Source organism: Zhongshania marina, from assembly GCF_002915595.1.
Classification (GTDB): domain Bacteria; phylum Pseudomonadota; class Gammaproteobacteria; order Pseudomonadales; family Spongiibacteraceae; genus Spongiibacter; species Spongiibacter marinus_B.
In genome coordinates this window covers 1-230,686 of record NZ_PQGG01000007.1, presented here as the reverse complement: position 1 = coordinate 230,686, position 230,686 = coordinate 1, and the positions used below count along the sequence as shown (strand labels likewise).

Here is a 230,686-nt window from a genome sequence, read left to right as displayed (position 1 = left end):
GGCCTTTTTCCTGCAAAAACTCAAAAAGCGTCTCTAAGCAAAAGCCGAGCGCAATATGGTAGGGGTTGGCGTTAGTATCGATGTTGCCCTTTAGTTGGCGCTTATCGATGACGCAGCTGATTAGAATGAAATTGCTGCGCTCAATGATTTGGGTGAGTTCATCCATAAACGCAAATTTTTCTTCCCTACTGCGGAAGATGTTGAACTCTCCTTTTTCCTTTCTGATCTCGTTTTCGTGAAGCACCACTTGATCATGGCCGAAGTGATTGAACTTGAATTTTTCTAAGGCTGAAACGACTTTCTCGCTGTAGTGCCGTTTATGAAAAACACACAGAGCCAAGACGAATAGCGGGTAATTAGGATCGATCGTCTGCATTCCGTGATCGCCGCTTTCGTCAACAAACACAATGTACTTGCTGTAACGCGACTCCGTTGATGGGGCCGCGTCTCTGTGGTCGGCAATACTCGCTGCAGCAGGCTGCCTTTCGCTTGGGCTAAGTTCCAGATCAAAGAGGGGTAATTGCTGCTCGTCGTTATCAGGCATCGCTCTTCCTGCCTTTGGTTTTCTTGGCCGGTTTGGCCGCAGACCGCTCGGCCTTGATGTGTTGCAGTAGGGCGGCGGCGCTATTGTCGCCGCTGATGAGTTCGGGATTGTCTTGGCGCCATTGCTCGGTGAGCTCGCCTCTGAATGCTTTGGCGAGTATGGACTGGGTGAGCTGGTTAACGCGGGCTTGGGCGTTTTTGACTTGCTGCTCGACTTGGTCGGCGTAGGTGAGGAGTTGTTCTACGCGGCGGACTATTTCGGTTTGTTCGGCTTTTGGTGGTAAAGGGAATGGCAGCGCTTCAACGTCTGCCACTCTTAAATGCTTTACACCTGTACCAATAGCTTGTCTGGACATTCGTTGCTGAAATTGCAATGACTGGATATTAAGTAATACGTACTCCGCATTTATGAATGCGGGCATTGGGCGTAGAAGCATCATTCTTTGGCCCATACAAAGGGTTACTCCCTTTGGGACGATACCAGCTTCGCCCATTGGAGCTTCTCTAGTGAAAATTATATCGCCTTGTTTAGGGGGGCACCTTCGAGACCAGTAGTCATAAGTTTCTTGAGAAATGTACCTCGCGCCGTCGAGGGAAATTTTTCCATCTCGAATGTCAGTTGTTCTTATTAAAGGAATTCCATCGTTGATGTATGGAGCAGTTTTGTTGTGACAGTCAACCACTCTTTCCATAGCTTGCATGAAAGTTGTCCATTCCCAACTTGTGGGTAGGGTTTCGTTTGGAAACTTTGGTGCGTGAGATTGAATTTTCTTTAAAAGCCTAGCAGTCTCTTTATTCCCTTGTGTAATTTCTTGTTCTAAGACTTTCCTTCGCTCGTTCCCTAAATTTTCTATTAGCTCCTTGGTATTGGATAAAGAGTTGTTGCTCCGCCAATCCTCCGTCAATTTCCCACTTACTGCCGCAGCGAGTACGGATTGGCGGAAGCGTTTGAGAATGGCGGGGATGGCGTCGAGTCGGGCTTTTAGTGTGTCGACCTGCGCCAGTAGTTCGTCGAGTTTGTCGGCGATGACTTTTTGTTCGGCTAGGGGGGGAAGTGATAGGCTATAGCTTTCAAAATTCCCCATTTTTATGTAGTTTGTAGCAGATCCAAATTGCTTCTCGACGTTAATTCTTCGCCAATTTTTAAGTAAGTTGTAATACAAATACTTTGGGATAATATGGATGTGGTGCAGAATATAAGTTCTTTGGTATGCCTCTATTTTTCCTTTATAGAACCTGACATGTCCAACATTTGCGCCATTGCCCGGAAGAATAATTAATTCGCCATCAAAGCTAAATGTGTTCGATTTGAAAGGTTCAAGGGCGCAAGTGAAGAATGTATACTCACCATCTTCAGTCGCATGATTAGCGTCAACTTTCCCAGTTTTTACATCACAAACATCAAGCAAGTTAGCTTTAGGCCATATATTTTTAGTGTCTTCGACCATTACTTAGACTCACATAGAATTTCATGAACTAGCATTCTTTGCACCGCGGCCTCGTCCCCAGCGCCCAAGGCCTGCATCAAGCCATCCATTTCGCGCAGTGCTTCGGTGAGTTCTGACATGGCCTCTGCGGCCAGCACTTCTGGTTCTGGCAGATTGGCGGCATCGACGCTGTCTTTGTCTTTTAGCCAGCTTATGTCGAGTGAGTCGCCTTTGCTGTCGCGTATCCAGTCGCGGCTGAATACCCGCCAGCGGCTTTTGGCTAGGTCGTCGTTACTGCCAGCCTCTTCGGTAGTGTCGGCTTCTTTGGCGTTGAAACTATAATCTCCTTCCATTCGGTCGAAAATTGCTCCTGCATTTTCGACACTTCCGCCATCCTTGGCGGTCGCCTTCTTGTTCTTAGCAAAGTAGCAGTCTTCAAAGGGTTTTAGATGTTCTTCGGTAAAGGGCGTGCGTTTGCCAAAGCTGGGCATATTGGTGCGCAGGTCGTAAACCCATACATTGGCGGTGCAGTTTTCGTCTTGGAGTTTGTCTTTAGGGTGGCCTTTGGTAAAAAACAGTACATTGGTTTTAACGCCTTGGGCGTAAAAAATGCCAGTGGGTAGGCGCAGTATGGTGTGCAGATTGCACTTGTTCATTAGGTCGCGGCGCACCTCGTTGCCCACGCCGGCTTCAAATAAAACATTGTCTGGCAAGACCACGGCGGCGCGGCCACCGGGTTTAAGATTGCGGTAAATGTGTTGCAAGAAGGCCAGCTGCTTGTTGCTGGTTTTATAAGTGAGGTCGTCGCGGGTGATGCTGGCATCGCCGCCTTTGGATGTGCCAAAGGGCGGGTTGGCTAATATTATGTCGGCCTTGGCGAGATTGGCGCCGACCATGCCCAGCGCGTTGCCAAGGTGAACCACGCCTTCGTCGTCGCCTTCCATACCGTGCAGCAGGCAGTTCATTAAGGCCATGCGGCGGGTGCTGGGCACTAGTTCTACACCGAGAAAGGCGTTGTTGCGTTGAAATTTTTGATCTTTTGCTGGCAGGTCAAATAGGTCGTCGGTGTGCTGTTTAATATAGGCGTCGGCGGCAATCAAAAAACCGGCGGTGCCCGCCGCGGGGTCTTGCACGGTTTCACCGGCTTGGGGCTGAATGCAGCGCACCATGCTATTGATGAGCGCGCGAGGGGTGAAGTATTGCCCTGCGCCAGATTTGGTTTCGCTGGCGTTTTTTTCGAGCAGGCCTTCGTATAAATCCCCCAAGCCATCTTGCTGGGCGCTATACCAGTCGATTTGGTCGAGGGCTTTTACCAGCTGCTCTAGGTGACGAGGTTCGCGCAGCCGAGTTTGGGCGTCGGCATACACGGCAGAAATTAAGAGGTCGTTGTGGACTTGCTTGCCGTTTGCGTCTTTGCCGGAAGACAGCGCCAGCAGTATGCGTTTGTAGTCGTCGAGTAAATTTAAACCCGACTTGCTGCTGAGGTCGGTCCAGCGGCAACCCTCGGGCAGAATGTGGGTTTTGAGGAGGTCTGACTCGGTGTTCTCGTGCACCATTTTCATAAACAGCAGCATCACCAGCTCGGTGACGTAGTCGCTGTAGTTAATGCCGTCGTCGCGGAGTACGTCGCAGAGATTCCAGAGTTTTTGAACAATGTCGTTGTTGGTCATTTATTAGGCCTTAATTGAGAAACAGTGAAACCAGTGCATGGTTAATGTAGTAATTGCTGCGGCCAATTTTTTCTTTGCGAAGTAGGCCAAGTTCCACGAGTTGTTCTAGGTATTTGCTTGCCGTGAGTCTGGTGATTTGCAGGTCGTCCATCATAAATTCGATTTTGGTATAGGGGTGATTGAATAAGTTGTTTAGTAGTTCTTGGCGGTAAATTTTAGGCAGTTCTGTGCGTATTGTGTTTTTGAACTGTGCCATTAGTTGCTTGATTTCGTTCACCAGGCGAATGGTGGTTTGGGCGGTTTGTGACACGCCTTCTAGCATGTAGAGTAGCCACGGCTCCCAATTGTTGTCGTCGCGCACGGCTTGCAGTTCACGGTAATAGGCACTTTTGTCTTGAATCATGTAGCGGCTCAAGTACAACACCGGCAGGTCTAACAGCCCCTTGGCCACGAGGTAGAGAATATTGATGATGCGGCCAGTTCGGCCATTGCCGTCGTAAAAGGGGTGAATGCTCTCAAACTGGTGGTGAATGATGGCCATTTTAATTAGCGGGTCGGCATCGCAGAGCTGGTCATCGTTAATGTAGTCGAGCAGATTGCTCACTAGCCTTTCGACGTCGTTAGGGTCTTGTGGTGGTGTGTAGACGACCTCGCCAGTGAGGGCATTTTTGAGAACAGTGCCCGGTAGGCGTCTAAGTCCGGCGCGGTTCTTCTCGATAATTTCTTGAGTGTCTAATACGTCGGCCAGTCGGATAATGCCTTTGCCGCGAATACTGCTAAATCCTGCCCGTAGCGCGATAGCGTAGTCTTGGACTTCTTTAGCGGCGGGGTTGGTGGTGCCCTCATTAAAGAGTGTCGCTTTGAAGAGCTCGTCTTGGGTGGTGACAATGTTTTCTATTGCGGAGCTGTCCTTTGCCTCTTGAAGGGTGAGGGTATTAATAAGAATGGCTTCGTTGTGGATGCTTGCCGCAACACCTTTAAGTTCCGCGAGGTAGCGATGGGCTTCCGCACATTTTTTAAGCACGTTGCGGGTTTCCAGCTGCGGCATGTCAGGAAAGGGTAGCGGGGCAATTAGCGTTGTCATTGGCAGTCATTTTATATGTATAGAATTTTGGATAGTTTATACATATCGATCGTGACGTGTATAGAAAATGCAAAAATTTATGCATGTTTTCATGTCATGCTTAAAAAATTGCAAAAAATGTACACGTTCTGTCGACGTGCATAAAAAATCGCGTTTTCTATACATGTGCTGTTTTCCTGTGAATTAAGACGCTGCCCACAACGCGTCGTTAATGGCGTCGAGTACGGTATCGAGTTGGTTGCCAAGCGCTTTGTCGAGTTGCTTAGCGCCACCCGGAAAGGCGGGAATCTGGTTTATGGTGTCGCGGTTGATGATAATTTCGTGGGTGAGTTGTTTGCCAAGCCGAGTCAGCCAATTGCGCTGGGGTGGTGTCCAGCTGTGTTGGCTAAGTATTTTCTCCACTGTTTTTTGTACCCGCTGCTCAAAGGGAATCATGGCTTCGCCGATGGCGGCGCGGCGAATGTGGCCGATGATACTGGCGGCAATGTCTTGGTTGGTTTGCTGTCGCCATGCCGATTGCAGTGTGGCTTCGCTAAAACCGTTGCTGTCTAAGAGCAGGCGAATGTCTTTGAGCTGCTGGCGGGTCAGGTCGCGGGGCCGGTTAACCACGGCGCTGAGGGCGGCCGAGTCATTGAGCTGCTGGCGAATAAACTGATTGAAGCTGTCGAGGTAGTCTTGGGGTTTGTCGTACACCCCGTAGTTTTGCTCCCGCACTCGTAGCTCGTCTTCGTGCTCCGAAATTACTGGCATGCGCTCACTGCCCATAATCGCTTTTACTTGGGCGAGCTGGTCTATAAACCCGCTGTGCTGATTAAGAAAGCTGGCAGCTTGTTTGGGGCCGAGGCTGTGCAGGTGCTGGTGTAGCTTGGCGGGTTCAACGCCCCAGCTGTATTGCAGCTCATCTAGCTTTTGGCGCACCTGCGGATTGTTCTCTGCTTTCTTTTCGGCCTTGCGCAGCACTTGCATGACCTTTTGGCCGAGCTGGCTCAAAACGGTGTCAGCGTGGCTGCTGTCGTGGGCTTCGCCGGGGGCATTCAGACTTTGTTCTAGTTTGTCTGGGTCGGTCAGTTCGTCGCAGAGTTGTTCGAGGGTGATGTTGGGGTTGCGCACCAGCGGCTTCATGGTAGAAACCTCCTGTAGCGCAGCATAGATACCAACGGGGTCGTATATGCGAAACACGGTCTTGCCAATGTCGTCGCAGCGGCGAGTCGCGCGGCCGACCATTTGCTCGTAAAGAATGCGTGAGCGCACTCGGCGCATAAACACCAAGTGGGCGATCTTGGGCACGTCGATGCCGGTGGTGAGCAAATCGACGGTTATCGCGATATTGGGGTAGCGTTCGTTTTTGTAGCGGCGAATGAGTTGGTCGACTTTGTCGCTTTGGCCGGTGATTTTGGCGACGGCGGCTTGGGGGTAGTCGCCGTTGTAAATGTCTACAAAGGCCTCATCCAGCAGGCGTTTGACCATGTCGGCATGCAAGTCGGTGGCGCAGAAGATCAGGGTCTTTTCGTCGCCAAAGGGGTCGAGCTCTTGTACTAGCTGTTGGCAGATGACGTTGTTGAAGTTCTCGCTAATCACGCCACGATTAAATGCGTCGACCTCAAACCCTAAGTCGTCTTCTAATTCAGAAGCTTCTACTTCGCCGGTGGCGGTGTTGATTGCGCTAACGGTGTCGCCTTTTTCAAACTGAATGCCGTTCTGGCTGAGTAAGGTTTCATAACGGATTGGCGGCTCGTGGTCGATTAGCCAGTCGTCGGCGACGGCTTCGCGGTAGGAGTAGGTGTAGACCGGTTTGCCGAAAATATCGCTGGTGTGTTTGGCGGGGGTGGCGGTGAGCCCGACCTTGATCGCATCGAAGTAATCTAATACGCGGCGGTAGCTCGACAGGTATTGGCTGGTGTCACGCAGGGCGAGTTCACCTTCGGTCATCTCTTGGTCGAGGGTATAGCCGCGATGCGCTTCGTCAATGATGATGCAGTCGAACTGGTCAACCGGTGGTGGGGTGTCGGACATAAATATCCGCTTCACCATTGCTTGCACCGTGGCCACCTGAATGCGGGTCTCCGCCTCGGCAGCCATGTCACCCAGTTTTTTTATGTTGTAGATTTTGCTGAGGGGCTGGTTCTGCTCCAGCGGCGCTTCATTGAATGCGTCGATAGCCTGCTGGCCCAGTGCACTGCGATCGACTAAGAAAAGAATACGTTTGAAGCGCTCTGCTTTGAGAAAACGGTACATCAAACCAATGATAGTGTGGGTTTTACCGGTACCGGTTGCCATCGCGAGCAGGCATTCGCGCTGATCGCGTTCTAGGGCGGATTCAACGGCGACAATGGCTTTTTCTTGATAGTCGCGCAGGCGCAGATAGGCGAAGCCTTCCCCCTGTAATAATTGCTGGGCTTTTTCTTTATCTCTGGCGAGTAAATCCAAAAGGCCTGAGGGGCTGTGAAAGCTTTGCAGTGCGCGGCTAAGATTGCTGGTTTCTCGTACATCCCGAAACCATGTGCCAGACTGTTCTTTCAGTTGTTTGATGTATTCGCGGCCATTGCAGGAGTACACAAAGGGAATCTGATAATGGCCGTCGCTCTCGTCTGGCCACGCAATTGTGCGGCCCGCGAGTTGCCATGCTGGCGTTACCGTGGCGTCGGGCTTAAAGCCCTTGGCGTAGCGCTCGGCTTGGGGAATCATGCCCGCAACGTTTTTGTTTTCGCGTTTGGCTTCTACAACGGCGATGGGCGTCAGTCCAGCGAATAGCATGTAGTCAGCGGGGCCAGTCTGGGTTGGCCATTCGGCAATGGCTTTGTTCTTGCCTTTTTCGGGGCGGGCGCCAGATTTGTAGGTAAGTTCTTGGGTGTCTGCCTCCCAGCCAGCATCGATCAAGAGCTGGTCGATAAATACCCGAGTGAGCTCTTCATCGAGCACCAGTGTTTTGCTGGCAGATTGGGTTTTGTTGAGAACTGACTGGCGCTGTTTTTCTATTGGTGCGGCGTTGCTGACGAGCTGTTGTTTTAGTGCGGTGATCTGCGCTTCAAACTTTGCCTTCTGTGCGGCAAGCGCCTGTTCCGCTGCCTGGGCCTGCTGTTTAAACTGCTGGGCTTCTTCGTCCATTAGTTCGGCAAGCTGCTGGTATTCGGCTTTCTCCTGCTCTAGCAGGGCGTCACGTTGCTGTTCTACTTCTTGCTGACCAGCTTTGCTACTTAGTTCAGCATTGAGCTGGTCGATGTGTGTTTGCAGCTCTCGGAGCTTCAGGCTTGGGTCCTGCGGCGCTATAAAAGCGCCAGCTTTAAATGTGCTGCCTTGCTTGCCAAAGGACTTGTGATACCAAATAGCGAGCTGCCGAGCGACCTTTAAGCCCTGCATCGCTTCTCTGTGCTGGGTTTGGAATTGGTGAGTGGCCTTATTGCCCTCGATGCGTAGTACATGGAAGAGATTGCGTACATCGGGTTCTAGGCTAATGTCGCGATTCAAACGATAGAGTAGGTCAGCTTGGCTGGTGGTATCGTCAAAGTCGATGCCGGCCCGCAGCGATACATCTTGAGCGAGGGCTTCGCCAAACTGACGTAGTTTAATTAGCGTGGTATTGGGGTCGGCATAGAAGGCGTTTTCAGCAGTGGTGGCGAGCTGAATTAGGATGGGGTCGTGTTCGCTAAGAAAGGCGAAGTTGCTTTCCTGTCCTTGGTTGGTGTTTGTCGCCATTGTTCCCTCAATGCTTATGATTGTTATGTGTGTCCATATTCCTGTTTGGACTAAATATAAGGTCCACCGCTGTAGCTAATGTATAGCACTGGCGCTTCAGACGGCAAATGCTTATTTTCGTAAGTAGGTGGGCGTGTCGAATCGTTCATAGTTTGGTAGGTCTACCGACATTGTTTCATTGGGTTTTGTACTCGCTTGATTGAGCGTTTCACCGGTGATTGCAAGGTAAGTGCTTTCAAGTAAATTTTTGGCTGCTGCATTTGTCGTTAAGCCGAGAAATACACCGGCATGAATAAACCCTTCCAGTCGGTGTCGGTCTACAGCAGAGGTTTTGTAACCTTCTTTTGATGCACGGCATATGCGAGTGATTTGTCGTTGGAGCTCTTCTGTGAATTCCATTTTGGATTTCATGATTACCTCGAATGAGTTGGCTTGCCTGTAACGGTACATCAATACATTGCTTACTGAAATGCGGGTGCGGTGAAATGTTCGTATAGGCGATCACTATGGCTACTAAAGGTCTTTGGTGCCTGTAATTGGTATTGGTTTGGTATTGTAAAATAGTAGTGAAATTATAGGTAAAAAATGCGGTATTGGGGCTCCAATATACTAGTCGTGTAATGGATGTTTATTGGGCGGTATCAGAGGCCTTGCTCTCGGCTTCATACTCGGCAAGCCATTCTTCATGGGTTTGATTTGCCGGGTCTGAAGTCCTCTGCATTACAGGCTTAACATCACTTATATACTTGCCTCCTTGATTACTTGGTACTCGGTAAATGGGCCACGTACTTTCATTGTCATGAAAGCCTTTCGTGACGTGGCTTTGCGCGACATCCTTGTCGGGTAATGTTGTATGGTAGTTGTCAGGTGTTTGTAGGGGATTTGTCTGGATATTGCCTGATAATCCTAATGCCTGTCGGAGTTGGGTGGAGGTTATCTCCGCTGGGCAAATGGTGTCTTTATTTAGTCGTTTTGCTTTTTGGAACTCAGCGGTCATAACGACGTCGCGAAGCTTGCCCATGCAGTCGTGAAAGGATGAGAGTCGTAGCGGCCTTTCGATTCCGGTATTGTCCCAGTAGCGGAGAAACTTATGTCGATTGGTTACTCTGAACTGACCGGGTGGGAGCGGGGAGCCCTGCTTGCCCCCTTTTGTTGTGCGCTTGCGGTGTAGCTCTGCATTGAAGGTTACATACACGAATTCATCAGATCGTATCGCGTAGTAGCTCAACGTTACTCCGGCGGACTTAACTGAGGATTTTTCGCTAACTGAGTAGCGTCCTGTTGAGTAGCTATCGTATGAAAATAGATTGGAGTCGGTGCAAATCGCAATCTCGCGTAGAAGCTGTACCTGGTTTTTCTTCAGCCACAAAGTAGGTACTGGCTTCCCGCTTGCCGGTGAGATAATTAACCTGCCATTTGAGATCTCAATATGATCGGCTCGCGCAAGGAGCCTGCCTAGCAACGTCATGTCGACTTTAGGTTTTGGCTTTCGCGGCGGCAATGCGCCCGGCAATCCATTGGTCGATGCTACTTTGTGTCCAAGCAACTGTTCGACTAGTTAGTGGTATTGGTTTGGGGAATTTACCCTCGCTTATTAGGGCGTAAATTGTGCTGCGGGATAGGCCAGTACAGGCCTCTATTTGCTTGCGGCGTAAAAGTGTTTCTCGGATCTGCTCTGTCATGCTTGGTGCTCCGCGGTGTTGTAGGAGGTCCTATGACATCACGGATTTGAAGGTGAGGTTATGGATTTAGTATGTAGGAATTTAAACGGGATGACATGTCAGGGGGGATGCGAAAATCGATTAATATGTCATATCTCTTTTCGGTCTAGTATGGCTAATAAGCGATTGGCTTGGCGCAAATCTATTTCGTAGCCACAGAGCATTAGTAGATCCATCACTACATCTGGTGAGGGTCTTCCTTTCTTTGTTCCAGAAATTAGAAAATAGTTGCTAAGACTTCGCCCTAATTTTCGTAAAATTAATTGTCTTTTTTCATTTGCGGTGTGTGGAATTCGCCAGCGGGTTCGTTTGGAATTGGGATCTATAAGCTGAGTCAAGTACTCGTTAAATAACTTGGGTCCCTGTATCCCTTCAAGCTCCTGCTGCAATTGCCTAGCTAATCGCATCGCCTTTTGTGTGATCGGATACTCTTTTGCCGGATTTTTGAGTTGATCTACTAGTGCCAGTCCATCTATTGCTATATAGCAAAACCTAAATAGCACCTCTTCTAAAAGTTCATCATCGGTAAATTCTCCTGTATGGTAGAACCTTATTTTGTATTGCTTTCTAAGAAAGTTGGAGTGAGCTCGCGCAAAATATTGGTTTTCTGAAAGTTCATTAATAATTCCTTTATTTCTAGAAAGTATTGCATTGCGCGAGCTAGTTAATAATCTATGCATTGATTCAAGATTACCTTTTTTTATTAGCTCATGAAGTTTAGATGCGTCAAGTCGGTATTGTGCTAATTCTTCGTCAGTGACTGTTTTAAACGGCTGGTGATAACCTAGGGTCGCAATGTCTACTAATCCTGCGAGAATTCGCTCTATATAGTCTGTTGAGTGAGAGCATCGCCTTAGCGCAATATTTGCGTCTACATCATCCTGGAAGTTACGAAATATGTCTTTTCGGTCTAAATTGTCTGGCTGCTCAAGATTTTTTAGCATATCGAATGTACGCATTACTTGATGGGCGCTTGAAATTCTTAGAGTGTAGTCCATGATTACCGTTTTATTGTTTCTATTGCGAGACCCGATGCGGGCCTATATCCCTGTGGGTAATCGGTAGTAATTTTTATTTTACTATAGATCATTCGGTTCATTGCTCTACTTCGATTGTTCTAGCGTAGTAAGCATCCTTCAAAAAGCTCTCCTTGCTTGGGGGCTGCACTAGCCGAATCTTGCAGTGATTACATTGGTGTCGTCAGCTTGTATTTTTAAATTGTCTAGATAGTCCGCCCAAATTTGCATCATTTTTTTACGTTCTAGTAAGTGGGCTGTCCGGTTGTAGGCTCTGCCGTGCACGTCCTTAACTGCGTGGGCTAACTGCTGTTCTAGCCAGTCCGGCCGAATATTTAACTCTTCGTCCATTATCGTGCGTGCCATAGCACGGAAGCCATGGCCGCACATTTCGTCTTTACCTATCCCCATGCGTCGCATTGCTGATAGCACCGCGTTGTCACTCATAGGGCGGCTCAGTGTTCTTGCGCCGGGAAAGACATATTCGCTGTTGCAGGTAAGGGGTTGAATATCTCTTAGTATGGCAATTGCTTGATTCGAGAGTGGTACGATATGGTCAGACTTAGTTTTGGTGACGTAATAGCGCCATTCTGCTTTTTCAAAATCAATGTCGGCCCATTTGGCTTTTCGTAGCTCTCCTGGGCGAACAAAGGTTAGTGGTGCGAGGCGAAGTGCTGCCTTAACTACCGCGGTGCCCTGATAACCATCAAGGGCGTTGAGAAGTGGGCCTACAGCTTTTGGGTCAGTGATCGCCGCGCGGTGTTGTTTTATGGGGTTGGCTAGGGCGCCAGTAAGGTCTTGGGATGCATCACGCTCGCAGCGACCTGTTGCTACGCCGTAGCGAAATATTTGCCCGGCTATCTGCTTTGTTCGTTTTGCAGATTCTAAAGCGCCGCGGCTTTCAATCTTGCGGAGTACAGCTAGTAGTTCAGGTGGTGTGATTTCTTTAAGTGGGCGAGTACCTAGGTAGGGAAAGAGGTCCTTGGTCATCATTCGTTCAACTTTTGTCCAGTGGTTCTCCGACCAGGTAGGCTTCTGTTTTGAGAACCATTCAAGAGCAACAACTTTGAAACTGCTCTCTGAGGCTGATTCGCTGGCAAGTTTTTTGGCTTGCTTCAGTGCGGATGGGTCGATACCGTCGAGAAGCTGTTGCCGGGCTTGTTCGCGAATCTGGCGGGCTTTCTTGAGTGAGGTGGTGGGGTACACGCCGATAGAAAGCCGTTTTTCTTGTTTGCCTATGCGGTACTTCATGCGCCAGTATTTTTGTCCTTTTGGCGTGACTTCCAAGTACATGCCTTTTTCATCGCTAAGGCGGTAGGTTTTGTCTTTAGGCTTGGCTTGTTTTGCTGCGGTATCTGTTAGCGGCATTTGGGGGCACCTGTTTTGTTAAATCCGTTTATGCCCCCAATTGTGCCCCCATAGTATGCTGGAAGGCAATAGATGCCCCCAGCCCACCGTGGACGGTGCAGGCACAAAAAACCCCAGATTTACTGGGGTTCTGGGCCTTCCGTGGTCTCCCTTGGAAGATGTTTTGGTGGAGCCGGCGGGAATTGAACCCGCGTCCGTCAGTCCGCCACTCAGGGCTCTTCACATGCTTGGTCTCCGTCAATTGATTTAGCCGCAAACAGCCCGACGGTCAGGACGTTATTGGCGATTCTGATTAGGTGTTTCGCGGCTCGGTCTCAGACAAACCTTACTCGCTAGCTTGTTCTATATGACGGTCGCGTCCCATTTACAAGCATCTGGTAGCGACCGCTAACCGGGGTTTAAGCGGCTAGAGCGTAGTTGTCGTCGTTGGCAACTATTAGGTTTACAGCTTTGGATTTACGTGATTGGCTGTCATCACGGCATGCACCTCAGAGCGTTGTAACCGGCGTCGAATCCAAATCGGCCCCAGACCGGTAAGTGTAACGCTTTGCGCTGCTTGCGGCCAGTGGCTTTGCCTGCTTAGTTTTTACGTTCGATGCTGAGAGTGATGTTTAGTGACTTATTAAGTAGTTCTGCTTCATCTTCTAAGTCGGCGGCAATGAGCGGGTTCATATTGAGCCAGTCCTCCGGTATCGAGAGGATTAGCTGGTCTGCTTGGGGGCTGTTAAGACTAATGGCATCGGGCAGTTTTTTGGGTTGGCGACGGCGGTAGAAAATGCAGGCAAGACGCAGTATGCAGATTAGTGGCCAGTCGGCGGTAATGCCGTAGGTTTGTGTGCTTGGTTGCTTAGGTTTGCGACGATGATTGGCGACTAAAAAGCTAAGGCGCGCTTGCTCCTGTCGAGAGAATCCTGGCATGTCGGCATTACCAAGAATGTAGGCGCCGTGTTTGTGGTAGCCGCCGTGGGCGATGGCGAGGCCGAGTTCGTGTAGTTGCGCTGCCCAGCGCAACAGGGCTTCTGCCTCTTGTTCTGGTGTGCTTAGGTGTTGGGTGACGGCGGGTAAAAGGCGTGTACATAGTTCTGCTATGCGATCGCCTTGGGCGCCGTCGATGCCGTATTGAATAATAAATTGTTTGATCGTGTCTTCGCGTTTGTCGCGATGGTGCAGGCGACCGGCAAGGTCGTGAACAATACCTTCGCGAATGGCGTAGGCAGAAACGTGTAAGCCCTGCATGTCTAGCTCTTGGAAAAGTGCGTAGAGCACGGCAAAGCCGCCTACGAAAACTTCTTTGCGGTCATCGCTGAGGCCGGGGATATTTAGGTTACGGCTGTTGTCTGTAGCTATTACTTGGTCTTTGAGCTTTTCTAGGCCGTCGGCCGAGATATAACCGGCTTCGCTGAATTGCTGTTCTGCCAGTATTTTGCCGATGCTACGGATGGTACCTGAGGAGCCAACGGCTTCGTCCCATTGGGCGCGGAAGGGTTCAACGTAGGGGCCTATCATTTGTCTTGCGGCGTTAACTGCTTTTTTAAAGGCTTTTTCGCTGATGTCGCCATTTTTAAAATAGCGCATGCTAAAGCTCACGCAGCCCATTGGTAGGCTTTCTAATTGGCGCGGTGTGTTGGTGCCAATGACGAGTTCGGTTGATCCTCCGCCAATGTCGATGACCAAGCGGCGCTGCTTTTCTGGTGCAAAATCATTGGCGACGCCGAGGTAGACGAGGCGGGCCTCTTCTGTGCCAGAGATGATGTTAATGGGCAGGCCAAGCACGGTTTCGGCTTTCGCCATAAACTCGTTGGCATTTGTTGCTGCGCGAAGAGTGTTGGTGCCGACAACGCGAATTTGCCGGCGGGGCACGCCGCGCAGGCGATCTGCCATTTTGGCGAGGCTTTCTAGGGCGCGTTCTTGCGCGGTGTCGCTTAGGCGGCCGTCATCGTCTAAACCGGCGGCTAGTCTAACCATGTCTTTATGGCGATCTATGACGCGGAGTTTATCTTCATGGAAGCTAGCAATAAGTAGGTGGAAGCTATTGGAGCCCAGGTCGAGGGCCGCGTAAGAGTCACTATTTTGAGCCATTGTAATAAAAATTCCTTGGTGAGGGTTTAGTGTATCGGCTGGACAGAGCAAAATCGACTGCTTAAATGTGTCATATTAATGACATCATTCTTTATTAAGCTGGCGTGTAGTTTTTATTACACTTTTAAGAAATGGGATTGGTGATGAGCGGGCAGAGCGAAGGAACGGCGTGGATTGCTAAAGAATTGAGTTGGCTCTCTTTTAATGAGCGGGTACTGCAAGAGGCTGCAGACCCAGAGGTGCCGGTGATACAGCGGATTCGCTATCTTGGTATTTTCTCAAATAACCTCGACGAATTTTTCCGAGTACGGGTGGCGGATGTGCGGCGTCTTGCGGCGTTTTCACCGCCGTCTAAGCAGGAGGAGTATAAGGCGCTATTGGAGGAAATTCGCCAATCTGTTCTTAAGTTGCAGCATCGCTTTGATGCCATGTACCGAGAAAACTTAAAAGAGCTGCAGCGCCGCAAGATATACTTAATTAATGAGCGCCAGTTAGACGAGACGCAAACGGCATTTGTGCGGGGCTACTTCCATTCACATATTCAGCAGGAGTTGGTGCCGATTGTATTGGATGATGCGAACCCCATTCCCGAATTAAATGATGCCTCGATTTATTTGGCCATAAAGCTGAGTAGCGAACAGCAGACGCGTTTCGCGCTGCTAGAAATTCCCACTACGAGACTAGACCGTTTCATCCGTATTCCCGGCCGTAAGGGCAAGCGCGGCAAGGTTCTTATTGCTTTAGAGAACATGATTCGGGTGTGTTTGCCTGAGGTTTTTCGCGGTATTTTTCCGATGGATGAGGCCTCCGCTTACACCATAAAACTTACCCGCGATGCGGACTTGGAACTAGGTGAAGAGGTCACGCACACCTTTGTAGAAAAAATGACGCAGAGCTTAAAGCGCCGCAAAAAAGGTGATCCGGTTCGCTTTGTGTACGACAGTGCCATGCCCAATGACTTGCTGGATTATTTGGTCAGGCGTTTAGGTTTGGGTCGCTTGGACTCTATGATTCCCGGTGGCCGCTATCATAACTCAAAGGATTTTATGCGCTTCCCAAATTTGGGCCCTGCGTATTTAGATAATAAGCAGCTACCGGTAATCCCTGTGCCGGCTATTGATAAGGCGCAAAATATTTTAAGTTGCCTGCGCGAGCAGGATGTTTTATTGCATTACCCTTACCACAGTTTTAATTACCTCACTGATCTGCTTAAAACTGCCGCGATTGATCCTGCGGTTAAAAGCATTAAGGCCAGCCTTTATCGGGTGGCTTCTAACTCCCATGTGGTCGATGCCTTGCTAAATGCGGTGGCGAATCACAAAGAAGTGACGGTGGTGGTTGAGTTGCAAGCACGCTTTGACGAAGAGGCAAATATTGCCTTGTCGCAACGTCTTACCGATGGTGGTGTGAATGTGATTCTGGGAGTGCCTGGTTTAAAAGTGCACAGTAAATTGATTTCTATTGTGCGTCAGGAAGGCAGTGTTCAAAAATATTATTCGCATATTGGTACCGGAAATTTCAACGAAAAAACCGCGACGGTATACACCGACTTTAGCTTGCTCACCTATGATCAGGCGCTTGGTGACGAGGTTGCCAAGGTTTTTGATTTTATTGCCTACAACTATAAGCGACACGAATTTAAGCATCTTGGCGTGTCGCCTTTAAATAGTCGTGAGCGCTTGCTGGCCTTGGTCGAACATGAAATACGGCAGGGAAGTAAGGGGCGGGAGTGCGGTATAACGCTGAAGTGCAATAATTTGGTCGACCGTGAATTGATCGATAAATTATACGAGGCGAGTTCGGCGGGTGTGCCGGTAAGGTTGATTGTACGCGGTATGTGTTCTTTGGTGCCTGGGGTAAAAGGCCTAAGTGAAAATATTGAAGCCATAAGTATTGTGGATGGTTTTTTGGAGCATCCACGGATTTATGTTTTTCATAATAGCGGCGAACCGCGTTATTTTATTTCGTCGGCAGATTTGATGACGCGCAATATCGACTTCCGAGTGGAAGTAACCTGCCCGATATACAGCAAACCCTTGCAGGAAACCCTGCAGGCTATTATTGATTTGCAGTGGGCTGATAACGTAAAAGCGCGAATTATTGACGCCTCGCAAAGCAATACATTTAGACCAAGAAAGAAGAGTTCAGCGAAAGTTCGCTCGCAATTACTGACTCATAAATATTTGAGCACGGGTAAATTGCCGCGCATGGCGAAGTTGGACTACAGGTCTAGATTGAAGCTTAAAGCGGTAAAGTCGAAAGCCAAAAAATAATATTTACTGAGAAATAATCAGTAATTCGCCGCTTAGCTTTTTGGGGGTGCTGATCTCTCTGGTGATGAGTTCAGCGCCAAAGGCTTTTTGGCAGCGCTTGGCTAATTTATGGAAAGGCGGGCGCCCCGGATCGGCGATAATAATGGTGCCGACACCGGCTTCGCGGGCGGCTTCGATTGCAGAGAATAGTGGCTTTACTAAATTGTCCCAAAAGCAGATATCACCGCCTAGCATGTGGCTATGACCTTTTAGGTCAGCGGCTTTTAGGTGTTCGTAACGCGCTGTGCGGGTGGTGATTTTAACGTCGTTTAGTAGGGCGTGGGCGTCGAGATAGGGAAACACGTGTTCGTCGGCGTCTACCGCTGTAACTTTTGCTTTAAAGTGCTGGGCACAGGAAATTCCTAAAATTCCCCAGCCGCAGCCAATTTCAGTTATTTTCGATTTCTTCTTAGGCGGGTTTTCCAGCAAGTAATCCATGATCAAAAATGACGAGCCCCAAACTTGGTAGCCATGAATTTCCGGCCCTGGCAGGGCGTTTTGCATGCGGCGAATAAGTTTGTGATTTTTTTTGAGGATGAGTACGTCGTTAACAATGCTGATATCTTTTAATGCCGAGTGCGCGGTCATTGTCGGTGATTATCCTTTGTCGCAGTGTGCGAATTAACGAAATTGCTTGGGGCGAATAATGTCGGTAAGTTTCGCGCTATCGGCTCGGAGTTGATCCCAGTATTCAATGTTAATTTCTAATTCCATGAAGGTGCATGTGCCAACATGACCTAGCTTGCCATCGTATAAATAGTTGGCGAGTTCGGCTAGGGCGGGGTTGTGTCCGATTACCACGGCGCTGTCTTGGGATTGCGGAAGTTCTTTTAACCATGCGAGCAATTTTGCTGCTTCGAAGGTGTATACCGCGTTTTCATGGATAATCTCGGCATCGTCAAACACATCAGAGTCACCTTGAAAGCGCTTGAGTGTTTCTTGCGCGCGTTTTGCGGTGCTGCAATACACGTATTTGAAACGGCGCCCGCTGCGCTGAAGTTCTGCTGCGACCAGTTGGCAGTCCCGTTTACCCCGCTTGGTGATCGGGCGATCTGCGTCCGTTAGTTGATCATCATTCCAGTCGGATTTAGCGTGACGCAGTAAATAGAGAGTTTTCATGGTCGAGTGGCGTTTAGCTCGTCTTAGTTATGATCGCGCACAATGCGCATTTTTTGTCGTTCCCAATCACGGTTTTTCTCGGTTTCACGTTTGTCGTGATCTTGCTTGCCCTTGGCCAAACAAATTTCCGCTTTAATTAAGTGCTTTTTCCAGTACAGCGCCGTGCATACACAGGTGTAGCCTTTTTGCTGAACGGCCTCCTGTAGTTTGCTGAGTTCTTTGGCATGTAGCAAGAGTTTGCGGGTGCGGGTTGGGTCTGTCACGTAATGCGTCGACACGCTGAGTAGGGGCGTGATATTGCAGCCAAGCAGAAACGCCTCGCCATCTTTTAAGATGACATAGGTGTCCGTAATTTGAATTTTGCCTTGGCGAAGACTTTTGACCTCCCAGCCGCGAAGCACAATGCCGGCTTCAAATTTGTCGGTGAGGCTGTAGTCGTGACGCGCCTTTTTGTTTTGGGCGATCGTGCCGCTGGTGTTTTTTGATTTGTTTTTGCTCATGGGGGCGATTATAGAGGGAGTTGCTGGCAAAACCTATTGGGCTCAGGTAAAAAGACGTCTGCTTTGCTGAAATTGATGTTGCCGACGTATGGCTTTACAAAAAAGAAAAATACAGGGAATTTGGTCTAGCCGTTGGACTTTCCTTGCTGCCGCCACTGGATTGGTGGTGAGTCTGGGGAATTTCTGGAGGACACCACAGGAGCTCGGTCAAAATGGCGGTGGTGCCTATCTTATTGCCTATATAGCCTGTTTGTTTCTTATTATGTTGCCCATTGCGGTTGCCGAGGTGCGTATTGCTGTGCGCGCCCGCGGTAACCCCGTGCATGCCATTGACCAGTTAGCGCATTATTCCAAGGCCAGCAAATACTGGTCATTAGTCACCCAGTTCGCCTGTGTCGCGGCATTATTATTGGCTGCAATTTATTCGGTCGTGTCCGGCTGGCTATTAGCCTATGTGAGTAAAATGGCGCTCGGCACGCTAGAGGCGGCCAGTTTGGATGTTGTCGCCAAGGAGTTTCAAGGCTTATTAGCAAGCGCAGATCTTATGAGCTTGTGGCAGCAGATATTTTTGGTCATGGCCGTTGCCCTGTCAGCCTTGAATGTTGTGAAGGGCATGGCTGCGGTGCTGCGGATTGTGTTGCCGGTGCTATTGCTCGTCTTGCTGGGGCTGCTTTATTACGGCTATGCGTTGGGGGATTTTCCTTCGGCGCTAAGTTGGATGTTTGATATGCGGCTAGAAGACTTAACGTGGCGGGGTGGCTTTTCGGCTTTGCAGCACGCATTTTATACGCTAAGTATTGGCACTGGCGCCTTGATGGCCTACGGGGCGTATTTTCCCTCGGGGCGTTCGGTGAGTCGTCAGCTTATTGCTTTGGCGGTATTTGATACGGCGGTGTTGATTATTGCCGGTGTGGCAATTTTAGCGCTGGTGTTTGATCAGCATATTGTCTCTGGTTCGGGTCATGCGCTGCTATTTATCAGTCTGCCTTTTTCCTTTGGCAATCTTGTGTTTGGCGACATTGCTGGCACAGCCTTCTATTTATTGTTATTTATTTTGTCATTAACCACGGTGGTTGCCTTGATGGAACCGGTGGTAGCGTATTTGGTAGAGCGCTGGGCGGTACAGCGTTGGTTGGCGGCGTTGATGGTGGGTGGCCTGGTATTTGTACTGGGTGATTTGTCGATATCGTCAATGATGCCAGATACCGGCTTGCACTGGTTTTCCCGCAGTTTTATGGAGTGGCTAGATATTTTAGCGGCCAATGTTTTTCTGCCAATGTGCGTATTTGGCTTTGTGTTATTTGCCGCTTGGCGAGTGCCGAAATCGGTGTATGGTGTGCGAGATGGCTGGTTTGAAGGGGCATTTTTTTGGCTTTGGCAGGCCTTGTTGCGGTATATTGCGCCGCCAGCTGTGTTGGCTGTGTTAATCATTGGCTTGTATTTGCGTGTTAGCAGTTGAGTTTTGATATTGAGAAAAGGCCCTAACACGCTGGAATGATTCGGAACCCCGTATGAACGAGATTCGCCGTAGCGCCTTGCTGCCGTATTCTGCTGACGCTATTTATCAGTTAATAAACGACGTTGAAGCCTATCCGCAATATATGGAGGGCTGTGTTGGTGCCGAGATATTAGCGTGGACGGAAGATTCTATGGACGCGCGTTTAGATTTGTCCCGTGCGGGTATTCGTCTCAGCTTTGTTACGCGCAACACTTTAACGCCAAGCCGCAGTGTGCGCTTGAAATTAATAGACGGCCCGTTCGAGAATCTCACTGGTGAGTGGTCCTTACTAGCGCTGGGGGCCGATGCATGCAAGGTAAGCCTGCATTTGCAGTTTGCCCTGACAAATAGTGTTGTTGGCGTGGCAACGCGGCAGCTGTTTAACTCAGTTGCCAATAATTTAGTTGATGCCCTTGTTAAGAGAGCGAATGAGCAATATGGAAAATAATACTAATACTATTCATGTTGAGGTGGCCTACGCCCTGCCTGATAGGCAGCGTATTGTGGCCTTGGAAGTGCCCGAAGGTTGTACCGTGCGGGCTGCCGTTATGCAATCTGCATTAGATAAGCAGTTCCCAGATTTAGACTTAGCGACCGCAGACCTTGGTATTTTTGGCAAATCGGTCAGTGCGCCAGACGCGCAGGCGTTAAAGAATGGCGAGCGCGTTGAAATTTATCGGCCTCTCATTGCAGACCCAAAAGAGGTTCGCAAGCAGCGGGCCGCAAAAGTGAAGGCCCGCAAAGACGCCAAATAATTATTCGGTGTCGCTGCTTACCGGTTCCGCTGGCGCCGTTTCTGCACTTGGCTTAATGTCGGTGGTGAATTCGGCGAGTTTGCCGTCAACAAACTTCACCGTCAGTTGGTGACGCTCTTTTTTGTCATTATTGCGATCGTCTAGTGTATAAACATAGTCCCAGCGATCTGGATTGAAGGTGTCGCGCACCAGAGGTGTGCCCATGACGTATTCAACCTGACTGCGGGTCATGCCGATTTTTAGCTGATCTACCATTTCTTGGGTAATTATATTGCCCTGGTCAATGGGCAAACGGTAAACACCAGGAAATTCCAAAGAGCTGCAGGCGGCCAAAGAGACGAGTAGGCAGGCTGTGGCAAGTTGTCTATACATGCTAAGGGTTCCAATCGCTTATAGAGGCGTGGGATAATAGCGCAAACCCAATCGCAACGCTAAGGTCCAAGGCATATGTCTATAGAAAATCAAGAGCTTCGTAAAGCGGGTCTCAAAGTTACTCTGCCAAGAGTTAAGATTTTACAGTTGCTGGAACAAGCTGAGACCGAGAATCAACACTTCAGCGCAGAAGATGTGTATCGCGCTTTAATGGAGTCTGGCGAAGATGTGGGTTTAGCTACCGTTTACCGTGTCTTAACCCAGTTCGAAGCGGCAGGCTTAGTGACTCGGCATAATTTTGAAACCGGCCACTCAGTATTTGAATTAGAAAAAGGTGATCACCACGATCATATTGTGTGTATGGAAACCGGTGACGTTATTGAGTTTTTTGACGAGGTAATCGAATCCCGTCAGCGCCAATTAGTGGCTGAACGCGGCTATGAGTTAGTTGATCACAGCTTGGTATTGTATGTGAGGCCGAAGAAAGGCTAGGGATTAGTCTGATGTCGGGCGTCGGAGGTCTGACGGAAAACCCGTGTCGATGTTGATGTAGCATTGCAGCTGCATTTCAATTGCTCCGACTTCCGACTTCCGACTTCCGACTTCCGACTTCCGGCGAACCTAATGCCTTATCCCCAGCATTTCCCGCGCGTGCGCCAAGGTGTTCTCGGTAATCGCGATACCCCCTAGCATTCGTGCAATTTCTTCAATTTTTTGATTGTCTTCCAAGGGTTCTAGGCAGGTGGTGAGCTTGGTTTTGCTGCCGGTCTTTTTCACTCGTATGTGATGATCGCCTTGGCTGGCGACCTGCGGCTGGTGGGTGACGCACAGCACTTGGCTGCGTTTTCCTAGTGCTTTGAGGAGCTGCCCCACAATTTCTGCGGTGGCGCCACCGATGCCAACGTCAATTTCGTCGAAGACTACGGTTGGTATCGCGGCAACCTGCGCGGTAATTACCTGAATGGCTAGGCTGATGCGCGAGAGCTCGCCGCCGGAGGCAATTTTGTTCAGGGGCCCTTTGGGGCTTGTGGGGTTGGTGCTAATTAATATTTCGATTTCCTCTTGGCCGTGGCTGTGAGGTTCGTCGCTAGGCAATGGGTGCATCGCAAATTCGATTTCGCAATGCTTCATTGCCAGTGCTTGCAGCTGCTTTTCAATACCCGTTTTCATGAGCTTGGCGGCTTTAGCGCGCTTTTTGCTCAGCTCTTTGGCGTTGCTTTGGTAGGCTTTCAATGCCTCGTCCTGCATGCTGCGCAGTTGATCGATTTTCTCGTCGCTAGCATCCATAGCCTCAAGCTGGCTTTCTAGTGAGGCTTGCAGCGCCGGCAATTCATCGGCTTGTATACGGTGCTTGCGGGCAGTTTGGTAGATGGCGTCTAGTCTCGCCTCTACTTCAATGAGGCGTTCTGGGTCGAGCTCGGTGCTGTCGATAACATGTTGAAGTTCGCCGGCGGCCTCTTCAATTTGGATGCGAGCACTCTCTATAAGCTGTGCGGCATTTTCTTGGGCGCTGCTGCGGTGTTGGCTGCTTTGTAGCGATGAAAGTGCCTGATGCAAAATGCCCATGGCATTGACTTCGCCCTCGCGGCAAAGGTTGAGGCTGTGATGGTTAGCGGCCAGTATTTGCTCTGCATTCGCCAATTGTTTTTGTAGGTCCTCGAGTTCTTCAAGCTCGCCCGCTTTCAGGTTTAGGCGATGTAGTTCTTCAAGTTGATAGCGCAGTAGTTGTTCCTGCGCGTTTTGCTCGGCCAAGTTGGTCTCTAGTGTGGCCAAGGTTTTTTTGCAGTGCTGGTATTGATGGCAGTGCTCGCTGACTTGTTTGGCAAGTGCGGTGGTGCTGGCGTAGGCGTCTAGCAATTCCCGTTGATAGGGTTTTTGCAGTAGGGATTGGTGGGCATGCTGGCTGTGAATGTCGATGAGTAGGCTGCCTAGCCCCCGAACATCTTGCAGTGTTGCGGGTTGGCCATTGATGTAGGCGCGAGAGCGGCCATCTGCGGTAATGACGCGCCTTAACATGCACTCATTGCTGTCGTCTAAATCGCGCTCCTTCAGCCAGTCGTGGGCTGCGGGGATGGCGCTGATGTCGAATAGTGCGTGAATATCGGCGCGATCAGCACCGCTGCGCACAATATTGCTGTCGGCGCGGTCGCCGAGGGCAAGCCCAAGCGCATCTAGCATGATGGACTTACCGGCGCCGGTTTCGCCGGTAAGCACGGTCATGCCGGTTTTGAGTTCAATGTCTAGGTGTTCGGTAATGGCGTAATTGCTGATATTGAGATTGCTCAGCATAGTGTTCTCTCACGGTTGTGAAAATTTTGTCTGTATATTTATACAGTAAAATACTGCTGCTGGTGTTAGTCGTCAATTGCCTGACGTAAAAATATTTCTCATTGCCTTGAATTATTTGCGCTGAGCCCCATAAATGCGTCAACGCGGCGAATGTCCGCAAGACCAAATACGTGTACGGAGATTGGATACGTGGCAGAGGAACAAGACAAGGCAGCAATGCAGGAAGAGGAGCTTCAGGCTGAGGAACTGCAGCAAGACGGTGACGTTGAGCTGAGTGGCGACGTAGAGCCCAGTTTGGAAGAGCAGCTTGAGGCGGCCAAGCAGGCTGTGGCAGATGCGCAGGAGCAGGCATTGCGCGCTGCCGCGGAGGCGCAGAATAGTCGTCGGCGCGCAGAGAAAGACGCCGAGAATGCGCGTAAGTTCGCACTGGAAAAATTTGCGGGCGATATGCTGCCGGTTGTCGACAACCTCGATCGCGCATTGGCTTCTGCTGATATTACTGATGAGGCCCTAAAGCCGATATTAGAAGGTGTTGAGTTAACTCGTAAAACATTGGTTGACGCCTTGGCGCGCCACAATGTTGAGCAGCTAAACCCTGTTGGCGAACCATTCAATCCAGAGTATCACGAGGCGATGGCAATGGTGCCTAACCCTGATGCCGAGCCGAATTCGGTCATGGACGTTATGCAAAAGGGTTACACACTAAACGGTCGCTTGCTGCGTGCGGCAATGGTCGTGATTGCTAAGGCGCCATAGTAATTGTAGTAAAAATGGCCTATGCCCACTTGAAATGTGTGGATTAGGGCCAATATCTGTCAACAAGACAAAGAATTTCGCCGGAAGTGGCGACAGTTATTAAGTGGAGAATCATCATGGGTAAAATTATTGGTATTGACTTGGGTACCACTAACTCTTGCGTAGCTGTAATGGATGGCGACAAGGTTAAGGTAATTGAAAATTCAGAAGGTACGCGCACTACCCCTTCGATTGTTGCGTACACCGATGATAAAGAAATTTTGGTTGGTCAGAGCGCTAAGCGTCAGGCGGTGACTAACCCGCATAATACTCTTTATGCCGTTAAGCGTTTGATTGGTCGTCGCTTTGAAGACGATGTTGTGCAAAAAGATATCAAAATGGTGCCTTACGGCATTTGCAAAGCCGACAATGGCGACGCATGGGTTGAGGTTAAGGGTGAGAAATTAGCACCGCCACAAATCTCTGCTGAAGTGCTTAAGAAAATGAAGAAAACCGCTGAAGACTACTTGGGTGAAAAGGTCACCGAAGCGGTTATCACGGTACCTGCTTACTTTAATGACTCTCAGCGTCAAGCTACCAAAGATGCTGGCCGCATTGCTGGTCTAGAAGTAAAACGTATTATTAACGAGCCTACTGCGGCGGCATTGGCTTATGGAATGGACAAGGCCAAAGGCGATCGCACTGTTGCGGTATATGACCTTGGTGGCGGTACTTTCGATATCTCTATTATCGAAATCGCAGAGGTTGATGGCGAGCACCAGTTTGAAGTGCTGTCGACTAACGGCGACACCTTCTTAGGTGGTGAAGATTTCGATATGCGCCTGATTGATTATTTGGCGGAAGAGTTTAAGAAAGAAAACAGCATCGACTTAAAGGGCGATTCTCTAGCGGTTCAGCGTCTGAAAGAAGCGGCTGAAAAGGCTAAGATCGAGCTGTCTTCTAGTCAGCAAACTGAGATTAATCTGCCATACATTACGGCCGACGCTACTGGTCCTAAGCATTTGGTTGTAAAACTGAGCCGTGCGAAGTTGGAGTCTTTGGTTGCTGATTTGGTTGCTCGTTCACTTGAGCCAATGAAAGTAGCACTGAAAGATGCTGGTTTGTCAGCCTCAGAAGTTGATGAAATTATTTTGGTAGGTGGTCAGACTCGTATGCCTTTGGTGCAAACCAAGGTAACTGAGTTCTTTGGTAAAGAAGCGCGCCGCGATGTAAACCCTGATGAAGCGGTAGCAATGGGTGCAGCATTGCAAGGCGCGGTACTGTCTGGCGAAGTGAAAGACGTATTGCTGCTAGACGTTACCCCATTGAGCTTGGGTATCGAGACTATGGGTGGTGTTGCTACACCATTGATCGAGAAAAACACCACGATTCCTACTAAGAAATCTCAGGTGTTCTCAACAGCAGACGACAACCAAACTGCGGTAACGATTCACGTTGTACAGGGTGAGCGTAAGCAGGCGTCGGCGAACAAGTCGCTAGGTCGTTTTGACTTGGCCGATATTCCGCCAGCACCGCGCGGCTTGCCACAAATCGAAGTTACCTTCGATATTGATGCCAACGGTATTTTGCATGTATCTGCTAAAGACAAGGCAACGGGCAAAGAGCAGTCTATCCGCATTACCGCTTCTAGTGGTTTGAATGAGGAAGAGATCGAACAAATGGTGCGCGATGCTGAGGCAAATGCTGAAGCTGATAAGAAGTTTGAGGCTTTGGTAACTGCTCGCAACACTGCAGAAGGCTTGGCGAACGCGACACGTAAAACCGTTGAAGAAGCAGGCGATAAAGCTAGCGACGAAGAAAAGGCGGCAATCGAAGCTGCGTTGGCTGAAGTCGATGAGGCGGTTAAAGGTGACGACGTCGAGAAAATCGAAGAAGCCACTAAGAAGTTAACCGAAGCGTCAGGCAGCTTGGCACAAAAAATGTACGCTGAACAAGCGGCGCAAGCAGAAGCGGCTGGTGGTGCAGAGCAGCAACAAGCCGGCGGTGATGATGTGGTCGATGCTGAGTTTGAAGAAGTAAAAGACGACGACAAGAAGTAAGCTCGACGCGGGGCTTGCCTCGCTTGGGTGAAACGCTGGACGGGAGACGGAAGACGCAAAGGCCAAGGTCAGCGTGTTTTGCGATCTCCCGTTTGGCATGAGGGGTAGAACCATTTATAGGGGTAGTGGGTGGCGCTTAAATGAGGCCTCCTGTTCCCGTCTAGCGTGAAGCGAAGCTATGTCAAAACGAGATTATTACGAAATTCTGGGTGTGTCGCGAGACACTGACAGTAAGGAAATTAAAAAAGCCTACCGTCGTATCGCGATGAAAAATCATCCCGATCGCAATCCCGATGACCCGAAGGCTGAGGATATTTTTAAAGAGGCAACCGAAGCCTACGAAGTGCTGTCTGACGACGACAAGCGCGCGGCCTACGATCGCTTTGGTCATGAGGGTGTTAATGCCGGCGCCGGTGGTGGCGGTGGCGCAGGTGGGTTTAGCGACATCTTTGGTGATGTATTTGGCGATATTTTTGGTGGCGGTGGTGGCGGGCGCCAGCGCGGCCCTCAGCGTGGTTCAGATCTACGCTACACCCTAGAAATTGACTTAGAGCAGGCGGTTCACGGCTCAACAGCTAAAATTCGCATCCCAACCTTGGTGGCGTGTAAGCCATGCGATGGCAGCGGGGCGAAGAAGGGCAGCAAGCCCATCACCTGTAATACCTGTAACGGTGTTGGTCAGGTGCGTATGCAGCAGGGCTTTTTCGCTGTGCAGCAGGCTTGTCCAAATTGTCGCGGCAAGGGCACAATTATCTCTGACCCGTGTACAGAGTGCCGTGGCCAAGGTTTGGTTGAAGAAACCAAAACCCTATCGGTCAAGGTGCCTGCGGGTGTCGATACCGGCGACCGTATTCGTTTAACCGGTGAGGGTGAGGCGAGTCCTAATGGTGGTCCAACTGGCGATTTGTACGTGCAGATGTCGGTGCGCCCACATCCCATCTTTAAACGCGATGGTAAGAATTTGCACTGTGATGTACCCATTAGCTTTGCTGATGCAGCTTTGGGTGGCGAGCTTGATGTACCGACCTTGGAGGGTCGCGTAAAACTAAAAATTCCAGCAGAAACCCAAACTGGAAAATCGTTCCGCTTGCGTGGCAAGGGTATTACGCCGGTTCGCGGTGGTAGCACGGGTGACTTAATCTGCAGGGTAACCTTGGAAACGCCAGTGTCACTCACAAAGCGTCAAAAAGAGTTGTTGCAAGAATTTCAGGCCAGTATGGAAGGTGATGACAAACAGTCACCGCGAAAAAAAACATGGTTTGACGGTGTAAAAACTTTTTTTGATGATATGAAGCTTTAATTTTTAGCGCTTTTGATGACTGGGTTTGGCCGTTTGGCTGAATCCAGTCTCGACTTCCCCCGCTTTTTTCTCCATTCTTGGCTGCATGTCTTCGCAATGGCATGGCGGCTGTGCGTTATATCCTGTTTAGGTGTAACTCACTGCCCAGTGGTATTTTGAATTAGGGCGTCTTAATAATGGATAAAACCCTCAATAAATTCGTGGCCGACTACTTGTGGTCAGAAAAAGTCGTTCATTACAGTCCCTGGCGACAAAAGCTGATTGGCGCACTGCGTCTGCTCTATGTGGTGATCGATGATTTAACCAAGGGTGAGTTAACGCTGCGAGCAATGAGCTTGGTCTACACCACCTTATTGTCTTTGGTGCCAATGATGGCGGTGAGTTTCTCTGTGCTCAAAGCGTTTGGCATGCATAACAAGCAGCTAGAACCCATCATGCTGCAGTTTTTGGCGCCAATGGGGGCGCAGGGCGTTGAGATTACCGACAAGATTATTGGCTTTATCGACAATGTAAAAATTGGGGTGTTGGGTACTTTTGGCGTGGCGCTATTGTTTTACACGGCAATCTCTTTGATTCAAAAAATCGAGGCCACGTTTAATTATATTTGGCGCCTTGATCAACACCGCAGCATAGGCCGGCGATTTGCTGATTACGGCAGTGTGATGCTTATTGGCCCCTTGTTGGTCTTCTCTGCAATTGGTTTGTCGGCCAGTGTTTTGAGCGGAGGTTTTGTGCAGACTATTAGTACGCACCTGCCCTTTGTTCAACATTTAATTAGCTTTGCCACCGAGGCCGCGCCGTATTTAATGATTATTGCGGCGTTCACCTTCTTCTACATGTTTATTCCCAATACCCGAGTCACGGTTCGCGCAGGCTTGGTCGCGGGGGTGGTGTCGGGTGTGCTGTTTCAGAGTTTGGGCTGGGGTTTTGGTAGTGTGGTGGTGTCTGCCAGTGGCAGCGGTACTTACGCAATTTACTCTGGTTTTGCGATTTTGATTTTGTTCATGATGTGGATGTACATCAGCTGGTTGATTCTCTTGGTGGGCAGCAGTGTTGCATTTTATGTGCAGCACCCCGAATATATCGCGCCGATTCGTCGCAGTGGTGATTTAAGTATTCGTCAGCGCGAAACCTTGGCTTTACAGGTAATGGCAATTATTGCTCAGCGCTATTACCAGTCGCGCAAGCCGTTTTCGGCAAGTGATTTTGTCTACCGTTTGCGGGTGCAGATACAAGGTGTAACAAGGGTGCTGCGAGCTTTAAAGCAAGCGGGCTTGGTGACAGAAAACAATGAAGATCCGCCGCGTTATTTGCCAAATGCACCTTTAGAGCAAACGTCTTTAAAGACGGTTATTGATGCGGTACGTAGCGATGGTACAGTGCCGATGATTGCGCTGCGGGTGCCGCGCAAACCGGTGCAAGGTGTGGCAGAAGTGACGGCGGCAATTGACGCCGCATTAGATGCAGCTTTGGCGTCGACAACCGTACGGGATATGGCTATTGGCGGGGTGGATGCTGGCGGCGCAGAGGATGGGGTTGATTCTGGCAGCGACATCGTCGACGAGAAATAAAGACAGATTATTAAATAGTGGAAAGTGTTATGACAGTTCGGATAGCAGTAACGGGTGCCGCAGGGCGAATGGGTCGAATTTTGATTGAAGCGGTGTCGCAAAATGACGCCTGCGAGTTAACGGCGGCCATTGAGCGTCCTGAAAGCTCTCTGATCGGCGCGGACGCGGGTGAGCTGGCGGGCTTGGGTAAAAATGGCGTTGTCATTGTTGGTGATGTCAATTCGGTAATAAATGATTTTGATGTGCTGATCGACTTTACCGTGCCGGCGGCAACGCTGGCCAATGCCAAGGCCTGCGGCGCGGCGGGTAAGGGGATGGTGATTGGTACGACCGGCTTTAATGCCGAACAAAAGAAAGAGCTAGATGCGGCGATTGCGCCTATTGCAATTTGTCAGGCCTCGAACTTCAGTACCGGTGTTAATTTGTGCTTTAAGTTGCTGGATATGGCGGCGCGGGTGCTCGGTGACGATGTTGATATCGAGATTGTTGAGGCTCATCACCGTCATAAGATCGATGCACCCTCAGGTACGGCCTTGAGTATGGGGCAGGTGGTTGCCGATGCTCTAGGGCGAGATTTAGAAAAAGTGGCGGTTTATGGTCGAGAGGGCCAAACCGGTGCGCGGGATCGCGAAACCATTGGTTTTGCAACTGTGCGGGCGGGGGATATTGTTGGCGACCACACCGTGATGTTCTGTGCTGACGGTGAGCGAGTTGAGATTACCCACAAAGCCAGTTCGCGTATGTCCTTTGCGCGCGGCGCTGTGCGTGCGGCGGCATGGGTGAGCGCTCAGGCTGCAGGCCGCTACGATATGCAAGATGTGCTTGGGCTCAAGTAAAACAGTTACTTGCGGCTAGGAAAATCGCTTCTCAGCACGCGCCTATGTAACCTGTTTGGGCTTTAGCGGTATTTATTGCGGTGGACGCGCGGGGGGCATTTCGCGTAAAATCGCGCATCAGATTAGGGTGTCGAGCTAAATTAGCTCAGCAGCCCCGCAAAAAGCGAGGTGAGGTAATCTTCATCTCGCTTTTTTGCACGCGTATTTTCCTCTGTGGTCCCTTGGTTGTCGTTCCGGCGGTGTGTCGGCGGTGGCTCTCGGCCGCAAGTTTGATCTAGGAGGTAGTCTTGACGGTTCCAGCCATACTTGCCCTTGAAGACGGCAGCATTTTTCGGGGCATTGCCATTGGTGCCGAAGGGCATTCGGTTGGTGAGGTCGTATTTAATACGGCAATGACCGGTTACCAAGAAATATTGACCGATCCCTCATATGCTCGCCAAATCGTTACATTAACGTATCCCCATATTGGCAATACCGGTGTGAATAGCGAAGACGAAGAGGCGGAACAAATTTGGTCCGCTGGCTTGGTTATTCGCGATCTGCCAATGCTTGCATCTAGTTTCCGCAGCGAGCAAAGCTTGTCGGATTATTTAAAAGCGCGAAATATCATCGGTATAGCAGATATAGATACCCGCCGCCTAACGCGAATTTTGCGTGACAAAGGTGCTCAAGGTGGCTGTTTAATGGCTGGCGATATCGACGAAGCCAAGGCGCTGACGATGGCAAAGGAATTTGCTGGGCTCAAGGGCATGGATTTAGCCAAAGAAGTGACGACTGCCAAAAGCTACGAGTGGCGTGAGGGAAGCTGGGCGCTGGGTGCGGGCCACAAAACCTTCAGCGATGCCGAGCTGCCTTACCATGTTGTTGCCTATGACTTTGGTGTAAAGCGCAATATTCTGCGGATGTTGACGGATCGCGGCTGTCGCCTGACGGTGGTGCCTGCGCAAACCCCAGCTGCCGATGTATTGGCAATGAATCCCGACGGCGTATTCCTGTCCAATGGCCCTGGTGATCCAGAGCCCTGCGATTACGCTATCGCTGCGATTAAAGAAATTTTAACGACCGGCTTGCCAGTATTTGGTATTTGCTTGGGGCATCAGTTACTGGGCTTGGCCTCAGGTGCTAAAACTCAGAAAATGAAGTTTGGCCACCACGGCGCCAATCACCCCGTGCAAGATTTGACGACCAAGGTAGTGCATATCACCAGCCAAAACCACGGATTTGCGGTTGATGAAAGCTCCTTGCCCGACAACTTAGTGGTAAGCCACAAGTCCCTGTTTGACGGTTCCTTGCAAGGTATTCGGCGCACAGATACACCGGCGTTCGGATTTCAGGGGCACCCAGAAGCGAGCCCAGGCCCGCATGATATTGCGCCCTTGTTTAATCAGTTTGTAGATTTGATTAAAGCCTCAAAGCAGGCCTAGTAAGAAGTCCGGCCTTGCGGTTTTGTAAGCGGTTTTTGTTGGTCCGGCGTCGGAAGTCTGATGTCGGATGAGAAAACCCAATACTGCGCCCGACTTTAGCGTCCGACGTCCAGCTTCCGACGTCCGACTTTTTGTAACGAAGCACAGAGTCAGATGATTAGAACTTATGCCAAAAAGAACTGATATTCAAAGCATCCTTATCCTCGGTGCTGGCCCGATTGTTATCGGTCAGGCTTGTGAGTTTGATTATTCCGGTGCGCAGGCGTGTAAGGCCTTGCGGGAAGAAGGTTACCGAGTGATTTTGGTTAACTCCAACCCGGCGACCATCATGACCGACCCTGCTATGGCCGATGCCACTTATATTGAGCCGGTGGTGTGGGAGACGGTTGCTAAGATTATTGAAAAAGAGCGCCCAGACGCGATTCTGCCTACGATGGGTGGTCAGACTGCCTTGAACTGCGCTTTAGACTTGGATCGCGAGGGTGTGCTTGCCAAGTATGGCGTTGAAATGATTGGCGCGACGAAAGAAGCCATCGATATGGCGGAAGATCGCCAGCTATTCGACGAGGCAATGAAGCGTATCGGTTTAGAGACGCCAAATTCCGCCATTGCCCATAGCATGGAAGAGGCCTTGCAGGTTCTGGATACCATCGGTTTTCCCGCGATTATTCGCCCCAGCTTCACGATGGGTGGCTCGGGTGGTGGTATTGCCTATAACAAAGAAGAATTTGTTGAAATTTGTACCCGCGGTCTCGATCTGTCGCCGACCAATGAGCTCTTGATCGATGAGAGCTTGATCGGGTGGAAAGAGTTCGAAATGGAAGTTGTGCGTGATAAAAACGACAACTGCATTATTGTTTGTTCTATCGAAAACTTTGACCCAATGGGTGTGCATACAGGTGACTCCATCACGGTTGCGCCGGCACAAACCCTAACCGACAAAGAATACCAAATTATGCGTAATGCCTCTTGTGCGGTATTGCGTGAGATCGGTGTTGAAACCGGCGGTTCTAACGTGCAGTTTGGTATGGAGCCGCACACTGGGCGCTTGGTCGTTATTGAAATGAATCCGCGGGTGAGTCGCTCATCTGCGCTGGCCTCTAAGGCGACGGGCTTCCCAATTGCCAAGGTGGCTGCCAAATTGGCAGTTGGCTATACCCTCGATGAGCTGCAAAACGATATTACTGGCGGTGCGACACCGGCTTCGTTTGAGCCTGCTATCGACTATGTGGTTACCAAAATACCGCGCTTTACCTTTGAGAAATTTGGTGAAGCCCAGACTCGTTTGCACACTCAAATGAAGTCGGTCGGCGAAGTTATGGCTATCGGTCGTACCTTCCAAGAGTCGCTGCAGAAGGCCTTGCGTGGTCTTGAGGTTGGCTCGGCTGGTTTTGAGCATCAAATTGATGTGGATCGCGACGATGCGCGGGACGTATTAATCGCTGAATTAACCAACCCTGGCCCTGAGCGTATTTGGTTTGTTGCCGACGCTTTCCGTGCCGGCATGAGCGTTGAAGAAGTATTTGAGCACTCGTGGATTGATCCCTGGTTCCTTGTTCAGATCGAAGACATTGTTAAGACTGAAAACTCGCTGAAAACCTTGACCCTCACTGATATCAGTAGAGATTTAATGTGGCGCCTAAAGCGCAAGGGTTTCTCGGATCAGCGTTTAGCGGTATTGCTTGCGGTAAGTGAGAAGCAGCTGCGTACTCTGCGTCAAAGCTTGGATGTTCGCCCAGTTTATAAGCGGGTTGATACTTGTGCGGCGGAGTTTTCTACGTCTACGGCGTATATGTACTCCACCTATGAAGAAGAGTGCGAATCGCAACCATCTGACCGCGAGAAAATTCTTGTTATCGGTGGCGGCCCTAACCGGATTGGTCAGGGTATCGAATTCGATTACTGCTGTGTACACGCGGCTCTGGCAATGCGTGAAGACGGCTACGAGACCATTATGGTCAACTGTAATCCAGAGACAGTATCAACGGATTACGATATTTCAGACCGTTTGTATTTCGAGTCTGTGACCTTGGAAGACGTGTTGGAAATCGTCGCAAAAGAGCAGCCAAAGGGTGTTATTGTCCAGTTTGGTGGTCAAACGCCGCTGAAATTGGCCCGTGATCTTGAGGCGGCGGGTGTGCCGATTATCGGCACGTCACCAGATGCTATCGACCGCGCAGAAGATCGCGAGCGTTTCCAGCAAATGATTGAGCGTCTCGAATTAAAGCAACCCCCAAATACCACTGTGCGCTCAGAAGAGGCTGCGTTGCTAGCGGCGGCAAAAATCGGTTACCCACTAGTTGTGCGTCCATCTTATGTTTTGGGCGGACGGGCTATGGAAATTGTCTATAAAGAAGACGAATTGCAGCGCTATATGCGTGAAGCGGTGCGGGTATCGAATGAGTCACCGGTGTTGTTGGATCACTTCTTAAATGCCGCTGTTGAGGTTGATCTCGATGCGGTGTCAGATGGCAAGCAAGTTGTGATCGGCGCAATCATGCAGCATATCGAACAAGCGGGTGTTCACTCTGGTGATTCGGCCTGCTCCTTGCCGCCGTATTCACTGTCGGCCGACGTGCAGGATCGTATGCGCGAAATTGTTAAAGCAATGGCGCTAGAGTTGGGCGTTGTTGGTTTGATGAACGTGCAGCTTGCGGTGCAAGACGGTGAGATATACGTGATTGAGGTGAACCCTCGCGCATCGCGTACCGTACCTTTTGTGTCTAAATGCATTGGTGTGTCGCTGGCAAAAGTGGCGGCGCGTTGCATGGCGGGTACGAGCCTAGAGGCGCAAAACTTCACTACTGAAGTTATTCCTAAGTACTTTTCGGTGAAAGAGGCGGTTTTCCCGTTTGCCAAATTCCCTGGTGTTGACCCTATTCTCGGGCCAGAAATGAAGTCGACCGGTGAGGTTATGGGCTTGGGCGAAACCTTTGCTGAGGCCTTTGCCAAGGCCGCGGTGGGTGCTGGTGAAGTATTCCCGACTAGCGGTCATGCATTTATCAGCGTCCGCGATCCAGATAAAGAGGGCGCAATTGCGGTGGCTAGCCAATTGGTTGAGCATGGCTTTACCCTGTGCGCGACCCGTGGCACTCATAAAGTGTTAACGGCGGCGGGCCTGTCTTGTCAGCGCGTGAACAAAGTGCTGGAAGGGCGCCCTCATATTGTCGATATGGTGAAAAACGGCGATATCGATTTAATAATAAACACCACCGAAGGTAAGCAAGCTATTGCCGACTCATCGCTGATTCGTCGAAGTGCTTTGGTTAATAAGGTGAGTTACACCACTACACTTGCTGGGGCCGAAGCAATTTGTCAGGCTATTGCCTTTGGTGAAGAAAAAACAGTGCGTCGTTTACAGGACGTACATGAGGGTATTATGCAATGAATCAGGTGCCAATGACGGTTGCCGGCGAAAAAGCGCTGCGTGATGAATTAAAGAATTTAAAATCGGTAGAGCGCCCTCGCATTACTCAGGCGATAGCAGAGGCGCGTGCCCACGGCGATTTAAAAGAGAACGCGGAATACCATGCTGCACGCGAGCAGCAGGGGTTTTGCGAAGGGCGAATTCAAGAAATCGAAGGTAAGCTAGCCAGTGTGCGGGTGATTGATATCACAACGATTCCCTACACAGGAAAAGTGATTTTTGGTGTTACCGTAACGCTGATCAATTGCGAAACCGATGAAGAGGTGACCTACCGTATCGTTGGTGAAGATGAGGCTAGTGTGAAGGCAGGTAAAATTTCTGTGACTTCGCCAATTGCCCGCGCCTTGATCGGTAAAGAAGAGGGTGATGTCGCTTTGGTGGCTGCGCCTGGCGGGACTATTGAATACGAAATCGACAAGGTGCAACACCTCGCCGAGTAATTCCGTTTTAGCCTAGGCCCGAAGCAGATTAGATAGCTTTGGGTTAGGCTTTTTGGCTGGTCGGTAAATCAGTGCGATCTTGCCGATAGCTTGTACCAATTGCGCCTTGTGGGCTGCACAGAATTGATCAATTAAAGCTCGGCGCTCTGCTGGTTCAGCTATATTTACTTTAACTTTAATGAGTTCGTGATCGTCTAATGCGCGGTCAATCTCGGTCATCACGCCTTCGCTTAAGCCGCGATCTGCGATCATCACAACGGGGCTGAGTTTGTGACCGATGCTGCGGAGGTGTTTTTTATCGCTGGCGCTGAATTTGGACATAATATTACTAAACCGAAAAAGGCGTGGCCGAGTATTTTACTCGAAAGGCGCTTGCGCTGAAATATGAATTCTCGCTATTAAGGGAGCTGGCGTGGTTAAACGTACAGGATCAAGCGGCGCGTGGATGAAGGAACATTTTGACGATCACTACGTCAAAATGGCCCAGAAAGAGGGTTATCGTTCGCGGGCTTGCTATAAGTTGCTGGAAATACAGGAAAAAGACCGCCTGTTTAAGCCAGGTATGAGCGTGGTCGATTTAGGTTGCGCCCCTGGGGGCTGGTCGCAGGTTGCGGCTATGTTAGTGGGGCACAATGGCCAAGTACTGGCATCTGATATTTTAGAGATGGATACCCTTGCCGGTGTTGAGTTTATACAGGGTGATTTTACCGACGAAGAGGTCTTTAATGAGTTAATGGCTTTTTTGGGGAATCAAAAGGCAGACCTTGTAATTTCAGATATGGCCCCCAATATGAGTGGTATGAGAGATGTCGATCAACCACAGTCTATGTATTTGTGTGAGTTGGCGCTGGACATGGCAATCTCCGTGCTGAGGCCCGGCGGTGGATTTGTCACCAAGATATTTCAGGGGGAGGGCTTTGATGAGTATATGCGCCTTCTTCGTGAGCATTTTAGTAAGGTAGTAACCCGCAAGCCGGCTGCGTCAAGGCCGAGATCGCGGGAGGTTTACCTAGTAGCCACTGGTCTGCGCGGCTAATTATTGCGTAGAGGGTGCCCAATTAATGTAGTAGAGTGGGCAAGTATTGGGGGCGATTTCCCCGTTTTGTGTACTATGCGAACAGAGTAGCGTGAGGATCGGTTTTTGAACGATATGGCTAAGAATTTACTGTTGTGGCTGGTTATTGCTGCTGTCTTGTTGACGGTATTCAATAATTTCAGCGTCCAGTCACCTACTGAGCAGCTTAATTACTCGCAGTTCATAACCGAAGTGCAGAATGAGCGTGTTCGCAAAGTTGTTATTGATGGCTTGGTGATTAGCGGTGAGCGCAATGACAATAGCCGTTTTGAAAGCGTGCGGCCGCTGCTCGACGATCCAAAATTAATCGACGATTTGTTACAGCACAATGTTGTGGTTGAGGGTACCAAACCAGAGCGCCAGAGCTTGTGGACCCAGTTGCTGGTAGCCAGCTTCCCGATTCTGATTATTCTTGCCATTTTTATGTTTTTTATGCGCCAAATGCAGGGCGGCGCTGGTGGTGGCAAGGGCGGCCCGATGGCCTTTGGCAAAAGCAAGGCGCGGCTATTAAGTGAAGATCAAATTAAAACCACCTTCGCCGATGTGGCGGGTGTTGATGAGGCCAAAGAAGACGTTCAGGAACTAGTAGAGTTTCTGCGCGACCCAGGTAAGTTTCAGCGTTTGGGTGGTCGTATCCCCCGTGGCGTATTGATGGTGGGCCCGCCAGGTACTGGTAAAACGCTGTTGGCAAAAGCTATTGCCGGCGAAGCGAAAGTGCCATTTTTCTCTATCTCGGGTTCTGACTTTGTTGAAATGTTTGTCGGTGTCGGCGCTTCGCGGGTGCGTGACATGTTTGAGCAAGCAAAAAAGCAGGCGCCCTGTATTATCTTTATCGACGAGATTGATGCGGTAGGTCGTCATCGTGGCGCAGGTATGGGCGGCGGTCACGATGAGCGTGAGCAAACGCTAAACCAATTATTGGTAGAGATGGATGGATTTGAGGCAAATGACGGCGTTATTGTTATTGCTGCCACTAACCGCCCAGACGTACTTGACCCAGCGCTACTGCGTCCGGGCCGCTTTGACCGTCAGGTAGTGGTCGGCTTGCCGGATATTCGTGGTCGCGAGCAAATCCTAAAAGTTCATATGCGTAAATTGCCGCTGGGTGATGATGTTGAGGCATCGATTATTGCGCGCGGCACCCCCGGTTTCTCGGGTGCAGATTTGGCTAACTTGGCGAATGAGGCAGCGCTGTTCGCTGCGCGCAGTAATTCGCGTTTGGTTAGCATGGCGCAATTCAATCTTGCGAAAGATAAAATCATGATGGGCGCTGAGCGCAAATCGATGGTGATGTCAGACAAAGAGAAATTAAATACTGCCTATCATGAAGCGGGCCATGCCATTGTTGGTCGCACTGTGCCTGAGCATGATCCAGTTTATAAGGTGAGTATTATTCCGCGCGGCCGCGCCTTGGGTGTGACGATGTTCCTGCCAGAAGAGGATCGCTACAGTTTGAGCCGCAGGCATATTACCAGTCAGATTTGCTCGCTATTTGGCGGTCGAATCGCAGAAGAAATGACCTTGGGGCCAGATGGTGTAACCACTGGCGCCTCTAATGATATTCAGCGCGCGACTGATATTGCCCGCAAGATGGTCACCAAGTGGGGTCTATCTGACAAGATGGGGCCGCTAATGTATGACGATGCCGAGGAAGAAGTGTTTCTTGGTCGTTCAGCGGGTCAGCAAGGCAAAAGTTTTTCTGGCGAAACCGCTAGGCAGATCGATGAAGAAGTTCGGCGCATTATTGACGAGTGTTATGAAAGTGCGCGGAAAATTCTTGAAGAACATCGCGGCAAGCTAGATGTTATGGCGGATGCCTTGATGATGTATGAAACCATCGATGCGAAGCAGATAGACGATATTATGGCGGGCCGCACTCCGCGCAAACCTGCTGGCTGGGATGACGACGATCGTCGTGGTGGTCATAAGGCAGATGCTGCTGAGAGTGATGTTGACGCTGGGCCTAGCGATGATAAAAAGAATCGTCCAGAAGATCCTTTTGTTGGCTCGGTGAGTGATCACTGAGTTTGCAATGAACCCCTTTGTAAGCAAATCGCCACCGCAGCTTCGCTGCGGTGCTCGCTTGTTGGATTTAAGTGAGCCAAAGGTGATGGCGATTATTAATGTTACCCCTGATTCATTTTCCGACGGCGGTGTATTTCACGCCGGCTGCGTCCTGCTGGAAAAAGTACTGCGCCGAGTCGATGAGGTGTGCCAGCAGGGGGCTGCGCTGGTCGATATAGGTGGCGAATCAACAAGGCCGGGTTCTAAGCCAGTTACTCCTGAGGAGGAGTGCGAGCGGGTGCTGGCGGTGGTTGAGGCCATCGCCCAGCGTTTTGACACTATTATTTCCGTCGATACTAGCACACCGCAGGTAATGCGCGGCGCGGCCCAATTGGGTGCGGGATTGATTAATGATGTGCGTGCATTATCGCGGCATGGTGCGCTGGATGCCGCTGCAGAAACAGGATTGCCAGTGTGTTTAATGCATATGCAGGGCGAGCCTAGTTCAATGCAGGAAAGCCCAAGCTACCAAAATATTTATGATGAGGTTGCGGCGTTTTTAGAAAGCCGCGTAGCTGCGTGTGTTGCTGTCGGTATCCCGCAGGAGCAGGTATTGCTCGATCCTGGTTTTGGTTTTGGTAAAACCGTGGCGCATAATCTGGAATTATTTCGTCGCTTACCGAGTTTTATGGAAATGGGATTTCCGGTATTGGTTGGGGTTTCAAGAAAATCAATGTTGGGTGCGCTTACCGGCCGAGCGGTGGATGAGCGGCTAGCGGCGAGTGTTGCGATGGCGGCGATGGCGGTAGAGCGCGGGGCGCATATTCTTCGAGTCCATGATGTTAAAGAAACCGTCGATGCGGTAAAACTTGCAAGCGCAGTGAAGTCTGAGAATAGTAATAATGACTAGAAAATATTTCGGCACCGATGGTGTGCGCGGTCGCGTTGGCGAAGGTGCAATCACCCCAGAGTTTGTCTTGAAATTGGGTTGGGCTGTGGGGCAGGTGTTTGCCCGCGAAGGCCGAAGCAAGGTGTTAATCGGCAAAGATACCCGCATTTCAGGCTATATGTTTGAGTCTGCATTGGAGGCGGGGCTGGTTGCGGCTGGCGTTGATGTTTTGTTATTGGGGCCGATGCCAACGCCGGCAATTGCCTATTTAACAAGAACATTTCAGGCGCGCGCGGGGATCGTGATCAGCGCGAGCCACAATCCTTATTACGATAATGGGATTAAGTTTTTTTCCGCTGACGGCACAAAATTACCCGACGAGCTAGAGATCGCGATTGAAGAAGCTATTGATGTCAGTATGACGACGGTCGAGTCTGCAAAACTGGGTAAGGTGCGTCGTATTGATGACGCTGCAGGGCGCTACATTGAATACTGTAAGTCTACTGCTCAGACTGGCTTGTCGCTGGCGGGATTAAAAATTGTTTTGGACTGCGCTAACGGTGCGACCTATCACGTTGCTCCTGCGGTTTTTGCGGAGCTGGGGGCGGAGGTTGTGGTCATGGGCGCATCGCCCGATGGCCTTAATATTAATGCTAAGGTTGGCTCTACCCACCCTGCTGATATGCAGGAGCGGGTGGTTCAAGAGTGCGCGGATTTTGGTATAGCCTTTGACGGTGATGGCGATCGTGTTGTATTCGCGGACGCCTCCGGTGAATTGGTGGATGGCGATGAGTTGCTGTATATCATTGCGGCGGAACAGCTTCGTCGCGGCGAGCGCTGTGACGGTGTTGTCGGTACCTTGATGTCAAATCTTGGTTTTGAGCTTGCTATAAAGGCTCTTGGTATTTCCTTTGAGCGCGCTCAAGTTGGCGACCGCTATGTAAAAGAGCGAATGAATGCTCTGGGTTGGCAGCTTGGAGGGGAAAACTCCGGGCATATTATATGCGGTGATGTGAGTACCACGGGCGACGGTATTGTGGCTGCGTTAAAAGTGGTTCAGGCGGTGAAGGCAAGTGGCAAGAGTTTGTTTGAATTGCGTAAGCCGGTAAAAAAATTCCCGCAAATTATGCAGAATATTCGTATACAAAAACCGATGGACCTCAATGATTCGGAATTGCGCGCAGCGGTAGGGCAAGTTGAGCTGGAATTAGCGGGTCGAGGCAGGGTATTATTGCGCGCCTCAGGCACCGAGCCCTTGGTGCGCGTTATGGTTGAGGGTGAGAATAGTGCCCAGGTCGCTGACTTGTGCCAGCGCCTGACAGACAAGGTGCAAAAGCTTTCATCATAAGTGGTGGCTGTTCTTGTATGTATTTATAAGTTTATGTAAGATTGGCGCCCATTTTGCGCTAAGGGAAATGGCATGCGGAGTAATCTCGTAGCAGGAAACTGGAAAATGTGTGGCGATAGCGCCAGCATTGAAAAGTTGGTGGCGGAATTAAGAACGTCACTACCTGCGGAGCCGGGAGTTGATATCGCTGTTTTTCCTCCCTCGGTGTATTTAGCGCAGGTGCTAACAGGTTTGAGCGGTTCGCCGGTTGCTGTTGGTAATCAGAATGTGTGTGATCAAGCGGATGACGGTGCATTTACGGGTGAGGTGTCTGCCTCTATGTTGGCAGATGTCGGTTGCCGTTATGTCATTGTTGGTCACTCTGAACGCCGTGCCTTATACGGCGAAACCAGCGAGCAGGTTGCGCAAAAAGCCAAGCAGGCATTGTTGCGTGGGTTGATACCTCTGGTGTGTGTCGGTGAAACCGAAATGCAGCGTGATGAAGGTGCAACCCTAGAAGTAATTTCAGCCCAACTTAAGCCGATTTTTTCGGCTTTAAGTGTAGAGCAGCTGCAGTCAACCGTGGTTGCATACGAACCAGTTTGGGCGATTGGTACAGGTAAGACGGCAAGTCCTGCCCAAGCTCAAGAAGTGCACGCGTTTATACGTGCGCTGTTTGCAAAGCAAAGTGAGCAATTGGCGAAGGGGTTGCGAATTCTGTACGGCGGCAGTGTTAAGGCTGCTAATGCAGGTGAATTGTTCGCTCAGGCGGATATTGATGGCGGTTTAGTTGGTGGTGCGTCACTTGATGCACAGGAATTTTCCGCAATATGTCGGGCGGCGGAGTAATGGAACAGATTATTTTAATCGTACACGTGTTGGCTGGTCTTGCCATAATTGGCTTGATTTTAGTTCAGCAAGGTAAAGGCGCAGATATGGGGGCTTCGTTTGGCTCTGGTGCGTCACAAACTTTATTTGGTAGTAGCGGTAGCGGTAATGCATTAACGCGGGCCACGGCAGTTTTGGCTACCTTGTTTTTTATTACTAGTTTGTCTCTTGCCTATGTTGCTAAGCAGCGCAGCGGCATTGACGAAGATATTATCGATGTGCCGGTGTTGCAGGAAAGTCGCGATGTTGCGCCAGTAGGTGACGACAGCATGCCTTCGCAAGCGGGTGGTGTTGAGTCAGATATGCCGGCGCCAAGTGATATGCCGGCAGCAGCCGAGTAAAAATTTGCCGAAGTGGTGGAATTGGTAGACACGCCATCTTGAGGGGGTGGTGAGCATAGCTCGTGCGGGTTCAAGTCCCGCCTTCGGCACCAAAAAATGAAAAGGGGATCTGCTTTGCAGATCCCCTTTTTTATTGTCTTTCTGTTTTAGATCGATAAGTATATTCAAAAGGATGTTGGACATGACGATTGAAAGGGATGTGAGATATGAGCACTGGGAGTGCGCAGGGAGCTTTACGCGGTGGGCAGGCTAATCGGGAGTTTCGTCCTAGAATTTCTCCAGATATTTCAGCGGAGCTTTTGGATTTAGATCCTCTGTTGAATGCGAAGTGGCAGTTTACTGTCAGCGCGGCGTTTAAAAAGCTGAGCGGTGAGGAGCGCAAATACGCCTACTATCGTTATCTGGCACCAAAAGGGATAAGGATTGATACCGAAAATAAGCGCCTTACCTTTGCAGGCCGGCCGAGTCTGACAGAAATTAAAGGGAAGTTGGGTTCTTCAAAGCTGATCGCCATCGCGAATAAGTTAGAGGGAGTGTTGACGACTTTAAGTGATTTGCGTGATGCGATTCCCTATGTCGATTTACTTGAGGCGAGCCTCTCCCTGGTTAATGATTTCCATCCCGAAGAGGATCTGCAGCAGATTCGCCTAAAACGTGCCTTGCGGCAGGCCTTTTTGGATGAGCTAGTGATCTTGACGCGGTCTGCGCCGATGCTTGTGCCTACGACGCATAGAGGGCTTAGTTCTGGTGCGGTGCGCGATTTCGTGATTGAGGTCTACCTTAAGCAGCAAATGTTGGGCTATCGCTTTCGGGTGCGGCCGGCGGAAGAGTTGAAACTTCACGCGAATGCATTTATTCGGAATGAAATTGCAGGTGAGGCCTGTGTTCGGCAGTGTGAGTTTGTGTCCTGCGAGCGATATCTGTTTTTAATTGGGCCGGTAAAAAGTTTTTCCCTTAACCCTTATTCAGCGCGCCGATTTTTGCATGAGGATGTGTTGTTGAATGGTACTGCTGTTTTTTTTAACGGCATGGCGATTCCGTTTGTCTCCCTGGATAAGCCCGAAATTTTAAAGCACTTGTCGTGGTCTCTCAGTCGCGTTGTTACGGTGGAGCGTCAGGTAAGTGCTGGAGTTATGGCGATTATGGATGCGGCGCACAAGATGCGCGCTGAGCTGTTGCTTCCCTTGCTGGCGGAAGATATCGCTGCTGACGGCGCCGGCTATGGTATGGCGGTTGCTGGTAAGCTAAAGGTGTTTGAGGAGCTGCTGGTCAATAATGTCTTGGTCAAATTGCCACAGGCCCTGCGTGTTTTTGCGAGAACAAACGACGACCACGACTATTTGTTTTTTAATTTGCGCAGCTATTTTCTCCAGCTGGCGGCGGACATTCGCGATTTTAGTAGTCGATCCTCCTTGCTATTGAGTGATTCAGTAGAGGAGTTGGAGTTACGTATACTGAGTTATCTGCGTTTGCTAGAAAAGCGGCGAGATAAGGTTTTCTCCCTTGGTTTGCGAGAAGACCCGTCGGCATTAGATGATGCTAAATTGCCATTGCAAGAGTTTAGGGCCTTGGTGAAAGCATTTGTGCCGAAGGCTCGTCAGCTCGTGCAAAAACGGCAGCAAATACAGGAGGAGCTGTTGGCGCCTTCTGGTGGGCTGGGGCGCTTATTGGAGAATACGTTTAACCGAGCGGAAAAGCGCGGTCTCGCACTTGAGCGCTTGGAGCGTGATCTGGCTCTGCAAAAGAAGCAGTGTTTAGTTGGTTTGATTCGCATATGTAAGCGCTATCCGGAGCTAACGGTATATTTGGAGTTGGAGGAGCTGGTGGTGGCCGATGAGGCGCAGCGCAGGTATGCGCTGCCCGCAGGGCAGGATGGTTTGGCTCAGCTGCCAAGGTTGGTGAGCTTGTGGGAGGATCAGCTGGCTTTTGACTTTGAGATTATCGCGGAGCGCTTAGGTGTTGTTCTAAATATATAGGCGGGCGGCGCTCGAGGGCGAGGACTTACCTTGACCTGCGCGCGCTTGGCGAATATAATGCGCCTCCTGATATGGGGTGGCAGCAACGGTTTTAAGGGCTTCCTCTGAGCGTAGGGTGACTTCGCTTTATATTGATCAGAAGTTTTTAGAAGCCCCTTCCATAGGGGCTTTTTCGTATCGCTAAAGGGCGTGCGTCAAAGAATTTCGATGGTGGGCCTTGGGCCCATTTTTTATTGGTGGGTAGTGAACTTGTCCAACAAGACCGTCAAGTTAGAAGAATTATTGCGGCCGGGGGTGGAAGCTCTCGGCTATGAGCTATGGGGCTTGGATTACCAGTCTCATGGCCGTCACACCATGCTGCGTGTGTATATTGATAGCGAAAATGGCATTGGTGTTGATGACTGTGCAAAGGCAAGTCATCAGATTAGTGGTGTCATGGATGTTGAAGACCCTATTGCGGGCGAGTACAACCTTGAGGTGTCGTCGCCAGGAATGGACAGACCGTTGTTTACTCTGGCGCAGTTTGAGAAGTATATAGGTAGTGATGTAAGTGTTCGTTTACGCACCTCGTTTGACGGACGGCGTAAATTTCTTGGTCGCCTGATGGGGATTGAGGATGGTGATGTAGTGGTGATGGTTGAGGAGCATGAATATTTGCTTCCCTTCGATCAGATTGATAAAGCGAATGTCGTGCCTCGGTTTTAATCGGGGTTAATGATTTCAAATAGCCGGCTGCGGAAAGAGGCGGATAATGAGTAAAGAAATATTGCTGGTAGTTGAGGCCGTATCGAACGAAAAAGGTGTTTCTAAAAGCATTATTTTCGAAGCGATTGAACAGGCATTGGCAACAGCCGCCAAAAAGCGTTATGACGAAGACTCTGAGATTCGTGTGGTGATTGATCGCCATACTGGAGATTATCAGACCTTTCGCAGTTGGTTAGTTATGCCTGATGACGAGATGGCGCTGCTAGGTACTCAGCTCACCATTGAAGAGGCGCATGAATACAGCGCTGATTTAAAAGCGGGCGACACCTACGAAGAGATCGTTGAAAACGTTGGTTTTGGTCGTATTGCAGCGCAAACCGCTAAGCAAGTTATCGTGCAAAAAGTACGTGAAGCAGAGCGCGCACAAATTGTTGATGAATATCGCGAGCGTGTCGGTGAGCTGATTAATGGCACCGTTAAGAAAGTGACGCGTGACAGTATTATCGTCGATTTAGGTAATAACGCAGAAGCGCTATTGCCGCGCGAAGAATTGGTTGGTCGCGAAGTGTTTCGGATCAATGATCGGGTTCGCGCCATTTTGGCAGACGTTCGCCCGGAGGCTCGCGGCCCACAATTGTTTTTGAGTCGCGCTTGTCCAGAAATGCTCATAGAGCTGTTTAAAATTGAAGTGCCCGAAGTTTCTGAAGACGTTATTGAAATTCGTGCCGCTGCCCGCGATCCAGGTTCACGGGCAAAAATTGCTGTAAAAACCAATGACGGCCGTATTGATCCTGTTGGCGCTTGTGTTGGTATGCGTGGTTCGCGTGTGCAGGCGGTGTCGGGCGAGCTGGGTAATGAGCGTGTTGATATTATTTTGTGGGACGACAATCCAGCCCAGCTAGTTATTAATGCAATGGCGCCCGCTGAAGTTGAGTCTATTGTTGTCGATGAAGACACCCACACGATGGATGTTGGTGTGGCGGATGACAATCTTGCCCAAGCAATTGGTCGCGCAGGTCAAAACGTTCGTCTTGCCGGTCAGTTAACTGGCTGGACTATCAATGTGATGAGCATTGAAGAAATGGGCGCCAAGCACGAGCAGGAATCTGGACAAGTTATTAGCTATTTTGTTGATGCCCTAGATGTTGGTGAAGACATAGCTGAAGTGTTGGTGGAAGAAGGCTTCACAACCTTGGAAGAGGTTGCCTACGTACCGCTTGAAGAAATGATGTCTATCGAAGGCTTTGACGAAGAGCTCGCGCAAGAACTGCGCGCTCGCGCTAAAGATGCTTTATTGACTCAAGCGATAGCCAGTGAAGAAAAATTAGATAGCGCCGAACCGGCTGAAGACCTGTTAACAATGGAAGGTATGGAGAGGCATCTTGCTTTTATCCTTGCTAGCCGTGGCGTTGTAACGATGGAGGATCTGGCCGAGCAGGCTGTTGAAGATCTTCTCGACATTGAAGACATGACTGAAGAACGGGCTGGTGAGTTAATTATGACTGCCCGTGCTCCGTGGTTTGCAGACGAAGACGAATCTGCAAAATAAGCGAGTCGTACCGTTTAGGGAGAATGATGAATGGCTGAAGTTACCGTGAGCCAGCTTGCCGAAGTCGTTGGCGCGCCTGTAGAACGATTATTGCGACAAATGAAAGAAGCGGGGCTGTCTCACAGTGCTGCTGGGCAAGTTGTGTCTGATGAAGACAAGCAAACTTTGCTGACTTTCCTAAAGCGGAGCCACGGAGAATCAGCCGAGGCCCCGCAGAGAATTACCCTTAAGCGCAAGACGCTAAGCACACTGAAAACAGGGTCTGGTGCGGGGAAGAAGACAGTTAATATTGAGGTTCGTAAAAAGCGAACCTATATCAAACGTGATCCAGCGGAAATGGCCGCAGAAGCTGCGGCGGAAGAGCGTGCTCGCGCTGATGTAGAGCAAAGCGAAGAAGCGGTTAGCGCCGCTGAGGTCAAGCTTGATGCTGCCGTAGAAGCTGCTCCCGAGCCTGTTGCTGAAGTTGCAAAAGAAGAGCCGGCCGAGGTGGTTGTTGAAGAAAAAGCGCCAGAGCCTAAGCTTGAGAAAGAACCTGAGCCCGAGCCTGAACCTGCGCCAGTCGTTGAAGAAAAAGCGCCAGAGTTGGCTGAAAAAGAGCCTGTTGTTGAGGTGCCTACCGCCGCGCCAGCGAATAAAACAGATGAGTACAAAGAAATTGTTGAGGACGTTTTAGACGTCGACCCTGAAGTGCTTCGTCAGCGCGCTATTCTGCGCCGCAAGGAAGAAGAGAAGCGCGTTCAAGAGCGCCGCGCTGAAGCGCTAGCCGACAAGAAGCGTGATGAAGAGCGCCGTAATGCTAAGGCGAAGGTGAAAGCACCGGCCGCAGCAGCACCTGCCGCGAAAGATTCTGGCAATGATGGTGCAGAAAAGCCTGCCCCTCGTCATCACCGTCGCGCAGCGCCAAGTGATGCTGGAGCAGATGATGACCGTCCACGTCGTAAAGGTGGAAAGTCTCGCGGCAATAAGCGCGACGATATGGATGGTTCAGGTTCATTTGGTGGTCGCCGCAAGAAGAAGACCCTGAAGCTGCCTGATGATGCGCAGCGTCATGCATTCCAAGCGCCGACAGATAAGATTGTTTATGCCGTTAATATTGGTGAAACCACCACCGCGGCAGAGCTTGCGCAGCAGATGAAAGTTAAGGCGGCGGAAGTTATAAAAGAAATGATCAAGATGGGCATGATGGTTACCATTAATCAGCCTATAGACCAAGAAACAGCGCAGTTAGTCGTTGAAGAAATGGGCCACACAGTTAAGTTGGTTTCTGAAGACGCAGTTGAAGAGGCGCTTGAGGAAACCTTGGGTGCGCGTGGCGAAGGTACCATGATGACTCGCGCTCCAGTTGTTACCGTTATGGGTCATGTAGACCACGGTAAAACATCGTTGCTTGATTATATTCGTAAGACTAAGGTTGCCAGCGGTGAGGCGGGTGGTATTACCCAGCATATTGGTGCTTACCACGTTGAAACCGGTCACGGCATGATCACCTTCTTGGATACCCCAGGTCACGCTGCATTTACTGCCATGCGTGCGCGCGGTGCCAAAAGTACCGACATCGTTATTTTGGTTGTCGCGGCAGATGATGGCGTGATGCCGCAAACCGAAGAGGCAGTAGCTCACGCGAAAGCGGCGGGTGTGCCTCTGGTTGTTGCGGTAAACAAGATGGATAAAGAAGGCGCTGATCCTGATCGCGTTAAGAATGAGCTGTCTGCGAAAGACGTTATTTCTGAAGAGTGGGGCGGTGATACTCAGTTTGTGCATGTATCTGCGCACACTGGCGAAGGCATCGATAAGTTGCTAGACGCAGTTCTGCTACAAGCGGAATTGCTCGAATTGAAAGCTGCGGCAGATTTGCCAGCGCAAGGTTTGGTTATTGAATCTCGCCTAGACAAGGGCCGCGGTGCTGTCGCTTCGCTACTGATCCAAAGCGGTACTTTACGTCAGGGCGATATTGTATTGGCGGGCCAGTGTTCTGGTCGTGTACGTGCCATGCTTGACGAAAATGGCAAGCCAGTTAAAGAGGCTGGTCCCTCAATTCCTGTTGAAATATTGGGTCTTGATGGTACGCCAGATGCCGGTGATAGCTTTGTTGTGGTTGAAAACGACAAGCGCGCTCGTGAAGTTGCCGATTTCCGCCAAGTGCGTGACCGTGAACAGCGTATCAAGCGTCAGCAAGCGGCCAAGTTGGATCGCATGTTTGAAAGCATGGAATCTGCTGAGCGCCGTATTTTGAACGTGGTACTTAAGACGGATGTGCGCGGTTCTTTAGAAGCTCTGCAAGCGTCGTTGATGGATATTGGTAACGACGAAGTTAGCGTTAATATCGTATCTGCCGGTGTTGGTGGTATTACAGAAACCGATGTAAACCTAGCATTGACCTCTGGTGCGGTAATGTTTGGTTTTAATGTGCGGGCGGACGCAAGTTCGCGCAGATTGGCTGAAAACGAAGGTGTTGATCTTCGTTACTACAGCGTTATTTACGATGTTATCGACGATGTCACTGCGGCACTAACGGGTATGTTAAGTCCTGAAATGCGCGAAGACATTGTGGGTGTTGCCGAAGTGCGTGACGTATTCCGTTCGCCTAAGTTTGGTGACATTGCCGGTTGTATGGTTATTGAGGGTACGGTTTATCGTAGCAAGCGAATCCGTGTTCTGCGCCAAGATGTCGTGATCTATGAAGGCGAGCTGGAATCTCTGCGCCGCTTTAAAGATGATGCTAATGAGGTTAAGAATGGCCTTGAGTGCGGTATCGGCGTTAAGAACTACAAAGATGTACGCCCCGGTGACAAGATCGAAGTGTACGAAGTGAAGGAAATTGCACGCAGCCTGTAAGGGCTGACGTTGCGGAGTAGCGAGTCAATTGAAAGAGTTTAGCCGTACAGCGCGGATAGCGGATTTTTTAAAGCGAGAGCTGGGTAGTTTTATCCAGAAGGAGCTGCGGGATCCGCGTCTTGGCATGGTCAGTGTTATCGATGCGCAGGTCAGTCGTGACTTAAGCCATGCCAAGATTTACGTCACGGTTATGGGTAAAAATACGGCGGAAGAGGCCAAAGAATCGTTAGCTGTGTTAAATAAGGCTTCGGGTTTTTTGCGCAGCCAAGTCGCTAAAATTAACAATGCTCGTACTACTCCGCAGCTTCGTTTTTATTACGATACCAGTGTTAATCGCGGTCAACATATCAGTAAACTTATTCAAGATGCGGTTGAAGCTGATCGCAGCCGTCACGCGGATGACGACGGGGAATAATTGTTTTGGCAAGACGTCGTAAAGGCCGGTCAGTTGACGGCATTTTGGTCTTGGATAAGCCTCAAGGCCGCTCCTCTAATGGTGCGATGGTCACCACTCGGGCAATTTTTAATGCCAGTAAAGCTGGGCATACCGGCGCCCTAGATCCGTTGGCCACCGGTGTGCTACCAATTTGCTTTGGCGAGGCGACCAAATTCTCTCAGTTTTTGTTGGATGCTGATAAAGAATATCGCAGCCACTTTGTTTTTGGCCAGCAAACCGATACGGGTGATGCTGAAGGTTCGGTGTTGGCAGAGCTTGATGCGTCTAGCCTCACATCCGCTGAGCTTGAGTCCCATATTTCAAAACTGCGCGGTGACATATTGCAGGTGCCGCCCATGTATTCGGCACTTAAGCGCGACGGCAAACCTTTATATGAATTGGCCCGCAAAGGCATAACGGTTGAGCGCGCGGCGCGGCCGGTGAGCATTCACGAGTTTGAATTAGAGTCATTTACGCCGGGTGCTTTAGCGGTTGCTGTGGTGCGGGTGCGCTGCAGTAAGGGAACTTATATCCGTTCTCTTGCAGAGGATTTAGGGGCAGCAATAGGCTGTGGTGCGCATGTTGCTAGTCTGCGACGCTTGCAGGCGGGACCTTTTGTGGAAGCACAGTCGGTATCGACCGAGACGTTACAGGCCCTTCGTGATGCAGAAGATTTCGAAGCATTAGATAGCTTATTGTTACCAATAACCGACGCGCTTGCTCATATCCCCCAGCTTAGCTTGGGTGAGACCGCCGCTTACTACTTATTGCAGGGGCAGGCGGTGCAGGTATCCGGTGCGCCGACCTCTGGCACGGTGGTTTTGCTTGCCGAGGATAGAAAATTCCTCGGAATTGGTGAAATTTTAGACGATGGGCGTGTTACACCTCGTCGTTTGCTCTCAACTGTGGGATAATGCGCGGCTGAATTTGTGCCGGTATCTCGGTAAAAGGAAAAAGAAGGTCGTGGCAAAGTGCCATTCCTTCCGAACCCGACTGTAAATATGCACGGTCAGGCTCGATTTATAAACGCATATTCGTAATGAGGAAGAAAGAAGATGGCATTATCTGCTATTGAGAAAGCTGATGTTGTTAAGGACTACCAGACTGCTGAAGGTGACACTGGTTCTCCAGAAGTACAGGTTGCATTGTTAACTGTTAACATCAATAAACTACAAGGCCACTTTGAAGGCCACAAAAAGGATCACCACTCACGTCGTGGTTTGATTCGGATGGTAAACCAACGTCGTAAACTGTTGGATTACTTGAAACGCAAAGACCAAGAGCGTTACAGCAAATTGATCAAACGTCTAGGTCTGCGTCGCTAAAACAAGAATAAGTGAGGGGGCCTTAGTGGCCCCCTTATTACTTTATATAACCCTTATTTGGGAGGAATTACTCCGTGAATCCCGTTACTAAAACATTCCAGTGGGGCAGTCAGACTGTCACCTTGGAGACTGGCCGTATCGCGCGTCAGGCGACTGGTGCAGTATTGGTTACTATCGATAATACGCAAGTGCTGTGTACTGTAGTTGCGGCAAAAGCAGCTAAGCCTGGTCAAGACTTTTTCCCACTGTCGGTGCACTACCAAGAGCGTACATACGCTGTTGGTAAAATCCCAGGTGGATTCTTTAAGCGCGAAGCCCGCCCTTCAGAGAAAGAGACCTTAACCTCGCGCTTGATCGATCGCCCGATTCGTCCATTGTTTCCTAATGGCTTCCAGAACGAAGTACAGGTTATCTGTACTGTTATGTCTGCAGACAAAGAAAACGATCCAGATATTGCAGCGTTAATTGGTACGTCGGCGGCATTGGCTATTTCAGGTGTACCTTTTGCTGGTCCAGTCGGCGCTGCTCGCGTTGGCTTTACTGCTGAAGACGGCTATATCCTTAACCCAAGTTTTGCACAGCTAGAAAGCAGCCTTTTAGATATGGTTGTTGCTGGCACGCAGGACGCGGTATTGATGGTTGAGTCTGAAGCTCAGCAGTTAACAGAAGATCAAATGTTGGGCGCGGTATTGTACGCCCATCAAGAAATGCAAGCTGCTGTACAGGCAATCAAAGAGCTAGCAAGCGAAGTGGGCAAGCCAACATGGGATTGGCAGCCACAGGAAGAAAATACCGCATTGCTTGGTGCAGTTGCAGCTGGTTACAAAGCCGGTTTGGGTGATGCTTACCGCGTTACTGATAAAATGGAGCGCTATGCCAAAGTTGGTGAATTGCGTAACCAAGCTATCGAAGAATTGGCAACGGGCGAAGACGCTCAATACAGCGCTGACGATGTTCGCGGTGTATTCGCTAAGTTAGAAAAGCAAATTGTTCGTCAGCGTATTTTGAACGGCGAACCGCGTATCGATGGCCGCGATGGTCGCACTGTACGTCCTATTAATGTTGAAGTTGGCGTATTGGGTAAGGCTCATGGTTCAGCGCTATTTACCCGTGGTGAAACTCAGGCGATTGGTGTTGCTACTTTAGGTACAACTCGCGATGCGCAATTTATTGATGCTTTGGCGGGTGAGTTTAAAGATAACTTCATGCTGCACTATAACTTCCCTCCCTACTCAGTAGGTGAGTGTGGTCGTATGGGCAGTACTGGTCGTCGCGAAATCGGTCATGGCCGTTTGGCGCGTCGCAGTTTAGAGGCAGTGTTGCCAAGCGCTGAAGAATTTCCGTATACCATCCGTGTAGTATCAGAAATTACTGAATCAAACGGTTCAAGCTCAATGGCATCGGTATGTGTTGGCAGCTTGTCGCTGATGGATGCGGGTGTTCCACTAAAGGCGCCGGTTGCTGGTATTGCAATGGGTCTGGTTAAAGAAGGCGAGCGTTTTGCTGTTTTAACCGACATCCTTGGTGATGAAGATCACTTGGGTGATATGGACTTTAAAGTTGCTGGTACTGCTGATGGTGTTACCGCGCTGCAGATGGATATCAAGATCGAGGGTATCACCCAGAAGATCATGGAAGTCGCACTTGAGCAGGCACAGCAAGCTCGTCTGCATATCCTTGGCCAAATGAATCAGGTTCTCGCTACCTCGCGTAGCGGTGTTTCTGATAACGCGCCAAGCATGCATGTGATGAAAGTTGATTCCGATAAAATCCGCGACATCATCGGTAAAGGCGGCGCTACTATTCGCAGCATGTGCGAAGAAACTGGTGCGCAAATCGATATCGAAGACGACGGTACAGTTCGCGTTTACGGCTCTGATGCAGCCTCTCGCGACGATGCGGTAAATCGCATTTTGGCGATCACCGCCGAAGCGGAAGTGGGCGCGGTGTATACCGGTAAGGTTGCTCGTATCGTAGATTTCGGCGCCTTCGTCACAATCCTGCCAGGTAAAGACGGCCTTGTTCACATCTCTCAGATTTCTGATGAGCGTGTAGAGAACGTTAGCGACTACCTGACTGAAGGCCAAGATGTTCAGGTTAAAGTACTGGATGTTGACGCTCGTGGCCGTATCAAGCTGTCTATTAAAGAAGCGATAGCTGATAACGCTGAAGTTGTAGAAGCGCCAAGCGAGCAAGATGCCGAATAAGGTGTTTTGAGCGTAGATCTAATGAACCCCGCCTAGTGCGGGGTTTTTTTTGCACGGAATAGGCAACTAAATACGATCTGATTTGAAATATGTCGTAGACAGCATATTGAACTGTGCTAATCTTTGGATGCTGTTTAATATTATAAATTTACGAGGGAATGACAATGAAAAAACTGTTTATTGCGTCTGCTGTCCTGGCTTGTTCAAGTGCATCTTTTGCAGTTGCGCCGGGTGGACCAAACTGTGGCTGGGGTAATATGTTATTTGCAGGTCAATCAGGCCTACCTTCGCATCTTGTCGCGTCGATTACCAATGGCACATCTGGTAACAATACATTTGGTATGACGTCTGGCACTAATGGCTGTTCTGCTGATGGCACATTGACCTACGGCGGCAAGAAAATGGTAAACGTTGGCGCTATCATGGATGAGTTTTCTGAAGATGTGGCTCGTGGTGATGGCGAAGCGCTTACTGCTGTAGCGGTGTCTTTAGGTGTTAGCGCAGAAGATCGTCCAGCATTTAAAGAAAGCCTTCACAACAATTTCGATTTATTATTCCCTTCGGCAGATGTACAGGCTGACTCAGTTATGGCGTCTATCGTGGCCATTATGAAGCAAGACCAGCGCCTAGCTAAATACGTTTCGTAAATTGCTGTTGATTTACTAGCGTTCTTAACGGCCCTTCGGGGCCGTTTTGTTGCAGAGATAAAAAATGTTTGTACTACGTATGACTGTGCTAACTCTGTTGTTAAGCGCATCGTTGCCAAGCTATGCACAAAACTCTGTTGATATAGGGCAATTAGCTGCCACACCGATGTGGCGAGCACTGTTACATATTCCTAGAAGCACTTCCTTTTCAATTAATGAGCCAGCCAGCTATGTCGATGATCCGCGCTTCTTTATCGACAGAAATGAAATATTCAGTCGCGAGGGCGAGTTAAGTGCCACGCTGGAAGCTTTCCAGTTAAATCCCATAAGTACTGCTTGTCGCTTTCCTGCACGTTATCTTTGGTTGCAATCGCAAAATATTCTGCCAGCGGGATTACTATCTGAGTGCGCGGAGTATATGGAGTGGCGTGAAAAAATTGACGTTGAGCGGGTGGTCTTGGTTCTGGCTGCTAGCTACTTGAATAGCCCATCATCAATGTATGGTCATACTTTTTTGCGCTTAGACCCCGCAGGAGAAAGGGGCGAAAGCGCGTTCTTGTCCTACGCTTTAAATTTTGCAGCCAGTATTCCGCCAGGTGAAAATGGGATGCTATATGCATACCGTGGGATTCTTGGGGGTTATCCCGGCCTGTTTAGTATGCAGCCTTACTATGAAAAAATTCAGGAATACAGTCGTTTAGAGAATCGCGATATATGGGAATACCCTTTGAGTATGAATGCAGCACAAATCGACATGCTGTTAGCTCATACTTGGGAGTTGCGGGATATTAATTTTGATTATTATTTCTTTGATGAAAACTGCTCGTTCCGTTTATTAGAATTATTGGAAGTTGCATTTCCAGATTTAGATTTAACCTCACCATTTGCTCATGCGGCAATGCCAGTGGATACGGTACGTGAAGTAGTAGAAAGTGGAATAGCTGAGCAACCAAGGTATCGTGCGTCAAAACGTATAGAGCTCGAAGCGGTATTGGCAGAATTAGACGCCGCTCAAAAGGCGATGGTAATTCGTTTGGCGACGGCTGAAAGCCAGCTAAAACATCCCGATTATCTGGCATATAGTGCTGATCAGCGCCAGTTGTTAGCAACGGCGGCATACCGCTATTTACGGTATATCAGCAATCGTGAAGAACGTAGTCCCGCGCAGGCAAATAGGAGTCTGGCCTTATTGCGAGAGATGCAGTCCTATGGTCCCAGAGCTGTTCGCCAGATTGAAATGCCGGGGCGGCCAGATCAAGGTCACCCAACCTCAATGCTGAGTCTAAGCGGAGGTAGCAGCGAAGATCGACAATATGCGGATATGGAATGGCGCATTAGCTACCACGATGCGCTGGATTCTGTCGCAGGTTATCCCGAGGGCGCGACCTTGATGATGGGCCGGCTTAAGCTGCGTTGGCGAGATGGGGACACTTTGCAATTGCAAGGCTTTGATCCAATAGCGATTCGATCCTTGGCACCTAGAGATGCATTTTTTAAACCCATTAGTTGGCAGGTTAACGCGGGTTTAGAGCGCTTAGAGAATATTGAGGAAAGCATGGTCGCACGGGTGAGCGGTGGTGCTGGCGCTAGCGTTAATTTCTTAAAGGGAGTTGCTTATGGGCTTCCCGGTTTGCGCTTGGAACACAATGACGATGCTGAGGACCCGTGGCGAATTGCGGCGCAGATTAATGTTGGTCAGCTATGGCAAGGCAATGTGTGGGCGACAGAATTGCGAGCTAGTTATATCGATTTTGGTGGCGGTGATGATATTGGTCGAGGCGTGCGGCAAAGTGCCTATTTAGGTATTAATCGGGTCCTTTCCGCTAATCAAGCTATGCGTTTAAGCTTGGAGTATCGCAAGGAATTTGGTTTGGAATCGACGGCTGCGGAATTGGCATGGCGTCACTATTTTTAAAATCTAGGAAGATCCATCGATTGTTGATATTAAGACTGTTATTGCTATTGCCGCTACTGACACTGAGCGGCTGTGAAGGTCTGCTATTTTTTCCGCAGCAGCAGATGCTTCGCACGCCAGCAGATGTGGGATTGCGATACCAAGATGTTGTTATTCCTAGCAGCGATGGTGCACAGATACATGCTTGGTGGCTCCCCGCGATCGGTAAGGCAGAGGCGACGGTGTTGTTTGCACACGGTAATGCGGAAAATATTAGTACCCATTTGGCGAGCGTATATTGGTTACCCGCACAAAATGTGAATGTATTGCTAATTGATTACCGTGGCTACGGTCAGTCTAGTGGCGTACCCAGTATTGCTGGGGCTCAAGATGATATTGTTGCAGGCTTGCGTTGGTTAAGCGAACTTAAGCCTCTAGAAGGCGAGGCGCCGGTCATTGTGCTCGGGCAAAGTATTGGGGCTAGTCTTGCGGGTGTTGCGGTTGCGAGGGTAAAGAGTGAGTTTAGCTGTTTGGCTGGGGTAGTGCTTGATGCTGGGTTTACAGGCTACGCTGATATTGCCAAAAAAGTCGCTGCAGAGAGTTGGCTGACATGGTTATTTCAATACCCGGCGTATTGGGCGATGCCTGATGGCGACGATTTGGTGGATGAGATTGCTAACCTTGCACCTTTACCGCTGTTGCTAATACATGGCGAACGGGATGCGATTGTTCCCTATGCGCATGCAGGACGGTTGCTGGCCGCAGCAAGGGAGCCCAAACGTTTAGTCAGTTACGACGGTGGGCATATTGATACCTTTGCAATGGCCGAAAATCGTAAAGTGGTGTTGGCGTTTATTCGCGATGCGAGTGAGGCATGGCGCGCATCGCGAATGTAGAGCAGCTCTAAGGTGCTTAGTGCTGATGTCCGCCTTCGCCATGAGCGTGACGGTGGCGAATTTCTTCGTCGGTGGCGTCGCGAATATCTTTGATAAGAATTTTAAAGCTGAGGGTTTGTCCAGCAAGTGGGTGGTTTAGGTCTACATCGACTGAAAACTTGCCGACTTTTATGACGGTTGCATTGCGCATGCCCTTGTCGGTATTAAAGCGCACGGCTTGACCGACTTTCATTTTACCTTCGTGTTTTAAGTATTTGGCGGGGATGCGCTCGGTTTTATTTGGTTCAATGTGGCCGTAAGCGTCTTGAGGGGGCAGAGTTACTTCAAACTCGTCGCCAACGGTGTGGCCGGCCATCGCTTTTTCTAAGCCGCTGATAATATTTTCGGCGCCATGCATATAGAGGCTTGGCGTATCGTTAAAATTGTCTTCTAGCACGGCGCCGTCACTATTACTGAGTTGGTAGTGGAATGACACGACTTTATTGCGGCTGATTTCCATGATGCTCCCTCGTTGCGTTCTGATATCGCGCAGCTATCTCAAGGCGCGTATAGTAATCGCGAATTCCACGCAGTGGTAGGGCGTTGTAGTAAATCTGACAGGAGAGTTGCTATGGGCGATGTATTGCCCTTTAAGCGAAAACCGCCACAGGGTAAAACTGCAAGTACTTTGTGTCGTGAAGGCTTTCACAAGTGGCGTGTCGACAAGGCAAAAAAGTTTGATGTGAAGCTGGGGAAATTAATTACGGTCTACGTGTGTGAGCGTTGCGGTGATAAGAAAATCACCGCGCATTAGACATTTAGTGGTGTTCGCCAGTGTTGATTTCGTCACTGATAAGCGCGAGCCAGTTTTGCGCCTCGTCTAGGCCCTCAACAGCTTTGACGACACAGGCGATACCCAATAAATGTTCTTTTAGCAGTTTTCGCATTGGAAGATCGAGTTCTTGGGCTTGTTCTTGTAGAAACAAGAAGGCCTGTGCGCTAACGTCATCAATATGCATTTGCTGCGTATCTTGGCGATATTCTGATAGGCTTACTACTTTTTGCGCAGTCATGTCGGATCTCCTTTGATCAACGTGGAGCCAGTATAGGTCGGCGCGAGGCGTGTGAATCTTCGTAATTACCCGTAGAGAGCTAAGTGTTCCGTAGTGGCTTCTACGTAGCAGTGCAGGTGAGAGATCATTGAATAAGGATTGAATAACAGAATATGTCAGAATCTATTGTGATTGGCGCCGACGGCGTCGAGCAAATGCCACTCAAGAATTACACCGAAAAGGCGTATTTGGACTATTCCATGTACGTTATTCTCGATCGTGCGCTGCCGAATATCGCAGACGGCTTAAAGCCGGTGCAGCGCCGTATTGTTTACGCCATGAGCGAGCTGGGGCTTAAATCAAACGCCAAGCATAAGAAGTCTGCGCGCACAGTGGGGGATGTTATTGGTAAATTCCATCCCCACGGCGACAGCGCAGTTTACGAAGCAATGGTGTTAATGTCGCAGAACTTCTCCTACCGCTACCCACTGATTGACGGGCAGGGGAACTGGGGGTCGCCCGACGATCCAAAGTCCTTTGCGGCCATGCGTTACACCGAGTCTAAATTAACCAAATATGCTGAGGTCTTGTTAAGCGAATTGGGGCAAGGCACGGTCGATTGGGTGCCTAATTTTGACGGTCAAATGGAGGAGCCAGCGACGTTGCCGGCGCGGGTGCCGAATATTTTATTGAATGGCACCACCGGTATTGCGGTAGGTATGGCGACCGATATTCCACCACATAATTTACGTGAAGTTGTCAGCGCCTGTATTCATTTGCTCGACGCCCCCAATGCCAGTGTTGCGGAGTTGTGTGAGCACGTAAAGGGCCCAGATTTTCCCACCGATGCGGAGATTATTACCTCGCCAGAAGATCTGCGGAAAATGTATGAAAGCGGGCGTGGTTCATTGCGTATGCGTGCACTCTGGCAGGACGAGGGCGAGGATATCGTTATTACCGCCTTGCCGCATCAAACCTCTGGTTCAAAAGTCTTAGAGCAGATTGCGCAGCAAATGCAGGCTAAAAAGCTGCCGATGATTGTGGATTTGCGCGACGAGTCTGATCACGAAAACCCTACTCGCTTGGTGGTGATTCCCCGCTCGAATCGCGTTGATAAGCAGGCGGTGATGAATCACTTGTTTGCGACTACTGATTTAGAGCGCAGTTACCGCGTCAATATGAATGTGATCGGCTTGGACGGCCGCCCTCAGGTAAAAGGCCTAGATAAAATACTGGGTGAGTGGTTAGAGATTCGCACCGCGACAACCCGGCGCCGCTTAGAGTACCGCTTGGATAAAGTGCTCAAGCGTTTGCATATTTTAGATGCCTTGCTCATCGCATTTTTAAATATTGACGAAGTCATTGCCATTATCCGCGAAGAAGATCAGCCTAAGCCGGTATTAATGGCTCGGTTTGGGCTTACCGATACGCAAGCAGAAGCGGTGTTGGAATTAAAGTTACGTCATTTAGCCAAGCTTGAAGAAATGAAAATTCGCGGCGAGCAGGATGAGCTTGCCCAGGAGCGCGATAGCTTAGAGCTGACTTTAGGTTCGGCGCGTAGAATGAAGAGTCTCGTTCGCAAAGAATTGTTGGCTGCGGCTGAGGAGTTTGGCGACGAGCGTCGCTCACCTTTGGTCGCTCGTGCTGAAGCGCGGGCGTTTTCGGAGGAAGAAATTGTTTCCGCCGAGCCGGTAACCGTTATTTTGTCGGAGATGGGCTGGATTCGCTCGGGCAAAGGTCACGATATTGACCCGCTAAGTTTGAGTTATAAATCCGGTGATCGCTTTAAATTATCGGCCAAGGGTAAGAGTAATCAGCCCGTTGTTATTCTTGATAGTACCGGTAGGACCTATACGGTAGCCGCCCATGGTCTGCCGTCTGCCCGCGGTCAGGGCGAGCCGCTGACCGGGCGTATCAATCCACCATCAGGGGTGAATTTCACCGGTATGATGATGGGAAGTGACGAGGGGCATTATTTGCTGGCCTCTGACGCAGGTTATGGATTTATTGCGAAACTATCCGATTTGCAGAGTAAAAATAAGGCCGGTAAAGCCGCCTTAACACTGCCAAAAGGTGCGTTGGTATTACCACCTGTGGCGGTTGGTGATATGGAATCTAGTCATGTGGTGGCGGTAACCACCGAGGGGCGCATGTTGATATTCCCCGTTGGTGATTTGCCCTTAATGCCACGAGGCAAGGGAAACAAAATGATTGGCATCCCGTCTGCGCGGGCGGCAAGTAGAGAAGAATATGTGACTGCGGTGACGATATTCTCTGAGCGCGACACCTTAAAAGTGATTTCAGGTAAACGTCATTTGTCGTTAAAGTTTGCTGAGCTGGAACATTATTTGGGTGAGCGTGGTCGTCGTGGTCACAAATTGCCACGGGGTTTCCAAAAGGTTGATGCTTTGCAAACCGTGACTGCGGGCTAGTCGGTGTTGCGTTTGGCAACAAACCTGCCCTGAACGGCTAAGCAAAAAGGCGGACCATACATAATGGCACGCCTTTTTGATTTTTATGCTACTGGATTACTGTCAGATTGGGGCTTGTTTGATTCTTGTCGGAATGAGTCTAGCGTTAATTTTTTCAATTGCGTTTGCTGCCGTTCAAGCAGGTCCCCATAGGGGGCTTTCATGGGGCTGGTGTGATTGCCTCTAATATCCACCCAGGCGTCAATTCGCTCATTGCTGCGGCAGCTATCATCAAGCCAGGTACCCTTACCCTCGGCCGTTGCAGTGTGTAATTGGTCGACAGCAGCACATTCCTTGGCGGCACACTCCCAGTGATCGCCTTCGCCGTGAATGTGCGCAATACCGGCTCGGCTGCGCAGTACTTTATCGAGGCTTTGGAATAGCTCGGCGCAGCACAGGGCGCGGAATAAAGGGTGGTCTGTGCCGGCAACCTCAAAGAAGCGCAGACTGATTGCATTGTGGCGATGAACGACTATATCGGCGTGATAGAGTTTGGCGATGGCTTCTCCACGGGCGTAGCTGGTGCGCAGATGTTCGCGAAAACTTTCTGGTGCCATCTGCGCGTGTAAGGCGCTATAAGACTGCCAATGACAGTGAAGAATATAATAATCTTTGAAGCGATTTTTACCGAGTTTACTCAAGCGAATCTGCGGATCGTGTATTTCTTCTAATAGTTTTCCAAGGCTATCTGAGGCGGGGTAGTCGCTTTTGTCATTGCGCAGAGGCTGGGCGAGGCGGGCGCGAGCAAGTTCTAAAAATGCTTCTATGCGCTGCATGGGAACCGCAATAATGGCGTAGCTAAGACAGGCTAGCAGTCCGGTCAGAATAAGCAGGGTTTTACCTAGGTCGCGTATTTCGTCGCCAATTAATTCGCGACTTAACGATAGCTTTACTAGACCGAGTCTACCGTCAGCGGCTACGGGGGCCTCGTAATTTAAATTTTCTGCACGCCAGTGTCCGGTTTCTGCCACGGTTTCGTCGCGGGCATTGGCGATGCTGCCATAAACAATGAGCGGACTGTTGATGTAGTCCTGTAAAATGGCTTGAAGACTGACTTTGTCATTGCGAAGCAGCGCTTGTTGGCTTTGGGACGCCAATTGATTTGTCCATTGCTGGCCAATCAAATGGGTGGTTTCAAGAAGAATTTGTTTGCTGGCTGTCATGCTAGTGAGTAGCAGAGTCATTCCTGCTACAGCGCAAATTAGCGCAGTAATCAGGCCGCATTTCGCTGACAGGGGTAATTTAAGTAGCTGCTTGAGCATGTTGTACTTTCCATCTGGAAGGCGAGGCTTCTATTATTTTGAGAGTATATCAAGGTTGTGGTGCTTGGGTGGAGTTACGTCTACCGCTACAATACGCCGATTGCTGTAGGGGGTGGTGTGAACGAAATTATATTGATCAATATAGCGGGCGATGATCGGCCTGGCGTGACAAGTACAATCACCAGTATTTTGTCGGACCATCAGGTGAATATCTTGGATATTGGCCAAGCGGTGATACATGACAATTTGTCCTTGGGGCTGCTGGTAGAGGTGCCCGCCGGCGCTGAGGCGGCTAGTATTTTAAAAGATATTTTATTTCGTACCCATGAAATGGGTATGCAGGTTCGCTTTTTGCCTGTTAGCCCTGAGAGCTATAACCAGTGGGTGTCTGGTCAAGGCAAGCAGCGTCATATTGTGACCTTGCTGGCACGCAAGATTACCGCAAAGCATATTGCGGGCGTCACAGATATTGTTTCCCGTTATGCATTAAATATTGATCGTATCGACCGCTTGTCTGGGCGTGTGCCGCTAGAGGGTGTTGAGCAGCAGTCTAAGGCGTCAGTTGAATTGTCGGTACGCGGTAATTTGCCGGATGCCACGGATTTTCGCCGTGAGCTTTTGCATTTAGCCAGCGAGATGGATATTGATATCGCCTATCAAGAAGACAATATGTTCCGGCGCACTCGGCGCTTGGTTGCTTTTGATATGGACTCTACGCTCATTGAGGCAGAAGTAATTGACGAACTCGCCATCGCCGCAGGTGTTGGTGAGCAGGTTGCTGAAATTACCGAGCGGGCTATGCGCGGCGAAATCGATTTTACCGAAAGCTTTAAAGCGCGGGTTGCTTTGCTCAAAGGCTTAGATGAGTCTGTGCTCGAGGGTATTGCCGAGAGCTTGCGGATAACCGAAGGCGCGGAAAATTTAGTTTCCACCCTTAAGCAGCTTGGTTATAAAACCGCTATTTTATCAGGCGGCTTTACGTATTTTGGGCATTATCTACAACGTAAGCTTGGTATTGATTACGTGCACGCCAACGAGCTTGTTATTCGCGACGGGCGGGTGACCGGCGAGGTTGAGGGCATTGTAGTAGACGGTAAGCGCAAGGCTGAGTTGTTGCGCGAAATTGCCGAGCGCGAAGGTTTAGACATGGAGCAGGTTATCGCGGTGGGTGATGGTGCAAATGATTTGCCTATGCTGAGTATTGCCGGTTTGGGTATCGCTTTCAGAGCCAAACCAATAGTGCGAGAGAATGCCAAGCAGTCAATTTCTACCTTGGGGCTTGATGGCATCCTTTATTTGCTAGGGATCAGCGACCGTTTAACGGGAAAGTAGTTTTCTCAAACAGCTATTAACGCGTCATCCAAATGCGGCGAATTCATAGTTCATATTGGGCATGGGTTCGCTGACATAACTACCTTGAATAAAATCTGGGCCTAGTTGCCAAAGCATGGCCAGCGTTGCGGCGCTGCCAACATTGGGAATCATGATTTGGCTGTTCAGCGAGCGGGCTTGTTGCACTATATCGCGAATTTCTTGGTCGCTTGGTGTATCGGTGGCGCGGTAGCCCGGTTTTACTAAGCTCGGGCGAATGTGGTTTAAGAATTTATTGCCTTTCTGGGTCCGGCCAAAGTTTCGTACCGCCAAGGAGGCGCCTAATTTCTGTAATTGATTTGCAAAATTTAGGGCGGGCTTTAAGGCGTTGGCGATGCTTTCTTCACCAAATTGTAAAATAACCGATGATGGCGGTATTCCAGCGGCTTTGAATGCAACGCTTAACCACGCGCAAAACTCAGGGTCGTGGAAGACATTGCCGCTGAGATTGATAATAAGTTTAAGGTCTTGGCCGGCTAAGCGCTCTTTGGCCAGCTGCTTGGTTGCCTCGACGACTATCCAGTGATCAAGCTCGCAGTTTTCCGGTTCGCGCTCAATTGCCCGCAGCATTTCCCCCGCCGTAAGCTCACCTTCAACCCAGTCTTTAATACTTAATGTCGCCTCGTAATGGTCACCGCTGGCGGCGCCAAGATTGACTAGTGGCTGGAATAATAGGCTTAAACGGGCGTCTGCCAATGCTTCCGCAATGGTGTCGTTTGCAGAATCTTTGCGATTGAGTTGCTGGCGTTTGCGGCTGCATATTTCCGCATTGTTACCACCGGAGTGGTAGATGTTTTCAACGCCGTCAAAGGCGGTATCTAGTAACAGCGACGCTTTTGGTGGAGTGAGATGGTTGATTGCCAAAATGGCAATACTCACCGTGCATTGCAGAGATTGTTTGCGTACCTCAAATATTTCCGTCTCTATGGTTCTTGTTAATTCAAGCGCCATTTCAAGGGCTGTGTCACTGGAGACATGATGGGCAATAGCGGCAATCATATCGTCCGCGACACGGCCATAGTGCTGGGCTGGCATGCCTGCGCGCACATGATTGCTGAGGGCTTCTATGAGCTGCTCCACATCAAGGAGGCTGGTGCTGTGACGCAGTTTACTGAAGTGATCAACAGAGATTAGGATGAGCGATGAATTACTATTGCGCTCGTTTTCAATAAAATCCTGTAGCAAGTTTAGAAATTGATGTTTGCTGCTCATTCGCGTGGTGTTATCTACACCGTTCAGTGCCGCGTCGTCGTTGGCTTTGTGAATAGTGAGCTGTATGCAATCTTCGCCTTCGTAATGGGCGCTGTCACAATGGATATGTGTTTTAAGCTCGGTGCGGTTAGCAAGGAAAAAACTGATTTCTAATTGCTGGTGTTCACTGTGTTGTTGCTGTTTTTTAAGGACGTTTTTAAAGCGGTCTTTATCTTTGTTGGCGATCAAATCGACAATGGGGAAGCCGTCTAGATCGTCGTAGCCCATGTGCTCACAAAATGGCGTGTTTGCATAAATTACCATTCCATCAGTGATATAGGCGATGGGGTCTTGGTGATCAACCAGCAGTAATTGGTTTCGCTCCTCAGCTTCGGCTAGGGCAAGTTTAGCTGCTGCGAGTTGGCGGTGGAGTTGCGACGATGTCTGTGCCTTAAACGCGGCATTTACTAGCTGCGCAATATTGTATTTATTTATTACGTCTACAACAGCGGGATCCGGTGGGCGCAGCGTGTCTCCTTCCCCCAAATAAATAACGGGGATTTCTTTTTGGTATTTACGTAGGATGTGACAGCAGCGCTCTATATCGAGCTGGGATTGCTCTGCGTCAAAGACGAGTACGTCCCAATCATCGTTGTCTGTAATTGCGGTCGTTAATTTTTCGCCGGTATCAATATTGAGAGTGTGGGCTATACGCCCTCCTCGGCGGCAATGAGTCGCCAATTGTTCGGCGTCACTATCCGCGAGACAAAACAGAAGAATATTGATCGCAGTGTTGCTGCTCATAGTAGCTCGATAGTTGTGGCAGTTTTATCTTCTAAATGATGTGTTGATACGTTTGCTCAAAGAATATCCCAGAGCTGATTAAAGTCGTTTTTATTGACTTCGTCGGCATCTGCTACATCCATCTTAATGGTGTTGCGGGCAATATCTTCAAAGCGGAATAATTTGAAGGCATTGGATTGCTCTACGATTTTACCTAATTTTATACGCATGGAATGGCCGGGGCGCAAGAGTTCTACGGTGTGCCCTTCCGCTATTCCAACGACCCCAGATAGCAATAGCATGGGGCCTTTTGCAATATGCCCGCCGGGTAGCAGCATTGCTCGTTGATACTCGTTCACCGGCAGGCCGGATTGAATAAGGCGGGCGCTGTACGGCGTCGCTGTAGATGCCAGTGCCTCTATGCCAACTTGGTGGCTGCCATCACTGCGCAGCCAGCGAACAACACCAACGCGCCAGCTGTCGTAATCGTCGGTTTTCAGGCCGACTAGCTCGCCAGTGCGAATACGAAGTTGCGTGGTGCTAGGCCATTCGATTCGGCAGCCGGAGCTGCTGGTATCTAGAATGCGTGAACGCAAATATTCATATTTATTGTCAGCGCTAACTGGTGCTGGATTATCTTGCGGCAAGCTATAGCTGATGGTCTCGACATCGCCCGCGCGGTAATCGATTGACGATTTTTGGTCGGGATCGCGACCGCGAGTATCTGCCCCACCGCTTCGACTCCAAACATCGTCTTGATCTGCGCGTCGTTCTTGAAAGAGGGGGGAGCTGTTGTCGTGGTCTGGCTCTATTTGGAACTGACTAAAATCCAACTGATTGGCGACGTAGTAGTGCGTGGTATTCATGCCCACGGTAATAAGGACTGGGTCGTTACAGGGTATGCGTTCCGCAGCACGTGACGTGGCAGAACTCCAAGAGATTGTTAAGTGGTCGAGTACGGAGCTGCTTAATTTTGTGCCGTGGCTGACTCTGCGCGCGGTATTGCTGCCAGCGAGTCCGCCACTTTGTGTTAGCAGCGGTTTGGTGTCGATGCCGAGCCAACCTGGGGAGGGTGCACGCTGTATTAGTTCACGGTAAGCGGGCGGTGAATCTTCGGCCGGGTTAAATAAAAATACGCAGCTTTCCAGTCGGTCAGTGCGCAGTTCAATTGAGGCTGACCAGCCGTTTAATTCATTAAAAATGTCGTCGATATAACGCTGGGGCAGTTGGTGAGTTTTACTGCAGCTCAGCATTAACAGGCGGAGATAGGCTTGTTGCACTGTGCCATCGCCGTAGACACCATCAATGACTTTGGATTTGCGCAGTCTTTGCGCGTGGGCACACTGGTAAATCTTATGTGCGTTTAGCCAAAACTCTGGATGACTAGAGCGGTATAGCTGATAGGTTCGCAGTAAAATTCTGCTGTGCTCGGTCAGCGCTCTATGCAGGCAGCTTGCAAGCGCGTCTTTAGAGCGGAGCAAGCGGTTCTCGCCCTCAAGACCTTTAAATGCTTGGCAGTAGCCGGTTGCAAGCTGTGAGTTTAAGGTGTTTGCGAGCAGGACTATTTTTTGGGTTTTTTCCGGTAGTACCACCGGCTTATTGAGGTAGTGTTGCGAGAGTGCTTTTACAGTGCGATGAACCTGAGGCCGGATTTTTTCAAGGATTTCGTAGCGATCCTTTGGTTTGCATGCTGTGTGGCTAAGTTCCGATAATGCTTGATATAACAGGCGTGTGGCTTCGCCCAGATTAGCTAGGGGCAGATTATTTACCCACGTGCTGACTGCCATTGCGTTTAGTGCGAACTGGCTATGTGAGTTGCTGCTTATGTCAGGCGTTGCAATGGCAAGGCTTGAATTATTATTCATAGTGTCCCGAGCGTGAGCGTTTCATCTAATGTCGCATTCGCTTTGTGTTTTAAGTCTATGTTTTTACGCGTTAAATCAAAATAGTGCAAGCGGTCGTTTGCTACTTGCATTCGGTTCCTCGACAACCAGTCGCGGCACCAAATAGCCAGGTAGTTTAGCGAGTATACCGTGCATCAGTAAGCGCGCCTGTACTTCATTTACGTCAAAATGTGCGGCGCCGTTCACTTTGTCTAGCAAATGTAGGTAGTAGGGCATGACGTCCACCTCGAATAGCCGCCGACTTAATTCTACTAAGGTATCGACATTGTCATTGATTCCTTTAAGTAAAACGCTTTGGTTTAAAAGAGTAAACCCAGCCTCGCGCAAATTAGCCAGCGCGACTTCGCTGTGCTTATCAATTTCATTAGCGTGATTGCAGTGAATGACCATCACGAGGCGCAGTCGATTCTCTGTGAATATTTTAATGAGTTCAGGCGTTATTCTGGCGGGCAGAACTAGCGGTAGACGAGTATGAATGCGCAGGGTGTCGACATGCGGAATTGCGGCAATTTTTAGGATGAGTTTGTGCAGGTATTCGTCGGGGGCGGAGAGCGGATCGCCACCGCTGAGTATGACCTCGCTAATTTCGCCGCGATCTGCAATATAGTCCAGTGACTTCTGCCAGTCTCGTTGACTGGGATTATTGGCGTCATAGGGGAAGTTGCGGCGAAAACAGTAGCGGCAGTGAACAGCGCAGGCTGGGCTGGTAATGAGTAATACCCGTCCGTGGTATTTGTGGATTAGACCGGGTGTGGGGTTGGCGTTGGCTTCTTCCAGCGGGTCGTTAAGATAGCCGATGTGCTGTTGCGTCTCTTTTTCCGACGGCAACACTTGCAAAAGTAGGGGGTCATTCCAGTCGCCAATCGCCATTTTAGAAACAAATGCCTCGGGCACTCGCAGCGGGAATTGCTGCAGCGCTGCGGCGATGTTTGGGCGTTCGTTTGGGTCTAATTGCAGACGCTGAAATAGCCGCGCCGGCTCGCGGATCATGCCGCTCATTTGTTGCTGCCAGCTTTCGGTCTGCCAAAACGTGTCTTTTAGGGGTATCATTGCTGCCTTTTTAAACTACGGTTTTACACCGTCGCTGAGGAAAATCATGGCTAATTACTCTACCAATGAATTTCGCAACGGACTAAAGGTGATGCTCGACGGCGAGCCTTGTTCTATTTTAGATAATGAATTTGTTAAGCCGGGTAAGGGGCAAGCCTTTAACCGTGTTCGCCTGCGCAATCTTAACTCAGGTCGGGTTTGGGAGCGTACTTTCAAATCCGGCGAGTCGCTCGAAGGCGCAGATGTCATCGATCAAAGCATGGAGTACTTGTACAACGACGGCGAATTCTACCACTTTATGGATCCCGAATCGTTCGAGCAGTTTCAGGCAGATCTTAAAGCGGTAGGTGATGCATCTAACTGGTTAAAAGAGCAGGATATTTGCACGGTTACTTTGTACAACGGCGCACCGCTGTCAGTTACCCCGCCAAACTTTGTTGAGCTAGAGATTGTTGAAACAGATCCAGGTGTTAAGGGTGATACCGCGCAAGGCGGCACCAAACCGGCTTATTTGAGCACCGGCGCGGTTGTGAAAGTGCCGTTGTTTTTGAGTGTGGGTGAAGTCATTAAGGTTGATACCCGTACTGGTGAATATCAGAACCGAGTTAAAAACTAAATGGCTGATTGGCGGCCCACGGCTGATTTTTCGGCTTTAGGCCGCCGCGCACAATTACTTGCTGCGGTGCGCGCTTGGTTTGCTGAGCGCGGTGTTTTAGAAGTAGACACGCCGTTGCTGGCGACGTCGCCCGTTACCGATCCCAATATCGAAGCTATTACCACCGTCGCGCCTGACGGTGACGCATTGATGTATTTGCAGACCTCGCCAGAATTTGCCATGAAACGCTTGCTGGCAGCGGGTAGCGGCTCTATTTATCAAATATGTAAGGCCTTTCGGCGAGGTGAGCGGGGGCGTCGGCACAACCCCGAGTTCACAATGTTGGAGTGGTACCGCACAGGCCTGAGTTTGCAGGATTTGATGGATGAGGTGGGGGCGATAGTGGCACTGGCGGTAGGGCCAATAGAATCACATTATTATAGTTATCAGCAGGTGTTTGAGCAGCACTGTGGTTTGAATCCCCACCTCGCATCTTTGGCCGAGTTAAAAGCCTGCGCCCGTGCACATTTGGATTTGAATTTTGATACTGATGATCGCGATGTGTGGCTACAGCTGTTGATGTCGTCGGTGCTTGAGCCCTCGCTGGATCCCAACTCTCTTAGTTTTGTGTACGACTTTCCCGCCTCGCAGGCGGCTTTGGCGAATACCCGTAGCAACGCCGACGGCATTCAGCTGGCCTCTCGATTTGAAGCGTTTTACGCCGGTATGGAATTGGCGAATGGCTATGACGAGTTGCGGGATGCCAACGAATTGGTTAGGCGAATTCGCGACGATCACCGTCGCCGCGCCGATAACGGTCAGATATTGCCTCCCATTGATCGGCATTTATTAAAGGCAATGGCGGCGCTGCCGGAGTGTGTTGGTGTGGCGATGGGCTTCGACCGTTTAGCGATGTTGGCCTGTGATGTAGCGCGAATTGATGAAGTGATTGCGTTTCCATTGGAGCGGGCGTGAAGGCCCGCGCCAATAAATGTATCAACCTGTTTTAATACGTCCCAAAATTTCGCCTAGGCGTGTTGGCGTGGTGGCTTGAAAGCGCTCATGCCAATCGGCCTTGTCTTTGGCAAATAACACAATGGCTGTTGATCCGAGTTTGAAACGCCCCATTTCCTCACCTTTTTGCAGGTGGATTTCACGAGCGCCTTGACTGTAATCCGTTGTTTTTATGCCCTTTGGCGGAGGTGCAATTTGACCGTCCCACACTGTTTCAATACCGGCGACAATCATCGCACCAACTAAAATAAGCGCCATTGGGCCGGCCTCGGTGTCGAACAGGCACACCGCTCGTTCGTTGCGGGCGAACAGGCCTTGTACGTTTTCAGCGGTGGTAGTGTTCACCGAAAATAGTGCTCCGGGAATATAGCTCATGCTGCGCAATGTGCCGCTAAGCGGCATGTGTACGCGGTGGTAGTCGCGGGGTGAGAGGTACACCGTGGCAAAGCTGCCGTTCTCAAACAGCGCGGCGGCTTCGCGGTCGCCACCCAGCAATGCCAATAGGCTGTAGTCCTGACCCTTGGCTTGAAAAATGCGACCGCCGGTGATTTTGCCGATCTGACTAATCGCGCCGTCTGCTGGGCAGGCGATGGCGTCGGCGTCTTCGCATATTGGTCTGGCATCGCTTTTTAATGCTCTGGTAAAAAAGGCATTAAAGTTTGCGTAATGACGCGGATCAGGATCTTTCGCCTCATCCATATTGACTCTGTACTGCTTGATGAAGCGGCTGATTAGCAGGTCCTTTAGCCAGGGAATGTCTGTTTCCGCCAGCTTGCCAACCAATCGCGATAATAGATGCTGAGGCACCAAGTACTGCAAAATAATAAACGCAATTTTCACAGGGTATCCTTCGGTAAATAATGAGTATTTTGTTGCCAGCAGCGCTAGGGCTTTTGCGCGCTGCTTTTTGCATTGCTGCCGGTTTCGATGGGGGTAGTCTCGCTATTCCCCCATTCACCCCAAGAACCGTGGTAGCCCTTTATATGTGGGTAACCGAGGATTTTCATCAGCAAATAACTCAGGCCTGAACGGTGGTGGGTTTGGCAGTGGGTGATTACCGTTTTGTCGGCGGTGATGCCCAATTCGTTTAGGCGTGCCTGCAAGCCACTTAAATCTTTTAAGCGCATCTGCCGGTCGCGATCTATCAATTCCAGCCAGTCTAGGTTGATGGCGCCAGGAATATGGCCGCCGCGCTGGGCCAGTACTTTTTCGCCACGGTATTCTTCCGGTGAGCGCGCGTCCCAGATCGCCAGTTGGCTGTTGTCCAGCATGCTGATGAAGTCTTCAATTTCAGCTATTGGCAGACTATCAATCGTGATGTTTTGCTCGGTGGGGGCGGGGTGGTTGGCAACTTTTTCGGTTGGGTGGCCGCCTTGCAGCCAAGCGTGTAGGCCGCCGTCAAGATAGGAGTAATTGCGATGGCCAATGGCATCGAGGGTCCAAATTAATCGGCCAGCCCAGCCGCCGCCTTCGTCATCATAGGCTATTACGTGCTTGTCAGGACTGAGCCCTACCTTAGAAAAAAGAGCGTTTAGGGTGTCAACACTTGGCAGCTTGCCAACCGCTGGCTTGACGCCACATTGCAGTTCCGATGGCGCGATATGGACAGCACCCGGTATGTGGTGCTCGGCGTAATTGGCGGCGCTGCTGGTATCTAAAATTAATAATTTAGGGTCGTGCAGCGCTTCCGCTAATTGCGTGGTTTCAATTAATAATGGCCAGTCTTTCATGATCGACTTCTTGTGCTAAGTATGTGGATGAATTGTAGCAGTAGGAGCAGCTCTCAGGCGACGTTGCTATGGTGTTGCTCTGCAGCCTCTTCTTGTTGGGACAGTAAATTTCGGGCTTTTCTCACTCTATTTTAAATTCAGAGTGTTGAGACACCATATTATTGTAGTGAGTGGATATGACTAATATTTTATTCATTATTTAGGCTTTCAATTATTTGTCGATAGCTGCTCATGCGCTCGGGGCTGATTTTGTGTTCCGCCTCGGCGTCTAGCAGCGCGCAGCGCGGCTCATGTTCGTGTTTGCAGTCTCGAAATCTGCAGAGACCCAGAAATGGCCGAAACTCAATAAATCCGTCTAAAACTTTTTCCCTGTCCATATTCCACAATGCAAACTCACGGATACCTGGGGAGTCGATCAAACTACCGCCGTCGGGAAAATGGTAGAGGCGAGCCGTGGTCGTGGTGTGTTTACCCTTGGCGGTGCTTTCAGATAGGGCGCCTACGCGGGTGTCGGTGCCTGGCAGCAGGCTATTTACCAGCGATGATTTCCCCACGCCAGACTGACCAACAAATACACTGATGTGGCCGCTAAGTGTTTGTTTTAATTCGTTTAGGCCGTGCTCTGCTGCGGTAGACGCGCGGGTGACTTGATAGCCAATGTCTTGGTAGCGAGCCAGCATGGTGTCGAGATATTCGCGATTATCGTCGTTGATTAGGTCAGATTTGTTCAAAAGGAGAATTGGTCGAATGCTAATCGCTTCTGAAGCAACCAAGTAGCGATCGATGAGGTTGGCGTGGGCGCGAGGCTCGGGGGCAATTACGATCACAATGTGATCAATATTGGCGGCAACCGGTTTTAATTTGCCGTGATTATCTGGGCGAGACAATAATGATCTGCGGGTGTTGCAGGCAACGACTACGCCGGTGGGCTTGCCCTCCCGCCAGGTGACGCTGTCGCCGGTTACCAGCCCCTCGATGTGGGCGCGAACGTGGCAGCGCTGCCGAAACCCGCTCTCGGCTTCTACCTCAACCTGCTGGCCAAAATGGCTCACAATTAGCCCACTTTGCTCTGGACCTAGCTCGCCTTCATTTAGCGCTTGGTCTAGCTGGGAGTCGCGTTTACTTGCGCGCTCATTGCGTTCGGCTTGTACTTTTTCGATGCGCCAGCGTTGCTGGCGGCTGAGTTTACGTTTTGTCATGAAGGATCATTCGCTTAAGAGACGCCATCTTACCCTATGTACTGATACAATCGACACTTTGCGCAGTTGAAAGCGTGACCTCAGCGTATTGCTATTTACCTCATACGCTGTGCCATACCAGCATTGATTACTTTTACCCTATAGGTGAAGCGATGGATAAAGCACAGAACTTGATTTGGATCGATCTGGAAATGACAGGTTTAGATACCATCAACGATCACATTATTGAAATTGCGACTGTGGTAACCGACGCCAATCTAAATGTGCTTGCCGAAGGTCCGGTCTTGGCAATACATCAGCCCGATGAGGTCTTGGCGGCGATGGATGAGTGGAATACGCGCCAGCATGGGCAGTCAGGTTTGACGAAGCGGGTACAAGACACCTGCATTACCGCCGAGGAAGCAGAGCGATTAACCTTGGAGTTTTTAGACAAGCATGTAGAGAAGGGGGCGTCGCCCATGTGCGGCAATAGCATCTGCCAAGATCGCCGCTTTATGGCCCGCGAAATGCCTGCGTTGGAAGCGTATTTCCATTACCGCAATTTGGATGTCAGCAGTGTGAAGGAGTTGGCGCGCCGCTGGCGGCCAGACTTGAGTGCGGGTTTGAAGAAATCGGCAACGCATTTGGCCTTAGACGATATTTACGACTCAATTGCTGAGCTGAGTTATTACCGTGAGCATTTCCTTCGTCTTTCCTAGCCTTCCGTGATTTACCGCGCCGCTAGTCATGGCGGCGCGAGTTTCTTTATAGCTTTCATTGTATTGCCTTTGCACAAACGCCTGGCGTCTTCTATGGTTTAGTGGCTATCTGTATTTACCCCTATTGTGATCAAACGCAAAAACGGGTCTTGTAGCAATTCATGTTGTCGATGAAAACTTCGCATATTAGCGGCGTTAATTACCGTGATTGTGCGGCTAATATCAGTTCGGCGATGAGATAGATAACAATAAGTAGGTGGAATCTTATGAGAAAGCTAACTGCGCTGTGTGTGGCGTCTTTATTCTGTGCTCCCTTATCTGCGCAAAGCTATTTTAGTGAGCTTGTTATTTTTGGCGACAGCCTACTGGATAGCGGCAACTTTGGTCGGCGCTTTACCAATAAGCTAGGTGATGGCAGCAGTGATTACACTCTTGGCCCCTATGCCAATATTGCGCCGCAATATTTGGGAATGGCGCTGGGATTATCAACCGATCCAGCGGTTGCTGGCGGTACAAACTATGCCGTTGGCGGTTATGAAACGGCAGATATTTTAAACTCCATTAATGGCACTGGTTTGGCGCTGCCGGCGGGTGGTGCTGAGGCGCGCCCTGCATATTTAACGGATCATAGCGTTGATCGAAATGCGCTGTTTTTAATTGATGGCGGCGGCAATGACTTTCTCAATGGCACGGCGGTTGATCAGGCAACGATCGTTGCCTCCGCGCAAACTCTGATTGCCGGTGTGTCGGCCATCGATGCGGCGGGTGGCCGCTTTATTATGCTGAGTAATTTGCCAGATTTAGGGAAAACCCCTGCGGCACAGGCACAAAACTTAACGCTGCCCGGCTACGCGGCAACCGTGTCTGCTGGCGCGGCTGGTTACAACCAAGCATTGCAGACCTACGCCAATTTTAGCGGCGCTAATATTATTCCCGTGGATTTGGCGGGGGTTATTGAGTACGTGTCCGACAATGCCGAGGCTTATGGTTTTGCCAATGGCGCTAATGTTGCCCTTGGCCCCTTGGCGAGCTTTGATCAACGCTATATGTGTTTTGACGATAGCGGCGGCGACTGTGTGGAGCATCCAATTTACGGCATAGACGGCACTAATCCAGACCCAGATAAATTGCTGTTTAATGACGGCGTACACCCCACTGGGAAGGTGGGCGAAATTACCGGTGATTATTTAATTGATGTTGTAGTTGCCCCGCAGATTGTGGGTCAGCTTTCTGGCATTGGTATCGGCATTGCCCGCAGTCAGCGCGACGGCCTTGCGCAAACTCTGCGAGAAAATCGCTGGTTTGAAAATGCCAGTCGAGGCTTTATTAGCGCCAGCGGCGCGAATGAAGATACGCCAAGCGGCGGTGATCACGAGAGTAGTCATCTGACATTGGGTTATAGCCACGCGGTATCGCCGTCGATGAGTTTAGGTGCAGCTATTAGCATGGCTAAGCATGAAACCGATACCGACGGCGCTGAAATCTCCGCCACCAGTATTGGTTATAGCGGTTTGCTAAGTTACCGAGAAAATCGCTGGATCGCTGAAGGTAGCGTGGGTTTGAGTGTTGTTGATTACAGCGATGTTGATCGTCACTTTAATTTAGGTGAGCAGAGTTTGACGGCCACAGGGGGTACTGAGGGTTACGGTTGGCACTTTGATGGTCAGTTGGCTTATGAGTTGTCGGCATCAAAAACATTCAGCATTGCCCCTGCAGTAGGCGCGCGGTTTTTGAGTGCAAACGTTGATGGTTATACCGAGTCTGGTGGCGCTGTTTCAAATTATCAGTGGGGTGAGCAAAGTCTGCAGAGCCGTCAATTGCGTGCCGGTGTACTTGCAAATTTAGCGGTAAGCGACGGCGTGAATGTATATGCTGAGGTGTTTTCGGTTTCGGAGCTTGAGGATGCAGATGAGACCATTGAGGTGAGAAATACCAATTTGGCTTATTCCAGCTATCGCCTGCCTAGCTATCGCGCGGATGGCGATACCTTTGTTGATCTCAGTGTTGGCGCTTCAGCGGCGATAGGTAGCGCGCGTTTGGCGCTAAATATTAATTATAGCGACGAGGGCGAAGGGCGCGAGAGCGTGATGTTAAATTATTCTCTACCTTTTTAATTGCTCGTATAGTCGTGTAGACAAAGCCCCTTGATTGGGGCTTTTTTGTAGGCGCATTTTGAGGTCTTGGCTTATTGATCTTGTTGCCTAGCGAGGGCCCAGTCAATGTGTTCGCGAGCCATTTCGTCGGCGACGGGGTATTGTGATTTTAAGGCGTGAATGGCGGCACTGCTAGGTGGTGCGTTGCCAATGCCGACGGCTAAATTTCGCAGCCAACGCTGATAGCCAATGCGACGAATAGCCGAGCCGGCGGTATTGTCTAAAAACTCATCTTCCGTCCATAAAAATAAACTGATTAGCTCGCTGTTATCGAGCTGGTGGCGGGGAGAAAAGTCGGGCTCTGTGGTGGTTTGTGCAAACTTATTCCACGGGCACACCAGCTGGCAGTCGTCGCAACCAAAAACACGGTTGCCCATTAGGGAGCGCAGGTCTTCGGGGATGCTGTCTTTTAACTCAATGGTTAGATAAGAAATACAGCGCCGCGCATCAACTTGATACGGCGCAACAATCGCGCCGGTTGGGCAGTCATCTAGGCAGGCGCGGCAGCTACCGCAGTGCCCTGTTTCTTGAGGCGGGTCTGTTGGAAGTGGTATGTCGGTATAAATTTCCCCCAAGAAAAACCACGACCCCGCTTTGCTGTTGATCAGCATGCTGTTTTTGCCTATCCAGCCCAGCCCGGCCTGTTCTGCAAAGCCGCGCTCCAAAACCGGCGCGCTGTCGACAAAGGCGCGGTGGCTGCCGCCGGCCACGGCGCTGATTTTTTCGGCCAACTGACTAAGGCGCTTGCGAATTAATTTGTGGTAGTCGCGGCCTAGGGCGTAACGAGAGATGTAGGCCTTGTCTGGATTGCCCAGTATCGACTCAATATCTTCTGCGTTGGGTAGGTAATCCATGCGGGCGCTGATGACGCGGATGGTGCCGGCGTGCAATTCAGTCGGCGAAGCGCGCAGCTTTTCGCGCTCGGCCATATAGGCCATTTCGCCGTGGTAGTCCTTCTGTAGCCATTCGCTGAGGCGCTGGGCGTGGGCGTCGTTGCTGGCTGGGCTGATGCCGATATGGGCGAAACCTAACTCACTGCCCCAGTCTTTAATCTGTTGCGCCAAGGCTTGGAGGTCGGTGGAGGTCGGAGCCATCAGATTGATTCTTGCCTGTGTTTAGGTCGTGTCTCGCTAAACGGCCATTTTACACATTTGCAAAGTCGCTGTATGTCATCGCTACGTCAGGCTTCGCTGGTGGGGTAAATTGCCTGTATACGGGGCTGAAAATATATCGCTGTAGAGCTAATTGTTTACGCTGAGCGCCGTGCTAGAATGCGCCGCCGATTCGGCACTTCCCTTTGTGTTTTCATTATCAGGTATGTAATAGATTGCGTGCAATTGCCCTTGTGCTGGCGACTTTGTTGTCGTCCGGCTGTGCGTCGATGGTTAATGATATGTCCTTGGCTGCTCAGGCCAAGTTTCAACAGATACTGGCAAATAAATTTGCCCAGAAGCTGGCGGCAGGTATTGATCTTGTGGTCGAGCAGCTGACGGTTGAGGGCGGCTTTTTAGACGATCCGCTGGTGCGGATTTTGTTGCCGCCGCCAGTGGGCTTGGTGATAGATGTCGCGCGGGATTTTAACGACAACCCGCAGGCGGCCTTGTTAGAAACACTTATGAACCGCGCTGCTGAAAATGCGATTCCGGTGGCAGGGCCAATTTTGAAAACCGTACTTGCCAATATGAATGCCGACACCTTGCAAACACTGGTGAATTCGCCTCGCAGCGCGGCCACCGACGTGTTGATTGCCGAGGGTGGCGAAGAGGTCCAGCAGGCCTTGTTGCCCTTGGTGACACAGAGCTTGACGGAAAATGGCGCCATTAAAATTTACAGCGACTTAATGCAGGTTTACTCAAATATAGATGCAGCCGAAAATGCTGTCGCTAATTCGAATGAGCAGGCCGTGGTGGAGTCTGTGTCTCCAGATGCCTTGGGGGAATATGTGGTTAAGCAGGCGGTTGGCGGATTATTTAAAAAAGTCGCCGCCAAGGAGTTGGCCGTTCGCGAGTCACTTGATGATATGGTTAATATCGTCCCGCTGTAATGTAAGCGTCTAGTTTGACGAATATATGGCTGTGGGTGCTGATTGTCTGTGCCTATATGCGGGCTATGATATACAGGTAATTTAAATATCGGAAAATTACCAAGAGGACTCATCATATGTCGTTGCGACGCGAGGATCTTGAACTCGGGCTGGTGTTATATACCGCAGCCCAAGTTCGTGAATTAGATCGCTTGGCGATTGCCGGCGGCATTGCTGGGTTTGAGTTAATGCGCCGAGCTGGGCAGGCCGCGTTTGCTAGTCTGCAACAGCGTTGGCCAGATCGATCGCCTATTAAGGTTTTTTGCGGCGGTGGGAATAACGGTGGCGATGGTTATATTGTCGCGGCACTAGCGGCAGAGGCGAGCTTGCCAGTAAAGGTTTGGGCGCTAGCAGATCCAACTTCACTAAGCGGTGATGCGGCCTTGGCGATGGAGTGGGCTGTTGAAGCCGGTGTTGCAATTCAGCAATGGCGTGGAGAAGCGCCAAATAAGGCGGGGCTTGTTGTCGATGCTTTGCTTGGAACGGGTTTGAAGGGCAGCGTTCGGGAAAAATACGCCCAGGCAATTTCGGCCATCAACGCTAGCGGCGTGCCGGTGTTGGCCTTGGATGTGCCGTCAGGTCTGTGCAGCGATTCTGGTCGCAAGCTCGGCGCAGCGATTAAGGCCAGCGCAACCATTAGTTTTATAGGCAGAAAACGAGGCTTGTATACTTTAGAGGGTATAGATTGCGCGGGAGAAAAATTATTTGATGATCTCGCGGTGCCTCGGGAAGTCTATCGGCAACTAGATGCCAATGTTTTCGACAAAACTCGACAGCTAGACTGCGCTGCAATGTTGGCGCGCTGGGGCGTGCGCCCGCGCAATGCCCACAAAGGATCTTTCGGCCATGTATTGGTAATAGGCGGTGATGTTGGTATGGCGGGGGCCTGCTTACTAGCGGCCACGGCGGCGGCGCGTAGTGGTGCGGGTTTGGTGTCTTGTATTACCCGCCCAGAGCACAGCAGTATGTTTGTTGCCGCGAGACCCGAGCTCATGGTGCACGGCTTGAGTGAAGAGCACATAGCAATTGATGGCGCGGCGATGGGCTTGATCAGCAAAGCGTCAGTTGTGGTCATTGGTCCAGGTTTGGGGCAGGGCGGCTGGGGGCGCGCCTTGTTAAGCGCGGTACTGAGTACAGATTTACCTTTAATTATTGATGCCGATGCCTTGAATATGGTGGCGCTTGCGCCAGAGATCCTGAATTCTCATCGCGGGCCGCGTATACTCACACCCCATCCCGGCGAGGCCGCACGCTTACTACATTGCAGCACTGCAGACATACAGGCAGATCGTTTTTCCAGTGTGATAATGCTGCGGGATAAATATCACGCAACGGTACTATTGAAAGGCGCAGGGACGTTGATTGCGAGCGCAGATGGCGCATCGCCAATATATCTCAATAGCGGTGGTAATCCTGGTATGGCTACCGGCGGTATGGGTGATGTGCTTGCTGGCATTACCGCTGCCTTTGTTGCACAGGGGCATGAGCCCACGGTCGCGACCTGTTTGGCGGCGGCGGTGCATAGCGCTGCGGCGGATCGCGCCGCGCAGCATGGTGAGCGCGGCATGTTGGCCAGCGATGTGATTGATAATTTACGAGGTGTGATCAACGGATATGCAGCGGTATCTTGACGGTGAAGCCGACACTGTTGCGGCGGGTGAATTGTTTGGTAGCGCCATGCGCAGTGGTGCAGTGGTTTATCTCGACGGTCAACTCGGTGCCGGTAAAACTACTTTCTGTCGCGGCGTATTGCGTGCATTTGGGTATGGCGGGCCAGTCAAAAGTCCAACCTACACCTTGGTTGAGGCTTATGAAGACTTGGTGTATGAGACGGAACCGGCACAGGCTACAACGGTCAGTGTGTATCACTTCGACCTTTATCGTCTAGGCGATCCCGAAGAATTAGAATATATGGGTATCCGCGATTATTTTGATGATCACGCGATATGTTTAATAGAGTGGCCCCAGCGCGGAAGCGGTTTTTTGCCATCTGCAGACATTATGGTTAGCATTGAGTCGCAGGGAACGGGTCGCCTTCTTGCCGCGCGAGGCATGACGTTACGCGGGCAACAAATTCTGGCGCAGTTGAGCGAATATGAAGCGGATTAGCAGTGCAGTCTTGTGCGGTTTACTATTGTTGGCAGCCACAGCGCAGGCGGCAGAGGTGCGCGACGTTCGATTTTGGCGAGCGCCAGATCACAGCCGTGTTGTCTTTGACCTCAGCGGGCCGGTTGAGCACGAACTCATTACGCTAGATAGCCCTGACAGACTTGTTATCGATATACAGGCAAGCACCTTAGGTTCCGACACCAGCAAACTAGAATTCACCAATAGCCCTATTACGCGTTTGCGCCATGCTGAGAAGCCCAATGGTGCGCTGCGTCTTGTTTTTGATTTAAGTAACGCCGTGCAGGTGAGAAGCTTTTTATTAGCCGCCAGCGGTGATTTGCACGACCGATTAGTAGTCGATTTTTTAGACAAGGGCGAAAGCACTGGGGCTAGCGCCAGCCCAAGTAAGAGCGCGCCCAAGGTTGTTAAGAGTCTCGAAAACAGCTCTCACCGCGACGTGGTAATCGCCATTGATGCCGGTCACGGCGGCGAAGATCCCGGCGCGATTGGCCCAGGCCGCGTTAGAGAAAAAGATGTGGTCTATAAAATTGCCCTGCGCCTGAAGGAGCGCTTTGAACGTAAAAAGGGCTACCGCGTGGTGATGATTCGCGACGGTGATTACTACGTCGGTTTGGCGAAACGGCGCGACTTGGCGAGAAAAGCCCAAGCGGATTTCTTTGTATCTATTCACGCCGATGCTTTCACTAACCCAAGTGCGAATGGCAGCTCGGTGTATGCGCTGTCAAAACGCGGTGCTACCAGCGCCTCCGCGCGGATATTGGCTCAGCGCGAAAATGAGGCTGACTTAGTCGGCGGCGTGAGTCTATCGGATAAGGATCAAGTGCTTGCAGGTGTGCTGACAGATTTATCTATGACGGCGACCTTGGATGCGAGCTTAAGCGTGGGCAGCCAGCTATTGGGCGAAATGGGGAAAATTTCGCGGCTGCACAGCAAGCGGGTTGAGCAAGCGGGTTTTGCGGTGCTGAAGTCGCCGGATATTCCGTCGTTATTGGTTGAAACGGGCTTTATTTCTAATCCGCATGAATCCAGTAAGTTAAAAACAGCAAGCTACCAAGCGCAAATGGCGCAGGCCATATACGAAGGTATTGATCGCTATTTCCGCGAGAGCCCGCCACCAGATACCTATTTTGCAGCGGTGAAGCGCGGTGATATTTCCCCCGCGCGCGGCTCAACACCAACTGGCGGAGCGCGCGAGTACATTATTGCAAATGGCGATACCTTGTCTGGTATTGCTCATCGCTACAATGTGCCGCTGCGTGATTTACAGCGTCATAATCAATTGTCGGGTAGTGATATCCGCGTCGGTCAAAAAATACAGATTCCCGCATCCTAATGACAAAAATTCGTTTACTAGATCCCCGCTTAGCCAACCAAATAGCGGCGGGGGAGGTGGTTGAGCGGCCAGCTTCGGTTGTTAAAGAACTGCTTGAAAATAGTCTTGATGCCGGCGCGCGTCGAATAGAACTAGAGATAGAAGATGGCGGCGTGAAACTTATTCGCGTGCGCGATGATGGTGAAGGCATTGCCCAAGAGGATTTGCCTTTAGCGCTCAGCCGCCACGCCACCAGTAAAATTTCGGCACTTGAAGATCTAGAGTCGGTCGCCAGTTTAGGTTTTCGTGGCGAGGCCTTGGCGAGTATTAGCTCGGTGTCGCGACTGAGTTTGAGTACCGCCCGCGAAGGCAGCGATTCGGGTTGGTCGGCGCGTAGTGAAGGGCGCGATATGGAGGCGGTATTGGCGCCTATCGCTCATCCGCGCGGCACGACCGTTGAGGTGCGGGATTTATTTTTTAATACCCCTGCCCGCCGCAAATTTTTACGCACTGAAAAAACCGAATTCAGTCATTTGGAAGACGTAGTGAAGCGTCAGGCCTTGAGCCGTTACGATGTGGGCTTTTCGCTGCGTCACAACGGCCGCGCTGTTCACAGTTTAAAGCCCGCCGACAATCAGCTTGAGCAAGAGCGACGTTTGGCGGCGGTCTGCGGGCCGGCTTTTATGGAGCAGGCGCTATACATTGACCGCGAGGCAATGGGGTTGCGTTTATGGGGCTGGGTGGCGCTGCCGAGTTTTTCCCGTAGCCAAGCAGATTTGCAGCACTTTTATGTAAACGGCCGCTATGTGCGTGACCGCCTTGTTGTGCATGCAGTGCGGCAGGCATACCGAGACGTATTATTCCACGGCCGTCATCCGGCGTTTGTGCTGTATTTGGAGTTGGCGCCGGCGTCGGTGGACGTCAATGTTCATCCCACCAAGCACGAGGTGCGTTTCCGTGATGGCCGCACGGTACACGATTTTATCTTCCGTACCTTGCACAAGGTACTGGCCGATGTGCGCCCAGATACGGTGCCGCAAAACGCCTCGCTACCACAGGTGTCAGGTGAGCCGATGTTGGCGATGCCTGAAACCCAGTCGGCGATGGCGCTGGCAGATAATACTGCGGAGTCTAGCCCTGAGCTTGTTTCACCAATGAATTCGGCAGGAGCTTACCAGTCTCAATATCGTCCGCAGCCATCTTCGTTTCAGCCGTCGAGTGTTGCCGATCAACAGGCAGCCTACCAGCGTTTACAGGCAGCGCCCCAGAATAATGGCGCAGCAGAAGATGGACTCGCGCCGCCCTTGGGTTATGCCTTGGCGCAGCTAAAAGGTGTTTATATTCTGGCGGAAAATCAGCAGGGTTTGGTCTTGGTCGATATGCACGCCGCGCATGAGCGAATCACCTATGAGCGGATGAAAAATGCCCGCGACGGTGAGGGGATTCGCAGCCAGCCTTTATTGGTGCCGATGAATTTGGCTGTGAGTGAGCGCGAGGCAGATTGCGCGGAACAACACGGCGACGTCTTCGCTGAGCTAGGTATGCGCATTGAGCGAGCGGCGGCGGAGTCGGTCATTGTCCGTGAGCTGCCCACTATTTTGGCGGATACTTCTGTTGAGCAATTGGTGCGGGATGTTTTGTCAGACTTATTGGAATTTGGCAGCAGCGACCGGATTCGTGCTCATATCAATGAAATTTTATCGACGATGGCCTGCCACGGTTCGGTGCGGGCAAACCGGCGTTTAAGCTTGCCAGAAATGAACAGTCTGCTGCGTGATATGGAAGCGACCGAGCGCAGTGGGCAGTGCAATCACGGGCGGCCAACTTGGGTGCAAGTGGGTATGGCTGAGCTAGATAAATGGTTTTTACGTGGCCGCTAGCACGAGCTCAGATTCGCACGCTAAGCCTCTGCCTCCCGCCATTTTTCTGATGGGGCCAACGGCGGCGGGTAAAACCGATTTGGCGCTGGCATTGAGCGAACATTTACCCTGCGACTTGATCAGTGTGGATTCGGCGCTAGTGTATCGCGGTTTAAATATAGGCAGCGCCAAACCCGATGCGGAAACCTTGGCTCGTTATCCTCACCAGTTAATTGATATTTGCGATCCCTCAGAACCCTATTCCGCTGCGCAGTTTCGGCAAGATGCCCTAGCGGCGATGGCAAAAAGTGCCGAAGCGGGCCGAATACCGCTCTTGGTCGGTGGCACCATGTTGTATTTCAAGGCATTAATGGAAGGTTTGGCCGATATGCCAAGTGCCGACCAGCAGGTGCGCGCCGACATTAATCGTCTAGCCGAGGAGCAGGGGTGGCCCGCAGTGCATGCGGCTTTGGCGGCGGTTGATCCTGAATCCGCAGCGCGAATCCACCCCAATCATTCTCAGCGCTTGTCGAGGGCCCTAGAGGTTTATCGTATTAGTGGGCTCACAATGACGGAGTGGCAGGCGCGGCAGTCGGCCCAGACCCTGCCCTATACAGTTCACCAGTTTGCCATTGCGCCGCCAGAGCGCGCCGTATTGCATGCCCGTATAGAGCAGCGTCTGCGGCAGATGTTTGCCAGCGGCTTTATTGAAGAGGTCGCGGCACTGATGGCTCGTGGTGACTTACACCCTGATTTACCTTCTATTCGGGCGGTGGGTTATCGGCAGGTGTGGGAGCATCTTCGGGGCGATTACGATGTCGATACCGCCTTTGAACGCGCCTTGGTGGCGACGCGGCAATTGGCCAAGCGACAGTTGACGTGGTTGCGGGGGTGGCAGGATTTAATTTGGCTGGACTCTGGCGAAAGTACAAATTCTCAGCTAAATAAGGTGTTGATGTATTCTGGCGCTGCCGAACTGCCTTAACTTACGGTATACTGCAAATTACCCAGTCTGATGGCGAACTTATTCGCAGGTTCGCGATCCATATTGCTGCTTTTTATTGATAGGTTTTATCAACGCCCGATTTGGGCATACAGGAGGCTACACCATGTCAAAAGGGCATAGCTTACAAGACCCTTATCTGAATATTCTTCGCAAGGAGCGTATTCCGGTATCTATTTACTTGGTCAACGGCATTAAATTGCAGGGCCAAATCGAATCATTCGACCAGTTCGTGGTGCTTCTAAAAAATACGGTTAGTCAGATGGTGTATAAGCACGCTATCTCTACCGTTGTACCGTCTCGTGTTGTTCGTTTGCCGATGGCGCATCCGCCAGAAGACGACGAAGATCAAGAAGACGCTTAATAAAACGGCAATTCTTTGAATTGAGGTTCGTCCTTGCTATTTGAAAGACCTAATTCCGGTGAGCGTGCAATTCTCGTCCATCTGGATTTTCACAGTGAAGACGAGCGCGAAGATTCCAATGAATTTGTGCAACTGGTGACCTCCGCAGGAGGCGATCCGGTTGCCTTCATTACTGGTACGCGAAAGCGGCCAGATGCCCGTTTATTCGTCGGTACTGGAAAGCTCGAAGAAATTCGTGAAGCGCTGATCGCCAACGAAGGCGAGATTGTGCTGTTTAATCACGCCCTTTCTCCTAGTCAGGAACGCAATATTGAACGCGAACTACAGTGTCGCGTGCTTGACCGTACCGGTTTGATTCTCGATATTTTTGCTCAGCGTGCAAATACCCATGAGGGTAAATTGCAGGTTGAGCTTGCTCAGTTGCAGCATATGTCCACGCGCCTAGTACGGGGCTGGACGCATCTTGAGCGCCAGAAGGGTGGTATTGGTTTGCGCGGGCCTGGCGAAAGTCAGCTCGAAACCGACCGCCGGCTTTTGCGGGCTCGCATAACAAGTATTCAGGCGCGCTTACAAAAAGTGCGTAAGCAGCGTGAGCAGGCGCGGCGCGCGCGGCGACGTGCGGAAATTCCCGCCCTGTCTTTGGTTGGTTATACCAATGCGGGCAAGTCGACGCTGTTTAATGTTCTCACAACCTCCGATGTGTATGCCGCTGATCAATTGTTTGCGACCCTCGATCCCACGGTTCGGCGTATTCCGGTTGGTGATGTTGGCCCCGTTATTTTGGCTGACACGGTTGGATTTATCCGCCACCTCCCCCATAAGTTAGTAGAGGCTTTTCGGGCGACGCTCGAAGAGGCCGCCATTGCCGATTTGCTTATTCACGTGGTGGATTGCGCCGATCCCGAGCGGCAAGACAATATCAAGCAGGTTTTAAAGGTGCTGGCTGAAATTGGTGCCGGCGATATTCCTCTGCTAGAGGTTTACAACAAAACTGATTTGATTGATGTTGAGCCGCGCATTGAGCGGAATGAAGAAGGTCGGCCGATTAGAGTGTGGCTGTCTGCTCGCGATTCGCGGGGCTTGCCGCTTTTTTATCAAGCCTTGAGCGAGATACTGGGCAACGAAATTTGTGAAACCACCATTACCTTGACCGCTGGACAGGGTCGCCTGCGGGCGCTGCTGTATGGCTTAGGAGCGGTGATGGATGAGCAGTTAAATGACGATGGCTCGCAAAATTTGAACTTGCGTTTACTTGAGGCCGATTGGCAGCGATTTTTGTCAAACGAGTCAATAAATGAGGCATCTTTACACTCAACGCGTCCGGTTAGCACGCAGGAAGAATTCTGCTAGACTGCCCGCCGGACATTAAGTCGTTGGATCGCTGCTTCTTATGCGATGGCCAATATGGCCGTGATGATGACATAGCGAAACAATACGATAAAACAGGAGAGGGCTATGGCTTGGAATGAGCCGGGTGGTGGCAAAGATAATGATCCTTGGGGTGGAAAAAACCAAGGGCCGCCGGATTTAGATGAGGCGCTTAAGAAACTGCAGGAAAAGCTAAACAGCATTTTCGGTGGTGGTAAAGGTCCTAGCGGCGGTAATGGCGGCGAGGTGAAACTCGGCGCAAGCACACTGGCGATTATTGGTGTGTTAGCCGTTGTGGTGTGGGGCTTATTTGGTTTCTATCAGGTTGATCAACAGGAGCGCGCAGTAGTATTGCGGCTTGGTGTATACCACGAAACCGTCATGCCGGGTTTGCGTTGGAATCCGCCGCTGGTTGATGAGGTTAATAAAATTAACGTCACTAAAGTACGCGGTGTTGCTAGTCGCGGGCAGATGTTAACCGAAGACGAAAACATTGTTGATGTTGCCTTGTCTGTTCAGTACACCGTTGCTGATCCTGCCAATTTCTTACTCAAGGTAAAAAGCCCCGAGTTGAGCTTAGAGCACGCCTTAGAAAGTGCGCTGCGCCACGTTGTTGGTAGCTCAAAAATGGATCAGGTGATTACTGAAGGTCGTGAGCAAATCGCGGTCGATACCCAGCAGCGTTTGCAGGCCTATTTGGATACCTATCAAAGCGGTATTTTGGTCGCCAAGGTCAATATTGAAGATGCCCAGGCGCCGTCTCAGGTGCAGGACGCTTTTGATGATGTGACCCGCGCTAAGGAAGATCGCGAGCGTTTAAAGAACGAAGCTGAAGCCTATGCAAACGGCATTATTCCAGAAGCTCGCGGTGCTGCTCAGCGTCAATTAGAAGAGGCGCAGGCATATAAAGAGCAGGTTGTGGCCAGGGCAGATGGTGAAGCGCAACGCTTTGCAAACCTGTATACCGAATATCGCAAGGCACCAAAGGTGACCCGTGAGCGTTTGTATATTGATGCTCTGGAAACCCTGTACACCGATGCAACCAAGGTGATGGTAGACGTCGATGGCGGCAATAATATGATGTACCTGCCGCTGGATAAATTGATAGAAAAGTCCGCGACGACGCGCAAGGGTTCTCAAGAAGAAATTGATATTCGCACCTTAACCGACAAAGTGGTTGAGCAGTTGCGTCGCGACACGCAGACCACCCGCAGGGAGGGCCGTTAAGATGGGAAATCGTTCTTTTACCGTCGTAATTTTATTATTGGGCGCACTGGTACTGGCGTTTAACTCTCTATATATCGTGCGCGAAACTGAGCGTGCGGTGTTGCTCAAATTTGGTGAGATCGTCGATCCTGATATTGCGGTAGGTCTGCATGTTAAGACGCCGTTTGTACACATGGTACGTAAATTTGAGCGTCGTATTCTGACCTTGGATGCGCCTACTCAGCGTTTTCTGACCATTGAGAAAAAACCACTCGATGTGGATTTTTACGCCAAGTGGCGTGTCATCGATACCCAGAAATACTATACCGCCACCAACGGCGAAGAAGTGCGGGCTGAAGGTTTATTGGCTCAGCGTATTAATACTGGCTTGCGGAATAAATTTGGTGAGCGGACTTTCCACGAAGTGGTGTCTGGCGAGCGGGATCTGTTAATGACAGATTTAACCCGTGACCTAAACGAGATCACCACGACAGAATTTGGTATTCAGCTAGTCGATGTCCGGGTTAAGCGTATCGATTTGCCTTCGCAGGTTAGTCAATCTGTGTTCGACCGGATGAAGTCTGAGCGTGAGCGGGAAGCCCGTGAGCATCGTTCGACTGGTCGCGAATTGGCAGAGAAAATCCGCGCTACCGCCGATCGCCAGCGCACCGTTATTGGTGCAAATGCCTACCGCGATGCGCAGGTTTTACGTGGTGAGGGTGATGCACTGGCGGCGCGTACTTACGCCGCGGCCTATAGTGCTGATCCAGAGTTCTATGCTTTTGTGCGCAGCTTAGAGGCTTACCGAGCATCCTTTAGCAATAAAGGCGACCTCTTGGTTGTCGACAGCGAAAGCGAGTTTTTCCGTTACCTGAAGCAGGGCGCGGATAAGCGATAATTATCCTTATACTCCTCGCTACGGCGGGGAGTATGGTATCATTTACAGATCCGGGCTGATCCGAGACCGAAACGTCTTTGGGCAGCGCGGATTTTTTATGTTTGTGGCAGGCAAAGCGCATGTGGCAGGAACTGTCAGTGGCTCTCAGTCTGGTACTTATTATAGAGGGTGTGCTGCCGTTTTTGAGTCCAGAACGCTGGCGGTTGTTTGCATACCGAATGGCAGATATGGATAGTCGAACTGTCCGCATTGCCGGTTTAATAAGTATGTTATCGGGCCTCATATTATTGAGTTTGCTGCGATAAAGTCTGAAAGCCGATCAAGAGAGCAAAAATCGCGTATGACTTCGGTAGATCGTTGGCTACTTCCGGACGGTGTTGAAGAACTGTTGCCCGCACAAGCGGCACAGGTTGAAGCATTGCGTCGGCAACTTCTCGACCTTTATAAACGCTGGGGTTATGAGTTGGTGATTCCACCTATGCTGGAATATACCGAGTCATTGCTGGTGGGCTTGGGCAGTGATATTGATTTGCTGACTTTCCGAGTCACGGACCAACTTACCGGCAGAATGATGGGCTTGCGCGCCGACATTACGCCGCAGGCCGCTCGCATAGATGCGCACAGCTTAGGGCGCGAAGGCCCAGTTAGATTGTGCTACGCAGGCAGTGTGCTGCATAGCAAACCGAAAAAGCCATTGGCATCCCGCTCCCCCATTCAATTGGGTGCGGAATTATACGGCGACAATAGCCCAGCCAGTGATTTAGAAATTATTTGCCTGATGTTGGAGACCTTGCGGGTCGCTGGTCTCGATGGCATTACCTTGGACACCGGCCATGTGGGTATTTACCGTGCGGTGATTAAGGCTGCGGCGCTGAATGCCGAACAAGAAGCCAGTTATTTCGATATTTTGCAGCGCAAAGCCAAGACCGAACTGCGTGAATTTGTAGCGGCGCTTGATGCCAGCGACAGGGTTGCCGAGCAGCTTTTGGCGCTAAATGAATTACACGGCGGCAAAGATGTTCTGGCCAAGGGTCGGCAGGTGTTTGCTGCGATTCCAGAAGCGATTGAGGCGATTGCCAGTTTAGAGCAGTTGACCGAAGCGCTGGCCCAGCGGATTCCAGATTTGCAGTTCTACTTTGATCTTGCAGAGCTGCGTGGTTATCACTATCACACCGGTGTTGTGTTTTCAGCATTGGTACGGGAGCACGGTCAAGCGCTCGCCTCGGGTGGTCGCTACGACGATATTGGCGAAGTCTTTGGCCGAGCCCGTCCAGCGACGGGATTCAGTATAGATTTAAAAGCCCTTTTGGGTTTGCTGTCGCCGGTGTCAGAGGCTGCGGCAATATTTGCTCCTTATGATCCAAGTCTTGCGCAATGGCAGTTTGTTCAGTCTTTGCGCGAGTCTGGTGAGAAGGTGATTTGCGGTTTACCGGGGCAGGATGCCGATGCAGCATGCGACCGGATAATTCGTAAAGAGAAAGAACAGTGGTGCGTTGAATCGCTGAATTAATTAGGCTCGGAGCTTGCGAGTCAGTGTATTAACCTTTATCCAGAGAAGCGGATATGAGCAAGAATGTAGTGGTGCTGGGCACCCAGTGGGGCGACGAAGGCAAAGGCAAGATCGTCGATTTACTTACAGATCAGGCGACGGCTGTTGCCCGTTTTCAAGGTGGTCACAATGCGGGACACACCTTGGTTATCGGCGGTGAAAAAACAGTACTGCACTTAATTCCATCAGGCATCTTGCGTGAAGGCGTAACCTGCTTGATTGGCAATGGTGTGGTATTGGCGCCAGATGCCCTATTAAAAGAAATGGCTCAGCTTGAAGCCAAAGGCGTGCCTGTGCGTGAGCGCTTGCGCCTGAGTCCAGCTTGCCCCTTAATTCTTCCCTACCATATTGCTTTAGACCAAGCTCGTGAGCTTGCGCGTGGCGAGGCGAAAATCGGTACAACCGGTCGCGGTATTGGCCCCGCCTATGAAGATAAGGTGGCGCGTCGCGGCCTGCGTTTAGGTGACTTATACAATGCCGAACGCTTTGCGGTAAAACTTAAGGAAGTGATGGAATATCACAACTTTATGCTTACCTCTTACTACAAGGTTGAGGCGGTTGATTATCAAAAGACCCTTGATGATGCACTGCGTATGGCAGAAGAAATGCGTTCGATGGTCACTGATGTTACCAGCGTTCTGCATAAATACCGTGAAGAGGGTGCCAATATTCTCTTTGAAGGTGCGCAGGGTTCATTGCTGGATATCGACCACGGTACTTATCCCTTCGTAACCTCTTCAAATACCACCGCCGGCGGTACTGCTACAGGCAGCGGTTTCGGCCCACTGTATTTAGATTATGTCCTGGGTATTACCAAGGCCTATACAACCCGTGTGGGTAGTGGTCCATTCCCTACTGAATTATTTGATGACACTGGTGCGTATCTCGCTAAAAAAGGCCATGAATTTGGTGCCACTACTGGACGTCCACGCCGCTGCGGTTGGTTTGACGGCGTTGGCTTGCGGCAAGCGGTGAGAATCAATAGCGTGACTGGGCTGTGCCTGACCAAGCTCGACGTACTTGATGGCTTAGATACCGTGCGTATTTGCGTCGATTATAAAAATCCAGTGGGCGAGTCGATTGCCGCGCCATTTGACTGTGAAGATTACGACACCATCACGCCAATTTACGAAGATATGGCTGGCTGGTCGGAGTCTACGGTTGGCGCTAAATCATTAGATGAGCTGCCAGAAAATGCGCGCGCTTATATTCGCCGCATTGAAGAAATTGTTGGCGTGCCTATTGATATTATTTCTACCGGCCCTGATCGCGTAGAAACCATTGTATTGCGCCACCCCTTCGGCTAATTTCATTTAGCTCATATAAAATGCCGCTGCTTTCAGCGGCATTTTTGTTTCTGTTTCCGCCCTACGACTCTCAACGCCGATTATTGTACTGTGAGTCATGTCTAGCTTTTCTGTGAATATGAAGAATAATTGGTTTCAATTTTCTGAAGTTGTCACATAACTGAAACATACTATTCACATATCTGTCACCAAGTCTCCCTACCATACGCTACATAAATTCAATCCTAGAAAATCCTTAGAGTTGGTTTCGGAGATAGTAAATATGAAAAAGCTTTTTGCACTGACAGCAATGTCATCTGCCTTGTTACTGGCGGCATGTGGTGGTGGCGATATTAATCTAAACCCTACAACTGTCGATAACAGCACCGGTGGTTCTAACGGTGGTAACAATGGTGGCGGCACTAATAACCCCTGCGCGTCATACGTTAAAAATGGCTCTACGGTACAAGGTACGTATTCATCTGGTGACTGCTCATACAGCAGCTCATTTGTGAGTGCGAATAATCCTATTACTGCTGATCAAGTAACATTTGCTGCTATTCCTGGTGTGCATGAGTTTGATGGCAGTTTGTTTATAGGCGAAGACGTAGACGGCCAAGCTGCCGCGTCAGGAACGCCAGTTTTACAGGAAGGCCAAGGCACCAAGCTGAATATTGAAGCTGGTGTAACGATGGTATTTAAAAACGAAAATAGCTATGTGCGTATAACTCGCGGCTCACAAATTTTCGCAAATGGTACTGCGACGGCGCCAATCATCTTCACTGCCGATGAAGACATTGATGGCTTTGCAACTGAAGACGATCGTGGTTTGTGGGGCGGTTTGCAAATTAACGGTAATGGCATGACCAACAAGTGTCATGACGGTACTGCAACTGGTTCAGGTACTGGTTCAGTGAGTGATTTCTCTGCAACCTCAAATAATCCGCACAACTGTCACCAAGAAGCGGAAGGTCAGCCAGCTACTTACGGCGGTAACAACAACGCTGAGAGTTCTGGTGTAATGAAATATGTAGTTGTGAAACACGCAGGTTTCGAAGTTGTTGACGGCAATGAGCTGAATGCCTTCACATTTAATGGCGTTGGTAGCGGCACGACCCTAAGTTATCTTCAAGCGTACACATCTAAAGATGACGGTTTTGAATTCTTTGGTGGCGCGGCAAATGCAGATCACTTAGTGGCTGTGAACGTGGGTGACGACTCAATCGATTACTCTGAAGGCTACAACGGCATGATCCAATATGCTGTGGTTGTTCACACCTCAGGTTCTAACCGCTGTATCGAAGGCGATAACACCGGTGAAGGCCGCGGCGATGGTATTACGCCAACAACTAATCTGATCATCTCGAACATGACTTGTATCACCTCGAATATTGATCAAAACGGCGGTATTAACGCAACGTCTAAAGGTGACTCGGAAGGGCCATTGTTCCGCGAAGGTGCCTTCTTCCAAATGTATAACTCAATCGTCACTTCTAACGCTGTAGATATGGCGAGTAACGAGTGTGTTGAGTTGGACGATACAGAAGGTCCACAAACTATCGACGCTGCACAAGCTAAAGTGAGTAAGGCGAGCAGTAACTTGATTGCATGTAGCGAACCATTGAAAGTGAGCGGCGACGCGACAAAGGGCTCGTTTGATCTAGCAAACTGGTTAAACGGCGGTGGTGTCAATGCGGATACTCCTGCGAATGATAACGTCAAGAACGTAGTGCTTACTGGTACAGATATTCCAGCTCAAAGCCTGATCGTCGGTGGTGTTGGTACTCGCGGATATAAGACAGCGGCAACTATTACCAAGGCAGATGGAACGCCAGCGTTTAATCAAGCTGCCGATCTAACCGACGTATCTGCAGTGAACTCATACTTCAAAAAGCCTAGCTACCTGGGCGGCGCCAGCGCAAGCGATGACTGGTTGGCTGGTTGGACTGTAGGTTTAAGCGCTCCACTTAATCCCTAAGTTATACGGCAATACCCTGTAAAACAGGAAAGACGGGCTTCGGCCCGTCAGTAACAGCGCTAGAACGCTCTCCGCTCGTGAGAGCATTTTCCTGAGCACTTAGGATTATGATTATGCTAACTAAACGATTTGCGCGAAAGCAGCTTCCAATAGCGGTAGCGTTGGCAAGCAGCGGGCTAATGAGCTACGCATTTGCCCAGAGCGACGCGTCAGATGACAGTGACCAGTTTCGCCCCATCGCACTAGAAGAAGTGGTTGTGGTCGGTAGGCTACAAAGTGTAGCGGCCTCGTTAACTGACGAACGTCTAGAATTACCTTATTCTGCAGACTTCCTTGGCTTTGAAGCCATCTCTCGCGCTGGTGATAGTACCATTGGCGCTGCGCTGCGCCGTGTTACCGGCGTGACGCTAGTAGACAATAAATTTATTTATATTCGAGGCCTTGGCGAGCGATACAGCAATGTGACTGTTAACGGCGCGGCGGTTCCTTCACCTGATTTGGCGCGCAGTGTTATTCCGCTGGATTTGTTCCCCTCGAGTATTGTTGAATCGCTAAAGGTACAAAAATCTTGGGGCCCAGAGTTGCCAGCTAACTTTGGTGGTGGTGCGATTGATATCCGTACCCGCAGTGTTCCTACGGGGCCGGTTGCCGCAGTAAGTATTGGCACTGGATTAAATACCGAGAGCGATGACGGTCTGACTTATGCTAGCAGCGGTGGATCAATGCCCAAGGCTTTGTCTGGCGCGATTGATCGCTACAAAGGCGATTTGTCACAAAGCAATATTCTTGATGTAGAAAATGACGCAGGAAATGGAATTTCTCGCGACGAGGCTGAGCAAATTCAGCGCAACTTAATTCGCTCGCTGAATCCCAATGTCGGTATTAAAAAATCTAGTCTTGATCCCGATCGCGATATTAAAGTTGATCTTGGAAACGCATGGGATGTGAGCGATGATCTTGTTTTAGGCGCTTCTATAAGCGGTGCTTACGACGAAGAATACCGCAATAAAAACCAAGTTAAGCGCAGTATCGGTAGTCCGAATGACAGTTTTTCGAATGTAGATAGAACTGTTTACGAGGAGCGCACAACCTTGGCGATTGTGTTAGGTGCGGAATACGCAAATGACAATACCCTGCAGCTTAGCCACTACCTCATTCAAAACGATGCGGACGAAGCACGTATAACGACAGGGTTTAGTAACAACAACCCAGCGTCTGAGAATCGTCCAGATGTGGATTACGTAACGCGCTTAGAAGAGCGCGAATTGGAATTAACCCAATTGTCTGGCAAGCACCGCTTGGGTGAATTTTCACCCATCGAAGCGCTTGAAATGCTGAGTTTAGATTGGTTTTACTCAGACGCGCAGGCGACCACAGAAATTCCAAATGCAACAACATTCTCTGGCTCTATCGATAGAACAACATCGCCAGAAACTCCCTTTATTTCACAATCATCTACCGCGGGTCAGTTCGCCTTTTTGTCGCTAGAAGATAATGTGGAAAGCTGGGGTGGACGAGCGGAATTGCCAATTGATATCGATGGCCGTGAGCTCACTGTTTCCGGCGGTTGGTGGAATTCTGAAAAATCTCGTGAGTACTATGGCTACACCGCCAATGTTGGTACCAATGCAACGGTTGGCACGCCGCAAACGGTATTTACGGATGATCGCATCAACGACTTGAATAATGTATTTGATATCTCGATGGGATCTGGTTTTGGTAACGAAAGTTATGTTGCTGCGCAGAAAATTTCTGCGGTATACGGCGGCCTAGATTTTCGTATGACCGAAGAGTGGCGTTTGACGGTAGGGGCACGCTGGGAAGAATATCAGCAAGCGGTATTGCCTGTTAACTTGCTCGACTATACCGGCGTCTTTAATCAGCAATTGATTAATCAGCTTCAGGATCCAGATCAAACATTTGCTTTCCAGAATGACGATATTTATTCGAGTTTTGCGCTTACCTATTCAGGCTTGGGCTTGATTGGGGCAGAAGAATTTCAAGTGCGCTTTAGTGTTAGTGATACCGTTGTTCGCCCAGATTTACGTGAGCTCGCAGATGTCGCTTATATTGATCCAGAGCTAAGTGTGCGGGTGTTTGGTAATCCGGCGCTGAAATCTACCGAGATCCGTAACTACGATTTGCGCGGCGAGTTTTACTATGAAGGCGGTGACAATTTTACCGTGTCGCTGTTCTACAAAGACTTAGATCTGCCAATTGAACAGGTTGAAGGCGCGGGCTCAGATGATGATACCGTATTGCGCTATATCAACGGTGATTCCGGTGAAGTTTACGGCGTGGAGTTTGAGGGTTTAAAAACCTTGCCAGCAGGCTTCTTCTTGTCGGGTAATGTGACGCTAAGTGATTCGGAAATTTCGATCACCAGCAATAACGAAGTAACAAATACCGACCGTCGCCTAACGGGTCACTCTAAATACGTTGTTAACGCATCGCTTGGTTACGATTCGCCAGATGAGCGCCACAGTGCTTCTCTGCTGTATAACGTGTCTAGTGAGCGCATATTCTTTGCAGGTACTTCGGGTAATGATGATGCGTTTGAGCAGCCATTTGGTTCTTTAGATCTGATTTATAATTACTACCCAACCGAAAATTTGTCATTAAAAGTGAAGCTGACGAACTTGCTGGATTCTAGTCGCGAGTTTGAACAGAAGAACAGTTCGGGTACTAATGTAAAAATACTTGAGCAAGAAGTAGGCACAAGTGTTGGTCTAAGTTTGAGCTGGAAATACTGATAAGTGACTTGGATGTTATAAGCAAAGGATTTGCTGAATTAGGCGCCGAAAGGCGCCTTTTTTGTGGCCGCTGCCAATTAATTGGTGCTGAGCTTTAATCTACTGGCCTTGTCGGAAAATTGTTGGGCGCGCACCAATTTCCCTTGGCGGAAATAGATTAAAGAGGCAAATCGATAAAAGCGGTATTCATCTTTTTGAAGGCGAATGGCCTGTTGAACAAATTTTAAGGCCTCGTCGAAATCGCCTTTTTCATACTCTGCTTTAGCGCGGCTAAAATGCCAGAATGGATTTTTCCTGCGGAAACTTTCCGCAATTTTTTCGAGCTTGCGGGCTTCTTCCTTATTATCTTGCTCACGGTAGAGCCGCCCCAGATTGCTAATGGCGACTTGGTCGCTGGGGTTTAGGGTCAGAGCGTGCCGGTAGGCAATTTCGGCTTCAGCAACGCGCTTTTGCCGGCGTAATAACGTGCCGAAGTTACCCCAAATATGCCCTGCTTGTGGGTCTAAAAATAAAGCGCGACGAAAATATAAGTCTGCTTTTTCATTGTTTCCCTGATTAAGGTATTCCGCGCCGCGATTATTGTAATGCTGGGCGGCGGCCTGCTGCTCGGTGACTCGATGTTGCGGGTAGTGGTATTCATAGTTGTCCACGCTTAGGTCAACGACTTCTTTACCATCGTCACCAAAATCCACTACCGCATTAATATGCTTGTAAAACACCATGCTGTTATCGCTGACCATGTCCCAGCTCGGCGGAATAGTGACTTCATTGTAGTAGACGGTAAGTTTTGCCTCCCGTGCTAAGGCGATAAATAACGATGTGAGCGACAAACAGTTTCCGGTTCTTTGTTGAAAGGTTTCGGTGGCATTTAAGGTGATGCCGGGGTCATATTTTAGTCCCAGTTGCGAGGGTCTAACCATGCTGTCGAGCAGATAGCTCAAGCGGGCTCGCGGAGAAAGTGCAGCAGGTACGTTTTCTTCTACGAAATAGCGCATTTCAGCGTTCATCGCCAGAATATTGTCTTCTGGATAAATGCTGACATCTACGCCTTCACTGCCTTGCTTTGGCAATAATAGGGCGGTGACCTGTTCGCTACTGGGTGCTTGAATATCCAATGTCGCAACGTCGCGAATCTCGGTATTGCTACAGGCTATCAAGCTGCTAAAAATAGCGACGGCTAATACGTTTTTAGAGAATACAGGCATCTTCACTTCTGCTTATTATCAATCAATAACGCTACTGCTGAATTGTGACAGGCATGCGCACAGCGGTATGTTTAGTTAATACTATAGACTGAATGTGCTGTGGATAGCCTGTACCAATGGCAAAAAATTGATAATTTTTTGCCATTGGTCAAATGGGGCAGGTGTCGCGCTTGGGAATGGTGTGATGATTGAGTTTAAATTTTGCGCTCTAGTGATTCCCAAAATGGCTTTCTTAGCTCGCGCTTTAGTATTTTTCCAGAGGCGTTGCGGGGCAGCTCCTCGGTGAAGATAATTTTCTTCGGGCATTTATAGCTGGCGATCTGCGCTTTGGCGTAGTCTATTAATTCGCTTTCAGTCGGGGTGCAGCCAGCATTAACGACGACTACGGCGGCCACTAATTCACCCCATTTTTCGTCGGGAATACCAATTACCGCTACGTCGCTAATATCGGCGTGATGGTATAGCGCGTTTTCAACTTCAATTGGGTATATGTTTTCGCCGCCACTAATAATCATGTCTTTGACACGATCGAAGATATAAAGATAGCCGTCTTCATCCTGATAGCCCGCGTCGCCGGTATGAATATAACCGTCAACCAGTGTTTTAGCAGTAGCGTCCGCATTTTTCCAATAGCTATGCATTGCCGCAGGGCTGCTGAGTAATATTTCGCCGACCTCTCCTTGTTTGACTAATTGGCCAGCGCCGTCGATGATTTTAATGCGGGTTGAGGGTATGGGAATTCCCGCGGCGCGTAAGCGCGGGCTACCTTCGATATGATCTTGTGGTGGTAAATGTACAACGGCGCCGCAGACTTCGGTCATGCCATATAGCTGGGTGAAGTCGCATTTGAGTATTTTTAGTGCCTCAAGGAGTAAGGCCTCTGGCATGGGTGCTGCACCATAAATAACAAGTTTTAATGACGACCAATCGGTAGTGGCGGCAGCAGGTAGCAGTAATACTGTGCGTATCGCGGCGGGAACTAGGAAGGTCCTTGTCACTTTGTACTCTGGCACTAGGCGGAGAAATTCCATAGGTGAGAATTCGGGCACAATCACCGCGCTGCAACCAGCCCGCAGCGACATAAAGCAGAGCCCGATACCGCCGACATGAAAGAAGGGCATTGCCAATAAGCACACTTCGTCTTGGTTTATGTCGTTCCAGGCCATTAGTGGGTCGGCGTCATAAATCCACGGATCAAAAAAAGTTTTATGGGCTAGTACTACCCCCTTGGGGTGACCGGTGGTGCCGCTGGTATATAGTTGCAATGCGGCATCGTCAGGAGAAACAGCAATGCTGGGTAGCTTGTCGTCGTCGCTCGTCCAGTCAGCTATTGCCGGCCATTGTTGATATGCATTATTGAGACTGACGATGTGCTTTAGCTTTGGTGCGGCGGCGCTAACGATCTCCGCCGTATCAAAAAACTCAGCGCCAACAAATAGTAATTCCATGTCGCTGTCCTTAGCAATGTAGCTAAGTTCGGCGGGCGCGAGTCGCCAGTTTAGTCCCACAGTAACAGCACCGACCTTGGCGCATGCGAACAGCAGTTGTAGGTAGGTGTCAGAGTTTTTTGCCAGTATGCCGACCCGTGTGCCTTTGCGAATATTGGCATCACGCAAGGCGTTGGCGAATCGGTTACTGATTTTGTCGAGTTCCCCGTAGCTGGTTTTCCGGCCGTTAAATATTGTGGCATTGCTGTCTGGCTGAGCACCGGCGTGCTTAGCGATAAGTTCATTAAAACTGCGTACTGCGCTAGCGTTTGTCATGTCAGTGCTCATTGTGATCAGGGTGATGGATTTAATGCTATTAGATAGGGGACTCAATTAAGCCGCCATCGACGGTCAGCGTTGTGCCATTCATATACGCACCTGCGGAATTGCTGGCTAATAACAGCAAGGGTACGCTTAGGTCTTCCATTTTTCCAAGGCGCTTGGAGGGGAAACCCTGAATATAGCGTTGGCCGCTTTCCGATGAAAAATAGCTGTCATTAATTTCGGTCACAAACCAGCCGGGGCAGAGGGCGTTGACGCGAATATTTTTACGGCACAACTCCATCGCCATAGACTTGGTAAGCTGAACAACACCAACCTTAGAGACATTGTAGGCAACCTTCATCACGCCGGTGTGCAGTCCGTAGATAGAGCCAATGTTGATAATACTGCCGGCGGTATTGTTGCTGTTCATTTGCAAAGCGGCCGCCCGCGCAACTCGCCATGCGCCGGTTAGATTGGTCTCCATGACCCAGTTCCAATCTTCTTCTGTGGTATCTAAAAATTTCTTGGGGTCATCGGCGACACCGGCGTTATTCACGAGTATATCCACACCGCCGTGTTCGCTTTGAATAGTGGCGAAAGCATTCGCGACACTTTCAGCATTTGAAACATCCATAGGGATGGCGAAAGCCTTGCCGCCAGCTTCGCGTATTGCGTCGACGGCGGTGGCCAATTTGTCGGTGCGGCGCGCAGCGAGAATAACCGTCGCGCCCTCATTTGCTAATACATTGGCAAAGTGCACGCCTAATCCGCTTGAGGCGCCGGTGATCAGGCTAACTTTTCCGTTTAAATTAAAGTAATTCACAGTGCTTATAATCCTTGTGTCTAAAATATGGCCAAAATTATTTTGGGCTATCTGCCGCTGCGCTTATTTTGCTCGCAGCTTTTTTAGCCGGCGGCTTTCTCTTTGGCGCAACTTTTGATGTCGAGTTTGTTTTGTCAGCGGCTGGCTGACGCAAGGCCTCCGCTGCGTTCAGCAAATCGCGGTAGGCGTTATTGATGCACTGGTGGTAGAAGTCGGGGTCTGGGATCATTTCGCGACAACAGATAAATGTTAGAAAAACGCCGCCAAAATAGCTGTTTACTGTATGAAACAAACCTGCACCGTCTAGCGGTGCGCCCGCGCCTAGCCAAGTCATCGCTTTTGCGCCACACATATACATTGGAAATTGGGGCCCCGGCACGTTGGTAACGATGGTGTGGAAGACTGGTGTTTTACTTGTCAGACCAGTGTTCGCCGCTACCCGCATACCCAGTGATGCGAGCCCAGATGGGATGGAATTTACAATGGTTGATAGCAATTCAACGCCGACTGCGTTGGCATAGGCTTTAGTGGTGGTAGCGTCGCTGTGTATTAACTTGAGTCGTTCTATGGGGTCTTCTATATCGGTCCTAAGGTGCAAGCGCATGCCTGCAACTTCGTTACCGCCATCGGCATTGCTGTTTTCCTTGGTTCGGGTGCTAATTGGGACGCCAGCAACGAGTGAGTTTTCGGGTAGCTCATTTTTTTCTAGCAGGTAATTGCGCATCGCGCCGCCAACAATGCTCAATAATACGTCGTTTAATGTGCAGTCTCCGACGGTATTTTTAATCTGCTTTAGATCCTGTAGCTCCATGCGCAGACCGCCAAAAACGCGGTGTGGTGTTACCGTATTATTGAAGCGTATGCGATCCTTAACGCCGTGATTTTCAAAGGCTTTCCCAGCATAGCCTTTGTTTTCTTCGCGGCGTGAGTTGATTATTTGCTTAACTAAGCGGGTCACTTTTTTGGGCGATTTGAACATACTCAAATAAGCGTTTTTGAGTAGCATGTATGAGCTAGGCTCATCCTCTCCTTCCCAATTATCGGGATCAGTGATGATCACCGAGTTCGGTTCAAGGTCGTGAAGTGCCTCTATGATCTGATTACCGGTTGCACCATCAATGGCACTGTGATGAATTTTAAGATACATCGCAAAGCAGCCAGTTGGCATGCCATTTATATTGTCCAGACCTTCAATAATATATGCCTCCCACGGCGGTCTGTTTAAATCCAGTGGCCGGCTGTGTAGACGCGCTAGCAATATACAAAACTGCCGCCAGTCACCCGGTTGAGGAAGTGCGATATGGCGAATGTGGAATTCTAAATCGAAGTTTTTGTCTTCAACCCAATAGGGGCTGTCGAGATTAAATGGAACGCGGACGAGCTTTCTACGAAATACCGGCGACTTGTGAATACGCTCTTTAAATTTAGCGAGAATATCTTTAAATCTAACTAGTCCGTCAGTCGCGGTGCTGGGGTCGTATATCAGTATTGGGCTGATGTGTAGCGGTGTGGATGTGGTTTCGTTATAGACGAATATGGAATCAAATTGGGACAGTTGCTTCATGCACGATTTCCTCGTCTGTTTTATGTGTCTATGAGCGCGGGTGTGCGCTCAGCTAGTGTCATTGAGCTAGCCGATTACTACAGCCGCAGTTGCGGCATCTTCGGGCTTGGTGCGTTCTTTTTTGAGTAAACAGTTTGCGTGAGCTTGCTTATAAAAATCAACACTATGCGCAGGTTTTTCGGGGGCTGCGGCCTTATTAATGTGAATTTAATTGATTCGCAAGATTACCAATAAGTCCTTGTTATGTTGGCTTATATTAATTGCTAATAAAATATTGGGTTTCCTTGGGCGCCTTCAGACTTTGATGTTATTGATTTAGTTATATAGTTGTAAATTTATGGGTGTGAGCGGCGGTGAAAGTTCAATATGGGTGCAATGTATAGACTGTAAACTTAGCGTTTTTTGTGAGGAGGATTACTGAAAAATAATGTTAGAAGAAAATAAAAAAGCGCCGATATTTTAATCGGCGCTGTAATGAGAAAATCTTAATTTTTACTTTAGTGCAGAGGCCGCTTCTTGGTATTCCTGTTTCAGCTTGGCAACTAATTCTGCCGTGCTGGGAATGTTGTTAATTGCGCCAACGCCTTGTCCCGCAGACCAAATTTGTTTCCAGGCGCCACCGGCTTTGTCACCGGATTTATGGTCGGCATCCACTTCTAGCTCTTCGCCAAAATCGACATCTGTTTTTGGCGCTAAGTTGTTGGGATCCAATCCGGCATTAACAATACTCGGCTTAAGAAAGTTAGCGAAGACACCGGAAATATTTGGTGTGTAAACAATATCGCTAGAGCCGGAATCAACAATCATTTGTTTATATTCCGGCTGTACCAGGCTTTCTTGGGTGTTGATAAAGCGTGTGCCCATATAGGCGAGGTCAGCCCCCATCACTTTTGCCGCAGCGATATCGCTACCTTTTGAAATGGCGCCGGCTAGTAATAAAGTCTTGTCGAAAAATTCCCGTATTTCCGCAACCAGTGCAAAGGGATTGGTGCTACCGGCATGGCCGCCGGCTCCAGCACATACGGCGATTAAGCCATCGACGCCAGCATCCGCTGCTTTACGGGCATGGCGAGCGTTAATTACGTCGTGAAAAACTAGGCCGCCGTAGCTATGTACTGCGTCAATAACCGATTTTACTGCGCCCAAAGAGGTGATGATGATTGGCACCTTGTGCTTTACACAGAGAGCGAGATCAGCCTCTAAGCGTGGATTGGTTTTGTGCACAATCAAATTAACGGCAAAGGGGGCGGGTTTGGTAGCGGTGCTTTCTTCGAAGCTCGCCAGCTCGGCATTAATGGTATTCAGCCATTCCTCAAAGCCATCGCTGCTGCGTTGATTTAGGGCTGGGAATGAACCGACCATGCCTGCTTTACAGGTTTCGATAACAAGATCTGGGCCAGACGCCAGAAACATCGGGGCGGCTACAGCGGGTAATTGCAGTCTGTTTTTAAGCAGCTCAGGTAGGGACATATTGAAACACTCTTTTAGGGCCTGTTTGAGTTAGTTACTTTAGTGTCTTAAGCGCGGTGGAGGTAGTGTCTGTATTGACATTAAATATGCTGATATAGACACTAGCGCTTAAGGATAGGTGGAGAGCGGGATGCCAAAAGTATATGTGTTGGCCTATGAGGGCTGTTATGCGGGGAGTTTGGCGAATCCTCAGGATTTGTATTTGGTCGCGAACTCCCATTGGCGTGAGCAGTATCAGGGGCGGGAAGGTGGGTTTACTTGGCAGGTATTGTCGGAAGATGGGCTGCCGGTTAAAACTGCATCTGGTCTGCGGGTTGCGGTTGATGGCGCGCTACTAGAAGCGGAGGCGGGCAGTATTGTTGTGGTGCCGGCAATGAATTACCCCGGCGGACGAATGTTCAGTCAAAAGTTGGCGGCAATGAGCAATATAATTGAGTGGCTTGCTCGCCAATATGCGAATGACTGTATTGTATGTGCACATTGCACCAGCAGCTTTGTATTAGCAGAAACAGGTTTGCTGAATGGTCGCAGCGCGACTACGAGCTGGTGGCTGGCTGAGCAGTTTAGGCAGCGTTATCCGGATATTCGTTTAGACGCGAGTAAATTATTGGTTGACGAATCTCGACTCATTACCGGCGGTGCCAATGGTGCCGAGATGCTTGCGGCCTTGGTATTAGTTGAGCGCTTTATGGGGAAGGCGGTGGCGTCGCTATGTGCAAAAACCCTGTTGGTGGATACCAATTTAACCCAGCAAGCGCCGTATTTAATTTTACCGCGCCAGCATGATCACAGCGATCCGCTGGTGAGGTCGGTACAGGACTGTCTCGAAAAAAATCTCAGTAAGCCATTTTCATTGGACGCGCTCGCCGGCCAGTTCCACGTTAGCTCCCGTACTTTAATGCGCCGTTTTAAAGAGGCGGTGGGCGACACGCCAAACAGCTATTTGCAAAATGTGCGTATTGAGGCGGCTAAGAAATTATTGGAGGGTACGGGGCTGTCAACAGAGCTAATTGTGCAGCGTATTGGCTACACCGATATAAGCTCATTTAACCGGCTGTTTCAGCGCAAAACAGGATTGACCCCGCGCTCATACCGACAAAAATTCAGCCATTAAGAGCGGGTTTATGATTTGCGTTTGTAGTGGATGGGGGTGTTTCCTGTCCATTTTTTAAAGGCTCTAATAAATGCGCTGGCTTCAGAAAATCCTGTTAATGCGGCGGTTTCCTCTACGCTTTTACCCCGCGAACTCAAATAGAAAATGGCGCTGTCGCGGCGGACACGATCTTTTATATCTTGGTATTGAAAACCCTCATCGCGAAGGTAGTTGCGCAGGGTATGGGGGTGAATATTAAAGCCCTTGGCAAAATCACCAAAGGAGGGATTGTCGCTGAGTTGTGACTCCAGTCGCGTGCTGACTTTGTAGTGCCAGCTTTTTTGGGCGTAGATTTGCGTGATCATGGCCTGATTCACATGTATTAAAAACGCGCTAATTGCCTGAGCTGACTTCGCCACCGGTAGCTCCAACATCGACGCGGAGAACCGCAGTTGCGACAGGGGCTGCTGAAAATAAATATCTTTGCAAAAGTACATATCCCAATACACCGCACGGTGCTGCGTTTCTGCAAAGCAAAAATCGACGGCGTGCAGCGGAATTTGGCGGCCGATAAGCCAGTTCGCAGTGCGGTGAATGTAGAACAAAAATGATTCATATAAATAGGGATCAAATTGCCTGCGGCCGTGTGCGTCGTTGCTGTGGCTTAAGGAAACATAGGCATTGCCATTATTATCGGTGCTTAATCTGGTTTCTAAACCCCAGGGAACGAGGCGATAGAAGCGGGTGAGCTTTTTTAAGCCCTCTCCCAAATTAGCTGAGTTGGCCGCTAGTTCTACCATCGTACTCCAGCAGCCTAATTTTTGTGGCATGCTGCCGTAACCCATTAACTCATCATCCATTTCTTGCATGGTGTCGCGCAGCAGGTCGGCATAATTTTCTGCCGGCACGCGGGCGGTGGTCGATTGCAAAATAGCGGGAGAAATATGATTTTTAGCCAGTAATTCCCGCTGCGTATCGGGTCTGTGGCTTAGGTTTTTTAGGCAAGCCTGAATAAAGTAAATGGATATGCTGGGGGATCGCATCGATATGCGCTCGCTTTGGAGGAGTTTGCCATTATAACAAAATGTCTATTTTTGTCTTGCTTTGCGTCATTGTTTTCTTTGTGTATTGAATGGAGTATGAGCCGCTAGAAAATATTGTCACCCCTGCGTGATGCATTCCCAATTTTTGGAGGCTTGATAATGGACATTAAAGGTAAGGTAGCGGTTGTCAGCGGCGGCGCGTCGGGCATGGGTTTAGAAATAGTGAAGCGTTTGGTGAGCCTTGGTGCCAAAGCAGCGATTTTCGACATGAATGCGGCGGCGGGTGAAGCGGCGGTTGCTGAGCTTGGTGATGCGGTGATGTTTGCCGACGTTAACGTTACTAGTGAAGAATCTGTGCAAGCCGGTGTGAACGCCACTATGGCGGCATTTGGTGCTATTCATATCTGTGTTAATTGCGCGGGCATTGCTACCGGCAGTAAAACCCTAGGTAAAGATGGCCCCTTCCCCTTGGATTTATGGCAAAAAACCTTGGCTGTAAATTTAACCGGGACCTTTAATGTACTGCGGCTATGTGCCGAGCAAATGGCCAAGAACACGCCAGACAACGAAGACGGTGTTCGCGGTGCGATTGTAAACACCGCCTCTGTTGCCGCGTTTGAGGGACAAGTTGGTCAGGCCGCATACAGTGCCAGTAAAGGCGGTATTGTGGGCATGACATTGCCGATTGCTCGGGACCTATCAACCGTGGGTATTCGTGTAAACACCATCGCCCCTGGGCTGATAAATACTCCCATGTTTGAGTCGCTGCCTGCGCCTGTTTATCAAGCCCTGAGCAGCACACCCTTATTCCCTAAGCGTCTTGGCCGCGCGCCTGAAATTGCGCATATGGTCACCAGTATTATTGAGAATGATTACATCAACGGCGAGTGTATCCGCATGGATGCCGGTTTGCGGATGCAACCAAAATAAGCACTGGCTTACCGCTGGTAGCGCCTTAAGTACGGCCAGAGCAGGCCTTCGTTAAGACGTGTTTGGTTTATAAACGATTGAGGAATTAACTATGAGTGAAGCATGGATTATAGACGCCTGCCGTACACCCCGTGGCATAGGTAAATTAGGCAAGGGCGCACTGGCAGAGATTCACCCGCAGCAACTGGGTGCCTGCGTGCTAAAAGCGTTGGTTGAGCGCAATAAAATAAATACCGCCGAAGTGGATGATGTCGTGTGGGGCACAAGTTGTCAGCGCGGTCGTCACGCCGGGGATATGGGGCGGATGTCAGCCTTGGATGCGGGTTTCGATATTCGCTCAAGCGGTGTAACACTGGATCGCTTTTGTGGTTCAGGTATTACCAGTGTGAATATAGCAGCGGCGTCGATTATGTCTGGCATGGAAGACCTTGTCATTGCCGGTGGTGCCGAGATGATGTCTAGCTATGGCCACGACAATGGCTTGCCAGAAATAATGGACAGCGGCAATTTGCGCCTGCGCGAACGTCATCCGCAAAGCCATCAAGGTGTGTGTGCAGATACCATTGCAACATTAGAAGGCATTGATCGTGAAGCCTTAGATAAGTTGGCGGTGGTTAGTCAGCAGCGTGCGGCTCATGCTATTGAGAATGGCTATTTCAAGAAAAGTGTTGTGCCGGTTTATCACGAAGACGGCAGTTTGGCCTTGGATAAAGAAGAGTTTCCACGTCCAGGTACGACCTTAGAGACCTTGTCGCAACTCAAGCCCTCTTTCCCTGCGCTGGCCGATAAAGAGTTGGATGAAAATGGTCTAACTTATCGCAAATTAATGCAGCAAAAGTATCCTGATATTGAAATTAACCACGTTCACCATGCGGGTAATTCTTCGGGCGTGGTCGATGGTGCAGCGGCAATTTTATTGGCCTCGCCGGAGTACGCAACCAAGCAAGGCTGGAAGCCGCGGGCAAAAATTGTGGCAATGGCGAATATGGGTGATTGCCCAACCTTAATGCTAAATGCGCCGGTTGCGGCAGCAGAAAAAGTCCTTAAGAAAGCGGGCTTAACGGTAGATGACATCGACTTGTTTGAAGTCAACGAAGCTTTTGCTGTAGTGCTGGAACGCTTTATCCGCAAGCTGAATATTGACCGTGACAAGATTAATGTCAACGGCGGCTCAATGGCCTTGGGTCACCCGATAGGTGCGACGGGTTCAATCCTCATCGGAACAGTTTTAGATGAATTAGAGCGTCGTAATTTAAAGCGCGGCTTAATTACCATGTGTACCGCAGGTGGTATGGCGCCCGCGATTATCATCGAGCGTATATAGCCTCTTTAAAACAGGGGGTGCCGAGCATCTCCTGTTTTTATTTTTCTTCAAATTTCAAATAGCAAGGTTAGGTGCATGAATTTAAATCTCAGTGAAGAGCAGCAGTTTATCCAGCAAACGGCGGCGGATTTTGCGGCTAAAGAGCTGGTGCCAAACGCGGCTAAATTGGATGAAGGAAAAGGTAAGGAAGAGTTTTTAGCGAATCTTAAAAAGCTCGCAGATCTTGGTTTTATGGGCCTGAACATCGGCGCCGACTTAGGTGGCACCGAGGCGGGTTCTATCGCCTTTAGCCTTGCTATTACCGGTTTGGCGCGGGGCTGTGCGTCTACTGCGGTGACGGTGTCGGTGACCAATATGGTGGCCGAGGTTATACAGGCCGTTGCGAGCGAAGATCAAAAGCGTACATACCTGCCTAAGATTTGTTCAGGTGAATATTTGGCGGCCGGCTTTTGTTTAACTGAGTCGGGTGCGGGTTCAGACCCTTCGGGCATGAAAACCTCAGCAGTGCGCGATGGCGATAGCTGGGTCCTGAACGGTTCCAAAGCCTACATCACCAGCGCCGAATACGCCGGAGTGTTTGTGGTGTGGGCGGTGACAGATAAAGACGCGCCGCGTGGCAAGGGCATTTCCTGTTTCTTGGTTGAACGTGACACAGCCGGTTTGACCGTTGGCCCCGCCGAAGAAAAAATGGGTCAGAAAGGTTCAGCCACAAATCCAGTGTATTTTGATGATTGCCGCGTCCCTGCGTCTGCCTTAATGGGCACCTTAAACCGTGGCTATCAAGTTGCGCTGGGTGAGCTCGCCGGCGGTCGTATTGGCATTGGTTCACTGGCGCTGGGTTTGGGTGAAGCGGCTTTAGATTACGCCCGCGATTACGCCAAAGAGCGCCAGCAATTTGGCCAGGCGATTTCGAATTTCCAAGGTTTGCAGTGGATGCTCGCCGACGCTTACACAGAAATGGAAGCGGCGCGTTTGCTCCTGATGCAGGCGGCGTTTACCAAAGAGAGTGGCGGCGATTTTGGTAAGCAGGCGTCCATGGCGAAATTGTTCGCTACTGAGGCAGCAAATCGCGCTTGTTACACTGGCTTGCAGATATTAGGTGGCAACGGCTATAACCGCGAATACCCGCTGGAGCGTTTGGCGCGAGATGTGCGTATCACCAGTATTTACGAAGGCACCAGTGAAATTCAGCGTATGATCATTGCGCGTAATGTACTTTAATTTTATTGGGTGATCAGCGATAGTTTGCTAGTTGCGGATCACCTTTTTTGTTTATTTAAATTTTTCCTTTCAGATATTTCTCTTCGTACTAAATCCGTAATTCGATATCAAGCCTGATAACCATGACTAATAACGCGAATTAGAACGTCGCCGCTGACAGGCATGTTTTGCAACTTCGCGGCGCGTTCGCGACCTTCGCGACTAGCGCGGTAGAGATGTGGCGTCATCACCAGCAATTGCTCAAACTGTTCGGCGCTGAGTGGGGGTGTCGTAAATTGCACATTGATGCTATCGCTTAACTGCCAGTCATCGATGAGGGCGGCATTTATATCCGCAGGCGGATTGCGGCGTACTGTCTCGTAAATTTGGCTGCGTAATTCTATTAAATGTTCGGGGCCTGGGTCGGCCATCACTATGTGACCGCCGGGCTTTAATATCCGCTTAAACTCCTCGAAAACAGGAAATCCAAAAGTGCATAACACAATATCTTGGCTGTGATCTGGTAGGGGTATTTGGCGATTGCTAGCCACTAGACCGTTAAGTTTTGGATTGCGGATTTTGCAACTGCGCACCGCCCATTTAGAAATATCCAACCCAGTTGCCGTTAACTCAACATCATTGAGTAATAGCTGCTCACAGACCGCATTCAGGTAATAGCCCTCGCCGCAGCCCGCATCTAAGATAGATAATTGCTCGTGCTCTTTGCACAGGCCAGCAAGGGTCTTTGCCAGCGCGACGGCGATGGGCTGATAGACGCCGCTGTTTAAAAAATCACGCCGCGCAGCAATCATTTCTTTGCTGTCGCCTGGGTCTAAGGATTTTTTGTTTTGTACCGGTAGCAGATTGACATAACCCTGCTTGGCGACATCAAAGCAGTGCTTGTTTTGGCAGCGCCAGGTATTGCCATCTTGTCGTAGCTCCTTCTGGTCTATGGGGCAGAGCAGTTGAGTGAGCGACAGTAATGGCATGGTGCGTCCGTTGTGGGATTTAAATTTAGTTTGCCAGTATGCCGCAAATTGCAATTTAAGGCTCGGTTCTAGTCACTAGCCACCGCCCGAGTTTGGCACCAGTGGCGCAGGGCATCGATATTTTCGCTCATGGTAATTGCCAGCGGTACGGTATTAGAAATTTCTTGGAGTATATGAGCGCTTGTTAATTGTTCATTGCGGGCATTGGCGGAATAGCGGGCCGCGACGATGGCTTGCTCAATTTCCGCCCCTGTGAATCCTTCACTGGCGGCACTGAGTTCGGCGCAGCGAAAGTCTTGGAGCGCATAGTTACGCTTTTTAAGGTGGATAGCAAAAATATCTTGGCGGACTTTTTCTGAGGGCAAATCTACAAAGAAGATTTCGTCGAGTCGTCCTTTGCGGATCAGCTCTGGTGGCAGGCGCTGGATGTCGTTGGCGGTGGCGACAACAAATACTGCGTGTTTGCGTTCTGCCATCCAGGTTAATAAAGTGGCGAGTATTCGTCGTGAGGTACCGCCGTCGTGGGTGTCGCTGCCGATACCTTTTTCAATTTCATCGATCCACAGTACGCAGGGCGACATGGTTTCTGCCAGCGCTAGGGCTTCGCGTACATTGCGCTCTGACTCGCCAAAAAATTTATTGTAGAGGGCGCCCATATCCATTCTCAACAGTGGCAAGCCCCATAATCCGGCAACGGCTTTGGCGGCCAAACTTTTACCGCCGCCCTGTACGCCAACTAGCATAATGCCCTTGGGTGAGTCCTCGCTGTGTTGGTTAAAAGCGTGTTCACGTTTAGCTAGCCAATCTTTTAATTTTGACAGTCCGCCAACTTGGGCAAAGTTGGCGGTGTCGTATTCAAAACTGAGTACGCCGTCCATATCCAGTAGTTCAAATTTGGCTTTGTTTACAGCGGCGATGTCGGAATGGGTAATAGCGCCGTCTTGAAAGATGGCGCCCCGCGCTAATTTGCGAGCGTCGTCTAAGGGTAGGCCACGTAAATTACTGATGAGTTTGTTTAGCGCGTCTCGGTCGGTTTTAACTTTGCGACCTTTGGTGTTGCTGAATTCTTGGGCCTCTTTGTAAACCGCGGCGCGGAGCTTGTGATCTTCGGGAACAGAAAGGCTAAAGCGGGCGCTGTGGCGCTTGAATTCACTGGGAATATCGATGGCGTGGCTGATTAATATAAGGCACTGCCCCGTTTCTTCAGCATCTAGGGCGATGTCTTTAATCAGTCTGATGATGCGGGGTTCGTCATTTAAAAACGGATGAAAATCACAGAGTGCATAAATGCCAGCGAGTTTGGCGCTGCGTATATGTTTAAGTGCGGCTTCTGGCTCAGTGGTGAGGGCTTGGCTATTTGCTTGGTCGTAGTCGCAGCGGCGCAAACCATCGGTGATTGACCAGGCAAATACCGGCGTGCCAAGTTGAATCCCCAGCTTTGATAGCAGTGTTAATGCACGTTTTTCTTCCCAAGTTTCGATGATAACCACGGGAATACGAGATTCAATAATCAGGCGTAGATCGTGGCTATCATTCATGGGTGGGGCGTTTCCTATTTGATTTTATTTATGTCGCCGTCCCATTTCCTTCTTCTTTGAACTATGAAGCAAGACAGGCCGCTTTAAGCTCATCGAAGGATTCCTGTAAGCAGGCGGAGTAAAATTCTGGGTCGGGCAGCATTTTGCGACAGGCGCTAAAGGATATCGAAATGGTGCCAACCTTATCTAATACCGAACTGTAAACAATATGGAAGAGGCCGACATTTGGCAACAGCGGTCCAAAATTCATACCGTCTACCATTTTAGCACCGCAGAAATACAGTTGTTGTGTTGGCCCAGGCACATTGGTTACGACGGTATTAAATATTACGGCGGCCTCGGTTAGGCCGGTTGCCGAGGCAGCGCGCATGGCAAGGGATAACATGCCGCCGGGTAGCACATTAGTCACATCTACCGCCATACGTGGGCCAAGTGCGTCGGCGTAGGCTTTGCTACTCATCGATGCATTGTGAATCGCGTTTAGTCTTGCCTTGGGTTCTATTATGTCGGAGTGCAGAGATACGGTCATAAAGCCGACCATATTGCCGCCGGCGTTACGCTCTTCATTATTGCGCACGTCAATCGGACAACCGCTGACCAAGGTTTTTTCTGGGAGCGCATTTTTGGCAGATAAGTATTTGCGCAGCGCACCAGAAATGATACAGAGCATGGCGTCGTTAATGGTGGCGCCAGACACGGTATTTTTAATGGCGCGAATATCTTCGAAGGCGAAGGGCACCGCATCGCAAACTCGATGCGAAGAGATCTTGCCTTGGAAGAGGGTTTTTTGCTTATCCTCAAGGGGGGAGAAATCTTGTTCCTTTTTACCGCGCTGGATGCGGCGCCAACTTGGTATTGCGCTACCTATCAAGCTGATGAATTGGCTTGGCTTTTTAAGGTTGTTGACCAGCGCTTTGTTCAGCATATGCCAGTCGTTATATTTTTGGACGATTTTTCTGGGCGCTTGCCCGACGTCGGCGGTGTCGGGGCTGAGGTCATGCAACAGTGGTACAAAGCGTGCGCCGGTGGCGCCGTCCATTGCCGCGTGATGAACCTTGGTCATTACCGCAAAACAGCCTTTAGGAAGGTTGCGAACGCTGTCTAGGCCTTCGATGATGTACATTTCCCACAGTGGTTTGCTCAGGTCTAAGGGGCGGGCATGAATGCGCGATGCTAGGATGCAGAGCTGTCGCCAATCGCCGGGCTTGGGCAGGGCGATGTGGTGCACATGGGCCTCGATATCGGCGTCTTCCACGTCTTCCCAATAAGGTTGATCTAGATTTAATGGCACTTTGCGAAGACGGCGGTTAAAGATGGGGGACAGATGTGAGCGGCTATCGATTAGCTGCAAAATTTGCTTAAAACGCACTAAGCCGTCTGGGGCTGTTGATTGGTCGTAAATACTCATTAAACCGATATGTTGAGGTAGACCCTCAATCTCGGTATGAATGAACATGGCGTCTTGACCTGAAAGCTGCTGCATAAATGTTCCCTATTGTGTATTACTGCCCTAAGGCTATAAGAGTCCTTGGGCGCTGACAATCACAGAAAGGGGTGAGGAGGCCTGCAGGCGCTATGAAGTGGCGCTTAAAGCTCGTTCACGTTGTTGTAAAGACCAAAGGTGGGCGTATTGACCACCTTGTTCTAGTAGTTCGATGTGGGTGCCTTGTTCGACTATTTCGCCCTGATCTAATACGAGAATGTGGTCTGCATCGACAACGGTTGATAACCGGTGTGCGATGACCAGCATGGTGTGTTCGCGGGCGATGTCGCGGATGGCTTCTAAAATAAGACGCTCTGAGGCGCTATCTAATGACGAGGTGGCCTCGTCAAAGATCATGATGGGCGATTGCTTTAACAGCGCACGGGCAATGGCGACGCGCTGTTTTTCGCCGCCTGATAATTTGAGGCCGCGCTCCCCTACTAATGTGTCTACGCCCTTTGGAAGGCGGGCAATAAATTCTTCAAGATGGGCCATGCGAATGGCATCTAATACATCCTCGTCGCTGGCGTCGATTCTGCCATAGCGGATATTTTCAAGAATGGATTGGTTAAAGAGTACGGTGTCTTGGGGCACAATACCGAGTGCGCGTCGCAGCGAGGATTGATTGACGGTTTTAATATCTTGGCCATCGATAAGGATACGACCTTTGCTAGTGTCGTAAAATCTGAATAGCAATTTAAGCAGGGTAGATTTGCCGGCACCGCTGCTGCCGACGATGGCGACCTTTTGGTTGGCGCCGACTTTAAAGCTTATATTGCTGAGGATGGGGCGTTCACTTTGGTAGTGAAAGCTGATGTTTTCTAATTCAATTCGGCCTTCGCTCAGTTTCAAGTCAGCTGCATTTTCAATGTCAGTGATGGTGGCTTTTTGTCTGAGTAGGGCAAACATTGCCTCAATATTAGCCATCGACCCCTTCATTTCGCGATACACAAAGCCGAGAAAATTCAGCGGCACAAAAATTTGCATCATAAAGGCATTGATCAACACAAAGTCACCGAGGGTCATCTCTTTGGCGACGACTTCGCTGGCGGCTAAAATCATTGCCGCCGTCATTGCCGCTGCAATAATTAAGGCCTGGCCTGCATTGAGGGCAAAAAGACTGAGACGGTTCTGGCGGCGGGCAATTTCCCAGCCTTCGAGCTCATTGTCGTAGTGATTGGCTTCGTATTGCTCATTGCCAAAGTACTTTACGGTTTCAAAATTTAAAAGGCTGTCTACTGCGCGGGTGCTGCTGCGGGATTCGGCTTCGTTGGCACGGCGTATATAGCCGGTGCGCCACTCGGTAGCAAACACCGAAAAAGCCACATAGCAAACCACCGCCACAAATACGATCACGGCAAACCACAGGCTGTAGCGCCAGCCTAATAAGGCGATCACCAAACCGATTTCTATAAATGTCGGCACAATATTAAAAACCATAAACCGCAGCAGAAAATTAATGCCGTTGGTGCCGCGCTCTATGTCTCGAGACAGGCCGCCGGTGCGGCGGTTTAGGTGGAATTCTAAATCGAGGGCGTGGAGATGTTTGAAAACGGTTAGCCCGACTTGACGCATTGCGCGCTCGGTTACACGGCCAAAAATCGTGTCGCGCAGCTCGCCAAACAGTACATTGGCAAAGCGCAGTACGCCGTAGGCAATTAGCAGCGCAATAGGCAGTATCAAAATGGCTGGTTGATCATTCTTATCTAATTGGTCGACGATGTTTTTTAGAATAAAAGGCAGTCCAACGCTCGCTACCTTGGCTGCAATCAGGCATATCAAGGCCAGACCGATTCGTGAGCGAAAGGCCATTAAATAGGGAATTAACTCCCTCAAGGTGCTCCAGCTAACATCTTGGTTTTGGGAATAGGATGTACCGTGGCGCATAGTGGGTTTCGCTTGAGTGGTAGTGAAAGTATTTGTTTTTCTACTGACTAATGAGCTGCGTTAATTAGTGCAGAATATCGTCTGGAAAACGATGTGGTTCTAATTCAAAGCTTTCAATGCGATTGCCAAGGGTAATGACGCAGCCCTTGTAGCGCTCGTGTCCGGTGGCGGTGAATTCAAATATATAGCGGCGCCAGAGTTTGAGTTCGCCCTGACGGTTACGTTTACACCAAACAGCCCGCAAGGCCACGTTGCCATCAAGTAGGGACAATTGTTGTTGCTGTAGGTGTTGGCGAGTGGTGCGCAGTGCGATTTCGCGGGTACCTTGGGCACGCCAAAAATATGCGAGCACAGCGCAAAACCCAAATAGCGCGGTAACATCAAATAGGTCAAGCATGGATACGTCTGCCGGGATAAATGGGCGCTTTAGGATTTAAAATATCCACGCAATCAATAACCAGAGAACGAGGAAAAAGCCGAAAAAACCGCTGAGCATAAACTGTAATTCGCCGAGCAGGCCGTCACCGGCGGCGACCGCGAAAATCACCAAGGTGATCACGGTGACAAAAAATGCGATGACGGCAGCATCTTTTAATCCCAAGCCGGCGCTGAAGTACTGGTCAACAAAAGCCGATGCCAAGGGCAAAAATAAGATGAAGGCAACGGCAAGTAAGCCGATTAAGGCTGCGGAGATAAGCGCAATCTTAATGGCTTGCTTGTCGTTTTTGTCGGGTGAGGTGCTCATGATGATCCTGGACTCAGGCTGGGCTAGTCTGGCGAGCTTTCACTAATTCGCGAAACACTTCTGGTTTTGGCATGCCGTGGGCTTGAATTTCCGGGCTGTCACCTGCGGTGAAGATAGACACAGTGCCAACACCAAATAAGCGATTGAAAAATGACTGCTTAATTTTAACTGTGCGAATACCAGACACGTTCAACTCGGTGCGCTCTTTGCTGAGCAGGCCTTGCTCAAGAATTACTTCGTTGTCGTTAATCTCAAGGCGGGTAGATTTACATTTTAGATACCAAAACAGTAGGATCAAAATGCCGATGGCTGCGGGAATTAGAATGACGGCAAGTATGAAGCCCAGTGGGTTGTTGCGAAACATGGCGGGGTGTTCGGCGTATTGGCTGGTCACCTTTTCACTCTCTCTCTGTAAGTATGCGGATTGCCTTATTCTACACGGATTGCGCAGTGGTGCATCTGACTAAGCGTCGCGTTCAATGACTACAGCACCATAGCGCTCGTCGAATTCGCTGGGCATGCGCCGAGGTTTGCCATTGCTCATCCGAATGCTAACGAGTTGCCAGTGCCCGCGCAGCAGTGTTTTGCAGTCTGTTTTGCGCAGTAGCTGGAACTGGCGTTCCATTGTCAGTTTGTGATCGTTGGCGGTCAGCCATGTACCCATAATGCACTCTTCGCCAGTATAGGCAGACAAAATATAGTCATAGTTGGCGCGGCGAATAATCATGGCGGCGTCTAAGGCTTGGTATTCTGCAAAACCCAAGCCTAGGCTTAATGAGTGCTCCCAGCCAGCTTGTTGGCACCAGCTTACATACACGGCATTGTTAACGTGGCCGATAAAGTCGATGTGTTCCGCTTGAACGCTAAATGCCTGTGTAAACGGGTTTGGATAATCCCAATTCGGCGGTTTGTCCTGCATAAATCTTAATCCGGCAAAACCTGCATTATCACCTAATGCTAACTAAACAGCGACACGCTAGCCTTGTTGGTCGCTAGCTTGCTACAGGCAGGCGTGAGTGTGATGAGGTTCTCGTTTTACCCCTTTGTACTTAGTTCTCCTCGGTTTTCCCTTACTTAAACTACTGCTCATTTTTGTTCTACTGTCCCCAGCACGCATAGCAGCATCAAATTTTTGGTGAGTTGGTTTTAACCGCGTCGCCAGACGTGCCAGTTGGGTGGATGTTTACGCGAATTTAGCGCTAATTAACGGAGTACTTAGTATGAATAAATTATTATCTAATAAGGGGCTGCTGGCTTTGACATTCAGCGCCAGCCTCGCACTCACCGGCTGTGGCGGCGGTGGGGGTGGCGGCTCATCGAAGAGCGGAAATGGCGGTGGCGATGGTGGTGGCAGTAATGAGCCATTAACCACAAGCTATTCTGAGGTTGAGGGGCCTTTAGATGCGGTACAGCAGCCGCTATCTGAGCAGGTTTTAGCGCCTATTGTCGCTGGTGCCGCAGGTACACCACTCGAGGGCCCAGTTAGCTGTGTCACCTCTTTTGTTGTAACTGATGTGCTGGATGTTTTGGATTCAGTACTGGCCAATGTCGATCCAGCTACCTTGCAAAGTGATCCTACCGCGCTATTTACTGGCGCAGCGGCTAATTTCCAAGCCACAGTAACAGAGTTGGCGGCTGATCTGCCGATTGCCTTGGCGTCTTTGGCAGGTGAAGAATGTACCGGCGGTGGCAGCGGCAGTGGCGGAGACTCTTCTGATCCTCTAGCTGCGCTTGCGGGTACTCCTCTTGAGCCATTGGCACAAGCCTTGGCGCCGGTATTGGCTATGGCTAATGGCGGCGGTAGTGGTGAGGCACCCTCACCATCGGTATTGCTGGCTCAATTAAGCGCCGCATTTAGCGAAGGTTTGGCATCCGTGGATCAAGGCTCATCTGGTCAAATCGGCGGTGCGCCGGTATTAGGTGGATTGCTGAGTACCCTTGATCAAGCATTAAGTGACCTGTCTTTGACGGCAATTGCCCTTGAGGATATGGATACTGATGCGACCTCTGCGGCCCTAAGCGTCACAGTTGAAAACCTGTTAAATGGTTTATTGATTGATGTAGTGCCTATTGGCTTCATTGAAGAGCAATCTGGTCAAGGTCCGATTGTGAGTAGCCAAATTCAATCTGCAGTGGCTTCATTGGCTGGCCTCTTGGGTGGCGGTTTTGGCGGCTTGCCAGCTGGCGGTTTTGGTAGCCCTGCTGACGCGCTGTTTGGTCCCTTGAGCGATACCTTCCTTGCTAGTTTGCAAAGTGCTTTAGCTGGTGGATTGGCTGGCGGTGGTGCCGGTTCCAATGTTGGCGGCTTTGGTGCGCTGTTAGAGGTGCTTGCACCCTTGCAAGCTCTGCTGTCAGGTGGCGGTGATACTGGTGGCGATGATGGTCTAACAGGTACTCCCTTAGATATTCTGTTGGCACCATTGATGGCGGCAATGAATGGCGGTGCAGGTGCGTGCCCATTGGCGGGAACTCCGCTTGATGCACTTTGCAGTGTGTCAAACGCCTTTACTGGTGCGTTAGCGCAAGATGATGGCGCAGACCTACTTGGGGTGCTTCAAGGTTTACTCGGCACCTTGCTTGGCGGTCGTTAGCCTTAATCGTAATTTACAAAGTGTTCTAATTTAAGCGGCCTTATGGCCGCTTTTTTGCATTCTAAGCCTGTAATTTTGTCGACTCTGTTGAAAATTTGAGCAATAAACGTACTGCACATTTGCATCCTTTGCGCAGTAATACCATAATCGAGCCGGCCGTATTGACTTGGAAGTCCCTTGGGTCTTAGGAAATATCATCGATTTAGCGGTTTTTGGGGATGATATTTGATTTTAATTTGCCCTTAAGGGCTGGTCAGCACAGGGTGCTGAACTAGCACGTTAGAGAATTAGAATGCGTGATCACTACAGAATAACAATTACTAGCTACAGTGGTGCCAAGCACTACACCGTTACTCAACTTATGCGTCGGTATATGGCTGGCGTAGGCATATTCTTAGGCACCTGTTTTTTAGGGGGCTTTTTAGCGATATTGTTTTTGAGCAGTCGTTTGGGCACCTTAAACGCCGAAGTGGTGAGTTTGCAGCAGTATCAAACCACGATTAAAGCGGAAAATAATGCACTTTTGGCGCAGCAGCAGAGCTTGCAAGATACCATCGATGAGAAAATGGTGGCGCTTTCGGTAATGAGTGATGAGCTAGGTTCGATTGAAACCATGATTGGTTTAACGCCGGATCCAGATGCGGGTTTGTATCAGCGTTTAGACACGGCGAGTCAGACTGCGTCGGAAAAACATCTAATGCTTAGCACTATTCCCAGCGGCTACCCGCTAGCCGATGCCCATGTAACGAGCCGCTATGGCATGCGCAATCATCCAGTGCTGGGTAAAATGGCCCTGCATGGTGGTGCGGATTTGCGCGCCGCCGTTGGTACGCCGGTTTATGCAACTGCCGATGGCGTGGTTGAATTAGCGGGCACCAATAGTGGTTTTGGTCAAATGATTAAGCTCAGTCATAATTTTGGTTTTGTAACTGTCTTTGGCCATTTAAGTAAACTTTCGGTTGCTGGTGGCGACTATGTGCGTCAGGGCGATTTAATCGGCTACACCGGAAATACCGGCTTATCCAGCGCGCCGCACCTGCATTATGAAGTACGACATTTACATCGACGCTTAGCTCCAGGCCCGTTTATGGAATGGTCTTGGGAGAACTACGATGTTCTTTTTTCTCGCGAGGAGCAAATAAAATGGGATTCCCTGGCAAAAACACTAAGAAAACAGACGGCGGTTCCAGAACGACGGTGGTCGCAGCTGGCACCACGCTTACCGGCGACGTCGAGCTAAATGACGATTTTCACCTAGATGGTGTAATGAAAGGTAATTTAACCTCTAAGAACGATTTGATTGTCAGTACCACTGGCCGTTTTACCGGCGATGTGAAAGCTAAACGGGTATTGGTGAGCGGCGTTCTGGACGGCAAAATTGACGCTGATCGGCTTGAAATTGTGGCCTCTGGTCAGGTGAGTGGCGAGATTAAAGTGCGCGAACTAGTGATTGAGTCCGGTGGCCAATTTATTGGGGCAAGCCAAGTAAAAAAGCATGATACACCGCGTCTAACCTTTGTGAATGATGCTGCCGTCGCAAAAGACGACGTAGCTAAGTCGCCTGCTGAGAATCAATCTGCCTGATTCGAGCGTGACGATTGGCACTGTTCCTCAGTGCCATCGGTTTTTAAAGATCTAAAATTCTTCTTTCTGCTGTATTTAAGTCGTTTCTGTGCATCATTGTCCGTAAAATACGCTGCTTTTGAGCGGATATGTCTATGAACACCGAACAGGTCGTAATACAGCGCAGTGATTCTCGCTGCGAATTATGTGCTTCTCCCGAGCATCTAGCCCTTTATGCGGTGGCGCCCTACGACGATAGCAAGGCAGAGCAATGTGTGATGACATGTGCAGTGTGCCGCGAGCAACTCGCGGAGGGTAGTGAGCTAGATACCAAGCGTTGGCATAGTTTGAATGACACCGTTTGGAGCTCTGTAGCCGCTGTTCAAGTTTTGTCTTACCGTTTATTAAAGCGTCTTGCCGCCGAGCCGTGGGCACAGGACCTTATCGATATGGTGTACTTGACTGAAGAGGTTCAGCATTGGGCCGATGCCACGGAGACTCCTGACAGTGACGACGGTGAGCCTACCCTAGACAGTAACGGCACTCAGCTATTTGCCGGCGATACGGTAGTCTTAATTAAAGATCTGGATGTTAAAGGTACAAGCTTTGTCGCCAAGCGGGGCACGGCTGTGCGGGGTATCGCTTTAACAAATAATCCTGAGCATATTGAAGGCCGTGTTAACGGGACTCGAATTGTGATTATTAGTGCCTTTGTTAAGAAATCGAATTAAAAAATACACATAGCTATGTTTTGCTCGACTTACGGGGAAACAGCTCGCGCAGAGGTCGCCTATTTTTACGGCGCGCTTTACAATGAAGCTCGCTTTGCTGGATGACGAGATCACGCCGGCTTTTTTAGCACAATACGAAGGACATAATGAAAACCCCTAAACGCATACAGCCGCTAATTGACGATGGCATTGTGGATGAAGTACTTCGGCCACTAATGAGTGGTAAAGAAGCCTCGGTGTATGTGGTGCGCTGTGGTGAGGAAATTCGCTGCGCGAAAGTTTATAAAGAGGCCGCACAGCGCAGTTTTAAACAAGCAGTGCTGTATCAAGAGGGCCGCAAAGTCCGCAATAGTCGCCGTGCACGGGCGATGGAAAAAGGCTCAAAATTCGGTCGTAAGCAACAGGAAGACGCTTGGCATAACGCCGAAGTCGATGCCTTGTATCGCTTGGCAAGGGCGGGTGTTCGGGTGCCTAAGCCCTACGGTTGTTTTGACGGCGTACTCCTTATGGAGTTGGTCACTGATGAAGAGGGCAGCGTTGCGCCGCGTTTGAATGATGTGTCGATGTCTGCTGAACAGGCTTGCGAAGACCACGCCGTGGTCATGCACTACGTTAAGCTCATGTTGGTGGCAGGCTTGGTTCACGGCGATCTTTCTGAGTTTAATGTGCTCGTCGACGACTACGGCCCCGTCATTATTGATTTACCACAAGCGGTAGATGCAGCGGGAAATAATAACGCTCAAAGTATGCTGCGGCGCGATATTAATAATATGACTGAGTATTATGGCCAATTTGCGCCAGAGTTATTAAAAACTCGCTATGCCGACGAGATGTGGGCGCTGTACGAAGACGGTGAGCTGGATGAAGATACAGAGCTCTCCGGCGAGTTTGAAGACAGTGGCGAAGCCGTCGATGTGGATTCGGTACTGCTGGAAATTAAAGCGGTAATGGAAGAAGAGGCTGCACGTCGCGAACGGATTCGCGAAGCGAATGAAGAGGACTAAACCCTCGCTCTTGCTTTTTTAGAAGCCAATTCTGTATGAAATTACCGGTGTGATTTGGTAGTTTCTGCCTTTGATCGGCGGAATGCTAGAGATGTTATTGCCTGGGTTAGTTACCGCCGGCGTCCATGCGTAGGTGCAGCCAAGCGTTAGTTCATGTTGTGGCTGGAAGCGATAACTCGCGTTAATGACGAAATGGTTTCGGGTTAGGGTTGGAAAGGTGCCACTGAAATTTTCATCCTTCACCAATTGCTGAATGGCATGGGATATACCGCTGCGAAAAATCCAGCTGTCATTGGCAGACCACTCAGCTCCGAGGCTTACTGAGGTTATGTTATTAAAGCCAAGTGGCAATATTGCATTAAGCGTCTGCCCATCGAAAAGCCCGCCCTCCGCTTGGTAAGAAAAGCGCGCATCGCCGAGCATATGCTTCCAAAAAGTTCTGCGCATGTCGGCAACAACGCTTAAGTTGGGTTTTACTTTATGGGATACGCCAAGAACAAATGCTGCAGGCAATTGCATATCGTTAAACCGCCCTTGTCCATTAACGGGTATATGGTTATTTAATATATCCACCGCCGTTAGTTGGCCTTTACCTCTTAAATCGCTGAGCTGCGTTTCAAATTCGTATGCTAGGCTGAGAGTAGTTTCTGTTTGTATTTGCCACGATGCGCCGACTCGGCCTCCGATACCCCAGCCCGAAAGCCCGCCAGAAATAGGGTGATCTTTAATGAAGTTTAGATGCACTCCAGCAAGGGTGGGCAGGGCACCAACAACGGATACTAAGCCACCAGATGCACGATCCTGTTGCATCAACATTCTTACCTGTTTGGCGTCGTATAGCGTTGCGATATTAATACCTAAGTTGACAATATCGAGTGCGGCACCAAGGCGCAGTGCTGGCGTGGCTTGCCAAGCGAGTGCGATGGGTATGCGCAGTGCGGTTAAACGACCTGATACCTCTAAGCCAGTTGCTACATTGCCAGTGGTGGTTGTGGAAAGGAACGAGTCGCGACCATATTCAATGCCAAAGCCTGCCGCGGCAAAAATGCCAATGCCAAATGCCCATTTGTCTGCTCGATAGCTGTAAGCAATTTCTGGTAAGTCGTAGGGGCCACGATTGTTCCCTAAATTAGCTGTGTGGACATTCTCGTGGCTTTGCTTATTGCGGACGTCAATGGTGGCCTGTATCTCAGAAACCTGCACCATAAATTCGTGGCCACGTTTATTTGAGAGCAGTTCCGCCGGATTGAGGATAATTGCTGCGGCGCCGGTGGCGTGTGCGACACCGCCCCCTGCAAACCCTCTCGATACTGGGCCAAAGCCTTCAATTCTGCCCAGCTCAACGGCGGTGGTGGCGCCGCTGATACTTGCTAAAGCAAAAAATGCGAGCATTCTTTTTGCGTTGGAAGAGAGAGGAGCAGGTGTTTTTGTGATCTGGAACAGCGGAATCGGCCTTTAATGCAGTAGATGGGGTTGGTGCCGCGCTTACTTAAATTTTCTGGGGACGACATGACGACCCTATATTTAATTTATAAGCAGGCTTAACTATTAGCTTGCGCACAAATTAACTGTGAATAGGAATGCTGTCAAGGCGGGGTATAGAACTGATTGGTAGTGCGAAGGAGTTTGAGACGTACTATTGCGAATGTTTTCGAGGGCGATAGATAGCTGCACTTACTGTGCAGCTATCTATCGACGTATCAGAAGCGATAAGTAACTTCAGCGCCGTAGCTGCGCGGAGGCCCAGCGAGGTAGTTGTCATGACCGAAGCCGGCCTGCAGATTAATACCGTAGCTATCGTACTCTTTATCCATTAGGTTTTTCACCCATAGGGATATCGAGTAGCTGTCATCACTAGCGTGCCAGCTGGTTCGGGCATTGAATAACCAGTAGGCATCTTGGCGAATCTCGCCGTAGCCGTATTGATCATTGTAGGCGCTATACCATTGGTCATCTTGGAAGTTGCCATTTACGTTTGCGGTTAAGTAGCCGGCGTCTGTTACCCAAATATCGTAGTCCAGAGAGATGCTGTAGTTGAATTTAGGTGCCGAGATAAGCTCGTTGCCACTCAAGTCGACGCGGTCGTCAGCGTCAGCGATGGTTTCGGTATTCGCCAAAGTAAGTTCAGAAAACTCAGTTTGCAGATAACCAAAGCCAATTTGCAGTGTGAGTTTTTCTGTTAGGCGTGCCCAGAGTTCAGCTTCTGCACCTGCAATTTGCGAACTGCCGGCATTTTCTAAGAAGTTAGAAAAACCAACCACGTTAATAAATTGTTGGTCGGTGTAGTCATAGGAAAATAGCGCGGCGTTTAAGCGCATGCTGTTGTCTAGTAAGTCTGCTTTAAAGCCGACTTCAAAGGCATCGATATATTCCGGTGATGCGTAGGCGGTTTCAATTGGACGCGCTAAATAATAGGCGCCGCCGTTGAAGCTGCCGCTGCGGTAACCGTGGCTGGCGCTGACATAGACCATGACATCGTCGTTAATGCGGTAGTCGAGACCAATTTTACCAGTCCACTCTGCCTCGTTAGCCTCTAGTTTTGGCGCAGAATCTAGGGTGTAAGCACCGTGGGTGTAGCCAAGGTTTAATAGATTCAGCAATAGCGTTGGGTCGCCGAGAATATCGACGAGTTGCGATTGAGACAGCGGAACCGAGATATAAGCATCATCGACGCCGGTATTATTGCCGGGCACGTAGGTGCCTCTGGGGCTGCCGTCGTAACCAACGCGGGAGATATTAAAGTAACTCTGTTCATTGCTGTCTTTGGTATAGCGCAGCCCTAAGTCCATGCCGAAGCGATCGGTAAAATCAAAGCGCATTTGCGAGTAGGCCGCTAAGCTGGTTTTTTTGGTTTCCATGCGCTGATCGAGCATGCCGTAGTCGAGCAGAAATGGGTATTGCTGTGCGGTGTCAGGTTTAGCTACGCCGACTCTCACATCTGGCGGGGTGTCGAAGATGTCGTAAATATTGTGCATGAATTGATCTTCGTACCCGTAGTAAACACCGGCAATGATGTTAAACATGCCGTCAAATTCAGAGGAGAAACGCAGATCTTGGCTATAGCCAATGGTGTCTGATGACCAGGTGATGGTGAGTAGGTCATTCGGTGAACCATCGGTGTCGGCTAATTGGTAATAGTCGGCATCATAGTAAGAGGTGACCGAGGTAATAGAGAAACCGTCTCCTGCAAAAGTTACTGTTAAGCCGGCGATGTCAGTGTTGGTAATCAGCGGGCCGACGTCGTTTGCTTCGGTTTCGTGGAAATCTAAATTGCGACTTTGTCGAGAGTAGCCGTTGTAATCTGAATTGGGCGAACCAATTAAGTCGGTGCGACCTTCATTGCGGGCTGGGGTGCTGAGGGCATCGTTGCCAGAAACGGTGTATTTGAAGACGGCATCCCAGGTGTCGTTAGGCGCATAATGGAATGCAAGGCGGCCGCCTTGAAAGTCTGTTTGTGCGCCGTTTTCACTGCGGCCAACGATGTCGACATAGCCTTCGTCACGCTTAAAGCTCAATGCGCCCCGCGCAGCTAAAATGCCGGGTATAAGCTCAGTTTCTGCACCGGCTTCAGCACTAGTCGCGTTGTAACTGCCGGCGCCAAGTTTAATGTAATTGCTCGGCTCATCACCGAATTGAGGGGTGCGGGTAATAATGTTTATTGCGCCGCCGGTGGTGTTTTTTCCGTAAAGCGTACCCTGCGGACCACGCAGCACTTCTAAGCGTTCAATATCAAAAAAGTTAGCGCCGTGGCTGTACACCGGAGCCAAATAAGTTTCGTCAACATAAACGCCGATGGGACTAGCTTGGTTTGAGCTGTAGTCAGACATGCTCACGCCGCGGATGGCAAAAATTGGTTGAATGTCACCGTAGGGGCCGCTGACCTGCATATTGGGGACTTGGGCAGAGATATCGCTGGCGTTTTCAAAGCCGTATTTGTCGAGCTGTGTGCCGGTTAAGCCGGTAACTGCCACGGGAATATCTTGCGTACTCTGGCTGCGCTTTTGGGCCGTGACCAGAACCTCCTCGAGCATGGGGGCCGCAAAAGCACTATTAAAGGAGCTGGCAATGGCGAGGCAAATACCAGTACTTAATAAGTGCCGGCGACTCTTGTGTGTAGCTGAGCGACGTTGCTGCATGTGTAGTTCCTTTCAAGCTATGACGGGTTGGATCTTGTTATTCAGAAATTTACGAGCGTGGAGAATGCCGAAACGTCGATTTTCAAAATTGCCATTTGGTGACAAATTATTATCATTTGGTGACAAATCGCCTAGTTATTATTCACATCTCGTAGATTTGTGACCCAGTACTCGGCTGGCAACTACAAGCCTAGTCTAGCTTTTTCGTTTTGCTATGTTTAAGAGCGATTTACGGTAGGTATTTGGGGTAACGCCAAACCAGCGCTTTGCGGCGCGGTTAAAAGAACTTTGTTCTTGATAGCCAAGTAGGCCCGCAATTTGAGCCATTGGCATACCTTGTTCGGCGAGAAAATTTTGCGCGTCGCGACGACGGATCTCGTCAACGATTTCTTCGAATATATGGCCCTCGTCTTTAAGGCGTCGCTGCAGAGTGCGCTGGTGCATGAATAATTCGTTGGCCACGGTTTTAATATTGCAACACTGTGTAGGCAGTAACCTGCTAATAATGAATTTGGTTTGCTCTATAAAGGTCAGTGGCGAACCGCCGCTTTTTTTAATGACGTAGTTGGCAATAACGTCGCGCTGAAATGAGTCGGCGGTGCGAATAGGAAAATCAAATTGTTCTGGGGTGAGTACCAAGGCGTTGCATTCTTGATTGAATAGCACTGGGCAAGCAAAGTGGCGCCGGTAAATTTTTATGTCCAAGGCTCTGCTGTGACGAAATAGCACCGCCTCAGGCTTTTTGCGATTCTCTGTGAGCATGGCGTGGACGTTGGCCATTAGTCCAATCGACATTTCTGTGGTCTGGTGGCGATAGGGGTAATCTGCCACGTTGATGTCGAGCATAATACGTGGGAATTTGGGTGCAGAGGTGTCATCAAGTGCCAAGGTAATCGCTGGGCTGTGATGGGAAATATAGCGCGCAATGCAAAAAAGGGCGTCGCCAACGGTGCTGGAGGTGCGGGCCATAATGGCAATGGGGCCGAGGGTTTCCATATTTTGCTTTTTAGATAAACGCAGGCCAAAGTCGGGGCATTGCAGCGTGTCCGCCGTGGTTTCTAGCAGTTGCATTAGACTGTGGAAAAAAATTAAGTAGTCGAGATCCTCTAGCCGGTTTGGATCGATATTGAAGCGCCTTAATAGCGGTTCGGGGTTCTCACCAAGCTCCTGAACCAGTTCGGTGTAACCACTGAGAGCGGAGGCGCGGACTAGGGGGCGCATAGTTTTACATCCATCAAAAAGCCAGTATGCTGTCGTCAAATGCTAATTTTTAGCATAGCGGTATCGTGGTTTAATCGCCAGCATTGCTTGTTTCTAGTGGCGATTAAACTGTTTTCCGGAGTGAGTCATTACATAACAATAAGAGAGTTTTATATGGGATCTTGGTTTCGTGTTGTAGCCATAATTGCGCTGCTTGGCTTTGTTGGAGTACTGGCGCTATATGCTCGCTCCCCCATACAAGCGGTGGCATTTGAAGCACCTAGCGGCGCAGTGAATAAGGCGTTTTCAGCAAATGAAAAATTAGCGGCAGTTAGGACTTATTTACAGCGTGTTGGCACTGGACCGGAAGATATTGTTAAGGGCCCCGACGGTGATTATTACACCGGCTACCAAGATGGCCGCATTGTGAGGTTTAGTGTCCGCGACGGGCAGGTACTAGAAGACAGTTCCCGCGAGTTTGTGAACACAGGTGGCAGGCCTTTGGGAATGCAATTTGACGCCGCCGGAAATTTAATTGTTGCCGATGCATTTAAGGGCCTGTTGTCGGTATCACCAGCGGGTGAAATACAAACCTTGCTTGATTATGCAGATGATCCTTCGCTGCGTTTTATTGATGACGTGGATGTGGCGGCGGATGGCACAATTTGGTTTAGCGATGTCTCCAGCCGCTTCGGCTTGCATGATTATATTTACGATTTAATCGAAGCCTCTGCAACGGGGCGCTTGCTAAGTTATTCGCCTTCTAATGGCGAGCATAAAGTGCATCTTAGTGGGCTTTATTTTGCTAATGGGGTGAGCCTTGGCCCAGATGATAGTTGGGTGCTGGTGAATGAAACTGGAGCGTCACGGGTAAGCCGTTTGTGGCTGACGGGCCCCAAGGCTGGCACCCAAGATGTCTTTATAGATGGCTTGTCTGGTATGCCAGACAATATTAGTTTTAATGGCAGCGACACATTTTGGGTGGCAATACCTGCATTGCGAAGCAGGGAAATTGATGCCTTGGCTAGCTACCCGCTTTTACGGAAACTGCTTGGCGGTTTGCCTGCGGATTTGCTGGTGCCTACTAGCAAACTTGGTTTTGTGCTGGGCTTGGGTTTAGACGGAACGGTTAAATTTAATTTGCAGTCCGAGACTGGTGTTTACCACACTATAACCAGCGTAAATGAGTATGATGGCCATCTGTGGCTGGGCAGTTTGGCAATGCCTTCAATTGCGGTATTGCCATTACCTAGCGTTAATTAATAGGCTTAGAAGCCAGATTGTTTCTGGCTTCTGTCGAGATTGAGACGCTAGACTTTTAAATGCGCGGCATGAAAACGCAGATGGTCTTCAATAAAACTGGCGATAAAGTAATAGCTGTGATCGTAGCCGTCGTGACTATATAGCTCTAAGGGGTAGCCGCTAATATTGGCTGCGTTTGTTAGGGTATCCGGTTTTAATTGCTCCTCTAAAAACTGGTCGGCATTTCCCTGTTCAATTCTGGCTGGAACAAATTGGCGGGCGTCGCGAATTAATTCACTGGCGTCGTATTGCTGCCACTGGGTTTTGTCGTCCCCTAAATATTGCGTGAACGCTTTTTGTCCCCAGGGGCAATTGAGGGGGTTGCTGATTGGGCTGAAGGCCGACACCGATTGGTAGCGTAGCGGATTTTTTAAGGCGATGGTCAAGGCGCCGTGACCACCCATCGAATGGCCTGAAATTGAGCGCAGTCCCGATACCGGAAAGCTCGCTTCTATAAGCTCAGGTAGTTCTTTCACAATATAATCGTACATTTGGTAATGACGATTCCACGGAGCCTGGGTGGCGTTCACATAAAAACCTGCACCTTTGCCGAGATCGTAGGCTTCATCGTCGGCAACGTCATCACCGCGTGGGCTGGTGTCGGGTGCGATAATGGCGATACCCAGTTCCGCAGCGACGCGCTGTGCACCGCTTTTCTGCATAAAATTTTCGTCGGTGCAGGTAAGGCCAGACAGCCAGTAAAGTGCGGGTACGGTTTCACCTGCGGAAGCCTGAGGCGGTAGGTAGATAGCAAAGCGCATCTCGCAATTCAGTACCGCCGAGCGGTGGGTGTATTGCTTGTTCCAGCCGCCAAAGCTCTTGTTGCTGCTAATGTTTTCAATACTCATAAGCGCCTACATTGCCCCGCAGGGCAATGTCCTCGTGTTGATCAGTGGTTTAGTAGTGAATGACAGAGCGAATACTTTTGCCTTCGTGCATTAGCTCGAAGGCCTCGTTTATTTGCTCTAGTGGCATGGTGTGGGTGATGAAATCGCTAAGTTTAAATTCACCCGCTAGGTAGCGCTCTACATAGTCTGGCAATTCTGAGCGTCCGCGCACACCGCCGAAGGCGGTGCCGCGCCATACTCGGCCCGTTACTAGCTGAAATGGTCGGGTTGAAATTTCTTGGCCTGCACCGGCAACACCGATTATTACCGACTCTCCCCAGCCTTTATGACAGCACTCAAGAGCCGAGCGCATGGTGTTGACGTTGCCAATACATTCAAAAGAGAAATCTACGCCGCCGTCGGTGAGTTCCACAATGACTTCCTGTATGGGTTTGTCAAAGTGTTTGGGGTTTACGCAGTCAGTGGCGCCTAGTTTTTTGGCTAGCTCAAATTTAGATTCATTGATGTCGATGGCGATAATCCGGCTGGCCTTGGCCATCACCGCACCGATCACGGCGGAAAGCCCTATGCCGCCCAAGCCAAATATCGCAACTGTGTCGCCTTCTTTTACTTTAGCGGTGTTTATTACAGCGCCCATACCGGTAGTGACGCCGCATCCAAGTAAGCACACCTCTTCAAGGGGGGCGCTGGGATTCACTTTGGCCAGCGAAATTTCCGGCAAAACGGTGTATTCAGAGAACGTAGAGCAGCCCATATAGTGGAAAATCGGCTGGCCGTCTTTGTAAAAGCGGGTGGTGCCATCGGGCATTAGGCCCTTGCCTTGGGTTTCGCGAATCTTTTGGCAGAGATTGGTTTTGCCAGATAGGCAGAATTTACATTCGCGACATTCAGGTGTGTACAGCGGAATGACGTGATCACCGACGGCAACTGAGGTAACGCCTTCGCCGATTTGCTCAACTATGCCGCCGCCCTCATGGCCGAGAATGGCGGGGAAGATACCCTCAGGATCATCGCCAGATAGGGTGAATGCATCGGTGTGGCACACACCGGTGGCAACAATACGAATTAGCACTTCGCCTGCTTTGGGGGGCATGACGTCGACTTCTTCTATTTTTAAAGGCTGGCCTGGGCCCCAGGCTACAGCGGCTTTGGATTTTATAAAGTTTTCTGACATGGGTTAGCTCCCGCAGATGTAATGTTGTTTTAAGTGTGAGTGATAGCTTTATCGACAGATTTCATTGTAATTGTTTCCCTTGTCGGCATAATCGCTAAAAATGTAAAACTCTTTTACAGTGGTGCAATAATGAGTGATTGGCGAGGGGTGAGTGAATTTGTGGCGGTGGTGGAGGCTGAGAGCTTTACCGGCGCGGCAAAGCGCCTGGGTTTGTCGGTGGCGCAGGTAAGCCGCCAAGTTAGTGAGTTGGAAGACCGCCTTGGAGCGAAGTTGTTTTATAGAACAACTCGGAAAGTAACGGTGACGGAGGTGGCTGCGGTGTATTACCAGCATTGCCGAAGTGTGCTTGACGGCTTGGCAGATGCCGAGCGCGCTATTTCCGACTTACAAAGCTCGCCACGGGGAAAAATTAAACTAACCGCGCCCATTACGTACGGCGAGGAGAGTGTAATGCCGCTGGTAAATGATTTTTTGAAGTTGTATCCGCAGTTAGAAATTGACTGTCAGTTAAGTAATCACACGGTCGATATACTGGCGGAGTCCTACGACTTAGCTATTCGGGTTGGCAATCTAAGGGATTCCAGCATGATCGCTAAAAAGCTGTCTTCGCGGCGGCGCTATGTATGTGCATCGCCTGAGTATTTGGATCGCTATGGCATGCCCCACACATTGGCTGAGCTCGATAGTCACAATTGTTTGACTGGCGCCTCGGAGTATTGGCGATTTCACGAAAAGAACAAATTACGCACGGTGCGGGTTACGGGAAATATTCATTGTAATAGCGGTTACGCCTTGGTCGATGCCGCCCTCAAGGGTTTGGGTATTATCCAATTGCCGGATTATTATGTGGTGTCATATCTTGAGCGCGGCGATTTACTTACCCTGCTCGATACTTACCAAGAGCCCGAGGAGGGGATCTGGGCGCTGTATCCGCAAAATCGGCATCTGTCGCCAAAGCTGAAATTGCTGTTGAAATACCTCGCCGACCATTTGCCTGATAGCTTGCGGAATGCAGGTGTTGTTGCTGCGCGTTAGGTTTTTTAGTGGGTAATTTGGTAATGCACTTAAGATTAAAAGCCGCGAATTGCTCTGTGAATGTGACAGATTGTCACAATTCTTTTTGAGTTCCCTTAAAATTGTCATATTTCATTAATACGAATGTAATAATTTTACACGATAATTATTCCGTTAAGGCCCTCTAGCAGTGTGTGAAGGTTGCCGCATTTAAGATTAGCTGCCCAAGGGCGACGGAGTAGAACATGAGTGTAAACAGTTTTGTACGTGTATTAATGCTTGCGGCGCTTGCCGTTGTTGCGATGCCAATGAGCGCAATGGCTGATGAGCCAGCTCAGTTGATTGAAGAAGTAACCGTTGTTGGTGCTGTTCGCAATGGTTCCGTCGATGTAGCCGATATCGATTTGGCGGCTGACGAAGCCCTGCAAGAAATGCCGGTTGCTTACGAGTAAGTTTGATTTAGTTCTTCTGTTTTTTTTGATTGTATCTCCACTTTGGTCTTTATTTTCAGGCGTCGCTGACTTTATCAGCGGCGCCTGATTTGTATTGCCGAGGTAATGCTAATTTTTTGTAGCTGCTCATTGATTCGCAATATATCCGCTTGGTCACCGTTACTTAGGCCAAGGGCGATATAGCCAGCGCTAAATTTCCCTAGTCCGCTGTCATAACTTTCCCAGCGCTCCCCCGTCCATGCTTGAACCCAAGCGTGGGGCACAAATACATATTTTCGCCCCAGAAAACGGTCGTTAGTATAGGCGAGCCCGAACACGACGCGTGCCGGAATGCGGGCGGCGCGGGCCAGTGTGGCAAGTAATAACGCGTGTTCGGTGCAGTCACCCTGCCTGCTGTTGTACGCCTCAAGGCCGGTGGCGTAGCCGGAGTAGTTGGGCTCCTCACTCATATGTCTAGTTACGTAACGAGTTAAGCGCCGCATTTGGCCGCTAGTGCTGCTGGTGTCGGGCAAGATGTCGTTGACTATGTTTTTAAATATGGGGTTTTGTGCGGGCAACCAATAATTGGCCGCTAGGGCGTCCTGCAATGCTGACTTGTCGGGGGGCGTTTCTGTGCCGCAGTCGTCGCAGATCACAATTTCAGCGCCGTCTGGCGTACGATTGCTGCTCTGTTCGTAGGTATTGGGTAAATCTAGCTGGAAGTCGCCACTTAATTGGTAGCGTATTTTACCGTGTAAAGCGGTGTCGGATATTTTATACGGCGACTGAATAAGCTGTCGGTAAACGTGGGTGTTAGGTACAAAGCTGGCTGTTGCACAGGCCTTGTCGCAAGTGGTGATAATGAGTTGCTCACCGCTGGATTGGCTGCGCTCTTCTAAAACGTGGAATTGCGCATCTGTGAATATATCTGTGGGCTTGCTGTCGGGGCCAGTGGTTTTTTGTATATGCCACGCGTAATCGGCATGTTCGCTGCTGTTGTAGGGGCTGATTCGCAAGCGCGTTTTGTCGAACTGCCGAGTGCTAAAATTCCAGCTGTAATATTCAAACTCCCGCTTTGCGTCGGCTAGTTTTAATAGCGCGATTCTAAGACCCTCGGCTAATAAAAATGGCTGGGGAATGGGGTAGCGTTCGATGCTAGAAGAATTGTCGCGTTTTAAAATCAGCGCTTTACCTTTTACGGTGGCGCTCATTTTATGATTGGCGGTATCTGAACTCACTGTTTTGAAAAGCGCTATCGGTTTACCCGCCGACGATTCGTGATAGCTGAGTGTTGTGGCAATTTCACGGTTGGGAACGCCGGGTTGGCTGAGGGTGAGGGCTAAGGTTTCGGTGGTTTTAAGCAGCTTTGCTTCCTGTTCCCTCGCAATGTGGCGATATCCCATTTTGTGATCGCCAAGGCTTACGGTTTGCCACTTTTCACTGCTAAAGCTTGGATTTTTAGCTGTCGTGGCTACATGGTTGTTTGTGCAGGCACTTAGGGTGGCGACAACAAAGGCCAGCGCAATAAACAGATATTTTTGCGAGGCTAGGCCTAAAGTCCCAGGTCTAAAAAAAGTATGTAGGCAGTATGAGCGACTCATATTGGCGTGCCGATGAGTTGATTGTCTCGCAGCCATTGGTAGCTTTTTTCTACGACTTGCTGGCAATCTTCTTGTAGGGCCATATGGCCAACACCACTTATGACATCGTGGCTGACCGTCGGCGTTACGCGGGCAATATTGCGGGCAAAATCAGCTTGTTTGTGGAGATAGGAATGCTCTGCCCGCAGAACCAGTGTGGGAACTGTAATATGGCGCAGGGCTTGCCAGGGCGAATAGGTGTGCTGAAAGTTATGGGCCTCCCACTCGCGACTGTAGCGCAGGGTAAAGCTGCCGTCGCTTTGTTCAACGAGGCCCGCGCGGGCGTAATCTTCAAAGGCAGCATCTGAAAATCGTCGGTACGCAGATTTTTTGCGATGGTAGTTAATAAAGGCTGAGTGGCTCTCCCATTGGGGTTTTCGTCGCCGTGTGCTTTTGACTAGGTTCATTTGTCCCATCAATGTTGATGGGGCTACGGCTGCAACCATTGGCAGAATTCGACCAGGAATGGTGGCGGGGTCAAACATGAGCAGTGCTTTGAATAGATCTGGTCGCTTTGCGGCTGCAATGGCGCTAACGGTGCCGCCAATAGAGTGCCCCATCGCGATAACGGGGCCCGAATGTTGCGTTTTTCTGCGATGGTCAAGAAAGGCGATGAGATCGTCAGCGTGTTGGCGCCATGTGAATCCGCGTGGCGCGGCTTGTGCTTCCCATGCTCCCCTGTTCTCTAAGGCGGCAATAGCAAAATCGTTCTGAAAATGTTCAAGAAAAAAATGGTAACTGGCTACAGGAAAGCCGTTCGCTGCCGAAAAATGCAGGGTGTCATTTTCACTTCCGCCTTCAAGCCAGCTTGCTGGGCCTCGGCCAAAATCTAATTGGTGCGTGGTAAACATTGGGTAGCTTCATTAATTCTGTTGGTAATTAGCAAGCATACCATGCCAAAAAGCGTGAGGTGTATGGCTGCTGCCCTTGGGTAAAACCGAAATTTTCCTGTGCGCTATCAGGGTATTCTCTTATACAGAGAGTGATTCTTCAGCCGTTAAGTGGGTTAGGTACGAGGGCAATAGTCGACGACACACCATTCGTCTGCGGACTATTTGCCTGTGTGGGCGGCAAAGGTATTGGAGAAGACTTTGGATATCGCAACGCTATTAGGCATGTTAGGGGCGCTGGGCGTTATTGTTCTGGCTATTTTAATCGGCGGCAGCGCAAGCGGGTTTATCGATACCCCGAGTTTGTTAATCGTGGTCGGCGGTGGCCTGCTCGCCAATTTGGTTAAGTTTCCCCTGGATCAAACCTTGGGGGCATTTAAGGTTGCGTCCCGCGCCTTTGTTCATAAACCAACCAGTTCAGAAGCGCTAATTGCTGAGTGCATGGAAATGGCTGGTGTGGCCCGCAAAGAAGGCTTGCTAGGCCTCGAGTCGCTAGAGATTAGCAACGAATTTTTGAACAAGGGCGTACAGATGGCGATTGACGGTCATGACCCCGAGTTTGTTCGCCGAGTGCTAAATAAAGAAATTAATTTGGCTATTGAGCGCCATGAAATGGGTGAGTCGGTATTTAAAGGCTTTGGTGAGTCGGCGCCGGCAATGGGTATGATCGGTACCTTGGTCGGGTTGGTACAGATGATGTCGAATATGTCTGACCCCAAGGCGATTGGCCCGGCGATGGCGGTGGCGCTGCTAACGACCCTGTATGGCGCAGTACTGGCGAATGTTGTTGCGTTGCCAATGGCGGAAAAGCTCGCCTTTAGAACCTCTGAAGAGCGCCGTAATCGCCACCTTATTCTTGAAGCGGTTGATGGTATTCAAGAGGGGATCAATCCACGAGTTCTAGAATCCTTGTTATCCACCTATTTGCCAGACAATAAGCGCGAGCCAGAGAAAAAGGCTGAGGAGGCGTAAGTGGATGATGTTCCAGCTAAAAAGCAAGATGCAGGGGCCCCCGCGTGGGTGCTTACCTTTGCCGATTTGATGTCGTTGCTTCTCGCTTTCTTTGTACTGCTCTTCTCATTTTCAGAAATGGATAAGCAGAAGTTCAAGGAGTTGTCGGGATCAATGAAAGATGCCTTTGGGGTGCAGCGCGATATTCCGGCATTTAAGCCGCCGATTGGCACCAGTATGATTGCCCGCGATTTTACCCCCGGTACAGTAAGGCCCACGGTGGAACGAGAGGTGCGTCAGCAGGCTTTGCAGGAAATGACTACCTTTGTTTCCGAAGAAGCAGACGACCAAATGTTGAATGATTTAGAAAAGGTAAAAGAGCATTTAGCCCTAGAAATTAACGAAGGCTTGGTTGAAGTGGAAAACGATGGCAATAAAGTCATTATTATCCGCATTCGTGAACGCGGCTCATTTCCTTCAGGCAAAGCGGAGCTATCACCTGGGTTTGATACAGTTATTGAGAAGTTTGGTAAGGTTTTAAACGATATTGGCGGACAAATTGTGGTGGCGGGTCATACCGATAACCTTCCCATCCATACCGACAGATTCTATTCAAACTGGGATTTATCATCTGCACGGGCGGCTACGGTTATAGGCAGTATTGTTCAGAGCAGCGGCCAGCTCCCCAGTCGCTTTAGGGTGGTGGGCTATGCGGATACCCGCCCAATTGACGACAATAATACGGAAGAAGGGCGGGCTAGAAACCGTCGTGTCGAGATATTTATGCTGCGGGGTTCCACCAAAGACCCCTTGGAGGGGCAGGTGGTTGGGGAGTATGGTGCGTCGATGACGGAGCAATAAGATATAGTCGTACTTGCTGCGCTTAAGCTGGCATTCAGTTAACTCCTGATACTTTACAGCTACACAAAGGAGAAGCGACTATGAATACTATCAAAGCTCTACATTTTGGAAGGCCAGCGTTGATCCGTAATTTTGCACTTACGGCGCTGCTGATTGTGGCGGTGGCAGTATCACCAAAGCAGGCCCATGCCGACGGGGTAGAAACTGCGGCTGCGATCATGATTGGTGCGGCGGTACTGTATGCGGCACATGATTCTTATAAGGATGATCGCCGCTATAGTAAAAATCACTCGCACGACCGACACTGCGGTCATCAGGTGAGTTACCGTGACACGGGCAATCACAATTACAGTCATAGTTATAACAATGGTTATCGGAAGCAAAAAGTGTATACCGATGTCCATGCTGGCCACAGCAGTCATAAATACTACAAAGGTAAGGACTATAAAAAGGGTAAAGATTATCGCTATGACAAACACGATAATCGGTCTGACCACTTTGCGCGTAATGATCGCAACCGCTACCAGCAGGGCGGTAATAGTCAACACGGTCGAAGAGATCTAAATGATCGTCAAAAGCATAATCAGGCGTATTGGAATACGCGGGTGAATGTTAGCCAGCGCCATTAAAATGCTCGTGCTTTGTAGGCCTAAAATACCGGACTTGTTCCGGTATTTTTTTGTGGTGCATTTGTGGGCCTAGAATATGGCATTCGTGGGTATAATTAGCATTTTGAGAAGCCACTTAGTGATTGTGAGCCACAATACTGTGTTGGTGTTTCTGATTTTTAATGCACTACAAATAGGATTTTAAATGACAAGCGAGCAGTTAATAGCAAAACTTGAGCAAGCGCCGCAGCCATTTAGCGACGTTATCGCGCTGATAGATGCGGAATACAACTTTGTTCCCACTAGTTTCAAAAATGGCGATCAGCAAAATCAAGCGGGTACAAATAATGGCTCTTGCAAAATTTTTGCCTTTGGACGTTTGCACCAATTAACAGAGCAGGCCACTCTACATGCCTTTGGTGATTTTTATACCCAAGATGTATTGGGGAATCCAGATGGTAGCGATCACGCAAATATCCGCAATTTTATGCGCAGTGGTTGGGTGGGGGTAAGTTTTGAGGGCGACGCCTTAACACTAAAGTGAGTAGCGAAGCGCCCCGGCGGGGCGCTAAATCATAGCTTTCTCTGAGCCGGTGAGCGTCAAGGCAGAGTGTTTATCTAACTTTGCCTTCAGCTTCTGCTAAGCGTGCACTAAGCTCGTCTACGCGCTGGCTTAATTCGGCATAGTCTTCGGCGCTTGGATAGCCAAGGCGAGCCAAAATGGCGACGACACGCTCATCTAATAGCGCGTCGATATCGTCACTGCTCGTGCTACTATCCACTTGGTCGACAACCTTGTCATAGGCATCCGCGACTTGTCGGCGAGCCTTGTCAAAAGAATCGCTTACTGCATCTTGAATTCGGTCGAGTTTGGCGGATTTGCTGCCTCGACTGACGATCTTGCGCCCTTCGCCAATTAGCTGATCCATCAATTTAGACTTCTCATTAGCGAGTAGGCCGCGACCCTCTTCTTCAACGCGCGCTAGAGCTCCAACGCTGGCGAACAATGCCTTTTCGCCCCGAGACATGACGCTTTTAGCGGTTTGTTTTATTCCTTTTATATGCTTATCTTTGGCCATTTTCGGACTCCTACTAGGCTTGCAATAGGATCATACGCTCAGGACCTAGAGCGATCACTCTAATTATTTTTACCTTTATTGTAATAATAGTGTGATCGCTCTAAGAATTCTCCGTAATCTGGTTTCCATAGTGCGAATGTAATCAACCATGCAATGAGGAATACCGACATGAGCAAAAGCAAATCGATTAATAAATTTCTGAAAAAGACCGCTAAAACTCTCGATAAAAGCCGTAATCCTTTGGATAAAATTACTCGGCTTGGCGTTAATACCAGCGGTATTGGTCACCGTGTAGTGCGCAATGGTATCAGCGAAGTAAAAACCGGCATCGACACGGCTCTTGATATTTCGACTAAGCGCCTACGTAACGCTAGCGATGAGCGAAAGCTGAAAGATATCGTGCAAGCGCAGCTCGATTTTACCGCCGCCGATGTTCGCGCGCTTGTAGATGTGGCTCGCAAGGGTGTTGATATTGTCGCTGATGGTCTAGTTGACACACTTGATGAAGTGTCTAATACCTATGATGCATATCGTGCTGATAGCAAAACCAAGGCTCCTGCACAACAAGTAAAAAAAGCGGCAAGCGCTAAGGCTGCGGCTTAATCCTTACTAATAGCGCTGCCGTTCACGGCAGCGTTATTGTCAAAAAAGTCGTTTTAATTTAGCTCAAAAAAATGCGTATATAGGCATTCGCAAATATTTTTCTAGTTTGACTCCACTTGGTCTGATGGTATTTCAGTCCTTCTTTTTACCCCTTAGCATGCGTCCTAATTTATTACCCAGCTGACGATTAACTGTGCCCAGTCCACCGTAAATATCTTCTAAGGCTGAATCATGGATGTTTCGTATAGATCGTGCCCCAGCCCGCGTTGCGGGGATGGATTCTAGAATTGAAAAAGGGATGGAGGAAATGCCGGAGTGAAGTGCTTCAGCAATTTCTACACCCTCTGCCATTGTTTGGGTGCTCAAGTTTTGCCAGTTGCGCAAAAAGTTGCGATTCTCCAGTGCCCAAGCATACTCAGCAGCCACAGCTAATCGACGATATAGATGACGTTCGCAGCTATTGCGCCAGTACCGGATCTGTTGTAATTCCTTTAACGCAAATAGGAATATCGCGAGACAAAAGGCAGCACACAGTAATAATAAAAATTCATTTGAGGTGAACAATTTTTACCTCCGCATCCACTCCTTGTTGGGTCATAGATGATAAGCAGTTGCTGCGAATTTGTTCATAGACTTTTTGACGAATCAGGCTCGGTGTAACACTTCCAAATTGCTCGGCGTACCAGCTTTGTTTTGCAGCTAATTGCAGTGGGTTTAATAATTCGATAGTAATGAGTGTGGCATCTCGCTGCCCCACTAATGGTTTTAGTTCCGGCGCAGAGATACCTAGGTTCTGATTTTGTGCTTCAAGGCGCTGGCTTAGTTCGGTGTAGTGGGCGCGCAATTGGCGCAAACGCATTAGTAGCCAAATACACAAGCCTGAGAGCAAGCATATTACTGCAATGAATATGAGTGCACCCATATAGCTGTCTCCAAGTCCGTGTAATGGTCAAATATTGGCGGCTAGATTTAAAACAATAATGCGATATTAGTCTAAAAGCAAAGACAGTAGCACTAAATTTGAGTACTTCTAGCGGCGCAATATGCCAGCATGATTCGGGTGGCAATTGAAATTTTGCTTTAGAGCAATTGCACTAACTATTTTTGCGTTATTTCACACATTAGTGTGATCGCTCTAAGGCATTTCTCTAATATTGTTTGCGTAAAGTGAATTTAATTGACCCACTGTCATTAACTAACAAAATAGGTAGTCCGACATGAGCAAGAGCAAATCCGTAAACAAATTTTTAAAGAAATCCGCAAAAGCACTCGATAAGACCCGTAACCCTTTAGATAAAATGGTACGTCTAGGCGTTAATACTAGCGATATCGCTCACCGTGTAGTGCGCGACGGTATCAGCGAAGTTAAAACCGGTGTTGATAGCATTGTAGATATTTCTACCAAGCGTCTGCGCAATGCTAGCGATGAAAAATACCTAAAAGATATTGTACAAGCACAGCTGAAATTCACCTCTTCAGATGTTCGTGTATTGGTAGATGTGGCTCGCAAAGGTATCGACACGGTTACAGATGGTATTGTGGATACCTTAGACGAAGTGTCTAACACCTATGATGCCTACCGTGCAGAATCAAAGGCATCAACAAGCACCAAAGCCGCTAGCAAAAAAGTAGCTGCCTAAAGGTTTTAATCACTGCCGCCCATTTGGGCGGCAGTGATTTTTCTGCTTCAGTTAGATAATGGGTTAATCTCGTCTAGCGGGCTGAACACCGTAAGTTGACGTTTTTCTATCTCAAAGTGTGCCGGTGTAAAGGCAACACGCTCCCCATCTGCATAAATTCGCTTTATTGGTTCCGTCGTTAGGCTAAACCGCTCGCTCTCAAATGACACTAGCCCCTTCGAATTTTTATAACGCCCTAGCAGAATTCGTGGTGCAACCTTGACTAATTTTCGTAAGCCACGGGGTTGCACCGAGTAAATATAGAAACGGGGTTTACGCAAATCCGAGGCGTGGTTCACCTTCATGCCGCCACCGTAGAAGCGGCCATTGCCCACCGCTAGTTGTATGCTTTGCCCGCTGATTTCATCGTCATCCTGCTTGATTGTGAAATTAAAAGGTTTGGGATTTCTAGCGACATCAAGGGCGGCGTCAGCGTAACTAAATATGCCTAGCGATTTTTTGCGTCCACCGGACAGCTTTTGGTTCACTTGCACGCCCATGCCAATATTGGCGATATTGAAGAACAGTCGATCGTTGACTCGACCGAGATAGATTTGTGTGCTTGCACCGGCAATAATAATTCGGATGGCTTCGTCTAGATCTCGTGGAATTTTAAGGGTTCTTGCTAGGTCATTGGCGGTGCCAAGGGGTAATATTCCAAACGGTAAGCCGGCGTCTAGCAAAGGAGCCGCGGCGCTATGCATAGTGCCGTCTCCCCCACCTAGTACAATTGCGCCAACTTTCTTTTGGTATTGCTTTATCAGTTGTGCGCAGTGCTCGACTGAGCTGGCTCGCTCGTTATGAACCTTAATACCCGCCTTTTCAAATCCAGCTATTGCCTTTTCAGCGGCGGATGCGCCGGATCGACTGTGGGGATTTACCATCAGCAGTATCGAGGTCGGACGAGTGAACGTGGCTTCCATCTGAAAATATACTAACCTTGCTTCTGTTGTGTGCTGCCAACTATAGCACTCTATTCTATGGTGCCAATCACTTGTTTTTCTCTTGTCCGATATCTCGTTACGGTAATGATCGCCTGGTCGAAATATATCCGTTATGAATAGGGTGGATACCGCGGTGCCAGTTTATAAATGCAGTAAAGTAGTGTGATCGCTCTAGGGATTTACCGTAGACTTTTGTCCCTGACCTCGATCGCCGCCTGACTTATTCATATATAGGAGTACCGTAATGGCTAAGTATGCCCCGGTAAATAAAATTTTAAGCAAGACCGCCGACAAATTTGACAAGGCACGCCAGTCATTGGAAGTGGTGACTCAGCTGAGTTCCGGTATTGGCGAAATTGCGCGTCGTGTGGCTCACGACGGTATTATTCAGGCTAGATCCGGCACTGACTGCATAGTAAATATTTCAACGAGGCCACTTAAAAAGGCGCGAGAGGGTGCGAGTTTGAAGGATATACTTCAAACGCAATTGAGTGCCACTACAGCGGATGTTCGCACGCTTGCGAAAGTCGGGCACAACACGATTGATGTTTTTAGTGGTGGCGTGACGGATACTCTAGAAATGGTTTTTCAAGCTTATAGTGCGCATCGTAAGGAGGGTACTGTTGATGTGCCAGAGGTGCAGTTAAGCGAGGCAAAGCCTAAGCCAAGGAAAGCCCCTAGCGAGTCAGCGAGTACTCCAAGGTCAGCATAACTCTAACTCAATTTCTTCGGCTGAGCGTGTTTAAGAGCAGCTATATTTCCTATAAATAGTTCTATACTATCCAGCGGTATAGCTATAAAAAAGTGTATACATTATGTCTGATCTATTAGCTTATTGGCCTTATTTACTCATACCTATTTTAACCGCCGGTATTGGCTGGTCTACCAATTGGCTTGGCATCAAAATGATGATGCACCCGGTTAAACGTATGGGGATAGGCCCTATTGGCTGGCAGGGCATTATTCCTCGTATGCGAGTTCGCATGACGCGAATGATGGTTGAAAATTGTGTCTCAACCATATGCTCACCTCAGGAAATGTTGGAAGCGGTAGACGATTCCCATGCTATTGAAAGCATTACTGCGCTAATTAGCCCACAAATAAAAGACTGGGCCGACGAGATATTGAGTAAACAGGTGTCGCGCTTGTGGAATCTTGCTCCTTCACTTGTTAAAAAAGCAGTGTACCGCGAGGTTGAAAAGCTGGTTCCGCATTTGGCTGAGGATATTCTTGCCGAGCTCAAGGGGCGCATGAGTTATTTAATCGATATTGGCGATATAGCCGCTATTGAGTCTGAGAAAAAGCCAGAAATTTTTCCCCGCCTAATGAGTACCATTGCCGCGAAGGAGTTCACCTTCGTGGTGCGTTCTGGTTTATATATTGGTTTTCCGCTGGGCTGTATTCAAGCATTGGTTTGGTATTTTTATCCGATGGATCTAGTCCTCCCGCTGTTTGGTCTAGTGGTCGGTGCTTTCACAAATTGGCTGGCCCTGCAGGTGCTTGTTCACCCAAGTGATCCAATACGGTTTATGGGGTTTAAATTTCAGGGATTGTTTATTGCCCGTCAGCAGACTGTTGCTAAGGATTTTGCTGAAGGTTTTACACGCGATTTTGTAGACATCAATACGGTGTTTGACTATGCGTGGAACGGAAAAAACAGTGATGAAGTGCGCTCCTTGGTTCGGCGCCAACTCATTAAAAACTTAAATGAAAAAGTGCTTACTGGGCCGCTATACAAGGCATTGGTTTTGAGTGGACAGTCTAAAAAACTTGATGACAATACCTTAAATATTCTCGAAGAAAAAATTGGCATGGTTTTGATGCACCCAGGTGTTAATGACAAATTACTATTACCGATTCGTGAGTTGATGGCAGAAAGAATGGCAGGTATGGCTCCTGAGCAGTTTCAGGGTTTGCTGATGCCAATTTTTGAAGAAGATCAGTGGATTTTGATATTCATCGGCGGCATTTTAGGTTTTCTCGCGGGGCTCGCGCAGCTGGTCTTTATGTTTGGTGGTAGCTTGTTTACATAGCACCAGTTGGGCCTTGGTTTAGTGCCAAACACACCTTCAGAGACTATTTTGCATGGATGATGCTGCCTCAATCCTCTCAAGTATAAATCGTTATCAGGCTCTGCGTTTGCACGAGGATGCTGATTTTGCTTCTTGCGTACTTGCACTCCAGCAGTGGCGATTGGAGGCCATGTTGACTGCTTTGGGCTCAGAGTGTGGAGGTGGCCCTAAGGGAGATTTACTGGAGTTTTATTTAAGCGAGGTTTTGTTAGGAGTTCACCTTCACGAACTTAATAAAAAGACTAATATAGTTAAAGTTATAGAAAAATTATTTACCGGAACAGACATGTTGACGGTTGGCTTGGAATTTAATGCGCTGACTTTTGAAATAAGTGAAAAACTGGTCGAGCAATTACATGGTGTTGCCGAGACTGGTGGGCTTGATGTCAAGTTATATGTCGAGGCATGTCATCGGGCGGCGGTGCTTGACGACATGGAGTATCAGTTAGCCTTATTTGAAAAATTTAGCGTTTATCTCGATGAAGCAATTCGTGATCCGATTGTTATTACCGGTCTAAAAGTTTCTAAAATCCCAGCGCGGATGTTTGGATTTAAACGGCTACATAAATTGCTCTCGCATGGCTTTAAGCTCGCAAAAAAGGCCGGTGATCCACGCCTTGCTCTAGCGGATGTGATAACGCTTGAACGCCAAGCTATAGCGAATATTCGCAGGGGCGCGAATGTTATTTATTCGCCGGTCGAGACAGGTAGCAATTAATTTCCGTAAAGAGCATAAGGATAATGAGTCATGGCTATTGCGACGCCGGAAAAAAAGAAAACTAAAGACCGTATTCTTGATACCGCCTTAGATTTATTTAATTTAGAGGGCGAGCCAAACGTTACGACCAATGCAATTGCCGACGAATTAGATATGAGTCCCGGTAATCTCCATTATCATTTCAAAACCAAGGCTGATTTGGTTCAGGCATTGTTTGCCCGCTTCGAAAGAAAGGTTTCAAGCTTGTTGATTTTGGACAAGGAGGAGCAGGTCGATATTGTCGAGGCGTGGATGAAGCTAAGTCTATTGTTCGAGATTATGTGGGTTTATCGATTTGCTTATCGGGATCTCGCGCAGTTGTTAGCAAAATATCCGCCGCTTCGGCGATCCACCGCCCAGTTATTGCACCGCAAAATTTCCGTTGCGCAGCAGGGCTGTGTGATTCTTGGTATTTCTAAAGATGAAGTTGATGTCGGTGCTTTGGCTAGGAATATTGTTGTGCTTATGACGTACTGGATCAGTTTTGAGTTGGCCTGTGATGTACAAGGGGAGGATCGAAGCCGCTTTGGTCGTGGCGCTTATCAGGTAACCCAGTTGCTACTACCTCATCTTGACGAAGCAGCAACTCAGGCGATTCGGAGTTTGGCTGGGGAATACCTCGACGTTTAAGAGGTATTCCAGCCCCATTTCTCTATTCTGCGCCGAAACCTATCGGGCGAACTTGAGATTAAGAGCCAATACTACCCATCATAGACTGCTGGTAATTTTGAATACCCACTTTATCAATTAAGCTTAATTGGGTTTCTAACCAGTCGATGTGCTCTTCTTCAGACTCTAGAATCTCTTCCATCAGCTCACGGCTGATATAGTCGCCTACTGACTCGCAGTACTTAATTCCGTCTTTGAGGTCGGGAACGGCTTTTAGCTCTAAGCTGAGGTCACACTCCAGCATTTCTTTGGTGTTCTCACCAATCAATAATTTGCCGAGGTCTTGGAGATTCGGTAAACCTTCAAGGAATAGAATACGTTCGATGAGCTTGTCTGCGTGCTTCATTTCATCGATAGATTCGTGATATTCGTAGTCGGCTAACTCCTTCAGCCCCCAATCTTTAAACATGCGGGAGTGGAGGAAATATTGGTTAATCGCTACGAGTTCATTGCCGAGGGCTTTATTGAGATAGGCAATAACCTTGCTGTCACCTTTCATGATTGCTGTCCTTTTGCGATTAGCTGATTGCGAGGCGTAAAGTGTGCGCCCAGACCAAGCGAAAAGTCAAGCTAAGTGATTGATTTTAAAGGGTTAAGAGAAGGGTAAAACTAATCGTTATCAGTTGCGTTACGCGGCGGCGTAACACAAATTCTCGTCGTAGCTGTTTAAATAGCTGTCGTAGATATCGCGGGCAAGTGAGCCGCATTTACCACATTGGCTTGCTAATTCAAGTTGACGACGAACTTCGCGGAAGCTGCCAGCACCGGCATCTACAGCGTCGCGGATATGCTTGTCGGTAATACCTTTACAGAGACAAACGTACATTCTATTTTGAATCTCATGGGCTCGAATTTGAAGCTCAACGATAATGCAAATGAGAATGCTTGTCAATTAAGTTCTTGTAATTATTGCAGTGTTGTTTCAATAGCGCATGACTATGGTGGCGATAAGAAAATTCAATGGGATTGGGCGAGGGCGGCGTGTATGATTGCCGATCTGAATCATGTTTTTACGGCATTTCTTGCCGTTTAATCAACTTATATTAATCATTAATCATTAATCAGAGGTGTATTACATGGGCGTTCTAGTAGGCAAGCCAGCTCCAGATTTCACATGCGCAGCAGTACTTGGTACTGGCGAAATTGTCGATAGCTTTACTCTAAGCGAAGCGGCTAAAGGCAAATACGCTTTGCTGTTCTTCTACCCACTGGACTTCACATTCGTTTGCCCGTCAGAACTGATTGCACTTGATCACCGCATGGATAAATTCCGTGAGCTGGGTGTGGAAGTGATCAGTGTCTCAATCGATTCTCAGTTCACGCACAATGCATGGCGCAACACTGCTATTAAAGACGGCGGTATTGGTCCAGTAACATACACTATGGCTGCTGACGTTCGTCACGACATCTGCCGTGCCTACGACGTAGAAGCTGAAGGCGGTGTCGCTTTCCGTGGCGCTTTCTTAATCGACAAAGAAGGTATGGTTCGTTCGCAGCTAGTAAATGACCTGCCACTTGGCCGTAACGTTGACGAGCTGGTGCGTTTGGTTGAAGCACTGCAATTCCACGAAGAGCACGGCGAAGTTTGCCCAGCTGGCTGGAATAAAGGCGACAAAGGTATGAATGCATCACCAGACGGCGTTGCTGCATACTTGGCTGAGAATTCAGATAAGCTGTGATGAGGTAGTCGGGCGTCGGAAGTCGGACGCTAGATGCTAAAACGAAAAAGCCCGATGCGTTTCACGCATCGGGCTTTTTTATCCGACGCCCGACCTCAGACGTCCGACCAAATTTTGCAATTAAGCAAAATTAGCCGCAGCAAATTCCCAGTTCACCAAATTCCAGAAGCCTTCCAAGTACTTTGGACGAGCGTTGCGGTAGTCGATGTAATAAGCGTGTTCCCATACGTCGGCGGTAAACAGTGGTGTTTGGCCTTCGCGGGCGATCGGGGTGTCAGCATCGTCGGTGTTCACGATTTCTAGGCTGCCGTCGGCGTTTTTAACCAGCCATGTCCAGCCTGAGCCAAAGTTGCCAACTGCTTTGCCATTGAAAGCGGTTTTAAATTCTTCAAAAGAACCAAATGCCTTATCAATTGCAGCAGCGAGTTCGCCAGTCGGCGCGCCGCCGCCATTTGGGCTGAGGCTGTTCCAGTAGAAAGTGTGATTCCAAACCTGAGCGGCTTGGTTGAACAATACACCGCTTGACGTTTTGATGATGTCTTCTAGAGACTTGCCTTCAAATTCGCTGCCAGGCACCAATTCATTCAATTTGGTTAAGTATGCGTTGTGGTGTTTGCCGTGGTGGAAGTCGAGGGTTTCGGCAGAAATATGGGGTTCTAACGCGTCTTTTGCGTAAGGTAGTGCGGGTAATTCAAAAGCCATGTGATTCTCTCCTGAGTATGGTTTTGTGTTGTAAAACAGTTAAATGTTGTACCTGATTTACATTATGTTTTGCTGACACTTCACTGTTGGTCGTGAATTAGTGCAGCAAGATCAGGGCCAACGCCAGCCTCCCAGTTGCTGCCAGCGATTGACGATCTGACAGAACAATTCGGCGGTTTTAAAGGCATCATAAGCGGCGCTGTGAGCTTCGCTGTTGTCGAAGTCGATATCGGCCAACTGGCAAGCTCTAGCCAAGACGGTATGGCCGTAGGCAAGCCCAGAAAGGCTTGCGGTATCCATAACCGAGAAGGGGTGGAAGGGGTTGCGTTTGATATTGCTGCGTTCGATGGCGGCCAAAACAAAGCCGAGATCGAAGTGCGCATTGTGTCCCACCAGCACCGCACGGGTGCACCCATTGGCTTTTACTTGCTGACGAATTCGCTTCATCAGCTCGCCCATTACAGTCACCTCTTTCTGTGCCTGTCGTAGTGGGTTATGGGGATCAATGCCCGTAAATTCAAGGGCGGCGGTCTCTAAATTTGCGCCTTCAAAGGGTTCTACGTTGTAGCTTACGGTGTCGTCGGGTTCGAGTTGGCCTGAATCATCCATGCGCAAAAAGGTCGCGGCTATTTCGAGTACCGCATCAGTCTGGCTGTTGAAACCACCGGTTTCGACGTCGATCACGACGGGAAGAAAGCCTCGAAAGCGTTGTGCAATCATCGATTTTTCATCGCTGAAATCCATAGTCGCCTCAGGCAATCTGCCAGTGCAGTTGCTCACCGCCCCGCAGTGGGTAAATGGTATCGCCGCCAAGCGGAAGTTGCTCCGGCGCGGTCCAGCTATTCTTTTGCAAAATGATGGTGTCGGTATTTCGCGGTAAGCCGTAAAAATCGGGGCCGTAAAAGCTGGCAAAGGCTTCTAGTTTGTCGAGTTTTCCTGCGGTTTCAAAAGCCTCTGCGTAGAGCTCGATGGCAGCGTAGGCGGTGTAACAGCCGGCGCATCCGCAGCTGGTTTCTTTGCGGTGGCGCGCGTGCGGTGCGGAGTCGGTGCCTAAAAAGAACTTAGGGCTGGCGGAGGTTGCCGCGGCGATCAGCGCCTGCTGATGGGTATTGCGCTTAAGAATGGGCAGGCAGTAATAGTGAGGGCGAATGCCACCGGCCAACATGTGATTGCGGTTGTACAGCAGGTGGTGAGCGGTAATGGTTGCCGCGACGTTATCTGCTGACTCACTTACAAACTGTGCTGCATCAGCCGTTGTAATATGTTCTAGCACGACTTTTAAGGCTGGAAACTGCAGGCATATATTGCGTAAGTAGCGGTCGATAAAGCGCGCTTCGCGATCAAAAATATCAATTTCAGCGTCGGTGACTTCACCGTGGACAAGTAGTGGCAGACCGTGCTTTTCCATGCTTTCAAGCACGGGGTAGAGCTTTTCAATCCTGGTGACACCGGAGTCTGAATTGGTTGTTGCGCCAGCGGGATATAACTTTGCGGCGTAGACCACGTCTGACGCAGCGGCGGCGGCGATGTCTTCCGGCTGGGTGTTGTCAGTTAGATAAAGCACCATTAAGGGCTGTAGTTTGTGGCCACTAGCTGGCAAGGCCTGTTCAATGCGCTGCCGATATGCCCTTGCCTCGGCAAGATTGCGCACCGGCGGCGTTAAATTTGGCATGACGATCACGCGGCCAAAATAGCGGCTTGCGTCTGCGACGGTATGATTTAACACCTCGCCGTCTCGCAAATGAATATGCCAGTCGTCGGGGCGGGTAATTTCTAAGGTTTGCATGCTGAGCCTTACTGCTAGCGTCCACCGAGCGATCTACGAAGGCCGGCTTTGGAGGCGTGGTGTCTGGCGGAGAATGCTACAGGAATTTGAATAGGGTATAAACACCTGCCATCGTGTTGTGACGGGTGTTTATACCGGTCTAGGTGGTTTACTCGTCCGCTGGTTTTGATTTGTTGGTGCTGAATGTCAGTTCATCGCCGTTGGCGGCGATAACACTGCGGCCAATGCTCGGGACCTTCATTAGCTCTTCCGCTGAGTTGATTGAGCCATTTTCTTCACGATAGCGAATAATGGCCGCAGCGCGTTTTGGGCCAACACGCTTGAGTGTTTGCAGTTCTTCTGCGGTAGCGGTATTAACGTCCAGCGCATAGCTGGGGCTCAGAAAGCCAAGGCTTAAAACGAGGGCGAGTAAAATACGAGTGGCCGACAAGCGGCGTAGAATAGTTTTCATCGTAAAATCCTTTTTCAAGATGAAGTATGTGAAGTTTAATAAAGCAGGTACGTTGATTTGTACCTGCTTCTAGAATAGACCACGCTGGCTTTTATGCAAAGCCGGCGCTGAGGGACTTAGCGAACTTTTACTTCAGTCCACAATTTATTGATGAGGCGGCGTTGTTTGGCATTGCGCGCGCTGACGGTCTCGAGGGTTTTTTGTACTTCGTCATCAGGGAAGATAGCGGAAATTTTCAGAATCTCTGGCTCGATAAATGGTGTGGCGGCCGCATTTGGATTTCCGGTGCCAACAACATTGGTTAACTCTGCGGCGTTTTCGGGTGCCATCATAAAGTTAATAAATTGCAGCGCCAGTTCAGGATTGCGGGCTTTTTTCGGGATGACCATATTATCCAAGGCCAATACTGCACCTTGTTTTGGCAGTACGAAGTTCACGCTAAAGTCACGACCAGCATCCGCTGCGTCTACACGGGCTTGGAACATATCGCTAGAGTAGCCGTGGGCAACCCATATATTGCCAACGGTTAGTTCTTTAATATAGCTAGACGAGTTAAATGCTGCCCAGTACGGTTTGGCTTTTAAAATCAGCGCCTGAGCTTCTTTTAAATGCTTTTCGTCGTTGTCGTTAATGGAGTAGCCGAGGTATTTAAGGGCAGCGCCGAATAGCTCTTCAGAATCGTCCATTACCGTCACCTTGCCTTTGATTTTCTCGAGTACGGCGGGGTCAAAAATAATAGACCAGTTGCTCGGGTCAATGCCTAGCTCAGCGATTTTTTCTTCGTTGTAGCCGATAAGCGTAGTAGTGAACGCGTAAGGCAGTGAGTAGACGTTGCCGGGGTCATAGGCTTTATCTAAAAATCCCTTGGCGGTATTGCCAAGATTGCTTAGCTTGCTTTTATCGAGAGGTAGTAAAAAGCCTTGTTTAACCAGTGCTTCTACGGCGTTTTGGGTGGGAATAACCACGTCGTAATCACCGGCGCCGGCAAGTAGTTTTGCCATCATTTCTTCGGTGGCAGAGAAGTAATCCTGCACAACTTTACAGCCACACTGCTCTTCAAAGCGGGTGACAGTGTCTTCGGCGATATAGTCGTTCCAGTTAAATAAATGTAACGCTTTCTCAGCCATAGCAAATTGCGAAAGGCACAGCACAAAACAGCACAGTATCTTTTTCACGGTAGCGTCCTTTTTAAAGGGTTAGGTAAGGGGTAGTGGCTTAGTTTCTCAACACCGTTGGTGAGATTCGGGAAAGCGCGGTGATCAGTACCAGCGTCACCAGCATAAGCAAGGTGGACACCGCGTTGACTTCTGGGGTGACAGCAATTTTGACCATGGAATAAATCTCCAGAGGCAACGTTGAGCTGCCAACGCCTGCAGTAAAAAACGTAATTACGAAATCGTCAATAGAAAGTGTAAAGGCCATCATGCCGCCGGCAATAATGCCGGGTTTCAGAAGTGGCAGCGTGACGAGTCGAAATGCCTGAAACGGCGTGGCGCCAAGGTCGCGAGCCGCCTCTACTAGGCTTTGATCCATGCCGGAAAGTCGCGATTGCACCGCCAGTGCCACAAAGCCAATACAGAAGCTAACGTGGGCGAGAATGATGGAGGTCATGCCCAGTGTGACGTTAAAAAGGATAAACATCAGCAGCAGGCTGACCCCGATTAAAATATCGGGCATGGCGATGGGGCCGAGCACTAAAGCCGACAGCCATTTTTGCCGGAACCGGTAAATGGCGAGGCCGGCCAGGGTGCCAAGTATGGTGGCTAGCAGGGCGCTAATGAGGGCGATAATGAGCGAGTTTGCCGCCGCGTGCAGAATGTCGCCGTTTTGAAATAATTTGTCATACCACTTCCATGTAAAGCCGACCCACTCAGCATTGAGTTTTGAGTCGTTAAAGGAAAACAGTACAACGACGGCCAGAGGGATATATAAAAACATATATACCACGCCGCCGGCGGCGATAAGTAGTTTGCTGGGATTGGCGTTATTTTTTGCCATTGTTTTCTCCAGCGGGGCTGCCCAGTTTGGCGGCTAGCAGCACAAGCACTAGCGTAATAGCGGTAAGAACCAGTGATAACACGCTGCCAAATGGCCAGTCGCGGGATTCGACAAACTGCTGCTTAATGACATTGCCGATCATGATGCCATTGGTGCCGCCGAGTAGGTCGGGGATGGCAAAAATCCCCAGCGACGGAATGAAAACCAATACCGCGCCAGCATATATGCCGGGCAGAGACAGCGGCCAAGTAATCAGCCAGAAACATTGAAAGCGATTGGCGCCAAGGTCTTGCGCTGCATCTAGTAAGCGGTGGTCGTGTTTTTCTAAATTGGCGTACAGGGGCAGAATCATAAAGGGCAGGTGGACATACACTAGGCAGGTAATGACCGCGGTGCCGCTGAACATTAGTGTAATGGGCTCTAGGCCGAGGCTGCTGGTGACCGCATTGAGGGCGGCGGTCAGTGCGCCTTGGGGGCTAAAAATAATCATCCACGCGTAAATCCGCACCAGAAAATTACTCCAAAATGGGAGTATGACTAGCAATAGCAGTAAATCGCGATGGCGCTTTTTGCTTCGTGCAATCATCAGCGCGAGGGGGTAGGCCATGATGACGCAGATCAGCGTGGTGGCTAAGGCATAGGCCAGTGATTTTAGGAGTAGGCCTAAATAGATATCTGATTCAAATAGGCGCTGCCAATTTTCTAAGGTTAGGTCTAGGGTGAATTGGCCGTCTTCTATGTAATACCAAGGCGCTAGGCCGCCGTATTCACCTGAGAAGCGAAACGAGGCGAACAGCATCATTAGGCTGGGCACCGCAAAAAGTAGCAGCAGATATAAGCCTGGGGGCAGTGACAGCAAAATACGGCTTAGACGTTCAGCGCGGTTTGGCATTTTTGTGTTCAGCGTCGTCACTGATCAAGCTACCAAATGGCCGGCATCGGTGTGCCAGGCAATTTGTACGGCGTCGCCGGTGTCGAATAGTCGAGTGCGACCGGGGGCGTCATTGGCGAGCATGGCCTCTATTAATACACCATTGGCGAGTTCGATGATGTAAACCGTTACGTCGCCCAAATACAGCATGTCGTGCACTTTACCGCTGAATAGCACCTCGTCGTCGGTGATGTCTAATTGCGCTGCGAGGCGAATTTTTTCAGGTCGCAGGGTGAGGGCGCAAGTGTCACCGACAGCAAAGTCGATTTCTGGGTTTGCGCAAACGTCTAGCTCACCTAAGCCCGCAATGGAGATGCGCAGCTGCTTTTCGGCAACACTTACCACGGTGGCATCGAGGAGATTGCACTGGCCGATAAAGTCCGCGACAAAGCGGTTGTCTGGGCAGCTGTAAAGTACCGACGGTTCGTCAATTTGACTGATTTCGCCCTTGTTCATGACCGCAATACGGTGCGAAAGCGCCAGTGCTTCGCCCTGATCGTGGGTGACGTAAACGAAGGTGATGCCAATTTCTTTTTGAAGATTAATAAGCTCAATCTGCATTTGTTCGCGCAATTTTGCATCTAGCGCAGACAGAGGCTCATCGAGCAATAAAAGCCGCGGACGGTTTACCAGGGCGCGGGCGATGGCAATACGCTGCTTTTGGCCACCAGAAAGCTCGTCGGGGTAGTGCTTGGCCTTGTCCGGCAGGCGCACATCTTCAAGGATTTCGCGCACCATTAAGTCGATAACCGGTTTGGCAATTTTGGTCATGCGCAGTGGAAAGGCGATATTCTCCGCCACGGTCATATGCGGAAACAGCGCGTAACTTTGAAATACGGTGTGAATTGGGCGCTGTTCAGGGTTTAGCGCCGTTAGCGGCTTGCCGTCGAGTAATATTTCGCCCTCGTCGACCTGGTCAAAGCCCGCGATAAGGCGCAGTAGCGTCGTTTTTCCACAACCGGAAGGGCCGAGTAGGGTGAAAAACTCGCCTGCTTGAATATTCAGGCTCACCTTGTCTAAGGCCACAAAGTCGCCAAAACGGCGCGAAACGTCAATGATTTCTAACACTGCTTGGGGGGCTTCCGTGGCGGTTTGCAATGGGCGCTATTTTTTTCCGCTGAAGGCCTCCGCGTCAATAGCTTTTGTGCGCGCATTTTGCATTGTTTTGAGCGATTAATACCGCGCTTTAACGCGGCATGGCGCGGCGGCGTAAAGATCGGTAAAATGGCGGTCTTTTTCATCCCGCAGGCATGGCGTTTTGCGGGGCTTCAGCGGAGTGTGTAATGTCGGATATCAACAAGGTTGTGTTGGCCTATTCAGGTGGCCTCGATACCTCAGTTATTGTCAGGTGGCTGCAAGATACCTATAAATGTGAGGTGGTGACCTTTACCGCCGATATAGGGCAGGGCGAAGAAGTGGAGCCTGCGCGCGCTAAGGCCAAGGCGCTGGGTGTGCAAGAAATTTACATCGACGACCTCCGTGAAGAATACGTCCGCGATTTTGTCTACCCTATGTTTCGCGCCAATGCGATCTACGAAGGCGAATACCTGTTGGGCACCTCTATTGCGCGTCCATTGATCGCTAAGCGTTTAATCGAGATTGCCAACGAGACCGGTGCCGATGCTATTTCTCATGGCGCAACTGGTAAAGGCAACGATCAGGTGCGCTTCGAGTTGGGAGCATACTCACTTAAGCCAGGTATTAAGGTTATTGCACCTTGGCGGGAGTGGGACCTGACGTCACGGGAAACCCTGATGGCCTATTGTGCAGAGCGCAATATTCCGGTGGATTTCGCCGGTAAAAAGAAAAAATCGCCCTATTCTATGGACGCTAACTTGCTGCATATCTCATACGAGGGCGGCAATTTGGAAGACCCATACTGGGAGCCAGAAGAGGATATGTGGCGCTGGAGCGTTAGCCCAGAAGCGGCGCCAGACACCCCAACGTATATCGAAATCGGTTACCAGAATGGTGATCCGGTGACCTTAAACGGTGAGGCCTTGAGCCCAGCAACCATGCTAGCAACCTTGAATAAGCTGGGTGGCGACAACGGCATTGGTCGTTTGGATCTAGTAGAAAACCGCTATGTGGGTATGAAGTCGCGGGGCTGTTATGAAACACCGGGTGGCACCATTATGCTGCGTGCCCACCGTGCCATTGAGTCGATTACGTTAGATCGTGAAGCTGCGCATTTAAAAGATGAGTTGATGCCGCGTTACGCTAAATTGATTTACAACGGTTACTGGTTCAGTCCTGAGCGCCGCATGTTGCAGGCCGCTATTGATGAGTCACAGGCGTTTGTGAATGGTGTTGTCCGACTGAAACTCTATAAAGGCAATGTGGTCGTAGTGGGTCGCAAATCAGATAATTCTTTATTTGACGAAGCGATTGCTACCTTCGAAGACGATGCCGGCGCCTACAATCAAAAAGACGCCGAGGGCTTTATTAAGCTCAATGCTTTGCGCTTGCGCATTGCCGCGAATAAGGGACGTTCGCAGCTGTCTTGATTGTCAGCACAATAAAGGGGCGATACAGCCCCTTTTTGCTTTTAAAGATTAAAAAAACAATAACGACCATATTTTTGGTCACTACGCTAAAGCTCCGGTGCACCGTTGGCGCTGACTGTATTTGCAAAATGGGACGCAATTAATGACTTTTTTTGAACCGCAAAACTACCTACGCAGCCTTAAGATTATGTCCTTTGCTGTTGGTGTCGCGACGATAGCGGCCTGCAGTGGCGACGGTAATAACACTTCCCGCTTTAGAGGCACAGAGCCTAATTCTAGGCAGTTTAATATTACTGAGAGTTTGGCGACGGTTTCATTTGCCGGCGGTTCAACCTTGAATCTAACCGAGAGTTTGGGCAGCGGCGCTTTTCGTCCTTTAAATGAATCAAATGATGTGTTTTACACCGTTAGTGATCGGGGACCGACCATTGACTGTGCAGATAGCCAAGCGGCTATTGGCGTTGCCAATTTTTGCGGCGCGAGCACAGGTTCTATTTTTGCGCTTCCCAGTTATGTGCCTAAGATTGTTAAGTGGCAGCTCAGTGGAATTGGTACCGAGCTAAAACTGGAACAAGTCGAGGTTATAAACCTAAAGGGCAGCAATGGCCTTGAACTGAATGGTTTACCCAATAATTTTACCAATGCACTGAATGAAAAAGCCTTTGATAGCAGTGGTATTGAATTGCAGCCAACGGCAAATGGTATTGATCCAGAGGCCATTGTTAAACTTGATAATGGTAAGTATTGGATAGCTGAAGAAAACGGCCCTAGCTTGCTGCTAGTAGATGTTGATGGTCGGGTTGTGCAGCGTCAGGTTCCGTCTGGTGCGGCCAACGATCTTGGCGGTTCGAACTATACGGTGAGTGACAGCATTTTACCGGCTATTTTTTCACGCCGTAAAATTGGTCGCGGTATCGAAGCTCTTGCTTTAAGCCCAGACAATGAATATTTGTATTTTATTATGCAAAGCCCGCTGGCGAACCCGAATAATGATACTGCGGATAATTCGCGGATCGTGCGTATTGGAAAAATTCAGCTGAACGCAGACGGCACGCCTAGTGCGATGGTCGGTGAGTATTTATATAAGCTCGACGCAGCATCGAACTATGCAATCAAATCGACTAATAGCGGCGATTTAGAGAGCAATGGTGATTTCGTTCCGCAAAGTGAGGTCACTATAAATGAAGCGATCGCTCTTGCTGAAGATTATTTGGTCGTCGTAGAGCAGGCGAGAACTGTTAGTAAATATTTCAGAATTAATCTTGCGAACGCTACAAATATACTTGGAAGCGCTTGGGATTTTGTTGGCACCGTACCCAGTTTAGAAGAGCAGGAAAATTTAGTTGATACCAAGTTTGTAACAAAGCAATTGGGTTTTGATTCACTGACTACGCCATTGCCAACAACTATTACTGCGCTTGTGAAAAACATTGAAGGTTTGGCGCTGCTGGATTCCAATTTCGCGGTACTGCTTAATGACAATCAATACGGCATATACGGTGAGGCGAGTATTGCCGCGGTTGCGCCAATTGGTTCTTATGTTGTGCAATCTGCGGCACCCATTGAGCCGTCATTAGATTATGCTGATTCAGCATCGTATAAGCGTAGTGATGCGATATTCGGCTCCAATGCGGCTACTGCTGTAGCAACAGATAGCGCTACTGGTCAAATGTTTGTGGTGAATAAGCAAGCTAACTCGGTAGACGTATGGGATATTTCCACTCCGCTAACACCGCCTTCAAACAGTAGTCAGTTAAATCTTGCCGCTGCGGCAAGCAATGCCGGTGTTTCTATCGGTGCGCCTAAATGGGTAACGATTGGCGGTAGCTATGTTGCGGTGGCAATTGATAATGTGAATCCGCAGGCGAACGGTATTGTTGCTCTTTATTCCTTGGCTGATTTAAGTTTAGAGGCGACATACAGTGTTGGAGCTTCACCAAAGATGCTGGCGTTTGATGGTTTATCTACTCGTATCGTTGTCGCTAACGAAGGTGTGCCGAGTAACGATTACAGCTCTGATCCAGTGGGTTCGATTAGTATTATCGATATTACAAATGGCGTAGACAGCCCAACTATTACAACGATTGGCTTTAATGATTTTAATGTTGGCGCTGGCCGTGCAGCCGAATTGCCAGCAGCGGTGAGAATATTTGGCGCCAATAACCCTAGCGTAGCGCAGGATTTGGAGCCGGAGCATCTTGCCGTGTCATTAAACAACGCTAAGGTGTTTGTTACCCTGCAAGAAAATAATGCAGTTGCGGTTATTGATTTAGACGGTTTGAGTATTGATCGCATCATTGCACTGGGCAGTAAAGATTTTGGTGTGCCAGGTAGTGAGCTAGATGTAAATGATAACGGCATAATTGAAATCCGTACCTGGGATGGCGTTTACGGTCTGTATCAACCTGATGGCATTGCGGCCTACAGATTTGGCAATAAAAATTATTTTGTCACGGCCAATGAAGGCAAGGTGCGGACAAATGCTGTCTTTAACGACGCGGTTCGGGCTAGGGATTTAGACGGCTTTGGTCAGCCTGAAATTGATGTTGGTAATCCCAATTATTTTGCGGCGCGAGACAATAATCAGCTGGGGCGTTTGTTCGCAAGCAATGATGCTGGTGATACGGATGGCGACGGCGATATTGATGAGATCTCTGCATTTGGCGCGCGATCATTTTCTATTTGGAGTGAAGAGGGCGTGTTGATGTATGACTCTGGGTCGGATCTTGCCAAAATAAGCCAGGCGGTGGTGGGTGCCGGCTTTAATGATCGCGATCAAGCAAGTGATGATAGCGGCGCAGAGCCTAAAGGTGTTGCTCTGTTGTCTAGCGGGAATCGCATTTATGCTTTTATTAGCTTGGAGCGCACTGGTGGTATTGCAATCTACGATATTACCTCCCCGCTGGGTGTGCAGTTTGTGCAGTACGTGAATAATCGCGACTTTGCGAACAGTAACCAAGGGCTGGGTTCAGGTGATATTGGTGCTGATGGCATTACCGCATTTTTCTTAGATGGCAGTGCGTATCTGGCTGTTGCAAATGCCCAGACAGGTAATGTAAGAGTGATTAAAGTTGATTCTGGTGTGAGTCAGTAATTAATAATTTGCGTTAATAAAGCCGCGCCTCTTAAGGCGCGGTTTTTTTTCGCCTTTTAATAGGCGTTTGGGCGGCTTAGGATTTAACGGGCCGCTTTTGCAATTTTCTTTGCAGTGTTCGGCGGTGCATACCAAGTTGACGAGCAGTTTCAGAAATATTGCCATCGTTTTCTGCTAGTACCCGCTGAATGTGTTCCCACTCGATTCTGTCTAAAGACGGTGGGCTGAGTGTGTCGGTGGCTACGTCATGCTGGCTAGATTGGTCATCAAATGCAGAGAGGATTTCTCTGGTTCCGGCAGGTTTTTGCAGATAGTTGTCGGCCCCCATTTTGATCGCGTCAACGGTGGTGGCAATGCTGGAGTAGCCGGTAAGTACGATCATTCGCAAATGGGGGAAGCGTTTGCGCAGCAGGGGAATTAGGCTTAGTCCCGAGCGGGTTTCTAACTTTAAATCGATAACGGCTTTGTCTGGAGTGAAGTCTTCGCATCGCTGTAATGCCTCCTCCACACTATGAGTAACTTCTACGGTGTAGCCTCGACGTTTCAGTGATCGACTTAGTGTTGTACTAAAGGTGATATCGTCATCTACAAGCAAGAATTTTTCTAAGCTGTGATTCATGCTGGCCTCTGTATTTTATCCAGCGGTAATATTAACTCCACTTGGCTGCCACCGCCTTCCCGCTGCTGCCAGCTTAATGTACCGCCATAGCGATTGGCGGTGGCGTGGCTGAGGAACAAGCCCAAACCGCGGCCTTTGCCCTTGGTGCTGATAAATGCTTTGGTCAATATGCTGGCCTGCTCGGGGCTAAGCCCTGGGCCGCGATCTTTTATGGCGAATATGAGTTCGCTACTGCTATGGCTTAATGCCAAGCCAATATGATCTGGACTGACATCGGCAGCATTGTTTAGTAAGTTCAAAATTGCCTGGCTAACCGTGCCATCAAGCCGTAATGCTAGCGCTGCGGTATTAGCACTAATTTCTGTCTGCAGTTCGCACGCGGGGCGTAATACCTGCCATCGCTCGGCTAATTCTGCTAAATAATCGCCAGCATTAATCGAGATCACTTCGCCCTCGCTTAGGTCGCGGGCGGTGCTGACTAATTTATTTAAAATGTCTTTGCAGTGGTCGAGTTGTTGTTCTAATAAACGGATATCCTCGGCGTCTTCAGCGGTTTTTTGCTCAGCTAAATCCTCCAGTATTACCTTCATGGTTGAAAGTGGTGTGCCGAACTCGTGGGCGGTGCCTGCGGCGAGGGTGGCGACTGCTAGCATTTGCTCATCTTGGAGACGGTGCTCGCGGCTGCGTGCTAATTCATTTTCGCGCTGACGCAAGCGCTGAGCCATTTTAAATACAAAATAACTTATCAGTAGTGCGCTGACGAGAAAGCTAGCCCACATACCAAGGATATGGGTGTTAGGCGACATGCCATGCTGGTGATGCAGCGGTGCTACCGCCTCTAAGGGGATAAAGAAAAACAATAATAAGCTATAGGCCGCGCAGGCGAGGGCGCTAAGCGTCCACGCATACGCCCAAGCTAGGGTCGCGGCAGAAATACAAAGGGGCACGAGTAAATAAGAAATAAAGGGGTTGTTCGCGCCACCAGAGAAATACAGCACAGCGCTAAAACCAACAATATCTACACACAGATGGACAAATAATTCGATGTCCGTCACTGGCCAGCTGCGAAAACTGCGCCACCAGCTGAATACGGCGAAGACGGAAATCGCGGCAAGCAGCAGTTTTAACATAACGTAGGGAAGCAACCAGCCTAATTGGGTTTCAGCATAAAAGACCGCGCCGAATTGGCCGGCGATAACCAAGCTGCGAATTATACATAGGCCGCGTAAGTTGGCTGTGTTTGGATTTAAGCTCACGTTTTATGTGCCTTGGTGGCCTGGTTATATTCAGTGCGGGTGAAATTATAAGTATACGCGGGTCTTGTCGGTAGCGACGAGCTTTGGCTGCGACACTTTGTCGCATCCTTCTCTCAGGCTATCTCGCCAATATATGGCTATGGGGTGTGGTCACAATATGGCAAATTGATTTCATGGACGGCTGAATATTTCTATAATTTATGGTGGGCTATGGCTGTAATGTGCTGGGTAAACGTGGATAATTCGGGGCTATTTTCATTGTTAAGAGCTTAGTCTGATGTCGCGCAAACTCATTGTTACTATTCACTTATACCTCGCCGCTTTCTTTTCACCCATTGTTATTATTATGGCGCTGTCTGGTGGCTTGTATCTATTGGACTACGAGGGTGAAGTGGTTCGTGGCGAAGTCGGGCACGTAGCCGACGCTCGTTTAGACGCCGATAGCCAAACTTTAAGAAGCGATGTTGTTGCAATTCTCACCACGCTTAATATCGACGCTCGAGTAGAAGAGGTTAGGGTGCGTGGTACTAATTTTTATACGCGTCCCTCAAGTCGTCAAAATTACACGCTAAGACAAACTGAGTCGGGGGTGGATGTAGAAGTCGCTAATCCAAATTTGCAGGCCATGATGATGGAATTGCACAAAGGTCATGGACCTAAAATTTATGTCCTGCTCGAGACTGTGTTTGCCGTGGGCTTAATGCTGATTATGCTTAGTGGAATGTATTTGGGCTGGATGTCGCCTGCGTATAAACAAAAAACTATCCTGCTTAGTGCTGCTGGTTTGCTCGTATTTGCTGTGGCGGTGTTGCTTTAATTTAACTTTGAAAACATGGCCATAAAGCGCCGGTCGATGGCGTCTTTCCAGCGCCATACCCAGCCGCCTTGCAGGGCGGGAAAAAAGCGTCTATATGCAATAGCTTCCTTGTCGCCCAATGCGAGTATGCTTAAAAAGTGTTGCTGCGGGCGGTGTTTTACCAAGGGTTTGGCTAATAGTTTTCTTTGTAAATTCTGAAATAAAATAGGCCCTTGTCTAACGGCAAATACACCGGCGTGTGGTCGAGGGTGATTGTATTGTTGCGCCACATCACCAGATGCAAATACAAAGGAATGGCTGCTCGATTGCAGGGTGTCATGCACCCTAATAAAGCCCTGTTTGTCTGTATCTAATCCTGATTTTTTTGGCCATTCAGGTGCGCTCGCACTGGTACACCAAAATATATAATCGCAGTGCAGTGATCGCTGATCTGCAAAATACATTTTGTTGTGCTTTAGCTCGCACACTTCGCTGTGATTGTGGAGCGCGATGCCTGTCTTGCTTAGTGCGGTGTGGACGCGATGGCGAATGCGGCGCGGGAATTGTTTAAGCGGCTCATCGTCTCGATAAACAAAGTGAAACCTGACCTCGCGAGAAATGCCCGCGTGATGCAATACCGCGTGCTGCATCGCCATGATTAATTCGACCCCCGCAGCGCCGCCACCTACCACTCCAATAGATTTAGCAGTATTTCCTGAGCAAAGTTCATCTAGCGTTTGCTGCCAGCGCGGATAAAACTCGCTGATGGGCTTAACTGGGGTGGCAAAATTGCTAGCCCCCTCAATGGTCAAATTGGGTGTAATGCCGCTATTAAGGGACAGCACATCGAATTTTATGGTGTGGTCGCTTTCGTTTAGATGTAGCTGTTTGCCTGCAAGGTCAATGTGCGCGAGGCTAGCTTGAATAAATTTCGCCCCTGCAAACTGGCAGAGTTGAATTAAATCTATATGGGTAGCGGCTTGGCTGTAGTGACCCGCAATAAGCCCAGGTAGCATGCCAGAGTAAGGTGTTTGATGCTGCGGGGAAATGAGTGTTAGGTTTACGCCAGCAAGTGGATTTAAGCCCCACAATTTGAGTACTTGCACATGCGCATGGCCACCGCCGACGAGAATCAATTCCTTATTGCTGATATGTGTATTCCCCTCTTTCATATGGCGATGGGTGTTTTGACGCGTGATTGTAAAGATTGGAGTGTAAATCTGTAGCGAGCAATATGTAATCGATTTGCAGGTCTTTTATTCTTGTCGCTTTATTGAGAGATTGTGGGGCGCAGGGAGTTAAGCGTGGGAGCTTAGCTATAATGAAAGCAGAAAATACGAGAGCTTGCTGTTGGGGGCTAAATTTTTGCGTGATTTGACGGCAGTGATTTCAGCTAATTTTGATTTTAAGTTTTTGAAAATGCTTGGGTTTTTGTTTTGGTGCCCAGGAGAGGACTTGAACCTCCACCCCCTTGCGAGGACCAGCACCTGAAGCTGGCGTGTCTACCAATTTCACCACCTGGGCAGGAGGCGTGCGGCTATTATGCCGAGGCGCGCAATTTACTGATAGAAAGTATTTTTGTCAACGGTTGCGTTACACTAGCCAATAAGTTTTTAAATCCCTTTCAAAGGAAGCGTTACTGAATGGCAAAACGCCGCAATCTGCCCGATCCCCATGCCGAGCGCGAGGCTTCGCGTTACGATAATCCTGTCCCCAGCCGCGAATTTATTCTCGAGCAGTTAAAAGATGTTGAGAATGGTTTGAGCCTGTCGCAGTTGCGCCGGCAGTTAGAGATTGAGGGCGAAGATCAGGAGGAGGGGTTGCGCCGCCGCGTAAAGGCCATGCTGCGCGACGGTCAGGTTATTGAAGGGCGGCGGGGTCGTTTGCGCGCGATTAGTGGTGGCGACGCCATGCTCGGGCGGGTGCAGGGGCATCGCGACGGTTTCGGGTTCGTGGTTATTGACGGCGAAGATGAAGACGTGTATTTGGCAAATCGTCAAATGCAGCAGGTCTTTGATGGTGATGTCGTTAAGGTTGAAGTAACCGGCGTCGATCAGCGTGGTCGGCGTGAGGGCGTGATTATTGAGGTTGTTGAGCATAACACTCAGCAATTAGTTGGCAAGTTGATGATGCATCGAGGCTTGCCGCAGGTGGTGCCAGAGAATACCCGTATCCAAAACTGGTTAGCACTGGAAGATAACGACGTCGCGACCGCTAAAGAAGGCGATTACGTGATGGTTGAGCTGACTCAGCAACCCGGTGCGCGTCAGCAGGCGCGCGGCCGGATTACTGAGGTTTTGGGTGATCGTCGCACAGTGGGTGTGGCAACCGAGTTGGCGGTTCGCAGCCATGATATTCCTTTTGAGTGGCCTGAGGCTGTTGATGAGGAGGCGCGGCGTTTTGGTTCTGAGCCGCTAGAGAAGGATAAAAAACATCGGGTGGATCTGCGTGAGTTACCGCTGGTCACTATTGATGGTGAGGATGCCCGTGACTTCGATGACGCGGTGTATTGCGAGCCGAAAAAATCGGGTGGTTGGCGTTTGTGGGTCGCGATTGCTGATGTTTCTCACTATGTGCAGGTCGGTTCGGCCTTGGATGAGGAGGCAAATAAGCGTGCTACCTCGGTCTATTTCCCTGATCGTGTTGTGCCGATGTTGCCTGAGGCCCTCTCAAATGGCTTATGTTCCTTAAAACCGCATGTGGATCGCTTAACGATGGTCTGTGAAATGACTATCAGTGCGACAGGCAAGCTCAGTGGCTACCAGTTTTACGAGGGTTTGATTCGCTCTCACGCGCGGCTTACCTATAACGAAGTCGGCGCGCTGCTGGAGCTTAAGGATGTTGATCCGAGTTATGACAGCGGTGAAAACCGTGATTTACTGCCGCATTTAAAAGATTTGCACGAGCTTTATTTTACCTTGCGCAAGGCGCGCTCAGAGCGTGGTGCAATTGATTTTGAAACGGTTGAAACTCGTATCGTTTTTAACGATGAAAAGCGGATCGAGGCGATTGTGCCGATTCGTCGCCACGACGCCCATCGTTTAATAGAAGAGTGTATGTTGTGCGCGAACGTCGCGACGGCTAAGGCCTTGGAGCGTGCTGGCTTAGAGGCCTTGTACCGCGTTCACAGCGGGCCAAGTGAACAAAAGCTCACAAATCTCCGTACATTTTTACAAGAGATTGGTCTAGGTTTGCGCGGCGGTGCTGAGCCTAGTCCGAAGGATTATCAATTGCTGCTGTCTAGTTTGGGGGAGCGTCCCGATGCGGCGGTCATTCAAACAATGATGCTGCGTTCTTTGAGTCAGGCGGTGTATCAGCCCGACAACGAAGGTCATTTTGGATTGCATTATTCGGGGTATACCCACTTTACCTCGCCCATACGTCGCTACCCCGATTTACTCGTGCATCGCGCTTTGCGCTATTTGGTGCGCAGTGGCGGTGGAGAGGCAGCGAAGTGTTTCCATAAAGTTGATGGCGCACCGGCGCTAAGCCGTAAAAAAATCTATCCCTACGATATGGAGGCGCTGGTCGCACAGGGTATGCATTGCTCTATGGCTGAGCGGCGGGCTGACGATGCCAGTCGCGATGTGATGGCCTTCTTGAAATGCGAGTTTTTGCAGGAGCACGTTGGCAGTGAGTTCGACGGTGTGATCGCGGCGGTGACCGGCTTCGGCATGTTTGTCGAGCTGAAAGACTTATATATAGAAGGTTTGGTGCATATCTCGGCCTTGCCGCAGGATTATTATCAGTTTGATCAAGCCCATCAGCGTCTTGTTGGTGAGCGTGCGCGCAGAGTATTCCAGTTGGGCGATACCGTGCGGGTGCAGGTGATGGGCGTTGATCTTGATCAGCGCAAAATCGATTTGGCGCTGCCTGCGGGTGAGCCAGCCAAGCGTCAAAAGCCCTCTGTGCGGGAGGCTTTGGCAAAAGGATTGATGCCGTCGTCAGGGGCTAAAACGTCTAAGGGGAAGGCGCCGGCTAAGAGTGGTGCCGCGAAACGTCGCGGCGCTAAAGCTAAGGCAGCGGCACCAAAGGCTGCGGCGAAAAAAGCACCAACCGCGAAGGCAAAGAAAACAGGAGTGGGGGCTAAAACCGCCGCTGCAAGAAAATCGGGCGCTTCTGGCAAGCGTCGCAGTCGATAGAGTCCTTATTGTGGCAGAAAAAATATTTGGTATTCACGCCGTGCAGGCGGTCTTGGCCCGCAACCCCGAGCGCGTGAAAAATCTTTATGTGCAAAATGGTCGGGGCGATAAGCGCTTGCAAGAGGTCTTGGCTTTGGCCGCCTCGGCGTCAATTGGCGTCGCTCAGCGTCCCCGCGAAGAGTTAGACAAGATGGTAGAGGGGCGCCATCAGGGCGTCGTTGCGGTGGTTGAGCCCGCAACTGAATATCGCGAAAAAGATTTACCCGACCTAGTGGCTGCAGCGGGGAGCGCTGCGCTGATATTGGTGCTTGATGGTGTTACTGATCCTCATAATTTAGGTGCGTGTTTGCGCAGTGCGGATGCGGCTGGGGTCACTGCCGTTGTCGCACCTAAAGATAATTCCGTCGGGCTAGGTGCAACGGTATTTAAGGTTGCCTGTGGCGCTGCCGACGTGGTGCCTTTTATTCAGGTAACTAACCTTGCTCGCAGTTTGCAGCAAATGCAGCAGGCCGGTATTTGGGTGGTTGGCTTGGCGGGTGAGGCAGAAGCGTCATTATATGAACGGGATCTCAGTGGGCCGGTGGCATTGGTGCTTGGGGCTGAAGGTGCCGGTATGCGCAGGCTAACTCGTGAAAACTGCGATTATTTAGCCAAGCTGCCTATGGCTGGTACTGTGAGTAGTTTAAATGTCTCGGTTGCGACCGGAATTTGTCTGTTTGAAGCGGTTCGTCAGCGGCAATCTGCATCTATTGGCTAATATTTGTGCGAATTGCTTGCATCTGGCGGCGCCCTTGCCTAAAATCCGCGCTCTTGATTTATGGTAACTCCGTCTAATTAAGGATGGGGTTGTCCTCCTTGTCACACCGTAAAGGGTGACTTAACCCGTAAGGAGCTGAAAATGCGTCACTACGAGATTGTGTTCCTGGTTCATCCCGACCAGAGCGAACAGGTACCAGGTATGGTTGAGCGTTATACGCAAGCCATCGAAAAAGACGGTGGTAAAGTTCACCGCCTAGAAGACTGGGGCCGTCGCCAACTGGCTTACCCTATCAACAAAATCCACAAGGCACACTATGTGCTGATCAATGCTGAAGCGTCTGCTGAAGCAGTGGAAGAGTTGACGACTAACTTCCGTTACAACGACGCTGTATTGCGTAACCTCATTATCCGTTGCGATGAAGCAGTGACTGAAGAGTCGCCAATCATGAAAGCGGAAAAAGAGAGCCGCGAGCGCCGTAGCCGCAGCGAGCAACGTGTAGAGCGCAGCCGTGATGACTCTGAGTCAGCAGCTGATGACGATAGCGATTCTGATGCCGAACTGGCAGAAGATAACGCTGAATAATTGCGGACTGAGTTAGGAGAATAGTTATGGCACGTTTTTTCCGTCGTCGTAAGTTTTGCCGCTTCACAGCGGAAGGTGTTAGCCAAATCGATTATAAAGATTTGGAAACCCTAAAAGCCTATGTTTCTGAAACAGGCAAAATTGTACCTAGCCGTATCACTGGTACAAATGCTAAATACCAGCGCCAATTGTCTACTGCAATTAAGCGCGCTCGTTTCTTGGCTTTGCTGCCTTACACAGACAGCCATAAGTAAGAAAACGACGTTATAACCATGCGCGCCTTAGCTGAATTTATAATGAAAGGGCGCTTGCAGGCGGTGGCCGTTGCAGGCTTGGGCGTTGGTACGCTTGTTTTTGCCTGGGTCGGTGTAGCCGCAGCGGTACTAGTGTTGCTGCGCAAAGGTTTGGCCGAAGGTGCTTATGTGGTTTTTTGGGCACTGTTACCGGCTATAGCTGTGGCAACAATCGGAGCAGATGTCGGTCCGCTGACAATGCTGCTAGGGGCTTCCGCAACAGCCCTTGTACTTCGTAATACCCAGCAGTGGGCAAATGCATTAATCACCGCGGTAGCGGCGGGCTTGTTTTCAGCCTTGTTGTTAACGCAATTTGCAAATGCCTACTTGGCCTCAGTGCTTGAGCTTGTGCAGCCTATGTTGCAAAAGATGCAGGCATCGGCACCGGGAGTATTTCCGGAGATCACAACCGGTGATATTGCTGCATTAATCGGTGTGAGTGCGGTGTTGTGGAGTACGATGGCGGTGATGTTGGCGCGCTGGTGGCAGGCGCTACTATACAATCCGGGCGGATTTCGTTTGGAGATGTGGCAGCTTAGATTGTCACCGGCAGTGACTATCGGCCTTGTGGCAATGATGTTGCTGCTAAGCAAAATTGGCGGTGATTATCGGTTTTGGGCAGTGATGTGTGTAATGCCCATTGTGATTGCTGGCTTGGCTTTGGTGCATGGTGTTGTTGGTCGCTTAGGTTTGGGCCGCGCTTGGTTAATAGTTTTTTATGTAGCGCTGTTGATGTTGAGACCACTTTGGGTGGCGCTGATATTGATAGCGATTGTGGATAGTTGGATTGATATTAGACGGCGTTTGCCGGTTCGCCCTGCACAGTAGGGCAACGCGAATGTCGGCGTATTTGAGAGGGTTAGAACCATGCAAGTGATTCTGCTGGAGAAAATTGGCAAGCTTGGCAATCTGGGTGATCAGGTTAATGTTAAATCCGGTTACGGACGTAACTTCCTAATCCCTTATGGCAAAGCTGTTCCTGCCACTAAAACAAACGTCGCTGAGTTTGAAACTCGTCGCGCTGAATTAGAAGCCGCTGCCGCTGAGAAGCGCAGTGTTGCCGATGCTCGTGCTGCTAAATTGGCTGAGTTGTCTGTGACTATCGGTGCAAACGCTGGTGACGGCGGTAAGCTGTTCGGCTCTATCGGTACTCGCGATATCGCTGATGCAGTATCTGCTGCTGGCGTTGAAGTGAATAAGAGCGAAGTACGTATGCCAGAAGGTCCAATTCGCGACCTAGGCAGCTACGATGTTGCGATTCAAGTTCACAGCGACGTAGTGCAGACTGTCAGCATCTCTGTTGTTGCTGAGTAAGACTGTCTCGTAAATAGCTAGATTGACCCCAGCTAATAGAGCTGGGGTGTCGCTACTTTTGCGATATAGCTATATCGATAAAAAGCACGACCGCTGTTTGTAGCGGTGGTGCTTTTTTTTTGCAACAATGCTCGATCTTATAATACCTAGTGATGGTCCAGTGCATCCCGACGTTTACCCAGAATCACCGCCAGACTTTGCCGAAGAGCGCGAGTTTGCCCAGCTAAAGTTACCCCCACACTCAGTAGAAGCTGAGCAATCGGTGCTTGGCGGATTGATGATCGCCAATGAAGCTTGGGACTCGGTAGCTGATGCAGTGGGTGAGGGTGATTTTTTCCGCCCTGAGCATCGCAAAATTTTTGCGCAAATGGCGCGTTTGGTTCAGCTTCAGCAGCCCATAGATGTCGTTACGCTCGCTGAGGCGCTCGCTAAGGCGGGTGAGCTGGAGTCAGTTGGCGGTGCGGCGTATCTGGCTGACATTGCCAGCAACACCCCTTCAGTCGCCAATATCCGTGCATACGCGCAAGCAGTGCGGGAGCGCGCAACGTTTCGCGCCTTGATCAGCGCCGCCAACGCGATTGCCGATAGCAGTTTTAACCCTGAGGGTCGCAATAGCGACGAGATACTGGATGAGGCCGAGCGCGCCATCATGCAGATTTCTGAGGAGCGTCCAAAGACTGGCGGCCTCACCCCAATTAATCCGCTTCTCAAGCAAGCCGTCGATAAAATCGATGAGCTGTTTAACAGTGATGATGCCATCACCGGTCTGACAACGGGCTTTGAAAAGCTCGATGAGATGACTTCTGGGCTGCAAAAGTCGGATCTTATTATTGTTGCTGCGCGACCCTCGATGGGTAAAACCACCTTTGCTATGAATTTGGTGGAAAATGCGCTGTTAAGTAGTGAACTGCCGATGCTGGTGTTCAGCATGGAGATGCCGGCGAATCAGCTGATGATGCGGATGTTGTCGTCGGTTGGACGGATAGATCAAACCCGCATGCGTACAGGTCGCCTAGAAGACGAAGATTGGCCTAAGCTAAGTGCGGCGGTGACAAAGTTAAAAGATAAGGCCTTGTTCATTGATGATACGCCGGCATTAACGCCGACTGAGGTGCGTTCCCGCGCAAGGAAAATTGTTCGAGAGCACGGTGGTATCGGCATGATCATGCTCGATTATCTTCAGTTAATGAAGGTTGCAGGTACTAGTAGCGAAGGGCGTACAGCTGAAATATCTGAAATATCTCGCTCTTTGAAAGGTATCGCAAAGGAATTTGAGTGCCCCGTTGTGGCTTTGTCGCAGCTAAACCGCGCTTTGGAGCAGCGTCCAAATAAGCGTCCGATTAACTCAGATCTGCGGGAATCTGGTGCGATAGAGCAGGATGCCGACGTCATCATGTTTATCTATCGTGACGAGGTGTATAACGAGGAGTCTGCCGATAAAGGCATGGCGGAGATCATTATTGGTAAGCAGCGTAACGGCCCTATTGGTACCGCACGCTTGAGCTTTATTGGTAAGCATACCCGCTTCGAAAACCTCGCCTTCGGTTACGAGGCGCCACCAGACGAGTACTGATGCGGTTTTACGGCTTATTCTTGATTGTCGGTATCAGTTTCAGCGGTTTTCTTTTTCACCAGCCTGCCAAATATAATCCCTATCTCAAACAGCAGCCACATTGGCACCGCTAGCAGCATTTGCGATATCACATCCGGCGGTGTTAGCAGCATTCCAAATACAAAGCAGGCGATGATGACGTAGGGCCGCTTTTCGGCAAGATCGTTTGCTGTGATTGCGCCAGAGGCGATCACCAGTACCGTCGCGATAGGGATCTCAAAGGCTACGCCAAAAGCTAAAAAGAGCTTGAGTGCGGTGTCTAAGAAGCGGGCAATATCGGGTGTATAGCTCACCCCAGCTGGGGTGATGCCACTGAAAAAGCCAAAGACCAGCGGAAACACCACGTAATAAGCAAAGGCCAAACCGGCATAAAATAAGGCCACGCTTGATATTAGCAGTGGTGCGGCGATGCGTTTTTCGTGGCGATACATGCCAGGGGAAATGAACTGCCATATTTGGTGCAGGATAACCGGCATAGCCAGACAAAATGCCGACACTAAAACCAGCTTAAACGGGGTTAAAAAGGTCGACGCAATTTCGGTTGCAATCATGCTGCTGCCTTCAGGTAGCAAGCGCTGCATGGGCTCCGAGACAAAGCTGTAAATGGTGTTGGCAAAGGGGAATAAGCCCAGTGTGCAAATCAGTACCGCCAGCACAATTCGCAGTAGACGGTCGCGAAGCTCCGTTAAATGGGCTACTAGCGGTTGGCTTTGATCCTGCTCGGCATCACTCATGATTGCTGCTTATCTTGGTCGGTCGCGGTTTGGGCTTCGGATGGGGTGCTGGCTGACTCCGCCGGCTTATTGACCTTCGGCTGAGGGTGGATGCTGTTTTCTATTTCAGAAACCTGTTTGCCGGCCTTGTTTAACTCTTGATCTAATGAGTTTTTACCTTCCTTTAGCGAGGCAAGCACTGACTCATTGTGAAGTTGGCGACGAATTTCATCGGCGCCAACTTCTTTTTCAATTTCTGAGCGAATATCGTTAAAGCTGCGGCGCAACCTTCCAATCCACAGGGAGGTGGTGCGAATTGCGCCGGGCAAGCGCTCTGGACCAAGAATAAGGAGTCCGAGAACGGCGATAACTAAAAGCTCAGCAAAGCCAATATCAAACATTTATAGTTTTGACTCGTCTTTTTTCTCTGTTTGCTGGGCTGCGCTGGCGTCTTCCTGCGCTTTTTTCTCAATGTTTTTTGCGTCGTCGTCATCGCCCTGCATGCTGTCTTTAAAACCCTTTAAAGCGCCGCCAAGATCGCTGCCCATACCCTTTAATTTTTTAGTGCCGAAGAGTAATACAACAATGGCAAGGATGATTAACAGTTGCCAAATACTAATGCCGCCTAAGCCCATAATAGTTTCCTTGTTACTTTTTTATGTAAATGTATGACGTTAAGACTGAGTGTCTCGCGCTGCTTTTTCGTCTAAACCAGAAAGCCCAAAGCGACGCGCGAGTTCGTTTAGCACTTGCTGGTGATTGCCGCCAAGATGGGAGAGCATGACCAAGCTATGAAACCACAGATCGGCGGTTTCATAAATGAGCTTGCTATTGTCACCGTCGCGCTCTGCGTCTTTTGCAGCTAATACGGTTTCTACCGCTTCTTCGCCGACTTTTTCTAGGATTTTATTTAATCCCTTGCTGTGTAAGCTGGCGACATAAGAACTGTCGGGATCGGCGTCTTTGCGGGAGGCTAATACAACCTCTAGTTGCTCTAGAATAGACTGGGTCATGATTTGTCCACCTTTTGATACATGGTGGCCGGATCTTTTAATACGGCTTCAGTAGTTTGCCAGTCGCCAGCATTAAGTCGGCGGTAAAAACAGCTTTGGCGGCCAGTGTGGCAGGCAATACCGCCAAGTTGTTCAACTTGTATTAGCAGTGCATCGCCGTCGCAATCTAGCTCCATCGCGCGAATTTTTTGCACATTGCCTGAGCTTTCGCCTTTGCGCCACAATTTGCTCCGCGAGCGCGACCAATACACTGCGTCGCCGGTTTCTACGCTGATCTGCAAAGACTCGGCGTTCATCCACGCCATCATCAATACCCGGCCACTAGTGGCATCTTGGGCTATGGCCGCGACTAAACCGTCGTCGTTCCATTTGATGTGTTGGAGAAAATCAGTATTCATGATTGTTGCACTGTTTTGTGAGGGCACTACTTTACCTCAGCGGCTGCGGATAAAGAAATATAAAGCGACACCGAATAGCAACACGCTGCTGCTAGGCAGGTGGCGCAGGCTATCTCTTATACCTGGGTCGGCGATGAGTGCGGCACTTATTAAGGCAATAATGGCGATGCGTTGATTGCGCGCACGTGCGGCTTGTTCGCGAAGCACCAGACTGACTTCATTTTTATGCCGAAGCTCTTCGGCGGCGCTGCTGCTTTTGTTCGGTACTCCCCGTTCAAGCAGGGTTTCTGGTAATTGGGGAAGTTGTTCGAGCCAGCCGGGCAGTCTATGACTCACGCGTTTGAGCATGCTTTGAGGCGAGTAGCGATCGCGCACCCAGCGCTCCAAAAACGGCATGGCGGTGGACCATAAATCTAGCTGAGGATAAAGCTGTCGCCCCAAGCCCTCGATGTTTAATAGGGTCTTTTGCAGCAGAACTAAAGAGGGCTGCACTTCCATGTCAAAGCGCCGCGCGGTTTGAAATAGATACAGTAGCAATTGGCCGAAGGATATTTCAGCTAGCGGCTTTTCGAAAATGGGCTCGCTAACACTGCGAATGGCAGCTTCAAATTCGTGAACTCGGGTTTCAGGCGGCACCCAGCCACATTCAACGTGTAGCTCGGCCACTTCGCGGTAATTGCGTTGAAAAATAGCCAAAAGGTTGCGGGCTAAATAATACTGGTCGAAATCGCTAAGGCTGCCAATGATGGCGCAATCAATTGCGATATATTGCGGTGAGGCGGGGCGGTTATGGGCTATAAATATATTGCCGGGGTGCATATCGGCGTGAAAAAAGCTGTCGCGGAAAACCTGGGTGAAAAATATTTCCACGCCGCGTTCCGCGAGTTTTTTCATGTCGGTCCCTTGCTCGCGCAGGGTGTGTACGTCGGTGACGGGAATGCCGTGAATACGCTCCATCACTAAGACATTGCGACGGGTGTAGTCCCAGTAAACCTCGGGAACGTAAAGCACTTCCGAGTCTTTAAAATTGCGTTTTAGTTGGGACGTGTTGGCGCCTTCACGCTGGAGGTCTAACTCGTCAAAAATGGTGTGTTGATAATCTTCAACAACTTCAATGGGGCGAAGCCGGCGACCGTCAGGTACATAGCGCTGGACGAGTCTCGCTATTGTGCGCAGTAGCTGAATGTCTGCTGTGATGGTGCGCTCTATACCTGGTCTCACGACTTTAACGACGACGTCGATATTATTGTGCAGCGTGGCGGTGTGAACTTGAGCAATAGACGCCGACGCCAATGCCTCGCGGTCAAAGGCCGCAAATAATTCTGCTATAGGTTTGCCCAGGGCTGTTTCAATGGCGGCGACGGCGAGTTCACTGGCAAAGGGCGGAACTTGGTCTTGTAATTTGGTCAGCTCTTCCGAGACGTCGTCGGGTAGTAAGTCGCGACGGGTAGATAATACTTGGCCAAATTTGATGAAGATGGGGCCGAGATTTTCCAGTGCGCAGCGCAGTCTCTCGCCGCGACTGTATCCCCGTTTTGGAAACATGCGCCACGGCCCTAACTTTAAAAGCAGACGCGCCCGCAGAGGTAGTTTGTCCGCGGGGATTAGGGTGTCTAGGCGGTAGTGACAAATAATCCAGCAAATGGCGAGTAGGCGGCGCAGCCCCATATTCTTGTCCTTAGTTTTTATTGGATGGGGGTGTCATGCGTTGTTGCAGGCGACGAATTTTGGCTTCTAGGCGTTCGCTGCGTGCTTTTAGCTCGTCGACGTCGCTGTAAAAATCTTCTGCTTGGCAGGGGTGTGGCACGAGCTGACTTTCTTCGACGATGAACTCATTAAATTGTCGTTGTAAATTTGCTCTCGTGCTGTTGAGCCAGCGATGGCCAGCGCGCAGGCCGCTGCCAATTTGATGGGCCGCCACATCGCCGAAAGTGTCTGCAAGCGGTTGTTCCCAGTCCAGGTCTAGCTCTGCGAGAATTTTGCGCAGCTCTAAAAGTGGGCCGGTGTCGCCACTGATATTGATGTCGCCATTGATTAGTGCGGCGGCGGGGTCGCTGGCGCTGGCCACTTTGGCAAATTCGCTCCAGCGACCACTAAGGCGGCTTGTTACATTGTCATGGTGTTGTCCAAGGATCCGCAGCCGTTTACCGCTAATGCCAATACCTAAATTAAGGTCAGGCTCTTTTAGCTCAAGTGAGAAGCGCTGGCCGTCAAGCGCTTGAAGTTTGGCGCTGGTCGCGGGATCTAGTTGCAAGGCCTTATTGATCAGGTTTTCTAAACCGGATAAGGCGGCGCCTTGTAGAACCGGTGGGATCACGGCTTTACACCTCGGTGCACGGCAACTACGCCGGCGGTCATATTGTGGTAGCGCACATCGACAAAGCCGGCGTCGCTCATCATACCTTTGAGGGTTTCTTGGTCTGGATGCATGCGAATGCTTTCTGCCAAGTAGCGGTAGCTTTCTTCGTCATTGGCCACGAGCTGGCCCATTTTGGGCAGGATGTCGAAGGAATAGCGGTCGTAGAGTTTACCAATAACGGGGTTGACGGGTTTAGAAAATTCTAGGACTAAGAGCCGGCCACCTGGTTTCAATACCCGGTTCATCGAGCGCAGTGCGGCGTCTTTGTCGGTGACATTGCGCAGTCCGAAGGCGATGGTAATGCAGTCAAAACTATTGTCAGGAAAGGGCAGGCATTCGGCATTGGCTTGTACGTATTCAATATTGCCGACAATGCCCTTATTGGTGAGCTTTTCGCGGCCAACTGTGAGCATGGAGTCATTGATGTCCGCGAGCACAACGCGGCCGCTGGGGCCAACAAGGCGGCTGAATTTGGCTGCGAGGTCGCCGGTGCCGCCGGCAATATCGAGCACTGCATTGCCGTTGCGCACCCCAGACAGTTCAATGGTAAAGCGTTTCCATAGGCGATGAACACCACCCGACATCAGGTCGTTCATGAGGTCGTATTTGGCGGCAACTGAATGAAATACGCCGGCGACCATTTTGACCTTGTCCTGCGCATCTACGGTTTTATAGCCAAAGTGGGTGGTTTTATTGTCTGCCATAAGCTTGCCTGTTCTGTGTCGTCAGCCGCTCAGGGCTGGTTTGCGAGGGCGCTATTGTAGCGCTTGACGGCGCTCCCTGCACGATTGCTTTCGGTGATCTTTTTTTATCGCTAGCCTCGTCGGCTAGAGCATATAGTGCCGGTAAAATCCCGCTAAATTTGTTTATTGCCTTTCCCACGGCTCTCTTCCAAAAAAAATGTAAGAAGCTGCAGTCTTGCGCCTGTTAAATATTCAATTCATCGCGCATTTTTTGCATGCGCTCGCGTTGTTCTGCTGGTGAAAGCGGCTTACTGATGGTTTTGGGTATCGCTTTTTGGGACGGTATGGTCAGTGTTTCGCCGTTTTTTATCCGCTGGCAAATATCGTCATAATGGCGGCGAAACACCGGATAGGCACTGTGTTCGGCCGTACTGGCCAGGTAAAACCAATCGCTTGCGCGACCGGCGTGGTATACCGCCGGATGCGACCACTGGTATTCGGCCTTGGGTTGCGGAGCGCGGCAGGCTTCTAGGTAGGCGCTGTGGCTGTCGGGTAGGCCGAGTTCGTGGTTATCGGGTTCGCAATATTTGAGAATGCCTTTGATAGTGGGCAAAAATTCCGACTCACGAATGGCGCGGTGGGTGGCGGCAATAATGACGTCAGGCTGAATATGACGAAGATTGCTGAACCACAGTTTTTTGGCGTAGCTCAGTTTTTCTGGATTAGAGAAGGCCTTGTTGTATTGGTTGTGATAAACCAATTCAAATTCGGCAAACATTTGATTTAGTGCATCGATGACCGCGTTTTTATCTGGTGTGGGCTCAGAGTTCGTCTGCCCAGCTGCGGTCGGTGTGTTTTTCGATGAAGCCAGTTGCCGCTTGGCTTGTTCCAGTAGCTTGTTGCTGTCGTGCATTGCTCTGTCCCAATTGATGACTGTGTGCCCAACGGTATTTTACATGTTGGAGAAATTTTGTATTCCACGAGCGGTGGGCGGTGCCGCTGTCTTGCCAAAATAATATGAATTCGGGGACCTGCGCCCGAGCAAATTCGGGATCAATGCGCGCCATATGAAAAATGTCGAATACTGCGTCATTGGGTTGCCAGTCCGATTTTATAGGTGCAATCTTATTCTCATTGCTGACGGTATTAGTATAGCGAGCCCACTGCAAACGAATATGCTGTATAAAGCGAGAATTCCAGTTGTTGTCGGGGGTGCCGCGCTCGCGCCAATACAGAATAAATTCTGGGATGGCATCTTCAATGAAATGCCGACTGACGTGATCGCGCTCAAGTATTTCTAAGGCGTCAATACTTGGCTTCCAGTTGCCATCAATGGGCTGGGTGCGAGACTCCTCTATTTTGGCGTACTGCTGTTTTTTCCAGCGGCGACTGACGTATTGGCTAAACGCGCTATTCCAGGAGCTGCGGGTTTCGCCGGTTTCGCGGTAATGGGCGATAAACTCGGGAAGTACGGCGTTAATGAATTCTGGGGTCACATGATTGAAGCGTGTTAAATATTCAATGCCCGCTTTGTCGGGTAGCCAATCAGCAGGAATAATGTTGTTGCCAGGCACGGGGCGACTCGGTGACGCGGTCATGGATTTTCCAAGCAGCGGCTTAGCGGCGTGTGTTGACTGCTCCTTTTGGGCCGCAGCTTGGGCGCTATAGTGAGTGTTGTGAGTCAGCTCTTGTGGCGGTTCTGATTGCGGTAGGGCGATGCGAATATTTTGTGCGTTGCTCATCAGCGCTGCGCCGATAATAATGAGGCCTAGGTCGTGAAGTGTGCGCAAGACCTCATTGATTTTGTCTGCATCCCAAAAGGGCAATTGTTTGCTGAGCTGATTTCTGTCGATAAGAAACCAGTGCTGGCCTTGATTGCTTTGTCCATTAAGCAGAGGGAGCCATTCGGCGAGTAGTTGATACAGCAGTGCGGCCTCTAGCCCTAGGGTAGCGGCGAGGGAGGGAGAGACCAGTAATGGGCGTTCTACAAGTGCGGTGGACATCTCAATTACTCTGACAATAGCGGGTCATTGTACGGCCTTGGTAGGCCGGCTGTCAGCCCTGAGTCTGGCCGAGTTTAATTTAAAGAAATGATGATGGATTTTAATTCTTATGGCGAAACAAAAAACGGCCTTTGTATGTGTGGATTGTGGGTCTGAGCACAATAAATGGCAGGGCCAGTGTCAGGACTGTGGCGCATGGAATACCCTGTCGGAATTGCGTTTGGGGCCGGCTAGTGCAAATAAGGCCACACCCGCACGTCAGGGCTATGCGGGCTCTGTGGCGGGGGAGGTGCAGATGTTGGCAAATGTCAGCATTGAAGCTCTGCCGAGGCGCTCTACCGGTTTTGAAGAATTCGACCGTGTGCTGGGTGGCGGCTTGGTACCGGGATCGGCGATATTGATTGGTGGTCACCCTGGAGCGGGTAAAAGTACCTTGCTACTTCAGGTGCTGTGTCGATTGGCGGCGCAGTGTGAATGTTTGTATGCGACGGGTGAGGAATCTTTGCCGCAGATCGCCATGCGGGCCAAGCGTTTGGGTTTGCAGGCAGACACTTTGAAATTGTGTGCTGAAACCAGCCTTGAATTGCTTTTGGGGCAGGCGGCAAAAATCAAGCCCAAGGTGTTGGTGGTTGATTCTATACAGGTATTGCATAGCGACGACGTGAGTTCGGCACCGGGTAGTGTGTCTCAGGTGCGCGAGTGCGCGGCGGCCTTGACACGCTTTGCCAAGGAAACCGGCACAGTGCTGTTAATGGTTGGGCATGTGACTAAGGATGGTGGCTTGGCGGGGCCGAAGGTTTTAGAGCACATTATTGATTGCTCCATTATGCTTGAGGGTAGCAGTGATAGTCGTTATCGGACTTTGCGCGGCAGCAAAAATCGCTTTGGCGCGGTGAACGAGCTGGGTGTCTTTGCGATGACGGAGCTGGGTTTAAAGGAAGTAAAAAATCCGTCGGCAATATTTTTAAATCGCGGCGATGTGGTCACTTCTGGCAGTACGGTAATGGTCGTGTGGGAGGGGACGCGACCCCTTTTGGTAGAGATTCAGGCCTTGGTGGATAGCTCTGGTTTTGGTAATCCACGCCGGGTAGCTGTGGGCTTGGAACAAAACCGACTGGCAATGTTACTCGCTGTGCTGCATCGTCATGGCGGTTTGCAAGTTGGCGATCAGGATGTATTTGTTAATGTTGTTGGCGGCGTCAAAGTTCTTGAGACGGGTTCTGATTTGGCTCTATTGTTTGCGATAGTGTCGAGCTTTCGAGACCGGCCGTTGCCAGAGGACTTGGTGGTTTTTGGCGAGGTGGGCCTGTCGGGCGAAATTCGGCCGGTGCCCAGCGGACAGGAGCGTTTGCAGGAGGCGCGAAAGCATGGTTTTAGACGTGCAATTGTGCCCCATGGCAATGCCCCCCGCGGTGACTTGGGAATGACAGTAATTGGGGTGAAAACCTTGGCGGAAGCGCTGGAGGCGATTTAGGAAACCATACCCGCCATATGGATTTTTTGACGGGTATGGTAGGTCTTAAAATATTTCGATTGGGTCGTCGCTATAGGACTCGTATGGGCTTGTGGGTTGGTTAAAGCCTTCGCCAGGCGCGTTGCTGGTTCGGAAATATTCAAATATTGCGTTGGCTTGTCCTGGGTGGGCTAGGTTGCCGGTATCGGGGTCTATACGAACCGAGATAATGCTGTCTGGTTGCTTTTGATGGCGCTCTGGGCGATTTTTTAAGGCTTCGCGCATATAGTCTATCCAGATTGGCAGTGCCACCGAACCACCGTATTCGCGACGGCCAAGATTGAGGTTTTGGTCGAAACCGGCCCATGTCGATGTGACAATACCGCCACTGTAGCCAGAAAACCAAGCGTCTGTAGGACCATTGGTGGTACCGGTTTTACCTGCGGCATCACCACGATTTAATACAAGCGCCTTGCGCCCTGTGCCTCGAGTGATAACGTCTTGCAAAATACTGTCGATAAGAAACGCAACTTCTTCGTCAATGACTCGTTTGGCGTAGCGGGGCTGCAGTGCATCGTCGTCGCCGGAAAGAATGTCGTCTAAAGAGTCCGCCTCGATACGCGCTATTGGTTCTTCGTCGAGGTTGTCGTCGTTGCAGCGCTGGCATACAACTTCGGGGTCGGCGCGATAAACGGTATTGCCGTCTCGGTCGATAATACGGTCAATAAAATAGGGCGACACCTTGTAACCACCGTTGGCGAAGACGGCATAGCCGGTGACGACATCGAGGGGGGTAAGTGAATGGCTTCCCAGTGCTAAGGAGAGGTCGTGAGGCAGTTTGCTGGCGTCAAACCCAAAACGGCTAACGTAGTTAATTGCCTTGGCAATACCCAATTCTCGTAACACACGAATCGATACTAAGTTGCGCGACAGGTAGAGCGCTTGCCGTAGGCGCATGGGGCCATTAAATCGGCCGTTGTCATTGCTAGGCCGCCAAGTATTACCTTGTGCGTCACTGTCGAAGACAATTGGTGCATCGTTAATAATAGTGGCGGGTGTAAAGCCGTTATCTAGGGCGGCGGTATAGATAAAAGGTTTGAAATTGGAACCCGGCTGACGCGCTGCTTGGGTTACACGGTTGAATGCGCTTTTTTGATAATTGTAACCGCCAACTAAACTCAGGATGGCGCCGTTGTCAGCGTCTAAGGATACAAGAGCGCCTTGTACCTTGGGTAGCTGGGAAAGTTCCCAATGTCTCGGTGTTGTATCGCTCATTTTGACGCGAATGACGTCGCCAGCTTTGAGCAGTTCTGATGCAGTTTCAGCTGCGTAGCTAACGCGATCTTCGCTGATGTAGCGTACGGTTTTGTTTAGGCCGTGCTCCCATTCCAGCGTGGTTTGTAGTTCTCCGGAGAGAAGTATGGAGGCGCTTTTTTCGCTTACATCTAAAACTAAGGCGGGGTGCCAGGGGCCAATTCTGCCGATTTCCTCCAGCTTTTGACTTAAATCACGGCGTTGGTCTGAGTCGATATCGTTTGGTAGCGTCCAGTGACGCTCGGCACCGCGATAGCCATGACGAGTATCGTATTCAATCACGCCATCAATAAGCGCTTTGTTGGCGGTTTCTTGTAGATTGGATTTCACAGTGGTGATGACGGTATAGCCGTCTTCGTATGCGGTGCGGCCAAATCGCGCCAGCATGTCTAGTCTCACCATCTCTGCGACGTAGGGTGCATCTACGTCGAGCTGGGTGCCATAGGCTTTGGCGCTAATGGGTTCAAGCATGGCCGTTTTGTAGTCAGCCTCGCTAATATAGCCAAGGCTCAGCATGCGGCCGAGTATCCAGTTGCGGCGCACTTTGGCCCGCGATGGGTTGGCTACGGGGTTGTAGGCTGAAGGTGCCTTGGGTAGTCCGGCAATCATCGCCATTTGGGCGAGATTCAATTCCTTTATGGGTTTTCCGTAATAGACCTGCGCTGCAGCTTCGATACCATAGGCGTGGTTGCCCAAAAATATTTTGTTTAGATAGAGCTCTAAAATATCGCCTTTGCTGAGGGCGCGTTCGATTTCAATCGCGAGGAAAATCTCGGTAAATTTCCTCGTAAAGGTACGTTCTTGGCTGAGAAAGTAGTTTTTTGCCACCTGCATGGTGATGGTGGAGCCGCCAGATTGAATGCTCCCGCTGGTGATAAGTTGCGAGGCTGCTCTTAATAGGCCGCTGACGTCGACGCCGTGGTGGCTGTAGAAATGATCATCTTCAGCGGCGAGAAAGGCGTCAATAAATAGTTCGGGGACCTCTTGAATACTAACCGGTGAGCGGCGTTTTTCGCCGAATTCACCTAATAATTTACCGTCGGCGGTGTAAATACGTAGTGGTGTTTGCAGTTGCGTGTCTTTGAGGGCTTCAACGGACGGTAATTTGGGACTGATATAAAGGAATGCGGTAGCGAATACCATTACCGCGCCACAGGTGGCGAGGATGCTTAGGCCTATCAAAATACGAAGATAACGCGTCGTATTGGACATATTATTCCTTTAATTAGAGGTCGTGATCACAATTCGAAGGCTAGGATACCCAAAAGCGTGACATTTTCGGCGTCTTTTTTTCAGAACTATTTGCGCATTGGTATACACTGGTATTTAATCTTATGTGTAAGAGTACGCCCTAAGTCCACGATGTAAATAGGAAAATTACAGTGCTAGATGGCTTGTTTGGCGGTCAGGGTTCCCGCAGTTTGCTTGGTATAGACATTAGTTCCAGTGCCGTAAAGTTATTGGAATTGAGTCGGAATGGCGAAAAATATCGCGTAGAAAGTTACGCGGTTATGTCTTTGCCTGCCCATTCTGTGGTCGAAAAAAATATAGCCGAGGTCGAGGCCGTCGGCGAAATAGTGCGTGCGGTCCATGCGCGCTCTAAGTCCAAGTTGAAGCGGGCGGCGGTGGCTGTGCCCGGGTCGGCGGTTATCACCAAGGTTTTGCACATGCCGGCAGGCATGCATGAGAATGCATTGGAAACCCAAATATCCTTAGAGGCCGATCAATATATACCTTACCCCCTAGACGAAGTTGCGCTCGATTTTGAGGTGCTGGGTGAGCTTGAAGATAGTCCGGATCAGGTAGAAGTAATGTTGGTTGCCTGTCGCCGCGATAATGTTGATACCCGTGTTGAAGCTTTGGACGTGGCCGGTATTGAGCCGAAAGTTGTCGATGTGGAGGCTTACGCGGTTGAGCGTAGCTTTGAGCTGATCGCAAAGCAAATTGGCTGCGACGAAAACACAGTAGTAGCCATTATCGACGTTGGTGCCAGTATGACGTCACTTACCGTTGTGGTGGCTGGTGAAACGGTTTATACCCGCGATCAAATGTTTGGCGGGCGTCAGCTGACAGAGGAAATTCAGCGCCGCTATGGCTTAACAGCAGAAGAGGCTGGCTTGGCTAAAAAACAAGGCGGGCTATCCGATGACTATGACAGCGAAGTCTTAGCTCCGTTCCGTGAGGCGGTTATACAGCAGGTCTCCCGATCCTTGCAGTTCTTCTATTCGGCCAGTCAATACAGCAGTGTGGATATTATTTTGCTAGCGGGCGGTGTTGCGGCTATGCAGGGTTTGGCAGAAATGGTGGAAGAGCGAGTAGAAATTAATACCGTTATTGCGAATCCATTTGCGGCGATGGCTGTGGCGCCGGGGGTGGACGCCATGAAGCTGACTAGCGATGCGCCGGCAATGCTCATTGCCTGCGGTTTGGCGCTTAGGAGTTTTGATTAATGGCAACAATTAACTTATTGCCTTGGCGCGAAGAGCGCCGCCAGCTGGTAAAACAGCAGTTTTTAGCCGTTTTGGGTGGTGTGGCGGTTTTGGCGATATTGCTGGTAGTGCTGGCAATGTCGATAGTGAACAGCGCGATAAGTCACCAAGAAGGGCGAAACGCGTATCTGCAAGGGCATATAAAGAAAATAAATAAAGAAGTCGCCGAAATAAAAGATCTTGAAACCCGCCGCCAACAATTATTAGATCGTATGAGCATTATTCAGGACTTACAGGGTACAAGGCCGCTGATCGTACGAGTATTTGACGAGATGGTGCGAACACTACCGGACGGCCTGTTTTATACCTCGGTTAGTCGTAGAGACTCCCGTATTGAGGTTCAGGGAATTGCGGAGTCGAATAACCGGGTGTCTAGCTTGATGAGAAAATTAGATGCCTCTCCTTGGTTTGCCGATCCCAATTTAACGGCGGTTAGTGCGGCGTCCGCCTACGGTGATCAAGCGAGCAGTTTCAAGCTCTCATACAAAATCAGCGCGCCTGCGCCTGACGACGAGAAATAGGGGGCGATGGCTGTGGCAGCGTGGCAAGAACTGGTTGACGAGCTTAAGAGTTTCGATCTTAGTGATTTAGATGTCGAGAATATTGGCGCATGGCCCTTATTGGTAAGAGTCGGCGCCTGGGTTGCGGTGTTTGTTTTGTGTCTCGCAGGTGGATATTTTTACGTTATCGCCGATTTGCGAGTAAAGCTGGCCAGTGTTGAGGCGCAAGAGTTAAAGCTTAAAGATGAATTTGAAAAGAAAGCTTTTAAAGCGGCAAAGCTAGTGCCATTAAAAAAGCAAATGCTGGAAATGGAAGAGTCCTTCGGTGTGCTTTTAAGCCAGTTACCTGCTGATACCGAAGTGCCGGGCCTATTGGAAGATATGACGGAAAAAGCGGTATCTAACGGCCTTGATATTAGCAGTATTCAACTTCAGTCAGAGCGACTCAAAGAGTTTTATGTTGAATTGCCAATCGCTATTAAAGTTAGTGGCAGCTATCACGATCTGGCAGCTTTTGTGAGTGGAATTGCGGGTTTGCCACGTATTGTTACCCTGCATGATTACACTATCAGTTCTGATAAAAACCTCAGTCAGCAAACGATGTCGATAACGGCAAAAACCTATCGTTATAAAGATCAGGAGGGGGGCAAATGATGATATTCCCTCGCCTGCTTTTGCTTTTTGGCGTTGCGGTACTTGCTGCGTGTAGTGGTGGCAATCAATACGCAGACTTAGATGCCTTCGTGGCAGAAAAACGCGCCTTGCCGTCTGGCCAAATTGCGCCTATTCCCGCATTAAAGGCTTACCGTGCATTCAGTTACACCGCATCTGGTTTACGTGCGCCATTTAATCGGCCGGTAGATGTTAAGGAAATTGCGCGCTTGGAAGCAGCGAGCAACGTCAAACCAGATTTAAAGCGTGAAAAAGAGTTCCTAGAGCAATTCTCGCTGGATTCCATAACCGTCGTCGGAACGGTTCGTCTTGATGGTGTTCTTTGGGCCTTGGTGAAAGACCCTGATGGCGGTGTGCATCGTGTGCGGAAAAATAATTATCTAGGGCGAAATTTCGGCAAGATTATTGATGTAGCAGAAAATTACCTGACAGTGGTGGAGATTGTATCTACCGGCGGGGATGGTTGGGTTGAGCGGCCTCGCTCCCTTGAATTGAAAGTCCGTAAGTAAGAATTCGAATGGCGGAGAAGTACATGAATACCCGAGTGCAGATGCAGTGCAAAAGACCTTGTTACAAGGCGGGGCTGGGGCGACAACTCCTAACAGGTTTATGGTTGTTTTTGGCATCTATTACCGCCATGGCATCGAATTTAAAAAATGTCGAATTTAATTCGCTGCAGGGTGGTAGCTTTGAAGCGCGATTAACCTTCGACGGGCCGGCGCCAGAGGTGAAGGGTTATACCATCGAGAAGCCAGCGCGAATCGCCCTTGATTTAGTGGGTGCTGGCAATATGCTCAGCCAGAAGAAATTCCCCTTAGCGTACGACAATGCTAGCAGTGCAGTGGTGTTGGAAGGTCGCGATCGCACCCGTGTAGTATTAAATTTGATCAAGTTGGCGAGTTACGAAACCCGCCAAGAAGGCAATGTCTTAATTGTCGAGGTTGGTAGCGGCGGTAGCCAAGCGTATTTAAAAGAAAAATATAACAGCCCATTAACAGCGTCTACGCCAACGGTAAGTGTGAGCAACAGTATTACAGATTTAGATTTCCGCCGTGGCGAGAAAGGCGAAGGCCGATTAGTGATTCAGTTGGCTGATGCCAAGGCCGATGTGAATGTTTTTGTAGAAGGTTCAAAAATCAAAGTGGATTTTGGCGGCGTAAGTTTGCCGCAGAATTTGCAGCGCCGTTTTGATGTTGGCGATTTTGCAACGCCGGTGAAGAGCATTGATGCGCGCATGGGTGAAAAAGGCGCGAAACTGTCGCTGGAGGCGAGTGGCGAGTACGACTACCTAGCCTACCAAACCGATACGGAATATGTGGTTAGTGTGAAGCCACTCACCAAGAAAGAAGTTGAAGATCGCCGACGCGAATTTGCCTATGTAGGTGAAAAACTGTCTTTGAACTTCCAAGACATTGAAGTTCGATCTGTATTACAGCTTATTGCAGATTTTACCGAATTAAACTTGGTGGCCAGTGATACCGTCAGCGGAAATATCACCCTGCGCCTACAAAATGTACCTTGGGATCAGGCTTTGGAGCTGGTGTTAAAAACCAAAGGCTTAGACAAGCGCCAAGTTGGTAACGTGTTGATGGTTGCTCCCGCGGCTGAAATTGCCGAGCGCGAGCGTCAGGAAATTGAGGCGCAAAAGCAAGTAGAAGAACTTGCGCCGCTGCAAAGCGAATTTATACGGGTGCGCTATGCCGACGCGGCAGAATTATTTAAGTTGTTCCGTCCAGAGCGCAACGGTGAGAATGATGAGAATTCAACGGGTAGCATTTTGTCGCCCCGTGGCAAAGTGATTGTAGATGAGCGCACTAATTCGCTATTAATCACCGAAACGGCGGAGCGTTTAGATGAGTTTAGACGCCTGATTTCTCTTATTGATGTGCCGGTTCGGCAGGTTCAGATCGAGGCGCGGATTGTCCGTGCAAGCTCAGACTTTGACCGTTCGCTCGGTGTGAAGTGGGGCGGTGCTTATGTAAAAGCCGATGGCGATAAGGTGTACTCAGCGAACGGGGATTTGGCTAGCGATCAAGCTACGCAAAACAATTACTTGTCTGCGCTTGCAGCCGGTTCTCCTACTTACACTGCCGTGCCGGGTCTGGTAACTGACTTGGGTGTGTCTGGTGCGGCGGGTTCCTTTGCGCTTGGCTTTATAAGCTCAGACGTGCTGCTCAACCTAGAGCTATCTGCCCTAGAATCAAAGGGCCGTGGTGAAATTGTTTCTCAGCCTCGTGTTGTTACTGGTGACAAAGAGCCTGCAATCATTAAATCTGGTACGGAAATTCCCTATCCAGAATCCTCTGCAAACGGCGAAACCACTATCGCCTTTAAAGAGGCAGTTTTGAAACTAGATGTGACGCCAATCATCACGCCTGACGACCGTATCATTATGGATTTAACCATTAACCAAGATACGATTGGTTCACTAGTGATTGCCACTGGCCTAGGTGGTCAGGTGCCGACAATTGACACAACAGAACTGAAAACCCGCGTATTAGTTAGCAATGGCGAAACCGTGGTTCTGGGTGGCGTTTATGATCAGCTAGATATTTCCTCGGAGACAAAGGTGCCGCTATTAGGTGATATTCCTTTTATTGGGCGCTTGTTTAAAAGCACAACAGTGTCGCGGGAGAAGCAGGAGACGCTAATATTTATTACGCCACGTATTTTGGCCGACAGTTTGGTAGATTGATATTGTGATAATGAAGTCTGGCGCTGTATTTTTAGTCGGCCCAATGGGCGCTGGTAAAAGTACGATTGGCCGTTTACTTGCAGACACTTTACGCTTTGATTTTCGCGATGTTGATCGCGAAATAGAAGAGCGCAGCGGTGTTGATATTCCATGGATTTTCGACATGGAGGGCGAGGAAGGCTTTAGAGATCGCGAAGAGTCCATGCTTGCCGAATTAAGTGATGCTGCTCAAGTAGTTATTTCTACCGGCGGTGGAGCGGTATTGCGCAGCGATAGTCGAAAGTTGATGGTCGCCAAAGGCACGGTGATTTATCTTAAAACGTCGGTAGATGAGCAAATACGCCGCACCGCGCGGGATCGCAAACGGCCTTTGTTGCAAACCGGTGATCCAGCGACGACTTTGCGTAATTTAATGGCTTTGCGCGAACCACTTTATGAAGAAATTGCTGATTATACGGTTTTAACAGACAACAGAACCCCTAAGTCGGTTGTGCAAGAATTATGTTCCCAGCTCGGTGCTGACGACCTGAGTGCTCAATATTGATATACTGGCCTACTTGGTCGGTATATTAATCATTTCTCGGATACACCACAGATGAAAAACCTCGAACTCGATTTGGGAGAGCGCAGCTATCCCATTTTTATTGCGCGTGATCTTATTGGCGAGCCGGACCTGTGGACGAAGTATATTGCTGGCAAGCAAGTCTGTATTGTAACTAACGATACGATTGCCCCTTTGTATCTTGAAAAGTTGAAGGCCCAGCTTGGCGATAAATCCGTGTGTGAGGTGATTTTGCCAGATGGTGAAGCCTATAAAACGTTGGCAACCCTAGAGCAGATTTTTGACACGTTATTGGCGAAAAATCATAACCGCGGTACCACCTTGATCGCTCTTGGAGGTGGGGTGGTTGGTGATATGTGCGGGTTTGCGGCGGCTTGCTATCAGCGCGGCGTTCAGTTTATCCAAATTCCCAGCACTTTATTGTCGATGGTTGATTCCTCGGTGGGTGGTAAAACGGGTGTAAATCATCCCATGGGTAAAAACATGATTGGCGCCTTCCATCAGCCAAATTGCGTGCTTGCGGATTTAAGTCTGCTCGATACCTTGCCGGAGCGTGAATATTCCGCGGGTATGGCCGAAGTGATTAAATACGGTTTGATTTGCGATGCGCCCTTTTTTGAGTGGCTAGAAAGCAATATTGCGGGGCTGATGAGCCGAAATACGGATTTACTCGAAGAAGCCGTGTATCGCTCCTGTGTAAACAAGGCAGAGGTCGTGGCTGAGGATGAGCGCGAGGGTGGTCGTCGAGCAATTTTAAACCTCGGTCACACCTTTGGTCATGCGATTGAAACAGCGGAAGGCTATGGCAATTGGCTGCATGGCGAGGCCGTGTCAGCGGGGATGGTATTGGCAATGGCGCTGTCACTTGAGCTGGGGTGGTTGGGCGCTGATATATATGAGCGGGGAAAGAAACTGCTTGAATTGGCTGGTTTACCTACTTCGCCGCCAGAAAATATGGATGTGGATCAATTTTTGCAGCTAATGGGGCGTGATAAAAAGGTGCTAGATGGCCGTTTGCGCCTAGTATTGCTGAAAGGCTTGGGTGAGGCGGTAGTGAGTAGTGAGGCCCCTGAGGCGACAATTGCCAAGGTCTTGCGTGCGGCGGGTGTTCGTGCTTAGTTGTGAGGGCATTGTTTAAAAAATGATCGCTTACTCGGTGACGTTTGTTGCTTTTGCTCTGTCCGTGTAGAATGTCACTCCTTTTTTCGGGTAAGTGTAAGATCCCCGAACATTCTTTTCGACTATCTTTTTGTTTTTCTTAGTAATTTTGCGAGAGTCGTTTTATGAGTACAGGCCTGTACAGACCTGAAGATGTGCGCGACAACTGTGGATTCGGCCTAATAGCCCATATGCAGGGTGAACCGAGTCATAAATTGTTGCAGACTGCCATCGAATCGCTGACCTGCATGACGCACCGTGGTGGTATTGCCGCCGACGGTAAAACGGGTGACGGCTGTGGCTTATTGCTCAAAAAGCCAGACGGCTTTTTACGCGCGGTGGCAAAAGAGTCCTGCGGTAGTGAGCTGAGCGAAAATTACGGCGTGGGGCAGATTTTTCTCAGCCGCGACGAGAAGCTTGCTGCTTCTGCGCGGGCTGAATTTGAAACTGTCTTGCGTAAAAATGGCCTGCAACCAGCAGGCTGGCGGGTGGTGCCGGTAGATGAGTCCGTTTGCGGTGAGATTGCACTATCAAGCCTGCCACGTATTGAACAGATATTTATTAATGTTGACGGCATGGATGCGCAGCAGTTGCGCACCTGTTTGTTTGTCGTTCGGCGTGAGGCCGAAATGGCTTTGGCTGGCGATCCCGATTTTTATATATCGAGTTTGTCTGCTGACGTTATTTCATACAAAGGTTTGGTGATGCCGGTGGATTTGCCGCGCTTTTACTTAGACCTTGCCAATCCTGAGTTAGAAACCGCAATTTGTGTATTCCACCAGCGTTTTTCGACCAACACCATGCCTCGTTGGCCTTTGGCCCAGCCCTTCCGGATGCTGGCCCATAATGGTGAAATTAATACCATTGAGGGCAACCGCAATTGGGCGGAAGCGCGTACGCGTAATTTTAGTAGCCCATTGTTACCGGATGTTGCTGAGCTTGCGCCTCTGGTTAACCGCACCGGTTCCGACTCCTCAAGTTTAGATAATATGCTTGAGTTGTTAGTTGCTGGCGGCATGGATTTGTTCCGAGCTGTGCGGATGCTAGTACCGCCTGCTTGGCAAAATATTGAGCACATGGATGCCGACTTAAAGGCATTTTACGAATATAACTCCATGCATATGGAACCGTGGGATGGCCCCGCCGGCTTGGTTTTAACCGACGGTCGCTATGCGGTGTGTATGCTAGACCGCAATGGTCTGCGGCCTTCGCGTTGGGTTATCACTAAAGATGGTTTCATCACCGTTGCCTCAGAAATTGGCACCTATGGCTATACGCCGGAAGATGTGGTCTCAAAAGGCCGCGTTGGCCCTGGGCAAATTCTGGTTGTCGATACTGAAACAGGTGAGGTGCTGCACACTGAAGAGGTCGATAATCGCCTGAAGTCTGCGCATCCTTATAAGCAATGGTTGCGTGAAAATGGAAATCGTCTTCAGGATCAGCTGGGGCAGGGTAATCGTCCTGCGCTACCCGAGGCTGATACCTTGGCGGCATTCCAAAAATATTTCCAAGTTAGTTTTGAAGAGCGTGAGCAGGTGTTGTCGGCATTGGCAGATAGCGGCAATGAAGCAGTTGGCTCAATGGGTGACGATACCCCAATGGCTGTGCTGTCGCGGCAGAAGCGTTCTCTATATGACTATTTCCGCCAGAAGTTTGCGCAGGTTACCAATCCGCCGATAGATCCGCTACGCGAAACTATCGTTATGAGTTTGGAAACGCTGCTGGGCGCAGAGCAAAATGTATTTGAGCAAACGGCGGATCACGCTGATCGCTTAATCCTAACCAGCCCGGTTTTGTCACCGGACAAATTTGACCGCTTAATGCACGTGGATTCGCCTCGCTATCCCTTAGCGCGAATAGATTTGAGCTACGATCCCGCATTGACCTCTCTAAAAGAGGCGGTTGCAAATGTGGCAGCAGCGGCAGAAAGTGCAGTGCGTGACGGCAAGGTTATTTTATTGCTGAGTGATCGCGCTATTGAGCCAGGTCTACTCGCCGTACATAGCTTGTTGGCAACTGGCGCAGTTCACCATCACTTGATTAAGCAAGGCCTGCGCTGTGACGCGAACATCGTTGTAGAGAGCGGCAGTGCTCGTGATTCGCATCAGATGGCCTGTTTGTTTGGCTTTGGTGCGACCGCGGTGTATCCGTATATGGCTTATGCAGTCATCAGCGATATGTTGGGCAGCGGTGAGATTCTTGGTGACGAGCAAACCGCACACACTAATTATGTAAAAGGCATTAACAAAGGCCTTCTGAAAATTATGTCCAAAATGGGCATATCGACAATTGCCTCTTACCGTGGCGCGCAATTGTTTGAAGCGATTGGTTTAGCTACCGAGGTTGTCGATACCTGCTTTAAAGGTGTGGCTAGCCGGATTGCTGGTGCAGGTTTTGCCGAGCTACAGCGCGACCAAGAAGCCTTGGCGACGGTAGCATGGTTGCCGCGCAAAACTATCGATCAGGGTGGTTTGCTGAAATACGTGCATGGCAAGGAATACCACGCATTTAACCCAGATGTGGTCATGACCCTGCAAGATGCAGTGAAAAGTGGCGATTACGCTCAGTGGAAGAAATACGCGGCTTTGGTAAATAACCGTCCGGTTGCGACTATCCGCGATCTGCTGGGTTTTAAAGGCGATATCAAGCCGATTCCGCTTGATGAAGTTGAGCCGATAGAAAGCTTATTGCGCCGTTTTGACTCTGCGGGCATGTCTTTGGGGGCTTTAAGCCCAGAGGCCCACGAGGCCTTGGCAACCGCCATGAATCGTCTTGGCGGCCGTTCAAATTCCGGTGAGGGTGGTGAAGATCCCGCTCGCTACGGCACTGAGCGGGTTTCAAAAATTAAGCAGGTTGCATCTGGCCGCTTTGGGGTGACACCGCATTATCTGGTTAACGCCGAAGTGCTGCAGATCAAAGTAGCGCAGGGTGCTAAGCCCGGTGAAGGTGGTCAGTTACCTGGTGGTAAAGTTAACGCCTTGATTGCAAGACTGCGTTACTCGGTGCCTGGCGTGACCTTGATTTCACCGCCGCCGCATCACGATATTTATTCGATTGAAGATTTAGCTCAGTTAATTTTTGATCTTAAGCAGGTTAACCCCTCGGCGCTGGTTTCGGTAAAACTGGTGTCTGAGCCAGGTGTCGGCACCATTGCCGCTGGTGTGGCTAAGGCTTACGCCGATCTGATTACTATTTCTGGTTATGACGGCGGTACCGCTGCGAGCCCTATTACGTCTATCCGCTATGCGGGTTCACCGTGGGAACTAGGTTTATCTGAAGCCCAGCAAACACTGCGAGGCAACGGCTTGCGTGGCAAGGTTCGAGTACAAACCGACGGCGGTCTAAAAACCGGCTTAGATGTTGTTAAAGCGGCAATGCTTGGCGCAGAAAGCTTTGGTTTTGGTACCACACCAATGGTGGCGCTGGGTTGCAAGTATTTGCGTATTTGTCACCTCAATAACTGTGCGACGGGTGTTGCTACTCAGGACGAGCGCCTGCGTGACGAGCATTTCATCGGCACCGTCGAAATGGTGATGAATTTCTTCACCTTTATAGCGACTGAAACCCGTGAGTGGATGGCCAGCATTGGCGTTCGCACGATGGAAGAGCTGATCGGTCGCACTGATTTATTGATGCAGAAGGAAGGCGAGACAGAGAAGCAAGAATTGCTAGATTTGTCGCCAATTCTATTCAAAGATCCCGCCGCCAAGGATCAGCCAGAGTTTTGTCAGGTTGATTTAAATGCGCCTTTCGATAAGGGCGAGAAAGCCGAGGCGATGGTTGCTGCGGCACTGCCAGCCATTGAAGCGAAGTCCGGCGCGGATCTTGAGTTTAATGTAACCAACTGCGACCGTTCTATTGGTGCTCGTTTGTCCGGTGAGATCGCCAAGCGCCACGGCAATCTTGGTATGGAAGATGCGCCAGTGACACTGCGTATGAAGGGCACTGCAGGCCAGAGCTTTGGTGTGTGGAATGCTGGTGGTTTGAATATGTATCTTGAGGGCGATGCCAACGACTACGTCGGTAAGGGCATGGCCGGCGGTAAATTGGTTATTTATCCGCCAAAAGGCAGTGTGTTTAACAGCCAAGATACGGCCATTATCGGTAATACCTGCCTCTACGGCGCGACCGGCGGCAAGCTCTTTGCTGCGGGTATTGCGGGGGAGCGCTTTGGTGTTCGTAACTCTGGCGCTCACGCCGTTGTTGAAGGCGCGGGAGATCATTGCTGCGAATATATGACCGGCGGCATTGTCACCGTTTTGGGGCCTACTGGGGTCAACTTTGGTGCAGGTATGACGGGTGGCTTTGCCTACGTCTTAGATGAGGCAAATCGCTTTGTTGATCGATATAACAGCGAGCTAGTCGAAATGTGCCGGATAAACTCCGAGTCGATGGAGGCCTACCGAGCACACTTGCGCGGCAATATTGTTGAGTACGTGGCAGAAACAAGCTCCGCGTGGGGGCAGCATATCCTCGATAATTTTGACGACTACATCGGTAAATTCTGGATGATCAAGCCAAAGGCGGCGAGCCTCAGCCGTTTGCTTGACTCCACCAGAAGACGTCCGGAATAAGCCCGCCGAGTAGCAATGAGGTAATTTGAAAATGGCAGAGCGTTTACAGAATTCATTCCAGTTTCTCGACGTGGGTCGTCAAGACCCCGGCAAAAAAGACATTGCCCAGCGTCGTACCGCCTTCGTAGAAATATACGAGCCGTACAAAGAAGAGGAAGTGAAGCATCAGTCACACCGCTGCTTGGGTTGTGGTAACCCTTATTGTGAGTGGAAATGTCCGGTGCATAACTATATTCCTAACTGGTTAAAGCTAGTTAGTGAAGGGAATTTGTTTGAAGCTGCAGAGTTGAGCCATCAAACCAATAGCCTCCCAGAAGTGTGTGGCCGAGTGTGCCCGCAGGATCGCCTGTGTGAAGGTGCTTGTACCTTAAATGACGGTTTTGGCGCGGTTACCATCGGCTCCACCGAAAAGTATATAACCGACACCGCATTGGCTATGGGCTGGCGCCCAGACATGTCTAAGCGGGTGTGGACAGACAAAAAAGTGGCAGTGATTGGATCTGGCCCTGCTGGCATAGGCTGTGCAGACGTACTGGTCCGTGCGGGTGTTAAGCCAGTGGTATTTGATCGCTACCCCGAAATCGGTGGTTTGCTGACCTTTGGTATTCCTGAGTTTAAATTAGAAAAATCGGTTATTCAGCGTCGCCGTAAAGTCTTGGAAGAAATGGGTGTTGAGTTCCGTTGTAACGTAGACGTAGGTGTCGATGTGACGATGGATTCATTGCTTGAAGAATACGACGCTGTATTCCTCGGCATGGGTACCTACAAATACATGAAAGGCGGTTTTCCAGGCGAAGATCTGCCAGGGGTTTACGATGCCTTGCCGTTCTTGGTTTCTAATGTAAATCGTAATATGGGCTGGGAAGGAAACCCCGCCGACTTTATTGATGTGAAAGGCAAACGCGTTGTTGTGCTGGGCGGTGGTGATACCGCTATGGACTGTAACCGCACTTCGATTCGTCAAGGCGCAGAGAGCGTTGTGTGCGCTTACCGTCGCGACGAAGAAAACATGCCTGGTTCGCGCAAAGAAGTACAAAATGCTGGTGAAGAAGGTGTTCAATTCCTCTTTAACCGGCAGCCGATTGCCATCGTTGGCAATGGCAAGGTTGAAGGCATAAAAGTTGTAACAACCCAGCTTGGCGAGCCCGATGGAAATGGTCGCCGCCGTCCTGAGCCTATTGCCGGTAGCGAAGAAGTTATTCCTGCCGACGTGGTGTTGGTTGCCTTTGGTTTCCAGCCGAATCCACCGTCATGGTTAAGTGATGCGGGCGTTGATATTAATAGCTGGGGTGGTGTTGTTGCGCCTGAAGAACAGGAATGTAAATTCCAAACCAGCAATCCGAAAGTATTTGCCGGTGGCGATATGGTCCGCGGCTCAGACTTGGTAGTAACCGCCGTGTGGGAAGGCCGTCAGGCGGCAGAAGGAATATTGGATTACTTACAAGTCTGACGTCGGAGGTCGGGCGCAGGCCGCGTCAGACATCTGACTTCCGACGCCCGACTTAAGGTTTACTATGACTGAACTAAAAAACGATACTTTCCTTCGCGCCCTTCAGCGCTTACCTGTTGATTACACTCCGGTATGGATGATGCGGCAGGCGGGGCGTTATTTACCTGAGTATCGAGCCACGCGTGCAGTTGCGGGTGATTTTATGTCGCTGTGCATGAACCCTGAGCTTGCCTGCGAGGTGACACTGCAACCTTTGGCTCGCTATCCTCTCGATGCGGCAATCTTATTTTCCGATATTTTAACGATTCCCGACGCAATGGGTTTGGGGCTGTATTTTGAAACCGGCGAAGGTCCGCGTTTCAAAAAAACAGTTCGTACAATGGCCGATGTAGATGCGCTGCCGGTTGTTGATGGTGAGAAGCACCTAACTTATGTCTGCGATGCCGTGCGCACTATTCGCCGTGAGTTGAATGGTAGTGTGCCGTTGATTGGTTTTTCCGGTAGTCCGTGGACTTTGGCCACCTATATGGTTGAGGGCGGTGGTTCTAAAGATCATGCGCGCGCTAAAGCTTTGGCTTTTGATCAGCCTGAATTAATGCATGCTTTATTAGATAAGCTGGCGCAGAGTGTGACTGCTTATTTGAATGACCAAATTCGCGCTGGCGCACAAGCGGTGCAGATTTTTGATACCTGGGGTGGCGCTTTAAGCCACAACGCCTATCAAGAATTTAGTCTGCGTTATATGAAAAAAATCGTAGACGGCTTAATTAAAGAGAATGACGGCCGTGTTGTGCCAGTTATTCTGTTTACTAAAAACGGTGGCCAGTGGTTAGAGTTGATGGCGGATACCGGTGCTAGCGCTTTAGGCCTAGATTGGACTACCGATATTGGTGTGGCGAAGGCGCGGGTAGGTGATCGCGTTGCGCTGCAGGGCAATATGGACCCCTCAATGTTACGCGCTTCCCCTGCGCGAATTCGTGAAGAAGTTGCAACTATTCTCGCTCGTTTTGGCAATGGGCCGGGGCATGTTTTTAATCTTGGTCACGGAATAACGCCAGAGGTAGACCCCGCTCACGCTGGTGCGTTTATAGAGTGTGTTCGCGAGCTGTCGGCGCAATATCATCAGCGTTAGTGTGATGCTAGCTAGTTGAACAAGGTTTGTTTAGATAAAAAAATACCGGTGCCTACGTCACCGGTATTTTTTTATGAGTAAATTGAGTTGAGAAAATCTCTATCTCTAGGGCATGACCTCAACGAAGTGGCGCCACTTATTTTGCAAGCCAATAAACCATTGCGGTGAGCCGTTTCCGGTGCCGGAAAACTCTAGCTCGGGATAATGCGCGGTCACTCTGTTTAGAATGCTATGGTCTTTTTCATTTATATCAATCAAAAGCAAATGACGACCAGAGGCTAAGGCTTGGTCGAAGCGTTTGAAATCGTGGTGTGGCTCCTGTATGCCAAATAGTCCGCCTTCCCAAGTGAAAAAGCCAAGCATAACAATGGATAGAAAGATAAATGGCATCCATCCTACGCTGCTGGTTGCACCGGAATAGTGACCTACCGCTAATACTAAGGCTGCTGCGGCGAAGCCTATCAGGGCACCGCGTTCCATTGCGTGAACGACATCTTTGCGCAGTACCGCTTCAACATCATTTAATTTGCGCTTGCTGACACCGGAATCATCGCGGCTGAGGACGTGGATCTGGGGCTTAGAAATACCGTTGTCGGCAAGGTCGTGTTCGACGTCAGCGAGCTTGTCGAGATTATCGGACAGAAAATAATAACGTTTCATATTATGCTCCTAACTATGTCAGGCTTAGGTAGAATTGTTAGCCTCAGTAAAGGCGGGCTCCAACCTAATTCACATCTTTAGTGTAGCAGTGTCCGGATGCGCTGCAGCGGTCTTGTATTATTGTATTTATTCCTAAGCCGCGATGCTGTGATTCCAGAACAATCTAAGGCTTGGTGCAGATTAGCTGCGAATTTGTTTATAAAACTTAAGAGAAAAGCATTGAAATGACAGTAGACGATGAAGTGGTTCAGCAGCAGGTTCAGCGCTGGTTGGAGCAGGCGGTAGTGGGTTTGGGTTTGTGCCCTTTTGCGGCTAAGCCCCTGCAGGAAAAGCGCGTGGCGATCGATGTCAGCCGAGCTCGCGGCGCAGAAGATTTGCTTAATGATTTGCATCAAGCGCTATGCCGTATTGAAGAAACCGGCCTGGATAAGCTGGAAACCAGCTTGCTAGTGGTGCCTGACATGCTGCAGGATTTTTATGATTATAACGATTTTCTGGATATAGCCGATGCGGTATTGCAGGAAGGTGGCTGGGAGGGTGATATTCAAATTGCGAGCTTCCACCCCGATTACCAATTTGCCGGTACAGAAAAGAGCGATCATGAAAACTTTAGTAATCGCGCCCCGTATCCGATATTTCATTTGCTCAGGGAAGATAGTCTAGAGCAGGCAATTGCTTCGCATCCAGATCCAGAGGGCATTCCTGAGCGGAATATCGCACTGCTGCAAGATATGGATGGTGAAGCGATTAAAGCCTTATTTCCCTATTGTTTTGAGTAAGCCGCCGCAGCGGCTAAACCGTATTTAGGCGGGGGGAAATTGGCTCCATATCTCGGTGACGGCGCGTTCGATGGTGTTGGCGTTTACCTTTGGGTCGCGGTCATCTAACTCGATTACGAGTGAACCGCGCCAAGTTAGCTTTTTGTCGGCAGGGTTTAGTAAGTCGATGATGATTTGAATATTGCGGTTGATTTTGTCTTTGCCGAGGGGAACCCCAACCGAGGTGCTAACCCCAAAATTGCCGCCAAAGCTACCCAATCCCAGTCCAAGGCGTGGGCTTCTGTCGATGGTTTCTGCCGCTTCTGCAATGTAATAGCGGACAAGGAAATCAGCATTGGCAGGAGTGTCTGCCTGTTTGTAGAGTCCGGCTCTGAGTTGGCGCTGCAATGATTCTTTTACATTCTCAATAATAAAGGGCGATACGACTTTATCTGCGCCGCTGCTGTCAGCGATGGTATAGCGCTCGTAGCGGCTAAAATCGGCGCGGGGGTTGTAGTCCGTTACGACGTCTGTGCTACTGCAGCCGGATAGCGCAATGAGTAGGATTGGGGCGAATAAAGCGAATAATTTCATTGTGCTCACCTTTTTTGTCGTTATAACCAGTGTGGCCGAAAATTTTTGCCGAGTTCTGCACACACTTTGTGGCGTGGGCAGCTTAGCAAATGATCGTTAACAAAGCCCAGCGCTTGTAAATTCGCGTAGCAAATCGTGCTGCCAAAAAACTTAAAGCCGCGCTTTTTAAGATCCTTGCTAATGGCGTCTGATTCTTTACTGGTGGCAGGTACCTCTGCCATTGTTTTCCATTTGTTTTGGATGGGCTTGTTGTCAAAGTACGACCACATATAGCGGGCAAAACTCCCGTATTCCTTCTGAATTGTTAAAAAGTGCCGAGCATTGCTGATCGTGCTCTCAATTTTTAGACGATTGCGGACAATACCGGGGTTGGCTTTGAGGGTTTCGACCATAGCCTCGTCAAATTTAGCAACTTTGCGGGGATCAAAATTTGCAAAAGCTTTGCGGTAGCCGTCGCGCTTATTCAGTATTGTTAGCCAGCTTAGGCCCGCTTGGGCAGACTCTAACACCAGAAATTCGAAATGCAGGCGGTCGTCATCAGAGGGTACGCCCCATTCTTCATCGTGATATTTAATATAATCAGGCGTGGCTTTGCACCACGGACAAGGTTCTTTCACGCTATACACTCCATTATCGTTATCTGGCAGACTACACTTATATCGTTCATCAACTTAAAGGCTATGCCATCATAGCTGCAAAATAGCAGATCCATGCGGGGAAATTTATGACAATGTTCAAGCCGATTTTGGCAATAGTATTAGCGAGCTTACTTGCCTCTTGTGCTGAGTCGCCAACGGGACGACGTCAGATGCTGTTATTTTCAGATGGCGAAATGTCGCAAATGGGCGGCACGGCATTTGATGAAATGAAAAAGAAAATGACTATCAGCAAAGACAGTGCAACGAACCGTTATGTAAGTTGTATTGCCGATGCGATTACCGTTTCTTTGCCCGCAGAGTGGCGTGGTAGCTGGGAAGTGGTGGTGTTCGAAGAGAAATCGGCAAACGCCTTTGCCTTGCCTGGTAAGAAAATTGGCGTACACACCGGTATATTACAAGTTGCTAAAAATGCCGATCAGCTCGCCACAGTAATAGGTCATGAAGTGGGGCACGTATTGGCACACCACAGTGCAGAGCGGATGTCACTGCAAAGCGTTGCCGGCACAGGTACCCAGTTAATTGGCGTACTACTGGGTGAAGGCGCTGGCAAAGAAACGGTAATGGGCCTGTTAGGTTTAGGTACTCAATACGGTGTGGTGTTGCCCTACGGTCGCGCGCAAGAGTCTGAGGCGGATATTGTTGGTTTAGACCTAATGGCTAAGTCTGGCTTTAACCCAGAGGCCAGCGTGGCTCTGTGGCAAAATATGGGGGCGTTGAGCCAAGGGCAACCACCAGAGTTTATGTCTACTCACCCTTCTCACGAATCGCGTATAAAAGATTTGCAAAAACAAATGCTCACCGCGAAGCCGCTGTACCAGAAGGCGCAAGCAAACGGTATTCGGCCTTCTTGCAAGCGTTGATTATTAGAAGATTGCCCGCGCGACGAGTTTACTCGTCGCAGCAGGCGCGATGATTCATAGACAGTGCCGGTGCGGCGCAATCTGGCTTGCCGATCACCTTTGCGGGGACACCAGCAACGACAGTGTGGGCAGGCACATCCCGCAATACCACGCTTCCCGCCACAACCTGCGCACCTTCCCCAATATGAATATTGCCGAGTACCTTTGCGCCGGCGCTGAGTAGCACGCCGTCGGCGACTTTGGGATGGCGGTCGCCCTCTTCCTTACCGGTTCCACCCAGAGTGACCGATTGCATAATTGATACATTGTTGCCAACCACGGCGGTTTCGCCAATCACAATACCGGTGGCGTGATCCATTAAAATGCCGCGACCGATTTTCGCGGCAGGATGAATATCAACGCCGAATTCGCAGGATATACGGTTCTGAAAAAACAAGGCTAATGACGTACGGCCTTGCTCCCACAGCCAATGGGCAATGCGATACGACTGCAGAGCGTGAAAACCTTTAAAGTACAAAAATGGCACCGAAAGGCTAGAGCAGGCCGAGTCGCGCTCAAACACTGCGCAGATATCCGCACGTATCGCACGGCCAATGCTGGCGTCGGCGGCAAAGGCCTTCTCAATCACTTCACGAACTAATAGAGCTGAGGCGGCGGGGCTATTTAGAATATGCGCGAGGTGGAAACTCAAGGCTGTTTCAAGGCTGTCGTGATTCAGGATAGTCGCGTGTAAAAAGCTGGCGAGCACAGGCTCGCGCTCAACCTCGCAAGCAGTTTCCTTGCGGATGGTCTGCCAAACGGGGTCTTGGGTGATAGCGGTTTTTTCTGCGAGAGTGCTCATCGTTAATTTTGGTGTCGTCAAATGTAGCCCTAGTATAACGCCGCCGACGGGCTAGATAATAGAGGCCCGCCGCGTCTGACTTAACTGCCCGAATTTATTGCGCAGCGACACTCCCACAGGGCTTGCTCTGCGAGGTGATATTTGCGCTCGAAGGCGGTGATCGTCTTTTCGGGTAGATAGGGTCTCGCCAGAGCCTTGTACCCAGCGAGAGTGAGTGCGGTGGCAAATTCCTCAACATATAACTTCCAGTTGCTGCGCAGCGTCACCGAGCCGCCGAGTTGGAGCAAGGCTGGGAAAACCGCAGAGCCGTGCACGCGATACTGCAGTTGCGCGCTTTTAGGCCAGGGGTTGGGGTAGAGCAAATAGTGCTGCTGCAATCGCCAGTTGGCCTCGGCGGCTAAACGCCAAAAATCGTCGACGTCGGCGCGCAGGAGCAAGTAGTTATCGACGATTTCATCGCCCTGAGCTTGATGGCGCTGCAAGCGTGCGGCAGATTTATCGACGCCAATGACCACTGCACTGGGAAATTGCCTTGCAAGTTGGCGGCTGCTTTCGCCGGTGCCGCAAAAGGAGTCTAGGATTATCGGGCTAGGCCGTTCGGCTAGCCACGCGCAGGCCTGTTTAAATGCCTCGATATTGTGATCCGCGTAGGGCTTTTGAAAGCGGTGGCGCAGGTGCTTGTTCACCGTTGTTGCTAAGTTGGGGTGGAGGTCAGATTGATTGCTAGTCACTTCTCGCGGTGGACTGTTGTCGCTGCGTTTTTTCATGAATTGGTAACGTTGAACCGATTGCCCTGCCTGGCCTCCCTTGCGACACTAGCCCATCATAATAATGATGGATAACTAATGCGGCAGGACAGAAGACCCTATTGGGTTAAAAAAAATTATTTGCGCTTTCGTGCGTGGTACACACAGCATTTTCTGAAGCCTGCTTGCGACTATCTCGGTGATTATCCCACTTTTATGAAGCCTTGGTATATCTCCATCTCTGGGCCAAATATCGAGATTGGGAAATGCGCTACGGTGATTGGTGAACCTGACAATCGCGTAAAGATAGGGGTGTGGGGTGCTGATGAAAAAAGTGGCCGCATTAAAATTGGCGATTATGTATTAATTAGCCCTGGCACCCGCATCTCCGCCGCCCACGAAATTATTATTGGCGACAGCGTTATGATGGCCAATGGTGTGTATATCACTGATAGCGATTGGCACGATCTATATGACCGCAGCAGTCGCAGCAATGCACTTACGCCGGTGCATATCGCAAATAATGTTTGGCTGGGCGATCGCTGCACAGTTTTGAAGGGCGTGTCGATTGGTGAAAACAGTGTTGTGGCCGCCTGCGCAGTTGTCACTAAAGACGTGCCGGCAAACGTGATTGTGGCGGGGAATCCGGCTGTCGTCGTTAAAACACTTGATCCAAATATCGAAATGAAAACCCGCGCTGATTATTTTGCTGAGCCTGAGCAGTTAGAGAAATTTTTTGATGGTGTAGATAAAATGGTGCTGCAGGAAAACGGCTTTTTTAATTGGCTGAGAGCCTTAGTTAAGCCAAATAAATCGGATTAATGACTATACAATTTCAAAAGAATATTACGCTGCAGTTAGCCAAACTGCGGTGTTTTGTAGATGGCTTCACAATAGTGAACGCCCTTGAAAGTGGTAAAAGAAAAATAAACTTAATAGCTAGTATTTTGGGGGAAGTAATATGAGTATCGCGTTTTGGTGTGTGTTCGTCGCGGGTCTTATGCCAGGTTTAACGGCGTTAATTGCGAAGCTGGGTAATCCGGAAATTGGCCGTTTTGATAATAATCATCCACGGGAGTGGATGGCGCGCTTGGATGGGCGTCGCGCCCGTGCAGTGGCGGCTATGCAAAACGGGTTTGAAGGGTTTCCGCTGTTTGCAGCGGCGGTGATTATTGCGCAGTTTGGTGGTGCCGAGCAGGCTTGCGTGAATCAGCTGGCGATGTCGTATATTGGGGTTCGCGTTCTTTTTACCATCTGCTATTTGCAAAATTGGGCGACCTTGCGCAGCTTGGTGTGGCTTGCTGGCATTGGCGTGATTTTAACGCTGCTGTGCATCACACCGGCTATCGCGGCCTAAATAAATGCGCCGGCACAGATCTTGTGCCGGCAGTCTTATTTTTCTTTTTCTTTTTCTTTTTCTTTTGATTGCGCTGGTATATCGACAAATTCCAATACTGCTGGCCGCCCTTCTGACCCAATTAATACCTGCTTGCCGTCTTTTGTAAATGTGCCGGACTCAACTTGGCGTAGGCGATTAGGTGTGCGTGCAAATGGCGTTTTATTGAGTGCCTGCAACCAGCTTTGATTTTTTCCGCGTCTAAAATAATAGGTGTTCCGCAGTGTCACGATCATTGCCATATCGCCATCTGCATTAAACTCCATCGCTGTTGGCGAGCCGCCACTGATACCGCCTTGGCGCTGAGCCTTGTGATTTTCGACGCTAGGAATGCTGCGTATTTCTCCGAGGTAATTCAGTGGAATAGCCTTGCCGGCTATTGCATCCAAGGAAAAGCGATATAGCCTAGGGTGGGTGTCGCGTTTTGTGAGGATATAAACAAAGCGTTCGGCGACATCAACGGCAATCGCTTCAGCGTCGTGGGGGCCGTCTTCGTAAATCAGTGAATAATGTCTGCCAACCTTTGCGTGGGTAATTGCTTTGCTAACATCTCTTGGTTCTTTTACTAGATAAACATCAGCAAAGGGACGCAGCATCATATTGTCGCCAATATCACCAATTAATAAGTAGGCTCCACTGCTGTCTTTAAAGCTTGTCATATCCTCCCAGTCAAAGGCGCTGCTGCCGTCTATGCGCAATTCAGTGAGCATATTGCCCTTGTTGTCGAAGGAAAATAAGCGTCCACGGTCACCGCTATCGTTGTGTGCCCAGTAGTGATTTGCATGAATTTGGCTGGCGGCAACGCCGCTCATTTCTGTCAACCAAGTACTGCGCACCTCAATGCGTTGGCGCTGCGGATCGGCATCTACGGCCGCCGCAAATAAAAGTGAAAGCAGGAGTATCGCGGTGGTGCGCAATAGAGTTTGTGATGGAGGCATTCAGATCCTTGCATAAGGTCGCGGGTGGTGGCGACAAAATTCAGTGTGCGGCTGGTGTGAGAAAGATGGTGTTTTGATGCCTAAGTTAGTACTTTGGTTCCGAGTAGGCCCTTGGGGATTATCCCTATTGATTGCGTGCTTGCAGCAAATTCTATGAGAATTCTCAATCCTAACCTATAGATGTGGCGGAGAAATACAGTGCGCGGGGTTTTATTGCATAGCCAGGTTTACGGCAGCAAGGTTTATCTGTGTGAGGGTGGCGGAGGAGATAAGTGCTCCCCCGCCGTGGATTGCTTACTAGATGGTGGCGGCTAAACGAGTTCCTTGATCTATCGCACGCTTGGCATCTAACTCCGTGGCTAAATGGGCGCCGCCGATCAAATGAACAGGTACATTTAGCCCATCTTTAAGCTCGGTGAGAGACTCTTGGCCCGCGCAAATAATAATATTGTCGACGTCCAGTACACGCTCCTCATTGCCTATGCGGATATGTAGGCCGGCATCATCAATTTTTAGATATTCACAGCCGGGCATCATATTTACGCCTTTTTTCTGCAAGCCGGTGCGATGAATCCAGCCCGTGGTTTTACCTAGACCGTTGCCGACTTTTGACACTTTGCGCTGCAGTAAATACACGTCGCGGGGTGAATCTGGGACTTCTGCCTTTATGCCTTCGATGCCGCCGCGCGCTTGCAGAGTCATATCGACACCCCATTCCTGCATAAACGTCGATATGTTGGTGCTTGCATCGCTGTTGTGGGTGAGGAATTCTGCAAGGTCAAAACCAATTCCACCGGCACCGATGATCGCAACTTTTTTACCAACTTCTTTCTTGTCGCGAATGACATCTAGGTAGCTCAATACCTTAGGGTGATCAATGCCCTCAATCGGCGGCGTGCGGGGGGTTATACCCGTTGCTAGTACGACTTCGTCAAAGTTACCGTCGTTCAAGGCCTGCTGGTTTACCGTAGTGCCAAGCTTGGTCTGTACACCTGTCACGTCTAAGCGGCGGCTAAAGTAGCGAATGGTTTCGTTAAATTCTTCTTTGCCAGGGATTTGCTTGGCGATATTGAACTGGCCGCCAATCTCGGTGGCGCTGTCGAATAGGGTAACTGCGTGGCCGCGTTCTGCAGCGGTAGTGGCAAAGGCCAAGCCGGCTGGCCCAGCGCCAACCACAGCAATATTTTTGGGCGCTTTGGCTACGGTAATATTTAATTCAGTTTCGTGGCAGGCGCGTGGATTAACGAGGCAGCTGGTTAGTACGCCGCTAAAAACGTGATCTAAGCAGGCTTGGTTACAGCCGATGCAGGTGTTTATTTCATCGCTGCGACCGGCGGCAGCTTTGGCGATGAAGTCTGAGTCGGCCAAGAAGGGTCTGGCCATAGACACCATGTCAGCATCGCCACGGGCTAAGACCTCTTCGGCCACTTCTGGAGTGTTAATGCGGTTTGAGGTGATAACCGGCACACTCAGGCTGGTGCGGAATTTTGCTGTTACCCATGTATATGCGGCGCGGGGAACCTTGGTCGCAATGGTGGGAACGCGTGCTTCGTGCCAACCGATACCAGTATTGATGATAGTCGCACCCGCTTTTTCTACCGCCTGTCCTAAGCTGAGAATCTCGTCAAAATTACTGCCGCCTTCTACCAAGTCGAGCATGGATAAGCGATAAATAATGATAAAGTTTTCGCCGGTGGCTTCCCGTACGCGCCTAACGATTTCGATCGGCAAACGCATACGATTTTCGTAGTCGCCACCCCATTCATCATCGCGGTGATTGGTGCGCTTGGCTAAAAATTGATTGATGAAATAGCCCTCTGAACCCATGATTTCCACACCGTCATATCCCGCCTTTTGGGCAAGCACTGCGGTGCGTACAAAGTCCTGAATTTGCTCTTCGATTTGATCTGCGCTGGCGGCTTCTGGGGTGAAGGCGTTTATCGGTGCACGTATCGCCGAGGGGGCAATAGGGTTTTCATTAAAGGCATAGCGGCCGGTGTGCAGAATTTGCATACAGATTTTGCCGTCCTCTGCGTGCACTGCGTCGGTGACAATACGGTGGCCCACGCAGTCGTCTTCACTGCGTAGCATTTTGGTGTGCTCGTGGGTGGCTGCGCGCTTATTTGGGCCGAAGCCGCCGGTCACAATGAGTGAGACACCGCCTCGAGCGCGCTCTGCAAAGAACGCGGCCATGCGTTCAAAGCCATTTTCGGCCTCCTCTAATCCGGTGTGCATAGAACCCATAATGACGCGGTTTTTTAATACCGTGAAGCCAAGGTCCAGCGGCTTTAGCATATTGGGATATTGGCTCATGGTCGTACTCTCCGAATGATTGTCTGGCTTTATATTTTGTTTCTAGCGACACCGCTTAGGGTTTAATAAGGCAAACTAGACGGTGTCAAGTTTGCTGAGATTAATGCTCAATATGGACAGTGTCAAGATTGCTTGGTAAATTGTTGCCATGACAAACCGCCAATCATCTTTAGTCGAACCCTGTGAATCGGGTGATAAGCCCTATCACCACGGGGATTTGCGTCGCCAAATATTGGACGAAGCCGCTCGTTTGCTAAAAGAAGAGGGTGAGGCGGGCTTGTCGATGAGGAAATTAGCGCAAAATCTCGGTGTCTCCCGCACCGCGCCTTACCACCATTTCAAAGACAAGCAGGCCTTGTTGTGCGGTGTTGCTGAAGAGGGTTTTCGCCGTTTACGTGAGGTTGTGCGCACGCCGCCCTATGTTGAAGGGGCAGAAATCAGTGAAGCTGCGGTACGATTGTTTGTGCATCGGTATGTGCAGTTTTCTATCGACAATGCGGAATATTATGAGTTGATGTTCGGCGCGCGTTTGTGGAAGTCCGAGCAGCTTACCGAATCCTTGAGGCTTGAGGCCCACAATGCCTTTAAGGTGTATATCGAGCAGATTCGTTTGTGGCAGCAATCTATTAGCACGAGCACTGTTGATGCGCTGCGTTTTGCTCAGGTGAGTTGGTCCACCCTGCACGGTATGAGCCGTTTATTGATAGACGGTATCTACCTCGACGCCACTGCGATCAATGTGATGAGTGATACCGCTGCCAAGATGTTTTGGCAGCAGCTTTACATACAGGCTTAGCGATCTCGTATTTGTCTGCGTAGTTTTTAGCACTTCACTTGCCAAGCTCCCCCACATCGCCGACACTCTTGGGCGATTTAATTTCAATGCGGTGTTGTATCTCAGCCGTGGTCAGTGAGGAGTGTTCGTGTCAGCTATTATCAGTGTTCAACATTTGAGCAAGGTTTACGATTCTGGATTTCAAGCACTGCGCGATGTTTCTTTAGATATTCAGCAGGGTGAAATATTTGCTTTGCTTGGCCCCAACGGCGCCGGCAAAACCACCATGATTAGTATTATCTGCGGTATTGTGAATCCTAGCTCGGGTCATATAACTGCAGATGGCCACGACATCATTAAAGATTTTCGTGCCGCCCGCAGCAAAATTGGCTTGGTGCCACAGGAGTTGTGCACTGATGGCTTTGAGAGCGTGTTATCGACGGTAAACTTTAGTCGCGGCCTGTTTGGGCGTCCGCCTAACAAGGCCTATATAGAACAAATATTGCGGCAATTATCCCTGTGGGATAAACGCGACTCTCGGATTATGGAGTTGTCGGGGGGAATGAAGCGGCGGGTAATGATTGCCAAGGCTTTATCCCATGAGCCGGAAATATTATTTCTCGATGAGCCCACCGCAGGGGTAGATGTTGAGCTGCGGCGAGATATGTGGGAGATGGTTCGCGGCCTACGCGAGCGCGGCGTTACCATTATTTTAACTACCCACTATATTGAAGAAGCGGAAGAAATGGCTGATCGCATTGGTGTGATCAGCCGTGGTGAGCTCATTCTCGTCGAAGAAAAAAGCGCCCTAATGGACAAGCTCGGACAAAAGCAATTACGTCTGCAATTACAAAAACCTCTGCTTGAATTACCGACGGAATTAAAAGACTACCCCTTGTCGTTAACCGATGATGGACTTGAATTGATTTATCATTTTGATACCCAAAGTGAGCAAACCGGTATTGCAGATTTATTCCGCCGCCTTGATGAGCATGGCATCGACTATAAAGATTTGCGTTCTAAACAGCGTTCTCTCGAGGAGATATTCGTGAGCTTGGTCAGTGAGCGCGCGACCGCAGACACGGAGGCCGCCGAATGAATTTTCATGCAATTAAGGCAATATACAAATTTGAATTGCACCGCACCTGGCGCACCATTATGCAGAGTATTGCCTCGCCAGTAATATCGACTTCGTTATATTTTGTGGTGTTTGGTTCGGCTATTGGTTCACGTATGGTCGAGATCGATGGCGTAAGTTACGGCGCATTTATTATTCCTGGCTTGGTAATGTTGGCGTTGCTGACAGAGAGTATTTCCAACGCCTCCTTCGGTATTTATTTTCCTAAATACAACGGCACCATTTACGAAATTTTATCGGCGCCGATATCTATGCGGGAAATACTGCTGGGCTATGTCGGCGCGGCAACCACCAAGTCCGTCATCGTTGGTAGCATTATTTTAATTACGGCAAATCTATTTGTGGATTACCACGTGGCTCATCCGTTTTGGATGGTGGCCTTTTTAGTGCTTACCGCAGCGACCTTTAGTTTGTTCGGATTTATTATCGGTATTTGGGCGGACGGTTTTGAAAAACTACAGGTTGTGCCCATGTTGATTGTTACGCCGCTGACATTTTTAGGGGGTAGTTTTTATTCGATCAGTATGTTGCCGCCGCTATGGCAGTCCATCACCTTGGCGAATCCAGTAGTGTATTTGATCAGCGCGTTTCGCTGGAGTTTTTACGGCGTAGCGGATGTGAATATCGGCGTTAGCGTGGCGATGATTTTATTATTTATGGGGTTGTGTCTGCTTGGTATTGCGTGGATATTCCGCACCGGCTATCGGTTAAAAAGTTAAGCCTCATGCTAAAAAATGTGTCCGCAGTGTTCTTCGATCTAGATGGCACGTTGCTTGATTCTGGTTTGGATTTTCACGCTTTGCGCACAAAATTAGCATGGCCTGATAAGGTAGATTTATTGGCGTATTTGGCAGAGTTACCCTGCCCGAAGGAGCGCGCTAAAGCTGCAGACACGATTCATGAATTTGAAATGGCGGGGGCGGCGAATTCAGAGTGGATGCCGGGGGCGAAGGCCTTGCTTGCGTTTTTGGCCGAACAGGACATTGCTACGGGAATTGTGACCAGAAATACCCGCGCCGCTTTTGATTTGTGTGCAAGTCGCCTAGGAATTCCACCGCTTGCCTTAATCAGCCGTGAAGATGCGCCGGCAAAGCCAGATCCGACGGGCTTGCTAAATTTAGCTGCAAGGTTTTCGGTGGCGCCAGCAAATACTATTTACGTCGGGGATTATGTGTATGACTTACAGGCGGCGGCTGCGGCGGGAATGCGGAGCTGCCTGTATGACCCCAGTGGCAATTCCGAGTATTCAGGTCAGGCGGATATCACTATCCGCCATTTCGATCAGTTAGCCAGTTTGTTGGCGGGGTTTAATACTCGATAACGATTTTGCCAAAGTGCTGGCCGGTTTCTTGGTAGCGGAAGGCGGCGCCGAGTTCTTCTAGGCTAAAGCTGCGATCAATGACTGGGCGAATTCCAGCAATATTTATGGCTCTTACCATCGCATCCTGCATTTCTGCGCTGCCAACTGAGATTCCCGTCATCCGCATTTGCTTACCAAATAATTTTGGCAACATTATCTCTGCAGTGAAGCCACCGAGAATGCCGATGAGTGAGATATGTCCGCCGACGCGCGCTGCGTCGATGGAGTGGCCGAGGGTGGTGTTGCCGCCAACATCCAACACATGGTCGACCCCGCCACCAGAAAGCTTATTAATGGTTGCTCCCCACTTAGGATCGGTTTTGTAGTTGATGACGGTATCCGCTCCTAGTTTTTTGAGTTGATCTATTTTGTCGTCATTTGAGGTAGTGGCGTAAACGTAAGCGCCGGCCGCTTTGGCAAATTGCAGAGCAAATACTGACATGCCGCCGGAGCCTTCCACTAATACGCTATCGCCTGCCTGTAAGCCGCCTTCTACCATCAGTGCTCGCCACGCTGTTAATGCGGCGCAGGGTAAGGTCGCTGCTTCGGCGTAGCTGTAAGCCTCGGGTATGGCGGTTACTGCGTCCTGCGCCACACATGATTTGTCTGCGGCGCAGCCGTCGACGGTATCGCCGCCCAAGCCAATGGTTTTGGCCTTATTGACCCTGCCGTCCACCCATTTAGGAAAGAAGGTAGACATGACTTTATCGCCCACCTTCCACTTTGTGACGCCTTCGCCTAGCGCGATCACATCGCCGGCACCGTCAGAAAGTGGAATACGTCCGTCCACAACGGGAAGGCTGCCATTCGCAACAAGGTAGTCGTGATAATTCAGCGAGCTTGCCCGCCATTGCACAAGTATTTCGCCTTGAGCTGGAGTGGGGTCGGGCAATTCACTTACGGTGAGGGTGTCGAGTGAGGCGGGTTTGGTCACGGTTATAGCGCGCATTGTGGTCTCCAGTTCAGTTTTATAGCTAACATTTTTCGCTTGACGGAGATCATAGCAAATTTACACCAACACTGTGCGTATGCGTATTATTTTTTATTGGCGTGAGATCAATATGTAAAATTCGACGGCCGCTGTTGTATTCTAGCGCCTGCGAATTTCGGGGTATTTATGAGTTTAGTTGAAGAGTTTATCGCGCATCTGAATTTGGAGCGTAGGGCCGAGAATGAGTTTGTCGGTTATAGCCGTTATTCTGCTGCTAAGAATCACGTTTATGGCGGGCAGGTCTTGGGGCAGGCGCTGTCGGCGGCCAATCAATCGGTTGAGGGGCGTTTATGTCATTCCTTAAGCGCCCAGTTCTTGCGCGCGGGCAATCTTGAGGGCCCTATCAGTTTCAAGGTCGCCAATCTTCGCGATGGTCGCAATTTCAGTGTGCGTCGGGTTTCTGCGGTACAAGCGGGGCGGGAGTTATTAACGCTAGATGCCTCCTTTCACAATGAAGCGCAAGGTTTTGATCAGCAGCCACTGATGCCACCGGTTGCGGGGCCGGAGTCTTATCGCGCGATGGAGTCCTACCGTGAAAATTTTAACGCGCTCGGTTTAAGTCGGCTCTATGATTTTTTAGTCACCCAGAGTGTTTTTGATTTTCGCTGTTTAGAGCTGCCTTCTTACTTAGAGGTAGAAAAGCGCCCGCCTATGCAGCGCATGTGGGTGAAGGCAAAGCACGCCATACCTGAGGATCCTGCTTTGCAGCGGGCGATGTTAGCGTTTATTAGTGATCACAATTTTATTCGTACGGCTTCACTGCCTTACCGAGAGCAAATATCTAGCCAGCCCTCACAAATGGCGAGTTTGAATCATTCGATGTGGATTCATCGCCCTGTGAATCTTAATAATTGGCATTTATACGACATCCACAGTGCCAATTGCTTTGGCGATAGGGCTTTGGTGATTGGTCATTTTTTTGCTGAAACTGGCGAGCTGGTCGCGACGATGGTGCAGGAAGGTTTGCTGCGGCTATTGGCGGATGGCGTGGAAGCATCATTTAGTGAGAATGCGTAATAGCGGAGTTTTGCAGAGTGTAGCTGGTCGATGTACTCTCGGCAGAATGCTGTGATTTCTCGCAACTCAAACAAAAGCTAAATAAGCGTGGTGAAGGGATATGTACCTTATAGAGCCCTCGGGCTGGCTGGCTAATGCAAACAAAATTCCCTCGCCGAATTTTAACCAGCGGCCAGATCCCAGCGAAATTAGCTTGTTGGTTATTCATAACATCAGTTTGCCGGCGGGGAATTTTGGTGGGCCGTATGTACAGCAATTGTTTACGAATTGCTTAGATTGCAGCGCTCACCCCAGTTTTGCCGATTTGCAGGGACTGACAGTGTCGGCGCATTTGTTTATTGATCGGCGGGGCGGTATTACTCAATTTGTCTCATTTAACGACCGCGCTTGGCATGCGGGGGTGTCGCAGTTTGATGGGCGCGAAAATTGCAACGATTTTAGTATTGGTATTGAGTTAGAGGGCAGTGATGATTGCGCCTATAGCGAAGCCCAATATCGCGAGCTATTAGCGGTTACAGAAAGCCTGCAAAGCTACTATCCGGCTATTACCACAGCACGTATAGTTGGCCATTGTGATATTGCGCCGGGCCGTAAAACCGACCCTGGCGCAGCCTTTGATTGGACCTATTATAAAAACGCATTGGGATAGATCATGGAATTTTTTGCCATTCTCATCGCTTGGGCAGCGGTGCAATTTTGGGGTAGCGGTGGTGTTATCCAAGAAGATAATTGGTTTATACGTTATCGCGAAATGACCGCAGGCATTGCCAGTAGCACGCTGCGTTTGATGTTGCTGGTGGCAGCCCCTGTGCTAGCGGTGTTTGCGGTGCTGTGGTTGTTGGCGCCACTGCTGTTTGGCTTGCCGGTGTTTCTGCTGAGTGTTGCCCTGCTACTTTATAGCTTGGGGCGTGGTGATTTTCAGATATTACTTAAGCTCTATTTAAATAGCTGGCAGCGCGGAGATTTAGAAGGTGCCTATCAGCATGGTCGCGGCTTTAGTGCTGAGCTTTGCGAGACGGGTGCTGAAAATGCGTTCCAGCTACATACAAGCGTTCGGAAGGCGGTGTTTTACCAAGGCTTTGAACGCTGGTTTGCAGTGATATTTTGGTTTGTGGTGGCGGGCCCAGCGGCGGCGCTAGCCTATAGATTATTGTTTATATTGGCGAATGACGATCAACTTAAACAGGAAGACCGAGATCGCGCTGCGATTACTTTATATTATTTGGAGTGGTTGCCGGCGCGGATGCTGGGTTTTGCCTTTGCGATTATCGGTAATTTCGATAGCTGTATGGCCGCGTGGCGCGAGCATTTTAATAGCGAGCTACCTTCGGCTGAGGTGCTAGATAAAATTGGTATGAAGGCGCTGCCAGCGTATTTGCCCGAGGGGCAGATCGACGGTGAGCAATTTGTAAAATTGGCCAGCGATGAATTATTAGCGGTGCAGCATTTGCTGTCTCGCAGTTTATTGGTTTGGGTGTGTGCTGTAGCGGTGCTGCAGCTGATATAAGCCGGCTGCGGCTTTTTGTGATTGGGTAGGGAGCCTGCTTTGCGGATTGGCGTTGATCTCGGCGGTACAAAAATCGAAGGGGTATTGCTGGCTGATAATGGCGAGCAGCTTGCACGTGAACGTGTTGCTACGCCGGCCCATAGTTACGAAGAGGTGCTTGACGCTATCACGGCCCTTGTCGAGGGATTGCAAATCAAAGCTGGCGGTAGCGCCAGTGTAGGTTTAGGTGGTCCGGGTGCGATATCTGCAGTCACTGGCCTAATAAAAAACAGTAATACCCTCGCTATTAGCGGTCGCGCATTACCTGCTGATTTGGGGGCTCGCCTTGGCTGTGAAGTGCGTTTTGCTAATGATGCCAACTGCTTTGCCCTGTCTGAGGCGGTCGATGGCGCCGGTGCAGATTACCCGACTGTGTTTGGCGTGATTATAGGCACTGGTACTGGCGGCGGTGTCGTTATTGATAAAAAAGTGCTCACCGGTGTAAACAGTATTGGTGGCGAATGGGGCCACAACCCTATGCCAGGTGCTGCGGAGCAGCGGGTTTGCTACTGCGGTCGTTTGAATTGTATTGAAACGTATTTGTGTGGTGGCGGTTTGGCAAACAGTTATATTGTTGCCGGTGGTGAGACGATTAATGCAGTCGACATTGCCAAGCGTGCAGTGGCTGGCGAGGCTTTAGCTAATAACGTTTTAGACAATTATTGCCATCAATTAGCGCGAGCTTTGTCTGGTGTTATTAATTTATTAGATCCCGCTGCAATTGTGTTGGGCGGAGGTGTGTCTAATATCGATATGATTTATGAAAAAGTCCCCCAGTATTGGGGCGACTATGTGTTTAGTGATAGCTGTGTCACAGCCTTAGTGAAAGCTAAATACGGCGATAGCAGTGGTGTTCGCGGTGCGGCGTGGCTGTGGTGAACGGCCCTGTTTAAGCTGCAACAGGGCCACCGGTTTTATCGTTTATCTGCTTGAACCCAGAGTACTTCTTGGCCGCCATTGCGGCGTGCTAGCAATCTTGCCATGACAAACAAAAAGTCAGACAGCCGGTTTAAATATTGGCGCCCCGTTGCATTTACTTCATCGGTTTTATTGAGGGCGACTAGACAGCGTTCAGCGCGGCGGCACACTGACCTTGCCATATGGCAGAGCGCCGCAGGCTTGCTACCACCCGGTAGAATAAAGTTTTTGAGGGGAGGAAGGTCTTCGTTAAGGGTATCTAAGCTCGCTTCTAGCTCGCCGATACGCTCGGCACTAATCATGGTGTAGCCCGGCACGGCGAGTTCGCCACCGAGGTCAAATAAATCATGTTGAATACGAGCTAGCAGCGGCATATAGGCGTCGTCAGAGGGTAGTTCAGCCATTAATAAGCCGATGACCGAGTTGAGTTCGTCAACCGTACCGATACTTTCCATGCGGTGGTGATCTTTATCGATACGCGAGCCATCGCCGAGCCCAGTGGTGCCGTCATCGCCGGTGCGCGTATAAATCTTCGATAATCGATGTCCCATATTTCCCTCAGTTGCAGCCGGTCTAGTAGAATAAGCGGTTTACTATACGTCAGATCACTTCAGGGTGGCAGTATTGACGGCTGTGTATGGGGAGTATAGCGGTGCTGGAACTGTATCTTGGTGGTGCACGATCTGGGAAAAGTCGCCTAGCTGAGCAACGTATTTGCAGCGCTGCAAGCGATGTTCAACGCATATACATAGCAACCGCAAGGGCTGGCGATGAGGAAATGACGTCGCGAATTGCGCATCATCAGCACCAGCGCCGCGATGATGGCTGGCAAACCGTGGAGGCGCCGGAGGAGCTAGCGGCGGCGATTAGTGGCAGTGCGTCTGCGAATACGGCAATTTTGGTGGACTGTCTAACCCTGTGGCTAAGTAATTGGTTGATGAAAGATGATTTAGCCAGCTGGTATGGCGTGCGTGATGAGTTTTATCGGGTGCTGCAGCAGGCAGAAGGTCATATTGTGTTGGTGAGTAATGAGGTGGGGCAGGGAATTGTGCCACTGGGAGCATTAAGTCGGCATTTTGTCGATGAGTCGGGACGCTTGCATCAGGACCTCGCTGCTATGGCAGATCGGGTCGTGCTGGTAACGGCGGGTTTAGAGCAAGTTCTGAAAGGGTAAAGGTATGTCACATTGGTATGAGGAGTCGGCGCCAGAAGCTGACGAAGAGTTTCGCGCGGCCGCGCAAGCACGGCAGGCAAGTTTAACGAAGCCGCTGGGTGCATTGGGCCGTTTAGAGGATGTCGCTATTCAATTGTCTGCGGTTCAGCGCACCTTGGAACCGCATGTTGATAAAGCGCTGATTGCGGTATTTGCCGGCGATCACGGCGTGACGACTGAAGACGTGTCTGCATATCCTCAGTCGGTAACCTCTGAAATGGTGCGCAATTTTGCCAATGGCGGTGCTGCGATTAGTGTTTTGGCTAAGGCGATGGGTGTTGATTTTAAAGTAATCAATGTCGGCACGGTGTACGCCCTTGAAGATTTACCCAATGTCCTCGATATGCGAGTCAGCGCCGGTACTCAAAATATGTGCGTGACCGAAGCGATGACCATGGAGCAGTGCGAAGAAGCGCTGGAGGTTGGGCGAAGCATTATCGATCAAGCCGGCGACATCGACGTATTCGTTGGCGGTGAGATGGGTATTGGCAATAGTACCTCTGCAGCGGCGTTGGCTGTGGCTCACACCCGTTTGTCGGCAACGGCAATGGTGGGGCGGGGTACGGGTATAAATGATCAAATGTTGGCGAAAAAATCCGCGGTTGTCACCCGCGCTATGTCGCGGCATCTGCCCCATATGAAAAATGGCATGGAAGTCATACGCCGCATTGGCGGTTATGAAATTAATGCGCTAGTGGGCGCTTATATTCGCGCGGCGCAGAAGGGTATAGCGGTGATAGTTGACGGCTATATTTGCACGGCTGCCGCGATGTCGGCGGTAAGAATTAACCCGTCAATTCGCCCGTGGCTGTTCTTCTCCCACTGTTCAGCGGAGCCGGGGCATAGCCGCTTACTCAATAAAATGGAGGCGGAGCCATTATTGCAGTTAGATATGCGCTTGGGTGAGGGCAGCGGTGCTGCATTAGCCCTGCCAATTATGCAGGCCGCCTGCAGATTGCAAAAAGAGATGGCGAGCTTTGAGCAAGCGGGTGTTAGTCGCGGTAGCAATTAATATAGGACGTTTGGCTATGGCCAAGGTGATTAGCACTCATATCGACTTGTTGCGTCACGGCGCCTGTGAAGGCGGTGAGATATTTCGTGGCAGTACCGATGTCGCACTCAGTGAACTTGGCTGGCAGCAAATGCGCGATAAAGTGCTAAGTATGGGCGAGGTGTATTGGGACAATATTGTTAGCTCGCCGCTGCAGCGTTGCCAACGCTTTGCCGAAACGCTGTCGGCGGAGCGCGGTACCCCGTTGGCGATTCGCGATAATCTGCGCGAAATGCACTTTGGCGATTGGGAAGGTTTAGCCCACGATATAGCCCGGCAGCGCTTTCCCCAAGAGTGGTCGGATTTTTGGGAATCACCGGCTGAGGCAAGTCCACCAAACGGTGAAGCTATGCCGGACTTCTGCCAGAGGGTTACCATGGAGTTAGATGCCATTGCCGCGCAGCACCAAGGACAATCAGTATTGCTGGTGGTGCACGGCGCGGTGATTCGCGTGATGATCTGTCATTGGCTGGGAATGCCAATGGGAGCGATGACCCGTTTAAGCGTGCCCTATGCAGGGCTCACGCGTTTTACGGTATATCACCAAGACGGCAAGGCGCCCTGGGTGCAATTAGGCAGTCATTATTGATTAATAGCGCGCGAAATTATTCTTGTGTCGTTTGGCTGCCGGCGGCGGGGAAAATTTCCGGCGCTGAAATGGCGCGGCTACCCACAATAAACCATTTACCGTCGCGGCGTTCGAATTGATATTCCGCGTGGTGTACTTGGCTTTCCCCCGCTGAGAATTTCCCAAAGCTACTCTTGTATTGCAGGTAGGCGATGTTAAATGGTTCCAGCCTGCGTAGACTTACCACCGTATCGAAATCTTCAGGAAAGCGCAGCCTGACATCGGCGGTTGCCATGCCAGTAGTTTCGCCACTCTCTATGGTTCTGACGGTAATATCTTCTACCTTAAAAATTGGCGGTGAGGCCAAGGCTTCGAGGTTATCGCGCAGTAAGTTTTTGACTAGGTAGTCGGTGAAGGGAATTGGCTTGCTGCTGCAGGATATGAGCAAAGCGCAGACTGTCAAAATAACTAACTTTTTCATTTGGCGAAGGTATCTCCGTGACGCTTCAGTGACAAACAAGCACTGAAATCTATTTGTAACACCGTGAAGTTATCATTCTGTTACTTTTTGATGACAGCACGAGTGAGTTTTCCGTGAAACGACGACATTTTCTCCGCGCAATGACCACGGCGTCTATTGCGGTGCCAATATTGACAGCCTGTGGCGGTAACAGCAATTCCGGTTCGAGACCGTCTTCGTCGAACCCACCGGTTTCCGATGTGAAGGTTTCTTTTCTTCATGGCGTTGCCAGTGGTGACCCGCTGGATGATCGGGTTATTTTGTGGACGCGGCTGACACCAGAGCAAGAGTCGGCCGGCGCAATTCATGTTCTGTGCGAAGTGGCTGAAGATCCTGAGTTTAATAGTATTGTTTTAGCGGAGGTCTTCACCACCAGCGGCGAGCGGGATTACACAGTTAAATTCGATGCGGCGGGCTTGTTGTCGGAACAGTACTACTGGTATCGCTTCTCGGTGGGGGAGCAGTACTCGCCGGTGGGTCGTGCGCAGACTTTACCCACACCGGGGCAGTATGCTGAACGTCTGCGCTATGCGGTGTGTTCTTGTAGCAGTTATCCCCACGGTTATTTTTCTGTCTATCGAATGATCGCCAACCGCAGTGATTTGGATTTTGTACTGCATTTAGGCGACTACATCTACGAGTATGGTGATAGCCAATACGGCGACAACGCCCAGCGCTTGCTCGATCCGCCTCACGAAATTTTAGTATTAGATGATTATCGACGCCGTTACGCTCATTATCGAAAAGACCCCGACCTGCAGGCGGTGCATCAAATTCATCCTTTTATTACGGTTTGGGATGATCATGAATCCGCAAATGATTCCTATAAAGATGGCGCGGAGAATCATAATGACGGTGAGGGGGAGTGGGAGGCGCGTAAAGCGCAGGCCATACAAGCCTACTTTGAATGGATGCCGATTCGTCCGCCGACCGAGAGTGAAGACAGTATTTACCGCGCCTTTCGCTACGGCGATTTAGCTGATTTTATGATGCTGGATACGCGCTTAGAGGGTCGGGCTAAACAATTGGAAAATCCGGTAGATCCCGCCCGTGGCGATGCCCGCGACTTGCTCGGCCAAACTCAAAAGGAGTGGTTTAAAAACAAGCTGGCAACGGCCCAAGGTCAGTGGAAGTTTGTTGGTCAGCAGGTCATGTTTGCCCAGTTGCAGCTACTGGAAATTCAGCGTTTGTTGCCAGGTGTTCCGACCGATGAGTTTAGCCCGCTAGTGGCGATTAATATGGACCAGTGGGATGGCTATCCAGTTGAGCGTGAAGAAATACTCGATTTTGTCGACGAAAACAGCATTAAAAATATGGTTGTTCTAACGGGTGATATTCACACTAGTTGGGCCAGTGAATTGTATAAAAGCAGCGCGGTACTCACCGGTGGCGTGTTCGAAGAGCCGCTGGGTGTTGAATTTGTTGCTCCCAGTGTGACGTCGCCGGGCTTTCCAGATGGTGCGGCGGAGTTAGTGTCTGCGGTATTGCCGGTGGTGAATCCGCATATGAAGTACACAGATTTAAAAAATCACGGGTTTATACTTATAGATGTCAATCATCAACGCGTCCAAGCTGAATTTTACTACGCCGCGAGTATTGATTCGGCAGAGCAGTCGGGGGTGGAATCTACCAAGGTAAAAACACTGGCTGTAAATAGCGGAAGTAGCAGGATTATTGAAGATACTCCTGTGTCTTACCCTAAAGTGTGACCGCTTCTGTAGATTTTAGAGTCATTCTAACGGTATTTTCGTGTTGCGAAAGAATGTGAGAGAAATGTGATGAAATATATTAATAGCTCAATTCTCCTTGTTGTCATGATGAGCTTGGCGGCCTGCGGTGGTTCGTCTTCTAAAGGCTCTTCTTCAAATAATGCTGGGCCAGTGGGTGGCGATATTGTTGATGAAACGCCCTCAGGTGAGACGCCTACCGATGAAACTCCAGACGGTGAAACTCCCACGGGCGAAACGCCTGACGGCGAAACTCCAGTTGGGGAAACCCCAGGCGGTGAGACTCCAGGCGAAGTCACTGAGCCAATCGCCGTAAGAATGATTTTGATCGGCGACGGCGGCAGCGGCAGCGCTGGTGCCTATGCCGTGGGTGAGGCCGTTGCTAAGGTCTGCGCTGTAAAAGGCTGTGATCTAGTCTTGGGGCTCGGCGACAATATTTATGAGTCTGGCGTTAGCTCTGAACTTGATCCGCAATTCGAAGAAAAATTTGAATTACCATTTGCGCCAATCGACCTGCCTTTCTATATGGTTTTAGGTAACCACGACAATAGTGGTTTCTTTGGCGGTGACGGTGCAAACAACTCGAATGGCGACTATCAGGTTGACTACCATTACCGCGATGCGCTGCACCCAGATCAACCTCGCCAAACCCAGCGCTGGAATATGCCAGCCCGTTATTATCGCGTAGCCAAGGGTGGTGACGCGGCCGCGCCTTTACTTGAATTATTTGCGGTGGATTCCAATCAGGTTGCTGGCGGTTTTCCCGATAGTGACGAAAACTTTTCATATAACAGCTATGGCTTAGCCCAAGCGCAGTGGTTGAAAGACGCGATGGCGAATAGCAAGGCAAAATGGAAAATCGCCTTCGCCCACCATCCTTACATTTCTAATGGCTCCCACGGTAATGCCGGCAATTACGACGGCGTGCCGGGCTTTGTGGCGCCGGTATTGGCGGGCAGTCGTTACAAGGCATTTTTGGAAGAAACGATTTGCGACAAAGCGGATTTCTTTTTCGCGGGCCATGACCACGATTTGCAATGGCTAATGCCGGTAGCGTCATGTGGTAAAACTGGCTTTGTGGTTTCTGGCGCGGCGAGTAAAACCCGCAGTTTGGAAAATCGTGATGACAATGCGGTGTACTACGAAAAAGGCGACAGCTACGGCTTTGTTTGGGTAGAGATCAAGGGCGACAAAATGCTTGGCGAAGTCTACCAAGTTGACCCAGATGATGCTGCGCTAGGCCTGGGTTCATTTAGTGCGCCACAACCGGCATTTCGCCGCGAACAAACGCAGATGGCCGCTGTTGGTTTACCCGAGTCAGATGGCTTCACAAACCCTTTAGAGGGAGAGTCAGATTTTGACGTGAACGATCAAGAGGGTAATCTCGATCCAGTGCAAGCCCAATTTGCCGCGGGTTTTGCAGGCTTGGCGGCTGCCATTCCCGAAGAGAATATGGCGGGTGTCGTGGCTGCGGTTGGCCAGTCTGGCAATGCCTTATTGGAAGTGGTGGATTCCTTGATCAGCGGTTTGCAGGGCGCAGCCACTGAACAAAACCCCGAGTTGGTATTGGCCGGTGGTGAGCGCGCGAGTCAGGCCCTGTTATACGCCCTGCAAAATTTGCAGAGCGCAATACCTGCGCCAAGTGCCGGAGGTCTTCCCGCGCCCTTCGACCAGCTTGCGGCGGCATTGGAGCAGTTTAGCGGTGAGGCCGGTAGCGAAGATGATGTGACGAGTGCGGATCTTCGTAGCCTTACCGACCCGCTCAATAATCTAGCTGCCAATATTCAGGGTATCGTCGACAGTATTGAGGAAGAAGGTGGCAGCGTGCCGGTGGCTGGCGGTGCTCTGAGTTTACTGTCTGAACTGCTGTTTGATGTGACCCGAGTTATCGACGCGGTGGGTAATGTTAGTAGCAGCGAATTAGGGCAGGTGCTGGTATCGACGACCGATGATTTGCTTTCTAATTTATTGTTGAAAGTTGTGCCTATAGAAGAGTTCGCACCCGCAGAAGTCAGCAATGCGATCGGGCTTGGTCCAGACTTTATAAGCAGCGGCCTGCTTCTTGTGGTGCGTGAAGTGACTTACACCCTTGATACCACCGTGCTGCAATCGTTGCTGCAGGGCTTGGGCGGACTGCCACTTCCCGGTTTAGGTGGGCTGTTAGATGGTTTGTCTGGCCTTGGTGGCTAAGACCTACTAGCTTGCCGAAGTCTTGCTTGCAGGACTTCGGTGACGGGAGGGGGAATGTTGTTGTGTTTAGACTACTTCACTTAATTTTTGACCGGCGAGCAGCGAGACTAAATTAGCAAACAATACGGTGCTGTTTTCTTTGCTCTGACCTTTTTGGGCTGCATCAACGCGGCTTGCTAGTAATAAAAGTTTACCGAGCTGCACACTTTTTAATCGACGCAATGTGCTTTTATAAAGCGCTTTGCGTTTATCCCACACGCGGGCGTTATCTAAGACACGATCTATTCCGCCACCTTGTTCTAGCTGTTGTGCGCATTGGTAAAGACTGCGTATTTCGCGGGTAACTGCGCCAAGCATGGCGATATCTTCGCCACCCTCTGCCAATAGGCTGTTAAGCATTTGTAGGGCGTTGCCGGCATTGCCAGCTAACGCGGTGTCAATCAGTTTAAATACATCGTAGCGGGCGCTGCTGGCAACGGCATTGGCGACTACGTCGGCGGTAATGGCTTGATCCCCCGCCAGTATTTTGAGTTTAGATATTTCTTGGTCGGCGGCGAGAAGATTGCCCTCAACGCGGTCGGCGAGTAGCTGTACGGCATCGCCGTCGGCGCTTAGGCCGATTTTGCGCATGCGCTGCATAATCCAGTTATTGAGGTGTTGGCGGTCGACTGGCCACACTTGAATAACCGCGCCAGCATTGTCTAGGGCTTTTACCCATTTGCTATTCATGCTGCGGCTGTCGAGCTTGCCGCAGCTTACTAAGAGAATATTGCTGCCGTCGGCGTGCTGTAGATATTCTTGCAGGATTGCGGAGCTTTTTTGATCCATCTTGCTGTCGCCCAGTCGCAACTCAATGAGTTTACGCTCGCCGAATAAAGACATTGACTGACCGGCGTCGAGCAATTGTCCCCAGTCGAAGCTGCGGTCAACATTGAACACTTCGCGCTCGCTAATTCCCTGCGCTCGGCAATTCTGGCGAATATCGTCGCAGCATTCTTGAGTGATAAGCAGCTCTTCGCCACAGACCAAATACACCGGTAATAATTGCTTGCTTAAATGACCGGCGAGTTGCTCTGAGCGTACTCGCATTAGTGTGCTTCTTGAATTTGGTGTGACCAGAACTCGACTTGGCGGGCGAGGCGAATACTTAATTGCTCGCGCATTTCAGCGCGCACGATGGTGGATTCGGTTTCTTCGCCAACCGGGTTGTCGGGGTCGTTTACGATCAGGCGGCGTTGCTGCAGGGTGTGCGGGCCGCGCAGATTTTTGCCGTCTGGGCTTTGCAGCTCGATACTGGCGGATTCAAAAAGCGCGTATTCGGCGTCGCGGGCTTCGCGGTCTAGGGCAACACTGCGCTTGTCTTCATCCAATAATTTTATGATCACAATGAGCTTGGCGTTTTTGCGACTTTTGCTAATGCTTACATCATTTATCGCAAATTGGCGTTTTAAGGAGAGACTGAGCTCTTGGCTGGCGCGGTCGCTAAGGATATAAATTGGCTGTAAGGACGCGTCAATGCTGGTGTCGCCGCGCAGGGCGAAACCGCAGCCTGCGAGGATTAGGCAGGCTGCTGCAATGAACGTCTTAGTGGCCAGTTTAGTTAGCAACGATATTCACCAGTTTTTTAGGGACTAAAATTTCTTTGCGGATCGTTAAGTCGGCAAGGAAGCGCTGAACGTTTTCCTGCTCCCGCGCCATTTGCTTAATACTTTCCGCATCGGCGTCGGCGGCGACCTCAATGGTAGCCCGCAGTTTACCATTGACCTGTACCGCCATTTCAATGGTGTTGCGAACAAGGGCCGACTCGTCTACCTGAGGCCAGGGCGCATCAATAACCGCATCGCTGTGACCCAAGTTTAGCCAAAGTTGGTGACTAATATGCGGCACGATAGGTGCCAGCAAACGTACTGTCGCCTCAATGGCTTCCCGCTCAACGGCAAGGCACTGGTCGCTTTGGCGTTGGAAGCGGCTTATTTCATTTACTAACTCCATCACCGCTGCAATGGCGGTGTTGAAGGTCAGGCGACGGCCGTAATCATCGCTGACTTTGGCAATGGTTTCGTGGGTTTTACGGCGTAAATCCTGCTGCGGGCCGCTTAAACTTTCTGGGCTTAATGCCGGTGCTGGGCCAGCTTCAAGATGCGTTGCCGCTAACTTCCACAACCGCTTTAAGAAACGGTGCGAGCCTTCTACCGCGCTGTCGGACCACTCCAAACTCTGTTCTGGCGGCGCAGCAAACATAATGAATAGGCGCACGGTGTCTGCGCCGTACTGCTCAATAAGGGCCTGTGGGTCGACGGTATTGCCCTTGGACTTGGACATCTTGCTGCCGTCTTTTAATACCATGCCTTGGCAGAGTAATTGTTTAAACGGCTCGTCTGAATCCAGCAGGCCTTCGTCACGCATGAGCTTGTGGAAGAAGCGCGCGTACAATAGGTGGAGAATCGCGTGTTCGATGCCGCCCACGTATTGGTCTACCGGCAGCCAGTAATTGGCGCGGTCGGGGTCGAGCATGCCGTCTTCAAAGTCTGGGCAGGTAAAGCGCGCGTAGTACCAGCTCGACTCCATAAAGGTGTCGAAGGTGTCGGTTTCGCGCTCGACAGCTACACCGTCTAATTCGTCTTTGCGCCACTCTGGGTCTGCCTTGATGGGCGATTGCACGCCATCCATCTCCACATCTTCTGGCAGTAGAATCGGCAGCTTGTGGGCGGGAACAGCAATCTCACCGCCATCAGGCAGGTTGAAAATCGGAATTGGCGCGCCCCAATAGCGTTGACGAGACACACCCCAATCACGAAGACGATAATTGGTCGTGACTTGGCCTTTGCCTTTAGCGACTAGCTCGTCGGAAATAGCTGTAAATGCAGCGTCAAAATTTAGGCCGTCGAAGGCTGCGGAATTTACCAATACGCCTTTCTCAGTGAAGGCGCCGTCATCTAAATTAATGGTGTCGCCGTTTTCAGGGGCGATAACCTGATTGATGGCGAGGTCGTATTTCTTGGCAAATTCGTAGTCGCGTTGATCGTGCGCGGGTACAGCCATTACCGCACCGGTGCCGTAATCCATTAATACATAGTTGGCGACCCAAACCTGCACTGCTTCGCCGGTGATTGGGTGGCGGGCATTAATGCCGGTGGCCATGCCTTTCTTTTCCATGGTTGCCATATCGGCTTCGGCCACGGAGCTGTTGCGGCATTCGTCGATGAACGCAGCGAGTGCAGCATTGGTTTTTGCCAACTCTAAGCTGATGGGGTGTTCCGCCGCCAAGCTGACATAGGTCACGCCCATGAGTGTGTCTGGACGGGTGGTATAAACCTCGAAATTGTCCGTGCCTGCAATGGGGGCATCTAAATCAAAGCGCATCTGCACGCCCTGCGAGCGACCAATCCAGTTGCGCTGCATGGTTTTAACTTGCTCAGGCCAGCCGTCTAACTGGTCTAAATCATTGAGCAGTTGATCGGCATAGCTGGTGATTTTAATAAACCACTGGGGGATTTCCTTGCGCTGAACTTGGGTGTCACAGCGCCAGCAGCAACCGTCGATAACTTGTTCATTCGCGAGCACGGTTTCGTCAACGGGGCACCAGTTCACCGCCGAGGTTTTTTTGTAGACCATGCCCTTTTCATAAAGGCGGGTGAAGAACCACTGTTCCCAGCGGTAATAGTCTGATTTGCACGTGGCGAATTCGCGTTTCCAGTCGTAAGCAAAGCCCAATTGCTTAAGTTGATTGCGCATATAGGCGATGTTTTCAACCGTCCACTTTGCTGGTGCTGTTTTGTTTTTAACCGCCGCGTTTTCTGCGGGTAAACCAAAGGCATCCCACCCCATGGGCTGTAAGACATTTTTGCCCAACATGCGCTGGTAGCGCGAGATCACATCGGCAATGCTGTAATTGCGAACATGCCCCATGTGTAATTTACCGCTGGGGTAGGGAAACATGGCGAGGCAGTAGTATTTTTCGCGGCTGGCGTCTTCGACGGCGGCAAAACTGTTTTGATCCTGCCAAAATTGTTGGGCGCAGGTTTCGATGTCGCGGGGGGCGTAATGTTGGTCCATTGGCGGTGTCAGGTCTCTGTACAGCGGCGAATAATTTAAGGGCGCCTATTCTAGCAGCTAAGCGGGCTATGAATAAGTGCCTATTTTCGCGCGTCCAGCGCCGAAATATTTTGGGTCAGTGTAAAAACTTTCTTTTCGACCTATAGGCAGCAGCAGGGGATATTTAGTTTGAAATCGTAAATACTCGGTGGCCAGAGTTTTTACACTGACCCCAAATATTATTGGTTTCGCTATGTTCGGCTGGATTGGGTATCCGTGTGGGTGCTGTCAATGTCTTTGTTCATCGGTTTGCTGCAAGTCTTGATTTCGCCCTCGCTGGGCGACTCACTTTCTTTTTGCATGCCCAAAAAGAAAGTAAGCAAAGAAAAAAGGCACCCTGCAGCAGCGTCGATGACAAAAAATGCCATCGATACCTTCCGCGCTTCGCAAGTAACGGCGCGGGAAAAACTCGCCTTCGGCTCAAACAGTTTCCCGCTTAACCCGTTACTTGCTCCAGTGCTCAGCGCTGCTGAAGGGATTGGTGGCCGCAGAGAGTATTTTGGTAAAAACTGTCGCAACCGTAAGATGAAAATTCTTTAGTAACTCGTCGTGCCCGACCTCGACCGAGTATCTAGGTGAGCGGCTAGAGAATGCTTTAAAGTATCTGCGGTCAGACGCCCGTCATGGTATTTGATCTTGCCTGATCCGGCCGGCGCCTAAATCCCGCGTAGATTACCAGTCCAAAGCATAAAACAATAATCGGCGTAGACCCATAACGCGTGAACGGCGTGGTGCCACTGCGTGCGTGAACAATACCCTTTAAATTGCCAGCTTCGAATGAGGGGATGCGGGTGCGGATATTGCCGCGGTGGTCAACAATGGCGGTAATGCCGGTACTGGTGACGCGGATTAGTTCGCGGCCATTCTCTAATGCGCGCATTTGCGCCATTTGCATGTGTTGGTCTGGGCCGATGGAGTGGCCAAACCAGGCGTCGTTGCTGATGGTAAATAGTAGGTCGCTATTGCGGGCGCTGTCGGCAATGAGGTCGGGGTAGGCGATTTCGTAGCAGATGGAGGCGGCGAGTTGCCAACCCTTTACAGTGAGGTGGCCTTGATCAGAGCCGCCTCGGGTAAAGCTGGACATGGGCAGGTCAAAGAATTTAATCAGGCCGCGTATGTAGTGAGACAATGGCACGTATTCGCCAAAAGGCACTAAGCGTTGTTTGTGATAGATGCCTTCGCCGCCGCTGATGACCATGACGGAGTTGTACATGTCTTCTTTAAAGCGGGTGGGCACGCCGGTAATAAGTGCGCTGTTGTTGGCTTGGGCGCGCTCGGCAATGTAATCAAAATACGACAAGGCGTTGTGATATAGGGCGGGGATGGCGGCTTCTGGCCAAATGACTAGGTCGGAGTCTGGCCACAGCTCTTCTGAGGCGAGGTCGTACTGTTCTAGGGTCGCCCAATATTGGGTGTAGGCCCACTTTTTTTCTTGGGAGATATTGGATTGCACCGCGCCAATGCGCAGTGGCGGTGTGTCTACGGCAAGTGTCCATTCATGCTTTTGCAGCGAAAAACCGAGCCCGAAAAGGGCTAGGCAGGCGGCTAAAGTGCTATAGCCGTAGGGCTTCAATGCAGCCGGCGCAGTGAGGCAAAGGGCGAGGGCAGCGCCACTTAAGGCGACCCAAAAACTGAGCCCGTAAACGCCGATAACCGGAGACCAGCCCGCCATGGGGGTGTGCAGATGCCCGTAGCCCAAGTAAAGCCAGGGGAAGCCGGTAAATATCCAGCCGCGCAGCCATTCAAATATGACCCATAACGCAGCAAAACCGAGGGTTTTGCCGGCGATGCCGTCGCGAATCCAGCGGCTGTAGCAGTAGCCAAATAGTGCAGGGATGAGGCCTAGGCCGATACAAAAAATCGCGGTCATCGGGACGGCAAGCATGGCGGGGGTTTCGCCGAAATCGTGCATGGCGATATAAACCCACGACACGCCGGTGGCAAAGCTGGCACTGCCAAAACACCAAGCTCGCATAAAACCTTGCTTAGCTGTTGTGGTGTTCAGGCAGGCGGCAAGGGCAGCCATGGCGATGATGGCGATCCACCACCAATCAAAAGGGGCAAGAGAAAGAGTAAGGCTGGCGCCGGCAGCTGCAGCAAAGACGTAGTGACTGATTTTCACAGGGCGTTGGTCCGGCCTTCATCAATAAATTGGAGGCTTAGTGTAGCGACGGCCTCTCTTGGGTGCTAGCGCAAATATATGAATTAGCGCGGGCGGCTATCTTTGCCTGTGGTGATGGGAATAGCTGCGTGTACGCCCGTCTCTGAATCTTCCATATTGTCTGCGGTGCTAGCAATAAGGTATTCGGGTTTGGGCGTTTTTTCTGGGTAACGGTGTGTTAGCGGTTCGGGGCTGCCATTATTATCGATGAGATACACATGCTCGCGGGTGAGGGCGCGTGCTTCTTTTACACCGCAGGAGTGGGCGATAACACCGACTTCGTGCATAAGGTTTAGGGCGTAATTTTTTACCCGAGTTGCTTTGTTCTCCGGCACTAAACCGCGCTGTAATTCAGGGTCGTGGGTGGTGATGCCGGTGGGGCAGGTATTTTTATTACACTGCAGCGCTTGAATACAGCCAAGTGCAAACATAAAGCCGCGGGCGCTAACGATAAAGTCGGCACCTACACATAGGGCCCAGGCTGCTTCCGCAGGGTTGATCATTTTGCCAGAGGCAATCACTTTAATCCGCTTGCGCAAATTGTATTCATTTAATTTATCTACTACCAAGGGCAGGCTGCGGCGGATGGGTAGGCCAACATAGTCCATTAAACTTTGCGGCGCGGCGCCGGTGCCGCCGTCGGCGCTGTCGATGGTGATAAAGTCGGGTGCGTATTTAAGGCCGCGCTTGTGGACGGTTTCTCCCAGCTCGTCTAACCACTCAGAAAAACCGATGACGGCTTTAAAGCCCACGGGTTTACCGGTGAGATCGCGAATTTTTACGATCATATCTAGCAGTTGATCGATATTGTGGATGTCGGTGTGACCGTTGGGGCTAATGGAGTCTTTGCCGATCTCTATGCCGCGAATTTTGGCGACTTCTTCGGTGACTTTGCCGCCGGGTAGAATGCCGCCCTTGCCGGGCTTGGCACCTTGGCTGAGTTTGATTTCTATCATCCGCACTTCGGGATGGGCGGCGATGGCCTTGAGCTTTTCGTCGCTGAGGTGGCCTTCCGCATCCCGCACGCCATATTTGGCCGTGCCAATTTGAAAGACAATGTCGCAGCCAGATTCTAAGTGGTAGGGCGATAAACCGCCTTCACCGGTATTGAGCCAAATGCCGGCTTCTTTGGCGCCGGCGCTGAGGGCGCGGATGGCGGGTTTGGATATGGCACCAAAGCTCATGCCAGAAATATTAAAAATCGCAGAGCTGGTATAGGGGTGTTTTGCAAAACCCTCGCCGATGGTGACCGCGTGGGTGGGGGCGGCATCTTGGCTTAGTGTGGGGAATAGGCAGTTCATGAATAGCACTTCATTGCTCTGGTTTAGGGGCCGAGTTGAGCCGAAGGCAATGGTGGTGTCGATATTTTTCGCAGCGCGGTATACCCAAGAGCGCTGAGAGCGGTTAAAGGGCAACTCTTCGCGGTCCATGGCAAAAAAGTACTGGCGAAAGAATTCGCCGAGGTGTTCAAAAATATAGCGGAATCGCCCAATAACGGGGTAGTTGCGGCGTATGGCATGCTGGGTTTGCGTGATGTCACTGATGTAAATGTACACCAAGTAAATCGCCCCTAGGCCTAGCGCAAGCAAGAATAACAGGGCGCTGTACTCTATAAAGGTGCTGGCGATTTTATTGAGTGTGTCTAGGGTTTGATCGGACATACGGGCCTCTACGCTGGTAAAGATGAGCGATATCTAGGGCCTATTGGCCCTAGGCTCATTGTAGACCCTAATTGAGACAGAAGTTCGAGGGGTAGGTATTTTCCACCCCTCGATATTGTGATTTACCGCACTTTAGCTTTCTTCAAGTTTACGCATTCTCAGTAGATGAATTTGCCGGCTGTCGGCATTCACTACTTTGAATTCGTAATCTTCGAGCCGCGTTATCTCATTGCGACTGGGCAGGTGGCCGAAGGCTTTGAGTAACAGACCGCCGATGGTGTCGAATTCTTCGTCACTAAAGCGTGCGCTAAAGTAGTCGTTGAAGTCTTCAATGGGGGTGAGGGCCTGCACCACAAAGTCGTTGTCGGCGATCTTGCGAATGGGCAGATCGTCGTCCTCGTCGTACTCGTCTTCGATTTCGCCGACGATTTGCTCGAGTATGTCTTCAATGGTGATAAGGCCAGCCGCGCCGCCGTATTCATCGATAACCACCGCCATGTGATGGCGTTTTTCACGAAAATCCCGCAGTAATACGTTTAAGCGTTTGCTCTCTGGCACCAGTGTTGCGGGCCGTAAGATGTCGCGGATGTCGATGTCGGCGCTGTTCTCAAATTTCCACAGCAGCGGCAGTAAATCCTTGGATAGCAAAATGCCTAAGACATTGTCGAGGGTATCGCCAATGACGGGATAGCGAGAATGGCCAGTATCGATAATGATAGGAAGTAATTCGCTGAGGGGCTGGTCGGCCTTTAGTACCACCATCTGAGGGCGTGGAACCATGATTTCTCTGGCTTGCATATCACTGATATGCATAGCACCTTCAACAATACTGATTGCATCGTCATCTATGACTTCGTTCTGTTTGGCGACAGCAAGTAATTCAAACAGATCTTCCCGTGTTTTGGGTTCAGATGAAAAAGCATGGGCAATTTTCTCGATCCAAGATTTATCACTTGGATCGTTGCTAGATCGATCTTCGCTCATGGTTTTGGGTGCTGTCCTCACAAAATAGGGGTATAGGGGTTACTGATATTAAGTGTTTTTAAAAGCGCAATTTCAAGCGCCTCCATTTCCTCGGCTTCGTCGTCCGCAATGTGGTCGTAGCCGAGCAGATGGAGTGTACCGTGAATTACCATATGCGCCCAGTGGTCTAGGCAGGCTTTGTGTTGCTCTTTGGCCTCACGCTCCACGACTTGTTTGCAAATAGCGAGGTCGCCAAGCAGGGGGAGTTCGAGCTCTGGGGGCAGATCAGCCGGAAATGACAAGACATTGGTAGGGCCAGACTTTTGCCGGTATTGTATATTTAACTCGGCGCTTTCGTCTTCATCGACAAGGCGAATACTCAGCTCAGCCTCACTGCGATGCCCTTGCAGTGCGGTTTTGGACCAAAGGATAAATTGCGCTTCGCTTGGCAGGTTTGCGGCTTCGCAGGCTATCTGGAGATCTAGCTCCAGCTCGATTGTGTCGTTCATCGCGGGGTTTCGTTACTCGCATCAAATGCGGCATATGCTTCAACGATACGTTGCACTAGCGGGTGGCGAATGACGTCTTTAGCGGCAAAGTGGGTCATGCTGATGCCGTCGATATCACCCAATACCTTCATGACGTGTATAAGGCCTGAAGGTGTGCCACGGGGTAAATCGATTTGGGTGGCGTCGCCGGTAATGACCGCTGTTGAGCCAAAGCCGATGCGGGTCAGAAACATTTTCATTTGTTCGCGGGTCGTGTTTTGCGCTTCGTCCAAAATGATATAAGAATCGCTCAGGGTGCGGCCGCGCATATAGGCCAGTGGCGCAATTTCAATAATATTGCGTTCAATCAATTTGGTGACGGTTTCGACGCCAAGCATTTCGTATAACGCGTCGTAAAGCGGGCGCAAATAAGGATCTATTTTTTGCGCGAGATCACCGGGCAAAAAACCTAATTTTTCGCCGGCTTCGACGGCAGGTCTAACGAGCAAAATGCGCTGCACTTCATTCGAAATTAACGCTTCTACCGCGCAGGCAACGGCAAGATAGGTTTTGCCGGTTCCCGCAGGGCCGATACCAAAATTAATATCGCAGCTTTGAATGGCTTTTACGTAGAGTTGCTGATTTTTGCCGCGGGGCTTGATGCTGGCCTTTTTGGTTTGAATGACTACCGGTATGTCGTCGCTGCTGGCGGGCTCACTGAGTTGTTCTATGCCCGCTTCCTGGAGGTGCAGGTGTACGGTGTCGGTATTAAGGCTGCTGCCGCTTTGACTCTCGTTATAAAGCTGTTTGATCAGTTGCACCGCGTCGTCAACGGCATTGGCTTGGCCGTTGATTTGAAACGTATTGGCCCGCGCGGCAATGCGAACGTGAAGGCGTTGTTCGATTAATTTTAGGTTGGCGTCGAAGTGACCGCACAGTTCGGCCAGCAGCCGGCTGTCGTTGGGTTCGAGGGTGAGTACGCGCTGAGTGTCTGTCGCTGTCAATGGGTCACCGAGTGCCGAGGGGCAGGTTTGAAAGTATAAAAAGCATCAGTTGCATCGTTTTAGCACAGTTCGCCGCGCAGTGAGTTGGAATAGGCTTGCAGAATATTCACGTCAACGAATTGGCCAATAACGGCTTGGTCGGCGCAGGGGAAGTTAACGACACGGTTGTTTTCAGTACGGCCCTGCAGCTCGCCTGGATCTTTGCGAGAGACGCCGGTCACTAAAATACGTTGCTGGGTTCCAACCATTTGACGACTGATTTGAGCGGCGTTTTGCAATATATGGTGTTGCAGCGTTGCCAGTCGTTCTTTTTTAACTTCTTCTGGGGTGTCGTCGGGCAATTGCGCCGCTGGTGTGCCGGGGCGGGCACTGTAAATAAAGCTAAATGAATGATCAAAACCGATGTCTTTAATCAGTTGCATGGTGTTATTAAAGTCTTCTTCGGTTTCTCCTGGGAAGCCAATAATAAAATCCGATGACAAGCTGATGTTGGGGCGAATGGCTTTTAGTTTGGCAATTTTGGCGCGGTATTCGTCGGCGGTATGGCCGCGTTTCATCGCCGCTAAAATGCGGTCGCTGCCGTGCTGAACGGGTAGATGTAAGTGATCGACTAGCTCAGGTACGGTGGCGTAGGCTTGAATGAGTGCCTCGCTGAACTCAACGGGGTGCGAGGTGGTGTAGCGAATGCGATCAATACCGTCGATTTGAGCAACAAAGTGAATAAGCTCGGCAAAGTCGATGATGTCGCCTTCGTGGTTTTCACCGCGATAGGCGTTGACGTTTTGCCCTAGTAAATTTACTTCGCGCACGCCTTTGGCCGCGAGTTGAGACACTTCTACGATCACGTCTTCAAAGGGGCGGCTGACTTCTTCACCACGGGTATAGGGCACCACGCAGAAGGTGCAGTATTTAGAGCAGCCTTCCATAATTGACACAAAGGCGCTTGGGCCATCGACGCTGGGTTCTGGTAGAGAGTCGAATTTCTCTATTTCTGGGAAGGTGACGTCGACCACAATTGGGCCGTCGACTTTTTTGGCGTCGAGCATGTCTGGCACGCGGTGTAAGGTTTGCGGCCCAAAAATGAGATCGACATAGGGTGCGCGTTTGCCAATGTCGCTACCTTCTTGGCTTGCCACACAGCCGCCGACACCAATTTTAAGATTGGGGTTTTTGTCTTTGAGTTTCTTCCAGCGGCCTAGCTGGTGGAAGACTTTTTCCTGCGCTTTTTCGCGAATTGAGCAGGTATTTAGCAGCAGCACGTCGGCCTCTTTCGGGTCGTCGGTAATCTCTAGGCCGTGGCTGACGCCCAATAAATCCTGTATGCGCGAAGAATCATACTCATTCATCTGGCAACCGTGGGTCTTGATGAATAGCTTTTTAGGCTTGTCAGCGACACTTGGCGGTAGCGATACCGAGTTTGGATTGGCGTTATTTGACGTGAGTTCTTCTGGCATAAGTTGCAAACAGGCTGCTAATAAAATTGGGCTGGCATTATAGCGAAAATACCGTCTAAAACCCAGAAGTGCAGAGGATTTGGCAAATTTATGCTATCATCCGCGGCCCGGTTTTCCGGTGTATTACAACTTAGTAAAGTGCCCTGAAGCAGTACCAGAGACAATGGAAAGACTATGGCCCAAGCCCCTATTTATAAAGTCATTTTTCACAATAACAGCAAGGTTTATGAGCTTTACGCACGCGCAATTTACCAAAGCGATATGTATGGATTTATAGAAATTGAAGAGTTTGTGTTTGGCGAACAAAGTCAGATTGTGGTGAATCCGGGCGAAGAAAAGCTGAAAAATGAATTTAGCGGCGTAACGCGCAGCTATATTCCGATGCACGCCATTGTGCGGATTGATGAGGTTGAAAAAGAGGGAACGGGTAAAATCGTCGATTCTGATGGCGCTAGCAATGTGCGTCATTTTCCCAGCGTGCCGGGGCGGCCTATTACGCGTACGCCTGATAGCGAATGATTGAGAGCAACAGACGTAAAAAGGGTGCCAATTGGCACCCCAGACTGCTGACAAAGTCCTCGCCAAAGCGCGAGGATTTTTTATAATGGGGCATGCTAAATACTCGACCGCAAACCCAATCCTCGATGGAGTTCGTCTGTATTGACGAGCTAGTCCCCTCAGACCACCTGCTGCGCAAAGTCGATAAACATATCGATTTCAGCTTTATTCATGATCTCGTCAAAGATCTCTACTGTGCTGATAACGGGCGACCAGCTTTAGATCCAACACTACTCTTTAAGATGTTGTTAGTTGGCTACTTATTCGGTGTTCGCAGTGAGCGCCAGCTGGTTCGCGAAGTGCAAGTGAACGTCGCTTATCGTTGGTTTTTAGGTTTAAACTTAACGGACAAAATCCCAGATGCCTCTACATTTAGTCAAAATCGTCGCAGGCGGTTTAATGAGTCAGGTGTATACCAACAAATCTTTGATGAAATCGTTTTGCAGGCAATATCAAAACGACTGGTATCAGGAAAGCACCTCTTCACCGACTCGACCCACCTAAAAGCCAACGCCAATAAACACAAGAAAACCAAAGTTCAGGTCGCCGCCTCTCGTCAAGATTACATGGATGCGCTTGATAGCGCTGTAGAGGAGGACAGATTACGCCACGGAAAAAAGCCGTTAGCGCCGACAACGAAAGCGCCAGTCACCAGAGAAATAAATAAAAGCACTACCGACCCCGACAGTGGCTACATGGTACGAGATGAAAAGCCTAAAGGGTTCTTTTACTTAGATCATCGAACAGTCGATGGTAAATGCAACATCGTTACCGATGTTCACGTTACGCCGGGGAATATCCATGACAGTGTGCCTTACCTGAAGCGGCTAGACCGGCAAATTAAGCGCTTTGACCTACCAGTAGAAGCAGTAGGACTAGATGCGGGATACTTCACCTCAGCCGTTTGTAAAGGCATTGAAGATCGAGGACTGTACGGTGTAATGGGCTATCGCCGCCCCACGCATAAGAAAGGTTATTTCTACAAACGTGAATATCAATACGATGCCGATAGCGATACCTACAAGTGCCCAGCGGGTCAACAGCTCATCTATAAAACCACTAATCGGGAAGGTTACCGCCACTACCAGTCAGATCCACGTATTTGCCAACACTGTGAGCATCTATCACGCTGTACCAGGAACGCAAAGCAGGTAAAAACGGTTACCCGCCATGTTTGGGAAGCGAGCAAGGAGCGGATTAATCAGCACAGGCTAACATCAGAAGGGAAAGTTATTTATAAGAGGCGAAAAGAAACCGTTGAGCGAAGTTTTGCAGATGCAAAACAGCTTCATGGTTACCGCTATGCACGTTATAAAGGATTAAACCGTGTTCAAGGCCAATGTTTATTGGTAGCTGCCGCCCAAAACATTAAAAAGATAGCACTGATGGCAGCGTAGGCCATTTTGTCGTTTAAAACCTCTGAATTAGCACCCTAAAAGCCGACTAGAAGGCGATTTAAGCACCTTGGTGATTAATTTGGGGAATCGCCTAAATTCTATGCCTGTGTGAGAACGAGCCGTAGAAACGACAAACCCCAGTAAAAATACGGGGGTTTGTCAGGGATCTG

211 protein-coding genes, 2 tRNA genes and 1 other RNA gene (1 of these 214 cut by a window edge) are annotated in these 230,686 nt (G+C 50.0%); 117 read left to right on the top strand and 97 right to left on the bottom strand.

The genetic code is table 11. From position 1 onward, the window contains the following. From C0068_RS03065 to ppx, 12 genes are all read right to left on the bottom strand, one after another. On the bottom strand, positions 1-544 hold the 5' portion of the coding sequence (locus C0068_RS03065) for a DUF3800 domain-containing protein (protein WP_103683022.1). 350 nt of this gene lie to the left of the window's left edge; only the first 544 of its 894 coding nucleotides appear in the window; it begins with the start codon at positions 542-544; its stop codon lies beyond the left edge, outside the window. Then, positions 537-1,991, bottom strand: coding sequence for a restriction endonuclease subunit S (locus tag C0068_RS03060; RefSeq protein ID WP_103683021.1), 1,455 nt, complete (start codon positions 1,989-1,991; stop codon positions 537-539). The genes C0068_RS03065 and C0068_RS03060 overlap by 8 nt, the downstream gene beginning before the upstream one ends. Continuing rightward, positions 1,991-3,640 (bottom strand): class I SAM-dependent DNA methyltransferase, encoded by a 1,650-nt coding sequence (locus C0068_RS03055; protein WP_103683020.1) that lies wholly within the window; start codon positions 3,638-3,640, stop codon positions 1,991-1,993. The genes C0068_RS03060 and C0068_RS03055 overlap by 1 nt, the downstream gene beginning before the upstream one ends. 10 nt (positions 3,641-3,650) lie before the next feature. After that, positions 3,651-4,724 carry a Fic family protein gene (locus tag C0068_RS03050; protein WP_103683019.1) on the bottom strand — a complete coding sequence of 358 codons (1,074 nt, stop codon included), beginning with the start codon at positions 4,722-4,724 and terminating at the stop codon, positions 3,651-3,653. 183 nt (positions 4,725-4,907) lie between these two features. Further along, positions 4,908-8,417, bottom strand: a complete 3,510-nt coding sequence (hsdR, locus tag C0068_RS03045; protein ID WP_103683018.1) for a type I restriction-modification system endonuclease — start codon at positions 8,415-8,417, stop codon at positions 4,908-4,910. A gap of 111 nt (positions 8,418-8,528) precedes the next feature. Next, positions 8,529-8,828, bottom strand: a complete 300-nt coding sequence (locus C0068_RS03040) for a hypothetical protein (protein WP_146047829.1) — start codon at positions 8,826-8,828, stop codon at positions 8,529-8,531. 217 nt (positions 8,829-9,045) lie between these two features. Further along, positions 9,046-9,885 (bottom strand): hypothetical protein, encoded by an 840-nt coding sequence (locus C0068_RS03035; protein WP_103683016.1) that lies wholly within the window; start codon positions 9,883-9,885, stop codon positions 9,046-9,048. 7 nt (positions 9,886-9,892) lie between these two features. Beyond that, positions 9,893-10,099: a helix-turn-helix transcriptional regulator gene (locus C0068_RS03030; protein ID WP_103683015.1), complete on the bottom strand. Its 207-nt coding sequence runs from the start codon at positions 10,097-10,099 to the stop codon at positions 9,893-9,895. A gap of 128 nt (positions 10,100-10,227) precedes the next feature. Then, positions 10,228-11,136 carry a hypothetical protein gene (locus C0068_RS03025; protein WP_103683014.1) on the bottom strand — a complete coding sequence of 303 codons (909 nt, stop codon included), beginning with the start codon at positions 11,134-11,136 and terminating at the stop codon, positions 10,228-10,230. A 168-nt stretch (positions 11,137-11,304) separates the two neighbouring features. Continuing rightward, a complete protein-coding gene (locus tag C0068_RS03020) occupies positions 11,305-12,522 on the bottom strand; it encodes a tyrosine-type recombinase/integrase (protein WP_103683013.1) in 1,218 nt (405 codons plus the stop codon). 164 nt (positions 12,523-12,686) lie between these two features. Then, positions 12,687-13,049: a transfer-messenger RNA gene (gene ssrA / locus C0068_RS03015) on the bottom strand. A 52-nt stretch (positions 13,050-13,101) separates the two neighbouring features. Beyond that, positions 13,102-14,601, bottom strand: coding sequence for an exopolyphosphatase (ppx, locus tag C0068_RS03010; RefSeq protein ID WP_103683012.1), 1,500 nt, complete (start codon positions 14,599-14,601; stop codon positions 13,102-13,104). 143 nt (positions 14,602-14,744) lie between these two features. On the opposite strand from ppx, the gene ppk1 reads away from it, so the two are divergent. Then, the gene (ppk1, locus tag C0068_RS03005) at positions 14,745-16,874 is read left to right on the top strand and encodes a polyphosphate kinase 1 (protein WP_103683011.1); all 2,130 of its coding nucleotides are present in this window, start codon (positions 14,745-14,747) and stop codon (positions 16,872-16,874) included. A 3-nt stretch (positions 16,875-16,877) separates the two neighbouring features. Here ppk1 and C0068_RS03000 read toward each other — a convergent pair whose 3' ends face one another. From C0068_RS03000 to smpB, 3 genes are read right to left on the bottom strand one after another with little or no spacing between them, the layout of a single operon-like run. Next, entirely contained in the window at positions 16,878-17,501 is a 624-nt protein-coding gene (locus C0068_RS03000; protein WP_103683010.1) for a class I SAM-dependent methyltransferase, read from the bottom strand. A 33-nt stretch (positions 17,502-17,534) separates the two neighbouring features. Further along, a complete protein-coding gene (locus C0068_RS02995; protein WP_103683009.1) occupies positions 17,535-18,032 on the bottom strand; it encodes a SixA phosphatase family protein in 498 nt (165 codons plus the stop codon). A gap of 23 nt (positions 18,033-18,055) precedes the next feature. Further along, positions 18,056-18,532: an SsrA-binding protein SmpB gene (gene smpB / locus C0068_RS02990; protein WP_103683008.1), complete on the bottom strand. Its 477-nt coding sequence runs from the start codon at positions 18,530-18,532 to the stop codon at positions 18,056-18,058. An 88-nt stretch (positions 18,533-18,620) separates the two neighbouring features. Between smpB and C0068_RS02985 the strand changes: the two genes are divergently transcribed. From C0068_RS02985 to C0068_RS02975, 3 genes are read left to right on the top strand one after another with little or no spacing between them, the layout of a single operon-like run. Further along, a complete protein-coding gene (locus C0068_RS02985; protein WP_103683007.1) occupies positions 18,621-19,991 on the top strand; it encodes a sodium-dependent transporter in 1,371 nt (456 codons plus the stop codon). 52 nt (positions 19,992-20,043) lie between these two features. Further along, positions 20,044-20,478 carry a type II toxin-antitoxin system RatA family toxin gene (locus C0068_RS02980; protein ID WP_103683006.1) on the top strand — a complete coding sequence of 145 codons (435 nt, stop codon included), beginning with the start codon at positions 20,044-20,046 and terminating at the stop codon, positions 20,476-20,478. Next, positions 20,459-20,785 carry an RnfH family protein gene (locus C0068_RS02975; RefSeq protein WP_318261736.1) on the top strand — a complete coding sequence of 109 codons (327 nt, stop codon included), beginning with the start codon at positions 20,459-20,461 and terminating at the stop codon, positions 20,783-20,785. Before C0068_RS02980 ends, C0068_RS02975 begins: the two co-directional genes overlap by 20 nt. On the opposite strand, the gene C0068_RS02970 is transcribed toward C0068_RS02975, so the two are convergent. Continuing rightward, positions 20,786-21,157 (bottom strand): outer membrane protein assembly factor BamE, encoded by a 372-nt coding sequence (locus C0068_RS02970; RefSeq protein ID WP_103683005.1) that lies wholly within the window; start codon positions 21,155-21,157, stop codon positions 20,786-20,788. 75 nt (positions 21,158-21,232) lie between these two features. Here C0068_RS02970 and fur point away from each other — a divergent pair, with 75 nt between their 5' ends. Next, the gene (gene fur / locus C0068_RS02965; protein ID WP_103683004.1) at positions 21,233-21,649 is read left to right on the top strand and encodes a ferric iron uptake transcriptional regulator; all 417 of its coding nucleotides are present in this window, start codon (positions 21,233-21,235) and stop codon (positions 21,647-21,649) included. A gap of 129 nt (positions 21,650-21,778) precedes the next feature. Here the strand turns inward: fur and recN are convergent, their stop codons facing one another. After that, a complete protein-coding gene (recN, locus tag C0068_RS02960; RefSeq protein WP_103683003.1) occupies positions 21,779-23,446 on the bottom strand; it encodes a DNA repair protein RecN in 1,668 nt (555 codons plus the stop codon). Between the two features lie 189 nt (positions 23,447-23,635). Between recN and grpE the strand changes: the two genes are divergently transcribed. The 8 genes from grpE to greA all read left to right on the top strand — a co-directional run bounded on the left by grpE (position 23,636) and on the right by greA (position 35,239). Then, a complete protein-coding gene (gene grpE, locus C0068_RS02955) occupies positions 23,636-24,202 on the top strand; it encodes a nucleotide exchange factor GrpE (protein ID WP_233208715.1) in 567 nt (188 codons plus the stop codon). 116 nt (positions 24,203-24,318) lie between these two features. Further along, positions 24,319-26,241: a molecular chaperone DnaK gene (gene dnaK / locus C0068_RS02950; RefSeq protein WP_103683001.1), complete on the top strand. Its 1,923-nt coding sequence runs from the start codon at positions 24,319-24,321 to the stop codon at positions 26,239-26,241. Positions 26,242-26,419: 178 nt separating this feature from the next. Continuing rightward, positions 26,420-27,541, top strand: a complete 1,122-nt coding sequence (gene dnaJ, locus C0068_RS02945; protein WP_103683000.1) for a molecular chaperone DnaJ — start codon at positions 26,420-26,422, stop codon at positions 27,539-27,541. A 176-nt stretch (positions 27,542-27,717) separates the two neighbouring features. Continuing rightward, the gene (locus C0068_RS02940; RefSeq protein WP_103682999.1) at positions 27,718-29,112 is read left to right on the top strand and encodes a YihY/virulence factor BrkB family protein; all 1,395 of its coding nucleotides are present in this window, start codon (positions 27,718-27,720) and stop codon (positions 29,110-29,112) included. A gap of 29 nt (positions 29,113-29,141) precedes the next feature. Beyond that, the gene (dapB, locus tag C0068_RS02935) at positions 29,142-29,948 is read left to right on the top strand and encodes a 4-hydroxy-tetrahydrodipicolinate reductase (RefSeq protein ID WP_103682998.1); all 807 of its coding nucleotides are present in this window, start codon (positions 29,142-29,144) and stop codon (positions 29,946-29,948) included. A 287-nt stretch (positions 29,949-30,235) separates the two neighbouring features. After that, positions 30,236-31,372 carry a glutamine-hydrolyzing carbamoyl-phosphate synthase small subunit gene (carA, locus tag C0068_RS02930; protein ID WP_103682997.1) on the top strand — a complete coding sequence of 379 codons (1,137 nt, stop codon included), beginning with the start codon at positions 30,236-30,238 and terminating at the stop codon, positions 31,370-31,372. A gap of 166 nt (positions 31,373-31,538) precedes the next feature. After that, a complete protein-coding gene (carB, locus tag C0068_RS02925) occupies positions 31,539-34,760 on the top strand; it encodes a carbamoyl-phosphate synthase large subunit (protein ID WP_103682996.1) in 3,222 nt (1,073 codons plus the stop codon). Beyond that, entirely contained in the window at positions 34,757-35,239 is a 483-nt protein-coding gene (gene greA / locus C0068_RS02920) for a transcription elongation factor GreA (protein WP_103682995.1), read from the top strand. The genes carB and greA overlap by 4 nt, the downstream gene beginning before the upstream one ends. Positions 35,240-35,251: 12 nt before the next feature. On the opposite strand, the gene C0068_RS02915 is transcribed toward greA, so the two are convergent. Continuing rightward, a complete protein-coding gene (locus tag C0068_RS02915; protein ID WP_103682994.1) occupies positions 35,252-35,560 on the bottom strand; it encodes a YhbY family RNA-binding protein in 309 nt (102 codons plus the stop codon). Positions 35,561-35,651: 91 nt separating this feature from the next. On the opposite strand from C0068_RS02915, the gene rlmE reads away from it, so the two are divergent. From rlmE to C0068_RS02825, 18 genes are all read left to right on the top strand, one after another. Beyond that, complete coding sequence (rlmE, locus tag C0068_RS02910; protein ID WP_103682993.1) at positions 35,652-36,275, top strand: 23S rRNA (uridine(2552)-2'-O)-methyltransferase RlmE; 624 nt, start codon at positions 35,652-35,654, stop codon at positions 36,273-36,275. A gap of 114 nt (positions 36,276-36,389) precedes the next feature. Next, on the top strand, positions 36,390-38,339 hold the full coding sequence (gene ftsH, locus C0068_RS02905; protein WP_103682992.1) for an ATP-dependent zinc metalloprotease FtsH: 1,950 nt from the start codon (positions 36,390-36,392) through the stop codon (positions 38,337-38,339). 7 nt (positions 38,340-38,346) lie between these two features. Then, the gene (folP, locus tag C0068_RS02900) at positions 38,347-39,228 is read left to right on the top strand and encodes a dihydropteroate synthase (protein ID WP_103683139.1); all 882 of its coding nucleotides are present in this window, start codon (positions 38,347-38,349) and stop codon (positions 39,226-39,228) included. Further along, positions 39,221-40,555, top strand: coding sequence for a phosphoglucosamine mutase (glmM, locus tag C0068_RS02895; protein ID WP_103682991.1), 1,335 nt, complete (start codon positions 39,221-39,223; stop codon positions 40,553-40,555). The genes folP and glmM overlap by 8 nt, the downstream gene beginning before the upstream one ends. A gap of 72 nt (positions 40,556-40,627) precedes the next feature. Beyond that, on the top strand, positions 40,628-41,383 hold the full coding sequence (tpiA, locus tag C0068_RS02890; RefSeq protein ID WP_103682990.1) for a triose-phosphate isomerase: 756 nt from the start codon (positions 40,628-40,630) through the stop codon (positions 41,381-41,383). Next, positions 41,383-41,763 (top strand): preprotein translocase subunit SecG, encoded by a 381-nt coding sequence (gene secG / locus C0068_RS02885; protein ID WP_103682989.1) that lies wholly within the window; start codon positions 41,383-41,385, stop codon positions 41,761-41,763. The genes tpiA and secG overlap by 1 nt, the downstream gene beginning before the upstream one ends. Positions 41,764-41,769: 6 nt before the next feature. Further along, a tRNA-Leu gene (locus C0068_RS02880) sits at positions 41,770-41,855 on the top strand. A 114-nt stretch (positions 41,856-41,969) separates the two neighbouring features. Beyond that, entirely contained in the window at positions 41,970-43,739 is a 1,770-nt protein-coding gene (locus tag C0068_RS02875) for a hypothetical protein (RefSeq protein WP_103682988.1), read from the top strand. A 249-nt stretch (positions 43,740-43,988) separates the two neighbouring features. Further along, positions 43,989-44,444 carry a ribosome maturation factor RimP gene (rimP, locus tag C0068_RS02870; RefSeq protein ID WP_103683138.1) on the top strand — a complete coding sequence of 152 codons (456 nt, stop codon included), beginning with the start codon at positions 43,989-43,991 and terminating at the stop codon, positions 44,442-44,444. Positions 44,445-44,490: 46 nt separating this feature from the next. Further along, a complete protein-coding gene (gene nusA, locus C0068_RS02865) occupies positions 44,491-45,993 on the top strand; it encodes a transcription termination factor NusA (protein ID WP_103682987.1) in 1,503 nt (500 codons plus the stop codon). Between the two features lie 30 nt (positions 45,994-46,023). Beyond that, entirely contained in the window at positions 46,024-48,828 is a 2,805-nt protein-coding gene (infB, locus tag C0068_RS02860; protein ID WP_103682986.1) for a translation initiation factor IF-2, read from the top strand. A 28-nt stretch (positions 48,829-48,856) separates the two neighbouring features. Further along, entirely contained in the window at positions 48,857-49,243 is a 387-nt protein-coding gene (gene rbfA / locus C0068_RS02855; RefSeq protein ID WP_103682985.1) for a 30S ribosome-binding factor RbfA, read from the top strand. A 5-nt stretch (positions 49,244-49,248) separates the two neighbouring features. Further along, complete coding sequence (gene truB / locus C0068_RS02850; RefSeq protein ID WP_103682984.1) at positions 49,249-50,178, top strand: tRNA pseudouridine(55) synthase TruB; 930 nt, start codon at positions 49,249-49,251, stop codon at positions 50,176-50,178. Between the two features lie 141 nt (positions 50,179-50,319). After that, a complete protein-coding gene (rpsO, locus tag C0068_RS02845; RefSeq protein ID WP_103682983.1) occupies positions 50,320-50,589 on the top strand; it encodes a 30S ribosomal protein S15 in 270 nt (89 codons plus the stop codon). A 74-nt stretch (positions 50,590-50,663) separates the two neighbouring features. Further along, entirely contained in the window at positions 50,664-52,796 is a 2,133-nt protein-coding gene (gene pnp / locus C0068_RS02840; protein ID WP_103682982.1) for a polyribonucleotide nucleotidyltransferase, read from the top strand. Between the two features lie 164 nt (positions 52,797-52,960). Then, on the top strand, positions 52,961-53,443 hold the full coding sequence (locus tag C0068_RS02835; RefSeq protein WP_103682981.1) for a DUF3015 domain-containing protein: 483 nt from the start codon (positions 52,961-52,963) through the stop codon (positions 53,441-53,443). A gap of 64 nt (positions 53,444-53,507) precedes the next feature. Beyond that, positions 53,508-55,358, top strand: coding sequence for an Lnb N-terminal periplasmic domain-containing protein (locus C0068_RS02830; protein WP_103682980.1), 1,851 nt, complete (start codon positions 53,508-53,510; stop codon positions 55,356-55,358). Between the two features lie 20 nt (positions 55,359-55,378). Beyond that, positions 55,379-56,233, top strand: coding sequence for an alpha/beta hydrolase (locus C0068_RS02825; RefSeq protein WP_233208714.1), 855 nt, complete (start codon positions 55,379-55,381; stop codon positions 56,231-56,233). A gap of 16 nt (positions 56,234-56,249) precedes the next feature. Here C0068_RS02825 and C0068_RS02820 read toward each other — a convergent pair whose 3' ends face one another. Beyond that, the gene (locus C0068_RS02820) at positions 56,250-56,732 is read right to left on the bottom strand and encodes an FKBP-type peptidyl-prolyl cis-trans isomerase (RefSeq protein ID WP_103682978.1); all 483 of its coding nucleotides are present in this window, start codon (positions 56,730-56,732) and stop codon (positions 56,250-56,252) included. Positions 56,733-56,843: 111 nt separating this feature from the next. On the opposite strand from C0068_RS02820, the gene C0068_RS02815 reads away from it, so the two are divergent. Next, entirely contained in the window at positions 56,844-57,026 is a 183-nt protein-coding gene (locus C0068_RS02815) for a hypothetical protein (RefSeq protein ID WP_103682977.1), read from the top strand. Between the two features lie 4 nt (positions 57,027-57,030). On the opposite strand, the gene C0068_RS02810 is transcribed toward C0068_RS02815, so the two are convergent. Then, complete coding sequence (locus C0068_RS02810; RefSeq protein WP_103682976.1) at positions 57,031-57,285, bottom strand: hypothetical protein; 255 nt, start codon at positions 57,283-57,285, stop codon at positions 57,031-57,033. Between the two features lie 152 nt (positions 57,286-57,437). Here C0068_RS02810 and parC point away from each other — a divergent pair, with 152 nt between their 5' ends. After that, entirely contained in the window at positions 57,438-59,696 is a 2,259-nt protein-coding gene (parC, locus tag C0068_RS02805) for a DNA topoisomerase IV subunit A (RefSeq protein ID WP_103682975.1), read from the top strand. 83 nt (positions 59,697-59,779) lie between these two features. On the opposite strand, the gene C0068_RS02800 is transcribed toward parC, so the two are convergent. Continuing rightward, a complete protein-coding gene (locus C0068_RS02800; protein WP_103682974.1) occupies positions 59,780-60,997 on the bottom strand; it encodes a hypothetical protein in 1,218 nt (405 codons plus the stop codon). Between the two features lie 117 nt (positions 60,998-61,114). Here C0068_RS02800 and serB point away from each other — a divergent pair, with 117 nt between their 5' ends. Further along, positions 61,115-62,329 carry a phosphoserine phosphatase SerB gene (serB, locus tag C0068_RS02795; protein WP_103683137.1) on the top strand — a complete coding sequence of 405 codons (1,215 nt, stop codon included), beginning with the start codon at positions 61,115-61,117 and terminating at the stop codon, positions 62,327-62,329. A gap of 24 nt (positions 62,330-62,353) precedes the next feature. Here serB and C0068_RS02790 read toward each other — a convergent pair whose 3' ends face one another. The 3 genes from C0068_RS02790 to epmB form a co-directional block, all read right to left on the bottom strand. Then, entirely contained in the window at positions 62,354-64,363 is a 2,010-nt protein-coding gene (locus C0068_RS02790; RefSeq protein WP_103682973.1) for a sensor domain-containing phosphodiesterase, read from the bottom strand. Between the two features lie 56 nt (positions 64,364-64,419). Further along, positions 64,420-66,207, bottom strand: coding sequence for a cyclic-di-GMP receptor FimW-related protein (locus C0068_RS02785; RefSeq protein WP_103682972.1), 1,788 nt, complete (start codon positions 66,205-66,207; stop codon positions 64,420-64,422). Between the two features lie 75 nt (positions 66,208-66,282). Next, positions 66,283-67,296, bottom strand: a complete 1,014-nt coding sequence (gene epmB / locus C0068_RS02780; protein WP_103682971.1) for an EF-P beta-lysylation protein EpmB — start codon at positions 67,294-67,296, stop codon at positions 66,283-66,285. A 46-nt stretch (positions 67,297-67,342) separates the two neighbouring features. Between epmB and efp the strand changes: the two genes are divergently transcribed. Then, positions 67,343-67,912, top strand: coding sequence for an elongation factor P (gene efp, locus C0068_RS02775; protein ID WP_103682970.1), 570 nt, complete (start codon positions 67,343-67,345; stop codon positions 67,910-67,912). Next, a complete protein-coding gene (gene epmA, locus C0068_RS02770; protein ID WP_103682969.1) occupies positions 67,913-68,866 on the top strand; it encodes an EF-P lysine aminoacylase EpmA in 954 nt (317 codons plus the stop codon). It abuts the gene before it with no gap. Between the two features lie 21 nt (positions 68,867-68,887). Here epmA and asd read toward each other — a convergent pair whose 3' ends face one another. The 3 genes from asd to rsgA form a co-directional block, all read right to left on the bottom strand. Beyond that, positions 68,888-69,745 (bottom strand): archaetidylserine decarboxylase, encoded by an 858-nt coding sequence (asd, locus tag C0068_RS02765; RefSeq protein WP_103682968.1) that lies wholly within the window; start codon positions 69,743-69,745, stop codon positions 68,888-68,890. Positions 69,746-69,789: 44 nt separating this feature from the next. Beyond that, positions 69,790-70,635 carry a sulfurtransferase gene (locus tag C0068_RS02760; RefSeq protein ID WP_103682967.1) on the bottom strand — a complete coding sequence of 282 codons (846 nt, stop codon included), beginning with the start codon at positions 70,633-70,635 and terminating at the stop codon, positions 69,790-69,792. Positions 70,636-70,823: 188 nt separating this feature from the next. After that, on the bottom strand, positions 70,824-71,834 hold the full coding sequence (rsgA, locus tag C0068_RS02755; RefSeq protein ID WP_103682966.1) for a small ribosomal subunit biogenesis GTPase RsgA: 1,011 nt from the start codon (positions 71,832-71,834) through the stop codon (positions 70,824-70,826). A gap of 152 nt (positions 71,835-71,986) precedes the next feature. Here rsgA and orn point away from each other — a divergent pair, with 152 nt between their 5' ends. Both orn and C0068_RS02745 read left to right on the top strand, forming a co-directional pair. After that, positions 71,987-72,532, top strand: a complete 546-nt coding sequence (gene orn, locus C0068_RS02750) for an oligoribonuclease (protein WP_103682965.1) — start codon at positions 71,987-71,989, stop codon at positions 72,530-72,532. 266 nt (positions 72,533-72,798) lie between these two features. Continuing rightward, positions 72,799-74,646, top strand: coding sequence for an autotransporter domain-containing protein (locus tag C0068_RS02745; RefSeq protein WP_103682964.1), 1,848 nt, complete (start codon positions 72,799-72,801; stop codon positions 74,644-74,646). Positions 74,647-74,717: 71 nt separating this feature from the next. Here the strand turns inward: C0068_RS02745 and queG are convergent, their stop codons facing one another. Further along, complete coding sequence (gene queG, locus C0068_RS02740; RefSeq protein ID WP_103682963.1) at positions 74,718-75,779, bottom strand: tRNA epoxyqueuosine(34) reductase QueG; 1,062 nt, start codon at positions 75,777-75,779, stop codon at positions 74,718-74,720. Between the two features lie 233 nt (positions 75,780-76,012). Between queG and C0068_RS02735 the strand changes: the two genes are divergently transcribed. The 15 genes from C0068_RS02735 (at position 76,013) to C0068_RS02665 (ending at position 94,474) form a co-directional block, all read left to right on the top strand. Then, the gene (locus C0068_RS02735; RefSeq protein WP_146047828.1) at positions 76,013-76,729 is read left to right on the top strand and encodes a DUF4197 domain-containing protein; all 717 of its coding nucleotides are present in this window, start codon (positions 76,013-76,015) and stop codon (positions 76,727-76,729) included. A gap of 116 nt (positions 76,730-76,845) precedes the next feature. Then, positions 76,846-78,399: an NAD(P)H-hydrate dehydratase gene (locus C0068_RS02730; RefSeq protein ID WP_103682961.1), complete on the top strand. Its 1,554-nt coding sequence runs from the start codon at positions 76,846-76,848 to the stop codon at positions 78,397-78,399. Next, the gene (gene tsaE / locus C0068_RS02725; RefSeq protein WP_103682960.1) at positions 78,383-78,877 is read left to right on the top strand and encodes a tRNA (adenosine(37)-N6)-threonylcarbamoyltransferase complex ATPase subunit type 1 TsaE; all 495 of its coding nucleotides are present in this window, start codon (positions 78,383-78,385) and stop codon (positions 78,875-78,877) included. The genes C0068_RS02730 and tsaE overlap by 17 nt, the downstream gene beginning before the upstream one ends. After that, positions 78,864-80,231 (top strand): N-acetylmuramoyl-L-alanine amidase, encoded by a 1,368-nt coding sequence (locus C0068_RS02720; protein WP_103682959.1) that lies wholly within the window; start codon positions 78,864-78,866, stop codon positions 80,229-80,231. Before tsaE ends, C0068_RS02720 begins: the two co-directional genes overlap by 14 nt. Further along, positions 80,231-82,090 carry a DNA mismatch repair endonuclease MutL gene (gene mutL / locus C0068_RS02715; protein WP_103682958.1) on the top strand — a complete coding sequence of 620 codons (1,860 nt, stop codon included), beginning with the start codon at positions 80,231-80,233 and terminating at the stop codon, positions 82,088-82,090. The genes C0068_RS02720 and mutL overlap by 1 nt, the downstream gene beginning before the upstream one ends. A 49-nt stretch (positions 82,091-82,139) precedes the next feature. Beyond that, a complete protein-coding gene (gene miaA, locus C0068_RS02710; RefSeq protein ID WP_233208724.1) occupies positions 82,140-83,054 on the top strand; it encodes a tRNA (adenosine(37)-N6)-dimethylallyltransferase MiaA in 915 nt (304 codons plus the stop codon). 124 nt (positions 83,055-83,178) lie between these two features. Continuing rightward, a complete protein-coding gene (hfq, locus tag C0068_RS02705; RefSeq protein ID WP_103682956.1) occupies positions 83,179-83,436 on the top strand; it encodes an RNA chaperone Hfq in 258 nt (85 codons plus the stop codon). 33 nt (positions 83,437-83,469) lie between these two features. Next, positions 83,470-84,786, top strand: a complete 1,317-nt coding sequence (hflX, locus tag C0068_RS02700; RefSeq protein ID WP_103682955.1) for a ribosome rescue GTPase HflX — start codon at positions 83,470-83,472, stop codon at positions 84,784-84,786. 105 nt (positions 84,787-84,891) lie between these two features. After that, positions 84,892-86,031 carry an FtsH protease activity modulator HflK gene (gene hflK, locus C0068_RS02695; protein WP_103682954.1) on the top strand — a complete coding sequence of 380 codons (1,140 nt, stop codon included), beginning with the start codon at positions 84,892-84,894 and terminating at the stop codon, positions 86,029-86,031. A 1-nt stretch (position 86,032) separates the two neighbouring features. Further along, positions 86,033-86,908, top strand: a complete 876-nt coding sequence (gene hflC / locus C0068_RS02690; protein ID WP_103682953.1) for a protease modulator HflC — start codon at positions 86,033-86,035, stop codon at positions 86,906-86,908. A 119-nt stretch (positions 86,909-87,027) separates the two neighbouring features. Beyond that, entirely contained in the window at positions 87,028-87,213 is a 186-nt protein-coding gene (locus C0068_RS02685; protein WP_103682952.1) for a DUF2065 domain-containing protein, read from the top strand. Between the two features lie 35 nt (positions 87,214-87,248). Then, on the top strand, positions 87,249-88,418 hold the full coding sequence (locus C0068_RS02680; protein WP_103682951.1) for an ATP phosphoribosyltransferase regulatory subunit: 1,170 nt from the start codon (positions 87,249-87,251) through the stop codon (positions 88,416-88,418). Between the two features lie 53 nt (positions 88,419-88,471). Further along, entirely contained in the window at positions 88,472-89,764 is a 1,293-nt protein-coding gene (locus C0068_RS02675) for an adenylosuccinate synthase (protein WP_103682950.1), read from the top strand. A gap of 262 nt (positions 89,765-90,026) precedes the next feature. Next, the gene (locus C0068_RS02670; RefSeq protein WP_103682949.1) at positions 90,027-91,721 is read left to right on the top strand and encodes a beta-helix domain-containing protein; all 1,695 of its coding nucleotides are present in this window, start codon (positions 90,027-90,029) and stop codon (positions 91,719-91,721) included. Between the two features lie 113 nt (positions 91,722-91,834). Then, positions 91,835-94,474, top strand: coding sequence for a TonB-dependent receptor domain-containing protein (locus tag C0068_RS02665; RefSeq protein ID WP_103682948.1), 2,640 nt, complete (start codon positions 91,835-91,837; stop codon positions 94,472-94,474). Between the two features lie 77 nt (positions 94,475-94,551). Here the strand turns inward: C0068_RS02665 and C0068_RS02660 are convergent, their stop codons facing one another. From C0068_RS02660 to C0068_RS02640, 5 genes are all read right to left on the bottom strand, one after another. Next, on the bottom strand, positions 94,552-95,679 hold the full coding sequence (locus C0068_RS02660; protein ID WP_103682947.1) for a tetratricopeptide repeat protein: 1,128 nt from the start codon (positions 95,677-95,679) through the stop codon (positions 94,552-94,554). A 194-nt stretch (positions 95,680-95,873) separates the two neighbouring features. After that, entirely contained in the window at positions 95,874-97,442 is a 1,569-nt protein-coding gene (locus tag C0068_RS02655; RefSeq protein ID WP_158249901.1) for a long-chain-fatty-acid--CoA ligase, read from the bottom strand. 40 nt (positions 97,443-97,482) lie between these two features. Beyond that, positions 97,483-98,253 (bottom strand): SDR family NAD(P)-dependent oxidoreductase, encoded by a 771-nt coding sequence (locus C0068_RS02650; protein WP_103682945.1) that lies wholly within the window; start codon positions 98,251-98,253, stop codon positions 97,483-97,485. A 37-nt stretch (positions 98,254-98,290) separates the two neighbouring features. Further along, complete coding sequence (locus C0068_RS02645; protein WP_103682944.1) at positions 98,291-99,817, bottom strand: WS/DGAT/MGAT family O-acyltransferase; 1,527 nt, start codon at positions 99,815-99,817, stop codon at positions 98,291-98,293. A gap of 492 nt (positions 99,818-100,309) precedes the next feature. Beyond that, positions 100,310-101,287, bottom strand: coding sequence for an NAD(P)H-dependent flavin oxidoreductase (locus tag C0068_RS02640; protein ID WP_103682943.1), 978 nt, complete (start codon positions 101,285-101,287; stop codon positions 100,310-100,312). Between the two features lie 130 nt (positions 101,288-101,417). Here C0068_RS02640 and C0068_RS02635 point away from each other — a divergent pair, with 130 nt between their 5' ends. After that, on the top strand, positions 101,418-102,401 hold the full coding sequence (locus C0068_RS02635; RefSeq protein ID WP_103682942.1) for a GlxA family transcriptional regulator: 984 nt from the start codon (positions 101,418-101,420) through the stop codon (positions 102,399-102,401). Between the two features lie 8 nt (positions 102,402-102,409). On the opposite strand, the gene C0068_RS02630 is transcribed toward C0068_RS02635, so the two are convergent. Beyond that, entirely contained in the window at positions 102,410-103,423 is a 1,014-nt protein-coding gene (locus C0068_RS02630) for an AraC family transcriptional regulator (RefSeq protein ID WP_103682941.1), read from the bottom strand. Positions 103,424-103,582: 159 nt separating this feature from the next. Here C0068_RS02630 and C0068_RS02625 point away from each other — a divergent pair, with 159 nt between their 5' ends. From C0068_RS02625 to C0068_RS02615, 3 genes are all read left to right on the top strand, one after another. Beyond that, a complete protein-coding gene (locus C0068_RS02625) occupies positions 103,583-104,353 on the top strand; it encodes an SDR family NAD(P)-dependent oxidoreductase (RefSeq protein ID WP_103682940.1) in 771 nt (256 codons plus the stop codon). Positions 104,354-104,444: 91 nt separating this feature from the next. Next, the gene (locus tag C0068_RS02620; RefSeq protein WP_103682939.1) at positions 104,445-105,677 is read left to right on the top strand and encodes an acetyl-CoA C-acetyltransferase; all 1,233 of its coding nucleotides are present in this window, start codon (positions 104,445-104,447) and stop codon (positions 105,675-105,677) included. Between the two features lie 75 nt (positions 105,678-105,752). Continuing rightward, positions 105,753-106,898, top strand: a complete 1,146-nt coding sequence (locus C0068_RS02615; RefSeq protein WP_103682938.1) for an acyl-CoA dehydrogenase family protein — start codon at positions 105,753-105,755, stop codon at positions 106,896-106,898. A gap of 107 nt (positions 106,899-107,005) precedes the next feature. On the opposite strand, the gene C0068_RS02610 is transcribed toward C0068_RS02615, so the two are convergent. From C0068_RS02610 to C0068_RS02575, 8 genes are all read right to left on the bottom strand, one after another. Next, the gene (locus C0068_RS02610; protein WP_103682937.1) at positions 107,006-107,866 is read right to left on the bottom strand and encodes a putative RNA methyltransferase; all 861 of its coding nucleotides are present in this window, start codon (positions 107,864-107,866) and stop codon (positions 107,006-107,008) included. Between the two features lie 68 nt (positions 107,867-107,934). Continuing rightward, on the bottom strand, positions 107,935-109,404 hold the full coding sequence (locus C0068_RS02605) for an AAA family ATPase (protein ID WP_103682936.1): 1,470 nt from the start codon (positions 109,402-109,404) through the stop codon (positions 107,935-107,937). Between the two features lie 61 nt (positions 109,405-109,465). Beyond that, positions 109,466-110,887 (bottom strand): WS/DGAT/MGAT family O-acyltransferase, encoded by a 1,422-nt coding sequence (locus C0068_RS02600; protein WP_103682935.1) that lies wholly within the window; start codon positions 110,885-110,887, stop codon positions 109,466-109,468. Between the two features lie 90 nt (positions 110,888-110,977). Continuing rightward, positions 110,978-112,774: an ABCB family ABC transporter ATP-binding protein/permease gene (locus C0068_RS02595; protein ID WP_103682934.1), complete on the bottom strand. Its 1,797-nt coding sequence runs from the start codon at positions 112,772-112,774 to the stop codon at positions 110,978-110,980. Positions 112,775-112,838: 64 nt separating this feature from the next. After that, positions 112,839-113,171, bottom strand: a complete 333-nt coding sequence (locus C0068_RS02590; protein ID WP_103682933.1) for a DUF3301 domain-containing protein — start codon at positions 113,169-113,171, stop codon at positions 112,839-112,841. Between the two features lie 36 nt (positions 113,172-113,207). Continuing rightward, positions 113,208-113,519, bottom strand: a complete 312-nt coding sequence (locus C0068_RS02585; protein ID WP_103682932.1) for a hypothetical protein — start codon at positions 113,517-113,519, stop codon at positions 113,208-113,210. Between the two features lie 13 nt (positions 113,520-113,532). Next, complete coding sequence (locus C0068_RS02580; RefSeq protein ID WP_233208713.1) at positions 113,533-113,913, bottom strand: PH domain-containing protein; 381 nt, start codon at positions 113,911-113,913, stop codon at positions 113,533-113,535. Between the two features lie 69 nt (positions 113,914-113,982). Further along, positions 113,983-114,438, bottom strand: a complete 456-nt coding sequence (locus C0068_RS02575) for an acyl-CoA thioesterase (protein ID WP_103682931.1) — start codon at positions 114,436-114,438, stop codon at positions 113,983-113,985. A gap of 301 nt (positions 114,439-114,739) precedes the next feature. Here C0068_RS02575 and C0068_RS02570 point away from each other — a divergent pair, with 301 nt between their 5' ends. From C0068_RS02570 to C0068_RS02550, 5 genes are all read left to right on the top strand, one after another. After that, the gene (locus tag C0068_RS02570) at positions 114,740-116,110 is read left to right on the top strand and encodes a hypothetical protein (RefSeq protein ID WP_103682930.1); all 1,371 of its coding nucleotides are present in this window, start codon (positions 114,740-114,742) and stop codon (positions 116,108-116,110) included. Between the two features lie 292 nt (positions 116,111-116,402). Beyond that, positions 116,403-117,350: a peptidoglycan DD-metalloendopeptidase family protein gene (locus C0068_RS02565; protein ID WP_103682929.1), complete on the top strand. Its 948-nt coding sequence runs from the start codon at positions 116,403-116,405 to the stop codon at positions 117,348-117,350. Continuing rightward, positions 117,308-117,694 (top strand): bactofilin family protein, encoded by a 387-nt coding sequence (locus C0068_RS02560; protein WP_158249900.1) that lies wholly within the window; start codon positions 117,308-117,310, stop codon positions 117,692-117,694. Before C0068_RS02565 ends, C0068_RS02560 begins: the two co-directional genes overlap by 43 nt. A 134-nt stretch (positions 117,695-117,828) precedes the next feature. Next, on the top strand, positions 117,829-118,404 hold the full coding sequence (locus C0068_RS02555; RefSeq protein WP_103682927.1) for a PhnA domain-containing protein: 576 nt from the start codon (positions 117,829-117,831) through the stop codon (positions 118,402-118,404). A 146-nt stretch (positions 118,405-118,550) separates the two neighbouring features. Further along, positions 118,551-119,408: a PA4780 family RIO1-like protein kinase gene (locus tag C0068_RS02550; protein WP_103682926.1), complete on the top strand. Its 858-nt coding sequence runs from the start codon at positions 118,551-118,553 to the stop codon at positions 119,406-119,408. An 18-nt stretch (positions 119,409-119,426) separates the two neighbouring features. On the opposite strand, the gene C0068_RS02545 is transcribed toward C0068_RS02550, so the two are convergent. The 3 genes from C0068_RS02545 to C0068_RS02535 form a co-directional block, all read right to left on the bottom strand. Next, the gene (locus C0068_RS02545; protein WP_103682925.1) at positions 119,427-120,800 is read right to left on the bottom strand and encodes an OmpP1/FadL family transporter; all 1,374 of its coding nucleotides are present in this window, start codon (positions 120,798-120,800) and stop codon (positions 119,427-119,429) included. 308 nt (positions 120,801-121,108) lie between these two features. Next, positions 121,109-123,544, bottom strand: a complete 2,436-nt coding sequence (locus tag C0068_RS02540) for a TonB-dependent receptor (protein WP_103682924.1) — start codon at positions 123,542-123,544, stop codon at positions 121,109-121,111. Between the two features lie 195 nt (positions 123,545-123,739). Next, on the bottom strand, positions 123,740-124,765 hold the full coding sequence (locus C0068_RS02535) for an AraC family transcriptional regulator (RefSeq protein WP_103682923.1): 1,026 nt from the start codon (positions 124,763-124,765) through the stop codon (positions 123,740-123,742). Between the two features lie 153 nt (positions 124,766-124,918). Between C0068_RS02535 and C0068_RS02530 the strand changes: the two genes are divergently transcribed. Then, positions 124,919-126,007, top strand: a complete 1,089-nt coding sequence (locus C0068_RS02530) for an SMP-30/gluconolactonase/LRE family protein (protein ID WP_158249899.1) — start codon at positions 124,919-124,921, stop codon at positions 126,005-126,007. Positions 126,008-126,054: 47 nt separating this feature from the next. On the opposite strand, the gene fghA is transcribed toward C0068_RS02530, so the two are convergent. Both fghA and C0068_RS02520 read right to left on the bottom strand, forming a co-directional pair. Next, positions 126,055-126,894 (bottom strand): S-formylglutathione hydrolase, encoded by an 840-nt coding sequence (gene fghA, locus C0068_RS02525; RefSeq protein ID WP_103682921.1) that lies wholly within the window; start codon positions 126,892-126,894, stop codon positions 126,055-126,057. A 49-nt stretch (positions 126,895-126,943) separates the two neighbouring features. Further along, complete coding sequence (locus tag C0068_RS02520; RefSeq protein WP_103682920.1) at positions 126,944-128,068, bottom strand: S-(hydroxymethyl)glutathione dehydrogenase/class III alcohol dehydrogenase; 1,125 nt, start codon at positions 128,066-128,068, stop codon at positions 126,944-126,946. A gap of 129 nt (positions 128,069-128,197) precedes the next feature. Between C0068_RS02520 and C0068_RS02515 the strand changes: the two genes are divergently transcribed. Then, entirely contained in the window at positions 128,198-129,103 is a 906-nt protein-coding gene (locus tag C0068_RS02515; protein WP_103682919.1) for a LysR substrate-binding domain-containing protein, read from the top strand. 224 nt (positions 129,104-129,327) lie between these two features. Next, a complete protein-coding gene (locus tag C0068_RS02510) occupies positions 129,328-129,534 on the top strand; it encodes a hypothetical protein (RefSeq protein ID WP_103682918.1) in 207 nt (68 codons plus the stop codon). Between the two features lie 74 nt (positions 129,535-129,608). Here C0068_RS02510 and C0068_RS02505 read toward each other — a convergent pair whose 3' ends face one another. Both C0068_RS02505 and C0068_RS02500 read right to left on the bottom strand, forming a co-directional pair. Beyond that, complete coding sequence (locus tag C0068_RS02505; protein ID WP_158249898.1) at positions 129,609-131,114, bottom strand: transglutaminase-like domain-containing protein; 1,506 nt, start codon at positions 131,112-131,114, stop codon at positions 129,609-129,611. Next, the gene (locus C0068_RS02500) at positions 131,111-132,004 is read right to left on the bottom strand and encodes an alpha/beta fold hydrolase (RefSeq protein WP_103682916.1); all 894 of its coding nucleotides are present in this window, start codon (positions 132,002-132,004) and stop codon (positions 131,111-131,113) included. Before C0068_RS02500 ends, C0068_RS02505 begins: the two co-directional genes overlap by 4 nt. 240 nt (positions 132,005-132,244) lie before the next feature. Here C0068_RS02500 and pomA point away from each other — a divergent pair, with 240 nt between their 5' ends. The 4 genes from pomA (at position 132,245) to C0068_RS02480 (ending at position 135,007) form a co-directional block, all read left to right on the top strand. Continuing rightward, positions 132,245-133,015 carry a flagellar motor protein PomA gene (gene pomA / locus C0068_RS02495; RefSeq protein ID WP_103682915.1) on the top strand — a complete coding sequence of 257 codons (771 nt, stop codon included), beginning with the start codon at positions 132,245-132,247 and terminating at the stop codon, positions 133,013-133,015. Next, positions 133,016-133,855 carry a flagellar motor protein MotB gene (locus C0068_RS02490; RefSeq protein WP_233208712.1) on the top strand — a complete coding sequence of 280 codons (840 nt, stop codon included), beginning with the start codon at positions 133,016-133,018 and terminating at the stop codon, positions 133,853-133,855. It abuts the gene before it with no gap. A gap of 80 nt (positions 133,856-133,935) precedes the next feature. Continuing rightward, positions 133,936-134,484 (top strand): hypothetical protein, encoded by a 549-nt coding sequence (locus C0068_RS02485; protein ID WP_103682914.1) that lies wholly within the window; start codon positions 133,936-133,938, stop codon positions 134,482-134,484. Between the two features lie 184 nt (positions 134,485-134,668). Next, a complete protein-coding gene (locus C0068_RS02480; RefSeq protein WP_103682913.1) occupies positions 134,669-135,007 on the top strand; it encodes a HopJ type III effector protein in 339 nt (112 codons plus the stop codon). Positions 135,008-135,077: 70 nt separating this feature from the next. On the opposite strand, the gene C0068_RS02475 is transcribed toward C0068_RS02480, so the two are convergent. After that, positions 135,078-135,542, bottom strand: coding sequence for a phasin family protein (locus C0068_RS02475; RefSeq protein WP_103682912.1), 465 nt, complete (start codon positions 135,540-135,542; stop codon positions 135,078-135,080). Positions 135,543-135,710: 168 nt separating this feature from the next. Here C0068_RS02475 and C0068_RS02470 point away from each other — a divergent pair, with 168 nt between their 5' ends. Continuing rightward, positions 135,711-136,145, top strand: a complete 435-nt coding sequence (locus tag C0068_RS02470; RefSeq protein ID WP_103682911.1) for a hypothetical protein — start codon at positions 135,711-135,713, stop codon at positions 136,143-136,145. 132 nt (positions 136,146-136,277) lie between these two features. Here the strand turns inward: C0068_RS02470 and C0068_RS02465 are convergent, their stop codons facing one another. Both C0068_RS02465 and C0068_RS02460 read right to left on the bottom strand, forming a co-directional pair. Then, the gene (locus tag C0068_RS02465; RefSeq protein WP_146047827.1) at positions 136,278-136,571 is read right to left on the bottom strand and encodes a hypothetical protein; all 294 of its coding nucleotides are present in this window, start codon (positions 136,569-136,571) and stop codon (positions 136,278-136,280) included. Between the two features lie 121 nt (positions 136,572-136,692). Next, positions 136,693-137,067, bottom strand: a complete 375-nt coding sequence (locus C0068_RS02460) for a hypothetical protein (RefSeq protein WP_103682909.1) — start codon at positions 137,065-137,067, stop codon at positions 136,693-136,695. A gap of 295 nt (positions 137,068-137,362) precedes the next feature. Here C0068_RS02460 and C0068_RS02455 point away from each other — a divergent pair, with 295 nt between their 5' ends. After that, positions 137,363-137,785: a hypothetical protein gene (locus tag C0068_RS02455; RefSeq protein WP_103682908.1), complete on the top strand. Its 423-nt coding sequence runs from the start codon at positions 137,363-137,365 to the stop codon at positions 137,783-137,785. 47 nt (positions 137,786-137,832) lie between these two features. On the opposite strand, the gene C0068_RS02450 is transcribed toward C0068_RS02455, so the two are convergent. Then, the gene (locus C0068_RS02450; RefSeq protein ID WP_103682907.1) at positions 137,833-138,747 is read right to left on the bottom strand and encodes a lipid kinase; all 915 of its coding nucleotides are present in this window, start codon (positions 138,745-138,747) and stop codon (positions 137,833-137,835) included. 265 nt (positions 138,748-139,012) lie between these two features. Here C0068_RS02450 and C0068_RS02445 point away from each other — a divergent pair, with 265 nt between their 5' ends. The 4 genes from C0068_RS02445 to C0068_RS02430 all read left to right on the top strand — a co-directional run bounded on the left by C0068_RS02445 (position 139,013) and on the right by C0068_RS02430 (position 142,227). Then, positions 139,013-139,480 carry a hypothetical protein gene (locus tag C0068_RS02445; protein WP_103682906.1) on the top strand — a complete coding sequence of 156 codons (468 nt, stop codon included), beginning with the start codon at positions 139,013-139,015 and terminating at the stop codon, positions 139,478-139,480. 103 nt (positions 139,481-139,583) lie between these two features. Continuing rightward, on the top strand, positions 139,584-140,801 hold the full coding sequence (locus tag C0068_RS02440) for a DUF445 domain-containing protein (RefSeq protein ID WP_103682905.1): 1,218 nt from the start codon (positions 139,584-139,586) through the stop codon (positions 140,799-140,801). Positions 140,802-140,853: 52 nt separating this feature from the next. Further along, a complete protein-coding gene (locus tag C0068_RS02435; protein ID WP_103682904.1) occupies positions 140,854-141,558 on the top strand; it encodes a DUF8198 family protein in 705 nt (234 codons plus the stop codon). A 30-nt stretch (positions 141,559-141,588) separates the two neighbouring features. After that, a complete protein-coding gene (locus tag C0068_RS02430) occupies positions 141,589-142,227 on the top strand; it encodes a TetR/AcrR family transcriptional regulator (protein WP_103682903.1) in 639 nt (212 codons plus the stop codon). Positions 142,228-142,285: 58 nt separating this feature from the next. On the opposite strand, the gene bfr is transcribed toward C0068_RS02430, so the two are convergent. Then, positions 142,286-142,765, bottom strand: a complete 480-nt coding sequence (gene bfr / locus C0068_RS02425) for a bacterioferritin (RefSeq protein ID WP_103682902.1) — start codon at positions 142,763-142,765, stop codon at positions 142,286-142,288. 129 nt (positions 142,766-142,894) lie between these two features. Further along, entirely contained in the window at positions 142,895-143,158 is a 264-nt protein-coding gene (locus C0068_RS02420) for a bacterioferritin-associated ferredoxin (RefSeq protein ID WP_404810258.1), read from the bottom strand. 184 nt (positions 143,159-143,342) lie between these two features. On the opposite strand from C0068_RS02420, the gene C0068_RS02415 reads away from it, so the two are divergent. Beyond that, positions 143,343-143,945 carry a peroxiredoxin gene (locus tag C0068_RS02415; RefSeq protein WP_103682901.1) on the top strand — a complete coding sequence of 201 codons (603 nt, stop codon included), beginning with the start codon at positions 143,343-143,345 and terminating at the stop codon, positions 143,943-143,945. A gap of 120 nt (positions 143,946-144,065) precedes the next feature. Here C0068_RS02415 and C0068_RS02410 read toward each other — a convergent pair whose 3' ends face one another. The 8 genes from C0068_RS02410 to C0068_RS02375 form a co-directional block, all read right to left on the bottom strand. Next, positions 144,066-144,647: a superoxide dismutase gene (locus tag C0068_RS02410; protein WP_103682900.1), complete on the bottom strand. Its 582-nt coding sequence runs from the start codon at positions 144,645-144,647 to the stop codon at positions 144,066-144,068. Positions 144,648-144,758: 111 nt separating this feature from the next. Beyond that, on the bottom strand, positions 144,759-145,391 hold the full coding sequence (gene rnt, locus C0068_RS02405; RefSeq protein ID WP_103682899.1) for a ribonuclease T: 633 nt from the start codon (positions 145,389-145,391) through the stop codon (positions 144,759-144,761). A gap of 7 nt (positions 145,392-145,398) precedes the next feature. Then, a complete protein-coding gene (gene pyrC, locus C0068_RS02400) occupies positions 145,399-146,433 on the bottom strand; it encodes a dihydroorotase (protein ID WP_103682898.1) in 1,035 nt (344 codons plus the stop codon). Between the two features lie 148 nt (positions 146,434-146,581). Further along, complete coding sequence (locus C0068_RS02395) at positions 146,582-146,884, bottom strand: ComEA family DNA-binding protein (protein WP_103682897.1); 303 nt, start codon at positions 146,882-146,884, stop codon at positions 146,582-146,584. Positions 146,885-147,000: 116 nt separating this feature from the next. Continuing rightward, entirely contained in the window at positions 147,001-148,059 is a 1,059-nt protein-coding gene (locus C0068_RS02390; RefSeq protein WP_199176095.1) for a polyamine ABC transporter substrate-binding protein, read from the bottom strand. Between the two features lie 40 nt (positions 148,060-148,099). Then, positions 148,100-148,882, bottom strand: coding sequence for an ABC transporter permease (locus C0068_RS02385; RefSeq protein WP_103682895.1), 783 nt, complete (start codon positions 148,880-148,882; stop codon positions 148,100-148,102). Then, positions 148,869-149,795, bottom strand: coding sequence for an ABC transporter permease (locus C0068_RS02380; RefSeq protein ID WP_233208711.1), 927 nt, complete (start codon positions 149,793-149,795; stop codon positions 148,869-148,871). The genes C0068_RS02385 and C0068_RS02380 overlap by 14 nt, the downstream gene beginning before the upstream one ends. Positions 149,796-149,798: 3 nt before the next feature. Next, positions 149,799-150,881 carry an ABC transporter ATP-binding protein gene (locus C0068_RS02375; RefSeq protein ID WP_103682893.1) on the bottom strand — a complete coding sequence of 361 codons (1,083 nt, stop codon included), beginning with the start codon at positions 150,879-150,881 and terminating at the stop codon, positions 149,799-149,801. 215 nt (positions 150,882-151,096) lie between these two features. Between C0068_RS02375 and C0068_RS02365 the strand changes: the two genes are divergently transcribed. Both C0068_RS02365 and C0068_RS02360 read left to right on the top strand, forming a co-directional pair. Beyond that, positions 151,097-152,320: an argininosuccinate synthase gene (locus tag C0068_RS02365; protein WP_103682891.1), complete on the top strand. Its 1,224-nt coding sequence runs from the start codon at positions 151,097-151,099 to the stop codon at positions 152,318-152,320. A 142-nt stretch (positions 152,321-152,462) separates the two neighbouring features. Beyond that, a complete protein-coding gene (locus C0068_RS02360; protein ID WP_103682890.1) occupies positions 152,463-155,414 on the top strand; it encodes a choice-of-anchor I family protein in 2,952 nt (983 codons plus the stop codon). A 76-nt stretch (positions 155,415-155,490) separates the two neighbouring features. On the opposite strand, the gene C0068_RS02355 is transcribed toward C0068_RS02360, so the two are convergent. Both C0068_RS02355 and C0068_RS02350 read right to left on the bottom strand, forming a co-directional pair. Further along, positions 155,491-156,033 (bottom strand): response regulator transcription factor, encoded by a 543-nt coding sequence (locus C0068_RS02355; RefSeq protein WP_103682889.1) that lies wholly within the window; start codon positions 156,031-156,033, stop codon positions 155,491-155,493. Next, positions 156,030-157,289: an ATP-binding protein gene (locus tag C0068_RS02350; protein WP_103682888.1), complete on the bottom strand. Its 1,260-nt coding sequence runs from the start codon at positions 157,287-157,289 to the stop codon at positions 156,030-156,032. The genes C0068_RS02355 and C0068_RS02350 overlap by 4 nt, the downstream gene beginning before the upstream one ends. Before the next feature lie 277 nt (positions 157,290-157,566). Here C0068_RS02350 and C0068_RS02345 point away from each other — a divergent pair, with 277 nt between their 5' ends. Continuing rightward, the gene (locus C0068_RS02345) at positions 157,567-158,106 is read left to right on the top strand and encodes a PepSY domain-containing protein (RefSeq protein ID WP_103682887.1); all 540 of its coding nucleotides are present in this window, start codon (positions 157,567-157,569) and stop codon (positions 158,104-158,106) included. Here the strand turns inward: C0068_RS02345 and C0068_RS02340 are convergent. Together C0068_RS02340 and C0068_RS02335 are read right to left on the bottom strand one after the other, a co-directional pair. Beyond that, positions 158,103-159,257, bottom strand: a complete 1,155-nt coding sequence (locus tag C0068_RS02340) for an FAD-dependent oxidoreductase (RefSeq protein ID WP_103682886.1) — start codon at positions 159,255-159,257, stop codon at positions 158,103-158,105. The two genes, C0068_RS02345 and C0068_RS02340, sit on opposite strands and share 4 nt — an antisense overlap. Before the next feature lie 265 nt (positions 159,258-159,522). After that, positions 159,523-159,609 (bottom strand) — tRNA-Leu (locus C0068_RS02335). Between the two features lie 119 nt (positions 159,610-159,728). Here C0068_RS02335 and rnr point away from each other — a divergent pair. From rnr to dnaB, 7 genes are all read left to right on the top strand, one after another. After that, positions 159,729-162,227: a ribonuclease R gene (gene rnr, locus C0068_RS02330; protein ID WP_103682885.1), complete on the top strand. Its 2,499-nt coding sequence runs from the start codon at positions 159,729-159,731 to the stop codon at positions 162,225-162,227. Positions 162,228-162,234: 7 nt separating this feature from the next. Beyond that, positions 162,235-162,984: a 23S rRNA (guanosine(2251)-2'-O)-methyltransferase RlmB gene (gene rlmB, locus C0068_RS02325; RefSeq protein WP_434061415.1), complete on the top strand. Its 750-nt coding sequence runs from the start codon at positions 162,235-162,237 to the stop codon at positions 162,982-162,984. A gap of 141 nt (positions 162,985-163,125) precedes the next feature. Next, positions 163,126-163,569: a 30S ribosomal protein S6 gene (gene rpsF / locus C0068_RS02320; RefSeq protein WP_103682883.1), complete on the top strand. Its 444-nt coding sequence runs from the start codon at positions 163,126-163,128 to the stop codon at positions 163,567-163,569. 26 nt (positions 163,570-163,595) lie between these two features. Beyond that, complete coding sequence (rpsR, locus tag C0068_RS02315) at positions 163,596-163,823, top strand: 30S ribosomal protein S18 (RefSeq protein ID WP_103682882.1); 228 nt, start codon at positions 163,596-163,598, stop codon at positions 163,821-163,823. Between the two features lie 42 nt (positions 163,824-163,865). Continuing rightward, positions 163,866-164,690, top strand: coding sequence for a hypothetical protein (locus C0068_RS02310; protein ID WP_146047826.1), 825 nt, complete (start codon positions 163,866-163,868; stop codon positions 164,688-164,690). A gap of 39 nt (positions 164,691-164,729) precedes the next feature. Beyond that, entirely contained in the window at positions 164,730-165,176 is a 447-nt protein-coding gene (rplI, locus tag C0068_RS02305) for a 50S ribosomal protein L9 (protein WP_103682880.1), read from the top strand. 127 nt (positions 165,177-165,303) lie between these two features. Then, the gene (dnaB, locus tag C0068_RS02300; RefSeq protein WP_103682879.1) at positions 165,304-166,749 is read left to right on the top strand and encodes a replicative DNA helicase; all 1,446 of its coding nucleotides are present in this window, start codon (positions 165,304-165,306) and stop codon (positions 166,747-166,749) included. A gap of 14 nt (positions 166,750-166,763) precedes the next feature. Here dnaB and tatC read toward each other — a convergent pair whose 3' ends face one another. The 10 genes from tatC to C0068_RS02245 form a co-directional block, all read right to left on the bottom strand. Further along, positions 166,764-167,522: a twin-arginine translocase subunit TatC gene (gene tatC / locus C0068_RS02295; RefSeq protein WP_103682878.1), complete on the bottom strand. Its 759-nt coding sequence runs from the start codon at positions 167,520-167,522 to the stop codon at positions 166,764-166,766. Continuing rightward, the gene (tatB, locus tag C0068_RS02290) at positions 167,519-167,902 is read right to left on the bottom strand and encodes a Sec-independent protein translocase protein TatB (RefSeq protein ID WP_103682877.1); all 384 of its coding nucleotides are present in this window, start codon (positions 167,900-167,902) and stop codon (positions 167,519-167,521) included. Before tatB ends, tatC begins: the two co-directional genes overlap by 4 nt. Next, the gene (gene tatA / locus C0068_RS02285) at positions 167,903-168,136 is read right to left on the bottom strand and encodes a Sec-independent protein translocase subunit TatA (RefSeq protein WP_103682876.1); all 234 of its coding nucleotides are present in this window, start codon (positions 168,134-168,136) and stop codon (positions 167,903-167,905) included. 39 nt (positions 168,137-168,175) lie between these two features. Next, the gene (locus C0068_RS02280) at positions 168,176-168,514 is read right to left on the bottom strand and encodes a phosphoribosyl-ATP diphosphatase (protein ID WP_103682875.1); all 339 of its coding nucleotides are present in this window, start codon (positions 168,512-168,514) and stop codon (positions 168,176-168,178) included. Next, positions 168,511-168,912 carry a phosphoribosyl-AMP cyclohydrolase gene (gene hisI / locus C0068_RS02275; protein ID WP_103682874.1) on the bottom strand — a complete coding sequence of 134 codons (402 nt, stop codon included), beginning with the start codon at positions 168,910-168,912 and terminating at the stop codon, positions 168,511-168,513. The genes C0068_RS02280 and hisI overlap by 4 nt, the downstream gene beginning before the upstream one ends. Before the next feature lie 36 nt (positions 168,913-168,948). Further along, a complete protein-coding gene (gene ubiB, locus C0068_RS02270) occupies positions 168,949-170,580 on the bottom strand; it encodes a ubiquinone biosynthesis regulatory protein kinase UbiB (protein WP_103682873.1) in 1,632 nt (543 codons plus the stop codon). Positions 170,581-170,590: 10 nt separating this feature from the next. Further along, a complete protein-coding gene (locus C0068_RS02265; RefSeq protein WP_103682872.1) occupies positions 170,591-171,229 on the bottom strand; it encodes a ubiquinone biosynthesis accessory factor UbiJ in 639 nt (212 codons plus the stop codon). Continuing rightward, positions 171,226-171,975 (bottom strand): bifunctional demethylmenaquinone methyltransferase/2-methoxy-6-polyprenyl-1,4-benzoquinol methylase UbiE, encoded by a 750-nt coding sequence (gene ubiE / locus C0068_RS02260; protein WP_103682871.1) that lies wholly within the window; start codon positions 171,973-171,975, stop codon positions 171,226-171,228. Before ubiE ends, C0068_RS02265 begins: the two co-directional genes overlap by 4 nt. 223 nt (positions 171,976-172,198) lie before the next feature. Then, complete coding sequence (locus tag C0068_RS02250; protein ID WP_233208710.1) at positions 172,199-172,867, bottom strand: replication protein P; 669 nt, start codon at positions 172,865-172,867, stop codon at positions 172,199-172,201. Further along, complete coding sequence (locus tag C0068_RS02245) at positions 172,776-173,957, bottom strand: DnaT-like ssDNA-binding domain-containing protein (RefSeq protein ID WP_103682868.1); 1,182 nt, start codon at positions 173,955-173,957, stop codon at positions 172,776-172,778. Before C0068_RS02245 ends, C0068_RS02250 begins: the two co-directional genes overlap by 92 nt. 109 nt (positions 173,958-174,066) lie before the next feature. On the opposite strand from C0068_RS02245, the gene radA reads away from it, so the two are divergent. Next, entirely contained in the window at positions 174,067-175,431 is a 1,365-nt protein-coding gene (gene radA, locus C0068_RS02240; RefSeq protein ID WP_103682867.1) for a DNA repair protein RadA, read from the top strand. Between the two features lie 45 nt (positions 175,432-175,476). Here radA and C0068_RS02235 read toward each other — a convergent pair whose 3' ends face one another. Continuing rightward, complete coding sequence (locus C0068_RS02235) at positions 175,477-177,936, bottom strand: penicillin-binding protein 1A (RefSeq protein WP_146047825.1); 2,460 nt, start codon at positions 177,934-177,936, stop codon at positions 175,477-175,479. A gap of 170 nt (positions 177,937-178,106) precedes the next feature. On the opposite strand from C0068_RS02235, the gene C0068_RS02230 reads away from it, so the two are divergent. From C0068_RS02230 to hemE, 10 genes are all read left to right on the top strand, one after another. Beyond that, entirely contained in the window at positions 178,107-179,174 is a 1,068-nt protein-coding gene (locus C0068_RS02230) for a pilus assembly protein PilM (RefSeq protein ID WP_199176093.1), read from the top strand. Further along, the gene (locus C0068_RS02225) at positions 179,174-179,734 is read left to right on the top strand and encodes a PilN domain-containing protein (RefSeq protein WP_103682866.1); all 561 of its coding nucleotides are present in this window, start codon (positions 179,174-179,176) and stop codon (positions 179,732-179,734) included. The genes C0068_RS02230 and C0068_RS02225 overlap by 1 nt, the downstream gene beginning before the upstream one ends. 12 nt (positions 179,735-179,746) lie before the next feature. Next, a complete protein-coding gene (locus C0068_RS02220) occupies positions 179,747-180,367 on the top strand; it encodes a type IV pilus inner membrane component PilO (RefSeq protein ID WP_103683131.1) in 621 nt (206 codons plus the stop codon). Beyond that, a complete protein-coding gene (locus C0068_RS02215; RefSeq protein ID WP_103682865.1) occupies positions 180,364-180,894 on the top strand; it encodes a pilus assembly protein PilP in 531 nt (176 codons plus the stop codon). The genes C0068_RS02220 and C0068_RS02215 overlap by 4 nt, the downstream gene beginning before the upstream one ends. A gap of 23 nt (positions 180,895-180,917) precedes the next feature. Continuing rightward, a complete protein-coding gene (locus tag C0068_RS02210; protein ID WP_103682864.1) occupies positions 180,918-183,080 on the top strand; it encodes a type IV pilus secretin PilQ in 2,163 nt (720 codons plus the stop codon). A gap of 10 nt (positions 183,081-183,090) precedes the next feature. Next, positions 183,091-183,624, top strand: a complete 534-nt coding sequence (gene aroK, locus C0068_RS02205; protein WP_103682863.1) for a shikimate kinase AroK — start codon at positions 183,091-183,093, stop codon at positions 183,622-183,624. A gap of 51 nt (positions 183,625-183,675) precedes the next feature. Next, the gene (gene aroB, locus C0068_RS02200) at positions 183,676-184,761 is read left to right on the top strand and encodes a 3-dehydroquinate synthase (RefSeq protein WP_103682862.1); all 1,086 of its coding nucleotides are present in this window, start codon (positions 183,676-183,678) and stop codon (positions 184,759-184,761) included. A gap of 164 nt (positions 184,762-184,925) precedes the next feature. Then, positions 184,926-189,374 carry a glutamate synthase large subunit gene (gltB, locus tag C0068_RS02195; protein ID WP_103682861.1) on the top strand — a complete coding sequence of 1,483 codons (4,449 nt, stop codon included), beginning with the start codon at positions 184,926-184,928 and terminating at the stop codon, positions 189,372-189,374. 31 nt (positions 189,375-189,405) lie between these two features. Continuing rightward, positions 189,406-190,824: an FAD-dependent oxidoreductase gene (locus tag C0068_RS02190; protein ID WP_103682860.1), complete on the top strand. Its 1,419-nt coding sequence runs from the start codon at positions 189,406-189,408 to the stop codon at positions 190,822-190,824. Between the two features lie 64 nt (positions 190,825-190,888). Next, positions 190,889-191,956 carry a uroporphyrinogen decarboxylase gene (gene hemE / locus C0068_RS02185; RefSeq protein ID WP_103682859.1) on the top strand — a complete coding sequence of 356 codons (1,068 nt, stop codon included), beginning with the start codon at positions 190,889-190,891 and terminating at the stop codon, positions 191,954-191,956. A 105-nt stretch (positions 191,957-192,061) separates the two neighbouring features. Here hemE and C0068_RS02180 read toward each other — a convergent pair whose 3' ends face one another. After that, on the bottom strand, positions 192,062-192,616 hold the full coding sequence (locus C0068_RS02180) for an NAD/FAD-utilizing enzyme (protein ID WP_103682858.1): 555 nt from the start codon (positions 192,614-192,616) through the stop codon (positions 192,062-192,064). A gap of 224 nt (positions 192,617-192,840) precedes the next feature. Here C0068_RS02180 and C0068_RS02175 point away from each other — a divergent pair, with 224 nt between their 5' ends. Further along, positions 192,841-193,395, top strand: a complete 555-nt coding sequence (locus tag C0068_RS02175; protein WP_103682857.1) for a DUF1415 domain-containing protein — start codon at positions 192,841-192,843, stop codon at positions 193,393-193,395. 24 nt (positions 193,396-193,419) lie between these two features. Here the strand turns inward: C0068_RS02175 and C0068_RS02170 are convergent, their stop codons facing one another. Next, the gene (locus C0068_RS02170; protein ID WP_103682856.1) at positions 193,420-193,968 is read right to left on the bottom strand and encodes a DUF4136 domain-containing protein; all 549 of its coding nucleotides are present in this window, start codon (positions 193,966-193,968) and stop codon (positions 193,420-193,422) included. A 20-nt stretch (positions 193,969-193,988) separates the two neighbouring features. Further along, positions 193,989-194,585, bottom strand: a complete 597-nt coding sequence (locus C0068_RS02165) for a DNA-3-methyladenine glycosylase I (RefSeq protein ID WP_103682855.1) — start codon at positions 194,583-194,585, stop codon at positions 193,989-193,991. A gap of 107 nt (positions 194,586-194,692) precedes the next feature. On the opposite strand from C0068_RS02165, the gene C0068_RS02160 reads away from it, so the two are divergent. Then, a complete protein-coding gene (locus tag C0068_RS02160) occupies positions 194,693-195,487 on the top strand; it encodes a M48 family metallopeptidase (protein ID WP_233208708.1) in 795 nt (264 codons plus the stop codon). A 28-nt stretch (positions 195,488-195,515) separates the two neighbouring features. On the opposite strand, the gene cysE is transcribed toward C0068_RS02160, so the two are convergent. Next, positions 195,516-196,328: a serine O-acetyltransferase gene (gene cysE, locus C0068_RS02155; protein WP_103682853.1), complete on the bottom strand. Its 813-nt coding sequence runs from the start codon at positions 196,326-196,328 to the stop codon at positions 195,516-195,518. Positions 196,329-196,408: 80 nt separating this feature from the next. After that, positions 196,409-197,095: a tRNA (guanine(46)-N(7))-methyltransferase TrmB gene (gene trmB, locus C0068_RS02150; protein WP_103682852.1), complete on the bottom strand. Its 687-nt coding sequence runs from the start codon at positions 197,093-197,095 to the stop codon at positions 196,409-196,411. A 78-nt stretch (positions 197,096-197,173) separates the two neighbouring features. On the opposite strand from trmB, the gene C0068_RS02145 reads away from it, so the two are divergent. Further along, a complete protein-coding gene (locus tag C0068_RS02145; RefSeq protein WP_103682851.1) occupies positions 197,174-197,896 on the top strand; it encodes an acyltransferase in 723 nt (240 codons plus the stop codon). Between the two features lie 139 nt (positions 197,897-198,035). After that, complete coding sequence (locus tag C0068_RS02140; protein ID WP_103682850.1) at positions 198,036-198,431, top strand: MAPEG family protein; 396 nt, start codon at positions 198,036-198,038, stop codon at positions 198,429-198,431. Between the two features lie 35 nt (positions 198,432-198,466). Here C0068_RS02140 and C0068_RS02135 read toward each other — a convergent pair whose 3' ends face one another. Continuing rightward, the gene (locus C0068_RS02135; protein WP_103682849.1) at positions 198,467-199,408 is read right to left on the bottom strand and encodes a hypothetical protein; all 942 of its coding nucleotides are present in this window, start codon (positions 199,406-199,408) and stop codon (positions 198,467-198,469) included. Between the two features lie 297 nt (positions 199,409-199,705). After that, positions 199,706-201,721: an oxidoreductase gene (locus C0068_RS02130; RefSeq protein WP_103682848.1), complete on the bottom strand. Its 2,016-nt coding sequence runs from the start codon at positions 201,719-201,721 to the stop codon at positions 199,706-199,708. Positions 201,722-201,869: 148 nt separating this feature from the next. On the opposite strand from C0068_RS02130, the gene C0068_RS02125 reads away from it, so the two are divergent. The 4 genes from C0068_RS02125 (at position 201,870) to C0068_RS02110 (ending at position 204,955) form a co-directional block, all read left to right on the top strand. Further along, complete coding sequence (locus C0068_RS02125; RefSeq protein ID WP_103682847.1) at positions 201,870-202,517, top strand: TetR/AcrR family transcriptional regulator; 648 nt, start codon at positions 201,870-201,872, stop codon at positions 202,515-202,517. A 127-nt stretch (positions 202,518-202,644) separates the two neighbouring features. Further along, positions 202,645-203,595 carry an ABC transporter ATP-binding protein gene (locus tag C0068_RS02120; protein ID WP_103682846.1) on the top strand — a complete coding sequence of 317 codons (951 nt, stop codon included), beginning with the start codon at positions 202,645-202,647 and terminating at the stop codon, positions 203,593-203,595. Further along, the gene (locus tag C0068_RS02115; RefSeq protein ID WP_103682845.1) at positions 203,592-204,353 is read left to right on the top strand and encodes an ABC transporter permease; all 762 of its coding nucleotides are present in this window, start codon (positions 203,592-203,594) and stop codon (positions 204,351-204,353) included. The genes C0068_RS02120 and C0068_RS02115 overlap by 4 nt, the downstream gene beginning before the upstream one ends. A gap of 5 nt (positions 204,354-204,358) precedes the next feature. Beyond that, complete coding sequence (locus C0068_RS02110) at positions 204,359-204,955, top strand: HAD family hydrolase (protein ID WP_103682844.1); 597 nt, start codon at positions 204,359-204,361, stop codon at positions 204,953-204,955. On the opposite strand, the gene C0068_RS02105 is transcribed toward C0068_RS02110, so the two are convergent. After that, positions 204,942-205,943, bottom strand: coding sequence for a zinc-dependent alcohol dehydrogenase family protein (locus C0068_RS02105; protein ID WP_103682843.1), 1,002 nt, complete (start codon positions 205,941-205,943; stop codon positions 204,942-204,944). The genes C0068_RS02110 and C0068_RS02105 overlap by 14 nt on opposite strands. A 168-nt stretch (positions 205,944-206,111) precedes the next feature. On the opposite strand from C0068_RS02105, the gene C0068_RS02100 reads away from it, so the two are divergent. From C0068_RS02100 to C0068_RS02085, 4 genes are all read left to right on the top strand, one after another. Then, positions 206,112-207,002 carry an acyl-CoA thioesterase gene (locus tag C0068_RS02100; protein WP_103682842.1) on the top strand — a complete coding sequence of 297 codons (891 nt, stop codon included), beginning with the start codon at positions 206,112-206,114 and terminating at the stop codon, positions 207,000-207,002. A gap of 100 nt (positions 207,003-207,102) precedes the next feature. Next, positions 207,103-207,651 (top strand): 1,6-anhydro-N-acetylmuramyl-L-alanine amidase AmpD, encoded by a 549-nt coding sequence (gene ampD / locus C0068_RS02095; RefSeq protein ID WP_103682841.1) that lies wholly within the window; start codon positions 207,103-207,105, stop codon positions 207,649-207,651. A 3-nt stretch (positions 207,652-207,654) separates the two neighbouring features. Further along, entirely contained in the window at positions 207,655-208,509 is an 855-nt protein-coding gene (gene ampE / locus C0068_RS02090; RefSeq protein WP_103682840.1) for a regulatory signaling modulator protein AmpE, read from the top strand. Between the two features lie 39 nt (positions 208,510-208,548). Continuing rightward, positions 208,549-209,427, top strand: coding sequence for an ROK family protein (locus C0068_RS02085; RefSeq protein WP_103682839.1), 879 nt, complete (start codon positions 208,549-208,551; stop codon positions 209,425-209,427). Between the two features lie 35 nt (positions 209,428-209,462). Here C0068_RS02085 and C0068_RS02080 read toward each other — a convergent pair whose 3' ends face one another. After that, the gene (locus C0068_RS02080; protein ID WP_103682838.1) at positions 209,463-210,017 is read right to left on the bottom strand and encodes a cob(I)yrinic acid a,c-diamide adenosyltransferase; all 555 of its coding nucleotides are present in this window, start codon (positions 210,015-210,017) and stop codon (positions 209,463-209,465) included. Between the two features lie 101 nt (positions 210,018-210,118). Between C0068_RS02080 and cobU the strand changes: the two genes are divergently transcribed. Genes cobU through C0068_RS02065 form a run of 3 tightly spaced genes read left to right on the top strand, consistent with a single transcriptional unit; the run spans position 210,119 to position 212,319 of the window. Further along, positions 210,119-210,640, top strand: a complete 522-nt coding sequence (cobU, locus tag C0068_RS02075; protein WP_103683130.1) for a bifunctional adenosylcobinamide kinase/adenosylcobinamide-phosphate guanylyltransferase — start codon at positions 210,119-210,121, stop codon at positions 210,638-210,640. Positions 210,641-210,644: 4 nt separating this feature from the next. After that, the gene (gene cobT / locus C0068_RS02070; RefSeq protein ID WP_103682837.1) at positions 210,645-211,691 is read left to right on the top strand and encodes a nicotinate-nucleotide--dimethylbenzimidazole phosphoribosyltransferase; all 1,047 of its coding nucleotides are present in this window, start codon (positions 210,645-210,647) and stop codon (positions 211,689-211,691) included. Between the two features lie 16 nt (positions 211,692-211,707). Beyond that, a complete protein-coding gene (locus tag C0068_RS02065) occupies positions 211,708-212,319 on the top strand; it encodes a histidine phosphatase family protein (RefSeq protein WP_103682836.1) in 612 nt (203 codons plus the stop codon). Positions 212,320-212,335: 16 nt separating this feature from the next. Here the strand turns inward: C0068_RS02065 and C0068_RS02060 are convergent, their stop codons facing one another. After that, positions 212,336-212,779, bottom strand: coding sequence for a hypothetical protein (locus tag C0068_RS02060; protein WP_103682835.1), 444 nt, complete (start codon positions 212,777-212,779; stop codon positions 212,336-212,338). A 113-nt stretch (positions 212,780-212,892) separates the two neighbouring features. Between C0068_RS02060 and C0068_RS02055 the strand changes: the two genes are divergently transcribed. Then, on the top strand, positions 212,893-214,527 hold the full coding sequence (locus tag C0068_RS02055) for an alkaline phosphatase D family protein (RefSeq protein WP_233208707.1): 1,635 nt from the start codon (positions 212,893-212,895) through the stop codon (positions 214,525-214,527). 69 nt (positions 214,528-214,596) lie between these two features. Next, on the top strand, positions 214,597-216,735 hold the full coding sequence (locus C0068_RS02050) for a metallophosphoesterase (protein WP_103682833.1): 2,139 nt from the start codon (positions 214,597-214,599) through the stop codon (positions 216,733-216,735). Positions 216,736-216,801: 66 nt separating this feature from the next. Here the strand turns inward: C0068_RS02050 and holA are convergent, their stop codons facing one another. From holA to leuS, 3 genes are read right to left on the bottom strand one after another with little or no spacing between them, the layout of a single operon-like run. Next, positions 216,802-217,824 carry a DNA polymerase III subunit delta gene (gene holA, locus C0068_RS02045; protein WP_103682832.1) on the bottom strand — a complete coding sequence of 341 codons (1,023 nt, stop codon included), beginning with the start codon at positions 217,822-217,824 and terminating at the stop codon, positions 216,802-216,804. Continuing rightward, positions 217,824-218,342, bottom strand: coding sequence for an LPS-assembly lipoprotein LptE (locus C0068_RS02040; protein ID WP_158249896.1), 519 nt, complete (start codon positions 218,340-218,342; stop codon positions 217,824-217,826). Before C0068_RS02040 ends, holA begins: the two co-directional genes overlap by 1 nt. Further along, positions 218,332-220,791, bottom strand: a complete 2,460-nt coding sequence (gene leuS / locus C0068_RS02035) for a leucine--tRNA ligase (RefSeq protein WP_103682830.1) — start codon at positions 220,789-220,791, stop codon at positions 218,332-218,334. The genes C0068_RS02040 and leuS overlap by 11 nt, the downstream gene beginning before the upstream one ends. 270 nt (positions 220,792-221,061) lie before the next feature. Here leuS and C0068_RS02030 point away from each other — a divergent pair, with 270 nt between their 5' ends. Then, entirely contained in the window at positions 221,062-221,370 is a 309-nt protein-coding gene (locus C0068_RS02030; RefSeq protein ID WP_103682829.1) for a hypothetical protein, read from the top strand. Between the two features lie 70 nt (positions 221,371-221,440). On the opposite strand, the gene lnt is transcribed toward C0068_RS02030, so the two are convergent. The 6 genes from lnt to miaB form a co-directional block, all read right to left on the bottom strand. Continuing rightward, on the bottom strand, positions 221,441-222,952 hold the full coding sequence (lnt, locus tag C0068_RS02025) for an apolipoprotein N-acyltransferase (protein ID WP_103682828.1): 1,512 nt from the start codon (positions 222,950-222,952) through the stop codon (positions 221,441-221,443). Between the two features lie 83 nt (positions 222,953-223,035). After that, entirely contained in the window at positions 223,036-224,652 is a 1,617-nt protein-coding gene (locus tag C0068_RS02020) for an FMN-binding glutamate synthase family protein (RefSeq protein WP_103682827.1), read from the bottom strand. A 132-nt stretch (positions 224,653-224,784) separates the two neighbouring features. Continuing rightward, on the bottom strand, positions 224,785-225,636 hold the full coding sequence (locus C0068_RS02015; protein ID WP_103682826.1) for a CorC family transporter: 852 nt from the start codon (positions 225,634-225,636) through the stop codon (positions 224,785-224,787). Between the two features lie 17 nt (positions 225,637-225,653). Next, the gene (gene ybeY / locus C0068_RS02010; RefSeq protein WP_199176092.1) at positions 225,654-226,124 is read right to left on the bottom strand and encodes an rRNA maturation RNase YbeY; all 471 of its coding nucleotides are present in this window, start codon (positions 226,122-226,124) and stop codon (positions 225,654-225,656) included. Continuing rightward, positions 226,121-227,107, bottom strand: coding sequence for a PhoH family protein (locus C0068_RS02005; protein WP_103682825.1), 987 nt, complete (start codon positions 227,105-227,107; stop codon positions 226,121-226,123). Before C0068_RS02005 ends, ybeY begins: the two co-directional genes overlap by 4 nt. Before the next feature lie 59 nt (positions 227,108-227,166). Beyond that, on the bottom strand, positions 227,167-228,561 hold the full coding sequence (miaB, locus tag C0068_RS02000; protein ID WP_103682824.1) for a tRNA (N6-isopentenyl adenosine(37)-C2)-methylthiotransferase MiaB: 1,395 nt from the start codon (positions 228,559-228,561) through the stop codon (positions 227,167-227,169). Positions 228,562-228,735: 174 nt separating this feature from the next. Here miaB and C0068_RS01995 point away from each other — a divergent pair, with 174 nt between their 5' ends. Both C0068_RS01995 and C0068_RS01990 read left to right on the top strand, forming a co-directional pair. Further along, positions 228,736-229,080, top strand: a complete 345-nt coding sequence (locus C0068_RS01995) for a DUF1820 family protein (RefSeq protein WP_199176091.1) — start codon at positions 228,736-228,738, stop codon at positions 229,078-229,080. Positions 229,081-229,172: 92 nt separating this feature from the next. Beyond that, positions 229,173-230,516 carry an IS1182 family transposase gene (locus tag C0068_RS01990; RefSeq protein WP_103682823.1) on the top strand — a complete coding sequence of 448 codons (1,344 nt, stop codon included), beginning with the start codon at positions 229,173-229,175 and terminating at the stop codon, positions 230,514-230,516. Positions 230,517-230,686: the final 170 nt, after the last annotated feature.

What these genes read in the sequence shown, in the direction of transcription:
- C0068_RS02605 (WP_103682936.1), bottom strand. Translation starts at nt 109,404, where the DNA reads ATGAATGATAGCCACGATCTACGCCTGATTATTGAATCTCGTATTCCC.
- C0068_RS02665 (WP_103682948.1), top strand. Translation starts at nt 91,835, where the DNA reads ATGCTAACTAAACGATTTGCGCGAAAGCAGCTTCCAATAGCGGTAGCG.
- C0068_RS02610 (WP_103682937.1), bottom strand. Translation starts at nt 107,866, where the DNA reads ATGCCATTACTGTCGCTCACTCAACTGCTCTGCCCCATAGACCAGAAG.
- secG (WP_103682989.1), top strand. Translation starts at nt 41,383, where the DNA reads ATGGAACAGATTATTTTAATCGTACACGTGTTGGCTGGTCTTGCCATA.
- C0068_RS02590 (WP_103682933.1), bottom strand. Translation starts at nt 113,171, where the DNA reads ATGCTTGACCTATTTGATGTTACCGCGCTATTTGGGTTTTGCGCTGTG.
- C0068_RS02355 (WP_103682889.1), bottom strand. Translation starts at nt 156,033, where the DNA reads ATGAATCACAGCTTAGAAAAATTCTTGCTTGTAGATGACGATATCACC.
- C0068_RS02115 (WP_103682845.1), top strand. Translation starts at nt 203,592, where the DNA reads ATGAATTTTCATGCAATTAAGGCAATATACAAATTTGAATTGCACCGC.
- C0068_RS02515 (WP_103682919.1), top strand. Translation starts at nt 128,198, where the DNA reads ATGAGTGATTGGCGAGGGGTGAGTGAATTTGTGGCGGTGGTGGAGGCT.
- radA (WP_103682867.1), top strand. Translation starts at nt 174,067, where the DNA reads ATGGCGAAACAAAAAACGGCCTTTGTATGTGTGGATTGTGGGTCTGAG.
- C0068_RS02485 (WP_103682914.1), top strand. Translation starts at nt 133,936, where the DNA reads ATGAATACTATCAAAGCTCTACATTTTGGAAGGCCAGCGTTGATCCGT.
- C0068_RS02450 (WP_103682907.1), bottom strand. Translation starts at nt 138,747, where the DNA reads ATGGAAGCCACGTTCACTCGTCCGACCTCGATACTGCTGATGGTAAAT.
- C0068_RS02645 (WP_103682944.1), bottom strand. Translation starts at nt 99,817, where the DNA reads ATGAAGCAACTGTCCCAATTTGATTCCATATTCGTCTATAACGAAACC.
- C0068_RS02460 (WP_103682909.1), bottom strand. Translation starts at nt 137,067, where the DNA reads ATGGGTGCACTCATATTCATTGCAGTAATATGCTTGCTCTCAGGCTTG.
- C0068_RS02480 (WP_103682913.1), top strand. Translation starts at nt 134,669, where the DNA reads ATGACAAGCGAGCAGTTAATAGCAAAACTTGAGCAAGCGCCGCAGCCA.
- C0068_RS02385 (WP_103682895.1), bottom strand. Translation starts at nt 148,882, where the DNA reads ATGGCAAAAAATAACGCCAATCCCAGCAAACTACTTATCGCCGCCGGC.
- tatC (WP_103682878.1), bottom strand. Translation starts at nt 167,522, where the DNA reads ATGAGTGATGCCGAGCAGGATCAAAGCCAACCGCTAGTAGCCCATTTA.
- ubiB (WP_103682873.1), bottom strand. Translation starts at nt 170,580, where the DNA reads ATGGGGCTGCGCCGCCTACTCGCCATTTGCTGGATTATTTGTCACTAC.
- C0068_RS03055 (WP_103683020.1), bottom strand. Translation starts at nt 3,640, where the DNA reads ATGACCAACAACGACATTGTTCAAAAACTCTGGAATCTCTGCGACGTA.
- bfr (WP_103682902.1), bottom strand. Translation starts at nt 142,765, where the DNA reads ATGAAAGGTGACAGCAAGGTTATTGCCTATCTCAATAAAGCCCTCGGC.
- C0068_RS02600 (WP_103682935.1), bottom strand. Translation starts at nt 110,887, where the DNA reads ATGCAGCAGCTTTCAGGTCAAGACGCCATGTTCATTCATACCGAGATT.
- mutL (WP_103682958.1), top strand. Translation starts at nt 80,231, where the DNA reads ATGACAAAAATTCGTTTACTAGATCCCCGCTTAGCCAACCAAATAGCG.
- C0068_RS02730 (WP_103682961.1), top strand. Translation starts at nt 76,846, where the DNA reads ATGTCGTTGCGACGCGAGGATCTTGAACTCGGGCTGGTGTTATATACC.
- trmB (WP_103682852.1), bottom strand. Translation starts at nt 197,095, where the DNA reads ATGAAAAAACGCAGCGACAACAGTCCACCGCGAGAAGTGACTAGCAAT.
- queG (WP_103682963.1), bottom strand. Translation starts at nt 75,779, where the DNA reads ATGGCTCCGACCTCCACCGACCTCCAAGCCTTGGCGCAACAGATTAAA.
- ppx (WP_103683012.1), bottom strand. Translation starts at nt 14,601, where the DNA reads ATGGCTCAAAATAGTGACTCTTACGCGGCCCTCGACCTGGGCTCCAAT.
- holA (WP_103682832.1), bottom strand. Translation starts at nt 217,824, where the DNA reads ATGCGAGTACGCTCAGAGCAACTCGCCGGTCATTTAAGCAAGCAATTA.
- C0068_RS02660 (WP_103682947.1), bottom strand. Translation starts at nt 95,679, where the DNA reads ATGCCTGTATTCTCTAAAAACGTATTAGCCGTCGCTATTTTTAGCAGC.
- C0068_RS02535 (WP_103682923.1), bottom strand. Translation starts at nt 124,765, where the DNA reads ATGCGCCCCCTAGTCCGCGCCTCCGCTCTCAGTGGTTACACCGAACTG.
- C0068_RS02100 (WP_103682842.1), top strand. Translation starts at nt 206,112, where the DNA reads ATGAGTTTAGTTGAAGAGTTTATCGCGCATCTGAATTTGGAGCGTAGG.
- C0068_RS02620 (WP_103682939.1), top strand. Translation starts at nt 104,445, where the DNA reads ATGAGTGAAGCATGGATTATAGACGCCTGCCGTACACCCCGTGGCATA.
- C0068_RS02160 (WP_233208708.1), top strand. Translation starts at nt 194,693, where the DNA reads ATGACAATGTTCAAGCCGATTTTGGCAATAGTATTAGCGAGCTTACTT.
- fghA (WP_103682921.1), bottom strand. Translation starts at nt 126,894, where the DNA reads ATGAGTATTGAAAACATTAGCAGCAACAAGAGCTTTGGCGGCTGGAAC.
- C0068_RS02455 (WP_103682908.1), top strand. Translation starts at nt 137,363, where the DNA reads ATGAGCAAGAGCAAATCCGTAAACAAATTTTTAAAGAAATCCGCAAAA.
- C0068_RS03020 (WP_103683013.1), bottom strand. Translation starts at nt 12,522, where the DNA reads ATGCCGCTAACAGATACCGCAGCAAAACAAGCCAAGCCTAAAGACAAA.
- C0068_RS02820 (WP_103682978.1), bottom strand. Translation starts at nt 56,732, where the DNA reads ATGGAAATCAGCCGCAATAAAGTCGTGTCATTCCACTACCAACTCAGT.
- C0068_RS02235 (WP_146047825.1), bottom strand. Translation starts at nt 177,936, where the DNA reads ATGTCCAATACGACGCGTTATCTTCGTATTTTGATAGGCCTAAGCATC.
- C0068_RS02130 (WP_103682848.1), bottom strand. Translation starts at nt 201,721, where the DNA reads ATGAGCCAATATCCCAATATGCTAAAGCCGCTGGACCTTGGCTTCACG.
- C0068_RS02995 (WP_103683009.1), bottom strand. Translation starts at nt 18,032, where the DNA reads ATGAAAACTCTCTATTTACTGCGTCACGCTAAATCCGACTGGAATGAT.
- C0068_RS02430 (WP_103682903.1), top strand. Translation starts at nt 141,589, where the DNA reads ATGGCTATTGCGACGCCGGAAAAAAAGAAAACTAAAGACCGTATTCTT.
- tatB (WP_103682877.1), bottom strand. Translation starts at nt 167,902, where the DNA reads ATGTTTGATATTGGCTTTGCTGAGCTTTTAGTTATCGCCGTTCTCGGA.
- C0068_RS02545 (WP_103682925.1), bottom strand. Translation starts at nt 120,800, where the DNA reads ATGCTCGCATTTTTTGCTTTAGCAAGTATCAGCGGCGCCACCACCGCC.
- dnaJ (WP_103683000.1), top strand. Translation starts at nt 26,420, where the DNA reads ATGTCAAAACGAGATTATTACGAAATTCTGGGTGTGTCGCGAGACACT.
- C0068_RS02680 (WP_103682951.1), top strand. Translation starts at nt 87,249, where the DNA reads ATGACTTCGGTAGATCGTTGGCTACTTCCGGACGGTGTTGAAGAACTG.
- C0068_RS02345 (WP_103682887.1), top strand. Translation starts at nt 157,567, where the DNA reads ATGTCGCGCAAACTCATTGTTACTATTCACTTATACCTCGCCGCTTTC.
- C0068_RS02210 (WP_103682864.1), top strand. Translation starts at nt 180,918, where the DNA reads ATGAATACCCGAGTGCAGATGCAGTGCAAAAGACCTTGTTACAAGGCG.
- orn (WP_103682965.1), top strand. Translation starts at nt 71,987, where the DNA reads ATGGATAAAGCACAGAACTTGATTTGGATCGATCTGGAAATGACAGGT.
- C0068_RS02250 (WP_233208710.1), bottom strand. Translation starts at nt 172,867, where the DNA reads ATGCACGACAGCAACAAGCTACTGGAACAAGCCAAGCGGCAACTGGCT.
- rplI (WP_103682880.1), top strand. Translation starts at nt 164,730, where the DNA reads ATGCAAGTGATTCTGCTGGAGAAAATTGGCAAGCTTGGCAATCTGGGT.
- C0068_RS02520 (WP_103682920.1), bottom strand. Translation starts at nt 128,068, where the DNA reads ATGTCAGAAAACTTTATAAAATCCAAAGCCGCTGTAGCCTGGGGCCCA.
- epmB (WP_103682971.1), bottom strand. Translation starts at nt 67,296, where the DNA reads ATGATACCCCTAAAAGACACGTTTTGGCAGACCGAAAGCTGGCAGCAA.
- C0068_RS02360 (WP_103682890.1), top strand. Translation starts at nt 152,463, where the DNA reads ATGACTTTTTTTGAACCGCAAAACTACCTACGCAGCCTTAAGATTATG.
- C0068_RS02640 (WP_103682943.1), bottom strand. Translation starts at nt 101,287, where the DNA reads ATGTCCCTACCTGAGCTGCTTAAAAACAGACTGCAATTACCCGCTGTA.
- C0068_RS02790 (WP_103682973.1), bottom strand. Translation starts at nt 64,363, where the DNA reads ATGAGCAGCAACACTGCGATCAATATTCTTCTGTTTTGTCTCGCGGAT.
- C0068_RS02675 (WP_103682950.1), top strand. Translation starts at nt 88,472, where the DNA reads ATGAGCAAGAATGTAGTGGTGCTGGGCACCCAGTGGGGCGACGAAGGC.
- C0068_RS02985 (WP_103683007.1), top strand. Translation starts at nt 18,621, where the DNA reads ATGGCTTTACAAAAAAGAAAAATACAGGGAATTTGGTCTAGCCGTTGG.
- fur (WP_103683004.1), top strand. Translation starts at nt 21,233, where the DNA reads ATGTCTATAGAAAATCAAGAGCTTCGTAAAGCGGGTCTCAAAGTTACT.
- C0068_RS02810 (WP_103682976.1), bottom strand. Translation starts at nt 57,285, where the DNA reads ATGACTGCGCAAAAAGTAGTAAGCCTATCAGAATATCGCCAAGATACG.
- C0068_RS02135 (WP_103682849.1), bottom strand. Translation starts at nt 199,408, where the DNA reads ATGCCTCCATCACAAACTCTATTGCGCACCACCGCGATACTCCTGCTT.
- ybeY (WP_199176092.1), bottom strand. Translation starts at nt 226,124, where the DNA reads ATGAACGACACAATCGAGCTGGAGCTAGATCTCCAGATAGCCTGCGAA.
- C0068_RS02595 (WP_103682934.1), bottom strand. Translation starts at nt 112,774, where the DNA reads ATGCGCCACGGTACATCCTATTCCCAAAACCAAGATGTTAGCTGGAGC.
- smpB (WP_103683008.1), bottom strand. Translation starts at nt 18,532, where the DNA reads ATGAGCAAAAACAAATCAAAAAACACCAGCGGCACGATCGCCCAAAAC.
- C0068_RS02475 (WP_103682912.1), bottom strand. Translation starts at nt 135,542, where the DNA reads ATGGCCAAAGATAAGCATATAAAAGGAATAAAACAAACCGCTAAAAGC.
- C0068_RS02980 (WP_103683006.1), top strand. Translation starts at nt 20,044, where the DNA reads ATGAACGAGATTCGCCGTAGCGCCTTGCTGCCGTATTCTGCTGACGCT.
- tpiA (WP_103682990.1), top strand. Translation starts at nt 40,628, where the DNA reads ATGCGGAGTAATCTCGTAGCAGGAAACTGGAAAATGTGTGGCGATAGC.
- aroK (WP_103682863.1), top strand. Translation starts at nt 183,091, where the DNA reads ATGAAGTCTGGCGCTGTATTTTTAGTCGGCCCAATGGGCGCTGGTAAA.
- hflK (WP_103682954.1), top strand. Translation starts at nt 84,892, where the DNA reads ATGGCTTGGAATGAGCCGGGTGGTGGCAAAGATAATGATCCTTGGGGT.
- tsaE (WP_103682960.1), top strand. Translation starts at nt 78,383, where the DNA reads ATGCAGCGGTATCTTGACGGTGAAGCCGACACTGTTGCGGCGGGTGAA.
- cysE (WP_103682853.1), bottom strand. Translation starts at nt 196,328, where the DNA reads ATGAGCACTCTCGCAGAAAAAACCGCTATCACCCAAGACCCCGTTTGG.
- C0068_RS02500 (WP_103682916.1), bottom strand. Translation starts at nt 132,004, where the DNA reads ATGTTTACCACGCACCAATTAGATTTTGGCCGAGGCCCAGCAAGCTGG.
- rpsO (WP_103682983.1), top strand. Translation starts at nt 50,320, where the DNA reads ATGGCATTATCTGCTATTGAGAAAGCTGATGTTGTTAAGGACTACCAG.
- C0068_RS02815 (WP_103682977.1), top strand. Translation starts at nt 56,844, where the DNA reads ATGGGCGATGTATTGCCCTTTAAGCGAAAACCGCCACAGGGTAAAACT.
- C0068_RS03030 (WP_103683015.1), bottom strand. Translation starts at nt 10,099, where the DNA reads ATGACAGAGCAGATCCGAGAAACACTTTTACGCCGCAAGCAAATAGAG.
- C0068_RS02440 (WP_103682905.1), top strand. Translation starts at nt 139,584, where the DNA reads ATGTCTGATCTATTAGCTTATTGGCCTTATTTACTCATACCTATTTTA.
- miaB (WP_103682824.1), bottom strand. Translation starts at nt 228,561, where the DNA reads ATGCCAGAAGAACTCACGTCAAATAACGCCAATCCAAACTCGGTATCG.
- C0068_RS03060 (WP_103683021.1), bottom strand. Translation starts at nt 1,991, where the DNA reads ATGGTCGAAGACACTAAAAATATATGGCCTAAAGCTAACTTGCTTGAT.
- C0068_RS02685 (WP_103682952.1), top strand. Translation starts at nt 87,028, where the DNA reads ATGTGGCAGGAACTGTCAGTGGCTCTCAGTCTGGTACTTATTATAGAG.
- C0068_RS02050 (WP_103682833.1), top strand. Translation starts at nt 214,597, where the DNA reads ATGAAATATATTAATAGCTCAATTCTCCTTGTTGTCATGATGAGCTTG.
- C0068_RS02510 (WP_103682918.1), top strand. Translation starts at nt 129,328, where the DNA reads ATGAGTGTAAACAGTTTTGTACGTGTATTAATGCTTGCGGCGCTTGCC.
- C0068_RS02615 (WP_103682938.1), top strand. Translation starts at nt 105,753, where the DNA reads ATGAATTTAAATCTCAGTGAAGAGCAGCAGTTTATCCAGCAAACGGCG.
- rsgA (WP_103682966.1), bottom strand. Translation starts at nt 71,834, where the DNA reads ATGACAAAACGTAAACTCAGCCGCCAGCAACGCTGGCGCATCGAAAAA.
- dnaB (WP_103682879.1), top strand. Translation starts at nt 165,304, where the DNA reads ATGCTCGATCTTATAATACCTAGTGATGGTCCAGTGCATCCCGACGTT.
- C0068_RS02570 (WP_103682930.1), top strand. Translation starts at nt 114,740, where the DNA reads ATGAATAAATTATTATCTAATAAGGGGCTGCTGGCTTTGACATTCAGC.
- C0068_RS03050 (WP_103683019.1), bottom strand. Translation starts at nt 4,724, where the DNA reads ATGACAACGCTAATTGCCCCGCTACCCTTTCCTGACATGCCGCAGCTG.
- C0068_RS02365 (WP_103682891.1), top strand. Translation starts at nt 151,097, where the DNA reads ATGTCGGATATCAACAAGGTTGTGTTGGCCTATTCAGGTGGCCTCGAT.
- C0068_RS02140 (WP_103682850.1), top strand. Translation starts at nt 198,036, where the DNA reads ATGAGTATCGCGTTTTGGTGTGTGTTCGTCGCGGGTCTTATGCCAGGT.
- infB (WP_103682986.1), top strand. Translation starts at nt 46,024, where the DNA reads ATGGCTGAAGTTACCGTGAGCCAGCTTGCCGAAGTCGTTGGCGCGCCT.
- C0068_RS02670 (WP_103682949.1), top strand. Translation starts at nt 90,027, where the DNA reads ATGAAAAAGCTTTTTGCACTGACAGCAATGTCATCTGCCTTGTTACTG.
- ampD (WP_103682841.1), top strand. Translation starts at nt 207,103, where the DNA reads ATGTACCTTATAGAGCCCTCGGGCTGGCTGGCTAATGCAAACAAAATT.
- glmM (WP_103682991.1), top strand. Translation starts at nt 39,221, where the DNA reads ATGACTAGAAAATATTTCGGCACCGATGGTGTGCGCGGTCGCGTTGGC.
- C0068_RS02145 (WP_103682851.1), top strand. Translation starts at nt 197,174, where the DNA reads ATGCGGCAGGACAGAAGACCCTATTGGGTTAAAAAAAATTATTTGCGC.
- C0068_RS02470 (WP_103682911.1), top strand. Translation starts at nt 135,711, where the DNA reads ATGAGCAAAAGCAAATCGATTAATAAATTTCTGAAAAAGACCGCTAAA.
- rnt (WP_103682899.1), bottom strand. Translation starts at nt 145,391, where the DNA reads ATGGATTTCAGCGATGAAAAATCGATGATTGCACAACGCTTTCGAGGC.
- C0068_RS02125 (WP_103682847.1), top strand. Translation starts at nt 201,870, where the DNA reads ATGACAAACCGCCAATCATCTTTAGTCGAACCCTGTGAATCGGGTGAT.
- C0068_RS02830 (WP_103682980.1), top strand. Translation starts at nt 53,508, where the DNA reads ATGTTTGTACTACGTATGACTGTGCTAACTCTGTTGTTAAGCGCATCG.
- ftsH (WP_103682992.1), top strand. Translation starts at nt 36,390, where the DNA reads ATGGCTAAGAATTTACTGTTGTGGCTGGTTATTGCTGCTGTCTTGTTG.
- folP (WP_103683139.1), top strand. Translation starts at nt 38,347, where the DNA reads ATGAACCCCTTTGTAAGCAAATCGCCACCGCAGCTTCGCTGCGGTGCT.
- ppk1 (WP_103683011.1), top strand. Translation starts at nt 14,745, where the DNA reads ATGAGCGGGCAGAGCGAAGGAACGGCGTGGATTGCTAAAGAATTGAGT.
- rnr (WP_103682885.1), top strand. Translation starts at nt 159,729, where the DNA reads ATGGCAAAACGCCGCAATCTGCCCGATCCCCATGCCGAGCGCGAGGCT.
- C0068_RS02800 (WP_103682974.1), bottom strand. Translation starts at nt 60,997, where the DNA reads ATGCTCAAGCAGCTACTTAAATTACCCCTGTCAGCGAAATGCGGCCTG.
- C0068_RS02310 (WP_146047826.1), top strand. Translation starts at nt 163,866, where the DNA reads ATGAAAGGGCGCTTGCAGGCGGTGGCCGTTGCAGGCTTGGGCGTTGGT.
- C0068_RS02655 (WP_158249901.1), bottom strand. Translation starts at nt 97,442, where the DNA reads ATGACAAACGCTAGCGCAGTACGCAGTTTTAATGAACTTATCGCTAAG.
- C0068_RS02915 (WP_103682994.1), bottom strand. Translation starts at nt 35,560, where the DNA reads ATGTCCAAATTCAGCGCCAGCGATAAAAAACACCTCCGCAGCATCGGT.
- C0068_RS02340 (WP_103682886.1), bottom strand. Translation starts at nt 159,257, where the DNA reads ATGAAAGAGGGGAATACACATATCAGCAATAAGGAATTGATTCTCGTC.
- leuS (WP_103682830.1), bottom strand. Translation starts at nt 220,791, where the DNA reads ATGGACCAACATTACGCCCCCCGCGACATCGAAACCTGCGCCCAACAA.
- C0068_RS02530 (WP_158249899.1), top strand. Translation starts at nt 124,919, where the DNA reads ATGGGATCTTGGTTTCGTGTTGTAGCCATAATTGCGCTGCTTGGCTTT.
- C0068_RS02435 (WP_103682904.1), top strand. Translation starts at nt 140,854, where the DNA reads ATGGATGATGCTGCCTCAATCCTCTCAAGTATAAATCGTTATCAGGCT.
- C0068_RS02020 (WP_103682827.1), bottom strand. Translation starts at nt 224,652, where the DNA reads ATGTCCGATCAAACCCTAGACACACTCAATAAAATCGCCAGCACCTTT.
- C0068_RS02175 (WP_103682857.1), top strand. Translation starts at nt 192,841, where the DNA reads ATGACAGTAGACGATGAAGTGGTTCAGCAGCAGGTTCAGCGCTGGTTG.
- C0068_RS02555 (WP_103682927.1), top strand. Translation starts at nt 117,829, where the DNA reads ATGAACACCGAACAGGTCGTAATACAGCGCAGTGATTCTCGCTGCGAA.
- C0068_RS02785 (WP_103682972.1), bottom strand. Translation starts at nt 66,207, where the DNA reads ATGAATAATAATTCAAGCCTTGCCATTGCAACGCCTGACATAAGCAGC.
- C0068_RS01995 (WP_199176091.1), top strand. Translation starts at nt 228,736, where the DNA reads ATGGCCCAAGCCCCTATTTATAAAGTCATTTTTCACAATAACAGCAAG.
- efp (WP_103682970.1), top strand. Translation starts at nt 67,343, where the DNA reads ATGGCTAATTACTCTACCAATGAATTTCGCAACGGACTAAAGGTGATG.
- C0068_RS02245 (WP_103682868.1), bottom strand. Translation starts at nt 173,957, where the DNA reads ATGTCCACCGCACTTGTAGAACGCCCATTACTGGTCTCTCCCTCCCTC.
- C0068_RS02415 (WP_103682901.1), top strand. Translation starts at nt 143,343, where the DNA reads ATGGGCGTTCTAGTAGGCAAGCCAGCTCCAGATTTCACATGCGCAGCA.
- ampE (WP_103682840.1), top strand. Translation starts at nt 207,655, where the DNA reads ATGGAATTTTTTGCCATTCTCATCGCTTGGGCAGCGGTGCAATTTTGG.
- C0068_RS03035 (WP_103683016.1), bottom strand. Translation starts at nt 9,885, where the DNA reads ATGACGTTGCTAGGCAGGCTCCTTGCGCGAGCCGATCATATTGAGATC.
- rpsR (WP_103682882.1), top strand. Translation starts at nt 163,596, where the DNA reads ATGGCACGTTTTTTCCGTCGTCGTAAGTTTTGCCGCTTCACAGCGGAA.
- C0068_RS02585 (WP_103682932.1), bottom strand. Translation starts at nt 113,519, where the DNA reads ATGAGCACCTCACCCGACAAAAACGACAAGCAAGCCATTAAGATTGCG.
- C0068_RS02630 (WP_103682941.1), bottom strand. Translation starts at nt 103,423, where the DNA reads ATGCGATCCCCCAGCATATCCATTTACTTTATTCAGGCTTGCCTAAAA.
- C0068_RS03025 (WP_103683014.1), bottom strand. Translation starts at nt 11,136, where the DNA reads ATGGACTACACTCTAAGAATTTCAAGCGCCCATCAAGTAATGCGTACA.
- C0068_RS02410 (WP_103682900.1), bottom strand. Translation starts at nt 144,647, where the DNA reads ATGGCTTTTGAATTACCCGCACTACCTTACGCAAAAGACGCGTTAGAA.
- greA (WP_103682995.1), top strand. Translation starts at nt 34,757, where the DNA reads ATGAATCAGGTGCCAATGACGGTTGCCGGCGAAAAAGCGCTGCGTGAT.
- dnaK (WP_103683001.1), top strand. Translation starts at nt 24,319, where the DNA reads ATGGGTAAAATTATTGGTATTGACTTGGGTACCACTAACTCTTGCGTA.
- C0068_RS02225 (WP_103682866.1), top strand. Translation starts at nt 179,174, where the DNA reads ATGGCAACAATTAACTTATTGCCTTGGCGCGAAGAGCGCCGCCAGCTG.
- C0068_RS02550 (WP_103682926.1), top strand. Translation starts at nt 118,551, where the DNA reads ATGAAAACCCCTAAACGCATACAGCCGCTAATTGACGATGGCATTGTG.
- C0068_RS02835 (WP_103682981.1), top strand. Translation starts at nt 52,961, where the DNA reads ATGAAAAAACTGTTTATTGCGTCTGCTGTCCTGGCTTGTTCAAGTGCA.
- C0068_RS02280 (WP_103682875.1), bottom strand. Translation starts at nt 168,514, where the DNA reads ATGACCCAGTCTATTCTAGAGCAACTAGAGGTTGTATTAGCCTCCCGC.
- C0068_RS02720 (WP_103682959.1), top strand. Translation starts at nt 78,864, where the DNA reads ATGAAGCGGATTAGCAGTGCAGTCTTGTGCGGTTTACTATTGTTGGCA.
- hemE (WP_103682859.1), top strand. Translation starts at nt 190,889, where the DNA reads ATGACTGAACTAAAAAACGATACTTTCCTTCGCGCCCTTCAGCGCTTA.
- C0068_RS02060 (WP_103682835.1), bottom strand. Translation starts at nt 212,779, where the DNA reads ATGAAAAAGTTAGTTATTTTGACAGTCTGCGCTTTGCTCATATCCTGC.
- epmA (WP_103682969.1), top strand. Translation starts at nt 67,913, where the DNA reads ATGGCTGATTGGCGGCCCACGGCTGATTTTTCGGCTTTAGGCCGCCGC.
- C0068_RS02565 (WP_103682929.1), top strand. Translation starts at nt 116,403, where the DNA reads ATGCGTGATCACTACAGAATAACAATTACTAGCTACAGTGGTGCCAAG.
- C0068_RS02625 (WP_103682940.1), top strand. Translation starts at nt 103,583, where the DNA reads ATGGACATTAAAGGTAAGGTAGCGGTTGTCAGCGGCGGCGCGTCGGGC.
- parC (WP_103682975.1), top strand. Translation starts at nt 57,438, where the DNA reads ATGTCAGAATCTATTGTGATTGGCGCCGACGGCGTCGAGCAAATGCCA.
- C0068_RS03000 (WP_103683010.1), bottom strand. Translation starts at nt 17,501, where the DNA reads ATGACCGCGCACTCGGCATTAAAAGATATCAGCATTGTTAACGACGTA.
- C0068_RS02940 (WP_103682999.1), top strand. Translation starts at nt 27,718, where the DNA reads ATGGATAAAACCCTCAATAAATTCGTGGCCGACTACTTGTGGTCAGAA.
- recN (WP_103683003.1), bottom strand. Translation starts at nt 23,446, where the DNA reads ATGCTGAGCAATCTCAATATCAGCAATTACGCCATTACCGAACACCTA.
- hflC (WP_103682953.1), top strand. Translation starts at nt 86,033, where the DNA reads ATGGGAAATCGTTCTTTTACCGTCGTAATTTTATTATTGGGCGCACTG.
- C0068_RS02635 (WP_103682942.1), top strand. Translation starts at nt 101,418, where the DNA reads ATGCCAAAAGTATATGTGTTGGCCTATGAGGGCTGTTATGCGGGGAGT.
- C0068_RS02065 (WP_103682836.1), top strand. Translation starts at nt 211,708, where the DNA reads ATGGCCAAGGTGATTAGCACTCATATCGACTTGTTGCGTCACGGCGCC.
- C0068_RS02190 (WP_103682860.1), top strand. Translation starts at nt 189,406, where the DNA reads ATGGCAGAGCGTTTACAGAATTCATTCCAGTTTCTCGACGTGGGTCGT.
- C0068_RS02875 (WP_103682988.1), top strand. Translation starts at nt 41,970, where the DNA reads ATGAGCACTGGGAGTGCGCAGGGAGCTTTACGCGGTGGGCAGGCTAAT.
- C0068_RS02395 (WP_103682897.1), bottom strand. Translation starts at nt 146,884, where the DNA reads ATGAAAACTATTCTACGCCGCTTGTCGGCCACTCGTATTTTACTCGCC.
- C0068_RS02760 (WP_103682967.1), bottom strand. Translation starts at nt 70,635, where the DNA reads ATGAAAGACTGGCCATTATTAATTGAAACCACGCAATTAGCGGAAGCG.
- tatA (WP_103682876.1), bottom strand. Translation starts at nt 168,136, where the DNA reads ATGGGCTTAGGCGGCATTAGTATTTGGCAACTGTTAATCATCCTTGCC.
- C0068_RS02015 (WP_103682826.1), bottom strand. Translation starts at nt 225,636, where the DNA reads ATGAGCGAAGATCGATCTAGCAACGATCCAAGTGATAAATCTTGGATC.
- C0068_RS02540 (WP_103682924.1), bottom strand. Translation starts at nt 123,544, where the DNA reads ATGCAGCAACGTCGCTCAGCTACACACAAGAGTCGCCGGCACTTATTA.
- carB (WP_103682996.1), top strand. Translation starts at nt 31,539, where the DNA reads ATGCCAAAAAGAACTGATATTCAAAGCATCCTTATCCTCGGTGCTGGC.
- hsdR (WP_103683018.1), bottom strand. Translation starts at nt 8,417, where the DNA reads ATGGCGACAAACACCAACCAAGGACAGGAAAGCAACTTCGCCTTTCTT.
- C0068_RS01990 (WP_103682823.1), top strand. Translation starts at nt 229,173, where the DNA reads ATGCTAAATACTCGACCGCAAACCCAATCCTCGATGGAGTTCGTCTGT.
- C0068_RS02575 (WP_103682931.1), bottom strand. Translation starts at nt 114,438, where the DNA reads ATGCAGGACAAACCGCCGAATTGGGATTATCCAAACCCGTTTACACAG.
- dapB (WP_103682998.1), top strand. Translation starts at nt 29,142, where the DNA reads ATGACAGTTCGGATAGCAGTAACGGGTGCCGCAGGGCGAATGGGTCGA.
- C0068_RS02030 (WP_103682829.1), top strand. Translation starts at nt 221,062, where the DNA reads ATGTCTTTGTTCATCGGTTTGCTGCAAGTCTTGATTTCGCCCTCGCTG.
- C0068_RS03040 (WP_146047829.1), bottom strand. Translation starts at nt 8,828, where the DNA reads ATGAAATCCAAAATGGAATTCACAGAAGAGCTCCAACGACAAATCACT.
- C0068_RS02180 (WP_103682858.1), bottom strand. Translation starts at nt 192,616, where the DNA reads ATGAAACGTTATTATTTTCTGTCCGATAATCTCGACAAGCTCGCTGAC.
- C0068_RS02970 (WP_103683005.1), bottom strand. Translation starts at nt 21,157, where the DNA reads ATGTATAGACAACTTGCCACAGCCTGCCTACTCGTCTCTTTGGCCGCC.
- hfq (WP_103682956.1), top strand. Translation starts at nt 83,179, where the DNA reads ATGTCAAAAGGGCATAGCTTACAAGACCCTTATCTGAATATTCTTCGC.
- pyrC (WP_103682898.1), bottom strand. Translation starts at nt 146,433, where the DNA reads ATGCAAACCTTAGAAATTACCCGCCCCGACGACTGGCATATTCATTTG.
- C0068_RS02170 (WP_103682856.1), bottom strand. Translation starts at nt 193,968, where the DNA reads ATGAAATTATTCGCTTTATTCGCCCCAATCCTACTCATTGCGCTATCC.
- C0068_RS02110 (WP_103682844.1), top strand. Translation starts at nt 204,359, where the DNA reads ATGCTAAAAAATGTGTCCGCAGTGTTCTTCGATCTAGATGGCACGTTG.
- C0068_RS02215 (WP_103682865.1), top strand. Translation starts at nt 180,364, where the DNA reads ATGATGATATTCCCTCGCCTGCTTTTGCTTTTTGGCGTTGCGGTACTT.
- C0068_RS02105 (WP_103682843.1), bottom strand. Translation starts at nt 205,943, where the DNA reads ATGCGCGCTATAACCGTGACCAAACCCGCCTCACTCGACACCCTCACC.
- nusA (WP_103682987.1), top strand. Translation starts at nt 44,491, where the DNA reads ATGAGTAAAGAAATATTGCTGGTAGTTGAGGCCGTATCGAACGAAAAA.
- C0068_RS02975 (WP_318261736.1), top strand. Translation starts at nt 20,459, where the DNA reads ATGAGCAATATGGAAAATAATACTAATACTATTCATGTTGAGGTGGCC.
- miaA (WP_233208724.1), top strand. Translation starts at nt 82,140, where the DNA reads ATGGGGCCAACGGCGGCGGGTAAAACCGATTTGGCGCTGGCATTGAGC.
- ubiE (WP_103682871.1), bottom strand. Translation starts at nt 171,975, where the DNA reads ATGGCAGACAATAAAACCACCCACTTTGGCTATAAAACCGTAGATGCG.
- hisI (WP_103682874.1), bottom strand. Translation starts at nt 168,912, where the DNA reads ATGAATACTGATTTTCTCCAACACATCAAATGGAACGACGACGGTTTA.
- C0068_RS02445 (WP_103682906.1), top strand. Translation starts at nt 139,013, where the DNA reads ATGGCTAAGTATGCCCCGGTAAATAAAATTTTAAGCAAGACCGCCGAC.
- rpsF (WP_103682883.1), top strand. Translation starts at nt 163,126, where the DNA reads ATGCGTCACTACGAGATTGTGTTCCTGGTTCATCCCGACCAGAGCGAA.
- C0068_RS02080 (WP_103682838.1), bottom strand. Translation starts at nt 210,017, where the DNA reads ATGGGACATCGATTATCGAAGATTTATACGCGCACCGGCGATGACGGC.
- gltB (WP_103682861.1), top strand. Translation starts at nt 184,926, where the DNA reads ATGAGTACAGGCCTGTACAGACCTGAAGATGTGCGCGACAACTGTGGA.
- C0068_RS02505 (WP_158249898.1), bottom strand. Translation starts at nt 131,114, where the DNA reads ATGAGTCGCTCATACTGCCTACATACTTTTTTTAGACCTGGGACTTTA.
- cobT (WP_103682837.1), top strand. Translation starts at nt 210,645, where the DNA reads ATGTCACATTGGTATGAGGAGTCGGCGCCAGAAGCTGACGAAGAGTTT.
- C0068_RS02745 (WP_103682964.1), top strand. Translation starts at nt 72,799, where the DNA reads ATGAGAAAGCTAACTGCGCTGTGTGTGGCGTCTTTATTCTGTGCTCCC.
- aroB (WP_103682862.1), top strand. Translation starts at nt 183,676, where the DNA reads ATGAAAAACCTCGAACTCGATTTGGGAGAGCGCAGCTATCCCATTTTT.